This window comes from Virgibacillus sp. Bac330 (assembly GCF_003667845.1).
Lineage (GTDB): Bacteria > Bacillota > Bacilli > Bacillales > Amphibacillaceae > Virgibacillus > Virgibacillus chiguensis.
Genome location: NZ_CP033048.1, coordinates 3,056,583 through 3,287,268, shown reverse-complemented (window position 1 = coordinate 3,287,268; position 230,686 = coordinate 3,056,583). Strand labels below are relative to the sequence as shown.

The following is a 230,686-nucleotide window of genomic DNA, read 5'->3' as shown; positions in this document are numbered from 1 at the left end:
ACCGTGCTAGACCGTTTCATCCAACAAGCAATCGCACAAGTTCTAACAACCATCTATGACGCAACATTTTCTGAACATAGTTATGGTTTTCGCCCAAACAGACGAGGACATGACGCGGTTAGGAAAGCGAGAAGCTATATGAAAGATGGCTATCGCTGGGTTATAGACATGGATTTAGAGAAATTCTTTGACAAAGTACATCACGACCGATTAATGAGGAAACTGAGCCAAAAGGTCAAAGATCCGAGAGTACTTAAACTTATACGTAGGTATCTCCAAGCTGGCATTATGGAGGACGGAATCGTTCAACCAAACACAGAAGGAGCCCCTCAAGGCGGACCATTAAGTCCGTTGCTATCCAACATCGTTTTAGATGAGCTAGATAAAGAATTAGAGCGAAGGGGGCTCCATTTCGTCCGTTATGCGGACGACTGTAACATATATGTTCAATCGAGGAGAGCGGGATCGCGAGTGATGAAAAGTATCACTACATTTATCGAAGGAAAACTCAAATTAAAAGTAAATGAACAGAAAAGTGCAGTAGACCGCCCATGGAAGCGTAAATTCCTAGGATTTTCTTTCACATTCCATAAAGAGAACCCAAAGATTCGGGTTTCTAAAGAAAGTATCAAACGCTTTAAACAGCGTGTCAGAGAACTAACTTCAAGAAAGAAGTCTATGAATATGCAGGATAGAATCGCAAAGCTAAATCGATACTTAGTAGGTTGGCTAGGCTACTATCAGCTAGCAGAGACGCCCTCTATATTTGAAGTTTTGGATAGCTGGATACGAAGAAGGATGCGAATGATACGCTGGAAAGAATGGAAGAAAGTCAAAACAAAATACAAGAATTTAATAAAACTTGGAATTAGTAAAGGAAAAGCATGGGAGTGGGCAAACACGAGAAAGGCTTATTGGCGTATAGCTAAAAGTCCGATCTTACATAGAGCATTAGGTGATCGATACTGGTCAAACCTAGGCTTAAAGAGTCTACATAAACGATATCAAACTATGCGTTGGACTTAAATGAAACCGCCGTATACGGGTACGGTGGTGTGAGAGGTCGGGGGTTAGTCGCCCCCTCCTACTCGATTGAAAGGTAACTTGACAAGATTGAAAGCGCATTATAAAATGAAATTACATTAACTTGTACGTACGAACGTACGAGTTGTTTTTAGAATGGAGGAGATAATTTGAAAATTTTAGGTATGTTATATGGTATGGCTATTGGAGACGCGCTGGGAATGCCTTCAGAGCTCTGGAGCAGGCGTAAGGTGAAAGATTATTTTGGAGAAATAACAGAATTTTTGGATGGACCTAAAGAAAATGATGTCGCTTGTAATTTTACGAAAGGGCAATTTACAGATGATACTTCTCAAGCATTACTAATTTTAGATGCCTTAAAAGAAACAAAATTTGTCCCAAAAGAAGAAATTATTGCTAATAAATTGCTTGAGTGGGCTAATCGAACAAAAGCATTTGATAATAATATTTTAGGGCCAAGTTCCAAAGCTGCATTATTTGCGATAAAATCAGGTGAAAATAAAAAATTAATAACAGATAAAGCATTAACCAATGGTGCATCTATGCGCATAGCTCCTATTGGTGCGCTATTTCACCCCAAACAAAAACAAGATTTAGCCGAGTATGTGTATCATGTAAGTAAGGTGACACATTCTAGTGATGTGGCTGTAGGTGGTGCAGCTATGATTGCTTATGCAGTGAGTGCGGCAATATTTGATAAACCATGGGATGAGATTATTAACGGTTCTATTGATATTTATCATGTAGCGAAACAGCGAGGAGCTGAAACATTTACTGCTTCTATGCCAGAACGTTTAAGATTAGCAGTTCATTTTGCCGATTCGCATAAAGGTAATCAAGAAGCATTTTGCCAAAGAATATACGATGTAATAGGCTGTGGAACAACGACAAGTGAATCTGTTCCGGCAGCTATAGCAATAGCTTATTATGCAAGAAATGTTAAAGATTGTGCTTTACTATGTGCAAATATAGGTGGCGATACAGATACAATTGGGGCGATGGCTACTGCTATTTGTGGAGCCAAAGAAGGGTTTGAAAAAATAAACCGCCATTGGGTTGAAATGATTAACAGTGAGAATGATATAAACCTTACTTATTATGCAAAACTATTACGTGCAAACAAATTCTATGCAAAAGGAGAGTAAACCCATGGAGCAATCAAAAGAAAAATCCATTATCCTATCTCAAAGTGAGAAAACTGCGAAACCGAAAGATTTATTTTTTATTTGGTTTGCTTCCAATATTGGAATATTAGGTATTGTGTATGGAGCGATAATTGTTGGTTACCAGTTAAGCTTTCTGCAATCTCTGTTAGTGGCGATACTTGGACCTCTTTCATTTGCGTTAGTTGGATATGCAAGTTTAGCTGGGCGAGATAGTGGTGCACCAACATTTGTCTTATCAAGAACAGCTTTTGGTTTTAAAGGAAATTTCATTCCAGCCTTGGTAGGTTGGTTTGGTCAAATTGGTTGGTTATCTGTTAATGTAACTACGGGTACATTAGTACTTTTATCTATTTTTAATGAATTAGGCTTTTCTTCTAATCGTTTTTTAATATTTATCAGTTGGCTTTTATTTGCAACGCTTGTTCTTTTTTCTGTTTCTTTCTCACAGGAAACATTAGTAAAAGCTCAAGCTTTCTTTACGTACGTATTTGGAGGATTAACAATTTTTGTATTAGCTTTTCTTATACCAAATACGAATTGGGACAAATTATTTGCAATGGAATCAGGATCTTGGTTAACTGGTTTTTTACCAGCTTTAATGTTTGTTATTATTGGTACAGGCTTAACTTGGACGAAAGCGTCCTCTGATTATAGCCGTTATCAAAGTAAAGAAAACTCCTCTCTTTCAATTATATTTCATGTAACAGCAGGTGCTTTTATCCCCTTATTTTTAATCATTAGTACAGGTATATTACTAGCAACAGAAGTAGAAGGGCTTGCTGCTGCAGAAAATCCGATTACGCTAATTGGAAGCGTTTTACCTGAATGGATGACATTAATTTATTTAGTGGCTGCACTTGGTGGTTTGACGCCGATGTGCTTCATTGGACTAAAGTCTTCTAGATTAATCTTAGCTTCATTTAATTTACAAGTTAAAGATTCAACTGCAATTACGATTCATGCCTTCCTAATTACTATTATTCCTTTATATGTTTTATTAATCTCAAGGGACTTCATGGGGAATTTTCAGCTTTTTTTAAGTTTTTTAGGGATTGGATTGGCAGCTTGGATATCTATACTATTAATTGATTATACATTAATCCGAAGACGTATTGGTTATAGTAGAGATCTATTAGAAGATGCAAAACGAAATCCGATAAATAAAGGTGGCGTAATAAGTTGGATACTTGGTGTAACAAGTGCGTTAGTATTAATGAATTATTTAGATGCTAGTAACTATCTTCCAATTACAATTATTGTTAGTGGAGTAATATATATAATTTTTATGTATCCTACAATAAAATCAGTTCAACGAGGTGGAGGAAATGGAAGCAGCTTATAAAATGAAGAAAATCAACTCCAACAAGCGCGCATTGATTATTGGTAGCGCCGTTATAGATGTAGTTGCCAAAATTAAAACATTACCAATATCTGGAGAAGACATTGCTGGAGAAATAATGGAAAGTACCGTTGGCGGATGCGCTTATAATGTTGCGAATGTATTAAGCCAATTAAATGCAAAATACGATCTACTTGCCCCAGTTGGAAACGGAAAAAATGCTGATATCATAAAAAAAGAGTTTATACAAAAGGGTCACCAGATATTGATTTCAGATAACAGTATGGATAATGGCTGGAACTTATCATTAGTGGAAGAAAACGGAGAGCGAACGTTTATTACTTTTAGTGGGCTCGAAGATAATTGGAAGGAAGAATGGTTTACACACACGTCTTGTAAACAATATGATTATATTTACTTGTCAGGCTACTCATTGGAGCAGGATAAAGAAAAAGCGATTATTAATTTTTTAAAGATGCACGGTAATTCAACTACTATCTTGTTTGATCCATCACCAAGGATTACTGCTATTTCATCCTATGATTTAAGTGAGCTTTTCAAATTAGGACCCATTATTCATTGTAATAATCATGAACTGTCAGCTTTAATGGGATCTTCTAATAGAATGCATGCTTTAGAAAAGCTATATGAGCAAACTCAAAATGACATTATCGTAACTCTTGGTGCTAAAGGAGCAGCTTATTACAATGGTTCCTCTATTATTAAAGTTGCAGGTATAAAAACAAATATGGTGGATACAATTGGCGCAGGTGACGCCCATACAGGAGCCTTTTTGGCAGCTTTGTTGGATGGGAGCGATGTTAAAACCGCTTGTATATGGGGAAATATTGCCGCAACCCAGGCGGTATCTATACAAGGAGGAAATGTTCAGCTTTCCTTTTGAGAATTTCGATTTGTCAACTTAAGAGATCAAATGCAAATCACCTAGATAGTTTAAAAATCCTAGGTGTATTTGTATTTTACGTTCAGGGGGTGGGATAATTATTCATGGCGCCGTAATTAGGCAATGCTTCTGAATTTCTGTTCCTAATTGCTAAGCACTTAAGGTTTTTATACAATTTTTTTTTCATTTTCGTTACTCATAAATGTATGATTTTAAAATGTATTAATAGAGTCATTCCACGCGTAAAATTATTTTTCTTCAAACTCTACACATACCTCGAATTTTACTTTACATAAGAATTTATGATATAATTGAATAGTTTTTCTGATATGTGCGAAATATAGTATGATTCAAGAATATATATATGCATGAAGAAAGGCGCCGTCATATGGTAAGTGAAAGCTCAAAAAGTTTCGGGAAAATATTACAAATGCAAGTTGTTTTTATTGCTGCTTAAAGCATAAACAAAACATGTTCGGCTTTCTAGTATAAGCAAAACGATGGCGTTTATCGCTAGAAAGACTTGGCGATAGCCAAGCTTTTCTAATACAATATGAATCCTCATATTCTTCTTTTCTTACTTTTTGAGTGTTACACTATGACAAAAGCATTAATTATTCCTACAAAATAGAGGAGCGTACGTATGCAATTAAGAGAAGATATTCGTAACATAGCGATCATAGCTCATGTGGATCATGGTAAAACGACGTTAGTAGACCAGTTATTAAAGTATTCTGGTACTTTCCGAGATAATGAGCATGTGGATGAACGAGCGATGGATTCTGGAGACATTGAACGAGAACGAGGAATAACGATACTGGCTAAAAATACAGCCATTAAATATAAAGATACGGCAATTAATATTTTAGACACGCCAGGTCACGCTGATTTTGGTGGTGAAGTGGAACGGATCATGAAAATGGTGGACGGGGTAGCATTAGTGGTTGATGCTTATGAAGGTACGATGCCACAAACACGCTTTGTACTAAAGAAAGCACTGGAACAGAAGTTGACCCCGATGGTTGTGTTAAATAAAATTGACCGTCCAAATGCGAGACCAACGGAAGTAGTAGACGAAGTATTAGATTTATTTATTGAATTAGGAGCAGATGATGAGCAGCTTGAGTTCCCGGTTGTCTATGCTTCCGCGTTAAATGGTACCTCAGGGTATGAAGCTGATGAGCAGGAAGAAACAATGGATCCGGTTTTTGAAACGATACTCGACCATATTCCTGCACCAATTGATAATCGTGATGAGCCATTACAATTCCAAATTACATTGCTTGATTACAATGACTATGTAGGTAGAATAGGAATTGGTAGAGTTGTACGAGGAACGATAAAAGTTGGTCAACAAGTTGTAATTCTGAAAAAAGATGGCACGCAAAAATCGTTTCGAATTACCAAACTGTTTGGATTTATTGGCTTGAAACGGATTGAAATTCAAGAAGCCTTATCCGGAGACGTTGTAGCAGTTGCTGGGCTAGAAGATATTAATGTAGGAGAAACGGTTTGCCCGCAAGATCATCCAGAAAGTTTGCCATGGTTGCGCATTGACGAACCAACCTTGCAAATGACGTTTCTTGTAAACAATAGTCCATTTGCTGGCAAAGAAGGGAAATACGTTACTGCAAGAAAAATTGAAGAACGCTTGTTAAAACAATTAGAAACGGATGTAAGTCTGCGTGTCGATCCAACGGATACACCAGATGCATGGACTGTATCGGGACGTGGGGAACTGCATTTGTCTATTTTAATCGAGAATATGCGCCGTGAAGGTTTTGAACTGCAGCTATCTAAACCAAAAGTAATTATTAAAGAAGTGGATGGCGTGCAATGTGAACCCGTTGAACGTGTACAAGTGGATGTGCCTGAAGAATATACAGGCCCAATTATGGAATCACTCGGTTCCAGAAAAGGCGAAATGCTCGATATGGCAAACCAAGGAAATGGACAAGTACGCTTGGAATTTAAAGTGCCTTCTCGTGGACTGTTGGGCTATGCGACGGAGTTTATGTCACAAACACGTGGTTATGGTATTTTGAACCATACGTTTGAAGGTTATGAGCCTGTTATTAAAGGGCAAGTAGGTGGAAGAAGAGAAGGTGTACTTGTTGCTTTAGAAAATGGAAAAGCCTCCACTTATGGGATTATGCAGTTAGAAGATCGGGGTGTTATTTTCGTCACACCTGGAACAGAAGTATATGCAGGTATGATTGTAGGGGAACACAATCGTGACAATGATTTAACTGTAAATATTACAAAAGAAAAGCATTTAACCAATGTCCGTTCTGCGACGAAAGATCAAACTGCGACGATTCGTAAATCACGTAATATGTCATTGGAAGAAGCCTTGCAATATTTAAATGAAGATGAGTATTGTGAAGTAACGCCTGAATCCATTCGACTACGGAAAAAGATTCTTAATAAAAATGAACGTGAAAAAGCAGCAAGAAGAAAATAAATAAATGTTTGAACACGACTGTTTTGTGAAACAGATATATGTAATACTGCAAAAACACCGAAAAGGAAGGATTTTTCGGTGTTTTTTTACACTATAGAACCATGTAAAGCTGGTCGTAGGAGATTTGATATTTTAATTTACAAATGCGTGGTCTAACTCCACCGTCTTTAGACGGTATCCGCTTTTAGCCTTATCTTTTTTGTCCATACTAAGTGAAGAGGTGAAAGTATGGAAGGATATAGAAAAAATAGTCATGCTGTGTATGATATTAAGTATCATGTCATATGGGTGACAAAGTATAGATATAAGGTTTTGGGCGGGCATATAGCGGTGAGAGTGCGTGATTTGATAAGACAAGGTTGTGAAGCCAGAGGAATTACCATATTGCAAGGAAGTGTTGGGAAAGACCACATTCATTTATTATTATCTTGTCCTCCAAGTATTGCCCCAAGTAAAATATTGCAGTATCTAAAAGGAAGATCATCGAGATTATTGCAGGATGAGTTTCCAGAACTTAAAAAGAAATATTGGGGGCAGCACTTGTGGGCAAGAGGATATTTTTGTGCCACCGTAGGAACGGTAACGGAAGAAATAATAAGAAATTATATAGCAAATCAATTCAATGAAGGTAAGGACGAAATATTCAGGATAGAAGAATGAGTTTAGTCTAGCTTTGAGGATGCTTTAGCTAAGGCCTTTGAGCAGGACTTTAGCCTGGGAAACGACTTTAGTCGTCGACATTTATGTCTAAATCCACCTGCTTTAGCAGGTGGTCGTTTAAGGTATGTTAAAAAAAGTGTATGTTATCATAAGTAATGAAATATTTATCGCATTTACATTATTCTTTTGTAACTTCAGCTACCTATTTTGTTCTCCATAACAACGACGAATCAGCTGAAGTTGTAATGCTTAAATAGGGGAAGAGGAGATTAAGAACATGCAAAAATTATGGAAGCGCGTTCGTTTTTTATTTACATTTCACCGGTCCATTCCTTTCTTTAAGGATTTTTTTGCGTCGAAAGAGGTAAGTTTGACTAAAAAAATTTTCTTTGTATTGCTGATCTTAGGATATTTTATTTTCCCTTTTGATATTATCCCTGACTTTATCCTAGCATTCGGAATTATTGATGATGTGTCCATTGCTATATTTTTATTGCAATGGATGGTAAAAATGGCACCAGAAGCAATAAAGGAAAAATATTCTTTTTAAGGCTGCAAAAAAAGTTGTGCTACTTATTTTAGATGAAAGACGCAGAGCATCCGTATAGTAGTATAGTATAGTATAGTAAATAGAGCGAATCAACGGAGAGATAAAGAAATCATAGAGAGGTAACGAATGATGGCTTATCGTAGAGCGATGAAGTGAAGTCACGTAATCGTGTGGCGATGAGCAAATGTGATTCTATTTCGTTAGCTACAAGCACCTTACTTTATACTTTTGTATGTTTCATAGAAGACGGTGACTTGAAGGGCGATGCTTGATGGTTTTTAAACAATAAACCTGTAAAAAAGCAGACATCTTGGTTAGAAATGTCTGCTTTTCGATTATCTAAAAAGGTTTGTCAGTAAGCAATAGAATTTATTCGTTGCTTTCTTCATCATCGTCAGGAATGTATTTAGTAAAATAAGCAGCACAAATAAGGAAGACAAAAGTAAGCCCCCAGGAAACAACACCACTCCATTGGGTATTTATTCTTAATCCAACTACTAAGATAACTGCACTTAAACCAACAAAAAAAACTGTTAAGTAACGTTTCACGAACAACACCTCAATTACAAACTTCAACCTACCTTATCCTATGGAAAAGTATAAATTTCTAATCTTCATGGAATAGGTAAGATGGCAGCTTTTCCATAACCATTTGACGCTAAACCAAATTTATAAACAATCAGTGGGGAATGAAAGAAAATCATTCCTGATTGAAGATTCACTTTATATGTACATTGTAGCATGTGAAATTGAAAAATGAACCTAATATATCATGCAGAAGCGTGTCCAATTTCCATTTAAAGTGGATGCGTTTATTTCGTACTATGGGAAGTATATCGTTTTTAGGGTTATCGTATAAGCAAAACGACGGCGTGTCATCGTCATCAAAACGAAAAGCCTAGTAAGATATAAGGTGCTGAAGACGAACGCTTAACTATGGAAGTAGAGATAGTAAGCAGTATTTCCTAAAAATGACCCCATATCTTGTTGATATGGGATCATCCACTTGATTCAAACATCTACATACAGTGTAATAGGAGTTATTGACCAGCAACGTCGCGCTTTGTGAAAAAAATCCATGACAGTAACATGAAAATGGCATAGTATACGACTAATACTGCTATAGAGAAGCCCATTGTATTATCTTCAAGCATGAGGAAGTTTCCATCCATATATTGGCTTAAGTCCGTGTGCGCGAACAAAATATATTTTGCCCATTCTTTATCAGCAAAGAAAGTAACAATGGAGCTTGCCCCCATCATAAGGAAGATAGCAATACCTATTGCCAATGAACTATTACGGAAAACAGCAGAGATCATAAACGCAAATGTAGCCATCATTACAAGGTTCACTAGTTTGAAACCAAAGCTAGTAAATATATTAGCTACTAGTGATATGGTTTTAAAACCATCTTCTCCTTCTACCACAATAGAAGGGTTCCAGTCGCCAATTCCAAAGAAGATTGCTCCAAAAATCCACATGAGTACGAGTGCGAATAGGGCTGTATAAAGGGCGAATAGTAAGACGGTAATATATTTGGATAATAGGATGCCACTTCTGCTAATTGGACGAATTAATAATAATTTAATTGTGCCCCAACGAAATTCGTTGGCAACAATTCCGGCAGCAATGATAATTGTAAATAAACTAACAATCGATAGAAAGTCTATATTTTCATCAACAAAAGTCCAAACTGTATATGGGGCGGGCTGGATATCATTTTCCAAGTAATAATTATTTTTAGCAATGATGGAATTATTGTATTCCTCAAAATCTTCATATTCTTCCATCTCTTTCTGTAATTGTTCATTTTCTTGCTTTAACTCTTCACGCCAATTGTCATCGTCATACTCGCTTTTTAGCCCATCTAAACTATTGGTTAATAGAGCTAAACCTAATATAAGAACGGCTAAAATAATATACATGATCCAAGTTGATTTACGAATAAAAATTTTCCCTTGTTCATTTTGAATTAGTTTTAACATTCTACTCAATCGTATTCTCTCCAATCAGTTCAAAGAATTGATCTTCTAGCGTGCCTTTTGCAACATTGACTTGATAAATGTCACAATCATTTTCTACTAAGCTTTTAATAACTTCTGGAACTTGCTCTTTTTTACAGCGGAAAGATAAATTACCATCAAGCTCAATGGATTCCAGTTGGAAATTTTCATTTAAAATTTTCATCGCCTTATCCATTGGTGTAACCTCAATATGGTGAATGACTTCTTCATTATCTGTTTCCTCACCGACGTTTTGAATTTTAATGATCTCTCCGTTTTTTATGACACCGATACGATCACACATTTGTTCAATCTCAGAAAGCAAGTGACTAGAGATAATAATTGCCACGTTCTCTTCTTGAGCAAGTTTACGTATATGATCGCGTATTTCTCTGATGCCGGCTGGATCTAATCCGTTTGTTGGCTCATCCAATATGAGTACAGACGGATTATGTAAAAGCGCTTGCGCTATTCCCAGTCGTTGGCGCATTCCTAAAGAATATCTACCGACCTTTTCGTGAATTGCTTTTTCAAGACCGATAAATTTGACTACTTCATGTATCCGTTCTTTTGTTACGCCTGGCATCATCCGAGCATAGTGTTTTAAGTTTTGCCAACCAGTTAAAAACGGGTACATTTCCGGATTTTCAACGATGGCACCGACTTCTCGTACGGCATCTTTAAAATTGGATTTTATACTGTTTCCTTGGATCAGGACGTCGCCCTCTGTAATACTCATTAATCCAACCATCATGCGGATTGTGGTCGTTTTACCAGCTCCATTTGGTCCGATGAAGCCAAATACTTCCCCTTTTGGAATGGAAAAGGATAAGCCTTTAATAATTTCTTTTTTGCCAATTGTCTTTTTTAAATTGACTAATTCCATTGCAGCTGAAGACATTATGTAACCTCCAATTTATTTAGTTAATAGTACGTACGTTAGAAGTGACAAATTTGTTTCAAAAAAATTCCCAGTTTGTTCAAATAATATTTTGAACAAACTGGGGAACGTGATAAAAAGCTTAACCTTTTAGTTCGGGATTATTGTACTTCGCTTCTTTTACGCGCGTCTGACGATACCCACCAGCGATATCAGCTTGTTTGAAATCTTTGCTGTAATGAATTTCTTGCGCATCTGTTAGCTGCTTATTTTTAGTTGGTTGATATTGCGTTTTTCGCATGTAAAAATCCTTTCTATAAATGTATCTTATGACTTTTTTGAGTAAAATAGTTGGTTTGCTATTATCACTCATAGATTAACCATTCCCCAATTACAAAAAATCAAACATAGAAAAGAAATTTGCGTTATAATGTGATAGGATAATGTGCTCATACAAAAATGATGAAATGGTAGAAAAATAAAACAACTAGAGCAAAGGAGCATATAAAATGAAACGAAATGGTGTTATTGTCTTAGCTATTTTTCTAATTGCGTTTAGTTTACTTGCAGGATGTAATGATACTACGGCTAGTGAATCAAAAGGTGAGTCTAAAGAGCATGAAGAAAAGGCGGTAAAAGTAGATAAAAGACAGCCCCCGAAACAAGAAATTACTATTGCTGCAATTGGAGATATGCTAATTCATAGTCAAGTGTATGAAGATGCAAAAACGGAGACGGGATATGATTTTACACCAATGCTGAAAGAAGTAAAACCGTACCTTGAGGATGCTACGATAACCATTGCAAACCAAGAAACGATGATTGGCGGAGAAGCGATTGGTTTATCCTCGTATCCAACATTTAATAGTCCATTTGAGGTAGGGGATGCTTTAAAAGATGCTGGCGTTGATGTTGTAACATTAGCGAACAACCATACCCTTGACAAAGGAGAAAAAGCTATTCAACGAGCTATCGAGCATTGGGAAAAAATTGATTTGATGTATACAGGTGCTTATAAAAATGAAGTGGATCAATCTAAACTGCGAATCCTCGAAACTGCAGAAGGCATCGATGTAGCTTTTCTTGCTTACACGTATGGAACGAATGGAATACCTGTTCCTGAAGGGAAAGACTATCTAGTAAATGTAATAAATAAAGAGCAGATGGCAAAGGAAATAGAAAAAGCGAAGCAACAAGCTGATGCCGTCATATTAAATTTACACTTTGGAACGGAATATCAAATGCTACCAAATGAAAACCAAAAGGATCTAGCACAATTTGCTGCTGACCAAGGAGTGCATGCCGTCATTGGTCACCACCCGCATGTGTTGCAGCCTGTTGAATGGGTTGAAGGTAAAAACGGCAATAAGACGTTTGTTGCATATTCATTAAGTAATTTTCTATCTGGACAGGACGAGCTGTATCGTCGATTTGGCGGAATTTTGAAGTTTACGTTAACGAAAAGTGAGGATGAAGAAATAGAGCTTCATACACCCGCATTTTTACCGACATTTGTTCATTACAAGGATGAAGCCAACTATCAAGTGGTACCAATGAAACAGGTGACAGATAAAGAATTAGAAGGCGCGAAACACTATTATAAAGAGATAACGGATCATATGCGGAAGTGGTTGCCAGAGTTAGAGATTATTGAGCCGTAAAACGTGCTGAAGGAAGAGTTGGTGGTTTTTGCAAACATGTCGTTGTACTTTTGGATAGTGGTTGATTGTAATGAGGAACTGCATGTTCTTTTCTTTTGATATTGTTTGATTTCTTCTGCGAAAAACTTTTAAAGTCAGGGGTTCTCACAGTTGTTGTGAGAGCTCTTTTTTAATTACCTTCCGATTTAGGAAAAAAACCCCTTGCGCGAATGAAAATAATTACTCGAAAGTTTGATCGAATGGTGCTATAGCATGATAAACTGATGTTATAATAATTAGAATTATAAACACAAGAGGATGAAGGAGAGGATGGAAGGGTGGATATAAGATTTAAAAAAAAGATATAAAGCAACTAATAAAAATGAGGTGGGATTTTACAATCGAATACGATGAAAGTAAGAGGAACGCATCGTATTATAGCTTTGAAAAGCAGTGTCAAATTTTTTTAGAAAATGCAATGAATAGTAGTCAATGGTTTATTTGGGTTGCTGAGGAGAATGAAAAAGTTATTTCACATATTTACGTAGAATTAATACAAAAAGTACCACGTCCAGGTCGAGTAACCCATCCGTTTGCTTATATGACGAATGTATTTACAATTCCAGAATATCGAAATAAGGGTGTTGGAAGTAAAATGCTCAAAACAATAAATAATTGGACGAAAGAAAATAACTATGAGTTTGTTATTGTGTGGCCAAATGATGAATCTATTAATTATTATAAGAAAAATGGTTATGTCCATTGTAAAGAACCTATGGGATATTTCCCTTCCTAACTTCGAGAATTATTTTTATGCAACGCTAGTGACATATACTGTAATTAGTATATTGATTTTTAAAAAAACTCAACTGAAATAGTGGTGTTGACAAATTGAAAAAGATGTTCACTGGTCTATCAATCACCCTTTTTGCATTTTCATTCTTTATGACAATCTATCTTTTTTTAGATTGGAAGTTAGCTTTTTTTGAGCGCTTATATGAAATAAATATGTTTACACCTCTTTTAATGAGCTTGTTAGGAGTAATAAGCGCTTGTTTAAGTTTCAAAGGAACTACACGGAAAATTTTAATTTTAATGAATTCCTTACTGTTAATATACTTTGGTTTATTAAGTCTAATTGGTTTATTTGGCTTTCAAGAACCTTAAAAAATAATTAACTCAATAAAACTTGAAATGACTGTAGATTTAATGGTCAACAACGTCGAATCATTTTTAATCTAAAGGCTGCAGCGATAATGTTAGCTTCGTACCAAGAAACGTGGTCTATCGAAGAGATAATGAAGATAACGAATATTAATTGTTCGAATCGAATCGCATAGTTCGAATTTCCACGCACGTTTCATCACAATCGAAGTCAGTAGGGGACAACACCGATAAGCTCATTTGTATCGCTATCCACAAACGTACGGAATTTCGCCCGCAATGGCATGCGGTTATAAATTGTCGGATTTCCTTCTGTGTCTTCAATGTATTTACGCACCACCGACTAGCATGGCGAAATTATTAATCACTTGAAAGTATTCGCCCATCTCGCGGGGCTCGCTGCACTTGGCATTAGTAAAATAAAATTTTGACGAGAATGTACCGGTCTTGATGAAATATGTTTTGTCATCTTCCCGTCCAAAATGGTCAAAGATGAACTGGGTGAACAGGTTTTTATCTGCTTGAGACATTTCTGAATACTCCAAACGGATAAACTGAGTCATTTCGATTGGCAAGCGAATGACTTTGGTGTTCGGGCTTTTCAGCTAGGAATTCCTCATTCCAAGTGCCTTTTGGATACCAGGTGTATAAACTGTTCGTTTCCTAGTAAAACGGTCGTATGCTTTCTAGCTTTCCTGATCTGGAACACCTTCTAGGTCTATGACTGTTGGTCTACATCGTAGCCGTATGTTCTTGCAATGAGCCCTTACGGATTGCTCGGCGGGTGACCGGAGCCTGGAATTGTTTCGCCATTTCCGCGAGTAAGTTCTTCGACGGATAGTAAGCTCCTTCATTTAGACGAACGGGCGATTGTTTATTTTCCATGAGAAATCTCTCCAATATGTACGAATAGGTTTGTTCAATTTATCTGTGCGCCATGTCGCACTAGGTGCACATCGGGAGGGATTTTATGTGCGCTTATTACGTAACACACATATAATGAGTAACAAGTAATTGGTTGGATGGGCATTCTCCTCATCCACCGTCACATTCAGATGTACGGTCGTCCCGATAGGGCACCGATATAATTCTAAAACGTTTCCATTCACTTACGTCAATCTTTTCACCGGTCTCCCAATAACTCAGGTCAGTACTTTTTAGAACAGTAGTGTCGGGTAAACTAGTTGGTATTAAATTGCGCCCATTTGTATATACTATGTGTATACAATCGTTTGGAAAGGTGGTATAATAATGACAAAGAATAGTAAAGGAGGGGTTCGTGTGACGACAAAAGTTCAAAAGTGGGGAAATAGTCTTGCCGTTAGAATACCTTCCAATATGGCAGACGAAATAAAAATAGTCCAAGGCACCGAAGTAGAGCTTAGGGTTGAAAATAGAGAACTTAAAATTGTACCAGCAAAGAAGAAACAAACACTGGAAGAATTGATGGCGAAGATAACGTCTGAAAATCGCCACGATGAGATTGATTGGGGGAAAGCCGAAGGAGCTGAGATTCGGTAATGGAAATACCAGACAAAGGAGATTTGATTTTACTAAATATCAGTCCGCAATCAGGTCACGAACAGGCAGGGTATCGACCAGCTTTGGTTCTGTCACCAAAAACATTTAATGGAGCATCTTTTTTAATGGCTTGCCCCATCACATCCAAAGAAAAAGGGTATCCATTTGAAGTTAAAATTCCGGATGGGTTGAACATAAATGGCGTGATTCTGACGGATCAGCTCAGAAGTTTGGATTGGCGTGCCAGGGGTTTAAAAATAGTAGATAGAGCACCCACTGAAACGGTCGAAGAATGTATAGATTTGATTTCAACAATTTTAGTCAATTAGATAACAAAGCTGTACTTGTATTAGTATGGAGTCATGTGTTTTCACAACCAAACTCGTTACCTTGTCCGGTTTTAGTTTTTATAGACTTTATTGAAACTATGAATCATTTTGCTCCTTGCTATATATGTTGGTTGTTTAGCCAAAAAGTAGAACAAGGAGCTTCGGCTGGCATGATTCACTAGCCACTACGCCAATATGAAAAGGGAGCTTAAGCTAAACTAAATATGCTATCATGCCCGCCATTCCACGTAAAGCTTTCTAACTACCTTCTACTTAAATACCAGAGACAAGAGATGCGTATTTCGCCGGTTGGAGTCAATTCCTTTACCCTTGTTGCTCTTTTCTTTTTATCATAGACGCAATAAAATAGAAAATAAGGGACAAGACGATAAAACTGGCTGTTGGTAGTTGCATTGATGGTCCGAAATGTGGCACGAATCGCATAACAATGACAAATAACGTAATAAATGCTGTTGCTCCTAGCCAAGCTTGAATCAATTCGATCCACTTATTCGTTTGTTTTCCCCCAAACGTCGAACGTTTTAACCACCAGAATACCGTTTTAATAAATAGATAGAGGATAACCAGATAGCATACCAGTATTGTGAATACGGATAGTGGATAAAATGAAGTTGCTACTGAACCTATACCAAACAAATAATACATAGCTAAGTTAATGAGTCCATATAAAAGACTGAACATACCTAGGGTTTGAAAAATGATTCTGATAGCAAATGGTATCTGCTCTTTATAATTTTCTCTAGGAAGCTCTTGAATTAGCTCTTTACAGTAAGCTTCTGGGTTATAACCGAAAATATCTGCTGCGTTTTTTCCTTCTGACTGTGCTTGTAGTAAATGTTCAAGTAGTTCCAGGAGTAATTCTTCTGTCTGTTGTTCTGATTTATTACTAGCTGAACGGATATAAATGAGCATGTTTTCATAATAAGCCAAATTTGCTTCATTTAAATGCGTACGTTTTTCGTTATTTAATTCAATTAGTTCTTTTGCATTCATACGTCTTAACCTCCTTGGTGGACAATGTTGTCAACGGGATTTTTGATTGCCTCCCATTGTAAATAAAATTCCTTTAGTGCTTCGTTTCCGTCTTCAGTTAATTGGTAATATTTTCTTTTTGGCCCAGCTTCTGATTTCCTCATTTCTCCGATAATTAATTTTTCCTTTTGTAATCGCAACAGAATAGGATAAATAGAACCTTCACTAATGTTTTCCAGACCATATTCTTGTAATATAACGGAAATTTCATACCCATATGTAGGCTGTTGGTGAATAATTGATAAAATACAACCTTCTAATATTCCTTTTAACATTTGACTACGCAAAGACATAAATTTCAACCTACCTTGTATAACATGCTAGCAGTTTTATAAATAAGCTACCTTGTTATACAAAGTAGCTTATACAAATATTTTACAAACTTTATCTATAAAATACAACCGTTATTTGATATGATTATTTTATCCGTGTTTGCATGAATAAGTAATTAAAAAAATAAACTAGTAATGCAATAGGCAAAACGAATAATTTTTTACTGGATAAATGGGAAGTAGATTGTAATACGAAAAGGTTTATATATACTTTTTGCTTGCACTTGCGAGTTTAGTAGAAAAAATTGTTGAACTATGGAAAGGTGATTAACAGTATGGAATGGAAGAATATTTACCGAGGTATGATAATGGGAGCCAGTGATGTTATCCCAGGCGTAAGTGGGGGGACCATTGCTGTTTTATTAGGTATTTATGATCGACTCATTGCAGCAATTAATGGATTTTTAAGTAAGAATTGGAAACAACAATTAGGGTTTTTAGTTCCACTAGGAATGGGTGTTGCCATTTCAATATTGACATTAAGCCATGCGATTAATTGGTTGTTTAAACATTACGCCGGACCGACACAGTTCTTCTTTTTAGGGCTAATTATTGGTATACTGCCTTACTTGTTTTATAAAGCAAATGCTAAAGAAACATTTAAAGGAAACCATATCTTGTTGCTAATAATTGGTTTAGTGCTCGTAGGCTCGATGATGTTTTTAAATACAGGAGAGCAAACGATTATTACAAACATGACTACTTCAACGTATCTATTGTTGTTTGCTTCTGGAATTATTGCCAGCAGTGCTATGATTTTGCCAGGAATTAGCGGCTCATTTTTATTATTAATTTTTGGTGTCTATCGCACTGTTACAAATGCAGTTACGGAAATTAAACTCGACGTGTTGGCTGTTACTGGTATTGGGATTTTAATAGGACTAGTTTTTATGAGTAAAATTGTCAATTACTTTTTCAAAAGATATACGATCGCTACATATGCTATTATCATTGGTATGGTAATTGGTTCCATTTTTGTCGTATTTCCAGGTTGGCCTGCATCAATATATTTAGGTTTGCTTAGTATTGGTGCTTTTGCAGCAGGTCTTACTGCCGCTTATGTATTAGGAAGAGTCGAGTATGTGTAAGCAGATTATAAGACAAATAACCGAAGAGTCGCTACAATGAACATTAGTTACGGAAGGGGGATGAAAGAATGAAACGTTTAACAACGGAAGCTGCTTTTCAAGAAACAATTAAAAGTGACAAGCCGGTCATTATTAAATTTTACGCGGATTGGTGTCCAGACTGTAAACGATTGGACATGTTTATTGGTGATATTATGGACGAATTTAATCAATATGCATGGTATGAAATAAACAGTGATGAAGTGGAAGGTATTGCACAAAAATACGATGTGATGGGCATTCCAAGCATCCTTATTTTTCAAAATGGCGAGAAAAAGGCTCATCAGCATAGCGCCTATACGAAAACGCCGGAATCAGTTAGAGAATTTCTTGAGCAACAATTAGGTTAATACCAAAGGCGTAGGCACCGATTTAGCAACGTAGCGAATGGAAAGTAGCAACGAAAGGTAAAGAGCCCTGCTACGAAACATGGATATGCCGACGATGAGAAGCAAGCCGGTTCTTAGACAGCCTTCCTTAGCCATGAACCGATGATAACTTCGCTTAGGGCAATGAGGTGAGGTGTCCTAGTTCTGTGCGCTGAAGCTAGACGTGGCTATTCTAATTATATAATTTCCCATACAATAGAAAAAGAGGCTATTGCTACAGGCGATAAGCCTCTTTTCTATGTGAAAGAATCCGACCTTAGCAGGGGAAAGTAGTTGCAGAGAAGCTTTTTCATACAAACCGTTTTATGATACCCTCTCAAGCCCGTGCAATACGAGTTAATGTAACGTAAAAGACCACGTACTGTGCGATTCTTCTATATATAATGTTGTATTGGCTAATGATAGTTTCGATTTGGCGGGAAGTTTATAGTACGTAGAAAGAAGCTGATTCGTTAAATGTATGTTTACCTGTTCAATAATTTGTTCGTTTATAAAAGAAGTAGGATGTGATTTCTCATATCCTTTTTCCCATTCAATAAGAAAGGGCATTGGATCATCTGCTTGAGGGAATAACATTTTCCAAGCTAAAGGTGTGCCATCCGGTTTCTCTCGCCTTCCTAGTATAGGCCCAATTGCAGGAATAGATGCTTGTTGAAAATAGGCGTGGAAATCTTCCATGTCATTCGTTCTGAATGCGATTTGGACCACTCCTTCTTTATCTTGTTCTAGCTCATGGACAAGTTGTACGATTAACGGATTATTCGCTTTTTCAGCTAATTTTTTATCAAAAACGCCAAGCCATTCTATGTAGCAATCATTGGCAAAATAAGCTAAGTAATTATGTGTCCCCCAATTTTTATGCTCTCCTCCTGGAACGATTTCTACATGATATTTGCTAGAAAAATCCTTTGCTGCTTGTTCGGGATTCTTTGCACCAATAACAATATGATCTAATGCCAGCATCATGATACCTCCTCGTAATTGTCTTCATTTGATTTGTGTTTCATGTCGATTACAATGCACAAAAAGAAGAATTGTCGTGATTTAAGGATTCTTAGTCCACGCGCTTTTCTTTATGTATTTTCGTTCATGTTTTATTTGCATGATAGGAAAGTAAAAGTTTTTAAAGGTTTATAGTATGAAAAGCTACGGTAATTATCTTTGGTGATAGCCAAGTTTTTCTAAACATTTCGTGCAAGAAAACAGTCTTTTGAATATTCTGCTACAACTAAGTATAATAGAAAAAAATGAACTTTGGAAGGAAGATGGAAAATGAGTAACCCACTATTAAAGGAATTTACGCATGAAATTCATACAGAGAGACTACTTCTTCGCTTGCCTCTTCCAGGAGATGGAAAAGCTGTTTATGAAGCCGTTCAATATAGTAGACGAGAATTAAAGCAATGGCTTCCTTTTGCTCAAAAAGAGCAAACATTAGAAGAAACCGAGGTAAATGTACGGGAAGCACAAATTCAATTTTTACAACGAGAAGATTTACGTTTTCATATTTTCGATAAACATTCGAAAGTGTTTTTAGGTTGTACGGGGTTACATCGAATAGATTGGAGCATTCCTAAATTTGAAATTGGCTATTGGGTTGACACTAGACATCAAGGGAAGGGGATTATTTCAGAGGCGGTGAAAGCTTTAACGACATTTGCTTTTGAAGAATTAGGTGCAAATCGAGTGGAAATACGTTGTGATGAAAAAAACGAGCGTAGTCGGGCAGTTCCTGAAAAGCTAGGTTTCTCATTAGAAGGAATTCATTATCATGATGCAAAAAGTGTGGATGGCATAAACTTACGTAATACTTGTGTGTATGCTAAATTAGAATAGAAACAGACAGATTGGTAAAGATTTAATATGTTAAAAGAGACATCAATCATTCAAATTATTCTGCGGGATGCATTGCGTACACTTTTTAAATGTAGATAGAAATCATACAAAGCAGGTGGAGAAATGGAACAACCACGTATATTAATTGTAGAAGATGAACAGAAATTAAGTAGAGTGTTGCAATTGGAATTAGAATATGAAAATTACAAAACAGAAGTGGTATTTGATGGAAAAGAAGCGTTAGCAAAGATGGAACAGCAGAAGTGGGATTTAGTGTTGTTGGATATTATGCTTCCAGAATGGAGTGGGCTAGAAGTATTGCGTAGAGTGAGAAAATTTGACCAAACAACACCAATCCTTTTGTTAACGGCTCGCGATCAAGTACATGATAAAGTGAGTGGTCTAGATTTGGGGGCAAATGACTATATTACGAAACCTTTTCAAATTGAAGAACTATTAGCAAGAATTCGTGTACATTTACGAAATCCGATAAAAAAACAAACGGAGGATGAACAGGTTGGAGTTGGAGATTTACTTGTACATGTTAAGAGCAGAGAAGTCACTCGGGCAGAGAAACAAATTGAATTAACACCACGCGAGTTTGATTTATTAGTCTGCTTATTAAAGAATAAAAATATTGTCCTAACGCGTGAGCAGCTGATCGAACAAGTTTGGGGCTTTGATTACTATGGAGATACGAATGTCGTCGATGTTTATATTCGCTATTTACGGCAAAAAATAGATAAAGGCTTTGACCAAGCTTATATTCAAACCGTTCGCGGAGTTGGCTATACGATAAAGGATATGGAAACATGACATTAAAAACAAAGATTCAACTATTCACAGGCATTTTTATGCTTATTCTTACTCTGATTATAAACACTGCTATTTATATGTTGTTTTATAAAGTTTCTGCAGAGGCTGACTTACAAAATTTAGCTGATCAGACGGAGCAATTAGTAATAGCCATGAAAGAACAGCCAGATGTCATTTCTAACGAGTTATTTCGCTCGTTTGCACCGGCTGAAGGAATGATTCGGGTAGTCGATCAAGATAGAACTATATTTATTTCTGCTCAACAATCAGTACAATATGATATTCCACTTGACTTTAGCTCCAATGAGTCACAGGCTATCGTGAAGCAAGGGAGTGAGCCTGATATTGCTGTTATCTCCAAACCAATTATTTGGGGAGTAGGGGAACGCGCAGGGGAAGTAGTAACACTTCAGGTTTCCACGCAGTTAACGCATTTGCATAGTACGATGCGGACGTTATTTACGGTTCTTTTAATTGCAACGGTCTTCATGTTAGTGCCTATCATTATCGGTGGGAATGTACTCAGTCGATTTTTATTAAATCCGATTAAATCTTTAATTCAAACGATGCGGGAGAACATGCAAGAAGCTACTTGGAAGAAGATTGATGTTCAAAATCGCTCCAAAGATGAATTGTATGAAATGGGAAAAACATTTAATGCAATGATTGACCATTTAAAAGATAACTTTGAGAAACAGGAGACATTTGTATCGGATGCTTCTCATGAGCTAAAAACACCTATTTCCATTGTGAAAAGCTATGCACAGTTAGTGAAAAGAAGGGGAACGGACAATCAACAGCTCGTTCAAGAATCGATGGAGGCAATCGATTCTGAAGCTGATCGAATGGGAAAGCTAGTTGAACAAATGCTAGCATTAGCAAAAAACAAACATCATGCAGCTAAGGAACAAGTGCATATAGTTGCGTTATTAGAAGAGACAGTAACTACTTTCCAAACAGCATATAAGAGGGAAATTACTTTTAAGAAGGATGTAAGTGATGAAGTGGTGCTAACAGGAAACAGGGATCAATTGGAGCAAGTATTTTATATCTTGATTGATAATGCGTTGAAATATAGTGAAGATAAGGTTGAGATAGGTATAGAAATGGAACATAAACAGGTGCTTATTCAAGTTCGTGACTATGGTTCAGGTATCTCAGAGGCAGAACAAGCACGCATTTTTGATCGGTTTTATCGTGTGGATAAAGCGAGAAGCAGAGATACTGGCGGGACGGGGCTTGGTTTATCTATAGCTGCTGCCATTGTAAAAGAGCATCAAGGCGAAATTACGGTGCAAAGTAAGGTTGGGGAAGGTGCTACGTTTGTTGTCATTTTTCCCATTGTCTAAAACTTCATCTCTACATGCAATCTCAGCAAATTTTAATGTTACTAACAGGAGTTTCTCAGCTTAATGAATTATTCTAAAGAAAAGGCTGAAGACCTGCGGTAGTATGTCAAGTGAAAATTAAATAGTTTTTTAGTTATCAAGGTACAATTTGCTTAAAAAAGGCAACCCTAAACCGACTCCAGTAAACATGTGTGAAATACTGGAAATTACTCAAAGGATTAGAAGCTAATTATACTTCATGTATTGACGCTCCTTTGTGGCGTGTAAATTTGGTTTTTGCGTAGTAGCGCATCCACCAAACGCACTAATTTTCTTGCAGTTAAGACGAGGGCTCTTTTGTATTGATGCTTTGGTACTTCATCGAACTTTTTCGCGTAATACTCTTTGTATTCAGGAACATGCCTTCTTGCCAAGTTGGCGGCTTCAACGAGGTAATAACGGAGATACTGATTTCCATTATTCGATAACGATGTGTCGCCGGCTGTAAAGCGACCAGATTGGTGTTTACGCCAACAGAGTCCTGCATATTTGGCGATCTTCGCTTCGTGAATTGTCCCAAATGATCCTAAGACCATTATCTAGGAACATCACGGAACGTCCAAGACATTTGACATATTATCTTAGGTCTTTACTAATTCATGAGTTTGTCCAAACCAAGTTACTTGGAACGGAAGGCGGCGACTCCAGCGGGAAAAGCATGAGACTTGAGACCCCGCAACGAGCGTTTTTTGCGAGTGAGGAGGCTCAATCAGCCCTGAGGAAAGCGTCCGCCTGCAGTGGAAAGTAACGGTAGCACTAGCAGATACAATTTTTATAAATTAGTTAGAATAAAATAGGCGGAAAAATAACGCCTAAACATAATATACGAGGAGGGTGGCTATGAAAAGAAAAAAGATGTGGGTTAGTATAGCCAGTGCAATAGCAGTAGTTGGCATTGGTTTTACTGTTGTTTATTTTGGAGGTACTGCTTCCAAAGCGGCTATTACGAAGGTGGAAGCAGAGAAAATTATTTCAAGCCAATACCCTGGATCGCTAGAAGGAGATATTCAAAAAGAAGAAAATAACGACTACTATGTTGCAAGTATAGAGCATAAAGGAAAACAGTATGAAATAAAGATTCATGAAAAAACTGGAGAAGTTATCCAATTAAACGAAGTATCTACGGGGAACAAAGACGACCGAAAAGCCTCTGAGCAAAAAGAAAATAACGATACAAATGGAGCCGAAAATAGTGAGCAGGCGAGTGAACCCGACAAAAAGCAAGATAATAATGCTGGACAAAATGTTGTCATAAGTGAAGAAAAGGCGAAAGAATTAGCTTTGGAGGAATTTGCTGGTACGTTTGATGAACTAGAACTAGATGAAGAAGATGGACGCTTTGTCTATGAAGTAAAAATTGTTCATGGGGAAGATGAAGCGGAAATCACGATTGATGCATTTACAGGCGAAATCTTGTTTACCGAAATAGAAAGAGAAGATTAACTTATATAGGTAGTGCATTAGCGTGAACGAGGTAGGTATGCTAAAAAACGCAAAGTGAAAATGTATTAACAAATTATCTATGAAAGAAATCGTTCGGAGTTCCAGCTATGCTCTATAGATACCCATTCTTCTGATAGGGAATTGACGTTATCAAATTTTAATAAGAAAAATAGCCCTTACCCATTTGTGAGCGTATTAGAGAGAACAGGGGCTATTTTTTTGTGTTTACACTATAGGAAGTATAAAAGTATAAAGGTTATAGTATAAGAGAAACTATGCCATTCGCCATAAAATTTGGCGACAGGCCAAGTTTTTCTAGAAATAGAGACAACAACTGCTAATAACACGGATTTTCTACTATTCCTTAGTCGAACAGACTACGATTTCATATATCTAGCTTGTCTTTGCAAAGCCCTTTATTCATGACGAACTTTGATACGCAATTAAAAAAAGTAATCTAGTGGTCTTTAGCACGACAATTAAATTCACTAGTAACTAATTCTTTTCTTAGCAAATTCTAATCTTGTTCACAAGGTTCTCTTATTCCTTATGGTTATGATAGAACTAACAACAAACAAGGAGTGGATAGGAATGAAAAAGAAATTAGGAATCATTATCGGAACAATAGCTGGTGCTGGGATTTTGGGTACTGGAGTATATTATTCTAATGCAGATGAAGCAACCCCAAAGTTGGATGGAGATAAAATTAAGAGTATGGTGCAAGAGCAATACGATGGTCAAATCACTGAATTTGAATTAGAGACGGATCGCCATAAAGCAGTATACGAAGTCGAAGTAATAAATAAAAATACGGAATATGATTTAAAGCTTGATGGGGACAGCGGAGAAGTGTTAAAAGAAAACAAAAAGGAAATCAACCAAACGAAAAATGGGAATAGCGAACAAGCGCAAATAAATGCTGCTAAAGAAAAGTTGATATCCATGGAAGAAGCGAAAAGCATTGCCAAGAAACAATTTGATGGCAAAGTAATGAGCATGGAACTAGATGGAGATGATAATCAATTTATTTATGAAATAGAGCTTAGAAATGGAAAGAAAGAAGCGGAATTTGAGATTCATGCTGAAAATGGAGAAATTCTGAAGCAAGAAATTGAAATAGAAGATGATCATGACTTTTAGTAGACATGTCTAATGGATAAATGGAGCAAAAAAGCCACCAAAACTTGTGTGCTATCGTTATGTTTATCGTCAAAGCTTGAATTTAGCTTAAAATGCTTATATCCCTAAAGAAGGTGCTGTATGACACCCGCGTTTCTAGACAACGCTAAGAGGTAGATAACAGCACCTAAACTTTTTAAACAGAACGCCACACAATGAGTAGCGTCATAGGAAAAAATTTACTTGAAAGTGTCTAAGCTTCGGCTATTACCTTGAAATTATCTGTTACAGTTGCCTTGACCGTGGGGTGTTTCTCAAAATACGCTTGAATCAATTCAACGGTATCTTTTTGAATTTCTTTCACTACAGGTTTATTTTTAAACATGGAGTAATCACCGCCACCACTTGCTCTGTAGTTATTTAATACGACATGATAGTTCTCTTTTTCGGTAATGGGCTTACCGTGATAGCATAATTCCTCCACTCTATTTCCAATAGGTTTGGCTACATTTATCGTGTAAGTAATCCCCTCCCACATATCATAGTTATAATGCTGCGGTTTTGGTTTTTCAAAAGCAGGATTCACCACAATGGCACCATTTTCATTCAGCGTGAAATAAGCAGCACTTTTTTCCAATGCGGCTCGAATATCCGCACCCTGTAATTCCAAAACGACTAACGTATTCGGATACATATAATTGGCGACAATATTACGCATGGTAACGGTTTGATTAAAACCTTTTGAGTTATTGTTTAACAAGGCGGTTACAGAAATATCTACACCACTTACTTCCATTTGTACTTTTTGAATAAATTCAATAAACGGATGTTTACGAGTCCGAGCTTGCAATGGATCATCAATGGTCATATCCCCTTTAATATAGCCAACAGGCTGATCAAGCCATTGTTGGGTGGAGGCTTCTACTTCTTTCGTTAAATGGACAATCTCTTGATCGGGAGGAGTTTGAGCTAAATGATGCAAGCTTGCTTTCTTATCAATAATTTGCCACCCTGCAGCAGATTTTGTAAATTGAATATCCACTTTAGCATAGAGAGAGGCGTTATTTCCAGGCTGAATAACTAATACATCATGAACGGTGTCTGTAAGCTGGCGATGTTGATGGCCTGTTAACAGAACATCAATCCCCTTTAATTGACATATGGCATATCCCTGATTTTCTCCAGTTAGCGTTTCTGTAGCCTCTCCTGTATGGATATCACGTTCAAATCCGCCATGGTAAGAAACAACGAGTAAATCAGGCTGCTCCTTTTTATGGATATAAGGGACCCATGTTTTTACTGTCTCATATGCATCTCTAAAGTGAATGCCAGCAATATGTTCTGGAGATTCCCAATTTGGTATGTAATGCGTTGTAACCCCTAAAATGGCAACTTTAATTCCGTCCTTTAGCGTCTTTATTATATATGGAGGCCCGTATTTTGGCTCGTTTGTTTCTTCATCTAACACATTTGCAGCGAGCCAAGGAAAATCGGATTGCTTCATTGCAGCTTGTAAGATAGATTGACCAAAATTAAACTCATGATTACCAATCACAGAAGCGTTAATGTTAATTTTGTTCATGGCTTGAATGATCGGGTTTATTTCATGAGCGTATTCTTTCACATAATGCGTCATTAAAGGAGTGCCTTGAATAAGGTCTCCATTATCAAGGACGATGACGTTATCATGCGTACTACGAATTTGTTTAACTGCAGTTGCATATCTTGCTAGTCCATTTGCAGATTCTTCATTTGTGCCATAATTAATCGGCATAATGTGGCCGTGAATATCACTTGTATAAATAAGGCTTACGTTGACAGACGTATTGTTCAAAGGGAAGCATCCTTTCCATGTAACTTATAGGGATGAAATTTTTGGGTTTATCGTATAAGAAAAAAATAGTTTTTCTAACAAGATAAGCAAGTATAAAATCAGGGGCTTATGTATACAAAATAACCGAATAAGCCATGTCTAGCTCCAACGCCAAGCAACTAGGCGACTTCACTCCATTGCCCTAAGCGAAGTCATCATCGGTTCGTCCTAAATAGGAAGATCGACTAAAGACGGGCTTGCCGGAGGGCGCCGGCATACTCCTGTTGCAGGAGCATGAATCCTACAACTTTCGTTGATTCGTTTCACTCTCTACGTTGCTAACCGGGCGCCCTGAGCCTTTGTTCATGTAACTATGGAAGTAGTCCCACAAGGAATCTGTGGGATTGCATAGAAATAACTATACTATACTATTTTCCGACGAATTCGCGCGGAAAGAAAGTCAATCACTGTAACAACGATAATAATGGCTAGTAAGATTAATCCCATTTCATTCCAATTTCTGTTGCTAGAAGCAAATATGATCATTGTTCCGATACCTCCAGCGCCAACAATACCTAAAATGGATGAAGCTCTAATATCGACTTCAAATCGATAAATGGCATAGGATAAAAATTCCGGAACAATTTGTGGTATAACTCCGTAAAATAAAATTTGAATTTTATTTGCCCCATTTGCCTCCATTGCTTCAATGACTTGCATATCAATGGATTCAATTACTTCAGAGTAAAGCTTACCGAGCATACCTGTTGAACCAATTGCAATAGCTAATACACCAGCAAAAGCGTTAGGACCGACCGCAACAACGAACAATATTGCCAGAATAATATCAGGAAATGCACGCACGGCTGACAATATCCATTTGCCAATAGCAGTTAAGATTTTACTTCTGGTCATATTTTGAGCTGCTAAAAATCCTAATGGAATAGCTAACACTGCGGCCATCAAGGAGCCAGCAAAAGCAATCAATATGGTCTCCCATATTTTTGCAGCCACTTCGCTTGTTGCAGACCAATCAGGTTGAAACAGTTTTGGGATAACCCGTGAGAAGTTATTTACCATCCGCTCAAAAGCTCTTCCCCAATCGATATCGATGCCAAGAAAAGTCCAAACATATAGCGCTACGATAGCTAAGAAAATAACGATTCGTCTTACTATTTTAAAGGTTGATTTTGGTTGTTTAGGAGGTAAAGAATACGAAGCCATTAGATCAAAGCCTCCCTTAGTTTATTGCTAATAAATTCAATGACAATAACGACAATAAAAATTAAAATAATAATCGCCATGGCATTAGGATAATTATAAAAACCGAGTTGTTGATCCAGTACTAAGCCAATTCCTCCTGCACCTACTAATCCTAAAACGACAGAAGCGCGGATATTAATTTCGAATACATAGAGTACGAAGGAAGTGAATTGTGGTAAAACTTGTGGAACAAGCCCAAAATAAATAACTTGAAAAACATTCCCGCCTGAAGCACGCATGGCTTCTAGTGGATTCATATCGACAGATTCGATCGTTTCACTAATCAATTTAGCTAGTATGCCTAAAGAAAAGATAAATAATGCTAAAATTCCTGGTAACAGGCCGACACCGAATAAACCAACAAAAATAACGGCTAGCACTAAGTCTGGGATCGTGCGCAGAATATTTAAAAATGTTCTTGTAATGAGATATAATGGTTTAAAAGTCGTTATATTTTGGGCAGACAAAAGTGCTAAAGGTACAGTCAGGATTGCTGCTAATGTGGTAGCTATAATTGCCATTTGGATGGTTTGCGCCATTTCTCCCCAAACCTTTGGAATAACTTCTAGATTAGGTGGAAAAAACTTTTCAATAACGACGTACATATTGCCTAAGGCATTGCCGAAACCACCGACCATTTCCCGTTGCGTCCAAAACATACTAAACAAATAAAAACCAATGACGATAAAAAAGATGATCGTAATTTGTAGTTTTGTTTTCACAGGATAAATGGAAGGTGTTTTCTCTGTCATCTCTTGTCTTGATTGTTTGGTCACGATTTGTTCGCCCCCCCACGTAAGTCATCCTCACGTATCGAACGTCCATAAATCTCTTCAAATGTTTTTTCCGTAACTTCCGATGCAGGTCCGTCAAAAACGATTTCGCCAGCACGCATACCAATAATTCGATCGGCATACTCCATGGCCATATCGATAAAGTGGAGGTTTACAATCGTTGTAATCTTATCTTCTTTATTGATTTTCTTTAAATATGTCATGACTTGATGGGAAGTGGGCGGGTCTAAAGAAGCAACAGGCTCGTCCGCTAAAATATACTTTGGCTGTTGTGTAAGTACACGTGCAATACTTACTCGTTGTTGTTGTCCACCACTTAATTCGTCTGCGCGATTATAAATTTTTTCGCCAATATTAACACGTTGCAAACTTTCATATGCTAAGCTTATATCCTCTTTTTGATATAAGTTTAAAATGGATCTTAACGTTCCAGTATGACCTAAACGCCCAGCTAGAACATTCTTGAGAACGTTAGTTCGTTTTACGAGGTTATAATTTTGAAAAATCATGCCGATTTTAGTGCGCAGCTTTCTTAGGTCGCTACCTTTATAACCTAATATATTTTCATTGTCTATCGATAAAACGCCACTAGTAGGTGTGACGAGACGATTTATACTCCGAATGAATGTTGACTTTCCAGCACCAGATAGGCCTACGATGACGACAAATTCTCCGTCTTTAATGGTTGCATTAATATTCTTTAAACCCACGGTTCCATTTGGGTACACAAGCCCAACGTCTTTAAATTCTATCATTTATGTATTGCCCCTATCATAGAAAGATTGTTTTAAAACTGGAAAAAAAGGGAGAGTTTCCATCTCCCTTTTTCCCACATAATGTAATTAGCATGATTTTGAGCATACTGCTATATTCTTCAGAGGATCAAATAAACTTATAGCTCGATATCATCTTTGAATTTTTGATATGTTTCTTTAACGATCTCGTATTCTTCGTCAGAAGCTTCGTCAATCGCATCCCAATTGTATACTTCATCCATGATTTTGATCATTTCTTCATCTTCATTGAAAGATAGGAATGCTTCTTTAATTTTTGTCACTAATTCTTTGTCTAATTCTTTCGTTACAGAGATGGTGTCATTTGGGATTTCGTCCGTATATTCAATGACTTTTAATTTATCCATGACATCAGGGTATTCTTCTTCTAATTCCGTGCGAACATCGTCAAATGTAGTAGCTACATCAGCATCTCCTTCGTAAACAGAGATAGCTGCATTATCGTGTGCTCCAGCAGCAATCGTGTTACCGAAGAAATCACTTTCTAATTCTGTTCCAGACGCATAGTCAAATTCTTGCATCATTTGGTATGCTGGGAAAAGGTAACCAGAAGTAGAGCCTTTATCTGCATATGTCCATACTTTACCTTCTAAGTCTGCTAAAGACTCCATGTCAGAATCTGCTCGTACGACGTATTGTGCTTTGTATGTACCAGAACCATGACGAACAGATTTAAGAATAACATTTACATCGTATTGCTCATTAGCAAGTACGTAACCGAAAGCAGGAATAAAGCCAATCTGTACTTGGTTAGACCCCATTGCTTCTACAAGGGCGTTATAGTTGGTCATTACTTTCCCTTCAACATCAATTCCTAATTCTTCCCCTAAACGATCAGCTAGAGGCTTTACTGTATCTGCGATTGTATCAGAATCTTGAGAAGGAACAAATCCCATAACTAGTTTATCTGGTGTTTCTCCTTTTTCTTCTTTCGCATTATCGTTGCTTTCTCCGCTTGCGTTATCTTCTCCATCTGAATCATCTGACCCGCCACAGGCAGCAAGTACGAACGCTAAGGCAAGGACGATAAATAAACTATACCACTTTTTCATTTTGACCCTCCTAAAATTTATCTACTGCATTAAAAATGCTTACACCTTTATTAAATACTATTTATGAAAAAATTTCTAGATGTATTTTATTTTCTTTACAAGAAATTAATATAGATGGCTAAGTTTATTTACGCATAGGAAATGGGAGTAAATTTCTTCCTTATTGTCAACGGTTTATCCCAGAGATAAGGGTTGTAAGACTTACAATTCAAAAATGCTAAGAATGTGAGATAGGAACTGGATAATTTTAAGTGAGAGATAGTAGCATCTAAACTCCCATTTTCGTAGGCAACTTTTAGGCGATACCTTCGAATGCTCACAATGAGTGGGAATGAAAGACATCCACTTTATGTTTTTTTATGCGAGCTTAGGGGAATAGCTAGTAAAAACAAGTTGGGCGTTGTAGTTTTTAGATTAGTGAATTTACTAAGTAGAACTATCTGCTATCTTGAAAAGCGAGCATAATGAGTCACTTTATAAAACATAGCAAGATGGATTAATAAAGAATCCGTGGAGGGAAGTTGCTTCATGAGAAAATATGAAACGGCGTTACTTTTATATAATGGAAATGCAGATGAAGAAGACATGAGAACAAAGTTAACACAAATCGTTGCAAATTTATCTTTAGCAATTAAACAGTTGCATTTGTTACAGACAGATTCTATTGAAGATGTGAGACAGGCGTGCGTACGGTATGCTGATCAAGTAGAGATATTGCTTGTTTTAGGAGGAGATGGCACAGTACATACATGTATTAACGCTATCTCTCCTTTAAAGAAGCGCCCTATTATTGGTATATTGCCTGGGGGGACGTGTAATGATTTTAGTCGTGTACTTCGTATGCCACAACGATTAGGGGATGCTGCCTCCGCCATTGTGGGCGGAGAGGTTGTGGAGATCGATGTAGGAAAGGCTGATGACAGATACTTTCTTAATTTTTGGGGGATTGGCTTAATTGCTGAAACATCGCAAAATATTGACCCTAATCAAAAGAAAAACTTCGGTGTACTTAGTTATTTTATGAGCACATTAAAAAGCCTTTCGCAAGCAGAAAGTTTTTCCTATCAAATAACTACAGATGAGCAGAATTTCGTAGGGGAAGCTGTCATGATTGTTGCTTTAAACGGAAGGTTTTTGGGTACGCAAGAAGTCCCCATTTCAAGTTTACAACCTGACGATGGAAAACTAGATGTACTCATTGTGAAAAATTCCAATCTTGCTTTTTTTCGTGATTTATTGGCTATGAACGATCCGAGCAAAAAATTAAAGGAATTGAATGAAATGATGTATGTGCAAACGACTTATTTGCAAGTAACTACTGAAAACAAGAAAGAAATCGATATGGATGGGGAAATCATAGCTACTACACCGTCAGAAGTGGAAATTATTCCAAAACATTTACAAATGATACGAGCAAAATGACTGCTCGTTATAAGAACAAAAGTATAACGTTTTGAACCCGTTCCCCTAGGAGTTAGAAGTGAATACTAACTTCTAGGGGATGTTGCTTGTAATGAAAAATGAAGCTTTTTGAATCTTTTTTCGCCCCAATTTCGTACAATGATGTAAGGCAATGCTGTAAAGGGAGGATTTCCGTTGAAAACGTTAGAGGTTGTTGAACTTTCGGTAGAAATAGATCAGAATTTGCTGATTGATCATGCGTCATTTACATTAGAGGAAGGGACGATCACAGCGCTTGTAGGTCATAATGGGGCAGGGAAATCAACGCTTTTAAAAGCTATTGTCGGGATGCTTTCTAAAAGCCAAGGGAAAATTATATTTAATGAAACGTACCATCAAGATGAAGATTTTTTAACATGTAAGCTATTACTTGCTTATTTGCCGGAGGAACCGATGTTGTTGACGGAATTAACTGTGATGCAACACTTTCAACTTTACGGCATGAGTTATGAACTGGCTAAAAATGAAATGAACCAACGAATAGAAGAAATGGTAAAAGGATTTGAATTATCCGATAAACTAAACGAATATCCTGAGTCATTGTCTAAAGGAATGAGACAGAAGGTGCAAACCATTTGTGCGCTACTTCCTGATACACCGTTGTTACTTATTGATGAACCTTTTATGGGTTTAGATATTTATGCAATTGATTATTTTGAGCAGCTAATGAAAGAGAAGGTGGCAAAAGGAACGACAATTCTTGTTACAACACACCAATTAGACCGCATGAAAGGAATGGCGGATAATTATATTATGTTGCAACAGGGTAAAATACATAGCCAAGGACCAATTGATCAATTTGTTACGATTGATAGGAGAATGGATGAATGATACGTCAACCATCCCTATTAAAAAGCTTCTTTTTCATAAGAGTTCACCGCTTTAAGAAAAAGCGAAAGTTAAACAAGCAAGCGTCCCAATTACTTTTTGATAAGACAACGACGGTATATCTTGTTTTATTACTTGCCTATACGTTTGCAAGTATGTTTATCTTTAGCGATACTACGGCTATGTATAAGGACTATTTTATTTTTTTAGAGCAGCAGGCGGAAGATGTCATATGGGTGTTGACTATTGTTTTACCAGTTCGTTCAATGTTTCATGCATTCCGAGAACCAGGAGTTCTATATTCCAGTGCAGAATATCAATTAGCTTTATTACCATATCCAAGAGGGAATATTTGGTTTTTAACGTTGCTAGAAAGATGGCTAAAGAGGCTACTTATATATAGCTTAATAGCGGGTGTTGCTCTACTATTAACGCCACTTAGCCTATCATTCATTCTTACGTTTGTGGCAACTTTCGTCATATTTGATATTATCATGGCTATTCCACAATGGAAATTATTCCAGCAGCACTTTGCTAAAAAAATGATGCTGTTTTTATTAGCTGTTGTATTGGTAGGTATAGCGAGTCTTTTAAATCCATTGCTAGAGCCAAAATTAATTGCTTCCCTGCTCATTAGTTGCATTGTATTGGTGAATTTATTCTTATTGCCGCATGTATTTTCACATATTAATTGGTCGAAAGTAACGGAAATTAATGATTATACTATTTGGCGTATGCCGTTATTAGCTTTTGCTTCCAAGACGAAATTTAAACGACCGAAACGATATACTTTGTTTCAAAATAGCAGCAAGAACAAGTTGCCATTTACTACGGAGGGACAGATTTATAATCGGCTATGGAAAATATATTTCATAAAACAACAAGCGATCATTTTTCGTGCCTTAGGAACATTATTTGTACTTATTGCGGTTCTCTTTTTCGTGCCAATATGGTTGTTCTATATTGGTATTGCAGCCATGTTGTATGTTTATATTTCAATTGCAGTTAGTTTTTATGCAGATCGATTTAGCAATGATGTCATTGAAGTATTACCATGGTCCACGAAAAATTATGCAAATTATTTTTCGCAATGGATGCGATTAGGCGCTATGCTCTTATTTATTCCCGTACTATTTTTTTATTTTATGCACCTTAGTTGGTGGACCCCTCTGTATATTTTGCTGTTTTGGACGACGTATCGTTGTGTGAAAGAAGTAAAGCTAATGAAAATGGCACATTCACTGACCAGGAAAAAATCTGTTTTACAAGTAGAAGAAACGATAGGAACAGTCGCTATGGTATGTTTAAGTTTAAGTGGAATTTATCCTTTTCTGACGATAAGTTCACTTGTGCTTTTGTTTCTGCTTTATAAAAGAAGCAGCAAGCCCATCTTTTCATGACAAGGGGAGGATAATTTGACGAACAGTAATGCTTTAAAAGAAAAACAGAACAATAGCTCGCTTAAATTATTGGTTGTATTATCAAAAGCATATCGAAGTTTAATGGAACAAGTAGAGGATGATATTCACCAAAGAGGTTTAAATTTGACCGATTTTGCAGTAATGGAGCTGCTTTATCATAAAGGACCACATACTTTGAAAGCGATAGGGGAAAAAATATTATTAACAAGTGGAAGTATTACGTATGTTGTCAATAAATTAGAAAATAGGCGTTATATCGTACGAATACCAAATGAAAATGACCGACGTGTCACATTTGCTGCCATTACGGAAAAAGGAGAAAGGTTAATGGAGGAAATTTTTCCCGGTCATTGGGCAAGAATTGAAGAAATTACAAGTGGACTAGATGAGACAGAGAAGCAACTGGCCATTGACTTGTTACGTAAGCTCGGTACTGCAAATAAGGTGAAATAAAAGAGATGAAATATGTCAAAAGCATGACGTTCAGTAATATTTATGTCATGCGTTTGGCATATTTTCGTTTGTAATTATTTGTAGTAGGGAATAGATGAGTGTATAAGATAAATGGTTCTAAGAAGGGGTTTTTACAATGAAAAAACCTAATGTAATTGTATATATTAGTACGAACTGTAAAGCATGTGAAGAAGTAATAGAATTCTTACAAGAATGGACGATCATGTATCAAACGAAAAATGTAAATGAAAACCCATCGAATATGAAAGAATTACAGAGTTTTGGAGTATTTGGTACCCCCGCAATATTTATCGACGGTAAAGAAGAACCAATTTTAGGATTTCAAAAAAATAAATTAAAGTATTCTTTAGGTATCATAAATAAAGAAATAACGCATTATAGTTCTTTGTTTGATGGGTATATAGAAGAAAAGAACAACGATCACAGATTTTAGTGAAATAGCATACGCTGTAAAAAAAGGTGTAGAGGGTGTGGATTCTTATGTATTATCGGCCTTATTTTAATTATAGACAAATGTATGATGAACGTCCTGCTCCTTTTGATACAGCGAATATGGGAGCGTCCATCCATTCTCAACCGTATATGTCTCCACCATACCAGTCTCCCTACGAATACTTTGCTAAACCTCAACAGCCAATGAGCTGGCCAGAAAGTAATTTTCAAACTTCCCAACAACATATGTACCAAGGATGGAATGGGCAACCTGCACCACAAGGTATGCACGAAAGTTTAAATGGGCAACCTTCGCCACAAGGTATGCACCAAGGTTTAAACGGGCAACCTTCGCCACAAGGTATGCAACAAATGGATATGCAAAGTTCACAAAATATGGAGCAAGAGGCGAATATGTTACAAACACAACAACCAACTGCTCCTGGGCAATCTTTTGATTTGGATAAAATGTTATCAACAGTAGGTCAGTTGGCTAATACGTATCATCAAGTCTCTCCTATCGTTAAGCAATTTGGATCACTTATCAAAACCTTTAGATGAAAGTGCTGGTGGTCAACTTCATCAGCTTTTTTATTCGTCTAGGAAATTATAAAATTTAGCAGCTGTGGATAAACTTACTAAGTTATTTAACCACGTCCGGCTTAAGCGCCCAGCAACTAGGCGACTTCACGGAATCGCCCTAAGCTAAGTCATCATCGGTTCGTACCTCACCGTGATTCCTAAAACTTTAGTTGATTCGTTCCACTCGCTACGTTGCTAAACGGGTGCTTGCGCCTTTGTTCCTTTAAAAATTTCCAATAATCATCAAGCATGTTTTCGGTAAGAAAAGGGGAAACAAAGAATAGAACAGAAAGGAGAAAACGTAAAGATGGTAGCCTGTTTAATTATTCACGGATACACTGGAGGTCCTTATGAAGTAGAACCACTTGCAGATTATTTAACAAAACAAACCGATTGGCATATTGCTGTCCCTACGTTACCAGGACATGGTCGAAACTTGAACTTACAGCATGTATCTCATGACGAATGGCTTGAAGCTGCAGAACAAGCACTGCTGCAACTACAAAAAAGATATGATACCGTTTATCTCATCGGTTTTTCCATGGGAGGGATGATTGCAGCTTACTTAGCAGCGAAGTATCAAATTGAGAAGCTAGTGCTTCTAGCTACTTCTGGGAAATATTTGTCATTAAAGCAGATTGGAAAAGACATAGGTGGTTTTCTTACAGATGCTGTGACAGGGAAATTAGGAGAAAACAAACTGTTTCTGCACTATAAAAGAAAACTAGGGACAGTACCATTTCGCGCTAATATCGAATTTTTAAGATTAGTTCGGTTTACTAGAAGGTACTTAAATAAAATAAAATCGCCAGTATTAATTGCTCAAGGGCAGCAAGACGGAATGGTACCATATAAAACAGCCTATTACTTAAATAAAGAAATTACATCGGAGCAAAAGGAAGTGGTGTTTTTCGAGCGTTCTAAGCACTTAATCTGTTTAGGAGATGACAAAGATACATTAAACAAAATCGTACATGCCTTTCTGCAGTCATCAAGATCACCTACATTTACTTACTAGATAAAGGCTTTGTAATTAAGTGTGTATCCATTTTCTTATAATAGGAATTGGGGATTTTTATTCCATGTAAGGGATGACAAATTCCTATAATATAAAAGGGAGTCAGTGTAATGGGACAAACAGATCCTATAGTATAAACAGGGCTATCACCATAAAGATAAGGTGATAGCCGACCAAAGAGTAGTGGGTTCTTATGCTTTGTTCCCTAATGCTTGAAAAAAGAAATAACGAGAGCACCTTCTCCACCATAAGTGGATATTAACGGACCTGTTTCCATAATGAGTGCATCTTTAAATGGATAAGCCTCTCTTATTTCATTTAGCACTTTCTTCGCACGTCCTTCTGCATTACAATGCGATAAGGAAATCACTTTATCCTCCACATTTTTAGTATATTCCCCAATTTGATCGATAAATCGGCGTATGGACTTTTTGTCCCCTCTCACTTTCTCGGTCACTTCAATAGCTCCGTCTTCACTTGCACGCATCAGCAGCTTAATATTTAAGGTTTTTGCAATCTTCCCTTTTACTTTATCAAGACGTCCGCCTTGAATAAGGTTTTCCAACGTTTTTAATACAAATAAAGTAGCAGTTTGTTCTGCTCGTTCTTCCAGATGTTCTACTAAAGGCTCAAAGGAATAACCTGCTTCTATTTTGGTGATTGCTTCATGAAGCAACAAAGCGATTCCGCAAGAAGCAGTTTTTGTGTTAATAACGGCAATCTTGCGTTCAGGTTCTTCATCAAGTAATAATTTCATGCCAGCTACTGCGTTCTCATAGGTGCTGCTTAACCCTTTCGTCAAACTAAGCATGAGAATAGGGACATCTTGTGCAATTTGTTTGTATGCTGTGTAAAAATCATGTGGGCTTGGTGCTGAAGATCTAGGTAACTCATTGGTTTCAGCCATTTTTCGATAAAAGGATGGAATGTCTAAATCTACTCCGCTTTTATATTGTCCATCACTAAAATGTAAATAGAGTGGCACTTGAATTATGTTTGTCTTGGTTAATAAACGCTCAGGTATATCCGCTCCACCATCAGTCATTAATTGAATGTTCATAAGGTTTCATCCTTCCCCTTTTCTGTGTTGTTCTTACACTATAAGAAAATATAGCATTCTATATTTACGATTAAATAACAAGAGCATCCGTTTCAAAGACGATAAGTCAAGTTTTTTTAATCATCTTGTTGCTTCTTTTTAGAGATAGTTAAAGTTGTTTTTCTGTTCGTGCTCAATATAAATAAAAATAATCCAAATAGGACAATGGTTCCCCCTAATAGTTGGGAAGCGGTAACTTTTTCGTCTAAAATAATATATGCTAAAATGGAAGCGCCTATTGGCTCAAAGACAATGCCCATCGAGATCGTAGAGGTGCTTAGCCATTTTAATGCCCAATTAAATAACGTATGTCCAAAAAAGGTTGGTATAATCGCTAGAGCGATAAAAATCCACCAATGATCCATTGGGTAACCCGTAAATGCGTTTCCAACTAATAAGTTATAAACAATCAAAGTACTAGAACTTACACCATACACAACAAATGTATAGGTCATTAAAGAAAGATTTCTGCGTACACGCTGTCCAAGTAAAAAATATCCTGTTACAGTGATCGCTCCTAATAATGCCAATATATCACCAAACAGCGCCATTCCACTTATTTGGAAATCACCCCAGCTAATAATAATACTACCAATTAGAGCGATTAGCATACTGATAATTGCTCCGTAAGAAAAACGCTCTTTAAAAAAAATATACGTTCCCAAGAAAGCAAAAATAGGTTGGAGCGTTACTAAAACAACAGAACTAGCTACAGATGTGTAGTTCAAAGATTCGAACCATAATATAAAATGAAAGGCTAAAAACACCCCGGCAAGAGTGGATAAAAGCCAATCTTTACGCTCAATATGCTTTATTTCATGGCGATATTTTGCCAATATGATCGGAGCCATAAGAAGTACTGCAATCAATAAACGATAATTTGCTATCATAGCAGCAGGCGCTTGATCGGCTAATTTAACGAATACTGCTGAAGTAGAAACAGATAATACACCAATTCCTACAGCGATATATGGGTTAAATGGAGGTAGTCGCATTCTAACCCTCCTTGCTTCATTTTGTTTATTTACGTTATACTGTATATCTCATATATTCTATCATGGTATTTACAAAAAATCATTTATCAAATTAGTATCCTTGATAAAAATATGTTATGATATTCTTTGCATGAGTTCACGTGAGGCCTCTTACCAATCTGGTGAAGCCTTTTTGTACTTTAGGTAGTATAAAAACGCATTTTGTATAAAAAGAATGGCGTTTCATAACCAGAGGAACAATTTATGTTTTTCGTTGCTTTTAAGCAATCTATAAAAAATGTGAATGGAACAGTGAAGTATAATTGTAGGCAAAATGTTACCTTGCGTTCAGGCGTTTGAAACGGAAGAATAATGTTTTACGTATACGCAACTCTTTGTGCATTCTACATTATATGAACATTGTTTAATCTGTGATTAAGATCTGAACAGGACTAAAGTATATAGAAGCGACCAAGGCCTCTTACAATAAAATCTTAACATTAAAGGAGTAGAGGAATAGGTGACAACATTTAAAGAGCTGGGTGTGTCTAGCCCGATTATGAAAGCATTAGAAAGAATGGGATTTGAAGAAGCAACGCCGATTCAAGCAGAGACTATCCCATTAGCTTTAGAAGGCAATGATGTAATTGGACAAGCGCAAACAGGTACAGGAAAAACAGCTGCTTTTGGTATTCCTATGATTGAAAAATTAGATGCAAGAGCACGTAAAATACAAGGTCTCGTTGTTGCTCCAACGAGAGAATTAGCGATTCAAGTAGCCGAGGAATTAAATCGTCTTGGCAAGGTTAAAAAAGTTCGTGCTTTCGCCGTTTATGGTGGGCAACAAATGGAGAGACAAATTCGTTCTCTTAAAGATGGCCCACAAATTGTAGTTGCAACCCCTGGTAGACTATTGGATCATATGCGTCGAAAAACAATTCGGACGGAACATATTCACACAACGGTTTTAGATGAAGCCGATGAAATGTTAAATATGGGCTTTATCGACGATATTCGTGAGATTCTTAAAGCAATTCCAGAGGAAAGACAGACATTGTTATTTTCCGCAACAATGCCTAAAGAAATTCGCGATATTGCGACGAATTTGATGAAAAGTCCAAAAGAAATTAAAGTAAAATCAAAAGAAATGACGGTCGAAAATATTGATCAGTATTTCATTGAAGTACCTGAAAGATATAAATTCGATACGTTAAATAACCATTTGGACATTCATTCTCCCGATTTAGCCATTGTCTTTAGCCGGACGAAAAAGCGGGTAGATGAAATAACGGAAGGCTTGCAAGCTAGAGGTTACCGTGCTGAAGGTATCCATGGTGATTTAACACAAGGAAAAAGGATGTCCGTATTAAATAAATTTAAAAATGGTCGCGTAGATGTGCTTGTTGCAACCGATGTAGCCGCAAGAGGACTTGATATTTCAGGTGTTACGCATGTTTATAATTTTGACATCCCTCAGGATCCAGAAAGCTATGTGCATCGTATTGGTCGAACAGGGCGTGCTGGTCGAACAGGCGAAGCTATCTCTTTCATTACGCCAAGGGAAATGGCACATTTGAAATTAATTGAAAAAGTAACAAAGAGTAAAATGAAGCGTCTTACACCGCCAACGAACCATGATGCACGAAAAGGACAACAGCAAGTTACGATAAGCAAAATTGTTGAAACGATTGAAACAAAAGATCTAAACGATTATCATCAAGCAGCCAATCAATTATTGGAAGATCAGGACGCTGTCTCTGTCATTGCTGCAGCGCTTAAGTTAATGACAAAAGAGCGAAAGGATACGCCGGTGAAGATTTCTTCTGTTGCGCCAATAAGTGTGAAGAAAGCAAATCACCAGAATGACAATCGCCGTTCCAATAATAAACGATTCCAGGGTAAACGTGGACAAAATAATCGTGGTGGACAAGGTAGTCGTAATCGAAAAGGTAATTTTCAAAAACGTAGAAACCGTGATAAGTAAGGATAAAAAAAGCTTGAACATAAACAAAGCGAATATTATCTAGCAAAAGCAGCCGAACAATTGTCATTTAATTGTTCGGCTTTTGCGCTATAGTGGTATAAATTTTAAGGTTATCGTATAAGAAAACACCAATTTATTAAAATAAAATGCCTAAGTAAGAAAAAGTGGTATCTTAAGAAACTATTTCCTCTTAACAAACGTATGAATGGATGAAAGTTTCTACTAAGTAGAGTAGTTCTTTTAAAATAAATGTAAAGAAAGGAAAGGAGAAATGAGATGCGACAACCCCCAAAACAACAAATAGAGAAAGACGCAATAAAAGTATGGCGGATAACAGCAGCTATTTATAATGGTATACTTTGTTTATTGGCGATGGCAGCTTTGGTTGTTAGTATTATTTTTGAATGGCCAGTTTGGTATAGCTTGGTAGCTATAGTTGTGACAATCATTTTAGCGTATGTGTTTATTTTTATATTACCAAAGCTTCGCTGGAGACGATGGCGCTATGAATTATTTGAACAGGAAATCTATATTCAATACGGTATTTTAATTATGTCAAGGACGCTTGTACCAATGGTGCGTGTACAGCATGTAGATACACAGCAGGGTCCAATTCTAAAGCGATATGATCTGGCAACTGTAACGATCTCTACGGCAGCAACGACACATGAAATCCCTGCATTGAATGAAGAGGATGCTTCTTTGTTGCGTGATCGTATTTCTGAGCTTGCAAGGGTGGATGAAGAAGATGTCTAAGCCAAAACGAATGCATCCAGCATTTATCTTATTTCATGTTATTCGATCACTAAGAGATACGATTTTACCATTTATTGCAGCTATCATTGCCATTCCTAAAGAGCATTTCTTTTTTGTTATTATAGGCCTTATAGCGCTTGCGTTAGTGTTTACAATTTTTAGTACGCTCTCATGGTGGCGTTTTACTTATGAAGTTACGAATGACGAACTACGGATTGAATCAGGAATATTCATTCGTAAAAAAAGGTACATTTCCAAAGGACGTATTCAGTCAATTGATATATCCGCAAATGTTTTGCATCGGGTTTTTAAATTAGCAAAGGTGCAAATTGAAACAGCTGGTTCTGGTGCTGAAGGTACGTTAACAGCTATCAAGTTATCGGAAGCAGAAGATCTACGAACAGAATTGAAAGGTTACCAAACAAACGATGTCGACTTAGAAAAGACAGAAGAAACAATGAAAACACCGACTGTACCTTTTTTTCAAATATCTAATAAACGATTGTTCTTGGCAGGTAGTACATCTGGAAGTATCGGAGTATTAGCAGGTTTGTTTGCTTTTGCCGCTTCAGAAATGGAACAATTTATTCCGGATGATTTTTATGATAATACGGTAGAGTGGGTAGTAGGATTGAGTTTTGCATTGTTAATCATTGTTATTATTGTTATTTTACTATTTTTATGGTTATTAGGTATTGCAGGTACAATGATTAAGTTCTGGAATTTTCGAATCGAAAGACATGAAAAAGAGTTATTTATCACGAGGGGGCTACTTGAAAAAAAGCAAACAACTATTCCGTTAAATCGTATACAAGCTATCGGTATAGAGGAAAGTATTATTCGGCAACCACTTGGCTATGCAAAAGTTTTTGCAGAAGTAGCTGCTGGTAGTGTAGAGGAAGGTGATGAGTTTTCTTCTGTTTTATTCCCAATGTTAAAAGAATCCGAAGTAGAAGAATTTCTAAAAACAATTTTGCCAACGCATGCTCACGTAGATGGAGCTTGGCATGCGATTCCAAAAAGAGGCTTATCTTACTATCTACTCCGAACCCTTCTTCCGGTTTGTTTAATTAGTGTTCCAGTATATATATTCTTTCCTGGATTTATGTGGGCTGTAGCAATTGTATTACTTTTAGCCTTTACGTTAGGTTATCTTAGTTTTCGAGATACTGGATTCCAACTAGAAAAAAAGAGGATGTTACTTCAATATCGGCGAATAAGCAAAACAACGATGATTATTTTTCATCGACGCATTCAATCTATAGAAAAAAAACAACACGCCCTTCATCGAAAACAGGGTTTAGCTACACTATGTGTTTCAATACTTGGTATGAATAGTGTCGGGGCGCATTATTTTTTAAAAGAATTGGCAGAAGCTGATGCGGATAAACTAGCAAATTGGTATTCGCATAGAAAGCGAGTAGAAGACATGGATTATAGCAAGAATGAAAAGGAAAAGTGAATGTTTTAGGAAAAAATACTGGCGCGTAATTGTATGACGTGTAGAAAATGAAATGCATGTCAAGACAATACTAAATTCATAACCAAATAAGCGCCATTTTGTTAAGCTAACTTCACGTTTATAAAATTATTTCATCATGCTGATTACTTTTTTAGTTGCTTCGGCAATAAGCTTATCATCTGCTTCAGCATTTTTCCCCTCTTTGCTAGACAGGATAGCTAGTATGATAGGTGCTTTATTTGGGGGCCAAATAATAGCTATGTCATTACGAACTCCATAGGGTGCGGCCCCTGATTTATCGCCAACTTCCCACCCTATAGGGGTTCCTGCTCGGATTAAATGATCCCCAGTTGTATTGCGTTTCAGCCAATCCACTAACAAATCTTGTTTTTCTTTCGGTAGTACATTTCCCATTGTGAAAGCTTTCAGGCTTGTGGCGAGCGCCTTTGGTGTACTCGTGTCCTTTATTTCTCCTGGATTTACCAGATTTAATTCTGGTTCCATTCTTTCCGGGTTTGTCACATCATCTCCAATGTCTCGAAGCGCTTTTTTAAACCCATTTGGACCACCTATTCGATTTAAGATGTGATTAGCAGCAGTATTATCACTATATCTTATTGAAGCATCACTAAGTTCTTTCCATGACATATGTTTATTTACATGGTTTTCAGTAATGGGATTATAATTCACCAAATCTCCTTCTTTAATTAATACCGTTTCTTTTAATTGTTTTAAAGTTAATTTTTGCAATAGCACGCCTACAGCTAGTGCTTTATGAGTAGAAGCATAAGCGAATCGATCTTCAGCTTGATACGACACAGTTTTACCATTACTAGTATCTACCGCATATATCCCTAGTTTTGCATTATATGCTTTTTCTAATAGGCGAAATTCACTCTCGTCATTCATTGTTTCCGCTTCTCCAGTCGACTTATTACTAGAGGATTGCTCTTCTTTTTCTTCACAGCCAACAAGTGCCAAAAAAGTAATTAGTAAAACGCTGATTATTTTCATGTACTTTAGCATTTCTCAAAACCTTTCCATTTTTTAAGTTTCCATGCCTAATTTTAGGGCAAAAGAATGTGTATCGTTACTTGCTTTAAAATGAATTGGATTACCAATAATAAACTAAAACTACATTATTTAAAAATTTATTTTCTTATGTTTGAAGGGGGACCATGCAATTAGAATAAACGACTTAATAAGCCAAGTAACACGAGAACGCCGAAAATAATCCAACCAATATTTTTCGAAAAAGACCGCGGAAGGCGCTTTTTATTCCAACGATTAGGGTCAAACTGAATATCATCATCATTTTTGTAACGGTTACGTCTTGCCACGGCTGCCCATGGATTATAACTATTTGCCCCCGCTAAAACAATCGGTGCAATGATAACCCCACCAAGGAATCCGAAAATATGCCCTGAAACATTGATGCCTGGATTGAAGAAGGTCATAATCAAACCAATAACGAAAATCGTTGTTACGATTTGAGAGCTTATCTGATCGATGAGATGTTTGCGAAACAGAACCATAAATATATATATCCCAAACAAGCCAAAAATTGCCCCTGAAGCTCCTATATGGAAGTAAAATAAATCTTCGACTAAATACGTTCCAAGGTTCCCAAAGATACCTGCAAAAAGGTAGCCAATAATAAATTTTGTCCTCCCAAGCATTTGCTCTAAAGCAGGTCCAAATAGCACAAGGGAGAAGGAATTAAACAAGGCATGCATTAAATCGGCATGAAGAAATATTGGCGTGATAAGCCTCCAATATTCCCCTTGCTCAATACCATAATTACTCCCTTCACCTAATTGATACAGCCAAATCCCAAATGGTAATTGTAAGAAATTAATTACGAGCCATAAAGCTAAGTGAATGATTACAATGGTGGAAACGATGGGGTACGATTGTATAAATTCTTTTATGCTTCTTTCATGTCTTATAAACATTAGATTCCTCCGTGGAATAGTTTTTGAAAATGTGTGATAGGGTGTATGATACAAGTAGTGCTTCCTTTTAAATTGTACCATACGTCCTTATAATTAATTTTATCCTACTAAATGCTATTTAAAAAGTCGAATAAAAATGACAAATGAATAGTTATTGTACGATGGTACGCCGCTATAATCATATTAAGCATATGTTAAAGCAGGAAAACAAATCAACGATCATGGACGAAAAATATACGATACGAGGAGAAGGCGATGATTAAAGGAATTGGAATAGATATTATTGAATTGGAGCGCATTCGACAGAGCTTAGAGAACAACGTTCGCTTTGTGGAGCGGATTTTAACATCTCAAGAAAGAGAAAATTACAGACAATTAACGAATGAAAAACGGAAGGTAGAATACGTTGCTGGAAGATTTGCAGCAAAGGAGGCATTTGCTAAAGCGGCAGGTACTGGTATTGGTAAACTCGCTTTTCAAGATATGGAAGTAAGCCAAACGGAAGCTGGAGCTCCTGTATTACATGTAGCAGGATATGAAGAAGAAAACATATTTCTATCGATCTCTCATGCAGAGCGTTATGCCGTAGCACAAGTTATTTTGGAAGCACGATTTTAATAGCCCTAAGCATCACGTAAAAGTTGAAACGTTGTTGTTTATCTTAAAAATTTATCGCACGTCACATGTAACACATGCATAATCACAAGGTTTGTCTCATATATTTTAGTGCGGGTAGGAGGGAACAAAATTGTTTATTGTCACCGCGAAAGAAATGTACGATATGGATCGCTTAGCTATGCAGGAATTTGGTTTAGAAGGAAAATTGCTGATGGAAAATGCCGGACGAGCTGTTGCTTTTAAAGTAATGGAGCAAACTTCACGAAATGAACAAATTGGTATCTTGGCGGGTGCAGGTAATAATGGTGGGGACGGTTTTGTCATTGCACGTACGTTACTTGATCATGGATATCAAGTAGAAGTATTACAAGTAGTTGCAAATGAAAAAATAACTGGTGATGCGTATGATCATAAGGTGATTTATGAAAAGTGTGGAGGAAAAGTTACTCTCTACAGTGGGAAATCTATCCAAATGTTGAAAGAGGCAGATGTTCTTATTGATGCCATGATTGGTATTGGGATGAATGGGGAGGTGCGTGAACCGTTTGCTACCCTTATATCTCTTATTAATGAACAGGAAGCCTATGTCATTTCTGTAGATATTCCTTCTGGCGTCCCTGCGGATGAAGGCGAGGATTCTATTAACGCTGTACAAGCTGATTACACGGTTATCATTGGCGCTCCGAAGCAAAGCGCCTTTCTCCCAAATACTGCTTCGTTCTACGGAGAATGGGACGTTGTCTCTATCGGCCTGCCGACGTTTATGTTCCATAGACTTACAAACAAAACAGTGTGGCAGCTAGACAATGTGGAAAAGACGTTACCAAAGCGCGAATTATTTGACCACAAAGGCAATCATGGAAAAGGTCTGATTATTGGTGGGTGTAAGGAAATGCCAGGTGCCTTATCGATGTCAGTACAAGCCGCATTAAAATCAGGAGCCGGTTTAATAACGGGTGCTAGTTCTTCACCTGTGATTCAAATGATTGCTGGAAACAGTGTGGAAGCTATGTATATACCTTTAATGGATACAGATGGCTATCTTAATAATCATTCAGAAGTCTCATTTGCCATATATGATGCCGCAGCAATCGGTATGGGAATAGGGAGGAAAAAAATAACACAGGATTTTGTCGCCCATGTTATGAAAACAGCGACTTGCCCTATTATTATTGATGGGGACGGACTTTACCATTTGTCACATTTATTGCCTGATCTAAATGCCAGAGCTTATTCAACCGTTATTACCCCACACCCTGGAGAAATGGCTATGCTATTGGGGGTCACAATTCGTGAAGTATTACAAAAGCCATTTCAATATGCCAAAGATTTTGCGCAAACATATAGTGTGTATGTTGTTTTAAAAGGAAGATATACCATTATTACCGCTCCAGATGGTGTGCAAAGGCTAAACCCAACAGGTAATGCAGGTCTTAGCAAAGGTGGTAGTGGCGATGTATTAACAGGGATCATGTTAGCAATGGTGATGCAAAAGCAAAGTTTGTTAGATGCTTTATGCAATGCTTGTTTCATCCATGGTATGTCAGCCGATTTACTTGTCCAAGATCAGCATTCTGAACATGATTTGCTTGCTAGTGATGTAATCAATGGAATAACACGTGTATATCGTGCGATTTTAAGTAGTGGTTGATAAGGGTTCCCTTTGTTTTACGTTAGAAAAGGACAAAAGAGATGGTCGGAAGGTAGAAAACGGAACTCTTTTCCTGTCCTACGTATAAGTACAACGAGGCAGTCGTCTACGTCTAAAGGCTTGTCACTAGCTAAGTTTGCTTGAATTAACTGAGACAAGGGAGATATGTACATGAAGATGAAAATTATTGGGGTGCTCTTGTTTGCCGGCCTCATAATCGTATTAGCTGCTTGTGGTGAAAAATCCCAAGAAGATGTTGTAGCCGATTTGCAAGAAAAGGCTGAGAAGATGGACGGGTATAAAGCAAAAGCGGAAATGAATATGAATACAGGTAAGGAACAGCAAACGTTTCAAATTGATATTTGGCACAAAAAAGAAGATATGTATCGTGTCGGATTATCCAACAAGTCTGATGAAAAGGGCAATCAAATCATTTTAAAAAATGAAGATGGGGTTTTTGTACTCACCCCAGCTTTAAATAAGAGTTTTAAATTTCAGTCCGAATGGCCACAAAATAGCAGCCAGCCTTATTTATATCAATCTTTGGTTCAGGATATTGAAAAAGATAAGGAAGCGGAATTTGAAATCACTGATGCCCATTACGTGTTTAAGACAAAAACAAATTATCAGAGCAATAACAATTTACCGTATCAAGAAATTTATTTAGATAAAAAATCGTTGCAACCTGTACAAGTAAAGGTGTTGGATAAAGATAAAAATGCATTAGTTGAAGTGAGCTTTTCCAACTTTGATAGTAAGGCAAGCTTCCAAGAAGATGATTTTTCTATGAAGAAGAATATGGGTGGAGAAGAAGCAAAAGAAACAACCGCTGTAAATGAAGAAGAAGCATTAACGGTGTTTTATCCATCTTACATGGCAGGAGCGGAACTAACGGAAAAGAAAGAAGTATCTACTAAAACAGGAGAACGGGTCATCTTAACCTTTGAAGGGGAAAAGAATTTTACCTTGGTACAAGAAAAAGCAAATGCGCAAACAACCATGGCTAACCCGAAGGAAGCAGACGGAGAGATTGTAAATTTAGGTTTTACGGTTGGAGCTATGTCGGATAATACGATGGAATGGACGCATAATGGCGTTGATTTTATGTTGGCTAGTGAAGAGTTAACAAAGGAGGAACTCATTGAAGTTGCGAAATCTGTCCAAAGCAAAGAAGTGAAGTGACCTAGAGATTACAAGCAGACTCTATCATTGGGGGTCTGCTTTTTTCTGTTAGGTTTTTTGTTTGAAAAACGTGTTAGAATAAAGCAGATTAGCAAGCGGTAGCGTAGTAGCCGTTCTATTTTCAAGTGCAAATATAGCGCACTGTGAAGCTAGCGTAGTGTTTTTCCACAGCGTCACTATCTACATTTCACTTGTACGTTTTTGATACTATAAACCAATAAAAATCTTATCTGTTCCTAATAGTGCAAAACAATTGCTACATAAAATGATAAATAGTGTGCTGGAAATATAGAGGTTATAACTATGCATGGAACAACTTAATGCATACAACAGAGTGACTAGCATTGACAGTGCTTTGTTAACAAGAAATAATAGATATATGAATCCTTAACCAAGCTATTTGCAAGAAAGGGAGTATTTATTTTGGACATACATCGAAATACATGGATAGAAATAGAATTGGATGCAATTGCATATAATATAAAGCAAATACAGAAAAAGCTACCAAAAGAAACAAAAGTAATGGCCGTAGTAAAAGCGAATGGGTATGGACATGGAAGCGTACAAATTGCTAGGCAAGCGTTGCAAGCAGGGGCAGATTATTTAGCTGTAGCACTATTAGAAGAAGCGATCAAGTTACGTGAAGCATCAATAAAAGCACCGATTCTCGTGTTAGGTTGGGTTCCACCTGAATCAGCAATCGTTGCAGCAAGGTATGGGGTTACACTAACCGTTTTTCAACAGGAGTGGTTAGAACAAATAAAAGGCTATACTTTCTCTCCACCTTTGCATTTGCATTTAAAAGTGGATACGGGAATGGGGCGAATAGGAATAAGAACAGAGCAAGAATTGAAAGACATTTCACAAGCATTAAATGAAAATAACAGCATATATTTAACTGGGGTGTTTACACACTTTTCTACAGCGGATGAACGAGAGTCAACGTATTTTGATGAGCAACGAATGCGCTTCAAAAATACCCTTTCGCAACTGAAAGAGCTACGAATGGAGAAACTTAACGTTCACATTGGTAACAGTGCTAGTGCTATACGACTTCCAGAAGCCATGTATGATTTTGTTCGTTTTGGAATTTCCATGTATGGGTTATATCCTTCACAAGAAATAAAAGCAAAGGGGGAGATAGAATTAAAACAAGCTTTTTCTTTGCATAGTAGGCTTGTTCATGTCAAAAAAATAAACCCAGGCGACTGTGTTAGCTATGGGTGTACGTATCAGGCAGAAGCAGAAGAGTGGATTGGTACGCTTCCTATTGGATATGGAGACGGTTGGCTAAGAAAGATGCAAGGTTTTTCCGTTCTTGTAGATGGAAAGCGAATGCCTATTGTTGGGAGAATTTGTATGGACCAAACGATGATCAAATTAGATCAAGCGTATCCAATAGGGACGAAGGTGACGCTGATTGGTTGTCAAAATAATGCTTGTATTTCCATGGATGAAGTGTCTAATTATGCTGAGACCATTAATTATGAGATTCCTTGTATATTGAATGGTCGTATTCCTCGTATTTATAAAAAACAATGAATATGTAATGGAATACGGAGCTAATACAACATACAAGAATCATAAAAAGTAAACGAAACGAAATTTGTTGAAGTTATTATCTATTTTAACGATGTAGGAGAATTTATTGGCTAAAGAAATTACAGTTTTCGCTATAGAGTTTTGGCGATAAAGCTCGTTTTTCTTATACTACTAGGAGAGTGTAAAGTTATCATAGTGTATATAGTATAAGCAAAACGATGGCGCTCTTCCACCATAAGAATTGGCGAGAAGCCAAGTTTTTCTAAATAATGGACATAATTCTTCTAAATGTTATTCTATTTGTATACCACAAAAAAAGTAAAATGAAACGACAAAACAAGCGATTTTTTGGGGAATTTTTATAGAACCCTTTGCAAACAGGCGAATTCAATGATATTATAAAATTAACTTTTACAAAGTTCGTTCAACAGTTGGCGGAGGTGTGATGGTTTTGTCAGAAAGTTTGCAAGAAGTATTAGTGAAAATACCGAAAAACCTGTTAAATGAGGTGGATGGTCTGATGAAATATGAGAATAGTGATCTAAGTGATTTCATATGTCAGGCAACTAGAAACTATCTTCAGCATAAAAGAGATGAGCATTTTCAACAATTTCGCGAAACCATGGAAAAGGGCTATGCAGAAATGGGTCGCATTAATTTGACAATTGCTTCCGAAGCTTTTCAAGCGGAAGAAGAAGCAAAAATCACCTTGGAACGCTCTGTGATCGGGGTGTAACCATTTGATCGTACAAAGAGGCGAAGTGTATTTCGCTGACCTTTCCCCTGTTGTTGGATCAGAGCAGGGAGGCGTCCGCCCGGTATTGATCCTGCAAAATGATATCGGGAATCGTTTCAGTCCTACCGTTATTGTGGCTGCAATTACAGCACAAATTCAAAAAGCCAAACTCCCTACACATGTGGAGATTGATGCAAAACAATATGGGTTTGACCGTGATTCCGTTATTTTGCTAGAGCAGATACGAACACTTGATAAACAAAGGCTAACAGATAAAATTACAAAGTTAGATAAAGAAAAGATGAAAATGATTAATCAAGCATTAGAAATCAGTTTAGGGCTGAAGGATATGTATGATCAATAAATCCTCTTGTGATTGAAACAAGAGGATTTTTTTAATAGGCTTTGTGTGGAATATTATTTCATGATTAATTTGTATCTGTGTTACAATAAATGTTGATATCTGCAGAAAATTGTAAGGCTTCTATTCGACATATTTGCAGGGTAGATCCTGTTTTGTTGCACTATAGGTAAGTATAAAAGTTTAAAGGTTTACAGTATAAGAAAAACTACAGCTTCCGTGATAAAGCTTTGGCGATAGGCCAATTTTTTCTAAAAAGAATAGAGGGCTTACACTTAAAAATATAACTATTTAACAATGTAGTAATACGTCGATGGGGGTAATGAAATGGATGAGAAGTTAAAAAATATGGCTATTGAAAACAGCGATTCGATTGTGCAACTTTGGATGGAAGAAATCAATTTCTTAAAGTTAGACAATTATACAGCAAGTATTTCTGATGAACTCTTTGAAAGTACGAATCGACAATTCGTGAATGTTATCTTTCAAAGTATAAAAGACGGGGGTTCATCAAAAGCGGTTAAAGATTTTTCGGAAAGAATTATTAACCTTGGCTGGCCTTTGGGATATATTACCGATGGTTTACAGGTGTTTCGAAGAGTTACGGTGGATTACATTTTAAGCCAATATGAACAACTTAACTCTGAATTTATTTCCAATGTGCTAAAAAGTGTGGATGCTTGGGTAGAGCCTATTATCCGTCAACTTGTAAATGAATATTCAGGAAGCTGGGAAAATACCGTTTCCTTACAACGAGTCGCTTTACAAGAATTATCTGCTCCATTAATACCTGTTATGGACGGAATTACGATTATGCCATTAATTGGAACGGTTGATACAGATCGTGCGAAATTAATTATGGAGAATCTATTAGATGGTGCGATTAAACATAACTCAGAAGTAGTTTTAATTGATATTACAGGCGTTCCTGTTGTCGATACGATGGTTGCTCATCACATTATCCAAGCAGCAGAAGCCGTCCGTTTGATTGGCGCAACATGTATTCTTGTTGGCATTAGACCAGAAATTGCCCAAACGATTGTTAATTTAGGCATTGATTTAAGTAAGTTCCCGACAAAGAGTTCCTTGAAGAAAGGGTTTCGTACAGCATTGGAAATTACAGACCGCCAAGTTGTTGATTTGGAAAATAGAGCGGATAGCATAGAACATATGATTCAATCGTTAAAAGGAGAGTGAAGATCGTGCGGATTCCTATTTTGAAACTTCACAACTATTTACTTATCTCCATACAAACAGAAATTGATGACCAAACAGCCATCCAATTTCAAGAGGATTTATTGGATAAAATTCATAAAAATGGTTCGACAGGAGTCGTCATTGATTTAACTTCTGTCGATATCATTGATTCATTTATAGCCAAAGTTTTAGGTGATGTTGTAACAATGTCAGATTTAATGGGGGCAAAGGTAGTTTTAACAGGAATTCAACCAGCTGTAGCGGTGACATTAATTGATCTAGGTATTCACCTGAAGAATGTACCTACAGCATTAAATTTAGAACAAGGCCTTATTAAACTCTACCAGGAATTGGGGGAATAGCCGATGAAGCCTCAATCTTGCGTGAATATAAAAAAAGAATGGGATATAGTGGCAGCAAGACAGTTAGGTAGAGATATTGCAAGGAAGATTGGCTTTGGCACTGTGGATCAAGCTCGTATAGCGACAACGATATCGGAATTATCCAGAAATATTTATTTGTATGCTGATCATGGACAAATCTGTTTTGAGGTAATTGATACATTTGATAATAAAGGGTTATGCATTATTGCTATTGATGTTGGTCCAGGGATTGAAGATATTGGACAAGTATTAGAAGATGGCTATTCTACATCTGGAGGGCTTGGAGCTGGTTTGCCTGGTGTGAAGAGGCTGATGGATGAGTTTGATATTCATTCAGAAGTTGGCAAAGGAACACGAATAAAGACGATTAAATGGCTAAGGTAAGTATGTACCAGCTGTGGAATTGACATTGTGGGAAATGGAAACAGGATAAATTAATTTGTCAAATTAAGCGAGACAACATGCTTTTATTAAAATCCTGACCTAGGGATCGTCGTTACACAAAGATAAATGACCAGAAGAAAGTATACTGAATTTCTTTTTCCCGTTACCCAGTGTCTTGGTAAAGGTGAATGAGGGGGAGAACGATGAGCAGTTTATTGAAATTAGACACAGAAGGATATAAAGCGTTAATGAAACGATATATTGAAACGAGAGATGAACAATCTTTATATGAAATTGAACAGGCGAGTAAGTTATTTATTAAAAATAGTATTCTTCCTGATGAAATTGTCAATATGCATATTCAGTCGCTTAAAGATTTGTATCCTAATTTAAGTGAAGACATTCAATATTCTATGAATTTTTTGTTAGAGGCAATGATTGCATACGGAATTGCTCATCAAGAATACCAGCAGCTTAGGGAAAAGCAATCTGAATTGAAGTCAGAAATATCGGTTGCAGCGAGCATGCAAGAAACCCTTTTAGAAACAAAAAAACCAACGATTGATGGCTTGGATATAGGAGTTATAAGCGTCCCTGCGCATCAAATGAATGGAGATTATCATCATTTTGTGAAGGGTAGAGATGGATCTTTAGGGATTGCTATAGCAGATGTAATTGGTAAAGGAATTCCTGCAGCTCTTTGTATGTCGATGATTAAGTATGCAATGGATAGTTATCCTGAGGACGCGATGACCCCCAAAGCAATATTGGCGAATATGAACCGAGTGGTAGAAAGAAATGTAGATCCGAGTATGTTTATTACTATGTTTTATGCGCAATACCTTCCTTCTGATCATACACTTCGCTACGCTTCAGCAGGTCATGAACCAGGTTTTTATTACAATTCCAGCCAAGACACCTTTGAGGAATTAACCACGAAAGGTCTGGTTTTAGGTGTTACACCAGACACTACTTATCCACAATATGAATTAAAAATTGAGTCTAATGATATGGTTATTCTTTTAACCGACGGTGTAACGGAATGCAGAGATGGCGAACGCTTTATTGAGCGTCAGGAAGTACTGGACGTTATTAAGCGATATGCCCATTTACCAGTACAAAAAATCGTTGACCAAACGTTCAAATATTTTGAGCGATTACAGGATTTTGAACTTAGAGATGATTTTACATTACTTATTTTACGTAGGGAAGTTTAGGCATATGAAATGCTGGGTATTAGTAAATGGAATGTAGACATGTAACGATAAACGTAATGGTTTATCTAAAAAGTGTGAAAACTATAAGCTCCTTCATTGTTTTTAGGAGCTAGTTAATGAGGTTTTTTGGTTTTTTAGAAAAGCTTGGCTTGTCGCAAGTCTGATGGGGAATATGGACGCTTTTCTTTTGCTATAAACCTTTCTCTTTGATACTTTACTATCGTGAAAAGAATCCCTTTATGAAGCATATGATTTAGGAGGAAAAGTATGAACTTAACAATTAACGTGGTGAACGAACAACCAAGTAAATCTATTGTTTACTTAGCTGGTGAGATTGACGCTTATACTGCTCCAGATTTAAAAGAAGCTTTAATACCGCTTATGAGACAAGAGGACCAAGTTGTTGCAGTGGATTTAGCGGAAGTGAACTATATGGACAGTACTGGTTTAGGAACTTTTGTTAGCGCGTTAAAATCATCGAAAGAGCATAATAGCAAGCTTACATTGGTGAATATCCAAGACCGTGTACTACGGTTGTTTCAAATTACCGGATTAGACGAAATCATGGATATACGTGCTTCGATTCGAGGTGGAAGTGAATAATGAAGAATTTCGATTTTATTGAATTGAAAGTGCCGGCTAAAGCAGAGTATGTGGGTGTAGTAAGGTTAAGCATGTCGGGAATTGCTAATCGAATGGGCTTTAGTTATGAAGATATTGAAGATTTGAAAATAGCAATATCGGAAGCCATTACAAATACGGTAACACATGCCTATAACGAAGAAGATGAAGGTGAGGTAACCATTGGTTTCGGTGTATATGAAGATCGATTAGAAGTGATGGTTGCTGATCATGGTGGCAGTTTTGACTTAAATGAAATAAAAGACGACATTGGGCCATGTAAAGAGAACGAATCAATTGAAGAATTGAGAGAAGGGGGTTTTGGTCTGTTTTTAATTAATGCATTAATGGATAAAGTTCAAATCAAAAATGAATATGGAGTCATTGTTTTAATGACAAAGTATATTCATGAACATGAAGCTGAGGTGGGCTTTGATGACGACCAAATCTCAACCACACAATAGCGGAAGAGATGAGGTTTACCAGTTAATTGAATCATTACAAAAAGAGCCTACGGATGAGTATTTACAGGAACAGCTTGTACTTAAATATAAGGATCTCGTGGAATCTGTTGCACGTAAATATTCCAAAAATAGCGCCATTCATGAGGATCTTGTTCAAGTAGGTATGATCGGTTTGCTTGCTGCAGTACGTCGATATGATTCAACATTCGGTAAATCTTTTGAATCTTTTGCGATACCTACCATTATTGGGGAAATTAAGCGATTTATAAGAGACAAAACATGGAGTGTACACGTCCCTAGGCGGATTAAAGAATTAGGCCCTAAAATAAAAAAAGCGGTTGATACGTTAACAATGGAAAATCAATCTTCCCCTTCCGTAAAGGAAATAGCTGACTTTTTACAAGTCTCTGAGGAAGATATTTTGGAAACAATGGAAATGGGAAAAAGCTATAAAGCTCTATCTGTAGACAGAAAGGTAGAAGCTGATTCGGACGGCAGTACAGTTGCTATATTAGATTTGGTTGGAAACGAGGAAGTTGGCTACGAACAGACAGATCAGAGGATGTTATTAGAGAAGATGCTTCCCATCTTGTCAGAGCGTGAGCAAAAAATCTTACAATATACGTATTTCGAAAATAAGAGTCAAAAAGAAACTGGTGAATTGTTAGGTATATCGCAAATGCATGTTTCAAGGTTGCAGAGACGTTCGTTACGCAAATTACGAGAAGCTATTCAATCCGAGGATACGGAGGTCTTTGATTAAAAATGGGACAAGTAAAGGTGTCTGTATTTCAACAAGCGAAAACAGGCAATTACTACTGTGGTGATAGTTTTTTTTATGAAGAGACAAATCGTGAATTTGTTTGCGCTATTGCGGATGGGTTAGGCAGTGGAGAAGTAGCAAAGGAATCATCTCAAGTTGTTATTGATATTATTCAAAATAACATTCATGCAAGTATTGAATCCATTATTAAAGAATGTAATCAACAATTGCAGGGAAAGCGCGGTGTAGTCATTGGCATTCTCAAACTGGATTTTCAAGCAGAGATGTATTCTTTTTCTTCTATTGGCAACATTGGCGTGCTAACAATAACGGACCATCAGCATAAAAAACGTAATATACCCAATGCTGGCTATTTAGCTGGTTTCCATCGTCCGTTTAAGATTGTTCGGGAAAGGCTCCAACCGGATATGGTGTTTATTATGTTTTCGGATGGGGTGACCGATCGCGATTTATCGCAAAAATATTTGCTGACGAAAAATGTCCAAGAAATTACCGAGACGTTTAAATGTTTAGCTAGTGAAAATAGAAGTGATGATACAACATTAATAGCGATGCACTATAGAGGGGCTGATTGAAAAATCAGTCCTTTTCGTCATGAGGATATCAATCTTAAGGATGAGTCCGTCGAACATTTTTTGTTCGTTCTTTTAACGTAGTCATAGCGATAGTAGGAAAGCAAACCATTTTTTGATAAAATAGACCACATGAGTAAAGGAGGAAAGCTTGTGGCAAATGAAATGAATCAAGAATTAAGTTCGTGGGTTGCGAATGAGACGAAAATAAATGTACCCATTGTAAATAAAGTCATTGCTTTACTAGAAGATGGTAACACGGTTCCATTTATTGCTCGTTACCGAAAAGAAGCTACTGGTGGATTAGATGAAGTACAAATTAAATCTGTTCAAGATAAATGGAATTACGCCGTTCACTTAGCGGAAAGAAAGCAGGAAGTATTACGTAGCATTGCTGATCAAGGGAAGTTAACAGATGAGTTGCAGCAGGAAATAATAGCAGCAACGCAATTGCAACGGGTGGAAGATTTATATCGTCCTTACAAACAAAAACGCCGGACAAGAGCCACGATTGCTAAAGAAAAAGGATTGGAACCATTAGCTGAGCTTGTTTGGAAGCAAGAAATGACAACGCTAGCTGATGAAGCAACGAACTATCTTTCAGAGGAACATGAATTACATACCGTAGAAGATGTCTTAGCTGGCGTAAATGATATTATTGCCGAGTGGATAGCTGATGACCCTGGGTATAGAGAATATATGCGTGATGAGACGATGAAACGAGGTACGGTCGCATCAGAAGTAAAAGATCGGGAAAAAGACGAGAAACAAGTATATGAAATGTATTATGATTTCCATGAGGCAGTTCGCTCTCTCGTATCACATCGCGTCCTCGCTCTTAATCGCGGGGAAAAAGAAGAAGTGCTTAAAGTCACCATTCAACCCCCGTCAGAACGGATTCTTCACTTTTTACAACAAAAAATAGTAACAACCTCTGCTCATGCGGATGTTCTGGAATTATTACAACATGCGATTGAAGACAGTTATAAACGTTTAATTCAGCCTTCTTTAGAGCGTGAAATTCGAAGTAACTTAACGGAAAAAGCAGAACAGCAGGCAATTGAAGTGTTTTCCAAAAACTTAAAAAGCCTTTTACTCCAACCACCATTAAAAGGACGAACAATACTGGGGGTAGATCCTGCATTTCGTACAGGTTGTAAGCTAGCCGTTGTGGATGAAACAGGCAAGGTACACCATGTTGGTGTCATGTATCCGACGGCACCAAGAAAGGATACGGCTGGTGCAGAAAAGATTGTTCTGGATTTAATGAAGCAGTATTCAATTGAATTGATAGCGATTGGAAATGGTACAGCTTCTCGAGAGACGGAACAATTCATTGCCGATGTCATTCAAAAGCAAAACCTAGCCATTCCGTATATTATCGTGAACGAAGCTGGAGCAAGTGTGTATTCTGCATCGAAACTTGCAAGAGAGGAATTTCCTGAATTACAAGTAGAAGAGAGAAGTGCTGTATCCATTGCGCGTCGTGTGCAAGATCCATTAGCAGAATTAGTAAAAATTGATCCTAAATCGATTGGTGTTGGACAGTACCAGCATGATGTTAGTCAAAAAGCATTAAATGAATCGTTGACTTTTGTTGTGGAAACAGCAGTTAACCAAGTTGGTGTCAATGTCAATACAGCTTCTTCATCTTTATTACAATATGTATCTGGATTAAGTAAGACTGTTGCTAATAACATCGTTAAGCGCAGAGAAGAAGAAGGGAAGTTTACGAACCGAAAACAATTAAAGAAAATCCCTCGGCTAGGAGCAAAAACATATGAACAAGGAATTGGTTTTTTACGAATCATGGATGGAGAACATGCTTTAGATCGAACGCCCATCCACCCAGAGAGTTATGTAGTAACGGAAAGGTTATTACATTTACTCGGTTGTTCCCTAGAAGATATTGGTACAAATAAATTGAAAGAAGCTATTCATTCCATTAACACGAAAGAAGTTGCTAAACAATTAGAAGTAGGGGAACCGACGCTTCATGATATTGTCCAAGCATTGACAAAGCCGGGGCGAGATCCGCGTGATGATTTTCCACAACCCATTTTAAAGAAAAACGTCTTATCGCTAGAAGACATTGAACGTGGCATGGAATTACAAGGTACGGTACGAAATGTCGTCGATTTCGGCGTGTTTGTAGATATTGGCGTAAAGCAGGATGGGCTTGTTCATATTTCTAAAATGTCACATTCATTTGTAAAACATCCCATGGACATCGCCTCCGTAGGGGATGTTGTTACAGTGTGGGTAGAAGACATTGATGTGAATAAAGGAAGAATTGCATTATCTATGATTCAAGAGAAGTAAATATCTCGCTTTTGGAAAGAAAATATTCTCATACTCCTTTAGATAAGGTTACAAGGGAAAAATGCTTTCATTAAAAAATCCGAACGTTGAATTGGAAACCTGCTAGGAGGATTTCCAATTCGTTCGGATTTTTCTATACGTACATTTATTTAGTGAAAATAAATGGAAAGCTTATTAAGATTTTACGCTTTCTGGAACTTGAAGTCCAAGCCCTTGTGCAATACGCTCGCCCCATTCAGCGTCAGCTTTATAGAAATGTTCAATTTGGCGAAGCTTTATTTCATCTCTCGTTACGGGTTTCATATGATCAACGAATGCTTGAATTAAACGATCTTTTTCATCAGCAGACATTAAACGATATAAATCTCCAGCCTGTGTATAATGGTCATCACTGTCATACGGTACGCTATCAGCTTCACCATAGACGTCAAATGGTGTTATTTTTGCTGTTGGATCCTCTACTGGACCATTTACACTATTCGGTTCATAGTTTGGCTTAGATCCGCCATTACCATTAACCGTCATGAAGCCATCTCTTTGGTAATGATTGACTTCTGCTTTTGGACGGTTAACTGGAATTTGGTGATGGTTTACACCAAGGCGATAACGGTGTGCATCAGAATATGCAAATAGACGTCCTTGTAGCATTTTATCTGGAGAAGCTTCAATTCCTGGTACAAATTGCCCTGGTGAGAAAGCTGCTTGTTCCACCTCGGCAAAATAGTTTTCTGGATTGCGATTCAAAACCATTCTACCAACCTCAATACGTGGATAATCTTTTTTCGACCATACTTTAGTTACGTCGAAAGGATCCCATTTATACGTTTTCGCATCTTCATAAGGCATGATTTGTACATATAACTTCCATGCTGGAAAATCTTCGTTTGCAATAGCGTTGTGTAAATCTTCTATATGATAATCTGGATTTTCTCCAGCAATCTTCTCTGCTAAAGAAGCCTCAAGCCCTTTTACACCTTGTTCACTAATGAAATGATATTTTATCCAAAAAGCTTCTCCGTCTTTATTAACCCATTTAAATGTATGACTACCGTAGCCATTCATATGTCTGAATGTTGCAGGGATTCCACGATCGCCATGCAAGTAAGTGATTTGGTGAAGTGACTCAGGAGAAAGTGACCAGAAATCCCAAACCATATCTTTGTCTTTTAAATGTGTTTGTGGATTCCGTTTTTGTGTATGAATAAAGTCAGGGAACTTAATTGCATCTCTAATGAAAAATATAGGTGTATTATTGCCAACTAAATCATAATTTCCTTCATTTGTATAAAATTTAACAGAAAAACCACGTGGGTCACGAACTGTGTCGGCAGACCCTAATTCACCTGCTACTGTAGAAAAACGAATAAATAAATCTGTACGTTTACCTGCTTCGCTTAAAAAATCAGCTTTGGTGTATTTGGAAATTTCATCGTTCGTTACTTCGAAGTAGCCATAAGCACCTGCACCTTTAGCATGGACAATACGTTCAGGTATTCTTTCTCTATTAAAATGAGCTAGCTTTTCTAGCAAATGAAAGTCTTGTATAAGAGTAGGACCACGTTGTCCTGCTGTAATAGAATTTTGGTTATCAGCTACTGGCGCACCTGCTGCTGTTGTCATTCGGTTTCTTGTATCCATAATAACTCCTCCTTCTAAGTAATAAATCAGAACTACAATTATATTATAATACAAATTAAACAAAAATCAATATTTATTTATAATTATTTTAAATAAATAGTGTAAACATAGAATTCGGTTAATCTAGGAGCAAAATTGTGGTAAGTTATTGTATAATAATGTTGAAAAATGATAAGGAGTTTTTTTCAAATGACAATAGTAAATGATAAAGAACTATATCGCTTCGTAAATAATGTATCCCTTAACTGGTTCAATAAACCATTCCTTCATAAGGTTAAATTCAATCACCGTTTAAGAACGACAGGTGGGAGATATATTCCTGCTAAAAAAATGATTGAATTAAACCCAAAATACTTGGAAGAGGCAGGAGAACAAGCGTTTATAGGGATTATTAAACATGAACTTTGCCATTATCACTTACATATAGAAGGAAAAGGTTATAAGCATAGCGATCGTGATTTTAAAGAATTAATGTCTGCGACAAATTCTCCAAGGTTTTGTCAGCCATTACCTTCGCAGAGAGAATATAAATATATATATGCTTGTAAAACTTGTCATCAAACGTTTAAACGTCAGCGGAAAATGAATACAAATAAGTATAGATGCGGCAAATGTAAGGGGGAAATAGCTTTAGTAATGGAGAAAGGTATATGAAAGCTTTTGGTGAAGTAAGTATAAACTGAAAAAAACAGGAAAATACTATTGACGATTTTTGTCATTCGTGATACATTAAATGGGCTGTCAATTACATATGAATTCCAATAGAAAAATGACATTATAAAATTTAGTTAATCTATTGACATTTCGTTTGATTTAATGTATTATATTTTTCGTTGCGATTTATTCAACTTATACTATTCCACAGTAGCTCAGTGGTAGAGCAATCGGCTGTTAACCGATCGGTCGTAGGTTCGAATCCTACCTGTGGAGCCAATCACGGAGAAGTACTCAAGTGGCTGAAGAGGCGCCCCTGCTAAGGGTGTAGGTCGCGTAAGCGGCGCGAGGGTTCAAATCCCTCCTTCTCCGCCATTTCATGGCCCGTTGGTCAAGCGGTTAAGACACCGCCCTTTCACGGCGGTAACACGGGTTCGAATCCCGTACGGGTCATTCTAAAAAAATGAAGAGGTCGGGTCCGGTAGTTCAGTTGGTTAGAATGCCTGCCTGTCACGCAGGAGGTCGCGGGTTCGAGTCCCGTCCGGACCGCCATTGTTGGGCTATAGCCAAGCGGTAAGGCATCGGGTTTTGATCCCGTGTATCCTAGGTTCGAATCCTAGTAGCCCAGCCATTTTTATTTTTAATGGAACTTTACAATTTCGCTATTCTTTGTTCTCGTAATAAGACAACAGAGGATTTCTAATCAGAAATAGGAGCCATTAGCTCAGTCGGTAGAGCATCTGACTTTTAATCAGAGGGTCGGAGGTTCGAATCCTCCATGGCTCACCATTACACATTTAAATATTGCGGGTGTGGCGGAATTGGCAGACGCGCTAGACTTAGGATCTAGTGTCTTCGGACGTGGGGGTTCAACTCCCTTCACCCGCATTAAGATATAACTGTTTTCTTTATACTATAGAAGAAACTCGCAACTATCTTATTACAAAACAAGCTGCTGTAAATTTCGTTTTCAGCTCCAAATTAATTGTTAACAGAGAAGGTTATGAATAGTTTGCTTTTGCCTAAGAAGTTGCTACTATAGGGTATAGACTAATTAAAAGTTTATCTTAGTCTTAGTGAAATAAGTTCATTTAGAAGCTGTGATATACAGCCTTTTATTTTCCGCTTCATATATTGCGGTCGTGGCGGAATGGCAGACGCGCTAGGTTGAGGGCCTAGTGGGTGTATAACCCGTGGAGGTTCAAGTCCTCTCGACCGCATCAAAATAAATGAAATATTTTTTTGCGCCCGTAGCTCAATTGGATAGAGCGTTTGACTACGGATCAAGAGGTTAGGGGTTCGACTCCTCTCGGGCGCGCCATATTACGGGAAGTAGCTCAGCTTGGTAGAGCACATGGTTTGGGACCATGGGGTCGCAGGTTCAAATCCTGTCTTCCCGACCATCGCACACTTGATGTGCGGGTGTAGTTTAATGGTAAAACCTCAGCCTTCCAAGCTGATGACGAGGGTTCGATTCCCTTCACCCGCTCCAATTAATTTTATGGGCCTGTAGCTCAGCTGGTTAGAGCGCACGCCTGATAAGCGTGAGGTCGGTGGTTCAAGTCCACTCAGGCCCATTTGCTTGCTATGCTAGGGAGTATGAAGTTTATCGTTTTAATTCAAGGAAATGAAAACTTTAGCATGAAGCTAATTTTCTCTAAAGCTAGCAAGGCAAGATGATCTTATCCTAAAAGAAATGTTGTCCACGAAAATAAATTATATTTTTATTAAAAAAGTGTTGACATTCTGCTCTCTAGGTGATATGATATAAAAGTTGCTTCGTTGAAAGCAACGAAAAAATTTGCTCTTTGAAAACTGAACAAAACAACCAGTATGTCAAGGAAAAAACAAACCCTGTTTTTTCTTAAGAAATAAACTGAGAGAAATCTCAGCAGCTAAGAATGATGAAGAACGGTGTTCATCATCACAAACTTTTATGGAGAGTTTGATCTTGGCTCAGGACGAACGCTGGCGGCGTGCCTAATACATGCAAGTCGAGCGCGGGAAGCAAGCAGATCTCCTTCGGGAGTGACGCTTGTGGAACGAGCGGCGGACGGGTGAGTAACACGTGGGCAACCTACCTGTAAGACTGGGATAACTCCGGGAAACCGGGGCTAATACCGGATGAAACAAAGCGTCGCATGACGCAATGTTAAAAGGCGGCATATGCTGTCACTTACAGATGGGACCGCGGCGCATTAGCTAGTTGGTGAGGTAAAGGCTCACCAAGGCAACGATGCGTAGCCGACCTGAGAGGGTGATCGGCCACACTGGGACTGAGACACGGCCCAGACTCCTACGGGAGGCAGCAGTAGGGAATCTTCCGCAATGGACGAAAGTCTGACGGAGCAACGCCGCGTGAGTGATGAAGGTTTTCGGATCGTAAAACTCTGTTGTTAGGGAAGAACAAGTGCCATTCGAATAGGCTGGCACCTTGACGGTACCTAACCAGAAAGCCCCGGCTAACTACGTGCCAGCAGCCGCGGTAATACGTAGGGGGCAAGCGTTGTCCGGAATTATTGGGCGTAAAGCGCGCGCAGGCGGTCCTTTAAGTCTGATGTGAAAGCCCACGGCTTAACCGTGGAGGGCCATTGGAAACTGGAGGACTTGAGTACAGAAGAGGAGAGTGGAATTCCACGTGTAGCGGTGAAATGCGTAGAGATGTGGAGGAACACCAGTGGCGAAGGCGACTCTCTGGTCTGTAACTGACGCTGAGGTGCGAAAGCGTGGGTAGCGAACAGGATTAGATACCCTGGTAGTCCACGCCGTAAACGATGAGTGCTAGGTGTTAGGGGGTTTCCGCCCCTTAGTGCTGAAGTTAACGCATTAAGCACTCCGCCTGGGGAGTACGGCCGCAAGGCTGAAACTCAAAAGAATTGACGGGGACCCGCACAAGCGGTGGAGCATGTGGTTTAATTCGAAGCAACGCGAAGAACCTTACCAGGTCTTGACATCCTCTGACACCCCTAGAGATAGGGCATTCCCTTCGGGGACAGAGTGACAGGTGGTGCATGGTTGTCGTCAGCTCGTGTCGTGAGATGTTGGGTTAAGTCCCGCAACGAGCGCAACCCTTGATCTTAGTTGCCAGCATTTAGTTGGGCACTCTAAGGTGACTGCCGGTGACAAACCGGAGGAAGGTGGGGATGACGTCAAATCATCATGCCCCTTATGACCTGGGCTACACACGTGCTACAATGGATGGAACAAAGGGCAGCGAAGCCGCGAGGCCAAGCAAATCCCATAAAACCATTCTCAGTTCGGATTGCAGGCTGCAACTCGCCTGCATGAAGCCGGAATCGCTAGTAATCGCGGATCAGCATGCCGCGGTGAATACGTTCCCGGGTCTTGTACACACCGCCCGTCACACCACGAGAGTTGGTAACACCCGAAGTCGGTGAGGTAACCTTTTGGAGCCAGCCGCCGAAGGTGGGACCAATGATTGGGGTGAAGTCGTAACAAGGTAGCCGTATCGGAAGGTGCGGCTGGATCACCTCCTTTCTAAGGAATTATAGAAGGCGGAAGCGTTTGGTTAGCGACGTATGAACTGGACTGACCCAAAGGAGATAAAGGAAACACGATGAACGTAAGTGAATCGATTGTTGACTCATCGTACGGAGGGGAAGGAAGTTGCACTAGTCGCTGAACGCTGGAGCTAGACTATTATACGGAAGACATACTCGGTTGTTTGGTTCAGTTTTGAGAGAGTAAATGCTTGTCTCTCAAGGATGAGATAGAAGGATCTTCTGTTAAAACCCGTCACGTCCTGTGACGAACACAGAAGTCACCACATCCTGTGGAAGCTTGTACCTTGAAAACTAAATAAGAGTAACAACGACATCAAACCAAAAGCGGAAGCGAATGTTTAGCGATGTACAGACTGGACTGACTCGTAGGAGATAAAGGAAACACGATGAACGTAAGTGAATCGATGTTGACTTATCGTACGAAGAGGAAGGAAGTCATGCTAATCGCTATGAGCTGAAGCTAGAAAACCAAAAGCTGAAAAGCAATATGCTTATTCATAGATAAATTTGTAAGATTAGTTAAGTGAATAAGGGCGCACGGTGGATGCCTTGGCACTAGGAGCCGAAGAAGGACGGGACTAACACCGATATGTCCTGGGGAGTCGTAAGTAGACATCGATCCAGGAATTTCCGAATGGGGGAACCCGCTGCTCGTAATGGAGCAGTACTTCTATCTGAATTCATAGGGTAGAAGAGGCATACCCGGGGAACTGAAACATCTCAGTACCCGGAGGAAGAGAAAGCAAACGCGATTTCCCAAGTAGCGGCGAGCGAAACGGAATTAGCCCAAACCAGAAGGCTTGCCTTCTGGGGTTGTAGGACACTCCATTGGAGTTATCAAGAGATTCTTTAGATGAAGCGATCTGGAAAGGTCGGCCAAAGAAGGTAACAGCCCTGTAATCGAAAAAGAATCTCCTCCGGAGTGGATCCTGAGTACGGCGGAACACGAGGAATTCCGTCGGAATCCGGGAGGACCATCTCCCAAGGCTAAATACTCCCTAGTGACCGATAGTGAACCAGTACCGTGAGGGAAAGGTGAAAAGCACCCCGGAAGGGGAGTGAAATAGAACCTGAAACCGTGTGCCTACAAGTAGTCGAAGCCCGTTAATGGGTGACGGCGTACCTTTTGTAGAATGGACCGGCGAGTTACGATCGTATGCAAGGTTAAGTGGAAGACACGGAGCCGTAGCGAAAGCGAGTCTGAATAGGGCGAATATAGTATGCGGTCGTAGACCCGAAACCGTGTGATCTACCCATGTCCAGGGTGAAGGTCAGGTAACACTGACTGGAGGCCCGAACCCACGTATGTTGAAAAATGCGGGGATGAGGTGTGGGTAGGGGTGAAATGCCAATCGAACACGGAGATAGCTGGTTCTCTCCGAAATAGCTTTAGGGCTAGCCTCAAGGAAAGAGTACTGGAGGTAGAGCACTGATTGAACTAGGGGCCCTCATCGGGTTACCGAATTCAGTCAAACTCCGAATGCCAGCTACTTATCCTTGGGAGTCAGACTATGGGTGATAAGGTTCATAGTCGAAAGGGAAACAGCCCAGACCGCCAGCTAAGGTCCCAAAGTATACGTTAAGTGGAAAAGGATGTGGAGTTGCCCAGACAACCAGGATGTTGGCTTAGAAGCAGCCACCATTTAAAGAGTGCGTAATAGCTCACTGGTCGAGTGACTCTGCGCCGAAAATGTACCGGGGCTAAACGTATCACCGAAGCTGCGGATTGTTCTTACGAACAATGGTAGGAGAGCGTTCTAAGTGCTGTGAAGTCAGATCGTGAGGACTGGTGGAGCGCTTAGAAGTGAGAATGCCGGTATGAGTAGCGAAAAAAGAGTGAGAATCTCTTTCACCGAATGCCTAAGGTTTCCTGAGGAAGGCTCGTCCTCTCAGGGTTAGTCGGGACCTAAGCCGAGGCCGAAAGGCGTAGGCGATGGACAACAGGTAGATATTCCTGTACCACCTCATGAACGTTTGAACGATGGGGGGACGCAGTAGGATAAGGAATGCGCACCGATGGACGTGTGCGCCCAAGCAGTGAGAAAGTCGGATAGGCAAATCCGTTCGACAATTTCAAGCTGTGATGGGGAGGGAAATAGAGTACCGAAGTTCCGGATTTCACACTGCCAAGAAAAGCCTCTAGTGAGTTCATAGGTGCCCGTACCGCAAACCGACACAGGTAGGCGAGGAGAGAATCCTAAGGTGAGCGGGAGAACTCTCGTTAAGGAACTCGGCAAAATGACCCCGTAACTTCGGGAGAAGGGGTGCTCCTTTAAGGAGGAGCCGCAGTGAATAGGCCCAAGCGACTGTTTAGCAAAAACACAGGTCTCTGCGAAGCCGAAAGGCGAAGTATAGGGGCTGACACCTGCCCGGTGCTGGAAGGTTAAGGGGAAGCGTTAGCACTTCGGTGCGAAGCGTAGAACCGAAGCCCCAGTAAACGGCGGCCGTAACTATAACGGTCCTAAGGTAGCGAAATTCCTTGTCGGGTAAGTTCCGACCCGCACGAAAGGTGCAACGACTTGGGCACTGTCTCAACGAGAGACCCGGTGAAATTATACTATGCGTGAAGATGCGCATTACCCGCGACAGGACGGAAAGACCCCGTGGAGCTTTACTGTAGCCTGATATTGAATGTTGGTACAGCTTGTACAGGATAGGTGGGAGCCATCGAAGCGTGAGCGCTAGCTTACGTGGAGGCAACCGTGGGATACCACCCTGGCTGTACGAACCTTCTAACCCAGGGCCGTAATCCGGTCCGGAGACAGTGTCAGGCGGGCAGTTTGACTGGGGCGGTCGCCTCCCAAAAGGTAACGGAGGCGCCCAAAGGTTCCCTCAGAATGGTTGGAAATCATTCGCAGAGTGTAAAGGCAGAAGGGAGCTTGACTGCGAGACCTACAAGTCGAGCAGGGACGAAAGTCGGGCTTAGTGATCCGGTGGTTCCGCATGGAAGGGCCATCGCTCAACGGATAAAAGCTACCCCGGGGATAACAGGCTTATCTCCCCCAAGAGTTCACATCGACGGGGAGGTTTGGCACCTCGATGTCGGCTCATCGCATCCTGGGGCTGTAGTCGGTCCCAAGGGTTGGGCTGTTCGCCCATTAAAGCGGTACGCGAGCTGGGTTCAGAACGTCGTGAGACAGTTCGGTCCCTATCCGTCGTGGGCGCAGGAGGTTTGAGAGGAGCTGTCCTTAGTACGAGAGGACCGGGATGGACACACCGCTGGTGTACCAGTTGTTCCGCCAGGAGCATAGCTGGGTAGCTACGTGTGGCAGGGATAAGTGCTGAAAGCATCTAAGCATGAAGCCCCCCTCAAGATGAGACTTCCCATCACTATAAGTGAGTAAGATCCCTCAGAGATGATGAGGTTGATAGGTTCGAGGTGGAAGCGTGGTGACACGTGGAGCTGACGAATACTAATCGATCGAGGACTTAACTAACCTTTTTGGTAGATGTACGTTGAATGATCTCTTATTTAGTTTTCAAGGTAACAAGAAAAAAATGACTTTTTTCAACAAAAATCTTGATTTTTTCACAAAAACGATTATAATAAGATTTGTGCCTCTTTGAAGCACAACATAACAGATAGCAACTTTGCCTGGTAGTAATGGCGGAGAGGTCACACCTGTTCCCATGCCGAACACAGTAGTTAAGCTCTCCAGCGCCGATGGTAGTTGGGACTTTGTCCCTGCAAGAGTAGGACGCCGCCAGGCAAAATTGATTTATATTTTGTAGAAAGAATTATTTCATATCGCGGGGTGGAGCAGTCTGGTAGCTCGTTGGGCTCATAACCCAAAGGTCGTAGGTTCAAATCCTGCCCCCGCAACCAAATTATCATCTAAAAATAAACTAAAAAGTTCAATAAGAACATTTTGGTTGTATATATCGAACAATATTCTACATTAATATAATAAATTTGGTCCGGTAGTTCAGTTGGTTAGAATGCCTGCCTGTCACGCAGGAGGTCGCGGGTTCGAGTCCCGTCCGGACCGCCAGATAAATAGAACTTAACACACATGGTTTTAATAAAATCGTGTGTTTTTTATTTTCTTATAAAATGTTGGCTTATCACCAAATTTCTATGGTGGGTAACGCTATCGTTTTGTTTCTACGTTAAGCTACAAATTTATATACCAGATATAAAGGTGCTGTAATTCAGTATAGCATCTAAATCACTGATTTGACTAGAATCATTTAGATTACAACTTATAGTACTATCAATTACTGGGGGATGTTAAAAACCCCCCACAGATTGTAGATCACTTTATACTTTCCTGTAGTGTAAAACAAAATCACAATACAAATCTTTTCTCCACAATACCAGTATTTCCTTTTTCTTTTTCCCACATTTTTTGCTATCATAAATATAGTTATATATGAAATTTGGTGAGCGACAAGTGGATGAGTTTGAATTTATAAACACAATTAAACAAAATTACTACAGACAGTCATCTGTGGTAAAAGGTATAGGCGATGATGCAGCTGTTTTTCGGCAAAATACAAAAGATATCGTGACTGCTGTTGATACGTTTGTGGAAGGTGTTCATTTTCGAAAAGATACGATGTCTGCTTATGATATCGGCTTTCGTGCTTTAGCAGCAAATATTAGTGATTTAGCTGCTATGGGTGCTCAACCTGCTTTTTATTTGGTTTCCATTGTTTTTCCCAGCCATTGGTGCCCTCAAGAAGTGCAGCATATTTTCCAAGGGATGAAGGCAATAGGAAGCAGTTATAATATGGATTTAATTGGTGGAGACACAGTGTCTGGAAACGAACTCGTTCTAACCATTACAGTGATAGGCTATGTTGAAAAATCACAAGCTCGATATAGACATCATGCTAAAGATGGTGATATTGTCTTTGTTACGGGAACTTTAGGTGATTCACAAGCTGGTTATCATATTATAACAAATCAAAAGAAGTATAAAGATGCTGCTTATTATACGGAACGCCACCGAAGACCAGTTCCTCGAGTTGATTTTGCTCTTGGGATACCTACAACTGTTCGCGTTGCGTTAAACGATGTGAGTGATGGTATAGCTAATGAAGCTGCAGAGATAGCAACAGCATCAAATGTAAGTATGCAACTTTTTGATGAAGCAATTCCGGTCTATAAAAGTTTTTTTCAGTTTTCTAAGTCTGACCAGTATCAATGGAAATATTTTGGCGGAGAGGACTTTGAATTAATCGGTACAGTTGCTGCAACGAATTGGGACATATTAGTTGATACTGCCAAAAGAGTCGATTTACAGCTGACGCAAATAGGAAAGGTATTCTATGAACCCGAATATAATCATGTTTACATAAACAAAGGAAATCAGCAATTAGAAAGATTGCTACAAAAAGGGTATAATCACTTAAAGTAGGTGTACAAATTAAATGTATGAAATAATAACAAATACAGAAGAAACAACCATAGATTTAGGTGAAAAGTTGGCTTTGTTATTGAGTCCTGGAGATGTTGTTACGTTAGAAGGCGATCTTGGTACAGGGAAAACTACATTCACAAAAGGATTAGCTGCAGGGCTTGGGGTAAAACGACATGTATCTAGCCCAACATTCACAATTATTAAGGAATATGAAGGTGAATTGCCTCTTTATCATATGGATGTGTATCGGTTGGAACATAGTGAAGAGGATATAGGTTTTGATGAGTACTTCCATGGAGAAGGAGTAACGGTTGTAGAATGGCCTCAATTTATAGCCCCATTTTTACCAGTAGAGTATTTGGAAGTAAAGCTTGCTAATATTGACGAAAGGTCACGAAAGTTTACCTTTATCCCACATGGTTATCACTATGAATGGGTAATAGAACAGTTAAAAAGTTAATTCGACATACGAGGAGTCATGGACATGAATATACTTGCAATGGATACATCGAATCAAGTATTAGGTGCTGCCATTCAACAGGATGATACAATATTAGGTGAAATAGTTACAAATTTACCTAAAAACCATTCCGTTCGATTAATGCCTGCTATCGATAAACTAATGCAGGAAGTAAATATGAAACCGGAACAGTTGGACAAAATAGTAGTAGCTAAAGGGCCAGGTTCTTATACAGGTGTTCGTATAGGATTGGCTACAGCAAAAACGATGGCGTGGGCATTAAATATCCCTGTTATTGGCGTATCAAGCTTAGAAGTGCTTGCTTATCAAGGACGTTTTTTTAATGGCATTATTTGTCCTTTTTTTGATGCTAGAAGAGGGTTAGCCTTTGCAGGATGCTATCGTTTTGAAAATAATCAGTTACAAATTTTGAGAAAAGAAGAAAACGTTGCTATGCAGGATTTACTTGAGGAACTTAAAAGCTTGGAAAGATCAATTTTATTCTTAAGTCCAGACATATCCATTCATCAAGAACAAATTATATCAATAGTAGGGAATAGAGCAGTGATCCCAGAAGAGCCGGTTCATGTAATTCGTCCTGCGCATGTAATTGCAGCAGCTAAAGAAAAACAAGCAGGGTCTACACATACACTACGTCCTAATTACCTTCGTTTAGCAGAAGCAGAGGCTAAATGGTTAGAAAGTAATAAAGGTTGTTAACTTCGTGATGAAGCAGGAAGTTACCATAAGAAAAATGCGAGTAGCAGATATAGATGCTGTTATGTATGTGGAGAAAGAATCATTTTCTACAGCTTGGTCGGAGGAAATTTTTAAACAGGAGTTAGTTGAAAATCCATATGCGCATTATTTTGTTATTGAATGTAATAGAGAGATTGTCGGTTATGTAGGTATATGGATTGTCTTTGATGATGCACAAATAACCAATATTGCTATTTTGCCATCTCAGCGTGGAAGAAAATTAGGTGAACAACTTTTCCGACATGTATTCAAATATGCACTTATCCAAGGAGTGCGTCGTTTATCATTAGAGGTGCGAAAGTCTAATATTGTTGCTCAAAAGCTCTATCGCAAATTTGGGCTTGTAGCTGGTGGCATTAGAAAGCAATATTATACAGATAATCAGGAGGACGCAATTGTGATGTGGGTGAATATAAATGAGTAAAGAAGTAGTAATACTAGGTATTGAAACAAGTTGTGATGAGACGGCAGTTGCCATTGTCAAGGATGGTAAAAAAATCTTGTCCAACGTCGTTTCATCACAGATTGAAAGCCATAAGCGGTTTGGTGGTGTTGTCCCAGAAATTGCTTCCCGACATCATGTAGAGCAAATTACATATGTTTTAGAGGAAGCTATGGAACAAGCAGCTATTAGTTGGAGGGAAATTGACGGAATCGCTGTAACAGAAGGACCAGGTCTAGTGGGAGCGCTGTTAGTTGGAGTGAATGCAGCTAAAGCTCTCGCCTTTAGTAAACATAAGCCGTTAATTGGTGTACATCATATTGCCGGTCATATCTATGCAAATCGCTTGCAAGAAGAATTTAAATTTCCTTTATTAGCACTGATCGTCTCCGGCGGGCATACAGAGTTAGTTATTATGAAAGCGCATGGTGAGTATGAAGTCATTGGCGAAACAAGAGATGATGCAGCTGGAGAAGCATATGATAAAGTAGCAAGGCTATTACATCTACCTTATCCAGGTGGTCCAGAAATTGATAAGTTAGCAAAACAAGGTGAAGAAACGATTGCATTTCCGAGAGCTTGGCTGGAGCCAGATAGTTATGACTTTAGCTTTAGTGGTTTGAAATCTTCGGTAACAAATACAATTCATAATGCAAAACAGCGTGGTGAATCGTTGAAGCCAGAAGATATTGCAGCAAGCTTCCAAGCAAGTGTCATAGATGTATTAACAACGAAAACGGTGCACGCGGCTAAAGAGTATCATGTAAAACAAGTCATCGTAGCTGGTGGTGTGGCGGCTAATAAAGGGCTTCGATCTTCTTTACAGCAGGAATTTGCCAACTTACAAATCCCTTTACAAATTCCGCCACTTTCTTTATGCACAGACAATGCTGCAATGATTGCAGCTGCTGGGACGATTGCTTTTGAACAAGGGAGAAGGTCTGGTCTAGATTTAAATGCTCGAGCGTCCATGTTATTAAAATAATCCACACCCATCCACAAGTCTGTGCATAACTGTTTAAAGTAGTGGTCTAGTAATAGCTTTATTGTGCATACGTTTGTGGATATATATAATTAGTGCTGTGGATAGTGTGAATAACATATGTGAATCGTTGGTAGCCATTGTATGAAAATAGGGTTTCCGTGTGGATAATGTTAGAGTAAAAGCAGAAATTTGGTGATAAGCAATGTCAAAAAAGCAATCCTATTATATACAAACAGATTTAATCTCTATATTTATATTACTTGTATGTGTCAGTTTGCTTTCGATTTATAATGCGCAACAGCTAGAGCAGTACAGTGCAAACTTTATGCTACAGCAATCCGTTTGGTTTACGGTCGGAATTGGTATCGTTGCAGCTATACAATACTTGGACATGGAGCAAATATATAAAGTGAGCATATACATTTATGCTTTTGGTGTATTTGTACTTTTTGTACTACTTATTAGCCCAGAAAGTATTGCACCACATACAAATGGAGCAAAAAGTTGGTTTAATTTCAAAGTTGTTACAATACAACCATCCGAGTTTACAAAAATAACGACCATCATTTATATGGCTACAGTTATACAAAAGCATAAAGAAAAATTTCTTAAACCAACCCTTAAATCTGATTTTAAACTGCTTATTAAAATTTTGACCGTGGTAGCTTTACCTGTGGCATTAATTATGATGCAGTCCGATTTTGGAACGTCAATGGTTTATTTATTTATAGCTGGAGTTATCATTATCCTTTCAGGTATTCATTGGAAAATACTAACGACATTAATCGTGAGTATCACTTCTGTTATTGGAGCTGCGCTAGCTTTTATAGTTAAATTTCCTGATTTAGCTAAGCAGCTAGTCGGTGAGGGACAAAAATATCAAATAGATCGTATACTCACTTGGTTTGATCCATCGCAACAGGCAAGTGATGCAAATTGGCATTTTAATCAGGCCTTTATGGCACTCGGATCTGGTCAATTGTTTGGTAAAGGAATGGGGAGTCAGGAAGTGTCGTTTCCGGAAGCACAGACAGATTTTATTTTCTCCATCATCGGGGAAAGTTTTGGCTTCGTTGGCGGTGCACTTGTGATTTTTCTATATTTTATCTTCTTATATAAATTAGTAATGATTGGGTTGTCCATTTATAGTCATTCCCCTTTTTCCGCATATATTTGTTTTGGATTTATGAGTTTATTGCTCATTCACGTTTTTCAAAATATTGGTATGGCGCTAGGGATAATGCCAGTAACAGGAATACCGCTGCTTTTTATAAGTTATGGAGGTAGTTCTGTAATGGCTTCTATGCTTGGTTTTGGTGTTATTTATCGGATAGCTGTGGAAAACTCTATTCAAAATGATTATTTATTTAAGTAAAACTTGTGGATAAATTAAATATTCGGATTATCCACATGTGCATAATGGGGAAGTTTAAATGATAGTAGGAGTTTTTCCGCTTTATTTAATCGTTTAAAGCTGGGAAATACACGATATATCCTAGGTGGCGCTTCAAACTCAACAAGATTTCCTATAGAAAACTTGGCTTATCCCCAATTCTTTAAGGCTTTCCTATAGTAGTATAAAATAATAAAACTTACCCACATGACCAAGTCATGTGGGTAAATTAATCTTCCAGTAATTCTGCCCATTCTTCCATGTAGAAGTTCACTTTTTGTTTACGACGATTGACTTCTTCTGATAATTCTAATGCTTTTTCATGATCTTGAAAGATTTCTGGTAACTCCATCTGGCTTTCTAGCTGCTCTATATCGTTTTCTAACTGTTCAATTTTTGTTTCAAGTTCTTCGATTCGTCTTTTTTTCTTTCTTTGTTCGCGCTGTAATTGCTTATCGCGTTCAAAATGGCGTTTTCTGACTGAATCGGGAGCATGTTCACTTTGATTGGATGATTCGTTTAATCGTTTTAATTCAGCTTCTTCTGCTTTTTTTTCTAAATAATAATCGTAATCGCCAAGGTAAATCATCGTTTTCATCTTTTGCATTTCCACTACTTGATCAGCAATTTTATTAATAAAGTAACGGTCATGGGAAACGAATAAAATCGTACCAGGAAAGTTTACTAAGGCGGCCTCGAGTACTTCTTTACTATCAATATCTAAATGGTTGGTCGGTTCATCAAGAATGAGAAAATTTGCTTGTTGCATCATTAATTTTGCTAAAGCTAGCCGCGCTTTCTCGCCGCCACTTAATGCATTTACCGGCTTTAAGACATCTTCACCAGAAAACAAGAAATTACCGAGAACTGTCCGAATATCTTTTTCATTTGTGGTTGGATAGTCATCCCATAATTCCATTAACACGGTTTTAGAAGAGTTTAAGTTTGCTTGTTCTTGGTCATAGTAGCCGATTTGTACGTTCGTTCCGAGCTGAACTGTCCCATGGATCGCTTTTAATTTTCCCAATACAATTTTTAGTAGCGTCGTTTTCCCGACTCCGTTCGGTCCAACAAGAGCCACGCTTTCTCCGCGGTTAATTTGCAAATGTACATTTTGGAATAAATTTTCTTCTTCATTCGGATATCGAAATGATAGTTTATCTAATTTCAGTACATCGTTGCCACTCCGACGGTTCACTTGAAACGAGAAAGAAGCAGACGCTTCGTCCCCTAATGGTTTATCTATTTTATCCATTTTTTCTAGTTGTTTCCTTCTGCTTTGTGCTCGTTTTGTAGTTGAAGCTCGCACAATATTACGTTGAATAAAGTCTTCCATTTTCCTGATTTCAGTCTGTTGCTTTTCGTATTCTTTCCATTCTCTTTCAAAATCAAGTGCTTTTTGCTCTAAATACTTGCTATATGTTCCGACATAACGCTTTGTTTGATGGCGAGCTATTTCATACACAATAGATACCGTTTTATCTAGAAAGTAACGATCGTGGGATACGACTACTATTGCACCAGGATAACTATTTATGTAGGTTTCTAGCCAATTTAACGTTGCAATATCTAAATGGTTGGTCGGTTCATCTAAAATGAGTAATTGCGGCTTTTTTAATAGTAGCTTTCCTAATGAAAGTCGTGTTTTTTGACCGCCGCTTAGCGTTTGAATCGGTGTACCATAGTCAAATAAATGAAAATTCAACCCCGTTAAAACCGCTTTTATATCGGCTTCATACGTATATCCGCCATTTTGTTCATAAGCGTGACGTAAGCGGTCATAATCACGTAATAGTTTTTCATAGGCTTCAGAAGTATAAGTTGTTGCCTGTTCCATCTTCTCTTCCATCATTCGCAGTTGTTTTTCTTGTTTCGTTAATTCAGGGAAAACAGTAAGCATCTCCTGCCAAATTGTTTTTTCAGACTCTAGTGCAGTATGTTGAGCTAGGTAACCCAAAGTAAGATCTTTAGGCATAAATAATTCACCTTGGTCATAGCTTAGTTCCCCTGCCATTATTTTTAATAATGTTGATTTCCCGGAGCCATTTCTTCCCACGATAGCTATTCGATCATGATCTTTTACTTCTAGCTTTATATTTGATAAAATTTCATCAGCACCAAATGATTTTGAAAGACCGTTCATTTGCATTCGTATCATAATATACCCCCATCTCTCTTCTAGTGTATCTTACTTTCCTAAAATCAATCAATATAATTGTGAACTAAGTCACGACTTATTTCCAGTTTTCTGCTAAAATAAAAGAGAGTTAGTAAATAAAACCAAATCCCCCGAATGAATCTAGGTTAGGAAAGTTGATCAAAAGCATTGATACAGTTTTGACTCGAAATCTATATATCAAAAGGAAAGGAAACTTTTTGATCGCTTTATAATGTAAGCGATACACAATAGGGCACGAAAAATTTTTAACTGTAGAGTCAAGAAATTGGTAACAGCATGCTGTAAAAAAATAAAATATAATAGTTGAAGTGGAGGATGATAAAATGATGGAGCAAAATAAAATACCTCAAGCGACTGCTAAAAGATTACCTTTATATTACCGATTCATAAATAATTTAAATCATCAAGGGAAAAAGCGTGTTTCTTCAAAAGAATTAAGTGATGCGGTGAAAGTAGATTCAGCTACGATTCGCCGAGATTTTTCCTATTTTGGCGCTCTTGGTAAAAAAGGGTACGGTTATAATGTGGAGTATTTGCTTGAATTTTTTCGGAAGACATTAGATCAAGATGAAACGACAGAGGTTGCACTCATAGGCGTTGGGAATTTAGGTACTGCATTTTTACATTATAATTTCATGAAGAATAATAATATTGCGATTAAAATGGCATTTGATAGTAACCCTGAAAAAGTCGGCACGATGGTTAGTGATGTGCCTGTTTATCATATAGAGGAATTAGAGGATAGACTGGGTGATATTAAAGTGGCCATATTGACTATTCCTGGAAGTGAGGCACAACCTATGGCTGATCATTTGGTTAATAGGGGAGTGGAGGGGATACTCAATTTCACACCAGCAAGAATAACTGTACCAAAGCATATTCGTGTACATCATATTGATCTAGCTGTGGAGTTACAAGCATTAGTTTACTTCTTAAAACATTATCCTTTAATCACAGAGGATGAAGAAGAGGAAGTGCCCATGGATTGAGGTAGTTCAAGTGTAAATGAGGAAAATACACAAAAAATGATGGCACCCATTCAGGAAGCCATCATTTTTTTGTACTATAGAAAGTATAAACATTTTATAGTATAAGAAACACGATAGCGTTTTTTCACCATAGGACTAGGCGACAAGTCAAGTTTTTCTACATTATAAAAAAGGATGAAGTATCAATTAACAAGCTCTACAAGATATGAGAGTGCTGAAATGCATAATGAGCCTTTGTACATGTCGGGACTTCATCTTCCCCTTGTAAATAAGCTGTCATCCGCGATATATCCTCTATCTACCTTCTTCCTTCCTCGTTCGTTCATCATGGATAAACAAATAAATAAAAAATCATACTGCTTCATTCTAAGCGTTTGAAATGGTAATAGAGCGTATCGATTTGCGAATCTTATGTTTTATTGTTGCGTTTTTGTCGAATATGAATGGCGAGTAAGCGGATGCCTACACCTGTCTCCAGTGTGGCGAATAATGCTAACACCATTGTTGTTATATTCCACATTGTTTCATCTACACTTAAAATAGCAACATACGTGAAAAATGCTCCCATAATAAGGTAGACGATTCCCATTGTTTTGGGAGAAATCTTCATATTGAAAGCCTCCAACTAGCCTAGTTTTCATATTACATGTAAGCAGAACGTTTATTACAAAGATGTGGTAACGTTTTTTATTAAATCCTATAAGTTAATGGTAGCATAGACGTGTACGTATGCAAGGTAACTTATAATAAAAGGACGGTTTGTAGCTCGTTTAGTTGTTTTTCGATTTCCGCAGGATCAAGATTGTATTGTGCAATAACAACAATTCCATTCATTGCCATGTGAGCAAAGATGGGTACGATAATTCGTTTCGTTTTCACATATAAGTAAGCAAATACAAGCCCCATTGTTCCATAAACTAAAATATGTTGTGGTTCGCCATGAATAATCGCGAAAAGAGCCGCAGATATAAGCGCTGCAATAAAGAAGTTCGTTCGCTTATATAGAGTTCCAAATATAATTTTTCGGAAAATAATTTCTTCTAAAATGGGGGCTGTCAAAACTGGAATAATAACAAATAGAGGTATAGCCCGTGCCATTGTCATAATTCCTTGTGTATTTTCTGAACCTGGTGCAATACCTAAAAGCGCTATTTGGATAAAATTTGCAATGCCTTGGCTAAATATAGCCATAAATGTACCTAAAATCGACCAAGTAATAATACCCCAAATGGATGCACCGTCGCGCTGTTGTAACCCTTGTTTCATGTCGGATCGCATTAATAGTAGTACTACAATAAGACCTAAGAGAAAACTAATTACCCCTCCATATATGGATGCCTCTAATTTGGAAACAGGAAATGCGCTATAAACGATACTCCCAGTTAATATAACCGAAAATTGTGTAATAATGTAGCTAATAATAACCCACCAATATCTTTTTGGCAATGTACAACGACTCCTTTTTTTGTACTAAAAGTTTAAAGGTTTATAGTTTAAGGAAAACCACAGCTTCCGTTAAAAAGAACTGGCGGTAAGCCCAGTTTTCCTAATACTAGGATAGTAGAGGATTTTTGGTTTATAGTATAAAACCAATGATGGTGCTTTTTCGCCATAAAGACTTATTTTTCCTCAATGATTCTATACATTTCTATTTTTATCTTTACGTATATTATTTTAAGTTTTTCGTATGAGAAAAATGATATTCTCCGTAAAAATGTCTTCATGTTCAATAATAAATGATCTATCCTAATCATATATTGCTTTTATGTCATGTGTTGGGGGATAGATATACTTCATATAAATTCATTACATAAAGTGTCTTCATATCTTTATTAGGGCAAAAAAATTTATTGGAGATACAAGAGGGATGGAAAACACCTTATTGTTAGAACCGTATTTTAACGCATGAGAAATAATACGTATTTCGAAGTATTTATATTTGAATTATCACAATGAGTAACGATAACATAGAATGTACATGTTATTTTATCATATATTCGTAATTTCTATATAACAGAAAGATTGATGATGTATGAATTCTCTTGCTCTCTTATGTGTATGTTATTTTTACATTGTAAGAAAACAATAGCTTTTGCCATACAGATTAGGCGAAAAGCCAAGTTTTTCTAAAAAAATTATGCTTTCCTACTTGCAATTTTCTCCGGAATTATTTATTATAATAATTGGAATTAGCACTCACCTGATTCGAGTGCTAATAAAAATATAAGATTAGAATTAAGGAGGCTTTCTACACATGATTAAACCACTAGGAGATCGCGTTGTTATCGAGCTTGTTGAACAAGAAGAAAAAACTGCAAGCGGTATCGTACTTCCTGACTCTGCACAGGAGAAACCACAGGAAGGCACAGTAGTTGCAGTTGGTTCTGGACGTGTAACAGAAAAAGGTCAAAAGGCTGCCTTAGAAGTGGCTGAAGGAGACCGTATCATCTTTTCAAAATTTGCCGGTACGGAAGTGAAATACGAAGGCAAAGAATACTTAATTCTTCGTGAAAATGACATCCTGGCTGTAGTAAGCTAATCTCGATATAAGAATAGATAAATATTACGTAACTTGAACAATAAAAGGAGGATTTATCGATGGCTAAAGAAATTAAGTTTAGTGAAGAAGCACGTCGCGCAATGCTACGTGGTGTAGATACATTAGCAGATGCGGTAAAAGTTACATTAGGACCTAAAGGACGTAACGTTGTATTAGATAAAAAATTCGGTTCACCGCTTATTACGAATGATGGTGTTACGATTGCCAAAGAAATTGAGCTTGAAGATAAGTTTGAAAATATGGGTGCACAACTCGTATCTGAAGTTGCTTCTAAAACAAATGATGTTGCTGGTGACGGTACAACGACAGCAACTGTACTCGCTCAATCCATGATTCGTGAAGGGTTGAAAAACGTTGCTTCTGGAGCTAACCCTGTTGGTGTTCGTCGTGGAATCGAAAAGGCTGTTGAAGTAGCAGTAAAAGAACTAAAAACGATTTCCAAGCCAATCGAAAGCAAAGAATCTATCGCTCAAGTAGCAGCAGTTTCTTCTGATGATGCAGAAGTAGGTAACCTTATTTCTGAAGCAATGGAACGTGTTGGTAACGATGGTGTTATTACCATTGAAGAATCAAAAGGTTTTAACACAGAGTTAGAAGTAGTAGAAGGTATGCAATTTGACCGTGGATATGCTTCTCCATACATGGTAACAGACCAAGACAAAATGGAAGCTGTTTTAGAAGATCCATACATTTTAATTACAGATAAGAAAATCGGTAACATTCAAGAAGTATTGCCTGTACTAGAGCAAGTTGTTCAGCAAGGTAAACCTTTATTGATGATTGCTGAAGATGTAGAAGGCGAAGCGTTAGCGACACTTGTTGTTAACAAATTACGTGGTACATTTAACGCAGTAGCTGTTAAAGCCCCTGGATTCGGTGACCGTCGTAAAGCAATGCTTGAAGATATTGCTACACTAACTGGCGCTGAAGTGATTACAGAAGACCTTGGTTTAGATCTTAAGAGCGCTACAATGGATCAACTAGGTCGTGCTGCGAAAGTAGTAGTTACAAAAGAAAACACTACAATCGTAGAAGGTTCTGGAAATCCAGAAGCAATTTCTGCGCGTGTTGCACAAATCCGTGCGCAAGCTGAAGAAACAACTTCAGAATTTGATAAAGAAAAACTACAAGAGCGTCTAGCTAAGCTAGCTGGTGGAGTAGCAGTAGTGAAAGTTGGAGCTGCAACAGAAACTGAACTAAAAGAGCGTAAACTACGTATTGAAGATGCGCTAAACTCTACACGTGCTGCTGTAGAAGAAGGTATTGTTGCTGGTGGTGGTACAGCATTTATGAATATTTACAACAAAGTAACTGAATTGAACCTTGAAGGAGACGAAGCAACTGGAGCTAACATTGTACGCCGTGCTATGGAAGAACCAGTACGTCAAATCGCACACAATGCCGGTCTTGAAGGATCTATCATTGTTGAGCGTCTAAAAGGTGAAAAAGTAGGTGTTGGTTACAACGCTGCTACTGGCGAATGGGTAAATATGGTTGAAGCTGGTATCGTTGACCCAACAAAAGTTACTCGCTCTGCACTTCAAAACGCTGCATCTGTAGCTGCAATGTTCTTAACGACAGAAGCAGTAGTCGCTGACAAGCCTGAAGAAGACGGCGGCGCTGGCGGCGGAATGCCTGATATGGGCGGCATGGGTGGCATGGGCGGCATGATGTAAGTCATGCCCCTCACCCCTTATATAACAAGGGTTGAACGGCAACACTGATTTTTTTGACCACATTTTGACCACACTTAGTCAAACTTAAGTACATTTTTCATGAGACTCCCGAATTTTTCGGAGTCTCTTTTTCGTATTTCTTCTGTTGTATGAAGGTATACATTTACGGTTGTTTTGTCATCAGAGTGACCTAAACGTTTCATAATTCGTTCAATTGATACCCCAGCTTCTGCTAATAAAGATGTGTGAGTATGTCTAAGTGAGTGGGGAGAAAGTGTTTTATTTTTTAGATTTGCTAACTTAAGCAACCTCTTCATACGCTGCTCAATTACTTTAGGATATATTGGATAGCCTAAATAAGTTGTTGTATTTACAAACATATACCCTTTATCATAGTATTCATCTGCAAATTCTTCCTTGACCTTCGCATTAAACTCCATTAATTCTTGCAATACTTTTATAACCATTTCATCCAAATCAATTTTACGCACAGAGTTCTTTGTTTTGGGTGTCACTAGTTCATATTGCTTGATGTTATTTTTAGGATTATAGTAAGTCTTAGTGATATTAAGAAAGTAAGTGCCGTTCTTTATCTGTAAATCTGATTCTTTCAGTGCGCATAATTCACCAATACGTATTCCTGTATAAGCTAACGTTAAGAAAATGGGATAGTCTAAATGCAATCCCCGTTTGTATGCTGTTTTTAAAAATATAGCTAGTTCTTCTTTCTCCATGTATTTAGGTAAATCCGTTTCGTTCTCTAAATCCTCAACAGTCTTTTTCTTTTTGGCCACATATGCATATTCTGTTGGATCTTTTTTAATCACTTCTAATTGAACAGCTTTTTTAAGTATCATTCTTCCGGTTCGATGGATGCCATCAATGGTTCTGTGAGCAAAATTTTTTTCTAGATTATGCAAAGCTTGTTGATACATATACCAAGTTATATCTACCATTCTGATATTTTGAAAGTACTTGTTTAGGTTGTTAATCTCATGTTTTCTTATCCTTATAGTACCAGGTTTTACGCCACGTTCTTTTTCATACAAATCCAACCATTTAAGAGCAAATTGGTTAAACGTAATAGGATTTTCATTTACCCCTATCCCCATATCCAATTCATTAGCTAATTGTCTTGCTGCTTTTTCAGCTTCGCCTTTACTATTAAATCCTCGTCGGGTTGTTTCTCTCCTTTTACCTGTTCGTGGATCGTGGACTGTACGCATTCTGAACATCCATTTTTCACCACTGTTAGTTTTATATTTATGGAAGCTAGCCACTGTATTCTTCTCCTTTCTAAATATAAATGTGATTTACATTGAGATGCTGAAAGAACGACCGTAATATAATTTATTTGAATACATCTCTAATCTCTTATAAGCAAAGTCGTAATCAACGTTAAATAGTTGTGTTACATCATATATTGTATAGTTGTATAACTTCTCTAACATAAAAGTTGGAATACAACAGTGGTAACAAAAATGTTCTGCTTGCCACTCTTGTAGTTCGGTAAACAGTGGTGGCAAAAACTCTTGTCTACCAGCATGCCATAGAGCGTGAGCTAACTCATGAGCAAAGTCTCGCCACTGTTCTTCAGCTGTTTGATAAAAGTCTAAAAAAATGATTTGTCTATCACTATGTCTAATGGACTCACTTTTAAATTCCCAATACCGGACTGGAATTTTTAATGCTTTAGAGATATTTGTAATACTTAATTGGTGTGGATGCTTGATATTAATGCTTAAAAGCATATCTTTGATGAAATCCTCTGTTCTTGAATAGTAATACATGAATACCCTCTTTTCGAATGTATGTTCTGTTTTTGGGTTTAAGGGAAGGCGCGTTTTAAACGCACCTAATTTTAAGTAACGGTTTTAAAACTAAACTCTATTCACAACCTATGCCGTCACCATCTCTATCTAAATGTCTGCCATAACCAGGGTCGCCTTCTCTTACTGGAGCAGCTCCTGCTTGCCTAGCTGCATCACAATTTTTATAGTAAGTGCTAGAATTTGATGAACTTGTATTGCCTGAACTAGTAGAGCTTGTCCCTGAGCCGCTACTTTGATTTGCAGAGCTACTGGAACTTGAGGCAGATGCCTTTGCTTCTGATAATTTTCCTTCTAAATCGTCAACTTTATTTTCTAATTTAGAGTTATTTTCCTTTAAATCCGATACTTTGTCCTCTAGTATTTCTTTTTCAGAGCTAAAGTCTGATTCTTTTTCTTCAAGAGTAGTTATTTCATCTTCATATTCGGTTATTTCATCTGAAGTTTTTTCAAGTTTAGTTTCAAGCTCTTTTATCTCTTCTTGAAGTTTGCTATTTTCTTTTTTATATTTTTTATTCTCACTTGTAAGTTCCTTATTATCTTCTAAAGCGGTATTTAGTTTCCCTTGATAAGTCGTATCTAAGAAAGCGCCAGAGATTGATAGTGATAAGAACCCGCAAAATAAAGTTGGGTAGAAAATCTTTTTAGATAGTACTCTTTCTTTATCTTTTCTCTTTTTTACAAAGTGAATAATTAGATAAAGTATTGCAAAAGTAAATGTGAAAAACCCCATGAGCACGAAGAAGTTAGCCATTATTATCCCCTTTTCACGATATATAGATGATGCTGTATATTGATAATAAAAATTTAGAAAAAAATGTTGAATATTAAGAAGGTGCACAGATCATGTACACCTAAATAATATTATTTACTTAATTTATCAGCTGGGATTTTCCAAATTGCTTTACCAGACTTAAATGGGTCAGAAAAATGTAGCTCATAGCTATCTGATTTAGCTACATCGAATGGAATTTCTCCTCTAAGTTTTCCACCTGCTTCAACAGTACCATCAAACTGTGCCTTGATACCTTCTGTTAAGATGGTAGTTGAGTAAGAGTAGCCATCTGCATCTTTTAATTCTACATTCATTATTGATGACATTACTTGTTCGTCCTCAGTGTTATTTTCTGCTGTCAGGTTTACTGCAATAAACTGGTCTTCCTGAGGTTCATCAAATTCGCCACCTGGTTCAATTCTTGCTTCATTTAAAGTGATTTTCATGCCATCAAATTCTACTGCATCACCAATAGCTAGCTCCTGCGTTTCAGGTTTTTCTTTACTTTTACCCTTTGAGTTTTCCTTGCTAGATTCTTCCGTTTTATCATCCGCATCTGCCTTTTTAACTTCAGCTTCCTCGCATGCTACTAACATAATAGATATTAACAATGTAAAAGAAAGTAATATAAATTTTTTCATGAAAAATCCCCCTTAGAGTTATGCTGCCATTTTATCTTCTTTATCTTTCTTTATAAGAGCCATTAGACCTGCAATACCGATTAATATTGTTGAAATTGCGTAGAACAAAGAAATACTTATTAGCCCACCTATTGCAGATATAAGCAGCAGTACTCCGCCAACTTTTGCTTTAGATTTGACTACAACTGCACCTACTATGGCTAGCGCTGAGAATAAAAATGCAGCCCATCCTAAGCCAGTAAGATCGCTTGAACCGGTTTCATTAAATGCAGCATCAACACCACCGATAAACAATGCCAGTATTGCTCCAAGAAAACCAAAAATCCCCCCAATTAGACCTAATACAAATTCAGTAGTTCGCATTCAAACTCCACCCCTTATAAGATTTTGAATTTATGTAATCTATGTAGTACATAGAGGTTACCTATCATCAAACTCTTTCAATGTTTCCCATATCTTCTTTAAACGGCGAATATCTTCTTCATTGTTCTTAGGAAGTTCCCTGTACCAACGTTCAAGTTCAGGGTCGTTTATAAAAGATTCGAAAGCTTCTTCTTTTGTAAGATGAGGTTGATCGCTGTGACCTAATAAATAGTCTATAGTTACATTATAATAATTAGCTAATGTAGCGAGAATTTTGTAATCAGGAGTTCTACTTCCCTTTTCATATGCTGTATAGGCAGGCCTAGTTACTCCTATAACTTTAGCAATTTCCTCTTGTGTCTTTCCTTTTTCTTTACGTAAGCTAACTAATCTATTTTTAAGCATTCTAATGCTCCTTCCTCACCAAGTATTTTACAGTAACAATGCGTTACTTAAAACCTTATGTAACAAAACGAAACTATAATCGATGTAACGAAACGTTACTTAGGAGGTGAGCATGTGAGAACTTGGCTTAAGGGACTGAGGATGCAAAGAGGCTATACTCAAGAAAGAGTTTCAATAGAATTGGGAATCGAACGTTCATACTACACCATGATAGAGCAAGGGAAAAGGAATCCTAGCGTTTCGGTTGCTAAATCTATTGCTGTTACATTGGGCTTTGAATGGACAATTTTTTTTGATGATAAATGTAACGATTCGAAACATAATAAACAAATTGTTTAGGAGGAAATCAAATGAAACAATTAGTTTTTATTCAAAACGATAAAGTATTGACTGACACTTTAACGGTAGCAGAAGTTTTTGCTAAACCTCACGACAAAGTTGTTAGGGATGTCAAAGTGCAAATCACTAAGTTGCATGAAGCTGGTGAGCAAAAATGGAGTACCGCCAACTTTGGCGAGACCCAATATCAGCACTCGCAAAATAAACAGTGGTACACAAAATTTGATTTAACTGAAGATGCTTTCGCAATTATAGCAATGTCTTATATAACACCGGAAGCTATGAAAATGAAAGTTAAGTTTTTAAGAGAGTTCAAAGCTATGAAAGAAAAGTTGCAACAACCAAGAGTTTTATCAGATAAAGAACAATTAATGGCTTCGTTGAAATTAACACTTGAAGCTTCAGAATCTCTAGAACAACACAATGAAAGAATAACAAGCTTAGAAGAAACAATGCGCATCGACGGTTCGGAAGAATTTCGAATCCGAAAAAATGCTAATAGAAAAATTATGAAAGTCTTAGGAGGTAAAGACTCACCAGCGTATAAGGAGCTAAACAGAAAAGTATTTTCGAACTTCTGGCGTGACTTTAAAGATCATTTTACTATTCCACGTTATGGAGATTTACCAAAAAAGCAATTTGACCAAGGCGTTCGTTTCATTGATTTATGGCAACCAAGTACAGGCCTACTGATGGAAATTGAAAATGCTAATAAACAACAAATAATGCAGGAGGTGATTTAGTTGCAAATTACACCATTAGATCTAGAAGCAAGACTTCTAGAAGAGGAACTTAAAATTTTGTTTCAACAAGCTTATGAAAAAGGAATTCAAGATGCTGAGCAAAAATACAACCTGCCACACCATCTACGAAAACCTGATGTGGCAGAGATATTTCAGGTATCACTAGCGACGGTGGAAAACATTATACGAATGGAGGGATTTCCGAAGTCGAAAGTAGTGTCTGCTAGATACCCGAGGGATATGGTTCTTAAATGGGCGGAAGATCCAACCAACATTGAGAGAGTTAACCGCTTGAGAAACAAGTTAAACACCGAGTGGGGTCGGTAATTTCATTATAAAACACACAAAATCATATTACTGTGCAACCCACGCACATGTGCATTACTTGCACAAAAAGGGGGTGAAACAATTGCAATTTGGAGCTGTTTTAAAAAAGATGCGGAAAGGTGCTGGTTTTAGTCAAGAAGATATGGCTGAAAGACTTCACATGTCTCGCAGTAATGTGTCTAGGCTAGAAAGCAACAAACTTGAGTTAAAAGCTGCAGATTTAATTAATTGGTGTAAACAAACGCAGGCTCATGATTTATTAATAGCTTTTATCTATAACACGGATGCAGTAAGTACAGTACAGCAATTATCCCAATTAATAACTGGCACTGTATTAAGATTCGGAGGTCTCATATGAAAGCAAACGATAATTATATTGCTCTATTCGGAATTTTACTATGTTTGTTTCTTGTATTTGAAAAGTTATAGGAGGGATCACATGAACTTAGAAGAACATTTCTTACCTAAAGACATCAGCCATGCAAGCAAAGAATACATGTGTGCAATTGATCTTGCAGAAAGAACTGTAAATGCAATGTGTAACGCAAAATACGATGATGCAGAAATGCTAGCCAGGGATTTATTAAAGTCAGTTGGAGTGCTCAATGAAATGAGTAGCCATAAATACAACCAAGATAAGTTTTATGCAACTGTACAAGATTTGGCAAACAGAAACATTAATGTTCAAGCGATACAGAGGCAATATAAATGAGTGACAAAGCACATGTAATTAAGATATGGGTCGCTTTTATAGTCGTGATGGTGTTTCTGTACATTTCGATAGTGATTACTAGTTAGGAGGGTTAAAAGATGGAACATCCTGAGATTACTCAAATTAGGCAATATGGTTATCCAAAAATGAATGTATATACCAATCAATACGGTATTGATGCATTCGGAAACGAAGTCTTTAGCGGTGATGAAATTTTAGTTATTGAAGAGGCATTCTTTCTTGTGGGAGAGCTGGAAGATCAGACAAAAGAGGCACTAGAGTTACTGGGTGGCAGGTATGATTTTGCGCAATAAAAAAGAACTCACGGCAATGAGTTCTAAATAAAAATCTATACATTTATGCCCTTATTATACAGCACTTTGTGTAATGAGGGCAAGGGAGGACGAAATGAATCGTTTTGTTGAGGGATACAAAGAAATCAGAAAAGAGAATCCAGATCCCAAAGATCGCTGGACCATCTTTAAATCTACGTGTAACACAATTGCTAAATTGGGAACTATTGAGGATTTGCAGGAGCTAATTAAATATTTCGATGGGGAGGATGTAAGGAATGGCTAAAAGCACAGTAGAAATGTCTCGTCAAGAGTGGTTATGGAATAGGAAATCAGGATTAGGCGGTTCAGACGCTAGTGCTGTTTTAGGATTTAATCCATGGAAATCAATGTTCGAACTTTACATTGATAAAACCAGTAACACAATTGAGGAAATTGACAACGAAGCAATTCATTGGGGAAACGTTTTAGAAGATGTTGTGGCAGAAGAATTCACACGCCGAACAGGTAAGAAAGTTCGACGTCGTAATCAGACTTTTAAACATCCAGAGTATAAATTTATGATCGCAAACATTGATCGTGATGTAGTTGGGGAGCGTGCTCTACTCGAATGTAAGACGACGAATGCGTTTAATTCAGATGCTTGGGAAGGTGAACAAATCCCACCTGCATACATCTGTCAGCTGCAGCACTATATGGCTGTTTTGGGATATGAAAAAGCGTATATAGCTGTATTAATTGGCGGACAAAAGTTTGTTTGGAAAGCAGTAGAACGTGATGATGAGTTTATCGAGCTCATGATAGGTAAAGAAAAAGAGTTTTGGGAAGAGCATGTACTTAAAGGTGTTCCACCAGAAATTGATGGATCTGAATCAGCTAGCGAGTTGCTAAATAAAATGTATCCGGAAGATAACGGGGAAAAAGTAATGCTCCAGTCGAATGAAGCAGAAACACTAATCAAAGCTATTGAAAGTATTAAGGCTGAAATTAAGAAAAATGAAAAGCTCAAAAAAGATTATGAGAACAAATTAAAGTTGATGATCGGTGAAGCGAAAATGGGAGTTACTCCGAGGTTTGAAGTAACGCTTAATACAATCACTTCTAATCGTTTTGATAGTAAACGATTGAAAACAGAGTTGCCAGACATTGCGGAAAAATATACAAAGCAATCGTCGTATAGGCGTTTAAATATTAAACAAGTTGAACAGGCGGAAGTATCGTGATTAAAAATATGGTTGTATACGGTGAATTTGGATTTTTAGCTACAGAAAAGCAATTCGTATTCTTAATAGAAGGAAACATATATGGACCATTTCATAACAAAGATTGGAAAAGAGTTGTAAAGACATTAAGGGAGGAAAAATAAATGGCTACGGTAGACGAAATGAAAAATCAAATGACAAAAAGTAACGGAAAGGCAGGCTCGCCCGCCAAGGATAAGCCAAAAACAATTGAAGATTATCTAAAGCAGATGGCTCCAGCAATGTCTCAAGCGCTTCCTAAGCACATGGATGTAGACCGTTTAATGAGATTGACGATGACAACGATTAGGACTACACCAGAGCTTAGAAATGCAGATATGGGTAGTTTGCTAGGTGGTGTCATGCAAGCTGCACAGTTAGGACTGGAACCTGGTTTATTAGGACAGTGCTACTTACTTCCCTTCAAAAACAATAAAAAAAGGATTACAGAGGTCCAATTTATCATTGGTTATAAAGGCATGATTGACCTTGCTAGACGTAGTGGCCATATTCAATCTATTTATGCCCACGCAGTGTATGAAAATGATGATTTCGAATATGAGCTAGGACTCAATCCAAAGCTTAAACACACACCTTCTATGGAGTCTGACAAAGGCGCATTTATCGGTGCTTATGCAGTAGCTCATTTTAAAGATGGCGGGTATCAAATGGAATTTATGCCTAAAGCAGAGATTGAAAAACGTAAAAATTCTAGTCCTGGTGGGCGTTCTAAATATAGCCCTTGGAATAACTACTATGAGGAAATGGCAAAGAAAACAGTTATTCGCCACATGTGGAAGTACCTACCTATATCAATTGAAATACAGCAACAAGTCAGTCATGACGAAGGAACAGCTAGAAGCGTAAAAGATATTACACCTAATGATGATATTTTCTTAGAAGCTCCACAGTATGACTTTATAAATGTTGGAGAAACGGAAGCAACCGATCAAAATGACTTAGAACAGCAAGAAATAAACTTTCAGGATGGCGAGGGTTAATTATGGACGATATTGCGAATGCAACAATTGATGGCCTTTTGTGTGAAGGTTGTGCTGAATTAGTAGATGGCGAAAGCCCAGGATACCCTCGGCTTTGCGGTGATTGTGAACATGCATAACATATCCAATGTGCGTCTCCCGGAATGGATCTGGGAGACTGCACAAAATGAATCAGATTTAAAACGGTTGGTCATTAAGTATATGTGGCGTTATCCAGGCTATAGAGTTTTAAAAGTAAAAGGAAAATTTGCAGTTTGTGAGATTGAAAGGTGAAAGGCTTAGGTGGAGGTGAATAAGGTGGCTAGCCCTCAAACAGAAAAAGGTCATGTTCGTATAGCTAATGAATTATGGAATGAACTATTGCGTAGAGACTTCAGTAAGAGGCAACAGAACTTAATTTTGTTTATATGGAGGTTATCATACGGAACGGGTCAAAAAGACTGTGTGATCGACAAATTTAACAACCTAGAGCTTGCTGGAATGTACAAGCAAGACGTAAAAAAAGAGCTTAAATTTTTGCGTGAATGTGCTGTATTAGATTGGGATGAAAAGACAATGGTTTTCAGCATCAACAAAAACTATCATTTGTGGCAAATAACTCCTAACAAAAATTGGGATAGTGAGAAGTTTGACGAACTTATTCACCAAAATTTAAGCCGAAAAAAAGTAAGTAAAACACGAACTAAAAAAGAGAATGAAGTAAGTGAAACACTTACCAAGAAAAAAAGCCGAGTAAGTAAAACACTTACTTTTAAGAGTAAACAGGTAAGTAAAATACTTACTATGCGGTTAGTAAAATACTTACCGACACCTGACCGTAAGTCAATAGTGCCAACGGATACAGATTCCCTAAAGACATTATTAAAGACATTAAAGATTAAAGACATAAAGATATATACTACTGCTGATAACAGTCGCGAAGATACTTTAACTGAACATGAGCAAGACAAAAAAGTTACAGATGCAATTGTTTATTACCAGAATAATTTCGGAATGATCCGTCCAGCTTTGGCTGATGAAATGCTTGTTTGGATTAATGACTTTGGAGATGAAATGGTCATTGAGGCTATGCAAAGATCTTTAGACAGAAATAAGCCAAGTTGGGGATATGCGAGAAGCATTTTGCAGTCTTGGTCAAATAAAGGCATTAAAACGATGGAGCAAGTACAAGCGGAAGATATAGAATTCCAAAGCCAAAAGATGGCTAAGCATCAAAGATATTCTAAGCCACAAACGCAAGCACCAGGAGCTCCAGTGCCTGAATGGTTTAGACAACAAAAGCAACAGCAGAAAGCTCAGAAAGATAGCCAGTCGAGTAATATCGGTGATGCAAACGAGCAAAAGGAACTCGAGCAATTGCTTAAACAATATTCTAGTGGGTAGGTGAAGAAATGGAGCAATTAAGCTTATTTCAAGAAAACGAAAGCAAAGCAGTAGTTATTCCCGAAGATGTCATTTCTCCGTTAGAATCCTCTAAAAGCGTAAAGTCGAAGGAATTCAAGAAACAACAGATGCGTTGGAGAGAATGGGGTATGGCAGTACAGGCTACTCATAATTGTTCTTGGTTCGAAGCGAGAAAACTATTGCTGGTACACAGGAAGAGCCAAACACCTATAGAGATTCACATAGCGGAGTAATGACAAGCAACGGAAGGAGAATAAACGTGGTTTACACAGGAAAACGAGGCATGGCGTTTGAAAACACACTAAATTACACGAATCAGATTTATCTTAACCAAGGACGAGCCATCATCAATAAACGACCTACGCCAGTAAAGGTACTTCAGTCCAAGGGTACAAGGGTACTCAAAGGCTTCTACGAAGAAAAGAGCACGGTCGATTATGACGGTATTTACCAAGGGAAATCGATCGTCTTTGAAGCCAAGTCTACTAAAGAGAAACGGTTGCCCTTGTCCATCATATCGGATCATCAAGTTAAATATCTAGCAGACGCTGAAAAATTAGGGGCTATATCATTCCTTATCGTCGATATGAGGTTTCTAGGAGAGGTTTTCCTTGTTCCGAGTAATATGCTTCGAAAGTATACAGAAGAAGCCAAGCAAGGCGGCAGAAAGTCCATTCCGTTGAGAGATTTGGAAGTATATACGCAACTGGTCAAATCACAAAATGGTGTGCCGTTGGATTACCTGAGTGTTGTCGATAGATTGATAGAGGATGAGATTGCTTAATAATAATAAAAATCTAGTATTTGGAGGTTAAAGAAATGGAGTACATGATCGATTTAAACGAGTTTGCAGAAGGAGCTTTGGCAGCAAAGGTAAACACAGAATTAGAAAAAGTATTGGAGAACATTGCTGATCCAAATACGGATCCAAAGAAAAACAGAACCATCACAGTATCAATTAAGATTCATGGCGATGAAAAACGTGACGTTCTTAATACAACTGTTTCTACAAAAGTAAGCTTACAGCCAATGAAAGAGGTTGAGACCAAACTAATGATGGGTGCTGATGACAACGGAAATATCATCGGAAAAGAGTTGCGATCGGGTGCAAAAGGGCAAATGTTTTTCGATACTGATGGAGATGTAGCTCAAGATACAGGTGAAAAAGTAGTTAGCTTTAGAGATCAACAAACAAAATAAAAAACTAAATTTGGTGGAATGAAAAATGATTAAAGAAGCATTGCAATACATTGTTGGATTAGGAAAAGCAGAAATTCATGGTGAGAATGGACAGACATATTCAGATAAGAAATTGCACTTGATTGAGGAACCGACCGCAAGACCGTTTACGGTTCATACTTTATCAGGTTTAGTAAGCTATATAAAATCTGAATTTGATGGTGATGAGCCTGTTATTTTACATGTGGTTAGTCCTACGTCTGTAACAGTTAAGTCAGCATTAAACTCTGATCAAGAAAGAGACTATTTTCTAAAAGCAGAAGCACTTCTCCCGACTTTTATTTTCAATGATTGGTATAGCACAGAGAAATTCAATATTAGTTTACAATCTTGCTTTATACAAAACGAAGATCGTGATGTAATGCTTAAAGTGGTTGGTAACATAACAGAAGATCAAGTGAAGACCGTTAGTGATGATGGAATATCACAGGCAGTAGTTGCGAAAGTGGGAGTAGCTTCAGTTGGAAATGTTGAAGTACCGAATCCAGTTTCGTTAATACCATACAGAACCTTTGTTGAAGTACTACAACCTGAGAGTGATTTTATATTTCGTATGCAATCGGGACCAAGTTGTGCTCTCTATGAGGCAGATGGAGGAGCTTGGAAAAACGAAGCTGTAGACAATATTAAAGATTACCTTGGATGTGCGCTTAAAGAAGAAGTTGAAGATGGTCGTGTAACTATAATTGCTTAATAAGGAGGCGCCTTTTCAGGAGCCTGATAACTACTATAGCGGCGGAGGTTACTTATAATGGCGGGTAAAGAATGGTTAGCTGAATACGCAGATAGTATAAGAAACAATCTCTCTGAAATTATAGGTATTTTGCAAGAAAAAGAGGATTTAAAAGAACGTGTGCAAGAGTTGGAAAAACGTTGCCACTATCTAAACAATGAGCTCTTTAGTGAGCGAACGATAAAAAATGAGTTTCAGCAAGGCATTGAAAAACAGGGCAAAAGGATTAAAGAATTAGAGATGGCTTTAGAACAAATAAAAGAAAAAGAGGCCTAAAAAAGCCTCTTTTACACCAATTAAGAACAAGCGTTCCCCTTTGAATATATTATCATATCGAGAGGGGAAATAAAATGGCACTACAAAAGAATACACTTTACAACGGGGACTGCATTGAAGGGATGAAACATATAGATAACAAATCTATAGACATGATTTTATGTGATCTGCCTTATGGAACCACGCAATGTAGATGGGATGAAGTAATCCCCTTTGATCAACTTTGGGAACAATATAGGCGGATTATAAAAGATAATGGAGCTATTGTTCTTACTGCAAGCCAACCGTTTACAACAAAGTTGATTAACTCAAATTTTAAATGGTTTAGATATGAGTGGATTTGGAAGAAAGAAAATCATGTTACTGGGTTTCCAAATGCTAATTGGATGCCATTAAAAAACCATGAAAACATTTGTGTGTTTTATCGAAAATTACCTACGTATAACCCACAAGGACTTATAAAGATCAAACCTAAGCAGGTTAAAAGAAAAACAAGTATGCAAGCTTTAGGCGATAGAAACGATACGTTAAATAAATTTCATGTGGTTAGATATAAGAATTACCCTAAATCAGTTGTCTCTTTTCCGCGTGATAAAATGACGTTTCACCCTACTCAAAAGCCAGAAAGTTTATTTGAATACTTGATTAAAACTTATACAAACGAAGGTGAAACCGTGCTAGACAATTGTATGGGTGCTTGCACAACTGCTGTTGCTGCAGATAATGCCAACCGCAACTGGATTGGATTCGAAATAGAAAGTGAATATTGTCATAAGGGTAAAGAGAGAATAAATACAAATAGAGAGCGAATAGGGCTGCCTTCAGTAGATGTGAAAACACTAGATAATAAATAGGAGTGAAGCCTTTGACAAAAGGAAGGTATATTGCAGGAAGTTTTGCTTTTGCATGTCTAATAGCATTACTGATTGTTTCAGTTGTTAAATATCAGCAGTTAAGTAGGACCGTCGAGGAACAAGAAAAGAAAATAGAAATGCTGCAGGAAGAAAACGCATTGCTGCATGATGAAAATTGGAATTTAAACCAACACCTAATGAAAGAAGTGGCTGAATAATGGATTTAATAAAGGGTAGTATTAAAAAATTACCTGAGGAAGATCTGTTAATTCTCTACCAAGATGCAACTAATAGAATTGGTTCTAATTCTTTAGGTGGAGATCCAGATCCTGTTTATATTAAGAAGCAAGAAACGATAATCGAAGCCATTCAAGAAGAATTAAAAGCTAGAGAGACTTAAAAATAAAAAAGACAGGATTCCTCCTGTCCAGCGCATATTCATTATAACACAGAACATAGGAGGAATCCTTGTGAGATTAAAAGATATAAATATTGACCCTAGTACAATGAAGCTAGAAATTGATATAATGGAACATAATGGTAGCTTTGCTATAGTGGTTTGTGATGGTAAAGCGAAGTTGACAGGTCTTCCCAATCATGGGGAAACCAAAATAATCACGCACCAGGGTAAGGTGAAACGTGTGAAGTATGATGAGGGGGAAGAATTTTGAATTCATGTATATTTTCCTTTATAATTAATAATAATTTATATAAAAGGCTAAATGAAAGCAGGGTAGTTTATGAAGGTTAACTTAAAAAATTTAGCGCATATTAAAAGCGCAGAATTTGAAGATGAGCAGTTGGTAATAATTTTAGGTGATAATGGTTCCGGAAAAACTTTAATGTTAGAAACAATTTCTTTATTGAAAAATTATTATAGTGACCGCCTTGACAAATACGCTGCTGAAATGAAAGAAAAATTCGGAGAATCAATTAACCTCAATTTTAAATGGGAAGACTTGAAGCTAAATAAAATTTTAAAAAGTATTGGGGAGGTAATGAATGAAGATAGAAAATTCTTTACTCGACCAATTAAAGGTTTGACTTTTGGCGTTTCTGTTAGTAAACCTCAAAATTTAACAAGTGAATTGAAAACGATACTTGATTCCGAAAAAGAAAATGCGATTGACAAAGTAAATAATGATATTCTTTTAGAAACCAAACAAGAAAAGGGGGATTTTTCATTTTCATTGCAAGATACTCCTCGGTTCTTTGAAAATGCGAATGTAAAGCTTAATATATTGATAAATGCTACTGGAAAATTGATGATTATATTGTTTGATGAAACGGGAAACACAGTAAGATCTACCATCTCCTTGTTTGATAAGCGATCTAATTTATTTGATGAAGGGGATTTATATTTAATTCAAGAAGAGGAGTTAGATTCGTTTTTCGTGCCAGAACAGGAACTGCAAGAAATGATCCAAGTCGAGATCAAAAAACTATTTATAAAATTGAAATTAGTATCTTACTTTGGGCCAAAAAATATTTTGTATCTACCGTCTGAAAGAAACTTGTTGATGGATAACGTATTTAAAAATGCAGCAGAAGCAACAGAATTAAATAGCATTGAATATAAGCAAAGATACAGTGAAAAGTTATTTAATTATGAATATTTAAGATATAAACACATCTCAGGGCAAATCAGTGGTATCTTAGATAAAAGACGTTATTCGACTGCCTTAGATCCCTTATTTGGCGGAAAGATTGTTTATGGAGATGATGGTGAAGTATCTAAAATTGAAAAGGAAGATGGCGCAAAAATAAAAAGGGAGTTGTTTTCAACAAAGCAAAATCGATTGATTCCTTTTCTGATGATAGAGACAAGATTACCTCCTAGTTATGACTATATTATAATTGAAGAACCTGAGGCTCATTTGTCTTTAAAAAGCATGAAAGAATTAGTTAACTATCTTACTTCATTGCTCAATGATAAGAAGAAAAATCTCCAGAAGGAAATTATTCTTAGTACACATAGTGATGTGTTTTTTGCTTTTTTAAATAATAAAATAATTGATAACCAATTAGAAGCAAATGTTTATGAGATGAAGATATGTGAAGATGAAACAAGTATATTAGAAAAGAAAGAGCGAAGTGAGTATGGTTTTCAAGTAGACTTATTCACTGATTTGTTGAAAGAATTATATGACGAAACATTTTTAATACAACAGAAAGAGAAAGAGGATGAATAATATTGCTTGGGGAGAGAGGTTTTCTTGTAAAAGAAGATTTTTATGAAAAAGTACACAGATGTAAAGTCATAAAGGAGAATTTGAAAGACAATGATGAGTTAATGAAGGTAACGTTCAAAGTTAAAGATGATCTGGAAACTTTTCATATATTTTGCGATAAAAGTGCTAAAGAAACAAGTAGGGTAAAGTTTCTTAGCTATGAAAAGTTTCCAGACGGTATTTTCATTGTACATAATAAAGATGGGTCAATTGATTGTCACATTTGTGAATTGAAACGTAACCCCACAAATAATTTAAAGAATTTATCTTTACAGTTGTTTTGTGGTTATCTACATTGTAAATTGTTTTTAACTACACTAGAATTAAATGATAAAGATATAAATTATAATTACAATGTTTTTATGATCAAAGGTTACGATAAAGAAGAGGATTATCGAAGATTACCAAATACTCCTATGAAAATTTCTCCTGGTAAAAAAATCATTAAAGAATCTGATTACGATGACTGGAAAAATAATAGGGTGAGATTGGAGGAAAATGGAGTGGAATTATTGGATGTATCAGTTAACAAATATACTTTGAGGGAAATAGAAGATACTGATGATCTGATAAAAGAATTCCATTATACTTTGGCCATATAGATTATTACATATCCTACCAGCCATCTGGAGGACACTGAATGACGCAATAAGCGTTGTTTGGTGTCTTTTTTTATTTTAAATATGACGAGTGGGGGCTCGAATATGAATAAAAAACAGTAAGCGTAAAACAGCCCACACCTATTATGTAGATGTGGGCCTATGTTAAGATTTACTTAGATTTCGTAGGAACACGACACTCTTGAGGCAGCGTGGTTGACCACGGTAAGAGTCGGGTTAGTTGTTCCCTATCTGTTGTATCTATATTGGGAAGTCGTTCAAATAAGTAGCTAAGATAATGGAATGGATTTAATCCGTTTTCCTTCGCTGTTTCCACTATGCTATAAACAATGGCACTGGATGTAGCTCCTTTGGCGGTATTACTAAACAGCCAAGCTTTTCTTCCGATCACAAAAGGCTTGATCGACCGCTCTGCGCAGTTGTTGTCTATCTCCAATCTTCCATCCTTTAAAAATCCTTCTAAGCGATCCCATTGTTTACGGCAATAGGTAACAGCTTTGCCTAGTTTACTCTTCGGAAGAACACGCGGCGTTTGCTGTTTTAGCCATGCTGAAAAAGCATCCAGCACGGGCTGACTGCGCTCCAAACGTTGTTCATAACGTTCCTGTGGGCTAACGCTCTTTAGGTCGCGTTCGATATCGAATAATTGATTACAAAAGTCTAAGCCTTCTTTCGCTTTTACCGCTGTAGTGGTCGAAGATTCGGGAAGCGATTGTAATGCTTCTGTGAATTTACGACGTGCATGCGCCCAGCAACCAATCAGTACGACATTCTTTATTCCATTATAACCAGGGTAACCGTCTACTGTTAAGTAGCCCTGATATCCCTGTAGGAATCGTCGTGGATGTTTGGATGCTCTTGTTTGCTGGTACTCATACAAAATGATTGGCACATCCGTGTGTCCAGAGCGATACAGCCACATATACGAATTGGAAGTAGCTTTTCTACCTGGTTCAGATAAAACTTGTACAACTGTTTCATCTGCATGTATGGTATCCAATTCTAATAGGGCGGTATGCATCTCTTTGTAAATGAGTGTAAGCCAAGTGGTCGCACCATATATGACCCAATTAGCTAGTGTTTGACGTGGAATAAAGACGCCAAATCGTTCGAATTGCTTCTCTTGGCGATACAACGGCATTCCTTCCACGTATTTTTGCGACATCGTATAGGCCATGGCGGAAGGAGAGGCTAAACTCCCTGGAAACACAGGCGCTGGCATTTTAGCTGTTTGAATAGGCGTTTGTATCTCATGTTGTTCACAATGACGACAGCTATAGACGTACTGGACATGTTCCACCACTTTCACCTGCGCAGGAATAACCTTTAATTCTTTACGCACTTGCGTGCTCATTTCATGCAGTTCACCAGCGCAACACGAACACACCTGTTCCTCAGCAGGTAAACGGTATTCTACCGTTTCCGTAGGCAGGTTGTCTAATTGCTCCTTGCGTTGCCCTTTTTGCTTCTTGCGTTTATATGTAATCGTCTCCACCGTAGGCTCTTCATGGTTGGAATCCGAAGTGTCCTCTACCTCGTTAAAAAGAGACAGTTGGTCAGAATTGGTCTTCTCGCTAGAAGAGCCGAATTTTTGTTGTTGAAGCAATCTAAATTGTTCTTCATACCATTTTAATTTTGCTTCTAACTCTTCTTTTTCCAACTCTAGCTTTTCGTTGAGCTCTTGATAATATTCCATTGTTTTCTTGTTTGTTTCCGCTGTTTTATCCATAAAATTAGTATACGAAAAAGAACCCGACTTGCCTAGTCGAATTCCCGTATTTCTATATTTCAATTTTTTATAGAATCGTGCGCGCTAGTACTTCTCTGTGTGCTTGGTGCTGGTTCATCGACATACCATCCAACAACCAGCGAAATTGACGTGGGCTAATAGATATAGGCGTTAAGTCTTTATCGGATGGCCATTGAAATGTTCCTTTTTCAAGCCGACGATAATACAGCCAAAATCCGTTGACTTCCCATTGCAGTATTTTTAACTTATCACGCTTTCGGTTACAAAATACAAACAGGCAAGGAGAAAAAGGGTCTAAATCGAAGCATTCTATCACAATGGCAGCAAGTCCATCAATCGATTTACGCATATCTGTGCTACCGCAAGCTAAATACACTTTTTCAAATGGCATATTCATGAACGTGATTACTTCCCTAAAACATGAATAATATCCGAGAGTAAGTTCATATCCGTTCCTGATCGCACTTCAATGGAGGTAGAACCAACGTGAATAAAGATTGGTTCTTTCTCGTGAGGTGGTACAAGTGGAAAATCACCCATTTGAACGGTTAGCCATTGTGTTTCCCTGGATGCGCTTTTCTTGATGGAAGTTTTGCCGTGCTCACGAAATTGTTGCACCCAATAATACATCTGATGCGTTTTAATTTCTTTCCCTCGGCACCATTCAGATATACTTTGTCCGCTTTTTTTCCAGGCATCATACCGCGCTTTCCATTCTATTCGCTTGTCTTTTAGGGTCATCGCATAACCTCCTAATTTATTTTCTAAGAAGATTATCACATAGATGCCCTGTGATTGTTATGTGTATTTTATTTTACGCTTACAAAAAACAAGTGGAAGATCTCATTTATCAGTATCATTGGAGAAAAAGAGAATTAGACAGGATTTTTAATATTCTATTTGGTGGCTCAACGTCAATGCTTTCGTTTGGCATGGTTTCACAATATGGCATTGAAGCAACATTACCTAAGCCCAATACAACAATAAAAAGCCCGGCTGAAATAGATGCAATGGATGCTCGAGAACAACGTCTTTACAAAAGATATAAAGATTTTGGAGATATTGTGAAATCTATTGAAAGCATTGTAGATTACTTAGAAGATGTACAACATCAAATTATACTAGATTGCATGATGGAGGGCATGAGTTATCGTTCTATTGCTGATCATCTTGGGGTTAATCGTAATAAAATACGTGAAATGAAAGAGGATATGCTGTGCCAAATATGCCAAAAGTGCCACTTCTTACATGATTTGCTGGATAAAAATTCAGCATGATAAAATGGATGGCAGGACGGGCAGGCGAAAGTCGTCCAGTTAATACAATAAAAAAGGTAAATTAAATAGTAATAATCACTCAAGTGTATAGCTTGGGTGCTTTTCTCTATTTATATGTAAGTCTTTAGGTTTAATAAACTAGTAAAAAATAACTAAAAGTTATTAAAAAAAGAAGGAATAAACATTTTTGTGTCGAACTATACTATAAAGAGCATATATAAAGGTGACATAAAAATGAAATTCTTTCTTACATTATTTAGGGCTATATTAATTGGAACTAATCTTGTGCTTATAAATTTTCAACCAAATACCGACACTGAAATTAAATTGTTTTTTGCAACAAGACTTGTTTTTTTTCTAATGTTAATCATTGATTATGCCAACGTTGCATATTATAACAAAGGGCTAGAAAAAATAATTGGATTAATAGGGCTTGTTATTTCATTGATTTTTGCTTGTGTAGATGGAGCAGGATTTTTTAATTTTATACTTTTGGAGGCTTCAGAAGCCGGTTATGTAATAAAAGGTAATTCAAACAATTTATTAACAAGCATGATTGGTACATTTAGTCTTTCTTCTTATGTTTTTTATAGTTGGGTAAGCATAGTATGTTTATTAGGAATTGAAACTGTCAATTACGGTGCTAGGTACGTACCCAATTTAGTAAACGAAGCTAAAAATCAAAAAGTTGCTTAAAGGTGGTGATTAAATGTTAACAAATACAGATTTTGTTTTACTGTTAGTTGCATTTGTCATTTCTGTATTTTTAGGTGTATTGTTAAGAATTGTTTATTACTCAAGGGTACCAATAAAAAAATATTATAGAAGAATTTTAAACATTATAGTATTACAAATAGCGTTTCCTATTATAGCTTTTAAGGAGATTACGAATCATAGAACTGACTTTATAAGTAAAATTAATAAGGATAGTACTTTAAGTGAAAAGCAAAAAATAAAATTAAAAAAGGGTTTATCATCCAACAAAAGAATTGCTTTGAGGATTTTTTGGAATTCAATAACTCGTTTTAGAAGAAATTTAGATAGACATGTTAAAATGTTAAATAATATTGAAGCTCAAAAAGGTGCTGGGGTTACCGTTAAATTCAGGATTAAGTTTTTTAAAAAAGAAGCGAATAAAAGAGGAATTTTTAATAATAAAGACATGTACGGATTGTACGCATAAATCAATACAAGGGAAACAAAAAAGCACTCAAGTATATAGCTTGGGTGCTTTTTAATAATGTACAACCAACCGATATACATAATTGGGAGGTTGATAAGCATGAATATAGATTTTAGTCCGTTGGAATTAACAATGAATGATATAGCTTTTAATCTAGCAAAATTGTTAGGGATCCCGCTTATAATATCATTAGCAGCAGGTTTGATGCTGGAGATTCTAAAAGCTCCGAAAGGTTTAATAAGGTTTATTGCACCATTAATCTTTCTTTTATCGTTTGCAGTGGGATTGAAAATAATGTTTTAGGTGATTTTATGCATTATTTACCTTTTTGCTGAATAAAGTAAAATAATATTTGAAACTGAATTAAATTGTAAAATATTACTATTTTTTGCAGGAGAACTTACTTCCTTGTTTAATTAATATAATAAGGCATTAAAACATTTATAGGAGGTAAAGAAATGAAAAAGTGGACGTTAGTTTTATTAATCGCTGCATTTGGTTTTTTAGTTGGTTGGGATAAACAAGAAAGTGCTACAAGCTTTGAATCTGATGAAATAACCAAAGAATTCATTGAGAAAAACTTAGACATTGGAATGACAGAATCCCAAGTAATAGATCTACTTGGTGAAGCTGATGCAATTGGCAGAGGTGCAATGGACTATTTACCTACCTGGAGATACGACATCGGAGTTCCAGAGGGATATTTCTATGAAGAACCTGATGAGCAATTTAGGGAAGAAGGAATTCTTGATACTGTAGATAGGAAAAATATTAAAAACGGTACTGTTAAAATGCAGTTATTAATAGGGTGGAAAGAAGGTAGAATTAATGATATTTCTAACACTTATTTAGAAAATGATAAGTTAGTAACTTATTATATGTTACCTAATGGCATGATAAAGTATGAATCGTTTTAAATATAAGCCTATGTTAATAATATCCTGAATCAAATTAAACAACATATTCTAAGACATCTCAAGTATGAGGTGTCTTTTCTTTTACCCAAAACAAACTCGATTATAGCTGGAGGTGGGTGTTGATGTAAATGGAAGCCAAGCATAAGAAAGCTGAAAAAGATTATATCCAAGGCATGAAATATAAGGATATAGCTGAGAAATATGAAGTATCGATTAATACGGTGAAGTCATGGAAAAGGCGCCACGGTTGGGAAAGAAATAAGGGTGCACCCAAAGAAAAAAGTGTGCACACAAAAAGAGGCGGCCAACCAGGAAACAAAAATGCTATAGGGAATTCTGGCGGTGCTGCTCCTAAAAGAAATACTAATGCTGTTAAACACGGCTTATTCGCAAAGTACCTACCAGAAGAAACGCTGGAGATAGTAAACGAAATAGATAGCATTGCTCCACTTGATATATTATGGATGAACATAAAAATGCAGTTTGCATCCATTATGCGAGCGCAACAGATTATGTTTGTTGAAGATAAATATGATTTAACAAAAGAAGTTAAGAAAACAGAAACAGCCGACGGAGATAATTTTTCAACAGAAAAGAATGAATGGGAAATACAGTTCGCTTGGGATAAACAGGCGAACTTCTTAAATTCCCAAAGTCGAGCTATGGGTGAGTTGCGAAGTATGTTAAAGCAGTTTTATGAGTTGGCCAATTATGACGATGATAGGCTGCTGGAAGTTGAAAGAATGAGAGCTGTTATTGATAAGACAAAAGCCGAGACTCTCAAATTAAAAGGTGATGACGGAGAAGAATACGAAGACGACGGATTCATGGATGCTATAAAGTCATCAACGGACATTTGGGATGATGACGATGAGTAAAAAGAAGCCAGCGCTATTTAAATTCAAACCGTTTTCTAAGAAACAGCTGAAAGTATTGAATTGGTGGACGAATAAATCACCTTACAAAGATAAAGATGGCATCATATGCGACGGATCAGTCCGAGCAGGTAAAACAGTTGTTATGTCTTTATCTTTTGTTATGTGGGCAATGGATACTTTTAACGATGAAAATCTAGGACTAGCAGGAAAGACAATAGGTTCATTTCGTCGTAACGTGGTCACACCATTAAAACGCATGTTACGTTCAAGGGGATATAAAGTAAAAGATCACCGTGCAGATAACATGCTTGCTATTACGAAAAAAGGTAAAACTAATTACTTTTATATCTTTGGCGGTAAAGACGAATCAAGTCAAGATTTAATCCAGGGTATTACGTTAGCTGGAATGTTCTTCGATGAGGTGGCTTTGATGCCTCAGTCGTTTGTTAACCAAGCAACAGCTCGTTGTTCCGTAGAGGGATCTAAGTTGTGGTTTAACTGCAACCCCGAAGGACCGCACCATTGGTTTAAAACGGAGTATTTAGATCAATTAGAAGAAAAGAACATGCTGCACTTGCATTTCACGATGGATGATAATTTATCATTATCGCAGAAGATCAAAGAACGCTATAAGCGCATGTATAGTGGTGTTTTCTATCAAAGGTATATATTAGGTCTATGGGTGCTTGCGGATGGTATTATCTACGACATGTTTAACGAGAAAGAGCATGTTGTTGAGGCTGTAACAAGAGATTACAGCAAATATTATGTATCCATTGACTATGGAACGCAGAACCCAACTGTATTCGGACTTTGGGGTTTTTGTGATGGCGTTTGGTACAAAGTGAAGGAATACCACTACAGTGGACGAGAAAAAGAGAAACAAAAAACAGACCAAGAGTATTACGAGGATTTAGTAGAGTTTGTCGGACATAGAAAAATCACTTCTTATATCATCGATCCGTCTGCAGCTTCTTTTATAGCTTTGTTAAAAAAGAATGGTAAAAGAGTCAAAAAAGCTAAAAATGACGTTTTGGAAGGAATAAGGAATCTAGCCACTTCATTGATTGACGTTTCTATTAAATATAATGATTGCTGTAAAGAGACGTTTAAAGAGTTTGGTTCCTACATTTGGGATGAGAAAGCAGCAGAACGTGGAGAAGACAAACCAGTAAAGCAGCATGACCATCATTTAGATGCTGATCGATATTTCGTTAATACGATTGTTAAAAAGCCAAAAGCTATAACTATACTAAAATAAGGCAGGTGAAAAAAATGTACCCGACTACTCCAACACATACAGAAGAGCTTATTCAAGTTATTAAAAGTAATTCGCCAAAAGTAACGGATATCATAAAAGACTATATTGATAACCATGATACTTCCAAAATGCTTGAGGGGGTGCGCTATTACTTCAACGAATCAGATATCATTAACCGTCAAATCTATAAGTATGAAAATGATGTAAAAGTTGTGGATCCTGATGCGACAAACAATAAGCTTCCGACAAATTGGCATAAGACGTTAGTTGATCAAAAAATATCTTATTTAGCCGGGAAACCAATCACGATTAACAGCAGAGAGGATAATGATTCTGTTTTAGATTTGATCAATGAAATCTTAGATGATGATTTTAACGACACGTTACCAGAGTTGGTGAAGCATGCTTCTAATAAAGGCAGAGAGTGGCTTCACGTATATGTAGATGAACATGGTGAATTTGATTATATTATTGTACCAGCGCAAGAATTCATTCCCATTTTTGATAACACAAAGCGAAAGAACTTAATTGCAGGCATTCGTTACTATGATTTAGATGACGGCACTAGAAAAATAGAGCTGTGGGATGATCAGCAAGTGACTTTTTACGAGGAATCAGAAGAAGGGATTGTGCTGGATGTTAATTATGAACTGAATCCACAATCTCATTTTTATTATGGTGCTAAAGGTTATGGATGGGGATCAGTTCCGTTTATTGAATTCAAGAATAACGAGGAAGCCGTAAGCGATTTGATTTTTTATAAACGGTTGATAGATGTCTTTGAAAAGATACTTTCTAGCACATCGAATACGATCGAGGATGTTCAAAAGTTTTTATATGTTTTAAAGGGATATGACGGCACTGAATTAGATGAGTTCATTACTAATCTAAAACGGTACAGAACTGTTAAAACAGACGGAGAAGCAGGATCAGGTGTAGACATTAAGCAGGGAGACGTACCAATAACAGCAACTGACAGTATGCTGGATAGAATTACAGATTTGATTTATCAAGCTGGCCAAGGCGTTAATGTTTCAACGGACAAATTTGGTAATAATCCTTCTGGGGTTGCACTGCAATTCCTGTACTCGTTTCTGGACATGAAAGCTAATGTCATGGAGCGTAAATTTAGTAAGGCGCTCAAAAAGCTAACGTGGTTTATTTGTGAGTATCTAAGTATTGCAAAGAACATCCAAACGGATTACAAAAATTACTCTTTTACTTTTAATAAAACAATGATTACCAATAGGACAGAGGAAATCAACAATGCAAATAGTTCTATGGGTATTGTTAGTAAGGAAACAGCGTTGGCCAATCACCCGTTTGTTACCGATGTTCAGGCCGAGTTGGAAAGGTTAGAACTTGAAGAAGAAAAGCAGGGGCATGAGTTAGAGCCTTTGGGTGGTGAGGATGACAATGAACCAACTGGAGATTGAGGAATATCTGGACAAACTGGCTCAGCAAACTGAATCAGACATTGAGGAAGTTTTTAATAGGCGGTTACGTGTTATTCTTAATCAACTATCTGCCATGTACGAGAAATACGGTAATGGCGATGGCGAAATATCCTGGACAGACGTTAATAAATACAGCAGGCTTACTAAAGAGTTGAACCGTATTAACAAAGTGTTAAATGACGGATATAAGGAAATCGTTAAGATGCTGCAACAGTCCACTGAGAATATTTATCTTGAAGGCTATTTAAGGCATATGTACCTGTATGAAATGAGTACAGGCTATTCTATGCGTGTCACGCTTCCAACCATGGAAGTAATACGAGAAATATTGAAAAACCCTATTTCCAAGCTAACTTTGCCGTCTATTTTTGAAGAACACCGAAACCAGATCATTAGGAGAATTAATATTGAAATTGCTCAAGGAATACAAGCAGGTGAAGGGTATGCGGTAATAGCAAGACGCCTTCAAAAATCCGTTTACTTTGGGCGAAATAAAGCCCGTACAGTGGTCAGAACAGAAGCTGGTAGAGCTAGAAGTATTGCTGCTGAAAAGTCCGAGGAAAGGGCTTCAAAATACGTCCAAATAACTGGTGTATGGCTGTCTGCATTGGATTTACGAGTAAGAAAGTCTCACAGGCAATTAGACGGCAAAGAAACCGATGCAGAAGGTTATTTCCACTACAAAGGCATGAAGGCAAAAGGACCCCATCATTGGGGTGTACCGCATATGGATATTAACTGTAGATGTATTAAGTTACGCAAGGTGAATGGCATGTTTCCTGAGTATCGCAGAGGCAGAGATTACATGGATCCGAAATACCAAGAGAAACTGGCAGAACGAATGGAGCAGTTTATGGCTGATGAAAGCTTGACCTATAAACAAGCTCTTAAACGTGCACAGGAAGAGGTACAGCCACCGTCAACGACGATTCCTTTCACTTCTTACGACGAGTGGTATAAAAAATTAGCTGCATAGGAGGAATGAAAATGAATGAACAAATTGAAAACAACTTTAGGTATCATGCACCGAAAGAAAGTCAAGTTGAAAAATACACAGCTATTAGGGAAAAAGCGAAGGAATTAGCTTATTTGATTGACGAAGTTTGCCCCAACAGTCGTGAAAAATCAGTCGCATTAACTAATCTGGAAACATCAGTTATGTGGGCTAATGCTTCAATTGCACGTAATGAATAACACTCGTCTTTAGCCAACAGACGATATAAACAGGGCTTTTTATTATGCCCATTTTAAAGGCTTGGGGTAAAACTAAGCGCAACCTTAGGCGTGAGGTGAACACGTAGAAAAACATGAATAAGGAGACTGATGTAGATGGATTTAAAAGAATTGCTAGGAGAAGAACTGTATAACCAGGTCATGGAAAAAGCAGGTGATAACAAGATTGCGATTGTTTCGGATGGTCAATGGATTCCGAAGCAGAAGTTCGATGATGTTAACACGTCATTAAAGGACTTAAAGAACCAATTAAAAGATCGAGATACGCAACTAGAGGACTTGAAAACTAAAGCAACTGGTAATGAGGATTTACAGAACCAAATCCAACAACTTCAAGAAGACAATAAAAAAATTAAAGAAGATTATGAAGCTAAAATTCAGCAGCAGTCTTTTGATTTTGCTCTTGAAAAGACTCTTGCAGCTCAAAAGGCACGTAATCCTAAAGCAGTTAAAGCTCTATTAAACACAGAGGCTATCAAGCTGGATGGAGATAAACTCTTAGGTTTAGAAGAACAACTAACCGCACTTAAAGAAAGTGACGGTTATTTATTTGGCGAAGAAGAGCCAGCTGGTTTGCAGGGTAGACAACCGCATCCAGGGAATCCAAATAATTCTGCACCACAGAAAAACCCATTTAGTAAAGAACATTTTAATTTAACAGAACAAGGAAAATTGTTCAGAGAAAATCCTGAACTATACAAACAATTAAAGGCGCAAGCCGGAAAATAAAAGGAGAATGATATAGATGACTACACGTATTGCAGACGTAATTCAACCAGAAGTATTTACAGATTACGTTATTCATAGAAGTACTGAAAAGTCCGCACTTATTCAAAGTGGGATTGTAGCAAACGACCCTGAATTTAATAATTTGGCAAGTGGTCCAAACACCATAATTAATATGCCATTTTGGAATGATCTAACGGGTGATTCTGAAATTATTAAAAACGAGGGAGATCTAACACCGGGTAAAATTACATCAAGCAAAGATGTTGCACGTAAACAAGGACGGGCTCGTGCTTGGGGTGCTAACGGATTATCTGCCCTATTATCTGGTGATGATCCAATGGGTGCTATTGCTGACTTGGTATCAAATTATTGGAACCGACAAGACCAAGCAATGCTACTTGCGACTTTAGAAGGTATTTTTAAGGCTTCTAACATGAAAACCAAAGTATTAGACATAACAGGAGAGAAAGGCACAGATGCATTGTTAGATGGTGATAGCTTTATCGATGCAGGGCAATTAATGGGAGATGCAAAAGACCTCTTAACAGGTGTCATGATGCATTCGGCTGTTGAAGCCTATTTGGCTAAAAGAGACCTAATTGAGTACGTGAAAGAATCTGAGCAATCTGACCGTATTCCTTATTTCATGAATAAGCGAGTTATTGTTGATGATGGAATGCCTTACGATACTTCCAATAAAGATAGTTCTATGTATCTTTTTGGCAGTGGGGCGATTGCACAAGGCAATGGTTCACACCCGAATATCATCCCGACAGAAATTGACAGAAATAAAATGTCATCTTCTGGAGAGGATTACCTTATCAATCGCCGTATTCAATTGTTGCATCCTAGAGGTGTTAAATGGACGGAACAAAGCGTTGCAGAGGAATTCCCTACTAATTCAGAATTAGCTACAGGAACGAACTGGACACGTGTTTATGACCCGAAAGCTATTCGAATTGTAAAGTTCAAATTTAAAACCATTCCAGCAGAGACGGCAGAAAATTCAACTCCCTAATGAACCCCTTGGAATAGGGGGCGCCAAGATTGGAGACACCCTTGAAATTGGGTAATAACAAAGGAGGTTTTACAGGTGGCTACAAAAGAAGAATTAAAAAATGTATTTGTGACTGGTGCTATTCCAACAGAACAGAACTTTCACGATTTAATCGATGTTGCTGGTTCTCCTGGAGGAAAAGGTGATGCAGGGAAATCAGCTTATCAAATTGCTGTAGACAATGGTTTCAAAGGAACGGAGCAAGAGTGGTTAGCTTCTCTAAAAGGGGCAAAAGGGGATCCAGGAAATGACGGGGATAAAGGAGACGATGGCGTTAGCATCACTGATATCACATCAGACGGAACAAATATTACTTTCACCCTATCTGATGGCAGCACGAAGGAAATCCCTTGGCCAACTCAATCATAGCGCTTAAAGGGTAGGTGTATGAAATGGATCTAGTAGACGAAATTGCAATGATGGGCGAGATTAATAAGGAAAAGCACGGCAAGTATATGGAAACAATGGTGCCGATGCTTATAGAACGTGCTGAGGAATACTGTAATAACACGTTTGATTATGACAAGCCGCCAGCAGGGGTAAAAATATTTATAGCTGAGTCCATTAAGCACAAATTAAATACGAAGGGGTTAACTGGTCGTTCTATGGGGTCTGTATCTTATTCCTATGATACAGATCTCCCTGAAAAGTTACTTAAATCTTTAAAGCCTTATAGAAAGCTGGTGTTTTGATGGAAGAATTCCCGCACGAGGTTACGTTTCTGGTAGAAAAAGAACCGCAATCAGATGGAGGTGGCGGATATATTCCAGGTGGCTGGGAAACGTATGATACGGATTATGGCTTTTTAGACACGCCAAAATCCGAAGAATTATACCGAGCGCAGCAGGCGCAACATCCATTTGACCGCCATTTGTACTATGCCCATCGTACAGACATTAAAACGACTATGCGTGTTTCGTGCGAAGGAGACACATACGAAATTGCAGGAAAGCCACTAGACCAAGGCGGACAACATGAAATTATGCGAGTGGATTTAAGGTTGGTTACAGATGGCCAAGCGTGATATTGCTATTGGCATCGAAATGGGAGGATTAAAACAGTTTGAACGAGCTGTAGATCGCTTTGAAGAGAAATTTATTAACGCTGTTAAAAGGGTGGTTGTTGAAACTGCTGAACTTATTCAAAGTCAAGCACAAGCACTAGCGCCGGTTGATGACGGTAATTTAAAACAGTCGATTGAAATAAGATACTTTAACCGTGGTTTATCTGCTGAAATTATTGTCGGTGCTGAATATGGCATTTATGTGGAATACGGCACCGGTATTTATGCACTTGAAGGAAATGGCCGTAAAACACCTTGGGTATATTGGTCAGAAAAGTTAGGGCGCTATGTATATACAAAAGGGATGAAAGCTCAACCTTATTGGACTCCGGCCATAGAATTAGGCAGTAAACACTTTGAACGTGAATTAAATAAGTTAGGGGCGTGATCGTTTGATTCAAACAGCCCTTTGGCCATTACAGCAAGCAATCTATAAACGATTGGCCAATGATATAGCTTTAAATAAAAAAGTAACAGGCGTTTATGATTATGTAACCAAAGAAACGCCTTTTCCTTATATGACCATTGGAGAACCAAATATGTCTCCTTTTGAGACGAAAACATCTTATAGCGAGAATATTCCTTGGGCATTGCATTGCTATAGTATGAATCCAGGGAAACGTGAAGTAATGGAAATATTAAACCTGATGATTAAGGCTATGACAAAAGAATCTTGGATTGTGGAAGGTTTTCAGGTTATTAAATTTAACATTGAACCAAATATGAAAGTAATACCACCAGCGGACGTTGGATTTCCATATCAAGGAGTCTTAAACGTTCGCTTTTATATTGGAAAATAGGAGGTAATAACATGCTACAAAGTGGTAAGGATACTATTCTTTTGGTGCAACCAGAAGATGCTACCGTCGGATCAGATGCGCTTGTTGTGGCCGAACAAACAGAAGGCACCTATTCCATTGAAAATGAGTTAGTAGATGAACAATCCAAAATGGGACGTATTTTAGCTTACGGGCAGAACAGCGAATCTTTTGAGTTAACTTGTTACGGTGAGAAAAACGATCCAGGGCAAATGGCTGTAATGCAAGCCATTAAGAAAAAGAAACGATTAAAAGTTTGGGAAGTAGACTTAATTCCCAATACAGAAGGGGCGTATGATGCTACATTTGCTTACTGTTTAGTTGAATCTGTTGAGAAAGCAAGTCCAGGAGATAACTTTATTGAATTAAGTGCTACCTTGCAAGTAGAGGGGGAATCAGCAGAAGGTGTGCTGTCGGAATTACCAGAAGGGGCTACTCAAAAATCAAATGTGACAGAATTTGAGCAACCCGGTGAAACGGGGGTAAAGGAACCTACTCCCTAATAATCCCCGGCCTATCGGGGATGCAGAAATAGGAAAAACGTTAAAGGTTAAGTAAAACAAAGGAGGAAACTTATATGGCAACGTTGACTATCGGAAATAAACAACTTGAAGCAAGAACAGATTTCAAATTTGAGAGAGTTGCGAACGAAAAATATAACGAACCTGATTCTCAAGGAAATAAACAAGGGGGACTTATTAATATCTATAGCAATCTACTAGAATACGATACGCTTTATCTAGCTGCGTTTTGGGATTGTGCACTTTCCCATTTAAAAAGTGAAAAACCATCGCTAGAATCAATCGAAAACGCAATTCTAGCGCATATGGAAGAACACGGGGACGCTGAGCAATTGTTTAAAGAGGCCTTTCAAAAGTTGGATAACTCGGGTTTTTTCAGAAAAAAAGTCAAGAAATACTGGAAGAACTTAGAGATGATGAAAGGCTTTGCAGAGGACGAGAAAGAGAAAAAAGCGATAGACGAGATCATCGAAGAAGCGAAAAACAACCGGAAACAGTTAACGGCTTAGATTATCGTACAGTGATTCAAGAGGCTGCCCATGAAATGGGGGTATTTGATGTAGACCTTATCATGTCTTGGGAGCCTTGGGAATATGAAGCGTTACGATTAGGGGCACTATACCGTAAAATTGACGAGTATGAGCTTATGGCAAAAACAGCTATGGCTAATCGATATGCACAAAATGCCAAACGTGCAAGCGAACGTAAAATATTCAACGCAAAACAGGCTAGACGTAATCTTGAATTAGGTATTAATGGTTCAGATAAAAATGTTGAAAGAATGATTGACTTGAATAAGAAATTTAAAGGGTTTAAGCCCAACTTCATACCGAAAGGAGGTTAACCCTTGAACGAGCGCTTAAATGCCATTGTTGGAGCAAAAATAGCTAGATTTAAAAAGAAAATGGCAAGTGTTAAAAAGACAATCCGTAGCATTCCTAATAATACTGTTACCACGGTTAAAGTAGTTACCAAAACAGCAGAAAAAAGAATTAACCTTTTCCAGAATCGCTTAGCAAGGCTAGCTAATTCCATAAGAGCGTTTGGTACGGTTGTGGCTAATATGGGGCAAGGCGGACTATTATTTGCAAGTCCTTCCCTCGTTCCTATATTAGCATCTGCAGTAGGATTACTTGGCACACTAGGGCCTTTGCTCGCAGTTGCAGGAAGTAATACCGTAGCTTTGGCAGCCGCATTTGGAATTGCTGGAGGGGCAACGGTAGCTTTTGGTGCTGCAGCAATGCCTACCATAAAATCCATTATTGACGGTACGGCAAAGAGTACTGCAGAAAATAACAGAGCTAAAAAAGCTTTACAATCTCTTAAAAGCACTTGGGAAGGTGTGCAGAAAGCTATAGCTCCTGAAGTGGCAAACGCTTTTGCTGATGCGATGATTGGAATTCAATCAGCCTTAAAATCGTTAAACCCTATGTTCAAAAGTGTTGCCAAAACGGTAGCTGATCTAGCAAAGGATTTTAACAAGTTCATGAAAACCAAGACAGCGAAACAGTTTTTCGGTTACTTGAATAAAAATGCAGGACCCATTCTTGATAAAATCATGTCTGGTGTTGGTGGACTCATTGAGGGATTCATGAATCTAACGGTAGCTTTTGGCCCATTAACCGATTTTATGGCTCAGGGTTTTAAAAATATGGGTGATTCCTTTGCTGAATTTACAGACCGAGTGAAGAATTCTAAAGGGTTGCAAACATTTATTTCTTATCTGCAGACAAACGGACCAAAAGTATGGGCTATTATTCAAAATATAACCCTAGGACTTGTTGGAATGTTTACTGCATTTGGACCACTTGCAGCTGATATGATGACAGGATTACAAAGTCTAACAGCTCGCTTTAAAGAGTGGGGGCAAACTTTATCCGAAAATCAGCAGTTTCAGAAGTTTATTGGATATATTCGAGAGAATGCACCAACAGTAATTTCCTTAATCGGAAATATCACTTCTTTTCTTGTTAATTTAGGTATTGCCATAGCTCCTATTGGAGCGAAAGTTTTAGAACTGGTCAATAGTTTCTTTGCATGGACAAGTAGCATGATGGAAGCACATCCTTTGTTAGGAAAAATAATAGCTTTAGGAACAATGTTGATGGGAGCGTTTATGATGATTCTCCCTCCGTTGGTTGCCGTACGCACAGCATTCGCAGGATTTCCAACCATAATAGCTACTGCAGTTGGTAAGATACTGCCTTTGTTTAACATTTTTAAATTAACAATGCTGACGGGATTGAAAATGCTCGGTACTCGTATGTACTTATTTGGAACACGTGTTATGACCACAGCAGCAAGCGTGCTTGCTTCTTTTGGAAGAATGATAGCAGGTGCTGCTAGATGGGCTGCTCAAAAATCGGTTTACATTGCTAGAGTTATTGCTCGATATGCTGTATTAGCAGCTAGATCAGCCGCAAATGCTGCAAGAGTAGCAGCATCTTTTACCGTTACCATGGTAAGGGCGGCCGTAACATGGGCAGCCCGAACTGCAGCTCAAATCGCAAAAGTTATTGCTCGTTTGGCTGTATTATCAGCAAGGGCGGCAGCAAACGCTGCAAGAGTAGCCTTGTCTTTTACGGTAACAATGGTTAAAGCAGCAGCCAAAGCGGCGGCATCTATGGCAAAGAGTGTAGCTAAAATGATTGCTAAATACGCATTGCTTGCAGCTAAGTCAATGGTTCATGCGGCAAAAGTTGCAGCGTCATGGTTTATTGCCATGGGACCGGTCGGTTGGGTTATTGGAGCGATTGTTGGAGTAGCCGCAGTCGTTATAGCTAACTGGGATAAAATAAAGAACTGGACGGTTAAAACATGGAATAAAGTCTGGGGAAAAATAAAAGAAATAGGCGATAAAATTAAAGGCTTTTTCGAGGGGTTAGATCTCTATCAAAGTGGTAAAGCGATTATTCAAAGCGCCATTGATGGAATTATGAACATGAAGGATAAAATAGTAGGTAAGGTAGAGGATATTGTAGGTGCTGTTCGTGATTTATGGCCATTCAGTCCAGCAAAGGAAGGTCCGCTATCCGACATACACAAAATGGATTTTGCAGGTCCTATCGGTAAATCAATCGATAAAGCGAAAAGACCTTTAACAACTTCTATGACGAACCTAGCTGGAGTAGCAAGAAACGCCTTTAAGCCTGATATTACAATGGCTGATATAGGAGGGACAGCAACAATTGATACGTCAATTAGCGGTGGATCAAAAGCAATTGAGCATGCATTTAGTGCAGAAATGAATGATTTCGAGCTACCTGATCAACGTGAACAATATGCTGTACTCAATATCGATGGCTACGAATCCAAAGGGGTACTAAAATTTGTTTCAGATGGCCAAAAAAGAGCAAACTATAGAAGTTATAAAGGGGGAAGAGTCTAATTGTTTAAAATGAGTTATCAAGAGTACATGGGAAACTTATTCCGTATGCGATTTAACGGAAACGATTTGCCGGATTATTTTTATGTACTAGAAGTAACAGGACGCTCGCTTTCCCCTAACGAGATACGTTCGAAAATAGTTCCTGGAAGAAACGGCTCTTATAGACAGGGTAAACGAAAACCCGGTGTACCTTTAAAAGTGAAGGCTATGCTCAGATTAAACTCTAGTGACGAATTACGTATTGCTATAGATGAATTGAACGGCATTTTAGATACAGACGAGGAAGCTCCAATTGTTTTTTCTGATGAGCCGAATAAAACATATTATGGAGAGATGGAGGACGTAAGCGAAGGTATTGAAGTAGAGGGAACTCATATCGTTACGATTACATTCTTTCGATCGGCCCCCTACAAATACGGTCAAACGTATAAAACAATCGCTTTAAAAAAATATACCTGGGAAGAATACGCAGGACAAACATGGGGTGATTTAATTGGCACTTAATACACCAAACTTAAAACTAGTAAAGCCAGAAATAACGGACAAGATAGACGTTTCTATTGCTAACTTTGCACAAAATGCAGATAAGATAGACGCAGCCACAAAACAGTTACAGGATAAAACGGCTTCTTTGCAATCTAATTTGGATAAGACTAAGCAGGACGTTTCTAACTTGCGATCAAGCTTAGATAATACTAAAAAAGATGTTACATCGTTACAAGGGTCTTTAAATACGACAAATAAAAATGTGGCTACTAACAAAAGTGAGATTGCTAGTAATAATAACAGAATCAACGCAATCGAAAGCAACATTAGTGAAATTAATAAGGACATTGCAACTATTAACCAAACTTTAGATGTTATTCAGAGTGGTCTGGACGAGGTGAAAAACAAAGCACAGGAAAACAAAAGCGCCATCGAAGCAATGCAAACCCAATTAAACCAATACGGTGAACGTCTTACAGCGTTAGAAAATCTACTGAAAGAACCCGAAACCCCACCAGAAGGTGAAGCTTAATGCGTTGGATTGAAATGGCTCAAACGAATGAGGTTATTGTCAAAGGTACAGCTGATACAGCACCTTATATTACGGCTGTTATAAAAAATGAAATACCTTATATGCAGCTTAGTTGCAGAGATGAGATATTGCGAATACATTATAACTTTAAGAAAAACGATGTGGTAAAAATAGACTTTGACAAGCGTAAAGTATTTATTAATGGACGTTTGCAAATGGAAACAGTCGATCTGCGTTATGCAGATTTTTTTAAATTGGAGCCGGGATATAACGAGATTAAGACGGTGCCAACAATGCAATTAGAGGTTGAATATACGGAAAGGTGGTTGTAGGAGTGAAAGAAAAATTATATATCTTTGACAAATACGATAACTTGCTAGCAATCACTGACAACTATATAAAAGCTGATTTCGAGGAGACGGTAGAAATGCCTGTCTCTTTTTTAATAAATTACCCTGGATCTGATAGCGATGCTGAGTATTTAGTTGGTGGTAATCAAGTGGCTTTTCGAGATTTAAAAGGAGATTACCGCCTGTTTACGATTAGAGAAGTAGACGACAGAGACGGCGAAGCTACTGAAAAGATTGTTAATTGTATGCCGGGTATACAGGAGTTAGCTGATGTCATGGTAGAGGAACGTAGACCACAGGATAAAGATGCTGCATATGTTTTAGGTCTGATTTTGGAAAATGCACGCTGGCAAGTTGGTAATGTGGCTGATCTTGGTATAAACTCCACTAGTTTCTACTTTAAAAACGCCTATGAATGTTTGGGAGAACTTACCGATATTTGGGGCGGAGAAGTCGTTGATCGTGTCGAGATTAAAGGCAATAAGATTGCTGGTAGATATGTTGATATTGTCCATCGTAAGGGATCAGATACGGGGAAAAGGTTTGAGATTGATAAGGATATTAAAAATATCACAAGGACGGTGCTTTACTATCCGAAAACAGCTCTCTATGGAAAGGGCAAGTCGTTACAAACAGAAAATGAAGGCTATACAAGAAAAATAACTTTTCGTGATGTTGTATGGTCTAAGAAAAAAGGTGATCCAGTAGATAAGCCAAAAGGGCAGGAATGGGTAGGAGATCCAGAAGCGTTAGAAAGTCATGGCATACCTAACCACGAAACAGGCAAAATGATGCACCGTTTCGGTTTGTTTGAGGACAACGAGGAAGAAGATCCAGAAAAGCTACTCGCTAAAACATGGCAGGCTGTGCAATCTGAGAAGGAACCCAAGGCGCAATATGAAATGGATATTATCACATTTTATGGGATTGCTGGCTACGAGCATGAACAGGTGTTTCTTGGTGATACAGGCATTGCTAGAGACAAAGATATTAATCCCATGATATTGATAGAAGCACGTATTATGTCCTGGAAGTACGATATTGGCAATCCTGAGGACGGTAGTCTTGTTTTAGGTAACATCTTAGACTTAGATCCGGATGATAGTGATATTGATTGGGTGATAGATAAAGTTAAGGATAAAGAAGGCAACTGGGATGCTGGCGGTGGCCCTATTACGGATGACAAGTTTCCAGATGTAAAACCTGATGTTCCTAAAAACGTAAGAGCTGAGGGCTTGTTTAAAAAGATTATGCTGTCATGGACATTTGAATCTACTTACGCCATAGCTGCATATGAGGTGTTTGCTAGTCAAACCAATGGATTTGCTCCCGATCCTACAAACCTTGTTTTCCGTGGGAAAGTAGGTGGCTATAACTTTGATGCTGATACAGATGAAAAATGGTATTTCCGAGTAAGAGCCATTAACACGCATGGCACAGCAAGTGAGTATTCAGAGCAGGTTAGTGCTTCAACGGTACAATTAGACTTACCAGATATAGAGGATATTGTTCCCGATTTTATTGAATACGGGATATACAAAGGGGAAGCGTCTCCTAGTCCAAGTAAATATAAGTATTGGTTAAACACAAGTGAAAACCCTAATATCCTCTATCATTGGGATAAAGAAAGCGAATCATGGAAGCCATTAGCACCTAAAAATGCAGCAGATATTGGCGCCATTTCTATAGCAGATTATCAAGAACAAGTCGGTCAATTGGTTACGGATTTGGCTGATAAAGTAGATGCAGAATGGGTTGATGGTAGGCTTGTCCATAAAGCAAATAAAAATGATGTGTATACTATAGAGCAACTAAATAATAAGTTTGATAATGTTGTTTCCAAGACTACCTACGAAACGGATAAATCGGGCATTATTAGAGACTTGGAAAGTCATGAATCTCGTATTAGCCAAACGGAAACAGATATTAAAAGCAAAGTTTCTAATAAGCAGTATGAACAGGATAAAGACAGTTTACAAACTTCCATTAACGAAAATAAATCCAGCATTGAACAAAACGCTGAATCGATTGCTTCCAAGGTGTCAAGTGACGAATATAGAACGGACAAAGAAGGCATTATTAACGATATTAAGGCAAATAAGTCGAGTATTGAACAGAATGCCGAAAGTATTAGAAGTAAGGTCGATGCTACTTATGTGCAGGGCGAGCTGGGTAAGATTGAAGTTGGTGGAAGGAATCTTGCAAGAGAGCTTGGAGGTAATGATTATAGTCTTAATAGAATTTATAGTGAAGATAGAAGTCGAACGTCCATTGTAGATATAAACAATAAAAAATGGATAAGGTATTCCAATTATGCGACTTTTAGATTGAACAGAATACCTGTTGATCCGAACACTACTTATACGTGGAGCTTTACAGCTTATGTTGACGGAAGTACAACCGAAACCAATATGCGGCATTGGGATGGGAGTGGTTACGGAGAAAGGACTTATTTCACTGTAGATAGCACTCCGAAAAGGGTATCAGGTACCTTTACAACAAGGGATCAGTCAAGTTATGAATTACTTCATATTTACGGTTTAAATAGTGACCATATTTATTATTTATCAGATTTTCAATTACAAAAAGGCAATAAAGCCACCGATTGGACGCCAGCACCTGAGGATATTGAAGCTAAGATAAATGGTATAGAGTTTAAAGGCTTAAACATAGTACCTAAAAGGGTTTTCACCGATTATAAGTATTTGAATGAAAACACTGGAGAGATAAGAGAAGCAAAAGCGCATAAAGCATCAGATTTTGTAAAGGTGCAACCAAATAGCAGTTATGCCTTATCTACAAGACGAGGCTCAAGTTGGGTTAAGTATTGTCTGTATGATGAAAATAAACAGTTTATAAAAGGTCATGCGCAAAATGAATATGAGCCTATGGTCATCAATATCCAAAATGCGAGATATATAAGAATATCACTTGGTATGAGTGATGATGCCAAGCTAGAAAAAAGCGATGAGGTGACTGGGTGGTCTTACGCTCCCGAGGACACCGATAAAAAAATCGAATCCGTTGAACACTACGCATCGGAAATTGAACAAACGGCTAAAGGGATAAAACAAGATGTTAACTCATTAGAAACCGATTATTCTACATTCAAAAAAGAAGCTAACTCTACATTCGATCAACAAGCTACCCAAATAGCTTCAAGGGTGACAGAAAAGACTTACAACGCAGACATGGATAACATGACCATGCGTGTTAGTACAGCTGAATCAACTATTAAACAACACGCTGACCGTATTGAGTCAAAAGTAAGCAAGAATGGCGTTGTATCCAGTATTAATCAATCCCCCGAACAGATTAAAATTAATGCGCAACGCGTTTCCATCGATGGTGATTTAGTTGTTAGAAATGGGAAAGTTTATATTAAGGATGGCGTAATTACCAATGACCTTATTGCAAGTAATGCCAAAATAGATTTTGCTAAGATAGCTAACGTAAAAGTAACCAATGCAATGATCTCTAGTGTTACTGCCGATAAAATTAAATCGGGTATCATAGATGCGAACAAGGTGCTAATACGTGTTAAAAATGGTACACAGGCTATCCAAATAGACGATAAAGGATTTGAGTCAGTCGATAGTAAAGGTAATGTACGCATACACATTGGTGTACGTGATATAGCTGGAAAAGGCCAGTCTGATCCTGCAACTATAAGATTTTTTGGTGGAAAAAAAGTTGCTAGTATAGGTATGAATGTAAATGATCATTTTATTATAGGTTCTCAACAAAATCACGTTCCTGTTTCTTTTTATGCAGGTGATACTTTATTTTTTTGGGCGGATAATCATAGGTTTGCTTTTAATCAAGGACCTTCTAGTAACTACTGGGAGTTTAACGATTATAAAGATAGTGATGGAGATTGGCACCCACGTATTTATAGTAACAGGAGTGCAGGGGGCTATGTAGGTATAAAATCTAGGAGACTATGGAGAGTATATACAAATTACCTTCATTGCAAAGATACAATAAAGCTATCCACAAGAGATATGAAAGAAAATATTAATGATTTTGCACCAGAAATGGCGCAAAACATTTTCGATCAAATAAAAATTAAATCATATCACTATAAAAATGATGATAAACAAAGCTCTAGATGTAGAAAAAGCTATGGTCCTATAGCAGAAGAAAGCCCAAAAGAAATATTAGATGAGCAAGGTGATGCTTTAGTACAAGACAACTATATAAACGTTATTGCTGGTGCGCTAAAATATCAACAGCAACGCATTGATGAACTAGAAAAAATTATAAAAGGAGAATCCTAAAATGGAACAAGAAGTTAATTTGCAATATGTAGTGAATGCATTAAGTAATCAAGTAGCACAGCTCTCACAAGAAAAAGCCTATCATGAGGCAATAATTACTGCACAGCAAGAGGAGATCAATGAGTTAAAGGCAAATACACCACAGGATGAGGAAAACGCTGAATAGGCGTATTTTTTATGCAGGAAAATTGTTCCTTCTTGTCGAAATTAGTAGATGAGGAGGGTGATTTCTTATGAAGGAAAAAGATTTAAAAAACAAATTACTTCTTGCTACAAATGATGAACTGATAGAATTCATCAAAGAAGAATTTAAAAGTGAAAATTTATCATTAGAACATTATAAGAGTAATTTGGGTTTATTGAAAAAAATGGACGAAGATACTATTAACACGAGTATTTCTAGAATGGTTGAGATGGAGAGTCGATACGATAATACAAAAACATATTCTTTAGCTATTCCATTGATATTAGCTATTATTGCTGGTTATTCATTAACATTAGAAGGTTTGGAAATATGGGGATCTATACTTTCGCTTGTTTTAAACGTTGTTGTTCTTATTAAGGTGGTTATTAACATTGGAGAAGGAAATGGTAAAAAAGCAACTGCTAGTTATTTTAAAGAATTACTAGGATCAATTAAAAATTAAGCATCTCAAACGAGGTGCTTTTTTATGTCTGATGCAGGGAGGTAAACATGGGTGATAGAGAACAATGGTACACCAATAAAGAATTATTTGAGCATATAAGTGCAATGCAGGGTGATTTTAAAGACTTACGGCACGAAATGCGTGAGACACGAAATATTATCAAGCAGTACAATGGTCTACGAGAAAAAATAGAAACAGTCGAGGATAAAGTTGATCGCATAGAAGCCAAAACAGAGGGAAAGAAATCATTTTCAGAAGCTATTCGCCTATGGGGTGGATGGCTTTTTGCTTTGGTTACGTTAGCAGTATTACTTTTTGATAAATTTTAAGGAGTGATTTTATGAAAATCAACTGGAAAGTAAGAGCAAAGAAAAAATCGTTTTGGATTGCGCTAGTGTCAGCTGTTATTTTACTGGCTCAAATTGTGGGTGAGTGGTTTGGTTATACCCTTGCTGCCGACTTAATAAATGCAGAAGCAACCAAGTTTATTAATGCTGTATTTGGTGTGTTGGTTATTTTAGGTATTGTTAATGATCCTACTACCAAAGGATTAAGCGATAGTAAGCAAGCTAGGCACTACAAAAAACCTAGAGACAATGCTTAATAATGTGAATAAACGTTGATTAAGGCGCTCATTTGGGTGCCTTTTTTATATTACAAAAAATTAAAAGGAGAGATTTAAATGGCAAAAGTAGTAGCAATAGACATTGGACACGGTTCTAATACATTTCCGCCTAGTAAGGGAGTGTATAAAAACGGAAAAGAATATGCAGAGCATGATTTTAATTCTAAGCTTGGGGTAGGGTTAGACAAACTACTAAAGCATAACGGATTTAAGACGTTGATGAAACAAAAGCCTTTTAGCCCTGACGTAAGTTTAACCACACGTACCAATTACTATAACGCAAAAGGCGTTGATCTAGTTTATTCTTTACATGCTAATTACAACGGTAACCCCGATGTTAACGGGCGTTGTGTGTTTTATTGGCATACTGCAAATGATGCTAAAGAGTTAGCTAATATTATTGTTGACGAGATTAAAAAGGCTGGTTATTCTACGCATGGCAACGGCTTACATGCATCTAAACCTAATAGCTGGACAAATCTGCACATATGCCGTGAAACACATATGACTGCTGTTTTGGTTGAAAATGGATTCATGTCTGGTAACAGGGACTTTGATTTAGTGTTTGGTTCTAAACAAAAACAATATGTAAAAGATATGGCTAGAGTACATGCTAAGGCTATTTGTCGTTATTATGGAGTTAAATTTAAGGATTTGGATGGCACAACCGTAGCTGATAAGCCATCTAAGCCTAGCAAGCCAGCAAACCCAAATAAAGGCTCATACAATGGCAATTCCGTTGTTGAGTATCTTAACCATAAAGAGATAGATTCTAGCTTTAGTAACCGCGCAAAATTAGCCAAACAATATGGTATTAAAGGGTATAAAGGTACCGCAGATCAAAACCTTGAGTTGTTAAATAAACTTAAAAAAGGTAAGCCTGTGTCTAAACCAAAACCATCTAAGAAATATACAAGTGTGGTTGATTATTTAAATGATCATAAGATGGATGCTAGTTTCGGTAATCGTAAAAAACTAGCAGAAAAATATGGTATTAAAAACTACCGTGGTACAGCAAGCCAAAACGTTGCGTTGTTAAATAAATTACAGGGTGGATCTGTTAAGACTGCCGTATACAGAAAGCCAAAACCAAAATCATTTAAGCCAGGTCAAAAAGTAACTGTCAAAAAATCAGCTAGCAAATTTGCAACTGGTGAGTCGATTGCAAGTTTTGTTAAGGGTAATAGCTATGAGGTTGTTCAAGTTAAATCAGATCGGGTGCTACTTGGTGGCATTATGTCTTGGGTTCGTAAATCGGACGTTTATTAATTAAAAAGCCTACTCCTTTTATTGGGGTAGGCTTGAGTAAACTATTTTACTGTAGATCACTTCCATCATTTAAACCTTTTACACCGCTTGTTGATAAACCTGAAAAGTTATTTCCTGCACGAACAACATCTGAACCGCTTGTAATTGATAAAGCAAAGTTCGCAACATAATCTGAACCGAGGTTCCTGCATGTGTTCCCTGTTATACTAACTCTCTGAACATTATTTGTGAGTCTAATGTGAGCATAGAGAGAAGAGTCTTTTCTACCATTTACCCCTCCAATGGTATTTCCTGTAATTGTGCATGTATCAACTTTTGTTACATAGATACCATTATTTCCGGTCTTTTTGATATTGTTATTGCTAATTGTGGAATATGCTGACACTCCAGAAACTTCAATACCTTGTCCTCCAACATAGTCAATAACATTTCCAGTAACAGTTACACTCCATACATTTCTGCAAGCAATACCTGATTTTTTAGCTCCATACACTCTATTTCCAATCACTGTACTTTCTTGAGTGTAATTGAGAAGGATAGCATCATTAATAGAGTGAGAAGGTACTAAAGTAATAACATTACCATTTATTGTGATACCTTTAGCTTTTCCCGTATTTTCTCCATATATTTCAATTGCACGTCCATTGTTCATACCCCCTTCTAAAATATTACCAGAAATAACTCCGTTTTCTACTATTTGGGACTTCCCTGTTTGGATGCCATTTTTATCTTGAGTATGACTATCCAGTGGATTACCCACCATATTTGTTCTCCAATTTATTCCCGCTCCACAGTTGATAAGTTTATTGTTTGTGATAGAAACATTTTTCCAAGCATATGCTCTGAAAGCAAAGCTTAACGAGTTCTCTATGATGTTGTTTTCTATGTTAATATTTTCGTGATAAACTCCAATGGTGGCAGTGTGGGAACCAATTGCTCTAGGAATATGGTTTGAACCTTCTGTTTTACTATCAGCAAACAAGCAATTTTTAATCCATACATTTTTGCAGGGAGTTTCATCATCTTCCCCTAGTATCGTTACTCCTCTTTTACTCAAATCAAGTTGTATAGATTCATTTAGTGTAGATTCTCCGACATGTCCTAGAAACATGCATTCTGTGATATAAATATCTTTTGTTGCATTAAATTCAATGTGATGTGAATTAGCCACGTCTAAAAAGGTGGCTTTTTCTATTCTTAAGTTAGATCCATGACCGAAATGAAATATGGAAGCTTTACTTTTTTGTTTAACACCATTTCCGTTCCATATACCTCCATAAATTGAAATATTCCCATTACCATTATACCTAGTGAATTTAGAGGGAGGGTATTCTGATTGAGAGTTTTTATAACCATTAATTAACAAATAACCTGGATGATCTCGTATAATTTGAGCATTAGTATCTGCTAAAATTGTAGTATTACTAAAGATCACCAACTCTTCAGTTATACGATAATTACCAGTTGGTATATAAACTTGTATGGCTGCTAAATTTTGAGCAGTTTCTAAAATTTGTTTGAAGACTAAAGTATCATCAGTGATCCCATCCCCTTTTGCTCCTTCTAGTTTTACATTTAAGACGGTAGATTTGTTTTCTTTATCCAACACTATTAAATCACTCCTTTTGTTTTTAGAACACACGTTCTATTATATGAGGATTATTGATTTTTATCAAACCGGACTAATTGTCCAGGTATTATTCTTTCCACAACAAAACCACCTCCTATAACTATCATCGAAATAAGTTACGGGGAGGTGGTATTTTTGTGTAGACACAAACCTTATAATTGGTATAATTAGGTAAAAAAGGAGGTTGTTAACATGAATCGCCGTATCTTAGGGGTAGTTACTTTTATTATAGCAACGTTTTTAATTTTTTCATTCATTAGTGATTTTAATATTTTTGAAAGTATAATAGGGTCTTTAATAGCTGGCGGTATCTTTTATATATTTCTACCAAAAGACAAAAAAAGTAATTGACAAAAAATGGTTTAAATGGTAACATTTATAAAAAAGAGGGAGGTGAATAATGTGAAAAGTGTGATTGATAGCGCATACTTAAAAGTGGTTGTTGTAGTGAGTTTGTTACTTAGCATATTAAGTATTTATCCTGTAAATAAAGTTGGAGCTACTGAATCAAATAATTCTTCACCAACCGAGGAAGAAATTGTTGAAGAAACTTTAAAGATAATCTTTGAAGAGGATGCTGTTGTAGAAGATTTACAAGGAAATGTCTTAGGTTATGATAGGGATGTTTTTGAGTCTTCACTACCGGATAGTGAAGAGAAAAGCGAAATAATAAAAGGTTTAGATAACTTAGAATTATTTGCTGAAAATTCTTATAATACAAATGATGTTAAATCTCCTATTCCAACTGTTGCTGCCTGTGGTTGGAAAGGTAAGACCGAAAAAATATCCTTTATTAAAGCAGAAAACGCTTGCTATAAGAAGGGGATAAAGAAGCACTACGGGTATGTAGCTATCGGGTCTGCAATAGCAAATTTAATTGCTGATAAAGAATTTAAATTAGCAGCAAAAAAAATTGTGAGTTTGGGAGTTCGTTCTAACATTGCGGGGGTCGTTGTTACATTTGCAGCTATCTTTTATGATTGCGGTAAAAAAATGGAAAAGAAATTCCCTGGTGATAGTAATTGTGTCAAGATATGACATGAACTTATTTTATTAAAATTGCTTAAAAAATTTGGAAAAAACTCTAGAACTAACATTTTAGAGTTTTTTCTATATAATTGCACAGTTTACTGCCCCACATCAGGCGGCACAAAATTAACATAAGTAGCTCTCTTTTGCTTATAAAACTTGTTCTTTATTATAAATTAAAATCAATAAACAAAATAAATACATAAGCATTGCTGGGCAACGTTTGGCTTTTGAGTGTATTATGGATGTGTGGATAAAATAAGTGTTCATATAAATGTAGGGTTTTGGGTGATTTTTGTGCTATACTAAGATGGACAGACAGCGAAAGAAGTATTTTTATTGAACGTAATTTGACCACAATTTAAATATAAATACGTATAAAAGCATATAAATGAACTTCGTTTAAAAAAGCTGAAAGGTTAACATATCAAGCTTTGATATAAGAATATATAAACCAGTATTAGCCTTTCATGCATGGGCGGCATGATGTAAAAATCCACTCAAGAATGTTGATATAGCAACATCTTAAGCGGATATTCTACCGTCAAAACCCTAAAAAGTAACATAAAAATAACATTTTTTAAGAAATTAAGTTAGAAAGGGCGTCTTTGTATAAAGTTCTTACTTTTGCAGAGGCGTCCTTTTTCATTTTATTTGTTACGTGAGTATAAATTTTCATAGTTGTTTTCATATCCTCATGACCTACTTTTTCCATAATAGTTGCCAAATCGATTCCGGCCTCAGTCATCATACTAATATGTGTATGCCTAAAAATGTGAGGGGTAGCTTTTTTAGTAATATTGGTATATTCAAGTAATCGGTTCATCCTGGTAATAATATTTTTCTGGATAAATGGATAACCGTTAGGTCTGCTAAACACAAAATTTCCATCGTGGTACTCTTCTAATTCATGCCTATATTTCATCTTGGTTTTACTTTGCCTTCTGTAGTGAGATTTTAATAAATTTATAATCTCTTCTTCTACATTTATTGTTCGAATGCTTCCTTCTGTCTTAGGCGGTGTTAATTGGTATTTTTTCATGTTGTTATTTTCGTTATAAAGCGTCTTTGTAATTCTGATTTCATTACTTTTAAAGTTAATATCTGTCCATTTTAAAGCAAGTAATTCTCCTGAACGCATTCCAGAAAACGCCAATAGATAAAATCTTTCAAGATCTAAATCCAATCCATGTTCACGTACAGCTTTAAGAAAATCATCAAGTTCTTTACGTTCCAAGTATTTAGTTTCAATTGGATCTTTTTCAATTTCTTCAACTGTTTTTCTTTTTTTAGGAACAACTACCCCATTTTGAGGGTTATCTTTTATTAGTTTATCTTTGATTGCTTGTCTGAATATCATTCCAGCTGTCGTATTTACCCCTTGCACGGTTGTCCTAGCATAATTAGGAGCAATATCATTTAACAGTCTTTGATATTGAGTGTGTGTTACATGAGCTATAGGAGTTTTGCAATGTGCTACTTAAAAATTTACTCAAATATAGACCAAAAATGTTTAAGTAGTAAAAACAACCTATATAAAAACAAGGAAAAAAGACGCATGGTGTATGGATTATTTTACCATTAAAATTTATATAGAGGAAGAAAACTGAAATGTCTTCATAACAAGGGGATTTAAAAGGAGAGGGAGAAGGGGGACAGTTTGTGAAGCGTGACTTACAAATTAATTATGGGGTTTTAGATGATATTATTGGCGAACTTCGGAAATATAAAAGTGCTTTAGGAAAAATGGACGATTCACTTGATAAAGTGAGTACCTTTGTGCAAACAAATGAGGGGAAAAGTGTTGAAGCATGGGATCAGAACATAAACACCTCGAAAGAAAAAATTGCTAATTATGAAACACAGATCAATGACCTTTTATCCCTGTTTGAAAATTATGTAACAGACACGACGAGATATATCTCACCGATTTCAAGAAATACGATGATGCGTGTGGATCGTAATGATATTTGGGCGAATTTAAAGCAAATAGAGGGCGGTATAACGAATAATCTGTTTAAAGCATTAAACAAAAGCTATCAGCAACCTGCTTCTTTTTTCGGTATGTTTGATGACCCGACGGATGCGGAAAAAGAAGCAAGTGAGATCAACCGACGCCATATGGAGCGTATCCAAACGAGTATTGAAGCAACGAGAAAAAAGCTGGAACGTAATATGGACGAGTTATGGGATTTATATAATTCTAAGGTAAAAAAATTTGAAAATGCGGATGATGAATACAATAACTTGGCCGGAAACGTAAAAAGGAAATATACGAATTTCTTTGAAGGTGTCATGGATGTTGTCAGTAGTGTAAACAAAGCTGTCGATGACTTTGAAAAAGGAATAGTAAACAGTATTGCGGGCATGGTTACGGGACTGCTAACCGTTGTTAAAGATGCAGGTGTTGTTGCCGTATCTGGCGTTGTACCTGATCCTGTGGAGCCATCTTGGTTAAAAGAAAGTGCAGATGAAACAGTTGATGCCTACACACAAGCTGCGATACAATTCTTACAAGATCCTATGCGTGCAGTGGAATCAACTGCCCAATCCTTCACAGATAATGTGGAACAAGAGGGAGTTATGTACGTCACTGGTGCGACTATTCCAGCCTTAATACCAAGTAGTATGGCTGTCAAGGGAGTATCAGGCGTTGCCAAACTAGGCGCAGGGGCAGCAAGAAGAGCTCCGAAGTTATTGGATAGTAAGCCTTTTAGTGGTAATTATTATCTGGAAAAGGTAGATGCAGCTAAAGCTGGAATGGCTAAAGTGAAAATGCCTGTTTTCTATCGAGAGCAATTGTCGACTGGAGATTCTACAATTCCGACAGCTGGCATGAGATGGAAACCCCTTGGTGATATTCGTCCGCAGATGTTTGCTGTGAAGAATGGCGGAGGGGGAAAGATAGAGGCTAAGGGAACGGGGAATACAGTAAATGATTATCTAGATGATATAATTGTTAATGGTGATGTAGACGCTGTTAAAATGAATAAGCTTAAGAATGAAATTCAAAATAATACATTTAATGTAGATGAGCTGTCAGAGATCAGAAAAAGAATGTCTGAATTAGGTATTAGTAAAGAATATGATGAAGCATTAATAAAGATTGATTTTGGAAAGTATTTAAGAGAGCTAATAGGGGAACCCCCTTCAGCTATGATAGATCCGCATGCGCACCATATTCTATTTAAAAAAGGGCTTGGTCAGAAGCAACAAGAACTTGTTCAAGAAGGTCAGGAAATATTAAAAAAATATGGGATAGAACCAGTAATAGGAAAAGAAAATCTTGTTTGGGCTCCAAATAGAATAGCAGGACAACACGGTATAGAACGTCTTCAACATATTGTCAATAAATTGAAAGAAGTGGATAGCTTTGGCGGTAATCGGGAAAAAATAGTTGAGATGCTTAAATTACTAGGTGAAGAAGCGGCATTAATGAAATAAAAGTGTTTTTAGGAGGCTATTTTAATGAATAAAGAAGAAGCAATAAAAATCTATGATTTGATTAATAAAGGGCAAATACAACAAGCGAAAGAAATTCTTAATAGTAATAGAAGTTTGCTTGATTTTGTGACACCTTTTGGAACATGGTTACACGTAGCTGTTAGAGCTGGAGAACTAGATATGGTAAAGTTTCTAGTTGAATCTGGTATGGATCTAAACAAGAACGAGGGTGTACCAAAATCAGCACCTATCGCACAAGCATCTAGTAAAGGTGACCTTAGCATTGTAGAGTATTTATTTAATAATGGAGCGGTATTTGATGTAAGTGAACCAAATAGAAATCCTTTATTTTCAGCAATTTACGGTGGGAACTTAGATGTTGTAAAATATCTTGTTCAGAATGGTATTGATATTACTGTTAAATATACAGGTGATACTATGAAAGATATGGATGCATACGCGTTTGCGGTTGAGAGAGGCCAAACAGAAATTGCTGAATATCTAAAACAGAAGTTGGATGAAAGATTATAAGACATGTAGGGTTTTGGGTGATTTTTGTGCTATACTAAGATGGACAGACAGCGAAAGAAGTATTTTTATTGAACGTAATTTGACCACAATTTAAATATAAATACGTATAAAAGCATATAAATGAACTTCGTTTAAAAAAGCTGAAAGGTTAACATATCAAGATTTGATATAAGAATATATAAACCAATATCAGCCGTTCATGCATGGGCGGCATGATGTAAGCTGTCCTCAAACCCTTTGCTGCGCAAGGATTTGAAACCCTATAAATGAATATTGACTGGATTTTGACTGGATTTATTAAAATTCAGTTCAGAATCTTTAAAGCCTCTCATTAGTTTGTTGGACTTTTGAGAGGTTTTCTCTATAGCTAGATTTATTTGTAGGGAACGGCTCTGAGCTTCCTACTGTAAAATTTGCACGAAATGAGTTTGTAACAATTAAGATTAGTTATATTAATTCTTTCTTAAAATAAAAGTGAAAGGGCAACAAGTTAGTTGTTAGGTAAATCTATGACTTATAATAGTAAAGACATTTTAATAGAAATTGATTATTCTACTTGGACCGGCTCTGTCCCCACAAATTTAAAAGGTAAAAGTGGGTATTCATCATTTGACATGTTAGAAGTACTAATACATATAGGCCTTGCTACAAGGCACCCAGAACAGCTAGGAATCTCGGTAAATGATTTTTGGGCATTTTTAAGATATGTAAATTGTTTTTTAGAAGGTAGTGATTTTAGACTGAATGAAAAGTGGCAAGATGTAGATCCTCATCAAAAAACTATTCTTAGTGACGATTTTGGTATGGGTTTTGCCTCCTACTATTTAACAAAACATATGAACCTAATTTCCTTTGTAGATACTGGATACTTTCTGAAACACATTCCTTCGCTGCTTATAAGTAACAGAAGTAAACGAGGCCCAAGTAAAACTCCTGATTTCATTATGCTTGATAGTTCTTTTGAAATGCATTTGTTAGAGTGTAAAGGTACACAAAGTTCTATTAAAAATCTAGATAAACAAATTGAGAGCGGCCTTCCACAAAAGAATAATCTTAGGGATCCTAAACGAATTATTAGTGAAAAGCTTGTAACAGGAATATTTATTCCTCAATATAATTCAGCAACTAATGCAGCATTTAAAATTATTGATCCTGAATTCACTCTAGATTTTAATGAGGTTGATAAAGAGGACCTTATAATTCGTGCATTACAAGGGCAATTTTCTAAAGAATTACATATGCTTAATTTAACTAAATTTGGAAATGAGGTTGCAAACAAAGATAAATTAGAAGATATAAAAATAAGTAACATAGTAGAATTGCTAACTAATGAGAAGGAGAACACTTATGAACAACAAGATATAGAAAATGACGTTGGAATTAAATGGACAGTAGGTTACGATTTAAAGTTATTTAAAAAATTGCAATTGAGCGGTATAGATAATCTACTAGAATTATTTATAGACATGTACCAGAGCAAAAATGATTTTAATAACGCTTATAAGTCTGATATTAACAGGGGAAGTAATATCATAAGTTATAAAAGTTTATTTGGGTTAGAAATAGAGGTGGAAATATTATTACAGAACTGATGATAATTTATTGATGGGAAGGGGTAAGAATATGGATTTAATTAAGTATTATAAATCTATAGGGGAAGAAATGTGGATTCTAAAAAATAGGATCCGGAACATTATGGAAAATCCGCACTGGTTATCAGATGGTGAGTGGAAAGAATCTGTACTTAGAACAATTATAAAACGTCACGCACCTGAGGATATAAAAGTAGGGAGGGGATTGTTTATACTTCTCAGGGGTGCTCTTCTCAGATTGATGTACTAATTTATGACAGTTCTTACCCTACCCCGCTTGGAAGCCTAATAAATCAGATGTGAATTATCGTGAAATCTCTGAAACTTCACGATTCGGCCCAAGTATAGCAAGTATTGTAAAAAATGTCTGTGTAGAAAAATACAGCAGCTTTGTATCGCTAGATATCGTTAAATCATTTAAACCTGTATTTGTAACATATAATAATGAGAGCGATTTACTTACAAAATATAAAAAAATAATTGAACATTTTAATCAACAATCTGATGTTTTTGCAGCTAAATCACACAAAAAAGATGCTATTCTATCTCCCTTTCATGATGACCTTTCAAATTTATTCACAGTTTATACCAAGGCATCAACTAAAAATAGAAATCAAGAGAGTCCTCTTGGAAATATCATGAATTTTTGTTTGGATATTTTATCAAGAGAGACCGGTTCTTCTATATTTGATTTAAAGAGAGTTATGGGTTCCAATTTATCTTTCAAAGTACTTCTTAGTCAAATTGTTAAAGAGTTTGTCAAAGAAGATTTTGAAGATACAAAAACATTAACATTATTTGAACAAGCATTAATGATGCTGACTGGTAAAAAAGATACTTTATTTGAAATTGTTCAGCTTAAAACTCAAGTAGAATACTTCAGACAAAAATTTCTTTCAAAGAATGGATTGCAAGAGGAAGAACAGGTTGAGGATACTGATTTTTATATAGGTACCGTACATTCAGCAAAAGGGGAAACACATAGATCAACAATGTTGGTGCTTGACACTAATTTGGGGGACTACCATATTTTTGACCTGTTATATGAATATTTATGTGGTAATTACATCGAAACAAAATTCATCGTTGACGAAAATGAACAAAACGAAACTATTAAGGCGTTAAAGCTAGCTTATGTAGCCCTTAGTAGACCTACTCACCTAATGGTAATTGCAATTCCCCAACAGAAAATATCTGATGGAGAGAGAATTGAGGAACTTTTAGGTACTAGTGGTTGGATAGATGCTAACGAGATAATATCGAGTGAAATAGTATAAAAATTCTATTTTTAAATCATTTGAACGTTTGGAGTGTGAAAGGTTGGCACTGGAAGAATGATTCATAAAAAAATAAATAGAACATTAAGATATCTATTTTAATTTGTAAATTAAGGCTTTCCATATTTTAGTGGCTATAAATTTTAAAGCTAATTTTTCAACTGCTGATGAAGAATTAGCCAAAAAATGGAGTGCTTCAGAACAAAAGTGGACAGCAGACGACATAGCTGATTGGAGAGAAGATAATAAATATACTTGGCATGAACTTAACGATTTGGAAACAATTCAATTAGTACCAAGTAAGATTAATAGCGTCTTTAAACATTTGGGTGGAGTTGGCGAATATAATATAAAAGTTAAGTTGGGAGAGTAAATAAAATGACAAAGATTAATGATAAGTTATTTGGAGAACTTGAATACAAAAATAATTTCTGGCGAGGCGAAATGACTATTAAAATGTTTAATGTTGAGAGAAAAATACTATTGAGTGTTGATGCGCATGAAGACGCTGATTTTTCAAATATACAAAGAGATGCATTCCGTAATTTTATTCAAGATATGAACGATATTATGAGCGAGGCGGAAAAGGAAGTCTTTGAGTACTATAGTGAGAATGTCGATGAATATAGAGAAATGTTAGAAGATGAATCACAAGCAAATAAAGTTGCTCCTAAAATAGATTATTTAACTGGCTTAACAGAATTAGTGAAACCTACTGAATTAATTGTAAGAAGAGTAAGGAAGAATGGAAAGAGAAGATTGGGGTTATTGTGCGATGTGTCTTGGGATATTGAGGATGGATTGGGTATAAAAATTGAAGATGAAGTTGTAGAAGAAGTAGGATATCAAGATATAGTTCTATAAACTTACAGAAAAATAAGTGGCAAAAAATAAAAGATAGCACTTCTGGATTTGATCTGCGCCCTGTCAAGTAGACAGTTAAAAAATAAAAAATTATGCCACAGCCTGGCGCCGGTATTCTAATGGTACTAGGCTGTTTAATCTCTTTTGGTATCGTTCCTCATTATAAAATGTAATATACTTATCAATATCTTTTTCTAGCTCCTCAAAGTTCTTGTAATTCTTTAAGTCATAGCTTTCACATTTAAAATGACCAAAGAAGCTTTCAATTGGTGCGTTATCAATACAATTACCTACACGTGACATACTACGTTTCATCCCAGCTTCTGCCGTAAGATAACGATATTCCTTTGATGTGTATTGTGAACCACGATCGCTGTGAATTAAAGGGGCTGCATCGGGATTTGCCTTAATATTGATATAGCTTGTCTTTGTGGAATAGCCATTCGAGCGACGAATATGCTATTTTAAGCCCATTTGGATCATTAAGCGTCTAATTCTTTTCTCGTCATATTGTTTCTTATATTTGCGATTGATCACCATGGTTATTCGACGATAGCCGAAGTTACCGTTATACTTTCTGAATTCCTCTTTCACTTTTTTCATGAGCCACTCATTTTCCCTTTGTCCTTCTGTAGGTTCATGTTTCAACCATTTATAGTATCCAGATCGGGATAAATCTAAAATTTTACAGAGTAATAGAATGGGTATTGTTGTCTCCTTGTGATAGTCATGAATCGCTTGAAATTTAGCTAGATGTTTACCTAGTCGCGCTGTCCCATCCCCCTTTCGATTTCCTTCAACTTTTTTAATAAGCCATTCTCCGCCTCTAAATACTGATTACGGTGTTCCAATTCTTTAATACGAAGTTGTAATTTCTCCTCTTCGGTAAAGCTAGCCTTTGTTTCTAGTGTTTTTCCACGACGATCCTGAAGACCCTGTTTCCCATCTTTTTCATATTTACGCAGCCAGCTATATACTTGTTGATAAGAAACGTTATACTTTTTAGCCGCCTCATGATAATTGTGCTCGTTCGCAATCGTATATTGCACAATTTCAATGCGTTCTTGAAGTGTGGTTTTACGCCCTTTTGTCATGGTTTCTCTTCCTTTACTAGTAGATTTTAACTCTTTCCCACTAGTATACTGGTTTATCCATTGACGTAAAACCGAATTAGATGAAATATTAAACTTCTCACAAGTCATTCTCAGACTGCCTTCTCCATTTAGATCAAATTCAACAGCTTCCCTTTTCAGTTCGCCGGAATACTTCTTCCATGTCCTCGCTTCCTTTAAACCATCCACCCCATCTGCTTCGTATTTACGCACCCATGAGTTAATCGTAGTACGGTCAACAGCGTATTCTTTAGCAATCGTACTGACAGACGCCATCCCCTCAATCACACGTAATACCGCCTCGATTCTTTCATCTAACGTATGTTTACTTCTTCTTTTAGACATAGAAAATGCCCCCAATATCGTAGTAAAGAGTTTTTATTATTTCTCTGTCTACCATAGTGGGAGCATATCAGGGGAAAGAGAGTGGTCTTTTAATAATAAAGTAGTTACTTCGGCTGTAAGATATTTAGAAGGGTATGGCATTGATGTACTAAGACTTGATGATCCGACTGGAAAGACAGATGTACCATTAACAACTAGGACAAATAAAGCAAATAATTGGGGTGCAGATATTTTAGTATCTTATCATCACAATGCGAATAATGGTCGCTGGGGTAATTGGACAGGCACAGAAACCTATTACTATCCTGGTGCATCTACAGGGTTAGCTTTAGCAAAAGCCATACACCCTAGCATTGTTGGCGTAATGGGTTTGCGTGATAGGGGCATAAAAACAGCAAACCTTCATATGGTACGGGAATCAAGGATGCCCGCTATTCTCATTGAAGTTGGCTTTATGGACTCTACAATCGATATTAAAGTCATGCGTGATGACGATAAGCTAGAGCGTGCAGGCAAGGCTTTAGCTGATGCCATTGCTAATTATTTCGGTGTCAAAGGACAATCAAAACCAAGCAAGCCAGAAAGTAAATCCATCTCTAAAATGGCACAAGAAGTGATTGCTGGTAAACATGGCAACGGCCATGATGCCAGACGTAAATCATTAGGGATTACTCAAGCTGAGTATGACAAGGTACGCAAAGAAGTTAACCGTAGATCGGGCATTAAAACAGCATCTAAATCTAAAGGTAAAACTGTTGCCCAGATGGCGCAAGAAGTCATTGACGGTAAGCATGGTAATGGACATGCTAATAGGCGTAAGTCGTTAGGTGTTAGTTCATCCGTCTATAATAAAGTTAAGCGAGAGGTAAACAGACGATTGACCGGTAAATCTATCGCATCCAGCATGCCAAAACCAAAATCATTTTCAGTTGGCCAAAAAGTAACAGTCAAAAAATCAGCAAGCAAATTCGCTACAGGAGAGTCGATTGCCGATTTTGTTAAGGGTAACTCATATACGGTTAAGCAGGTTAAATCAGATCGGGTATTACTTAGTGGCATTATGTCTTGGGTTCGTAAGTCGGACGTATATTAATATTAAAAAGCCTACTCCTTTTATTGGGGTAGGCTTTAATTATTGAACAACTCTCTTTTGGCTTCATATTTTTTAACGTCTTCCTCTAAATAAAGAGGGAGTATAAAAGTTTAAAGGTTTATAGTATAAGAAAAACTACGCCTTTCGCCATAAGGACTTGGCGACAAGCCAAGTTTTTCTAAATCTGAACTTTAAAGGAGGAAGAATACATGTTGTTTCTAAGTGAAAAGGATATAAAACAGTCTGTGTCGATGAAAGAGGTAATAGATGGTATTGATCATGCGTATCATATCTATGAATCTGGTGAGTTTTTAGCTCCAGAACGTATGCATATAGAAGACAATGCTAATACACTTTTGTTCATGCCATGTTTCACAAGTGATGTAATCGCTACCAAACTTGTTACGGTATTCCCAAATAACCAAACATGTCCAACCATTCACGGGTTGGTTGTGCTGCATTGTAAGGAGACAGGAGAAATAAAAGCAGTTTTAAATGGTTCTTATCTAACGGGCATGCGTACCGGCGCCATAGGAGGTTCTGCGGTTAGACATCTTGCGCGTAAAGGAGACACATCGTTGGCAATTATCGGTACTGGAACACAAGGTTTCTATCAAGCCGTTGCTGCATGTACAGAACGGGAGATAAAACACATATATCTCTATAATCGATCCCACGAAAAAATAGCGTCATTTCGCCATTCTCTCATAGAGTGGATTGGAGAAGAAGTGCAAATTCACCCGGTGTCTTCAGCAGAGGAAGCTATTGCTAAAGCGGGTATTGTTATAACGGCAACGACATCTAAAGAACCAGTTCTCCCAGACGATCCACACTTGTTGAAAAATAAATTATTTATTGGTATTGGCTCGTTCCAACCAACTATGAGAGAGTTCCCCACATCATTGTATCGTTTAGCGGATAAAGTATTTGTTGATACAGAGCATGCCATAACGGAATCTGGTGATTTAGCTATGCCAATGGATCAGGGGTTGATAAAACACGAGTCCATTACTTTCATGTCGCAGCATACTACAAGCGGAGTTCAGCTAAATCGAGAAAAAGCGAAAACGGTCTTATTTAAATCAACCGGAATGGCTTTGTTTGATGTAGTTGTTGCTCATTTCATGTATCAAAAGTCAATAGAAAACAATATTGGAACAAAACTGGATATGTAAAGGAAGAAAAATAAACAATGGATGAGAGGGGGGGAAGAATGCAGGCTAAATCGCGATGGTTAGATCCAGGAATTATTTTAGTAGCAATATTACTTTGCTGTGTAGCGGTCGTTTTAATATGGTGGCCGACAGATACGTACTTTATGGGAATTTCCTTAGCGGGTTGGCTCATGTTTTTAAGCTATATCATGTGGTTTATATTAGCGGTCATTTATGTGGTCTGGATAGAGAAAAAAGAACGTAAGGAAAATGACGATGAAAGGAGGAAGAAGTAATGCAAATTCTTGAAGCTGTTATATTGGCTGTATATCTCATTTTAATGACGTTCATGGGCATCTATTTTGCTAAACGTGCTCACTCGTCCGAAAATGATTACTGGACAGCAGGCAAAAGTATTAATACTTTTGTTGGTGCTTTTGCCTTGTTTGCAGCATTAGCTAGCTCCAGTTCATTAATGGGCGCTGTTGGTTCAGGTGTTGCCCTTGGCGTTCCTTTCCTGTTTGCCTATGGATTTGGAGCCGTTGCTATTTTACCATTTACGCTCTTTTTAGTGTCTGGACAAATTAGACGTTCAGGAGTGAATACATTACCGGAATTTTTTAAACAACGGTACGGAAGAGCAGTGCAGATTGTAGCAGTGTTTATCGTTGTGATTGGGATGACGTTTTACATGGTTCCACAGCTTACAGCATCAGGCTTAATTGGATCTTACGTATTAGGAGTGGATTATAAAACAGCTGTCATTCTTCTAGGAATTGGCTTTACCATTTATGCCGCATTAGGAGGCATGTGGGCAATAACATATACCGATCTTATCCAAGGTTCTGTGATGCTGATCGGAATGCTTGTACTGTCATGCATTATTCTTTTCCAACATAATGGCTTTTCAACGTTAATACAAGATGCCTTAGCCGTTACACCAAATTTTGGGGATATTACACAACCATGGATGTCCTATTTTGGTTTATTTTTAGCCTTCCTATGGTTTGGCATTGTTTCACCATCAGCGGTAATGCGCAATTTTTCTTCACGTGATGCAAAAACAGCACGAAGATCGGCTATGTGGGCTTGTCTTTTATATCTATTCATTTTTATATTTGGATTTATAGTTGCTGCAGGTGGTGCTAGTCTTGGTATAGCGGATTCTCTGGACAATCAAGATATGATCTTTGTCTCTGTCATTGAGAATTATATGTCCCCTATTTTAGCTGGTATGATGCTTGCAGGTTTGCTTGCTGCTATTATGTCTTCAGCGGATGCAATGCTTTTAGCCATTTCAGCTGGTGTTGCGCACGATATTTATAAGGAGTATATCAATAAAGAAGCGTCTGAAAAAACGGTCACTAAAATCGGGTTCGTCGTTATGATTGTTGCGAGTATTATCGGTATTGTCATAGCGATAAATCCACCCCAATTAATTGCGATCATGGTGGGCTGGGTTGGCGGTTTCTTGTTATCAGCATTTGGTTTCCCGCTCGTTTTAGGTATTTGGTGGAACAGAGCAAACAAAGCAGGTGCACTGGCTGGTATGCTTGGTGGTGCAGTCACATTTCTTATACTTGTCCTAACAAAACCTTTCGCATTGGTATCAGAACCAATCATTGCAGCCCCTGTATCACTCATTCTTTTAATCGTAGTTAGTTTCGTTACTCAAACACCATCCGCCGAAATTCAAAATCAAGTGAATCAATACCATGCAGAAAATGATAGTAAAAAGACTGTTTGATGAGGTGTTTTTATGAATCTGAGTAAAAAAGAAATACATGTTATTGGTGATAACGAATTCATTGATAATAAGCAGCTGTATTCCTATATTTATAAATCAATCCATGTAGCTACTAAGTTAAAGAAGGATGTCACCATCGCATTTTTGCAAGCGAATACAAATAATAAAGGCTTAATTTTCCACCCTATGTGGCTAGCGAAAATGTTAGTCATTGCAGATAGAAAGCCGTTTCCCCCTAAACAATCTTCCGTAAACTGCTTTATTGATGCTGTATCAGGCTATAGAGGGTTATTAACTAGCGATATGTGCATATCGAGACGTTTTGTAGATGAAAGTAAAGTAATAAGCCCAAAAATTAAAGCAGCATATGAAGTGGAAAAATATATAAAGGATGTACAAAGGACGCAAATTAACCGTTCTTATATTTTGAAAAAACCTAAACATAAAATTATTCATTATTCATTGGTGTATTTACCTTTATGGAAGATTGATATAGATAGCGACTGTGTCTCTAATCCCTTGTTTTTAAATGCAAATACTGGAGAATCTGAAAAGTATTTAAGCAGTCAATGGGAAACAAATAGGTGGTTAAAAGTAAAATAGATTAAAATAAGTGGAGCTTTTCTATAAGGGGGGCATTTTTTTACTAGATTTTAATTAACTTGCTACTCTCGTTTGCCAAAATAATTACGATCAACTATAACGAGTGCGGAAATGTATGGTAATAATTGTGTCTTTTTAAGAATAAGGGAGACCATTTTTTCCACTGTAGTACGTGTGGAATTTTGTAGTTTATAGAAGATGCTTGTCTAAAATAATCACATTTCACAAAAAGTCAATCTTGACATCATGCTGAATTTTCGGTTTACTTAGAATAATAGGTAAAAAGTACAACTCTTTAAAAAGATATAAGGAAGAGATGCGTTTACTTGTTGTAGTACAAATAAAAAGAAGGGGATGCTTATGGCGCAAATTGAAGAATTTTTAAGTCAAATGAGCAGTATTATATGGGGAATACCATTACTTGTACTGCTAGTAGGTACTGGAATTTATTTAACAATTAGACTTGGTGCTTTGCAAGTGCGTTCGTTACCTTATGCGCTAAAGCTTGCATTTTCCAGAAGTCAGGATAAAGATTCAGAGGGAGATATTTCCCACTTTCAGGCATTAATGACTGCTTCGGCTGCAACGGTTGGTACAGGAAATATTGTTGGGGTAGCCACGGCGGTTGTGATGGGTGGACCTGGTGCTATCTTTTGGATGTGGTTAGCTGGATTTTTTGGCATGGCGACGAAGTATGGTGAGGCAATTTTAGCTGTGAAGTATCGCGTGAAAGATGCGAATGGAAATATGGCTGGTGGTCCAATGTATTATTTGGAGCACGGATTAAAACAGAAATGGCTCGGTGTTCTGTTTGCAGTATTTGGTTCTCTTGCAGCTTTTGGGATTGGTAATGGAACACAGTCTAAAGCTATTGCAGATTTAATGCATGATACATTTTCTGTTCCTTTTTGGGTCACTGGTATTGTGCTAGTTATCTTTGCTGGTATGGTTATTTTAGGTGGAATTAAATGGATTGGACGGGTAACTGCATTTTTTGTGCCAATTATGGCATTATTTTATATTCTGGCTGGAATTATAGTTATGATAATGAATATTAATCTTGTACCAGAAGCACTTGGAACGATTTTTACATTTGCGTTTACAGGGGAGGCTGCAACGGGTGGAGCTATTGGTGCAGCGATACGATTTGGAATTGCCCGCGGTTTATTTTCCAATGAAGCAGGTTTAGGATCTGCTCCTATAGCTGCTGCAGCAGCTAAAACGGACTTACCTGGCAGACAAGCGCTCGTTTCCATGACGCAAGTTCTGATTGATACATTTATCGTTTGTTCCATTACGGGAATCACTATTGTCATGTCTGGTGATTGGCGAAATGGTTCCATCGAAGCAGGTGTGTTGACGTCTACAGCTTTTGAGACTTTACTTGGTGGAGCAGGTCCATATATTATTACAATTGGGTTACTGTTTTTTGCTACCTCGACAATTTTGGGATGGGGATATTATGGAGAAAAATGCTTCCAATACTTATTCAAAAATCCTATGGCAGTAAGAGCCTATCGTACAGTTTTCGTTCTTTTTATTTTTGTTGGTGCCACCGCTACCCTTGATGTAGTCTGGATGCTCGCCGATGTGTTGAATGGCTTAATGGCTGCACCGAACTTAATTGGTTTACTCGGTTTATCAGGGGTAATTATTTACGAAACCAAACGTTTCCAGAAAAAGGCCAAAGAAGAAAAGCAGAAAGTAGCTTCGTAGTTGCTTATCTACCAAAAAATTATTGCATACAAGTTACATTGCATTTTGTTGTTAGATAGAGGTCTAACAACAAGGTGCAATTTTTTTTACACTAGTTCATCGGAAACTCGCTCGTCCTTGCGCAAAAATCGCTCTAGTTCATCGGAAATTCGCTCGTCCTCGCGCGGAAATCGCTCATGTTCGTCAAAAATGCGCTCGCCCTTGCGCGGAAATCCGCTCATGTTCATCGGAAACTCGCTCGTCCTTGCGCGGAAATCCGCTCATGCTCGTCAGTAACTCGCTCGTCCTCGCGCGAAATTCGCTCATGCTCATCAGTAACTCGCTCGTCCTTGCGCGGAAATCGCTCATGTTCATCAAAAACTTGCTCGCCCTCGTGCGAAATCCGCTCATGCTCGTCAAAAATGCGCTCGCCCTTGCGCGGAAATCCGCTCATGTTCATCGGAAATTCGCTCGTCCTCGCGCGGAAATCGCTCATGCTCGTCAAAAATGCGCTCGTCCTTGCGCGGAAATCGCTCATGTTCATCAAAAACTTGCTCGCCCTCGAGCGAAATTCGCTCATGCTCGTCAGTAACTCGCTCGTCCTCGCGCGAAATTCGCTCATGCTCATCAGTAACTCGCTCGTCCTTGCGCGGAAATCCGCTCATGTTCATCGGAAATTCGCTCGTCCTCGCGCGGAAATCGCTCATGTTCATCTGAAACTCGCTCGCCCTCGTGAGAAATTCGCTCATGTTCATCAGTAACTCGCTCGCCCTCGCGCGGAAATCGCTCATGTTCATCGGAAACTCGCTCGTCCTTGCGCGGAAATCGCTCATGTTCATCAAAAACTTGCTCGCCCTCGTGCGAAATTCGCTCATGCTCATCAGTAACTCGCTCGTCCTTGCGCGGAAATCGCTCATGTTCATCGGAAACTCGCTCGTCCTTGCGCGGAAATCGCTCATGTTCATCGGAAACTCGCTCGTCCTCGCGCGGAAATCGCTCATGTTCATCGGAAACTCGCTCGTCCTTGCGCGGAAATCGCTCATGTTCATCGGAAACTCGCTCGTCCTTGCGCGGAAATCGCTCATGCTCGTCAAAAATGCGCTCGTCCTTGCGCGGAAATCCGCTCATGTTCATCTGAAACTCGCTCGCCCTTGCGCGGAAATCGCTCATGTTCGTCAAAAATGCGCTCGTCCTCCACTCCGGCCACTTTTATTCCAATATAGGAATGTATAATTTTGTTAAATCGCTGAAGTTCAGCATAAATTCGCTTGAGTTTTATAGAAATTCGCTGAAGTTTACAAGATAGTTATTCGAAGTTCACAATAAAGTCGCTGAAGTTCACAATTATCCACGAGTGGCTGGCTACACCTTATATCAATAAAAAAGCAGTAGTGTATTATAATTCTACTATTTATGAGTTTGGCTTGAAATTTGAGAGGAGATTTGATGAAAGTAGCTAAAAAGGAAGATTTTCTAAATAGAAGGTGAAGAACAGGATCTCCAAGTATAGAATGGCGTGGGATAAGAAAAACTAACATCTAGTTGCATGCATGATTTTCCTTAGGAGGTCTCAGCTTATGAAAAAAGTAACGCTTGTTTTTTGGGTTACGTTAGCGATTACTGCTGCGTTGTCTGTATTGGGAGCAGTCCTGCCAGATAAGTTTGAACAAATTTCAAGCATGGTTATGCGCTTTATATCGAATCATTTTGGGTGGTACTATTTATTAATTGTAACACTGTTTGTGGTGTTTTGCGTTTACCTTGTGTTTAGTAAATATGGAAAAATAACGCTTGGTAAAGTTGGTGAAAAACCGGAATTCAGTTATCTGTCTTGGTTCGCCATGCTTTTTAGTGCGGGAATGGGGATTGGGCTTGTGTTTTATGGTGTTGCCTCACCTGTTTCTCATTATATGAAAACTCCCCCGATGGCAGAGCCTGGTACTAGAGAGGCTTTTGAAGATGCGCTTCGTGTTACTTTTTTTCACTATGGTATTCATGCATGGGCAATTTATGCATTAATTGGTTTAGTGCTCGCTTACTTTATGTTTCGTCATGAAAAGCCAGGGTTAGTAAGTTCGTCGCTGGAATCGTTGTTTGGTGATAAAATGACAGGGCCTTTAGGAAAAGCGGTGGATATAATTGCTGTTTTTGCTACGGTTGTGGGAGTAGCTACGACACTTGGGTTTGGTGCTACGCAAATCAATGGTGGTATTGCTTATTTATTCGATATACCAATTTCATTTTCGGTGCAATTTATAATTATTTTGATTGTGACTGTTTTATTTATGATATCCACGTATACTGGCTTAAGTAAAGGGATACGTTACTTAAGTAATGCGAATATGGGATTGGGAGCAGTACTGTTTTTGGCAACTTTAATTCTTGGACCGACATTATATATTTTTAATTCGTTTACAGACACGATTGGCTTATATATACAGCAATTGCCTTCTGAAAGTTTTCGTCTATCTCCACATAATGAAGAAGAGCGGGCATGGGTTATGAACTGGACGGTATTTTTTTGGGCATGGTGGATTGCATGGGCACCATTTGTTGGAATCTTTATTGCTAGAGTATCTAGAGGGCGAACCATTAGAGAGTTTGTCTCAGGTGTGTTAATTGTACCTTCAGTAGTCGGCTTTCTTTGGTTTTCAGCATTCGGTGTCTCAGGGATGGATGCACAGAATAAGGGTGCTAGTATAGCAGCACTTCCGGATGAACAAGCTTTATTTGGGTTGTTTGACCAAATGCCTTTAAGTATGATTTTGTCATTACTCGGCATTTTGCTTATTAGCACCTTTTTTATTACGTCTGCTGATTCCGCAACCTTTGTTTTAGCGATGCAGACAACGAATGGATCGATGACACCACCGACAGCAGTAAAGTTTGCTTGGGGAATTGCGCAATCTTCTATAGCTGCTGTGTTGCTATATACTGGTGGTTTACAAGCATTGCAGAATGCACTTATTTCCGCCGCCTTGCCATTTTCGTTTATTATGCTATTGATGATTGTTTCTTTTTATAAAGCACTAAGGGAAGACAAAGGAAGAAATCAGTAGAAAAAATTTTATTAAAAAAACTTCGCTATCACCATGGTAATTCCAACGTTTCATTTATTAAATATAGTAGAATAAGCCTGCTTGTAGTCATAAAACAAGCAGGCTATTCCTCCCTTTATCGGAACAAATCTAAAAAGCGTTCCCAGATGCCTTTTTCTTCTTCTGTTTTTTCAGGTGCTTCTTGCTCTGGGATTTCAATGCTTTCTGTTTGCAGGACAAACTGTACGACTTCTACCTGTTCATTTTTGTCGGAAATGAAAGAGCTTGGTTTGTAGTCGGAGTTATCATATTCTTCCATCATTTCCTCGGTTTCTTGTTCGATTTGACCTGGTAAATTACTCGTAGCTTCTCGTAGCTCTTTTGTACCGGCATATAAATCACCGATGCCATTACTTGTGCTTCTCGTTCCTTTTGCTAACTCTTGTATACCGGTATCCAAATCTTGATAGGAAGTAGCTAATTCCTCTACGCCATTTGTGTAGTCCACTAATCCATTATGAAATGTTTCGTATTCATCATTAAATGTTGCAACCCCTTCTTGAATTTGCTCCATCATGTCCAGTTGATTCATGGACTTCAATGTTTGCTCCATCTCCGTAGCTATTTGCTTTAAGTTTTTTGCCATCTCCGTTGTTGCGCTAGAGGATTGTTTCAATGCTACAGTCACGCCGTCGAATGCACTTGTTACTTGGTTATAGGTTTCTTTAGCGACGTTTGCTGCCCGATACGTATTTACTAATTGGTCAATAACCTCTTGGTTGGCGTTACTATTTTTTAATTCGTTTATTTGCGCTTCAGTAATTCCATCGGACGGAATGGCATGCATTGCTTTATCTAATTGACCTTTTGCTTGATGATAATTCTGTTTCAGATTATCCGTAGCTTTTGTCGATTCTTCCAATCCATTTGCAATTTCTCGTAAATGGGCTGGTAACGCTTGAATAGCGCTGAGATCTATATTACTCGTACTTTGTTGTACCGTTTGGTTCATGGTGTGTAATGCCTCTTTAATAGATGCAGAACCGCTTACTAATTCATCAGATGACTGGTTTAATTCATTTATGCCGTTTTTGTAATCTGTGGAACCATCACGAATTCCTTGTGCACCTTTATTTAGCTCCGAAACGCCTGTTTTTAAATCACCAACACCTGCATGTATGTCACGTATTGCATGTGCTAATTCCTGCATTTCCCCAGTGACACCACTTGTATCAGGGCTCTCGATGGACATGGAATAGGGTGCTGCATTTATTTCGATGGGATCCATTTCAAACTCAGACACGTCGGTTGAAATAATAAAATCTTCTTCCTGTTCTGGCATGACGGTAAAATTGACTTGTTTATTTTCACCTGCATTTGCTTTTGTTCCTTCTGGAGCTTGAATATTATCAAACTTTGTTGGATCTAGCGTTACGGCGATTTGTAATAAATAATTGTTAAAAAACTCTGGGTCTACGTTCTCATTCCTGGAAGTGGAAATTTGTAATTCTAGCGTACCACTTTTACCAGCTAATTCCTCGGCTTGTATTTCCTTACCATCCAGGATATAGGTGATCGAAACATCCCAAGGGAATGGTTTGTTTGGCATATTTCCTTGGTAATAAAATTCCTTCTCTTCCTCGGCTTGAAATTGGATTTTGTTGCCGTTTTTATCTATATCTAGTAAGTTTGTCAAGTTTCGGACAGAACTGTACGCTCCATAATCAATTATTTTGCCGGGCTTCGTTACTTGAAATGTATTGACAACATACATTTCTTCCAGTTGCCCATTGGCTCGCATATTACCGTAAATGACTTCATCTTTTGTCTCGTATTCGCCTTTGTCTGTAGAACTTTTTGATTCTTTTTCTGCTGGATCATCATTTGCTAAAACGGCAGAAGGAAGAAACGCCACTACGAGCATAAAAATGAACAGCAGTAGACTTATTTTCTTCATAATTGGAAAGGTAGAAGTCAAGCCATGGGTTTTACCATCAGTCTTCGGCGATAAACCAGCTTTTTTTAATAGGCGCATCGTATCACTCCCCTTTGTAAAAGTTTGCTTTCCATGTTGTTTTTTCAATAACGCGGTCTAGTAAGCTTAGCAGTGCAGGTAATACTAACACGACCATGATAAATGCGAGCAGCGCACCTCTTCCTAATAAAAGTCCGATAGAAGCAACAATTTGGTTGGACGAGGTCAGCCATAGAATAAATCCTACACTAGATAAAATCGAAGCAGATACACCGATGGAAAATATTTTCTTATCTATTGTTTTCTTCATAGCTGGTAATGTATGCATTTCTTTGCGATTTTCTTTATACGCTTCTGTTAAAAGAATAGCATAGTCTACTGTTGCTGCGAGTTGTACGGTACTGATAATCAAATATCCCACATAAACGAGTGGCGTATTTGTAAAATAGGGAATTGATAAATTGATCCAGACAGCTGATTGAATTGTGACTAATAAAACAACCGGAAACGAGAGTGACCGGAAAGTAATGAGTAGCACAATAGCAATGGCTATTACAGTTAACAGGTTAACCACTGTATTATCCTTTTTAACTACGTGCTTCATATCATATAAGGTGACGCTTTCCCCTAATATGTGGTAATTGTCTTCATAGTAATCTGAGGTAAGTGATTGAATTTCATCAATAAAACTAAACGTTGCCTCCCCTTCTGTATCTACGGTCGTATTAACGATGATTCGACTGTAATTCTCAGAAAAGAATGGTTCTGTTACGGATTCATCTAAGTAGTCAGGAGGTATTGCCGGACCAATCGCATCCACATAAGATACAGTGCTTTTTACCTCTGGAAACTTTTTCAGTTCCTGCACGAAAAGCTCTTCTTTTGCGATATCGCCTTTTGGAAGTAGTAAAACCATCGGTGTATGTTTTCCAAACACTTCTTCAATAGCTGCTTCGTCGTTATATGTCCTTGACGCTTCGGGTTGTTCGCCAATGCCATATAAAAAATTGGTTTGGCTTTGACCTAAGAAGGCTGGCACAATGAAGATTAATAAAACAATTAGTGCTGGTACACGAAATTTGGTTAATGTTTTTCCCACATTTCGTATACTTGGTAGTAATTGTTTGTGCTCGGTTTTATCAATCCAATGGTAGAACATCAACGTTAAAGCAGGGAGAAATACCATAACACTAATAAAGCTAAGGGCAATTCCTTTCACCAAATTAAGACCTAGATCTGCTCCAATTTCGAAGTCCATAAAGGTTAAGGCGATAAAGCCAAAAAATGTAGTGGAAGCACTCGCTGCAATTGCTGGGAACGAGCGTTTCATCGCCAGTTTCATAGCTTGAGCCGGTGTGTCTGTTTGCTTACGATAATCCCCAAAGCTATGCAGTAAAAATATCGCATAATCAAGCGAAACCGCTAACTGCAATATAGGGGCAACGGATTGGGTGATAAAAGATATTTCCCCAATAAATATATTGGTTCCTAAGTTAATAATGACAGAAACGCCGATTGCGGTTAGGAAAAAAACGGGTTCTGCCCAGGAGCTTGTCGATAGAATAAGAATAATGATAATAATTGGTATGAGTAATGCGGCCGCATACATTGTTTCTTTCCCCGTCATTTTTTGTGAGGTTGCTGTATCCAAGGCTTCTCCAGCCATAGCATTCTCTTTCCCAATTAATTCATAAATTTCATCGGTCGTTTCCACTTCTTTTCCTTCTTCAATATGGAAAGAAAATAACGCATTTCCATCTGTATAATAGGAATCAACCGTATCCTTATCCGCCATTTCAATCGGTGTTTTCGTATCAATTGCATCATCTAGCCACGTAACTTCGGAAACACCATCTATTGCTTTTAAATCTTGCTTGAATTCGAAGGCTTCTTGAATTTCTATATTCTTCATCATGACGCGTGTATTAGCTACAGCACCATCAAATTCTTCTTCCATTGTTTCCATGGCAATGGTTGAAGGAGAGTCTTTTGGCAGATAATCAACCATGCTATAATTTATGGAAACTGTAAATTGTGCAAGTGCACTCATGATAGCTAGTGTAATAAACGTGATAACGACGGCTTTTTTATGTCTAATAATTTTTGTTATCCAATCAATCGGTGTTCACCATCCCTTGCGTATATAATTGAAAGCCTCTATTATTATATTATACACACTGTTGGGTAAACAACAAACAGTTTACTAACTTGTACGGGAAATCCATCATTTTTCATTATAGGAAAGCAGAAAACTTTTAGGCTTTTGTGTATAAGCAAAATGGCTGCGTTTATCCCAATCAAAATTGACGAAAGGATAAGTATGTCTAATGGTATAGGTGAGTATGAAGTCTTTTGGTATACATAGTAATAATTGGGCATACAGGATTCCATCACTTACCAACGAGGCGACGTCATTCCATTGTCCTATGATCGTTCGTGCCATCTGTATCTCCGTTAATTCGTTCCATTATCTACTGCTAAACGGATGCCCGCGCTTCGTTTTCAGTAAATTTTTGTACTATATAAAAGGTTTTACGGTTTATAGTATAATTAAAAATGCAGCATTAAACTTAACGAAAAGCCAAGTATTCTAAAAGAAAGTGTGACATTGTATGATTGAAAAAGTGGACCGTCGAATAAAGTATACAAGAATGGTGTTGAAGGATAGCTTAATTACATTGTTAAAAACAAAGCATCTTTCAGCAATTACAGTAAAGGAACTTTGTAAGCATGCAGATGTTAATCGTTCTACGTTTTATGCGCATTACAAAGATCCATATGATTTATTGATGAATCTAGAAGAAGAAATTATAAAGGGTTTGAATACGTATTTGAACGAGCAAAATTTTGCTGAAAGACAGAAGGCCTTACAAACAACGGAGAAGTTGTTAGAGTATGTCGCGACAAATTATAAGATTTGTCATACACTTCTGAATGAAAGTGAGAATACATCGTTTGAAAGCAAATTAATGAATGTGGCAAGAAACTTCCTAATAAAAAATTGGTTGACCGAAAATAAAATGGGGAAATCCAAATCAGAATATATTAGCACCTTCATCGTTAGTGGTAGTATTCATGTAATAAAACATTGGTTAGTGAATAACATGGATAAGCCGCCCCAGCAGATTGCTGAAATTATTAATAACATTGCTAATAATGGAACCAGAGGGATAGAAGGAAGTGGATGAACAGAAGTGAAAAAATAATTATGAACGAAATGACGTATTGGAAAAATTTAATGATTGAAAGCAACCAAACCATCGCATTTTTCGGCTAGCTATTGCGATGGTTTTTTTATGGTCTAGGAAATTATAACATTTTGCAGCTGTCGATAAACTAACTAATTATATAGCCACGTCCGGCTCCAACGCCCAGCAACTTGGCGACTTCACTCCATTGCCTTAAGCTAAGTCATCATCGGTTCGTTCTAAATAGGAAGGCCGCCTAAAGACTGGCTTACGGGAGGGCGCCGGCATACTCCTGTTGCAGGAGCGTGATTCCTAAAACATTCGTTGATTCGTTCCATTTGCTACATTGCTAAAAGAATACTTGCGCCTTGTCCTAGGATAAGATGACGAGTTAAGTACCAATATCCATTCCGATGGCGAATGTTTTTGAATGAAGAAACCACTATTATACGAAGGCAGATTGTTGTAGTTTTCTAGTCGTTTGGAATTCTAACACGATTACTTGCTTTTTATTTTTTGGTTAGATTGATAATGTATGCTAAAAAAACTCATATGCTGTACAATATTATCCATCAGAGGAATGTATTAATCTGATGGATAATTATGGTTTCAGGTTTAAAAAAACACTGCTCGTGATGCTTGCTGCCCAGGAATTGTTTCAACGGTTTTTGGTAGTGGATTTCCAGGTAACGGTTGGTTGGTAATGGTAGTGTTGGATAAAATCCCTAACGAACCATTTAATCGCACATTTCCGTCAAGTGCTACCTTATCATCTGCGATTGTAAGCGGTATACTATATTTTTGCTTCATGATGTTAGCAATGGTGTCTCCGTTGCTATTCTGTTGAGTTAACGTTGCTGTTATTCTCTGGCCTGAAAAAAGGGAGAAAAATCTCAATGTACCTTCTAAAGATTGTGCAAAAGTAACTACTTGATCAAAATCGCCGAGAGTGATATCAAATTCAATAATAGTTCTTGTTCGTGGTGGAACAATTACTGGTATTTCCTCTCTCCAGGTAATTGTTTCTGTCGTTTCTTGTGTCTTTTCGGTTGAAGTATTATATTTAAAACTTGTAGAAATCGTGGTATCTAGTTGCGTAAATACAACGTCTATATTTGCTTTGACATCAATCTGTACACCAAACTCAAATCCTTCCGTTGTCTTCGTACTAAAAGTATTTTCTGTTTTCTCTTCAAATACAACAATTTGTTGCTGTGTAGGGCGATCCGTTGTATTGGTTATTTCTTTCTTGGCAATGATAGTTCTTCCTGGTTTAGTTGAAATAATTCGATTATCTGGTAAATCAAGCTGTGCCTCTGTTAATATGACATTGTTCTCTACTAAGATATACCGATCCACCGATCCCCACTTCGACGCAGCTCCTGTTATCGCATCATTTAAACTATAAATAGCCACCAAAAAACTCCTTTCTTTACTAACTATTCTTGCAGATAAAAGAATAAAAAGAAACGTACCCTATAGAATAGCTACAGTTATTTACTTAACGTAACACTAGAATTTATTTGTTTCTCTAATCTAAAATATGTGTTTTTTGCAAAAAATATTGTGTGAATGAATGGTATCTTTAGAAATAGGGTTCAGTCATAAAAAACTAGTTAGATATATTTCACTCATAAACACTCAAATGAACTTAGAAGGTTTGCGTTTAAGAGCCCATTTAGCAAACGATGGCTTGCACTATGGGAATGGACGTTGTTATTCTTTAGAGAAATTTGTTTTGTTGATAAGCCTTATGGATAAACCTGTAAATTTTCTTATATTATGAACCTTTAAACATATATACTTTCCTAAAGTAGAATCACAAGTGGAGTTTTATCTTTCATGCTTTAAGATTTAGTTGTGTATAAAGTATATATTGTATATAATGTGTATATGTTCTTCGTAGGAAGATGAAGAAGGCATAGGAGTGAAAAATTAATGCAAATTTTAATTTCAAACAGTTCAAAAGAACCTATTTACCAGCAGATTAAACATCAAGTGAAAGAAAAAATAGTATCAAGCGAATTAAGGGAGGGTGATGCTCTTCCATCAATGCGCCAGCTTGCGAAGGATTTGCATATTAGTGTTATTACTACAAAGCGAGCCTATGAAGAATTAGAAAAAGAAGGGTTTATTTATTCAATTACAGGCAAAGGTTCCTTTATTGCGGAGCAAAACCCAGACATTATCAAAGAAAAGAAATTAGCAACGATTGAAGATAAATTGGTAGAAGTGATTGCCAATAGTAAAGAGCTAGGTTTGTCGCTGAAAGATATTAAAGAATGGTTGACGATCTTATATGAGGAGAGATAAACATGGAACATGCAATTGAATTACAGAATGTACATAAGTCTTTAGGTGCGTTTCAACTCAAAGATTTGTCCATGCAGGTGAAGAAAGGATTTGTTACAGGTTTTGTCGGTGGAAATGGTGCTGGAAAATCGACGATTATGAAGATGATTTTAAATTTAATCCAACCAGATGCTGGAGTTGTTCGGGTGTTTGGATTGGAACATCAACAGAACGAAAAAGCGATTAAAGAAAAAATTGGCTTTGTGTTTAATGATAGCCTCTTTTATGAAGATTTGACTTTACGGGACATGAAAAATCTGATAGCGCCTTCTTATCAAAATTGGGATGACAGTTCATTTCAGCAATATTGCGATCGCTTTGCCCTCCCCCTTAAGCAACCGATAAAGTCGTTCTCAGATGGGATGAAGATGAAAGCATCACTTGCCATCGCGTTGTCGCATCATGCTGAACTCATCATCATGGATGAACCGACAACGAATTTGGATCCTGTTTTTCGTCGCGAATTTATCGAGCACTTACATGACGTCATGTTGGATGAGAACAAGACGATCTTTATGGCTACACATATAATGAGTGATTTATCTTCGCTTGCAGACTACATCACATTTATCGACAAAGGGGAGATCATCTTTTCTAAAGATGTACATCAATTGGAAGAAAAATTTGCTATTGTGCGCGGGGGGATAGAACTGTTGGACCGTGATACAGAACAATATTTTCTATCTATTAAACGATCAAATAGTGGGTTTGAAGCTTTAACCTCAGATTACGAAACAGTGGTGAAGTTATTTGGTAGGGAAGCGGTAATTGAAAAGGCAAATTTAGAAGAAATTATGTATTATTCGCGAGGGGGGAAATCAAGTGGTTCAACTCATTAAAAAAGACCTTATCGTTCATAAATTTGGTTGGTTCATCTATTTTGCAATGCTTGCTTTTTTTGTCGTTGTAGATAGACAAGATCCAGAATTCATTATCGCATTATTAAGTGCTATTGTAACGGTATATGTTTTTTATTTTGATGAACATGCGAACGCACATAAATTATGGAACGCTTTGCCGTTTACGCGTAACGAATTGGTTAGTGCCCGCTATATCGTTCTTCTTATCAATACGATGATAACGAGTGGTGTATTTATAGTGATAAGTGTGATTATAAAAGGAGGTTGGGAGCAGCTTGCCTGGCAGCACATCGTTGGAGGCTTTGCTCTAGTAATTATTTGCAGTGCTTTATTTTTCCCATGTTTATATGGGTTTGCCCAGAGTAATAGAATTTTTCTTTGGTTTATTTTATATGTTGGCTCTGTAGTAATAGGGATATATGTGCTAAGTGATATAGCTAGCAAAATGATGGATTCCACAACGAAAATGCCTTTATGGAGTGATGGAATGCTGTTTGGGTTAAGTTTATTCGCCATATGTTTATATTTACTATCATGGCTTCTATCGCTCATGATTTATAAGAAAAAGGAGATTATATAAAGATGGATGGAAGAAAGTGGGGAAAAGAAAAAATAATCCAATTTCTTAAACGATTCGGTTGGTACATTCATTTTTTATCTTTCTCCTTTTTCAAGTATTATTCCAATTATTTGCTGAATCTAACGTTTGGGTAATTTTCAATTTAAATGATTATGGAAAATGGGCTGTTTCGGAATTTTATTGGCTAGTTGAAACATTCCATATACATCAAAGAGAGGAATTGAATTATGTTACAGTTGTATGGGGAATAGCTTTCATTTTGCATGGTGGGACATGTCTTATGAACAAGTATGTTCGCAAAAACCATACCATTCATGCAACGTATTCTCCTCCTGCTGAAGACGATTGGTGAGCGTATTGTTTTTAACGGCTAAATGGATTGAAAGGAAACGTGTTTGTCATGCATATCAGGTTTCGTATCTATTGATACTATATTAAGTTCATGTTTCAAAGAAGTAAGTACTTTTTTAGTTCGCTGGATTGGATAGTCATAACGAAGGGTGGAAATCAATGGATTACACAAATGAAGTTAGCCATTATATAAATAATGTAGAAGATAAATGGAAAGATGCCTTTGTAGAATTGAAAAAAACGATCGACCAAAAGATCCCTGATGGATTTGAGTTAGTTATGCAGTATGGTATGCCATCCTATGTAGTACCTCTATCTATTTACCCTGACGGCTATCATTGCAAAAAAGACACACCACTACCATTTATTAGTATTGCAGCACAAAAAAATCATTTGGCCGTATACCATATGGGGATTTATGCAGATCAAGAATGGTTAACCTGGTTTAAAGGCGAGTATCCAAATCATATGGATACGAAATTAAATATGGGTAAAAGCTGTATTCGATTTACCAATCCTAAAAAAATTCCCTATCAGTTAATTGGAGAGCTTGTTTCGAAAATGTCCGTAGCGGATTGGATTCATTTGTATGAAGGAACTAGTCAGATGTAAAGTGGGCAATAAAAACGAGAAAGGCTTATAGTTATTTCCAATAGGAGAAAAACAGAAGCGTGCCAATATGAAAACTCCTTTGTATCAGCACGCTTCATCATTTACATATCTACTTTTAATTGGTTTGCTTTGTTTGTTTGTGCTTTTTTAAAGAATAGGAACGTAAGCATAACGGTTAACACAGCACCGACAATAAAGGAAACATTCAAATCAAGTCGGAAACCGATTTGCGCATTTAAAATATACACAAATACCATATAACTCATGAAAATAGCTGGCACCATCGATACGAAGTAATTTTTTCCTTTCATAAATAAATACATCGTAGCTATCCATAAAGCAATAACTGCTGTTGCTTGGTTAGCCCATGAAAAATAACGCCATAAAATATTAAAATCGATTTTCGTTAAAATATATGAAATAACGAATAAAGGAATAGCGATGGACAACCGGTTAAACACTTTTTTCTGCCCAATATTTAAATAATCTGCAATAATGGAACGTGCGGCACGAAATGCAGTGTCTCCAGAGGTGATTGGTAAAACAATTGCTCCAAGTACAGCAATTGTTCCCGCAACCGCACCTAACAATGTGATCGCGATTTCATTTACTGCCGCAGATGCAGTACCTTCTGCAATAATACCGCTTAAGGTTTGTCCATCAAAAAGGCTCATAGCAGCAGCTGCCCAGATCATGGCAATGATAGCTTCAGCAATCATCATGCCATAAAAAATATAACGTCCTTGCGATTCCTTTTGTGTTGTTCTCGAGATAATCGGTGATTGTGTCGCGTGAAATCCGGATAGTGCACCACAAGTAATCGTAAAGAATAACAATGGAATTACCGGTAAGTTATCCGGATGCATATTGGTAAGGTGTAACTCTGGTATCTTGTAATCTGAGAATAATAACGAAATACCAATCGCTATCGTTCCAAATAAGAGAATAGCACCTAGTACCGGATAAATCCGACCAATTATTTTATCAATTGGTAATATCGTTGATAGAAAGAAATAAAGGAAGATGGCTCCTAAAATAATAGAAAAGGCAATCTTTTCATCTAGTAATATATCAATAAGTGACGCTGGTGTCGTAACGAAAACGGTTCCAACTAAAATTAACAATAATAGAGAAAAGGCGTTTACAATATGTCTGGACGCTTTGCCTAAAAATCTGCCCGCTAATTCAGGAATATGTGCCCCTTTGTTTCGTATAGAAATCATCCCTGTTAAATAATCATGAACGGCTCCAGCAAAAATCGATCCAAGTACAATCCAGAGAAAAGCAACCGGTCCGAATAAAGCACCCATAATAGGCCCGAAGATGGGCCCAGTACCAGCAATATTAAGCAATTGAATCATTGCATTTTTATGCTTATTCATTGGAACGTAGTCTACCCCATCTTGCTTAGCGTAGGCAGGTGTACTCTTTTCATTATTCGGCCCAAATAACTTATCAATAAATTTGCCATACGTAAAATAAGCTACAATTAGTAAAATAATAGATACAATAAATGTAATCATGTATATCCCCCTTTGATATCATCTTGTTGAAAGCGTTTACCAAATACTAGTATACCTATTTATAAGGAAAGATGAAAGCATTTTGCGACAATATTCGACTATAATATAACGTGTTTTTTACAATGAAATGTTCTCAAGTAAATAGTTTGAAAGACTTGGCTTGTCGCCCATTTTTATGGCGACAAGCCAAGTCTTTCTTATCTTTCAAAAAAGGCCACAACTTATGAAAAGAAGTAGGAACTTTATTCCCCATATAAGGTGCTGTAAGACCATACTTCGAGAAATGGATGATGTGAGCTAAGTCTAAGTGGGAGCTAAAAGCGCTAAATGCCGAATTTGCTCAGATATTCTTAGATTGACGTTGAGGTACGAACAATACGTGGTTGATGAGAGAAACTCCTAATGATTGAGGTGTTTCACTTGATAGGAATGAAATCTCAACTAAAGTGTAATTGCGTATATGCTAGTTCTCCGTTGAAGCAAAAAATTTCAGTAAACCTAACCATACACAAATCGTTTTTTACTGTGCATATTTTAGGTTGAAATGGTTAATAATTTGAAAAGTATCTATTTACGACAGGCTAAAAGGCAAAATAAAAAAGGAGCTTGATCTAGTGACTTTGGAAAAGCCATTTAAACAAGGAACAGTTTTAGTTGTAGGAACTATATTCATTGGTGTATGTTATCAGTTAATCCCTGTGTTTTTTACAATGAACCCAACACTTGAAGTCGTATCAACTATTTTCAATGCTTTTCTAGGTGGTATATTAGCATATGTTGTTTTAAGAGGAGAATTTATAGACTGGTTTAAACATTTTAGTTTGAAATGGGTGATTTTGGGTTCTATTTTAATGATAATTACTGGAGTAGTTCTCGGTAACTTATATACATTTCTAGTAAACGATTCAATCGAACAAAATACTGTCACAAGTGTTTTATCTTGGAATTACTTCATCACCCACGTCCCATTCTTATTAATGGGGGAAGAACTACTTTCTATTCCACTATTATATGGTATATGGAAAAAATGGGGGTGGAAGTTTTGGCAAGCTTCGCTATTAAGTGCGCTTCTATTTTCCGTTTGGCACCTTGCTGCTTATAACTTCAATCTTTTACAAATTTTAATTCTCATTACTCCGAGCCGCTTAATTTTAAACTATCTATTTAAAAAGACAAATTCTATTCTTGTGGCTTGGATAGTCCATATTCTCTTTGATCTATTTGCTTTCCTACCTTTTCTCCTGTGAATAAAGTGGTTAGTAGGGGTTTTATCCAACTGAATGGTAAGTGCCATTAGAAAAACTGGCATACCATCCATTCACCATGGCTGAAAACGCTGTCGTTTTATGACATACCTTTATAAACTAGCTAAAATAATAAAAGTAACAATGCAAGGACAATCTATCCGAAAACGATCATACAGTTGTTCGTTAGTAATTAACTGGGTTTATGGAGGTAAATGTATGTTTTATCTAGCAGAATGATGCAAAAGGAGATTTCAAACATAATTATTGAAATGTTAATTTTTTTGTGATAATAATATAACAATACGATTGAGGAGGAGACATCATGAAAAGAACATTATTTGCTTTTTTAGCTGTAATTATTCTATTTTCTTTAGTAGCATGTGCAGGAGGAGAAAGTGGTGAACAAGAAGGAACATCCGAGCAAAATGAAAGCAAGAAGCGTTTAACCGTCGACCTGTCCGCAGATCCTGTTTCACTTGACCCGCATGCAGCTAATGATGGTACATCGCTATATGTGATGAATGCTATGTATGATACACTTGTTGCTATGAATAAAGAGTTGGAAATAGAACCTGCCTTAGCTGAAAGTTTGGAACAGGTAGATGAACTAGTTTGGGAAGCTAAGCTTAAAAAAGATGTTACATTTCATGATGGTAGTGAATTCAATGCAGAAGTTGTAAAGGCGAATTTGGATAGGGTTCGTGACCCAGATGTAGGTTCACCATTAGCGTTTTTATTTGATATGATTGATTCTGTGAGTGTAGTGGATGATTATACCGTGCAAATTAAAACGAAATTCCCTTTTGCTGCGTTACCATCACACTTAGCTCATCCAGGTGGACATATTATCAGTTTAGAAGCAATAAAAAAAGATTATCAACAAATGGAAGATGGAGGAGATCCATTTACGTATATTAATGAGCATCCAGTGGGTACAGGGTACTTTAAGTATGATGAGCGAGTGAATGGGGAGTATGTATCCCTTGTGAAAAATGATGCTTACTGGGGAAAAAGAGCAAAAGTTGATCAAGTGACCTTTAAGACAGTTCCAGAAGATGCAGCACGAATTGCTGAGCTAAGAACTGGGGAAGCTGATATTATTTATCCTGTTAATCCGAATGATGTGGAACAAATTAATAATAATGAAGAAACAGTTGTTCATGAGACAGAAAGTGCAAGTATGTCTTATCTAGGTATGAATAATAATAAAGAACCTTTTCAAGATAGTAACGTTAGACAAGCGATAGCGATGGCAATTGATAAACAAGGGCTGATAGACGGTGTGTTTTCAGGCGTACCATTAGTGGCAAACGGCCCTTTGGCACCAACAGTTGTTGGCTATAGTGATAGCTTGGAAGCAATCGATTATAATCTTAATAAGGCAAGAGAGTTATTGAAGGAAGCCGGCTATGAAGAGGGGTTTAGCGCAACCATTTTAGCATATGACCGTACGACTTCTGATGTAGCAGAATATATTCAAGTGCAGCTAGAGAAAATAGGTATTGATGTGAATATTGAAATGGCTGAGGTGGGAGCATATTTGGAAGTAACAGCAAATGGAAGCTTCGATATGTTTATCGGCAGCTGGGGTACAGTGACTCTTGATGCAGATTATGGTTTATATCCAATGTTTCATTCTCAAAATGCAGGTGCCGCTGGAAATAGGTCTTTTTTTAACAACGAACGAGTAGATGAATTATTAGAAAAGGCAAGACAAACATCTAATGAACAGGATCGCTTGCAACTTTATAAAGAAGCGCAGCAAATAATCATGGACGAAGCTACAATTGTTCCTTTATACCATTCGGTTCTCTTGGCTGGTTTACGTGAAGAAGTAGCGGGATTTTATCAATATCCAAGCAGTTTTCCATTTTTACGAGATGTGGAAAAAGAGTAGTGGCAATGAATTATTGATTATCAATGAGGGCGCATATCATGCTAATGTGAAACACGAAGTAATCACTATAAAAATATGCTTTTAAATGAAATGGAGCTTTATGATAATAAACGAAAGAGGTATAGATGGTAGTCTTATCCGATTGTTAAATTATTTTTTGTCCGAATATAAGGTGCTGTAAGCTTCCACTTGTAATCTTAATAAGTCTATGCGTACGTAATAGCACCAGAGCCCCTTTTTCGTAAGAGGTCTTTAGTCATAACTTGGGCTATAAACAATCCGTGAGGGTGAAAGCCCCACGGATTGAACTTTTTTATCGGACGCTGATGCTGAAGGCGTAGTATGCTTCGCCTTGAATCTCTTTATTCCATTTAGCATAGACATTTAAATAATATCTCCCCTTTTCTTCTGGAGCGATATACTCATTGTTAGAAATAGATACCTTTTTCTCATCTTTGTTGGATATTTGGGTTACTTCAATGGTATCTGGAGGGACTAATGCACCAACATAATTCTCTGTAGCACTTGTTACAAATTGCATTCTCTGCCCAGATTGTACGGGGAATATTTTTTGTAGGGACATTGTTTCTTTCGGATCTTTAGGTTTAATGGAGCAATCAGATTTGTCCCAGCAATAAGAATAGTTTTCAGATGGGATTAAAATATTTCCCGCATCCAAGGATAAATCAGGTGGTCTAGTAGATGTTTTTTCTTTCACTTCCTTATTTTTAGATGGAATACGATTCGTTTCTTGTTCTGAGTTATTAGTCGTAGTGGTTTGCTTATCCGTTGATTCCTCATCTTCTGCTGTACACCCAATTAATAGTACGCCCGCTAAGATAAAAATAATAATTTTCTTCATAATAGCCTCCTTTGTTTTATTATGGGAAAGTGAAAGGTTTAAGACTCCTGCTTCAAGAATTGGAGAAGTGCGTTGAGCAAGTCTAAGTGGGAGATAACAGCACCTAAATCCCCAATTCGTTCGGTTACTAACATTCATTGGAGAGTGAAATAACCCTGCTAAATGAAGATTCACTTTATTGTATAAACGATAGCCTTTCGTCAAAATGACTTTGCCATAAGCCAATACATCTTATGAGCTTATGCATCATGATACAGAGATGTACATTGCTACATTTACACAATAAAATATAGTCTACAATTGTAATCACATTTCCATTTCATAAAAAAATGTAATTTAAACCTTTCTGCGGTTAACTCCTTAAAAGGTCGACTTAAAAAAATCAAACTTATACACTGTATATAGTGGTTTTGTAATAAAATGCTATTTATAAAATAATTTAATGCTCTTTTTGCTAATTATAAATCATTTTTAAAATAATTAGAATAAAAAAATAATTAAAATAAAAAAGCAGGAATTTTAGAAAAAGCAAAGAATAACATATATTATGCACGTCCTATAAGGTGATTGTATACAGTAATTGATTTTACCTATAAGTGGTCATCTCATAAAAGCGACTACCTTAGGTATGTAATGATGGAGGAGGCAACTCAGAAATACCAATAAATGAAATGATGTAAAAGGGTGATTACATTAGAATGGGAGGGTTATTAATGAAAAAGGTACTTAACATGTTGTTGCTAGTAGGTTGTATAGTAGCCTTTTTGGCATTTCCTATTCAATCTTCAGCCGCAAGTAATAAAGGCGCTGAAGGAACTTTTCAATCCTATACGAAGCAGATTAATGATTATATGGTCGTTTATGCAAATAGAGAAGTTCCGCCAAGTACATATTATTACAATGTTGGTGGATGGTCAGGCACCTTGCGACTGGAACATTGGCAATCAACTGGATCAGGGGTAATTGCTTATTACTCTGGCAAGGTACGATGTACAGCGCCATGTCCAATGTAAAAAGGGTTGAACTATGGTTATAGGTTTGACATAGGTTCTATGAAGAAGCGTTTTTTCTTTTCATAGACATAAGATTAACTAGAAAAATAGAGTATGGGGAAACGTTAATATGTTAAAAATCTGGTTATTCGAAATGAAAAAAATAACGAAATCTCTGTTCATATTTATAATGCTGGTGTTACTTATCTTCATCATACTGGGATACTTTGTTTTTGTATATGTTAATACGGTACGAACCGATGATATCATCATGGAGATCAAAGACAGGGTGCACCTGCAAGAACAGCATTTAGAAGATTTAAATCAATTAGATAATCAGGAAGAAGGTCAAAATAATACAGGCTTAAAAGAAGAAATAGACTTTCAAAAAGAGTATTTATCTAAAGAAAAAGATATGGTAGAAGCTTACCGTCAAAAGGACTGGTCCACCATTTTAGCTAAAGAAATAAAAGATGATGAGGACGCAGGAATTCATTCTACGAATAAAATAATATCCTATTCTACATTTCCAACAGCATTTACAACAGAAACCCGTTACCAAAAAAATAAATGGTTACGAGATAGAGGAATCCCACCAGTGCTTCCAATTGGTACATCATCATGGACAACAATGTATGATGTTGATTTTGGAGATAAGCGGGCAGAAGCATTTGTCAAAAATCAAAGCACAAAGTATTCCTCAACAGGAATTAATTTCTTATCCCACGTGTTTAAACTGTTATTCCATTATGTTGCACCAATATTTTTTGTTTTATTATTTGGTAATGTGCTTACAAAAGAAGGCATAGGGAAAAATGGTCCCATTCAATTGTTACAAACCCAACCCATTCGTCTTTATCAACTGCTGACCAGTAAATTGGCAGCTACGGTGACAATAACTATCCTCATTTTACTTTGTGTAAGTATATTTTCTGTTCTAATGGGCACGATTTTTGATCGTTTTGGTAATTTGGATTACCCAGTTCTAATATACGAAACAGAACGTTCTTATCATTTTATAACAATGGGGGTATTTTTACTCAAAGTGTTTATTATTTCCATGATGGTTTTGTTATTTTGTTACTCCTTACTTTTTTTCTTTTCTGTGATAACGAGAAATACGTTATCTGCTGTTGGGTTAACTATACTCGTCATTTTTATTACCCATCAATGGAATGAAGGTTTTGCAGAATCATTGACCTTTTCTTTTACTCCGTTTTCTTACTTTTCTGTAACAAAAGTTGTTACCAATGAATTAGCGGTAACACTAAATAACGAGTATTTTACTTATCCCACGGGACTGATAATATTAGGTTCCTATAGTATAATATTTTTTTTGGCGAGCTACTTTATTTTATTAAAACGTAGTAATGCTAAAAAATGATACTACTGAAAAAGGACATCATCCAACCTCAAAAAGGGGGGGAATGCATGATTATTTCAATTCAGAACTTAAAAAAGCAATATAAAAAAGAATGGGTATTAAAAGGAATTCATATTGAAGTGAAAACACCTACCATCATTGCGCTAGTAGGGCCAAACGGGTCAGGAAAAACTACTTTGCTAAATTGTATGACTAATTTATTGGGATTTAGTGAAGGGGATATTCAATTACTTGGGAAAAAACATACAAATCCCTCTATATTTAAAGAGGTTTCTTACTTACAAGATAATCGAATTTTGTACGGTAATTTAACAGGCTACGATCATTTGAAATTTATTTGTGATGTACAACATATTCCACATAGTCAAATAAAGCAGGTGGTAGAGAAAATTGGGATGACCTCTTATCTAAAAAAACGTGTAAGGAACTATTCTCTCGGAATGAAGCAACATCTACTTTTAGCAATGTCTATTATAAATAAACCAAAGCTACTATTAATGGATGAACCATTAACAGGTTTAGACCCATCGAGTGCGATAACCATAAGAAATGTTCTGCTAGAATTGCATCATCAAGGTACGACTATTATGCTTTCCTCGCATAACTTGGATGAAATAGACAGATTGACGCATACCATTTATTTTATGAAATCGGGTTTAATAATGGAAGAATCGCTTGCACAACTTCACCAAAAACAATATATAGTAACTGTAAATGATGGGGAGAAGGCAATGAGAATATTAAAAGAACATGCTATACCATATAGATTCATTCAAACAAATCAACTATCCTTCGTAGAAATGGATCTCAAATTACCTCATTTTATTCAAAAGATGTCTGAACATGAAGTATGCATTGAAGATATAGATAGCTATAAAACGGGAGCAGAACAGAGGTATCAGGAATTGTTTGAAGGGGTAGAATAAACATGACGTATGTAACATTTGAGCTAAAAAAGATGATGTTTGATAAAAAATTTCATCTGTTTATGTTGTTATGCATCTTGTTTGTCATCGGTATGTTTATACGAAATGTCATTTTTCAGCCCTATATTGAAAAAGAAGAACAAGAAATACTTGCTAAACATACGGAAACCGTACGATCCAATGAAGAAAGTATTCAAAATACATTGTATGCTGAACCTAATAATGAAAAACTGCAACATCTACTTTCCATTAGTGAACAACTATTGATTACGTTAACGGAGCTAAGAAATATACAAAACTCAAAGGATTGGAGAACAAAATTAACACTTGAAAATGAATTTTTATTTGCAGTAAAGGATTATAAAAAAGCAGAAGGTGACTTCCCGCTTTCTCTTATTGATATTGAGCAACGAATTGCAACCAACGAAAAACTCATCACAGATGATATAAAGCCACAACATCCAACTTTCAGTGTAGCGATGCCGAATTTTTTAAAGCTATTGACTAGTTTATTATTTCAATTTGGGGCTATTCTGTTCGTTATAGTGATAACAGGTGATATTTTATCATCAGAATATGAGCAACGCTCAATACAATTATTATTTACTCAACCTATAAATAAAAAAAATATTATTACGAGCAAATATCTTGTTTCTTTGTTCGTTTACATCGCTATGCTTTTCATATTTTTTGCAACTGCCATTCTAGTAAATGTACTTTTCGGTAAAAAAGGTACTTTCCAATATCCAGTTTTAATAGAGAATAATGGAGACATTGAATTTATATCTATTGCTGATTATCTATTTCAAGGCATCATAGTTACAAGTGCAACAGTAGTCATGGTAATAATTTTAAGTATGTTTCTTGGGCTAATCCTAAAACATACTTTGAAGACAGTTATTGTATTAACGATAATTTTGTTTATAGGCTATTCACTCACTTGGGTTTCATCAAATTTTCTTCTTTGGTTTCATCCATTTCAATATGTATTAGCGAATGAACGTATTGTATATCAAAATGACACAGTTTGGTATCAAGGTATTTTCAGCATATTTTTAAGTACAGCACTTCTATTTTGGATAACGAAGCGAAAAATTAGCTCAAAACAGGGAAAAAAATAATTATATTTGTGATAGCTGTTTTTACAATAAAAAGTATCGATTTTCCGATAAATACTAGATAATACTATTTTAAGGATATTTACACATGAGATAAAACGATAATTAATAAGATAAGGGATATTTTAATTATTTTATCGTCGGTGACCATTTTTAAAAGTAACACAAGTGCTATGCCTGTGATTGGGTCATCTTCAATGAAAAGGATAGTAATAATATCCAAAATAGGTATTTCTTCATTTAAAATATCGAATGTACTTTCCAAGTTCCTCACCCTTTTTCTGTTTTTCATCATAAAATGTCGTAAAAGCTTCCTACAAAACTCACCCATACAGCGAAAATAAAAAGGGGGAAATAACAGTACTAAATTTCGGAGACTAAGTTGGAAGTGGACTATATATTATATGTATGACGTAGAATAATGCGATGGTAGAAATGATGATGATTAGAAAAAAGAAGGTATACATGGAACAAAGGCTCGGGGCGCCCGGTTAGCAACGTAGCGAGTGGAACGAATCAACGAAAGTTTTAGGAATCATGCTCCTGCAACAGGAGTATGCCGGCGTAGGGCGGCAAGCCGGCCTTCCTATTTAGAACGAACCGATGATGACTTAGCGTAAGGCAATGGAGTGAAGTGGCCTAGTTGCTGGGCGCTGGAGCCGGACGTGGCTAAATAACTTAGTTAGTTTATCTACAGCTGCAAAATGTTATAATTTCCTAGACCATAAAAAAATATCTAAGCTCATACGGGAGCTTAGATATTTTGGTTTACGGTCTTTTCATCGATTTTTTAGTTAACATGAGTCTATTCTCATTTTATGTCGGTTGCATGTCACCAGTTACAATTTTTTCAATGTGATGACATGCAGCTCGGTGCCCTTCTTTCATATGATCCAAGTTGCGTAAATCAGGAACTTCTGTTTTACATAAATCAGTAGCAAATGGACATCTTGTATGGAAGCGACATCCAGTTGGCGGATCTATTGGAGACGGAACATCCCCTTTTAGAATGATGCGTTCTTTTTTAGCTTCTGGATCAGGCGTAGGTATAGCTGATAATAATGACTTCGTATAAGGGTGCTGTGGATTATCAAATAACGACTTTTTGTCAGCAATCTCTACAATTTTCCCTAAATACATGACAATAATTCGATCCGAAATATGTCGAACTACACCGAGATCGTGCGCAATAAATAAAAAGGTTAATTTAAATTCACGTTGTAAATTCTTTAATAGATTCAATACTTGTGCTTGTACGGAAACATCTAAAGCAGAAACAGCTTCATCACAAATAATTAATTTCGGATTAACTGATAGAGCACGGGCAATCCCGACTCTTTGACGCTGCCCACCAGAAAACTCATGTGGGTATCGGTCAATTTGTCCCGCATTTAACCCAACTGTTTCCAATAGTTCAATCGCACGTTTTCTGCGCTCTTTTTTTGGTATTACATTTTGAATGGCCATTGCTTCTGTTAAGATTTGCGCGACGGTTTGGCGTGGGTTTAATGAAGCGTATGGATCCTGGAAAATTACTTGTAAGTCTTTTCGTTTTTTACGCATGTCGCTTTTGCTCAACGCTAATAAGTCTCCGCCATCAAATTCGATTTCTCCAGCTGTAGGTTCATCTAAGCGTAGAATGGCACGACCAGTTGTAGATTTACCACAACCTGATTCACCGACAACACTTAATGTTTCCCCTTCGAAAATTTCAAATGTAACATCGTCTACTGCTTTAACGTGGTTAACAGTTCTTCCTAGAAAACCACCTTTAATCGGGAAATATTGTTTTAAATTAGTTACTTTGAGCAACTCTTTTTGGGTCATGTGCCTTCACCTCCGCATCTCCATCCCAATGATCAGTATATATCCAACAACGAACTTCACTTTCTCCTTCTACATGATCAAGGGAAGGGAGTTCTTCCATACAAAGTTCAGTGGCAAACGGACATCTTGGTGCAAAACGGCAGCCTTTTGGCATATCCTTTGGACTTGGTACGCTACCTCTAATCGGCTCCAATTCATCCACATCTGTATCATGACGAGGGATGGACTTCAATAAACCTACTGTATAGGGATGTTTAGGATTTCTAAACAAAGACTTCACATCTTGGTATTCGACTACTTTACCACCGTACATAACGGCTACATAATCACACGTCTCTGCTACTACACCTAAGTCGTGGGTAATCATAATGACAGACATACCAAGGCGATCCTGTAAGTCATTAATAAGATCCAAAATTTGTGCTTGTATCGTTACATCTAATGCTGTAGTTGGTTCATCTGCAATAAGTAAATCTGGATTACAAGCCAGCGCCATGGCGATCATAACTCGTTGTCGCATCCCACCAGATAGTTCGTGTGGATATTGTTTCACTCGTTTATCTGGGGAAGGAATACCAACTAGTTTTAATAATTCAATCGCTTTCTTTGTTCCGTTTTCTTTGCCTAAGCCTTGATGAACCTTTAATGTTTCACGAATTTGTTGTCCAATGGTATAAACAGGATTTAAGGAAGTCATCGGCTCTTGGAATATCATGGAAATTTCGTTACCCCGAATTTGACGAATTTCCTTGTCTGTTAATGTAGTTAAATCTCTACCTTTAAAGTTAATCTCTCCACCTTTTACTTTACCAGGATGATCAAGCAATCTTAATATCGATAGTGCTGTAATACTTTTACCAGAGCCTGATTCTCCGACAATACCTATTGTTTTCCCTTTAGGTAATTTAAAGGAAACACCATCCACTGCTTTTACTTCAAAATCATCTAGGTAGAAAGATGTTTGCAAATCTTTTATATCTAAAATAATATCTTCACTCATTCTGTTCACCTCTTTTCTACATTTACTATTCTAAGTCAATTCGTTTATTTAAGAACTTGTAAGAAATATCGACAATTAAATTTACAAATACGAATACGATAGCGATTACTAAAACGGCGGCCTGTACTACAGGGAAATCCCTGGCCAATATACGATCAATGATTAATTTCCCCATCCCATTAATAGCAAATACAGATTCAGTCAAAACAGCCCCCGCTAGTAAACTACCAAATTGTAATCCTACAACGGTTACTACTGGTATTAATGCATTTTTTAAAGCGTGACGATAGATAACAATTCTTTCACTTAAGCCTTTGGCACGCGCTGTTCGAATATAATCTTGAGAAATAACATCCAACATGCTGGAACGCGTCATCCTAGCAATAACGGCAGCTCCCATCGTTCCAAGTGTAATGACTGGCATAACGATTTGCTCTGGCGTCCCCCACCCTGTTGGCGGCAACCAACCGAGTTTAATAGAGAACCATTGCATTAACATAAGACCGAACCAGAAGTTTGGCATCGATAACCCGAATAATGCTATTAACATAATGGAAACATCCGCAAATGAATATTTTCTAACGGCTGAAATAATACCTGCAATTAAACCTAAAAAGATACTAAACAGCGTACTGTAAACAGCTAATTCAAAAGTAACCCAAAATTTTGGCCATAGCTCCTCACTAACTGGTAAGCTTGTTCTCCAAGAATTTCCGAAATCTAACATAGCAGCATCTTTGACGAAATTAAAATATTGAACAGGTATCGGATCATTTAATCCTAACCGTTCTTCAATTTGTTCAACTGTATCTGGAGGCGCGCTTTCCCCAGCAATAATATGTGCTGGATTTCCTGGAGATAGGTGCATAAGGGAAAATACTAAAATAGTTACACCTATTAAAACAGGGATCAGCTGTAATAAACGCCGTACAATAAATTGAAACATTGTTGCACCTACTTCCTATTTTTTCATTTTTGGATCTAACGCATCTCGTAAGCCATCACCAAAGATGTTGAAGGCTAATACGATTAACATAATTACTAAGCCTGGGAACAATGCGATATGTCCTGCATCCCACATAAAGTCACGACCGTCACTTAAAAGTGCACCTAATTCTGGTGACGGTGGCTGTGCCCCCATCCCTAAAAATGATAGACCACTTGCAGATAGTACTGCTGTAGCAATAAATAGACTTGCTTGTACAATAATTGGCGACAAAATATTTGGTAAGATATGTTTGAATATAATTCTCGTATCCGATGCGCCTAGTGCCTTCATCGCATCGATATACTCTAATTTTTTTGTAGCCAATGTTGACCCTCTCACAATTCGAGCAAACGTTGGAATCGCAAAAATGGCAACAGCAAAAATCACATTTCGCAGATTTGCTCCTAGAATACTAATTAACGCTAGAGCTAATAAAATTCCTGGGAAAGCTAGCAAAATGTCCATCATTCGCATAATAATAGCATCTAATTTTCCGCCGTAGTAACCTGAAATTAATCCAAGAAAAATACCAACAATTCCACCTAAAATAGTTGCTGAAATACCTATCCCCATCGTAATTCCTAATCCATGAATAACTCTTGTGAAAATATCTCTGCCATGATGATCGGTTCCAAACCAGTGCTCAGCAGAAGGACCTTGGAGCTTCACACCATAATCAACTGCTTCTGGAGTTTGGGAAGTTAAATACGGTCCTATAAGAGCGATGAGGACTAAAATAATAATTAAATACCCTCCAACTAAGGCACTCTTATTTTTTCGTAATTTACTGTAGAAGTCCTTCAATGATCGTTTGAAAGGATGATCTGTTTTTTGTGTCATTACATTGTTTACTTGTTCTGCACGCATGTAGTTACCCCCTTATCGTCAAAATATAACATTATTAATAAAAATCTGATATTTAGTTGAACATTGGCGCAAAAGTATGTTGGACATTTACGCGGAATATAGGGAAAATTGTCATACTATTTATAGTACAATCAAACGAGGCATTTTTCAATACAGATCGAAAAATATTTTTAATTCATAGTATTAAATTATAATTTTTGCGTTTAAATATTCTTGCTATTTCGTAAAAAATCGTTTATATTAAAAAATGTTAACAACTTTTTACTTAAAATTAGAGACAGGGGGTATCTTCATAATTATGAAGAACAAAAAATTATTATGGCTTGTTTCCTTATTAGCCATGCTTACATTTGTCTTAGCAGCATGTGCTGGTGATGGGGAGTCTGAAAGTAAATCAGAAGGTGAAGGTTCAGGAGAAGAAGGGTCAGGTAGCGGTGGCGATTTAGTAATTGCTCTTCCATCTGATATTGTTTCATTATCTCCTCAAGGTGCAAATGATATTCCATCTGGCCAAGTTGCAGATAATATTTATGAAACATTGACAGTCCTAGATGAAAATCAGGAACCACAACCAAGCTTAGCAAAAGAATGGAAAGAAGTAGATGAAACCACTTGGGAATTTCAATTGCAAGAAGGTGTGAAATTCCATGATGGAGAAGCATTGACGGCAGAAGTTGTAAAGAAGAACTTTGATCGTCTTGTTGATGAAAAGATTGCTTCGCCGAGAGCTTTCTTATTTGAAGCAGTGGAAAGTGTCGAAGCAAAAGATGATCTTACATTAGTGATTAAGTTAAAATATCCATATGCACCGCTGTTAGCCAATTTAGCACATAATGGTACCGCTATTATGAGTCCGAAAATAATTGATGAAGATTATGCGCAAATGGAAGATGGAGGCGATGCCGATGCATATATCAACAAAAACCCTATGGGTACTGGTCCATTTAAATTAGATGAGTGGAAAGCAGGAGAAGAGGTTGTTATCTCACGTAACGATGATTATTGGGGTGACAAGGCAAAACTTGATACTGCTAAATTTAAAGTAGTTAGTGAACAAAGTGCTAGAGTGGCTGAACTTGAGACATCTGTAGCTCATGTAGCCGATCAAATAGGACCAAATAATATATCTCGTGTTGAAGGCATGGATGGAGCGAGCGTGTTACAGGAGCCAAGCACCTCGTTAGCATATGTAGGTTTTAACTTGAAAAAAGAACCGTTTGATGATAAGAAGGTACGTCAAGCTGTTTCGATGGCAATCAATAAAGAAGAAATTATAAGCGGTGTATACAACAATGTAGGTATTCCAGCCAAAGGTCCATTAGCTCCACCAGTATTTGGCTATGATGAAAATGTCGCTGGTTTAGAGTTTGATGTGGAAAAAGCAAAAGAGCTATTAGCGGAAGCTGGCTATGAAGATGGTTTTAAAACAACAATTTGGACAAATGATAACGAACAGCGTGTAGATACAGCTGTTACGATTCAAAACCAACTAAAAGAAATTGGTGTTGAGGTTGAAATTGAAGAATTAGAGTGGGGAGCATTTTTAGATAGAACGTCTAACGGCGAACATGATATGTTTGTTCTTGGTTGGTCAACAAGTACCGGAGATGCAGATTATGGTATGTACCCGTTATTCCATTCATCTGCACTTGGCGAAACAGGAAACCGTACCTTCTTAGAAAATGAAGAATTAGATAAGATTTTGGACGAAGCTCGTCGCTCTTCTGATCGTGAAGAGCGTCAAAAATTATATACAGAAGCACAAGAAATGCTTGTTGATTTAGCGCCGATGATTTATACACATCACCAAGAGTACTTACTCGGTGTAAGTGATAAGGTAAAAGACTTTGGTATTAATGCTGAAGGTATTTACCAAATTAAGCAAGCCTATATTGAAGAGTAATATATTCGTAACCAGATGCTTTTGGCATCTGGTTTCTTGTGTGTGCCAGGCATGCACACATTCTCTAGGGTTCGAGTCCCGAACCACGAAGGCAGTAGTAGTGGTTAGCCTAAGACAAGGGTGTCTGGGGTGACCCAGAATCTGAAGGAAGTCGGCGGCAAATCTCCGCCCTTAGGAACACGAACTTCATAGAAGGCTAGGTGTACTTGGATGAGACTGCACAACAAGTCAAAGTCCTTACTGCCAAAGGGTACACAGAGTAAATGAAGTGGGGATATGGAGAGGAAGAATGTGTGCTTACCCCGGGAGATCTGACAGAAAAGCGGTGCACACGCCGTAACCGAACATGTAAGTGTTCGCTGAACTGTCAGAAGTCAGCCGAAGCCGTAGTACTAGATATTTCTAGGAAGGGCTGAATCATTGAAGAAGAATGGTCGCTTCGGAGTACGCAATACTTGATGAAGCAGAAACAAGAAAACCTTCCTAGTGAAGGAAGCGGTGAATCCCGTGGGGGACACTAGAAGGGCTGAGAGAAATTGCCACACAAGAAGAAAGAGCCATTCACGTAGGAGTTAGATATCATGTTGGAAAGCATTCTATCACGAGAAAACTTAATATGTGCACTGAAACGTGTCGAACGTAACAAAGGAAGCCACGGTGTGGATGAAATGCCCGTACAAAACCTACGAGCGCATCTCATGGAACACTGGGCTTCCGTTCGAGAACAACTCGAATCAGGTACCTACTATCCTCAACCCGTTCGCCGTGTCGAAATCCCGAAACCAAACGGCGGAGTGAGGAAGCTAGGAATTCCTACCGTGCTAGACCGTTTCATCCAACAAGCAATCGCACAAGTTCTAACAACCATCTATGACGCAACATTTTCTGAACATAGTTATGGTTTTCGCCCAAACAGACGAGGACATGACGCGGTTAGGAAAGCGAGAAGCTATATGAAAGATGGCTATCGCTGGGTTATAGACATGGATTTAGAGAAATTCTTTGATAAAGTACATCACGACCGATTAATGAGGAAACTGAGCCAAAAGGTCAAAGATCCGAGAGTACTTAAACTTATACGTAGGTATCTCCAAGCTGGCATTATGGAGGACGGAATCGTTCAACCAAACACAGAAGGAGCCCCTCAAGGCGGACCATTAAGTCCGTTGCTATCCAACATCGTTTTAGATGAGCTAGATAAAGAATTAGAGCGAAGGGGGCTCCATTTCGTCCGTTATGCGGACGACTGTAACATATATGTTCAATCGAGGAGAGCGGGATCGCGAGTGATGAAAAGTATCACTACATTTATCGAAGGAAAACTCAAATTAAAAGTAAATGAACAGAAAAGTGCAGTAGACCGCCCATGGAAGCGTAAATTCCTAGGATTTTCTTTCACATTCCATAAAGAGAACCCAAAGATTCGGGTTTCTAAAGAAAGTATCAAACGCTTTAAACAGCGTGTCAGAGAACTAACCTCAAGAAAGAAGTCTATGAATATGCAGGATAGAATCGCAAAGCTAAATCGATACTTAGTAGGTTGGCTAGGCTACTATCAGCTAGCAGAGACGCCCTCTATATTTGAAGTTTTGGATAGCTGGATTCGAAGAAGGATGCGAATGATACGCTGGAAAGAATGGAAGAAAGTCAAAACAAAATACAAGAATTTAATAAAACTTGGAATTAGTAAAGGAAAAGCATGGGAGTGGGCAAACACGAGAAAGGCTTATTGGCGTATAGCTAAAAGTCCGATCTTACATAGAGCATTAGGTGATCGATACTGGTCAAACCTAGGCTTAAAGAGTCTACATAAACGATATCAAACGATGCGTTGGACTTAAATGAAACCGCCGTATACGGAACCGTACGTACGGTGGTGTGAGAGGTCGGGGGTTAGTCGCCCCCTCCTACTCGATTGTTTGTGCTACACGACAGTAATTTCACAACTGAATATAAGTTTTATTTATAGCGAGTTATTTCCAGGTTAAAGCAAAATACAATATAAGTAGAATAATCCCGCCAAAACCAATAATATATGCTAAGAAAACGGGATTAAATAACGCAGGGTGTTTTTTTGTTGCTTTAAATTCCGTATCAAATTCGTCATTTTGTGTTTCTACATCTTTACCGACCTTAATGGTATAAAATAGTGCGATTGCAACGAACAATCCTCCAAGAGCTAGTAAGTACCACATATATAAATACTCCTTTCATTGATAAATTTTGGATGAACAGTTTAAAAAGCTAAGAAAGTATAAAAGTTGACGCTATGGGCGTAACCAAAGCTCTGTCCGGGTCCGGCGCTCAACAACTTGACGACAAGCCAAGTTTTTCTAAAAAAATAGGTTTATTTCCGATATAAGGTGCTGGAAGAGCCTCACTTTAAGAATTAGATTAAGTTGAACAAGCTTAAGTGGGAGATTAACAGCAACTAAATTCCCTTTTTCGTAAGGCGGCTTTCGATTATCCCCTTGGGCTACTAGACTGTCGGAAGAATACCCACACGGATGGAAGGTTTACTTTGTGAAGTGCTTATTTTAAGATGCACTAATTCACAGGGGTTTATTCATCATCTATGTCCATGTCAACTAGCGCAATCAAGGTTGCAAAATATGTCGAAATTTTCTTAGTAAATTATATTGACAAAATAATATGTATAAATTACCCTGTTTGTAACGGGTTACATACTTATTATCAAATTTATGTAACAGGTTACACATAACGATTTATTAGTTAGTAATGAGGGGTGGAGGTTGTTATGGCGACCATTCGAGATGTTGCGAAACTTGCTAACGTATCAACAGCAACAGTATCTAGGGTGCTAAATGACAATGGGTATGTTAATAGTGAAACGAAAAATCGTGTCAATGAAGCGATTGAACAGCTACGCTACCGACCGAATGACGTTGCTAGAAGTTTATTTAAAGGCAGCTCTAAGATGATTGCGCTTTTTGTTCCAGACATTAAAAACCCTTTTTTTCCAGAGCTTGCCCGTGCCGTAGAAGATGTAACGAATCAGTACGGTTATACCTTTGTATTATGTAATACCGATGATAATCATGAAAAAGAAATTACGTACTTAAATGCGTTAACACAAAAATCCGTGGATGGTTTTATTATGGTGTCAAGTACAATATGTGAGAGACATCTTGAACATGTGACAAGCCCGATTATTTCTTTAGACAGGAGATTTAGTTCGAACATCTCGTCTGTTACAGTAAATAACCGAAAAGGTGCAAGAGAAGCAACAGCATATTTACAATCCATTGGTTGTAAAAAAATTGCCCATATTTGCGGTCCACAAACAGCGAGCAATTCAAAAGATCGCTTAAGAGGCTATCTCGATGTAGTGAAATATGAAGCATGGTTTCATTCTGATTTTATCGTTGCAGGCGATTATCGATTTAAAAGTTCCTATGAAGTAACCAAAGAGCTGTTAACGAAGCATAAAGATATTGACGGTCTCTTTGTAGCAAATGATTTGATGGCTGTTGGTGTATTAAAAGCAGCTGAATCATTGAATATGAACATTCCCGAACAGCTATCTGTAATCGGTTTTGATGGCATCCCTCTCGGACTAACAACAACACCTTCATTAACCACCATACAGCAGCCTATATACGAAATCGGAAGTAGAGCAGCACAAATTTTATTAGAGTTGATTGATCATCCAAAGCAACAAGTCATTCATGAAGAATTAGAAGTTACATTAATAGAGCGTGGTTCGACAAAACGAAGGGAGGAAGCATGATGATACATGCTCCGAAAATCTGTGTAGTCGGAAGCATTAATATGGACATGACGATTCAAACAAGACAAATGCCACGTCAAGGAGAAACGGTACTAGGTCAGTCCTTTGCCTTATATCCAGGAGGAAAAGGTGCGAACCAAGCAGTTGCAGCGACTAGACTAGGAGCAAAAGTTACGATGATTGGCGCTGTCGGTGAGGATGAATTTGGCGTAACATTACGAAAACATTTGCAAGTTGAAGGCATTCACACAGATGGCGTTATCAAAAATAGCGAACAGTCTACAGGCGTAGCAAACATCATTTTGTCTGAAGGTGACAATCGAATTATTGTTGCCCCAGGGGCTAACGCAGCTATAACCGAAGAAGTGATTGATCGACATGAAAACATTATTCAACAAAGCGACATCATTTTATTGCAACTAGAAATACCACTTACTACGGTAGCCTACACGGTGAAAAAAGCGAAGCAATACCATATTCCAGTTGTAGTAAACCCTGCTCCATATCAGCATTTACCGAAAGAAATAATACAAGATACTACTTATTTTACTCCGAATGAAATGGAAGCAGAAGCAATGAAAAAACTAGCTGCTTCTAGCTCTATAAAAGATAAAATGGTAGTAACGCTAGGGAGTGAGGGGGTACATTTTTATGAAAACAACACGAAAAAAAAGGTGCACAGTTACTCCGTTCCTGTAAAAGATACAACAGGTGCAGGTGATACATTTAATGGCGCTTTTGTTACACAATTAGCACAAGGCGAAACACTGTCGCGAGCTATACATTTTGCCAATGCAGCAGCTGCATTATCAATCACGAAAGTGGGGGCACAAGCAGGCATGCCAACAGTAGAAATGGTTCATCAATTTATGACAGAAAGGGAGGGTTAACAGTGAAAAAGACAGGCATTTTGAATCGCGACATCGCCACTGTTCTTTCTCAACTAGGGCATACCGATACAATTGTTGTAGCAGATTGTGGTTTACCAATACCCCAGCATATAAAATGTATTGACCTCTCTATTGACCTTGGAACGCCTTCATTAGTAGATGTTGTCCGTTTAATCATGAAGCATATGGAAGTTGAAAAGATAACGATGGCTAGTGAAATCAAGTTGCGGAATACGCGTCTGCATCATGAAATAACATCAACTTATGGAAACATTCCATTAGATTATGTTTTCCATGAAGATTTTAAAAAAGCAATGAGCGATACGAAGGCAGTAATTCGAACTGGTGAAGCAACGCCATTTGCTAATGTCATGTTACGTTCGGGAGTTATATTTTAGCATAGAAAAGCTACAAGTTTTCGTATTAGAACTTGGCATTTCTATGGATTTTTAGACGAAAGGAGAGCAAGTAATGACGAGTGACCCTTTTGTACAGATGAACAACATCAGTAAAGCATTTTCGGGAAATAAAGTATTACAACAGGTTGATTTTACTGTAAACCGTGGGGAAATTCATGCATTAATGGGAGAAAACGGAGCGGGAAAGTCTACTCTAGTGAAGATTTTAACAGGCATTTATACAAAAGATCAAGGTAATATATATGTGCAAGGTAAACAGATGACATTTTCGGGTCCTAAACATGCTGAAGCGTATGGAATTAGTGTTATTCATCAAGAATTAAATATTATTCCACATTTAACAGTAGCGGAGAATATGTTTTTAGGGAAAGAGCTGACATATGGAAAAACGGGTATTCTGAATAGGCGGGAAATAAGACGTAGAACAGCTGAGGCCTTAACTAACTTAGGTGTACATGATATAAAAGCCGAACAATTGGCTGGTGAACTATCGATTGGAAAGCAACAAATGATTGAAATAGCAAAAGCTTTGACAACCAATGCAGAATTAATCATTATGGACGAGCCTACAGCGGCATTGACAGAACATGAAATTGAAAACTTCTTTCACGTTATTAAAAAGTTGCAAGCAGATGGGGTAAGCATTGTTTATATATCTCATCGCATGGAAGAAATATTTGAAATTTGTGATCGGATCACGGTTCTACGTGATGGTCAATATATTGGCACCAAAGCTACACCAAATACATCATTTGAAGAGATTGTGAAAATGATGGTAGGTAGAGAGATTGGCGAACGATACCCTGCGAGAAATCATGCTATCGGAGAAGTCGTCTTTCAAGTTAAAAACCTACAATTGGCTAATTATTTTCGTAATATCAGCTTTTCTGTCAGAGAAGGAGAGATTCTCGGTGTGGCTGGTTTGATGGGAGCAGGTCGATCTGAGGTGATGGAAGCTATATTTGGATACCGTAAATTAGATAGAGGGACAATTGAACTAAATGGAAGACAAGTTGTTATTAAACATCCGCGTGATGCAGTTAATGCAGGGATTGGGTTTATCACAGAGGATCGTAAGTCGAAAGGACTAGTTATTCATGCTTCTATTAAAGAAAATATCGCCTTACCTAATTTGAGAGCGTTATCACGATGTGGGATCATCCATAAAAGGAAAGAAAAACAGCGCATTAGCGAGTTAATGCTCAAGCTACAGGTTAGAGCTACAAACGAAGCTCAGGAAGTAAAATCTTTAAGTGGTGGGAATCAGCAGAAAGTAGTCATCGCCAAATGGCTGGCAATTCAGCCGCGAGTGCTTATTTTAGATGAACCAACTCGAGGTGTAGATATTGGTGCAAAAAAAGAAATTTATACGATGATGAATGAACTTTCTAAAGAAGGGGTAGCCATTATTATGATTTCTTCGGAATTACCTGAAGTGCTTGGGATAAGTGATCGGGTAATGGTCATGCATGAAGGCGAAATAACGGCGTTTATCGACCGTGAAGAAGCGGATCAAGAATCGATTATGACTGCAGCGACAGGAGGTGCTTAAAGATGGTGAAGTGGAATAAGGTAAGCATAGCCCAATTAGGACCGCTGCTTGGTTTACTCCTGATAACCATTGTATTAGGGGTAATGAGTGAGAGCTTTTTCACTTTAAATAATATCTTAAATTTATTGCGGCAAGTATCCGTTAATGCCCTCATTGCTTTTGGAATGACATTTGTTATTTTAACGGCGGGAATTGATCTTTCAGTCGGTTCTACACTGGCTTTAGGAAGCGCGTTAACAGCGGGGTTATTAGCTAGTGGGATGGATCCAATTTTAGCTATTTGCATTGGTTTATTAATCGGTTTTCTACTTGGTGCAGTCAACGGTTTGATTATCGCTAAAGGAAAAGTTGCTCCATTTATAGCAACTTTGGCAACCATGACAATTTTTCGTGGTGCAACATTAGTTTATACAGATGGAAAACCAATTACTGGGCTATCCGATTCCTTTTCTTTTGAAATGATTGGAAAAGGCTATGTATTTGGAATTCCATTTCCTGCAATTATTATGGTCATTGTCTTTCTTATTTTATTTTTTATTTTGCATAATACGGTATTCGGACGCCAAGTGTATGCAATTGGTGGGAATGAAGAAGCTTCTAAATTATCTGGGATCAAAGCAGATCGAGTTAAGATTGGTGTTTATTCACTGACAGGTATGCTATCTGTACTTGCAGGCATTATCATTACAAGTCGTTTAGATTCTGCTCAGCCAACAGCAGGAACAATGTATGAACTTGATGCCATAGCCGCTGTTGTCATTGGGGGGACAAGTCTTTCTGGAGGAAAAGGAAGAATAGTTGGCACGTTAATAGGAGCTTTAATCATTGGGGTTATTGATAACGGGTTAAACCTATTAAATGTATCTTCTTTTTATCAGCAAATAGTCAAAGGTCTCGTTATTTTATTAGCAGTGCTTTTAGATAGAAAAGCAAAATAACGAAGGGAGTTACGATGTTACAATGCATCGTTCCAAATAAAATTTTTTAGGAGGAATAGTATGGCTAAATGGTCAAAGGTACTTATGTTTGTAGTAGTTATAGTTTTTATTTTAGGGGCTTGCTCTACAAATGCTCCTGGTAGTGAAGAGGATAATGACAAAGAAGCCAACAATGATAAAGTGAAGGTCGGCTTATCTATTTCTACTTTAAACAATCCTTTTTTCGTTACCTTGCGTGATGGGGCGGAAAGCGCTGCAGAAGAAGCAGGCTTTGAGATCGTTACATCTGATGCACAAAACGACCCGTCTACACAGTTAAGTGATATTGAAGATCTTATACAGCAAGATATTGATGTCTTACTAGTAAATCCAGTTGATTCTGAGGCCGTTGTTACTGCAGTAGAATCTGCCAATCAAGCAGATATCCCAGTTATTACCGTAGATCGAAGTTCTGAAGGCGGCGAAGTAGTCACCCATATTGCTTCTGATAATGTAGCTGGCGGAGAAATAGCAGGTGAATTTATTGCTGAACAACTTGGGGAAGAGGGGAAAATTGTTGAATTAGAAGGGATTTCTGGATCGTCTGCAGCTAGGGAAAGAGGAGAAGGATTTCACAATATAATGGATGAATTAGACGGAATGGAAATTGTGGCTAAGCAAACCGCGGATTTTGACCGTACAAAAGGCTTATCGGTAATGGAAAATATTATCCAAGGTACAAAAGATATTGATGCATTATTTGCGCATAATGATGAAATGGCATTGGGGGCTATTGAGGCATTAGAGTCACAAAATATGCTAGAAGATGTCATTGTCGTTGGCTTTGATGCAACGGAGGATGCCGTAGCCGCTGTCAACGAGGGAAGAATGCTTGCAACAGTCGCTCAGCAACCAAAGTTGATTGGAGAGAAAGCCATTGATGCAGCGGGGAAGATAGTTGAGGATGAAGCGTTAGAGGAATTTATACCTGTAGAACTTGAATTAGTGACAGAGCAAAAATAATGCAAGAGGGTAAGACGACATGTAGGTAGGTGTGACATGTTGCACACCTGCCTATTTACATATCCTCACTAGCAACCTCATCCAGCCGCTTTCTTTTCTGGCGTGCTTTAAATGCAATCCACGATGTTTTTAAAGATGCATACGTTCCGACAGCGGCTGCACTGTAAAAACCCCCCATAAAAATACCTGCCCATAAATCACCACGATGGCTAATAAAAATAGACATCATAAAACCGATGACACTTGCGATACTAGGAAAGTACTGTCTAGGAATAGGAAAAAGTTTAAATATTTGCGTAATAATTACAATTAACGGAACAGCAATAATACCATCCCAAAAATTAGTATGAATAACTGGGAATTCCATTTTAATGCCTCCATCAATAAGAAACGATATTCTCCATTATTCCCTTTCTGTCTGTACCTATTCTGTATTAGGTATGTTCATAAAAAAGTTAGAAAATGCCATGGTCGAACCAACAATTCAGTTTTCTGACAATGATAGCGAACTAAATGCATAGAAATACGGGCATTCTTTATAGTAAAAGCCGCATTTTTTCTTATACGATACATCCAAAAAAATGTAAATGATTAGAAAAAATGATACAACAATAACCTTCCATTAATTTACATAATAAAAAAATTATTGACACTATTACTATTCTTTATGTAATATAAAGAAAATTAGTAAGAGTGGGAGAGGTAGACGAATGGAAGATTTCATCAGAGATTATTTGCGTGAAAAAAAGGCTTTTTTTGAACAGATAAGCCAGTTTATTTTTTCTCATCCAGAAACAAGATTTGAGGAGTATGAATCAGCTTCTTTTTTGGCAGAAGCATGTGAGAAGCAAGGGTTTGAGGTTGAAAAAGGAGTGGGAAATATTGCTACTGCATTTGTAGCAACATATGGAAAAGGCGCCCCTATTATTGGTTTTTTAGGAGAGTATGATGCATTGTCTGGCCTAAGTCAAACCCCAAACCAAACGACTTACCAGCCGTTGGAAACAGATATCGGTCATGGATGTGGTCATAATCTGCTCGGTACAGGAGCATTTGCTGCAGCTTGTGCTGTAAAGGAATATCTTGACAAGCATAGCCTTCCAGGAACGGTGAAATTTTTTGGGTGTCCTGGAGAAGAAGGAGGATCTGGAAAAACGTTTATGGTAAGGGAAGGTGTATTTACAGATGTTGATGCTGCATTAACTTGGCACCCATCTCCAGTGAATGCAATTATGAGTGCCTCGAGCCTGGCTAATTATCAGATATCTTTCGCTTTTAAAGGGACAACTTCCCATGCTGCCAATTCCCCTCATTTGGGAAGGAGTGCATTGGACGCTGTTGAACTGATGAATGTAGGCGTGAATTATTTACGAGAGCATGTTGTACCAGAAGCGAGGTTGCACTATGCAACAACCAATACAGGTGGGATTTCTCCTAATGTAGTGCAGGCAAACGCGGAGGTATTATATTTAATCAGGGCTCCAAAAGTAAAACAAGTAGAGGATATGTATCAGCGTGTTTGCAAAATTGCACAAGGTGCTGCATTAATGACAGAAACAGAGCTTACGATCAGATTCGATAAAGCTTGTTCGAATTATATTCCGAACAGAAGCATGGAGAACATGCTGCACGACCAATTGTCTAAATCAGATGTAGAAAAGCCGACAGAAGAAGAGAAATTATTCGCAGAAGACATCTGGCATTCGCTTAACGACTCGGAACGAGAAGGGTACTTGGAAATTATTGAAGGGTTTGGCTATGTAGGTAATGGAGAGGAGTTTACTAATAAATATCTTGCAGAGACGATATCTCCATATGAAGCATCTGACAAGATATTATCCGGATCTACGGATGTCGCAGATGTTAGCTGGGTAGTACCGACAGCTCAATTAACTGCTGCAACTTCTACACTAGGAACACCACTACATTCATGGCAAATGACAGCACAAGGAATTTCAAGCTTTGCTCATAAAGGCATGCTACGAGCGGCCCAAGCAATGGCAATGACAGGAATTCAATTAATGACAGATTCTGTTGCTTTAAAAGAAGTGAAAGAAGAATTTCAACAATTCACAGAAAAAAACCCATACACATGCCCTATTCCTAAAGAAGTACAGCCTTCTGTATTAAAAACCTAGACGGATATTATAAAAAATACACCAAGAAAGAGGGAATACGATGAAAGAAAAAACAAATAAAAGTTTATTTCAGAAATTTTTAAATGGTATTGAAAAGGTTGGTAATAAACTTCCTGACCCATTTATCTTATTTATAGCGTTAGCTATTATCATTATTATTGCTTCTTCTATTTTTAGTATGTTTCATGCCTCAGTAACCCATCCTGGTTCTGGAGAAGAGCTTCCAATTAAAAACTTGGCCTCGGGTGAAGGAATTCAATTTATTTTAAGTTCCATGCTAGATAATTTTACTGGATTTGCTCCTCTAGGATTAGTGCTTGCAATGATGCTTGGTATTGGCTTGGCAGAAAAAGTAGGCTTACTAGATTATGCCATTCGAAAAACCATCTTAAAATCTCCTCCAGCACTAATTACGTATACGGTTGTATTTGTAGGTATTCTAGGTAATTTGGCTTCTGATGCAGCAATGGTACTTATACCACCACTAGCAGCAATGGTATTTTATAAAATTGGACGCCACCCGTTAGCTGGATTAGTGGCAGGTTACGCGGCTACAGGTGCAGGTTTTACAGCTAATCTGTTTATTGCTGGAACAGATGCATTGTTGGCAGGAATATCGACAGAAGCAGCGGCTATCATTGACGATTCTATCATAGTTACTCCTGTAGATAATTGGTATTTTAATATTGTGTCTGTGTTTGTTATTACGATTGTGGGCGGACTTATTACGGATAAATTTATTGAACCGCGTTTAGGTAAATACAAAGGAGGAACCATTGATGCAGGATTGGAAGAAGATCATCCGAAAGCTGGAAAAGCATTTCGAAATGCAATTGTTGCTGGCTTAGCATATATTGCGCTTATTGTGACAGCAATTTTTATTTCCAACAGCCCGCTTCGAAATGAAGACGGTGGATTAGTACCCTCTCCATTTCTAGATGGGATTATTCCGATCATTCTTTTCTTCTTTGTGATTATCGGAGTCACTTACGGTATAACAGTAGGGAAGATTAAATCTAGCAGAGATGTTAGTGGTTATATGGCTGAATCTATGAAGGACATGGCTAGTTATATCGTATTAATTTTCGCCATTGCGCAGTTTATTAGTTATTTCAACTGGTCTAATATCGGCACTTGGGTGGCAGTAAATGGGGCAGATTTACTCAAAGAAATTAACTTTACTGGGATTTGGCTAATTATCGGATATATCTTGTTCACAGCTTCCTTAAACTTTTTGATTACTTCTGGGTCGGCTAAATGGGCCCTAGAAGCGCCAGTATTTATCCCAATGTTTATGCAACTAGGCTACAGTCCAGCATTTACACAGGTTGCCTACCGTGTTGCGGACTCGTCTACAAATATTGTTACGCCACTCATGCCTTATATGGTTATTATCTTAGCATTTATGCAAAAATATGATAAAAAAGCTGGTATCGGTACATTTATTTCATTGATGATTCCTTATTCAGCCGCATTCTTATTAACATGGATTATTCTTATTTTAATATTCTTCTATGCAGGTATTCCATTCGGTCCAGGTGTAACACCGTTTTTATAAAGTAACTTTATTCACCATAGTTATAAGGCAAGTTTTTCGAATGGTAAGGCTCTCTCCTTCTTCTTATAGATGATGAGAGGGGGAGGTAGTCCTTCTCCTTCCTATTGTGTAAAAATAAAGCTGTGCATGTGCAGGCAACAAAAGCTTCGCATGCATTTTCTACATATTCTAATCTAATTTAGAATAAATCATAGAGCGTGATTAAATGAGTTAGATTTTATGACGTAAGGACGTATACAACGTCTACTTAACGAGCTGGAAAGAAAAAGCGGTTCTACTTGTGCTCCTGCAAAAAAGCGCATCTTCTAGGCATAATAATATAAATGAAAGAAGGTACAAATATGGTAATAGAGCTAAAGGAGAAATTAATAAAATGGCGAAGGGACCTGCATCAACACCCTGAAACAGGGTTTTTAGAAATGAGAACCGCGTCCATCGTTGCTGGTGTTTTGTCTGAATTAGGATTTACCTTACAAATGGGAAAAGAAGTAATGTCAGAAGCACACTGTATGGGAAAACCTGACGCAAAAGAGACAGCTCTGCACTATACTTGGGCTTGTGATCATGGAGCGAATGACTCATTTGTAGCATTTTTTAAAGAAGGGTTCACAGGGATTGTTGCTACCATGAAAACAAATCGACCTGGGCCGACAATTGCTTACCGTTTTGATATGGATGCGCTTGATATTCATGAGTCGGAAGCTTCTGATCACGTTCCCGCTAAACTTGATTTCCGCTCACAAGTTGATGGTAAAATGCATGCATGTGGACATGATGCGCATACTGCAATTGGTCTAGGCTTAGCAACATATCTTGCTGCTGAAAAGGAAAAGCTCTCGGGAACGATTAAACTCATTTTTCAGCCAGCAGAAGAAGGAACGCGTGGTGCAAAATCAATGGTTGAAGCGAATGTCGTTCGTGATGTAGACTATTTTATTGCTTCGCATATTGGTACAGGAGTGCCATACGGGCATTTTCTAGCAGCTAATAACGGTTTTTTAGCTACGTCAAAATTGGATGTAACGTTTAAAGGAATTGCTGCACATGCTGGCGGAAATCCTGAACAAGGAAGAAACGCTTTGTTAGCTGCAGCGGCTGCGACCTTGAATATGCACGCCATTTCTCGTCATTCAGAAGGAACCTCAAGAATTAATGTAGGGGAACTCCATGCTGGAAGTGGCAGGAATATTATTGCGCATCACGCAACAATGAAAGTGGAAACTAGGGGAGAGCATGCTGGAATAAATCAATATATCAAAGAGCAAGTCGAATCGATTGTAGCTGGTGCTGCTACGATGTATCAAGTCGATTATGACATAGAAACAGTAGGTGAGGCGATTCATTGTAAGTGTTCTGAGGAATTAGCGCATATCCTTTATAGATGTGCTAATGCATCATCGGACATAGAGCATGTAGAGTTACAAAAAGATGCTGGAGCAGGGTCTGAGGATGCCACGTACTTTATGGAGGCTGTTCAGAAAAATGGTGGATTAGCGTCATATTGTATTTTTGGAACGGAATTAGCTGCAGGGCATCATAACGAGAAGTTTGATATTGATGAAGAAACATTGCTTCCCGCTGTTAAAATTTTATACCAATCTGTATATGAAATTTTAAAAAAAGAACACGGGGTGTAAACTCTTTTTCTAAGCTGTTTCCATCATGATAGAATAATAGATATTACATGAAAGTAAGGAAGGATCTTATGACACATCAAATTCTATCTAATGATTGGGAAGGATTGCTAAAAGAAGAATTCCAGAAAGCGTATTATTTGCAGTTGAGAGAGTTTTTAAAGCAAGAGTATACTTCATACACGATCTATCCAGATATGAATGCTATATTTAATGCTTTACACTATACGCCATTTGCCGACGTAAAAGTAGTTATTTTAGGTCAAGACCCTTATCATGGTCCAAACCAAGCGCATGGGCTAAGCTTTTCAGTGAAAAAGGGAGTTGCCCTGCCCCCTTCATTAAAAAATATCTTCACTGAAATGAAGCACGATTTGGGGCATGCTATTCCTGCTCATGGTTGTTTAGAATCATGGGCCAAACAAGGCGTATTATTATTAAATAATGTGCTCACTGTCCGCAAAGGTCAAGCACATTCGCATCGTGGTAAGGGATGGGAGCAATTCACTGATCGTGTTATTCAGTTGCTTAATCATAAGGAAGACCCTGTTGTGTATATTTTATGGGGAGGGGCTGCACAAAAAAAACAGTCTCTCATTGATACAGATAAACATTATATTATAAAATCTCCGCACCCAAGTCCCTTGTCTGCGTACCGAGGGTTTTTTGGCAGTAAACCTTTTTCGCAAACAAATCAACGATTAGAGCAGCTAGGTAAACAAACAATTGATTGGAAGATAGAATAAGAATGTTTGAAACAACTTAGCTACTGAGTCTGGCTATGAAATGCCATTGTTTTACTTATACGATAAACACTTAACTAATAAAATTATAACGCACACGGTTCCCACGTGTGGCTGATGAGCCTTGAGTGCTGTATGCATTTGGGGCTCTTCTAATAAACATCATTCTCCTATTATTCATCTAAAAATAACCATTGACATTAGTTAATAGGTAGATTAGTATATTAATAACATAAAACGTATATTTATACACCTTAGAAATGGGGCGAGTGCATGGAACACATGGGGATTGTTTCTTTAATTCCACCAATAATAGCAATTGTATTAGCCATTATCTTTCGTAATGTTATTGTATCTTTATTCATAGGGTTATTTGTAGGAATTGTTATTCTTGCTAACGGAAATCCAATTACTGCAACAACGAGCACAATAAGAGAGTATTTGTTTCCGCAATTAACAGATAGCTATAATGCAGCCGTCATCGTCTTATTATGTTTTATAGGAGGCTTTGTTGCCTTAGTTGAACGTTCAGGAGGAGGAGCTGCTTTAGCGAAAAGAACAGCTAAATGGATTAATACGAACACAAAGACGCAGTTATCCGCCTGGCTTGGAGGGATTATTATCTTTTTTTCCGATATGGGCACGCCTTTAATTATCGGTCCCGTATTTGAAAAATTGTTTGATATAGTGAAGGTGTCTAGAGAAAAATTAGCTTGGATTCTCGATTCAACATCATCACCTGTTGCTATCCTTATTCCTTTTATTGGTTGGGGAATTTATGTGATGGGGATTATGAAAGAAGAGTTTGCGCGGTTAAATATGACCGTGTCTGAATTTACAACGTTTGTAGAAGCAATTCCCTTTCAGTTTTATGCCATTCTATCCGTGTTCATCGTGCCAATTGTAGCTATAACGAAAATGGATTTTGGAGCAATGGCTAAAGCAGAAAAACGTATAGAGCAGACGGGGAAAATTTACTGGCAACAATCTAATCCGCTACGTAAAACGGATGTAGATGCTGAAACAGTCCAGGAAAGTCATCCGATGTTAATTTGGCTCCCACTTGCTGTTTTATTTATTACTTTATTCAGTTTATTGGTGTCGTATGGTTTTCCAGCAAAAGCTGTACCGGGAAGTGATTTCCGAGTTGCATTAAGCACAGCTTACTTATTTGCTGCCGTGCTATTAATGGCGTTAATGTTACTATATAAAGTGAAGAAAATGAATGAGATATTTACTATATATCTACAAGGAATGCAACGAATGATGCAAGTCATTCTGATTTTGGTCTTAGCGTGGGCGTTAGGATCTTTGTTAGGTGAAATGGGAACGGCAGCCTATATCGTTGAACAACTAGAAGGGAATGTACCTGCCTATATTGTACCAGCCATTATTTTCTTAGCTGCAGCAAGCATGTCTTTTGCAACCGGTAGCTCATGGGGAACTTTTGCCATCATGCTTCCGTTAGCTATTCCAATGGCATCTGGTCTTGAAGCTCCGATGCTTGTCAGCATTGGTGCGGTATTATCAGGGGGGCTATTTGGTGATCATTGTTCGCCAATATCTGATTCAACCATTTTAGCTTCAACGGGGGCAGGTTGTGACCATATTGATCATGTGAAAACACAATTGCCATATGCGCTAACCAATGGATTCATTGCACTCGTATCGTTTATCGTAGCTGGTTTTACGGGGAGTAATTTGACAATTGTAGGAAGTATTGTATTCATGGTTGTACTGTTTATCGTTTTATCGAAACGAAAAAATAAACCACAAGGAGTGGAAATTTAGCATGAAGCTTTGGGGCGGACGGTTCACAAAAGAAGAAGACACGTTAATGAAAGTGTTCAATTCATCGTTAGAGGAAGACTTAGCTCTTGTAGAAGAGGATCTAGATGGGAGCATTGCGCATGCAGAGATGCTCGTGTATTGTCATATTATTTCGCAGGAAGAAGGGGAGAAAATAGTTCAAGGGCTTCACAAGATAAAACAAGATATAGCAACTGGTAATCTAGTCGTGGAAGGAGACCATGAAGATATTCATAGCTTTGTAGAAGCAACATTGACAGAAATGATTGGCGAAGCAGGAAAGAAGCTTCATACATCACGAAGCAGAAATGATCAAGTGGCGACGGATTTAAAATTATATACGAAGAAACGAGCGAAAGAAACAATAAATAAACTACAGTTATTAATTCATAGCTTGGAAAAAACAGCAGTAGCAAATCAACATGTTATTATGCCAGGCTATACGCATTTACAACGCGCTCAAGTCGTTACCTTTGGGTATCATTTGCGGGCTTATATCGAAATGTTTAGGAGAGATACCAAGCGTTTGGAGCAAACTGTCGCTAATTTAAATGAGAGTCCGCTTGGATCTGGGGCATTAGCAGGAACGACACACGACATTGATCGCGAAATTACTGCGGAAAAACTAGGCTTTTCTAAACCGACAGCTAATTTTATGGATGGTGTTAGTGACCGTGATTTTATTATTGAATTATTATCTGATCTTTCCATTATTATGATGCATGTAAGTCGATTAAGTGAAGAACTAATTTTATGGAGCAGTCAAGAGTTTTCTTTTATTAAAATCGATGATGCCTATGCAACTGGAAGCAGCATTATGCCGCAGAAAAAGAATCCTGATGCAGCTGAATTAATTAGAGGTAAAACGGGAAAAGTATATGGGGCGCTAGTTAGTGTATTAACAACGATGAAAGGTTTACCACTTGCTTATAATAAAGATATGCAAGAAGTAAAATCCCCTATGTTTCAGGCGGTAGATGAAGTATTGCTTTCTATAAAAATGATGGATAAGATGGTTGCCACCGTGCAAGTGAATGGGGAGCAAATGAAGCAAGCCATTAAAGCGGGCTTTTTAAACGCGACAGAGGTAGCGGATTATCTTGTCCAAAAAGGTGTGCCTTTCCGTGATGCGCATGGTGTAGTAGGTGCGATTGTTTTATATGGAGAAAAAGTAGGGAAGAGTATTGAACAATTAACGTTGGAAGAACTACAGCAATTTAGTGATTCGATAGAACAAGATATATTTGCTTATGTAGATTATACGAATCTATTAAAAAGAGGAAATAAAAAAGAAATGCTTGACTAAAGAGAAGATAAGGAATCTAAAAGGTTAGCTATCTCGTTTTGTGCTGCTAAAAAAGTGCGGCACAAAACGAGTAATTTATCTATACCAAGAGAACTAAAGTAAATGATGTCGCTTAAAGCTATGCATTATCCCATCATCTTCTGCTTTGGTTGTTATTTCTCGGGCACCTTTCTTCAAGTCATCGATAGCATTTTCCATAGCAACACCGTAATGGACAGCTTCAAACATTTTGATATCATTATTGCCGTCTCCATAGGCCATGCTTTGTTCTCTGGGAATTTGTAAAACGTTTAAAACGTATTTCACTGCTTTGTATTTGTCAACACCTTTAACAGCAATTTCACCACTTTCGGGACCAAATTGTGCAACGGTGGTTCGATACATCGTAAATGCAACTCCGTCAAAACCGATTTCTAAAATGCTAGAAATAATTTCAGGCTTTGATCGTCCTGTACACAAATACATAAGATGCCCATTTTGTCGGGCAGTACGAATAGCTTGTTTAGCTGACGAAGGTACTCTACCATCAGGTGTGGTTAATGTTCCATCGATATCAATGAAAACAATTTTTTTACTCAATAAATCCATCCTCATGCATGGCAAAGCGTTCATAATGTTTATATAACGAATGAAAGCTCCCATAATATGTTTTGTACCATGGTTTCTTTTTACCACAGAAATGAATAATCGATGTATTGTTGATAACAAAATCCATATCTATTTTATTTTTGCTCGTAATTTTATAGTAATAATAAAACCGTGCATCAAAATTATAACGAACTTCATCGATATCTTTAATTTGCTTTGCATATAAGCCGTTTAAAATGTCTTGGTCTGGGAGAATTAATTTTTTCTTGTTTACTTCTACAAATTCATAAATAGCTTGTTCATAAATATGCTTTCGCTGTTCTGTTAAGTTAAGTAGTAAGACGCCAGAGTTATAGTAAGCTTCTACATCATATGGTCGTAACCTAAGTTTATTAATATTTGTAATGGGGGTGCGATCGTGATATGCAGCAGCGTACAAATAATTAGCCATGTCCATCTGGTACAGATCATGGACGGAATTAATAATTAAAATATCTGGATCGAGATAAAGCACTCTATCCAGTGAATTTGGTAGAAATTTATACGCCAATAAACGATAATACATTTCTTTTGAAAAATGTTTAATAACAGGAGCGTCAGCAAAATGATGGTTTTCTAAGGTAATAACCTGTAGTTCATGCCCGTGACTTTCTATATAATCAGATAGCGTATTCGTTTCGTCATTTGTTAAAGAAGAATGCATGAGATAAATGCAAAAGGAATCCTCAGGATGATGTGAAAATAAGGAATGGAGCATTACTTTTAATGGGTGCATGTAGTTGGCGTCAATGGTAACTAATATATTCATAAACAGATCTCCCTTAAGCCTATCTTTCTCTGTTAAATATGCAATTTTAACGTCTTTATAATTGTATTATAGGAAGGTATACAGTTTTTTTGTGTTTCCGTAATGATATGATCTAGAATTGCAGCTAATCGTATATGTAAAAAGAAAATGGCAGGGGCTAACCTTTTCATCTTGTGGCTTGGTTCTAAATGTCGTCTGCGCAAAATTGTGAAAGGCTGCTACCGTTTATTGCCCATTAATTTTAATACGACGTTTTTTGCTTTCTTTCGTCTTTGGAATGTGAAGGTATAGCATGCCGTTTTTATGATCGGCGTTGATTTTATCCGTATTCACGTTATCTGGAAGTGTGAAAGAACGTTGAAATGATCCATAACTATGCTCCACAACTCGCATTTCTGTATCATTGTCTTCTGTTTCTATTTGTTGCTTTTTCTCCCCTTTAATCGTAACGATGTTGTCTTCAATCTCAACCTCTATTTCGGATGGATCTATGCCAGGGATTTCAGCTTCTACAATATATTTATCTTTCTTTTCACGAATATTGCAAGCGAGTGATCCACCTTGTTGTCTATTCCATAAACTGTTGTTGGAGAAAAATGGATCATCAAAGAAACGTTCAAACATTCCATCAAGTTCACTTTTGAATTTGCGTAATGGTTGGTCATCTCTGTTCCATCGCTTTATTGGTTTCATTTCAATTCCTCCCTTTACTCTCTTATAAAATATTGTTTTTAGAAAGGAAATAAATAATGCTTCCAAAGAAAACGAGTTAAAGTTATAAAATAGCGCAGACTTGCATTGGAAAGGCTAGCCCTATAAATCCCCTCCACTACTTATATATCCGTTCATTTAAAAATAAAACCTGTTCTTATATATTCGGAAAATTTAATATAATTATTATGTATTAGAAATTGTCCCCTGATTCTTCTGCTATTAATTTTTCTAAAAGGTTAATGACGAGTAACCGTTTATTTACCCCTAATTTTTTATAAATGATGCTGACGTAATCGCGAACTGTTTTCTCTTTCAAATGTAGTGATTGGGCAATTTCTTTATTTTTTTTACGTTGATAGATAAGGAAGGCGATGTCGAGTTCCCTCCATGTTAAATCAATTTCTTTTTCTAAAAGCTTGGCGTGTAGACGTTGTTTTTCATCTCCTTTTTGAAATTGTTGTAAAATGGTTACTGCAATGTCTTCCGTAATAACGTAGTGATTATGGTAAATATTTTTTATCATAGATACGAAGTTGGTATGATCAGAGTGGCTTAAGAAATAGCCTTCTACCCCGGCTTTTATACTGTTTGTAATAAAGGTGGGCTCAATAAATGACAAAATGTAAATAATTTTAATTTGCTTCGATATACTTTTTATTTCTTTCGTTAATTCTATCACTGTATGATGCGATTGATGGATATGGAAGACAACAATGTCTGGTTGTTTTTCTTGGACAGCATGAATAACTTCTTCTTTTTGAAAATATGTTCCTACCCACTTCATCTCCCTTTCTCTTTCAATAATTAAACGTAATCCTTCACTAGATATTCCTTCTCGATCTACGAGTAATACTTTTATCATCGCTTATCTCTCCGTTTTTTATTACCTTTTCCTTATTTGCGCAAGCTATTCTATCGTGCTGTATGAAATGGTTATATGGGACACGTTGATTTTCCCTAGTCATTTTTACATTGAAGTGGAGAATCTGAATGCAATTCATATGTCAACATAAAGTTTAAGCTTTACGTTTTTAAGCTGTGAGTACTTTACGTGCTTAATTAATTGTAATTTCCTATATAGATATAAGTAGCTATTGTTATAAGGATGTAGATAGGTTTGTATGTTTTAAGATAAAGGAAGGATCTAGACAATTTCTAAACAAATTAACGTGTAAGGAGGACTTATAGATTAGATAGTGACGAAAATAGGGGGAGAGATGATTGACTTGGTGAGAAAAACTATAATTACAGCAAACATGGAAGCGATTTTTACTTAAAAAATGAGAAACAGCAAAAAACCCCTTTGCATCATGCAAAGGGGGTTAATGAAAGAAAATCACACTGTTTTTGCTACTAAATTGAAGCAACGTTTATAAATCCATTGGTAGTCTTTTTCTGTTAGGTCACGTGGGTTACCTATTGTTTGTGGATCTTTCATCGCTTCTTTTGCTAACCGCTCAATCATATCGGAAGAAACGCCCTGTTCTTCCAATGACGGGATATCCAAGTCTTTTACAAGCTGATAAATTTCGTTTACAGCTGCTTTGGCAGCCTCCTCTGTCGTCATATGAAATGTGTTAATACCTAATGCTTGGGCTATTCTTGCAAATTTATGAGGATGACCTTTCCAATTGTATTCCATTACTGGACCGAGCATAGCGGCAACACATTGACCATGGGCAACTGGAAGGATACCACCTAATGTCTGGGACATGGCATGAGCGGCTCCAGCTGATTCACTACCGTAAGATAAACCAGCAAGCATAGCAGCTTGAGCCATACCATAGCGTGCCTCAAGGTCACCTCCGTCAGCATAAGCGCGACGTATGTATTTTCCAACGTATTCCATTGCCAATAATGCAACCGCATCTGTAATAGGCTGGGCAAAATGCATGGTAAAGCATTCTATCGCATGGGCTAAAGCATCCACACCAGTCATTGCCGTAACGTGTGGAGGCATGGATACATGCAGTTTTGGGTCAATGATTGTTAAATGAGCAGCAATTAATGGACCACCCGTATTAAATTTAAATGCACGTTTTTCATCTGTAATAACGGCCCATTGTGTTACTTCAGAACCAGTCCCTGCTGTAGTCGGAATAGTTGTTAAAGGCGGAATGCGATTTTCTAAGGGCTTTTTTCCTTCCGCAGCTTCATATTCTAAGACACTACCTTGATGTGTTGCTTCCACACCAATGCCTTTTGCCGTGTCCATAGAACTCCCTCCACCAACAGCAACAAGTCCATCACAACCTTTTTCTTTATATAACTTAGAGCCTTCTGCAATCAAACGAACGGGTGGGTTTGGCTCAACTTTATTAAAGACAACAACTTCTATCCCCGCTTTTTGTAAGTGTGTTTCTACAGGCTGTGTTACACCAGCTTCATAGATACCTGGGTCAGTTACTAAAAGGGCTTTTGATACACCGAGCTGTTTTACTTCATTTCCAATCGATTGAATGGAATCAATGCCATGCTTTATCGTCGTTGGTATTTCAAATGTATGTAATTTATACATATGCTCGAACTTCATATTTAAGCTCATAGATAGATCCTCCTATTATCTTTCTTTGTATTTTTGATTGATTTAACTTGATAAAAGCTTGGGTGACAATATGATTGCGACATTTTAAAACCAGTTCAACGCATCAGGCTGTAAATTATGATAGACATGCTTCACTTCTTGATACTCTTCTAGTCCTTGTTTGCCAAGTTCTCTGCCAATGCCAGATTGTTTGAAACCACCCCACGGGGCATGTGGAAAATAAACATTGTAGTCATTGATCCAAACTGTACCCATGCGCATTCTAGAAACACAACGTTCTGCTTTGGCGATATCTTTTGTCCAAACACCACCAGATAGCCCATAAATAGAATCATTTGCTAATTGCATGGCTTCTTGTTCCGTGGTAAATGTTTCTACTGTAATGACAGGGCCGAAACCTTCATTTTGAACAACACGCATATTTGATGTGCAGTTGGTAAGCACAGTAGGTAAGTAAAAGAATCCATCTTGTAAATTTGGATTGTCAGGTTGTTGTCCTCCTACTGCTACGGTAGCTCCTTCTTTTTTTCCGTCTTCAACGTACTGAATGACTTTATTCAAATGCGTTTTAGAAATAATCGGTCCCATTTGCGTAGAGGCGTCAAAGCCATTCCCCAACGTAATGTTTTTCACTCGTTCAACTAAAGCTTGAACAAATGCATCATGTATCTTTTCTTCAATAATCAGTCGTGTACCAGCTGAACAAATTTGCCCAGCATGAAAGAAGACGGCATGTAGAGCTTGGTCAACCGCTATATCGAAATCAGCATCGGCAAAAATAATATTCGGGTTTTTTCCGCCTAGCTCAAGTGCTAGTTTTTTTACGTTAGAGCTGGCTGATTGCATAATTTTTTTCCCGGTGTTTAAGCCTCCGGTAAATGAAATCAAGTCAATATCGTGATTAGCAGAAAGTTCTGCCCCAACCGTATCTCCTGTTCCTAATACGAGGTTGACCACACCTTTTGGTAGCTTAGCTTCATCCATTAATGTAAAAAGTTTTACGGTTGTTAATGGTGTAATTTCGCTTGGTTTCATGATTAATGTATTTCCAGCAGCTAATGCTGGCGCTAACTTCCAAGATGCTTGTAATAATGGATAATTCCATGGAGTGATTTGACCACACACACCTACAGGTTCATAGACTACTTTGCTAATGGTGTTTGGGACGGGGGAGTCAATCAATTCGCCACCATGTTTATCAGCTAATTCTGCATAAAAACGGAATACTCCAGCAATATCTTCCATATCTCCACGGCTTTCTTCGACGGTCTTACCTGTATCAAGCGTTTCTAGTTTAGCTAACTCTTCTTTATCCCGTTCGATGAGCGCTGTAATGGTATGTAATTTTTTAGCGCGTTCTGTTGCAGATGTTCTTGACCATTCACCTTCATCAAATGCTTCTCTTGCAGCAGCAATCGCAGATATTGTATCTGTTTCATCACTTTCTGTCGCTTGAGCAATGACCTCTTGGTTAAACGGGTTTATAATCTCTCGCGTGTTGCCTGTATGAGAAGGTACCCATTTTCCGTTAATAAAGTTTTGCTTCAAATTCAACATACTCCCTCCTACATGAATTAATTTTGTTAAATACTTATTTAACGTTCTTAACAATTTAAACTTAACATGATACAATTAGAATTGTCAAAATAAAATTAAAATAATAAGAACAATGATGCATTTGACATATTTGATTATTTCGTTAACATTAAGTTTGTAAAAAACATTTTAAACATACTTAATAGGTTTACGGATAAAGGAGGGGAGACTTGATGGCGAATTCACATGATGAAATGGCGAAAGAAAAGCTTGAAGAAGCAAAAGGCTACGTTATTGAAACCATCGCAGAAACAATGGACGTATACGGTGTAACTCCGGCTGCGGGTAAGCTTTATGCAACGATGTATTTTAAAGAGCAAATGAATCTTGATGAAATGCGAGAAGAATTGGGAATGAGCAAACCTAGTATGAGTACGAGTGTTAGGAAATTACAAGAAAACGAGATGGTAAAGAAAAAGTTTCAAAAAGGCTCACGTAAACATACGTATGCAGCTGAAAAAGATTTTTTCCATTCTTTTATGTCCTATTATTGTCAACTATGGGATCGTGAAGCAAAGATGAATATGGAAGCGATTAAGCAGGCCGAATTTACTTTAGATCAAATTTTTGAAGATGAGAATGTGGCGAGTGAATTGATGGAGGAAGCGCGAGAAATTTATGATCAGCTTGAGCAATCTAAAATATATTATCGTTGGCTTGAGCGTTTAGTTGCTAGTATACGGTCAGAAGAGATATACGAGTTCTTGCCAAAAAAGCCATAATGACCGGATGGCAGATTGGGGAGGTGATTTCGTGAGTTTGTCTCACTTGCTGTTTTTTCGGACTAGGATAGAAGTATCATATAAGCAAACGATTGGATGATAGCGAATTTCGCTTGTTGGTAAGAAGCTGTTTATAACATATTTACTTAAATAGATGGGAGAGAGTAAATCATTTTATGAACTTTATAAAGAGCAAGTTAGTCATTTTTAGTTTTATGATGTTATGTACTGTTTTATTGGTAGCATGTGGGGAAGAAGAATCTAACTCGAAAAATGAAACGAGCCAGGCTACAGGAGAAAAGGGCACAATTGAAATGGCGCAGATTAGCTGGGCAGAAAATATTGCTGTTTCAAATATGTGGAAAGTTATTTTAGAAGAACAAGGCTATAAAGTAAATTTAAATTTACTAGACATGGGAACGATTATGAAGGCACTTGCTGAAAACGAACTGGATGTTAATTTAGAAGTATGGCTCCCAGTGCAAGATCAAGCCTACTTACAAGAATATAAAGATGATGTATTCTTTTCTGAAGAGCCGTGGTATGATAACGCGAAAGTTGGATTAGTTGTGCCTGAATACTTAGAAGAAATTAATAGTGTGGAAGATTTACATGCGCATAAAGAGATGTTCGAGGGGGAAATAACTGGTTTTGATGCTGGTGCAGGAACAATGGAAGTGACGGAGAAACTAATAAAAGAATATGATTTGGATTATGAATTAGTTCCTAGCTCAGAACCAGCTATGATTACCGAAATCGCACAAGCTATAAAAAATGAGGAGCCAATCGTTGCTCCACTTTGGAATCCACATCGCGTATTCTCCCAATATGATTTGAAGTATCTTAAAGATCCGAAGAAGGTATATGGGGAAGTAGAAAAAATACATCATGCAACAAGGAAAGACTTTAAAGAAGATTTTCCAAGTGTAGATGATTGGTTCAAAAATTGGAAAATGGACGATGCATCCATTGGAGAACTAATGACGTATGTGAATGAAGCGGAAGAGCCGATTGATGGAGCGAAAAAATGGGTTGCAGATAACCAGGAATTAGTTAATACGTGGGTGGAATCGGAGTAAAACTATTTCGAATATAAAGTTTGGAATTCCGCTACTTCAAGAAAATTGGAAGAGGAAAGCTTGGACTATCTTAAATACGTGCTATTAGCATCGTCGTTGTTTCTAAAACTATAAAAACAATGAAGTAGAAAATGAGAAAAAACCTTACTAATTGAAGATTAACTTTACCTTTGATCCAGTAGAAGTAAAAAAACTTCTACCGGATCAAAGGACAGTGTATAAACTATCCAAGAATATGCCCCCATTCCGTTGCAGTTGAACAACGGAGAATGCATTTCCTAAATTGGTTTATAAAAGTCCTTCCTGTTCAAAGAGAAAATCATAAGGGATGTCAATGAAAATAAAACGATCTGAAGTAATAGGGTAAGAGTATGTCCGAATACGTTCATCTCGTTCAATATCTGTATATAAATCAGATAATATTCCTTTCTTTTCCATACTCATGCGGGCAATATTTTCAAAGAAATAAGGTCGCCAACTCCAATTTTTTTGTCTTCCTTCTGGTTGTAGACACCATATACCATCTGCGCCTTTTTCCGCATTTGCAGATAGCTGAAATCCAGCCTCATTACAAATATAAACGCGGAAACTGTAATCATTACAATCGCTCGCAACAGCAAGAATCGTTTCATCATAAGGGGCATGAGGATCAATTGTCTTTAATGTTTTAGCTATTTGCGTATTTATTTTTTCCGTTAATGCTAGTTGTGCTTTCATTTTCTTTCGTTCGTAATTGATGAAATGATGAAAGTCTTTTTTGACCTTTTCTTTACAACTGTCAATTGGAATAAAACTTGACTGTGTTTTTTCTAGATACTCTCCTTGATAATAGCGACTACCGTTTCTCCATGCGTAGTTTAGCTGGTGAAAAGAAGTAATCCCTTTAAATAATAGCGCAGCACCAATTTTGCGCGAAAGCATAGAAAGTAAGTGATGGACATCCTGATACAATTGAGGCAAATCGTCTTCTCGTAAAAATGAGACATCGACTTTGAGAATGTTAGGCTTAATTAAAGCTAATTTATCTAAGTTCCCGTTTTTTTCTCCTACATCATCAATAGCGATTTGAATGCCAAATGTTTGAATGTATGCAAATAAGTGCTTAAGGGAAGCAATATGATCACTAACAAAGGCTTCCGAAAATTGTAGCACAAGTTTACTTAAATCTAAACCTTGCTCTTCATAGGCTTGTAAAATAGATAGCATACTGTCCCCGTTATCTTTTAGTAACAGTTTTGCATCGTAATGAATAAATAGCAGTTGTGTGTGATCTGTTGTCATATATTTATCTAACACTTTTTGTAATACTGTATGCGTAAGCTCTAGCCTAAAGTCACTCGGAATGCTTTTGTCTTTGAAAAACCAAAGGAGATTATGTAATTCCTTTTCCTCGTCTTGAAAATAGGGAATCGTTTCATACCCAATAATGAATTGATTCTCTGCACTTATAATCGGATCGAAGTATGGAACGATCTGATCAAGCTTCATCATGATATCTAGTGGGTCCATACTAACCAACTCCATTTTTTTCTTTAGTACAGTATAGCATGGAAGTGCATTATTTTCCCTTCAAAAAATCAATTAGAAATATTCTTAATCTTAGAAGAAAAAAGAATGATAATTTATCTTTCTATGTATGAGATAAGTAGAAGATGAGAAAATGAGGAGAAAAACGGAAGCTTAGCGCCAAAATTCTATGGCGACAAGCCAAGTTTTTCTAATAAGATCAAATTTCTCTGGTTGCGGGTTTACTTTATTTCGCTGCTAAAAAATCTATAGCTTTTTAACTGTCTAGGAAATTATAAAATTTTGCAGCTGTGGATAAACTTACTAAATTATTTAGCTACGCCGGCTCCAGCGCCCAGCAACTAGGCGACTTCACTCCATTGCCTTACGCTAAGTCATCATCGGTTCGTTCTAAATAGGAAGGCCGACTAAAGACGGGCTTGCCGCCCTACGCCGGCATACTCCTGTTGCAGGAGCATGATTCCTAAAACTTTCGTTGATTCGTTCCACTCGCTACGTTGCTAGCAGCGCGCCCCGAGCCTTTGTTCCTGGATAGAAAGCAAAAGAATAGATTAGGTTTGGTGAGCTCTTAAAAACGATTTAATAGCTGGTGGCTCATATTGACGAAACTTTTCAATTAACGCTATTGCATTGGTATCAGATAATACAACATCGAGGTGCTTTTGCTCCATAAATTGTTGTTCCTGCATATGCTGGAAAAAATGAAGTAGTTGGTTGTAATAGCTGTTTATGTTTAAGAGTCCACATGGTTTTTGATGCAAACCTAATTGTGCCCACGTAAATACTTCGAAATATTCCTCAAGGGTGCCTGGGCCTCCTGGTAAAGCAATAAAACCGTCCGCTAGATTTGCCATTGTCATTTTTCTTTCATGCATGGAGTCGACGATGATTAGTTCCGTCAGATTTTTATGATAGACTTCCTTGTTTTTAAGAAATTCTGGTATAACCCCAATTGCTTTGCCTCCTTCATTTAGCACGGCATCAGCGACAGCCCCCATGAGACCAACACTTGCACCACCGTAGATGAGCGTAATATGTTGATTAGCTAGTTCTTTCCCGAGCTTTGTAGCTGCTTCTAAGTATGTCGGTGAGATGCCTGGTCTGGAACCACAAAACACAGCGAGTTTATCCATTTTCTTATCCCTCCTTAATAGTATAAGTATATAGAAACCTGAGCGCTTTGTTAACCGCTTTTTCAGTATGTAAATAAAAATTAAAATCGTTGGTTGCCTGTTGTGCGTGCATAATATGGATAACTTCTAGGAAAACGCATAAGAATAAAATGTCTGAATTTTAAGATATATAAGGAAAATGTCCATTTACACAAATAGTAGCCGATATAAATAAAGAAAAGAATATTTTAGTGGAAAGGGATGACCAAATGAAAAGATTCCTACGCTTTAACTATGTTAAAAATAAATTAATTATTGGTTACGTTGCTATTATAGTTGCACTTATAATAACAGCTGTTTATCATTTTTATACAGCGAAGCAAGTTAATGAGGAAGTAAAATCAGTTATAAGTACGGAAGTAGCGGCTGTTCAAAAAGTTGAACGTCTTCATGCAAATCTATTAGAGCAACAGGCATTAGCTATGGCGTTTCTATTAAATAAAGAAGATCCGCTCCGTAAAGACTATGAACAAATGCAAACGGAAGGAAAGAATTTAATAGAAGAAGTACAGACGATGGCATCAGCTAAACAATGGCACGAACTAAGCAATAAACAAAAAGAATGGCAGCAAGAAGTCAAAAAGCGATTTAATAAAATAGGTGATGGAGAACCGACAAGTAACTTAGCAAACGTTCAAACTTTAGGTTCTGAAGTTAGTTCCATCATAAAAGAAATGGTAGATAACCAAACGAAAAAGCTGGAAAATAAAAAAGCGCAAGCTGTTTCTAATGCAAAAGATTCACAAACTTGGTTTATCATACTTACTGCTAGTTTCATTTTATTCGTAGTTGCTATTAGCGTACTAACTGTCCGATCCATTACAATACCGATCAATCAATTGTGGGCGAGAATAAAAGGTATTGCGGAGGGGAAGGTGCAACCAGAGCCACTGCCTATAAATGCAGGCGGTGAGTTTGGGCAAATGATGGAAGCGACTCATACAATAAGTGAAAACATTAACAATTTTTTGGGAAAAGTTAATCATGTATCAAATACCGTAAGTAATTATGGACAATCTTTTACTCGCTCGGCTCAAGAAGTGATGGAGGGAGCAGAACAGATAGCTACAACCATGCAAGAATTAGCCGTTGGTTCAGAGACACAAGCAAATCGAGCAAGTGATTTAGCGATGAATATGGAAACATTTAGTACGAAAGTGAGTGATACAAACGACCAAGGAAAGTTAATCGATCAAGCTTCTCAAGAAATTTTGACGATGACCGAGGAAGGAGAGCAGATGATGAAATCTTCCTCAGAGCAAATGGAACAAATTGATAAAATAGTGAAAGAAGCAGTAGATAAAGTGAGGCAATTAGATGAACAATCGCAAGAAATTAACCATTTAGTCCAAACCATTCAAGATATTGCTGAACAAACGAATTTACTTGCATTAAATGCTGCGATTGAAGCTGCTAGAGCAGGAGAGCATGGAAAAGGCTTTGCGGTTGTAGCAGATGAGGTAAGAAAACTCGCTGAACAAGTAAGCGATTCTGTAACAAATATAACTGGAATTGTTACCCATATTAAGCATAACTCCAATTTAGTTACGAATACGCTAGAAAATAGTTATGAGGAAGTGGAAACGGGTACCAAACAAATTCACGCAACACAACAAACATTTGATGGCATAACCATGTTTGTCAATGAAATGGTTCAAATTATAAAAACAATATCTTCGCATTTAGAAGAAATGAAAGATAATAGCAGTAAAATGAATGCAGCTATTCATGAGATAGCTTCTGTTACAGAGGAGTCATCAGCTGGAATTGAACAAACTGCAGCTTCGGCCCAACAGTCAAGTGCAGCAATGGGAGAAGTTGTTGATCAGTCCAAAGATTTGGACAATCTCCGGCATGAATTACATGAAATGGTTCACATTTTCAATAAAGGTAACATACATGAAGAGTAGTGGTTTAATGGAATAGGAAAATTATGTACTTCCTAACTTGTACTATAGGAAAGCATAAAGTTTAAAGGATTATCGTAAAAAAACAAAGACTTTCAATATAAGACTTGGCGACAAGCCAAGTTTATCTAATCATTTTACTGAGAAAGAAATGAAGCGTTCGTAGAGATCTGCGTACTTTACATACCTTTTTCTCATTCGACAAAGATAATACCTTAAAAAAACTTACTGCTCATTGTTAGCAGTAAGTTTTTTGCATGGTTTATAGATAAGATAAGTTCTTCGAATATATCGTTATCGTTGCTTACTTTTCGGATCAAAGGCATCTCGCAATCCGTCACCGATAAAATTAATTGCTAGAACGGTTACTAAAATAGCTAATCCTGGAGGTATCCATGCTTCTGGGTTATTTCGCAATATGCGAATGTTTTGTGCTTCAGAAATCATATTCCCCCAAGTTGGTGTTGGCTGAGGGATGCCAAAACCGATAAAGCTAAGCCCTGATTCTACAATAATGTATGTTGCCATCATGAGCGTAGCATTTACAATAATCGGACCAATCGCATTGGGAATAAAATGTTTACGGATAATTCGCATATCACTTGCACCGATGGCTTTGGCGCCTAGTACAAACTCCTGCTCTCGGAGTGATAAATATGTAGCTCGGATAATACGAGTTAAATTAGGCCATGATGTTAAAGCGATAATGGTAACAAATATTCCGATTGTTATCTTATCAATAACTGCGATAATCGTTAGCACAAGTACAAGAAATGGTAGCATAAGCATAATATCTGCTCCACGCATAATGATACTATCTACCTTGCCGCCATAGTAACCAGCGACGGATCCAAGCACAACGCCAATGACTAACGTAAAAAACATGGCACTAAAACCGACAATTAAAGAGATTCTTCCGCCGTATAATAAGCGGGCGAAATTGTCTTGCCCTTGCCCGTTCGTTCCTAAAATATGTTCATCGGTAGGTCTTTTTTCAATATTTGTTACGTCTGTTTTAATTGGGTCTTGACTCGTAAGTAATGGGGCAGCAATACAGATAATAACAATAGCTAAAAGTACAAAAATGCTAATAACAGCTAACTTATTCTTTTTAAAACGGTTAAATGCTAACTGAAATGGTGTCTTATGTTGATGTTGTTGATCAATAGGCTCATTTTCCGGTCCTGTTGGTAATGTGCTTTCCGTATTTGTTTGCATTATTATTCACCTCAATCGTAACGTATTCTTGGATCAATAATGCTGTAAAGAATATCAGCTATTAAATTACCAATTAAAATGAGAATACCTAGTATGAGAGCAATCGCCATTACAACTGGAAAATCGCGGTTCATAACAGAGCTTAAAAATAAAGTGCCTAATCCAGGGTATTGAAAAACTTGTTCCGTGATTACAGCACCACTTAATAACACGCCAATTTCAAATCCCATTAAGGTGATAATAGGAATTAGTGCGTTTCGTAGCGTATGTTTATAGAGGACATTACTTTCCGACATACCTTTTGCCTTTGCTGTACGTATATAATCGCTTCCTAATACGTCTAGCACTTCGGAACGCATATATCGCATATAAGTTGCAGTGCCTGCTAATCCAAGTGTAATACCAGGGAGAACCATGTGATGAATACGATTCATAAATGCTTCAAATCCAGTAAGTCCAGGAGTGGATAATGTCCCTTGCGAAGGGAACCAACCTAAGTTAATCGATAGGACGTAAATTGCTATTAATCCAAAAAAGAAATTAGGAATAGCTAATCCTAAAAAACCAAAACCAGTAGCCCCATAGTCCAGTAATGAGTATGGCTTTCTTGCAGAATAAATGCCAATAGGAATAGCAACAATTACCGTAATAGCTAAAGAGAAAAGACCTAAATACAATGTGTTAGCAAATCGAGCTTCAATTAATTCAGCAACAGAACGACCATTAAAGAAGAGGGAATTTCCAAAGTCGCCTTGTGCTGCATCACTTATCCAGTTCCAGTACTGTACATAGATAGGATCATTTAAACCTAGTGCTTGACGACGCTCTTCAAAAACTTCCGGGTCAACATTTGGATCATTAAGCATTTTACTTGACAAAGCGTCTCCAGGAGCTAACTGTGAAATACCAAATACAATCACTGTAAGGGCAAACAGCATCGGGATGAATATTAATATTCTACGGATAATATATTTGTACATGGTGCTCACCTCTTTGCATGTTAATAAAATGAAACTGTTATTTCAATATAGAAAAGTACAAGGATTAGAAGAAAAACGATAGCTTTTGCATATAGAATGGTATGAAGCTATGTTTTCTATAGTAGAGTTTGTTGCTTTATCTCTTCTAAAAGTTAAGTAATATAAATGTTTTTTGCATTGGTCATTTAGGTTACGCAAATTTAATTCGTAAATTATCTATCAGCGCCCTCATTTGATGATAAAGCACGGAGCTTGTTTAAAAAATAAAGAGGCTGAACCAAACTTTTAAACCTTGTATAGTAATGACAGAGACGATCCCTCATTTGTGCTACGGAAAAATAGGCTGTTTTCCGTGGGCGTCAAGGAGCCTCCGAAGTGATGCATTTCGAAGGCTCATCTACGCCTTACATCATTTGTTACATATCGGAAAGTAGGAAGTTTTAAGGTTTGTAATATAAGAAAACCGACAGCTTTCGTCATTGAGATTGGACGGTAAGCCAAGTATTTCTAACAAATTGTTCTAGCCTCTTTATAATTTCTTAGGTCGTTACTAATTACTCGGCTAACCACCAGTTTTCTGGTTCATTAATAAAGGAATATGGCATTGGATTTACACCATTTAACCGTTCGTTAAAGGCATAAATTTTATTTTGAGCATAGAGTAAAATAGCTGGCAAATCTTCTGAGAATACTGCTTGCCATTCACTATACTTTTTAGCACGGTAATCTTGTTCAAATGCTTCAGGTGCTTGCATCGCTTCTTCCAATAATGTTTCTGACTGTTCATTGTTCCAACGCTGATAATTATAAGCAGCGTCTGCTCCCCAAAGCCCTGAAGGATCTGGATCAGCACTGGCTAAACTCCAGCCTAGAAGGAATAGATCCCAATCGGAATTATCATTAGTTAGTTCTTCGACGTATGCGGTCATTTCCTTTGGTTGACGTAGGTCAATGTTTATTCCTACATCTTCTAAGAACTGTTCTATAATTGGCGCAGAGTCTTCACGGAGCTTATTTCCAGTTGGATAGTTTAAGTTGACCACCCATTCTTCTCCATCTGGCGTTTCTCTGAAGCCGTCATCGTTTGTATCTTCATAGCCAGCTTCATCTAATAGTGATTTTGCTTTTTCAGGATCAAATTCAAAATTTGTTGTTGCTTCTTCATCGTAAGCCCAAAATTGTTGTGCTATTGGAGCATTAATTACAGAACCATGGCCATAAAGTAAGTTATCAACAAGCGCGTTGCGATCAATAGCATGTGCCATTGCTTGGCGAACCTTTAGTTCACCCATATCTTCATTTGGTACCCAGTTGTCCGGCTCAATGGCACCGGCTTCTACATCGGCATCCGTACGGTGATTAACTTTAAAGCCCATTAATTGATACCCAAAGTCGGGTTGTTCCATAATTTCAATATGTTCTAGTGCGTCAACTGTTTCGAAGTCAGGTGCTGGTACGCCAGAAGGATCAGCAATGAAGTCAATTTCCTCACTTTCTAGCAGACCTAGCATGACAGACTGGTCAACCACACGCCATACAATCTGATCTAAATATGGCTCGGATTTCCAGTAATCTGCATTCTTTTCCAGAACGTATTGCTCACGTTCTAGCATTTCTGTAAATTTAAACGGCCCAGTACCGATTACCTCACCTGCGTTTAAAGTTGCAGCGTGTTCAGGTATTTCAGCTATTGGGACATCTGCAAAAATATGCTCAGGAATAATGAAAAAAGAGACGTCTTTTAAAATCGTTACATTAGGCTCGGCGAATTTAAAAGTTACGGTGTAATCATCTTCAGCTACTACCCCTTCAAACTCATCCGTTTCTCCACTGTTGAACGCTTCATACCCAAGCAATCTTACAACGTATTCTGTACGAACTCCGCCAGCTTCTATATAGCCAGGACTAGCTATCGCTTTGTACGTATAAACGACATCATCGGCAGTGAATTCTTCTCCATCATGCCATTTTACGCCTTCCTCCAATTGTAAGGTAATTTCCGTTTGGTCTTCATTAATTTCCCACTCTTTAGCTAATTCGGCTTCAAATTCTAATTCTTTTGTTTGCCCAACTAACGATTCGTGCGTAAAGTCAAGAATATTTGCCTCATAGGATTCCTCGTAAAAGATCGGATTAAAGACTCCTGCTGGGGCTGTATCCATTGCTCCAGTCAAGGTGCCGCCTTTTTGAGGCTCGCCACTTGCTTCATCATCATCTTTTGCTTGGCTTTCATTTCCTTCCTTTTCGGAGGTGTCATCCCCATTACAAGCTACTAATACAAATCCAAAGAATAACATAAGTACGAAAAGTAATACCCATTTTTTGTTAAACACGCTTTCATTCCCCCTTATTATTTGCACAGATTTACACGCATTGATCTTTCCTTTTTTGCACTACAGGAAGATAAAAAAACATCAACTTTCGCCATAAAGACGTGGCGAAAAGCCAAGATTTTCTTTTTCTGTGATTGTTACCACCCCCTTCAAGTGTATGTTTAGAATCGGAATAAAGGACGGATTATTCTGAATAATAACAACGTATGTAACATGTTATTTTAGAATGAGAGATAACGAGTAGTTATACCATGAGAATGTTTTCGAGAAGTCTGCGTGTTTTTATCTCTGGTGCCAGTGTCCTTTTATTCATTGATAACTTTACAGAAGTATAAACCATCTCCTTAACTTAGAAACTCCGTTCTCATGATTAATGATGTGCCAAGAGGAGCATCTCTTTATTCGTACAAATGGCATGCAACAAAATGCCCCTTCTCCATCTCGCTTAATGCTGGTATTTCGCTTATGCAACGGTCGTGTGCCATAGGGCAACGTGTACGGAAAACACAACCAGATGGTGGATTCGCTGGACTTGGTAAATCACCACTAAGTTTAATTTTCTCTCTCTTTTCTCTTACATTTGTCGATGGCACAGATGATAGTAAAGCTTTTGTATATGGGTGAAGTGGGTTTTGGTAGAGTTGTTCTTTAGGTGCAAGTTCTGCAATACGTCCTAAATACATGACAGCTACACGATCACTAATATGTTTAACAACGCTGAGGTCATGCGCTATAAATAAGTAGGTAAGATGATATTCTTCCTGTAAGTCCGCCATTAAATTTAGCACTTGAGCTTGAATGGAAACATCGAGTGCTGACACTGGTTCATCACAGATAATGAATTTTGGGTTAAGTGCAAGCGCCCGTGCAATACTAATTCGTTGCCGCTGTCCTCCAGAAAATTCATGCGGATATTTTGCACGATCATTCGCTCGTAGACCGACTTTCTCTAGCAATTCAACACTCATTTGCTTACGTTCTGGTTTAGAAACGGAAGTTTGCACGAGTAAAGGCTCTTCAATTAGCTCTCCGACACTCATTTTAGAATTAAGTGAAGCAAATGGATCCTGAAAAACAATTTGCATATGTTTTCGATATGCACGTAATTTTCGATTGTTTAAATGGGAAATGTCTTTGCCCTCAAATATGACTTCACCTTCTGTAGGCTCTAAAAGACGAAGTAACACACGCCCAAGTGTTGATTTACCAGAACCAGATTCTCCAACAAGACCAAGTGTTTCTCCTTTTTTTATGGATAAAGAAACATCGTCTACAGCTTTTACATGACCTATTGTATGTTTGAAAATACCACCTTTGATGGGGAAGTATTTTTTTATATGACTTGCTTGCATAATGGTTTCGTTATTTTGTTCTTGTTCAGATTTTTTGTTCTGCAGTTGTTTTTGCTCGATTGTCATGAGAATGGCCTCCTCCTAATTCATAAAGATAACAGCGTGCTTTATGTGTTGGTGCTATGGATAATAGTTCAGGATTTGATTCTCTGCATTGATCCATTACATGCGGGCAGCGGTCGGCAAAACGACAACCTTTAGGAAATAGATAGGCTGGAGGGACAGAACCTTTAATGGCACCGAGCCGTTTTACTTCTTTTTCTAAACTTGGTAAACTTTCTAATAGCCCAATGGTATAAGGGTGTTTCGTTTCTTCAAAAATAGCTTCGACAGTTGTTTCCTCAACGATTTGACCACCGTACATTACCAGTACGCGATCTGCGTATTCGGCTACTACGCCAAGATCATGCGTGACTAAAAGGATGGACATATTTAAACGTTCTTTCATTTCCATGAGCAGGTCTAAAATCTGCGCTTGAATGGTTACATCTAAGGCTGTAGAAGGTTCATCAGCTATGAGGAGTTTTGGATCACAAGATATGGCCATAGCGATCATTGCCCGTTGTCTCATGCCACCCGATAATTGATGTGGATACTCGTTCATAACTTCTTTTGCTCGTGGAAATCCAACTAAGTTCAGTAATTCAATAGCTCTTTCCCGTGCAGCATGCTTGGAGAGGTTTTTATGTTTTCGAATCGTTTCAACAATTTGGCTACCAATAGTATAGACTGGATTTAGTGCTGTCATCGGTTCTTGAAAAATCATTGCAATATCATTGCCACGTATTTTAGTCATCTGTTTACTGGATTTTGTTAATAAATTATCTCCTTCTAGGCAAATGGTTCCATCTACAATTTTTCCAGGCTTATTTATCAATTGCATAATCGAGAGGGAAGTGATACTTTTTCCACTTCCTGATTCGCCAACAATAGCCAACGTTTCACCTTGATGTATTGTGAAATCTACACCATCTACTGCGCGAGCGACAAAATTATTTTCTAAGTAAAAATACGTTTTTAAATTGTTTACTTCCAATACTGGATTTTCCTTCATTCGCTTCACCTCTATGTAAAATCAATCTAAACCAGTAACATCTTAATTTGATTATACACTGATTGTTAGAAAATTTTCAATAATATTTTAAAATTAATATTCTCTATAAACAAAAAAATCAAATTATTTTTCGTTTAACTAGTCTAAGATTTCATATGGTTGTTTATAGTATAAAGCATCTTATGGTTGTAATATTTGCTTTTTCAATTATATAAATGAAGTACAATGGAGGTGTGTATCTTAGCATTTTTAAACCCTCATTTCTTCCTGAAGACTTGGCGACAAGCCAAATTTTTTTCTGGTAAATGAGGGTTCGTTATTTTTTAGTATAAACTTTAAGTAAAATCCATTGAATGAAAGCCCCTATGCTAAGTCCGATAGGCAAGAATAGCATTGGTAGCCACATGGGACCAATTAAATATCCAAACACACGAAGTTTGGATGAAAAAATTAGCCCAATCGTGACAAAGTATGCAGAAAAAACGAGTGGCAGGTAAGCAAAAGGTCTTTCCCCTCCGCCAGCATCTTTGTAGGCGTCCCAGATGGCAAAAAAGTATAAACATGGATAAAACATCAGCCATAAATAATTAGTCGCTTCGATTGCTTCTTCAATTTTAAATTGAAAACTATAAATGATGATTTTATTAAAATTACCCATAACATTAATGATAAATTCCAAGCCAATTAGTAATAGCCCCTTTACATACTTTTGATTTAATAATTGGCCAAATCCCGGCAAGGCAATACTCCATAGTATAGCTGCTAGTTTTTTATTTTTTTTGCTTAGGTTTGTATCCATATAGACAACCTATTCCACTAAATCATTTCGATTAGCGGCCATGGGAGGTTGTTCCAGCCATCCATGACGGATAAGGATTTTCATACCTTCGTTGGCGTATTTTCCTACTTCTGCCATTAAACGTGCATATTGCACACTTAAATCATGTCTGGGGCTTCTAGACATAGAGACACTATATTGTCCAATACTGGAAGCAATGAGGTTCGCAACGAAGGTCACCATGAGTCGATCGGAAAATGGAGCAGTTGTAGAATCCGTTACCTCTGAAGTTCTTAAAAGCGCCCCATCGGATAAGAAATCTTCATGAAGAATAGATGTAAACACTTCTAAATGTTTACCAGAAATATCTCTTCCTTTTTGGAAGAATTTCTTCACTTCATTGGATTGAGCTACTTGACTAAACCCTGTAATTATAGCATGGCCTAAAGCATTACGCTTAGAATGAAAGACTAAGTTAGTTACTTCTATACCTAATAAAGGTCTGCGCTCACCGAGCCACCCAGTCATGTAGTTTTTATTTTCAACAAATGTGATGGTTTTTGGATGGGGTAATCTGGGAGAACGAATGTAAATGGCTTTTTCTTTTTCCAGTTCTTTTGCTTGTTTATTTAAAGAAATAGCAGCTTTTAAATTTTTAGCGTAGTAATCGTTGACATCTTTATGATCTGCGACGGAAAGAGCTAAACTGTATGTGTCTAACATAAAAAATGTCATATTAAAAATATATTCTAAATAAAGGGTGTCTGAAAATAGACGAGGAGCATTTAAATGGATATCTTCGTCTGTAAATCCTTTAGGTATATGAAAATTTGCTTTTTTAAATAGCTCTTCCATATGATGAATATTTCTTTCGATTAATTGTAAGGTTTCTTGTAATATGCTTTGAATGTCAGGATCCTCTACATGTTGAAGAAAATGTTTCATGCCGTATTTTATGATTGTATCACTTTCGTAAGTGTCCCATAACGTCGAAATATCTGAAGCCGTAAAATAGTTCGTGTATAAATTATTCATTGAGATAACTCCCTTCGTGTTGAATTTGTACTATGTTGTTTACCTGTGAATTCAGGATAACCATAAAAACAGTTACTGAATAGTTCACTTTATCTATGTGAAGATTAGTTTTGTCAAATCCTAGAATTATATACGGATGAATAAAAGGAGAATGTGATGGGCATAAGAAAAAGGAAGTTCATAAAAGGGATGTGATGGCATGGGAAGACGTGTAATAAAAAGAAACAATCAAAACGCACAAACAGATGATAATCATTTCAATACATATTTGACATCTTCTTTAAAGGAAAATCTCGACAGTATTCAAAAAATGCTCGGAAACCCTGTTGATTTAGTCGTAAGGAACTTCTATTTGGCAAAGCACGCCTGTGCCATTATTTATATTGATGGACTGAGTAACAAACAGCAAATTGAAGAAAATGTTCTAAGGGAATTGGAGAGATTGGAGCAAAGTGATCAAACAGCAGAATTAAATACATCGAATTTATTAGCTATTATTCATGAACAATTAATTAGTATTTCTGGCATAAAAAATGTAGATACCATGGATAAATTATCATTTGGACTATTGTCAGGAAGTTCTGTACTTTTGCTTGACGGTGTGGAACGTGTTTTGTTATTAGAAACCAAGGAATGGGAAAGTCGTGCGATACAGGAACCTGTATCCGAAGCACTTATTCGTGGCCCAAGAGAAGGGTTTGTAGAAAACTTAAACACCAATATCGTTTTAATCAGAAGACAAATACGCGATCCTAATCTACATTTCAAAGAATACGATATAGGAAGAAGGTCAAAGAAAAAGCTTGTATTAGCTTATATATCTGGGATTATTCATCCAGAGCTATTAAAGGAAGTTAAAAAGAGACTATCCTCCATTGACACAGATGATGCGATGGAATCGGGATATATTGAGCAATGGATTGAAGATAGTTTTTTGTCTCCTTTTCCACAAATATTTAATAGTGAACGACCTGATAAAGCAGCTTCTGCCCTCATAAAAGGTAAATTTATTATCTTGCTTGATGGAACCCCTTTTGCTCTCATTGCACCGACAGAAATAGGTGGAGCATTTAAATCACCAGAAGATTATTACGAGCGTTGGTTAATTAGTTCATTGATAAGGGTGTTACGCTATTTATCAGCTTTTATAACCATGTTCCTACCTGCTTTGTATATTGCTTTAGTTTCGTATCATCAAGGTATGATTCCATCCCAGTTAGCTTTTTCAATTGCATCTACAAGGGAAGGCGTGCCATTTCCTGCTTTTGTTGAAGCTGTATTAATGGGAGTTACCATGGAACTGTTAAGAGAAGCTGGTGCGAGATTACCAAAAACAATTGGCCAAACCATTGGTATTGTTGGAGGTTTAGTTATTGGAGAAGCAGCCGTTTCAGCAGGTGTTGTAAGTCCAATTATGGTTATTGTAGTCGCTTTAACGGCAGTGGCATCATTTACAATCCCCATGTATAGTGTCGCTATTTCCTTTCGAATGGTTCGCTTCGGATTTATGGTAGCAGCGGCTTTTTTAGGCTTGTATGGTATTATCCTCGCCTATATTATGGTCAATATTCACATTGTCAATTTAAAAAGCTTTGGCGTTCCTTATTCTACTCCTTATGCACCGACGTTTATTGACGATTGGAAGGACTTGATTTTACGTATGCCAGCACCAATGTTAGGAAAAAGACCGGAGTATTTACAAACGAAAGATAAAATTTCTGCAAAAAACACGGAGGGATAAATGATGTATCAGTTTAAATATGCCGATGATAAAATTAGCGACAATGAGTTAATGATTACCATTCCTTCTGTAACCATTGGTGTAGGTGTACTCAGTTTACCAAGTTTAATTGCTGAGGATACAATAGGGTCTGACGGATGGATTCCTCTTCTTGGTGCTGGAAGCTTGTTTGTTGCATTAGCTTGGTTAATTGTTAAAGTTGCTTCGATGTATCCGAACCAACCCTTTATTAGTTTTGCATCCCTTTTAGTATCGAAGCCAATAGCTACTATAATAACCATTTTACTTGCTTTACAAGGCATTTTTATTACAGCATTTGTTTTACGAATTATTGCTGATCTTGCGAAAGAATATTTATTTGATCGTACTCCAGTAGAGGTGATTTCCCTTAGCTTTCTCCTCGTAGTAAGCTACGCAGTTTCTGGGTCAAGAGCAGGTTTGTTTCGGTTAAATATGATGTTTTTTCCCATTATTATTTTTATCATTGTGTTTGTCGGCATATTTTCTATTAATTGGTATGATGCTAGCAATTTTCTCCCAGCCTTTCAAACGGATCTTCAAGGGTATCTAAAGTCTACAAGAAACAGCTTATTTTCCCTAACTGGATTATTTGTTTTATTTTTTTACACGTCGCTAGTACGTAAACCAGATAAAGCGCCTAAAAAGGCGGCTTATGGTATGACAATGGTTTCTATATTTTATATATTTATTTATTTTATGTGTATCGGTGTGTTTGGCTATGCGGGAACAGCTAATGTCAATTACCCCATTGTTGAAATCGCCAAAGAAGTTGAAATACCCGGAGGTGTTTTTGAAAGGTTCGATTCTATTTTCTTTGTAATTTGGATAATGGCCGTTTTTAACACGGTTACAATGGCTTTTGATTCTTCTTTGTATGCTTTGAAGTCTGTTTTTAATTTGAAAAAAATCCACTATATATTGTTTTTAACGCCGGTGTTGTTTTTTGTGGCGATGATTCCTAAGGATGTAATAGATGTTAGAGAATTCGGTGATTTTGTAAGTTTGTATGGTCTAGTAATTACAACACTAACAGCAATCGTGTTATTTATTATTGCATCTGTGAAAAAAAAGGTCAGTTCCGAAGAAGCTAGCACTTCTAAAAGGGGGGACTCTAAATCATGAATTATTGGACAGATTATTTACCTGATTGGAGACAAATTTACTATACAGCGATTGCCTTTGTAATTCCATTTTTGCTGTATCAAATAAATAAGAGATTACACCACTACGGTGATCCATCTTGGAAAAAAGATAATGCAGATGAAACGCCACAAGAAGATGAGTAGCAATTTGGTAATAACTATTTATTAATGTTAGACTAATGAAAAATGGGTATTGAGGTGCAGTAGTGAAAACGAGCGAATTTAGAAACTATGATGCAGTGGATTTAGCTGATTTAGTAAAGAAAGGCGAGACGACAGAAAAAGAACTTTTGCTAGCTTCATTAGCACAACTTGCACAAGTAAATCCTACTTTGAATGCAGTTATTTCGGAACGTAAGGAAAAAGCGCTCCAAGAATGGAAAGATATGACGCAAAAAAGGCCGTTTCGCGGTGTGCCTGTTTTGCTAAAGAATACGGGGCAACAATTAAAAGGGGAGCGGACGACCTCAGGCTCCAAGTTATTGAAACAGTATGCTTCCGTAGCAAAACAAGATTCTCATTTTGTGCGTTCTTTTCGTGATGCTGGTTTTCAATTTATTGGTCATACGAACACACCAGAGTTTGGCTTGAAAAATATTACCGAACCTGAAACAGATGGCCCAACTCGAAACCCTTGGAATGTGGCCTATTCACCAGGTGGGTCAAGTGGCGGTTCGGCAGCCGCGGTTGCAGCTGGCATTGTTCCGTTGGCAGGAGCTAGCGACGGTGGGGGATCGATTCGCATTCCTGCTTCTTTTACAGGGCTGTTCGGTTTAAAGCCAACGAGAGGGAGAACACCAGTAGGTCCGGGAGCAGGTCGCCAGTGGCATGGTGCTGCGATTGATTTTGTCGTAACAAGAAGTGTGCGAGATAGCGCGGCAATGTTAGATGTACTACAGACAAGTCAGCCAGAAGCTGCCTTTCAAGCACCGCTCTATTTGGAAAACTACTTGGAAACGATGAAGCAGCCGCCAAAAGAAGAGCTTCGCATCGCTTATTCTGTTACATCGCCTGTTGGTACCCCTGTATCCAATGAAGCCAAAGAAGCGGTTATGAAAACGGTTCAATGGTTGGAGCGGTTAGGCTACCAAATGGAGGAAAATGATCCTTCCATTGATGGAAAGGAACTTATGAGAAACTATTATTTAATGAATAGTGGAGAAATGGCTACTGTCGTTATGCAGTTAGAGAACATGATTGGAAGAAAGATTACTAGTGATGACGTGGAATTGGAAACATGGCTGTTGCATTGTGCTGGACAGTCTATATCAGCAGCTGCGTTTTCCTCCAGTATTGCTTCATGGGATGTGGCAGCAGCTGCAATGGCTGATTTTCATAAAAGTTATGATTTCTATATTACCCCTGCTACTGCTTTCACAGCACCTAAAATCGGAGAATTATCGTGGGATACTATAGAGAAAAAACGGTGGATAGCAAAAATGGAGAATGCCAAAGCACATGAGCAACAAGAGATTATTTATGATATGTTTTTGCCGAGTCTAACCTATACGCCATTTACGCAATTGGCTAATTTAACCGGACAGCCTGCTATGTCTATACCACTTCATGTAACAAGTGAAAATATGCCTTTAGGTGTACAAGTAATGGCTAATAAGGGAGAAGAACACAGGTTATTACAATTAGCTTATCAATTGGAAGAAACCGACCTATGGCAAGGGATGAAAGGAAATCCATATTACAATCCTATGCAATAGGCGTGAGCATGATACAAATAGAGTTCATTCCTCTTAAAAAGAACGGGTAATTTAAATTTTGTGTTACTTTTTAAGAGGAAACTAGACTCTTACATGGTTGAATTTGTATAAGATGATGTGCTTTTTGCGAAGTTTGGAGAGCTTCATGTGATAGAATATTGAAAATAAGGAGGAGGCATGCTTTCCTAATTTACTTTGATTTCAAATTAATTTTTTTAATCTTGTTAAAAATAACATTAGTAGGTTTTATTGATTTCCTATTTTCAAGCGCACCAATCACATATATAATAAATAGTATGCGTTTGCATTGTAATTATATTTTTCTAAATATTATATCACATGCAGACGCTTCGTTTGTTCACGTAGCAATAAATAGAAAATACCATGTTGCTATTGGAAGCTTGACTTTATTCATTTGGTGTATGCCATTCACTATCAAGTATGCTCTATTCCAAGAACCTTATGATTTTAGTCAGGAGAGGTTCAAATTTTTCACGTATACTATTGGGAAAATATACGTAAAATAAAGCCTTTCGCCATAAGACGTGGCGATAAATCAATTTTTTCTATATTTGGAAAGGGGAAAAAGTATGGGGAAGAAAAAGGGAATATTCCAACGCTCGTTGGATGGGGTAGAAGTAGTAGGTAATAAATTGCCTCACCCTGTCACATTATTCGCAATATTGGCTTTAATGGTTTTGCTTTTGTCAGCAGCCTTGTCTCCGCTGGGTATTAGTGTTGAGCACCCAGGTGAAGAAGGAGAAATGGTTGAGATAAAAAATTTATTAAATGGCGAAGGAGTCAAATATATATTTTCCAGTATGACGGATAACTTTATTGGCTTTGCCCCACTTGGCGTAGTCCTATTGACAATGCTTGGAATTGGAATTGCCGAAAGAGCGGGATTAATTAGCGCTATCTTGCGTGGGTTCGTGTTAGCGGTTCCCAATCGATTTATTACATTAGGTTTAGTATTTGCAGGAATCATGTCAAGTGTCGCTTCTGATGCAGGTTACGTCGTACTGCCACCGCTTGGAGCATTATTGTTTGCCGCTGTTGGTCGCCATCCATTAGCCGGGCTAGCTGCTGCTTTTGCAGGGGTCTCTGGAGGCTTTAGTGCGAACCTAGCGTTATCAGGTACAGATGCATTGTTAGGTGAACTTACCATTGCAGCAGCTGCCATCATTGATCCTGCTTACGCTGAGGGTATGAGTATTGCGATGAACTGGTGGTTTATTGGTGCATCTGTATTTGTATTAACACTTATTGGCGCATGGGTAACAGAACGAATTGTTGAACCGAGGTTAGGTACATACAAAGGAGAATATGAAGAAACCGTTGAAAAGTTAACCAGCCTAGAAAAGAAAGGTCTTGTATGGGCGACGGTTTCTGTAGTGGTGTCTCTTATATTAGCAGCGCTACTCGTTGTTCCAGAAGGAGCTCCAATGCGTGGAACAGGAGAGCGACCAATTATCGAGTCGCCATTTATGGATTCTCTTGTACCAATTATTGCGATTTTATTCTTTATTCCAGGTCTTGTTTACGGTATTGTAACGAAGACAGTGAAAAATGATAAGGATGTCGCTTATCAACTTTCCGATACAATGGCTTCTATGGGGATGTTCATTGTACTAGCATTTACTGCTGGTCAATTTGTCGCGTACTTTAACGAGTCTAATATGGGATTAGTGTTAGGAGTTTATGGTGCGGACTTCTTGCAAAGTATTGATTTAACAGGGATACCTTTAGTAATCGTGTTTATTATATTAGCAGGGTTTATTAATATCTTTATAGGAAGTGCCTCTGCAAAATGGGCGATGATGGCACCGATTTTTGTGCCAATCATGATGCAATTAGGTTATTCACCAGAATTAACGCAGATGGCCTACCGTATTGCCGATTCATCAACAAATATTATTTCACCACTTATGACCTATTTTGCGATTATTATCGCTTTTGCACAAAAATACGATAAGAAAATGGGGATTGGTACACTTGTTTCAACGATGATTCCTTATTCTATTTTCTTCCTTATTGGATGGACATTAATGCTTGTTATTTGGATGTTAATCGGAGTTGAACTAGGACCTGGTGCGCCAATTTCTTATTAATAAGGAATAATCACTGATGTGTCAATATGTAATGCATAGAACCTCGTATCCAATTTAATTGGGTAGCGAGGTTCATTTATCTGGAATCTAGTGGGAAGTTGTTGAAGTGATAAGAGATTCGCTTGAATAGATACGAAAGTCGTTCAAGTTCACACTTTTTCACGAGATTCCACTTACATTTTGGACTTCTTTCCTGACTATGTGTAGTACATAAACACTTAACTTTTCACTAAACTTCTAAGATAAAAGTCTACGCTTTGCTTATAGGAATAAACATTAAAGTTTTTAGTGTTTGAAAGGTGTATCAATAGTATACTGTTCGTTTGCAAGCTATCGTATAAACTATGAATATGTGGATATACTAGAAATGGAAAATCTATGTAATGGAAGTATAGAATTTTTAATCTATTAGCACCTCCTTCTTTAGCTTGCACTACTTTTCTAGTATAGTTAGATTAGGGAAAAAGATGATGAAATAGATTTGGCCTTTGCCAATTTTAGGGCAATAGCCGCCGTCGTTTGACTTATACTATAAATCCATCCTCTCTTATAGTGTGAAAAACGAGGCATGAACATCATTATCGTAGGAAGAAATGTTGTTATAATGTATATAGAAAGGGGCTTATTTTATGGAGAGTACAATGTCATATAATGTAAAAGTAGAAAATGTTTTACAAAATATAAGAAAAGTAATGATCGGCAAAGAAGAACCTGCTGTTTTAAGTCTTGTTGCTTTATTAGCACAAGGGCATGTGCTATTAGAGGATGTACCAGGTGTTGGGAAAACCATGCTTGTAAAAACGTTGGCGAAGTCTTTAGATTGTGACTTTAGAAGAATTCAATTTACCCCTGATTTATTACCTTCCGATGTTACAGGTGTATCGATTTTTAATCCAAAAACACTAAAGTTCGAATTCCGTGGTGGGCCAATTCTCGGTAATATCATATTAGCTGATGAGATCAATCGAACTTCTCCCAAAACACAATCCGCCTTGCTAGAAGCAATGGAGGAAAAACACGTTACTGTCGATGGTAATACGATGCCTCTAGCTCGTCCTTTTTTTGTCATGGCTACTCAAAATCCAATTGAATATGAAGGTACGTATCCATTGCCAGAAGCACAATTAGATCGATTTATTTTAAAATTAAACATGGGATATCCGACGTTTGTGGAGGAAATGGAAATGCTTACACGTACTTCGCAGGCGCATCCTATTGATTCTATAGAAGCTGTGTTAACAAAACAAGAATTAGAACATATCCAAGATGAAGTAAAGCATGTGTATATCGATAAAAATGTACAACATTATATTATTGATTTAGCAACAAGTACGAGAACAGACCCGCAAATCTATTTAGGCGTCAGCCCAAGAGGGTCGATTGCTTTGATGAAAGCGGCAAAGGCATATGCTTATATTTTAGGGCGTGACTATGTTTTACCAGATGATGTGAAATATTTGGCTCCTTACGTTTTAGCACATCGAATCATCCTGCGTTCGGAAGCAAAATATAGTGGAGAAACTGCTAGTGACGTTATTGCAATGATTATCGAACAAACGGAAATACCAATACGAAAGGAATTGCTTTAATGAAATACCGCTTTCGAATGATTGTAAGCAGTCTGTTTCTGATTACTATCCTCCTGCTGTTATTTTCGTATGCTATGTTTCAAGGTGGCTTTGTCAGTTGGTTTTTATTTTTTAGTTTTCTTCCTATATTGTTATACGAAGCAGTTGTTTTACTATATCCAATTCGCAAATGGCAGGTTAGTAGAAAGCTTTCCCATTATATAACCAACGCTGGTGGAGCGGTTACGGTAAAGGTTAAAATAAAGCGTCGTTTTCCATTTCCTTTATATTACTGCATCATAGAAGATATGTTAGCAGATTCATTGAAAAAGGTGGACAACGGTAAAGAAAAATATCAGTATATGGGACAAGCTGATCAACTGTTTATTGAACGGAGAATGAAGCGGGTTCTGTTTCCAGGTTTTAAGCGTACATTTTCTTTTTCTTATCAGCTAGAACAAATTCCAAGAGGTGTACATTCCTTTCCAAAGGTACGGATACGGACAGGCGATTTTTTTGGGCTTGTGAAAAAAGATCATATATATGCTGTAAATGACTCGCTCGTTGCGTCTCCAATTGCTCGACCATTCCTATTAGGAGAACAAATTCGTAATCAGCAAGAAGGAAATGTGCTCAGCTCATCGTTACGACTTAACAATGTCAATCTAGCGACAGGGATAAGGGAGTATTTACCTGGCGATCGTGTGTCTTGGATTGACTGGAAGCAAACAGCAAGAAAAAATACGATGATGACAAAGGAGTTTGAGCAAGAAAGAGGAACGAGCAGAATCATTGTCCTAGAAGCTTGTAATATATCAAATCCGATTGTTTTTGAAGGAATGGTGGAAGTAACGTATGCTTTGCTTACTCATTTTAAGAAACAATCGTTAGAATCTGGATTACTTACCGTCGGAAAAGACACAAGTTTTTTTGCATCTATTCATGCGCAAGGAGACTTTGATCGATTAAAAGAACATATAACAAAACTACAGCCAAGTAAAAATGATATGTTTTCAATGGGCGTTCAGCACCAATGGTCTAAGCTCGTGAGCGGGGATACCCTTTTATTCATTGTAGGAAATATGGATAAACCGTTCGTAGAGATGATAAAAAAGGTGAGGCAAAGAGCGAAACATATATGCATTTTGTTTATTCGGCCTGCACAACAATATACCTATTCGACTCCGTTTGTTCGTCAGTTACAAGCTTTTGGCGTAGATGTATTTGAAATGACAGAGCGCGAACTAATGAAAACCCCGTTAGAGGTGAAAAGAATATGAGTACGCAAAAGTCGAGTCCTGCTACTTTTTATACGTTGATTCTTTATATATGCGGGTTCATTTTATTTCTAGAATGGTTCTACCCTTTACAGGAAGTGACGGATACGACAAATATTAGTATGTTTATGCTTTACGGCGTTCTATGCTTTCTTCTTTCTTTTATGCAGGTTAGATGGTGGCTGTCGTTTATCTTGAAGGGGGTAGCATTACTATTCGTGGTAAATAGTCTTTTTTTTACGACGAGTTTTTTAAACCCGTTATGGATCGGAGAGTTACTGCAAGATAGTATCGTAAACATGCAAGCATTGTTTAACAAAACATGGTATGAGTTCACGCCATTGTTTCGTAGTACGTTGTTTCTTATTTTAATCTGGTTAATGAGCTATTTACTCCATTATTGGTTTGTTATCAGAAAACGTGTCCTTATGTTCGTATTTCTGACGATTGCTTATTTGGCAGTGTTAGACACGTTCACCGTTTATGATGGCACTGCTGCGATCATTAGATCCTTCATCATATCTTTGCTTGCTCTAGGGTTAGCCCATTTTATGAGAGAGATGGACCGAGAAGCGCTTCGGTTTACATTAGCTAAGAAATCTGCGGTTTGGTTGCTGCCATTAGTTGCGATTGTTTTATTTTCTTCGGCTGTTGGATTAGCTGCACCAAAATTTTCCCCACAATGGCCTGATCCCGTACCGTTTATTCAAAGCAGTGCAGAAAATGCAGGCTTCTCTGAAGAAGGAAATGGCGGAATTCAAAAGGTAGGCTACGGAGAAGATGACAGTAGATTAGGAGGTTCTTTCGTACAAGATTATACACCAGTTTTTGAAGCGAAGGCGGATGAAGAACATTACTGGCGTGTAGAGACAAAAGATGTGTATACAGGAAAAGGGTGGGAAAAGAGCCGTGATTCTTCCTATACAGAATTAGGTAAAATACCTCCAATGTTTCAAGAAAATGTTAATTTAAAAACAAAGCAAGCTACGATCGAATTTCAAGGTGATGAAGCACTTGATAAGCTCGTTTATCCGTACGGTTTTGATCATGTAGAGGCACCAGAGGGGGAGCCATATTTTGATATGTCATCGGAAGCAATTCAGTTAATGGATGATGCCAATGATCCGATTACATTAGAAAATTATACGGTTGATTATGGATATCCTACGTTTCAAATCGAAGCTTTGCGACAAGCTTCCAGTTCAGGTAACTCTATGGAAGCATATACGCAAATTCCAGAGACGCTTCCAGATCGAGTAATTGAATTGGCGAAAGACATTACTGCTGAAGAAGAGACGCAGTACGATAAAGCAAAGGCGATTGAAAGCTACTTCTCCAGCACCGATTTTACGTATCAGACGACAGATGTTCCTGTGCCCGAAGCAAATGAAGATTATGTGGATCAATTTTTATTCGATTCTAAGGTAGGATATTGTGATAATTTTTCCACCTCGATGGTTGTCATGTTACGTTCGCTGGATATTCCTGCAAGATGGGCGAAAGGATTTACTGGTGGTGAATTAGTGGATGCGGGAAGTGAAAAAAACACCTATGAAATAACTAATTCCAATGCACATTCATGGGTAGAAGTCTATTTTTCTGGTTCAGGATGGGTTCCATTTGAACCAACAAAGGGATTCTCGAATTTATCCGACTTTCAGAATGAGCCTATAAGTGGGGAAACGCAGCAACAAGATTCCTTGCAACAGTCGGAACAGGAGACAGAGGATGAGGAGCAGTCGGAAGAAACAACGCCTGAGGAGGAAAAAGAAGAGGAGTCTGAAGTCGCATCAGCTGCTGCATCTAACTCGAGGCCAACTGCCATGGAATGGATGTTGCCAACTGTTATCGGTATCGCGCTTTTACTCATTGTCTTCATTCTTGTTTACAGAAGTAGGCTTCGCATACAATCTAAATGGGTACGTCGTAAATTTACAGCGGATAATAATGTTGAAAATCAACAGGAAGCGTATCACTTTTTGATGAAAGTGTTACAAAAACAAGGGGAAGCAAAACGCCCTGGGGAAACGTTACGAGAGTATGCAATGAAAATTGATAAAAAGTATGAAACGACGGATATGCAGAAGCTTACGGAGCATTATGAACGGCTCATTTACAGAGATGACGATAAGCTTGCTTCTAAAACAGAGGTGGCGCAATTATGGAAAAATTTAATAAAACGAATATTGTCTTGACCAGCATTCGTTTTGTTATGTAGAATAAGAACATAACGTAACAAGAATAATTGTTTGCCGTTCGTATATCCTCGACAATATGGGTCGAAAGTATCTACCAGAGCACCGTAAATGCTTTGACTATGAAGGCAGAACTTCCAATACAGCTGGATTCTGCCTTTTTGCATGTTGTTGTCGCAAAAAGTAAGGATGCAGCTTTTTGTTTTTGCTCCTGGTTTGCTTTTCTTGCGCGGAAAAGTATAAAACGTTTAAGTTTATCGTTTAAGCAAAACGACGGCATTTCATCGACAGAAATTTTGTCGATAGCCAAGTTTTTCTAATGAGGGGTTGCAACAAGAGCAGGTTTGTTTCAAATGATGAACAGGACAGGTAGAGGTGTGTCTGCTTACTAGTTTGTAGGGGAGCAGGCTAGTGATTATGCAGTAATTGTTTTAAAGGAACTTATAGTAAGTGGGATTATTTTATAGATAGGAGTAACGTACATGAAGACAAATGAAATGATTTTAGTATTGGATTTTGGTAGCCAATACAATCAATTAATTACACGACGCATCAGAGAATTTGGCGTGTATAGTGAGTTGCACACTCATAAGTTAACAGCTCAAGAAATTAAGGAAATAAACCCGACAGGTATTATTCTTTCTGGAGGGCCACATAGCGTATATGATGAAAATAGTTTCCGCTGTGATCCCGCAATTTTTGATTTAGGTATCCCAGTATTAGGAATTTGCTACGGCATGCAATTAATGGCTTTACATTTTGACGGCAAAGTAGAAAAGGCTAAAAACCGTGAATACGGAAAAGCGGAAATGGACGTTCAAGGAGAACCAACGCTCTTTGCAGGTACACCGAAGCAGCAAACTGTATGGATGAGCCATGGGGATAAAGTGGTAGAAGCACCGGCATCATTCCAAGTGGATGCAACCAGTCCTTCGACACCTATTGCAGCTATTAGTAATCAGGAACAAGGGCTGTATGGTGTACAGTACCATCCGGAGGTACGTCATTCCAAATATGGAAATGATGTGTTAAAGCAGTTTGTTTTTGCGGTGTGTGGCAGTAAGGGTGACTGGACGATTGAGAATTTCATTGATATGGAAGTGAAGAAAATTCAAGAAAAAGTCGGCGACCGAAACGTATTATGTGCTTTAAGTGGTGGCGTTGATTCTTCTGTTGTTGCAGCACTTATTCATAAAGCAATTGGCGATCAGTTAACTTGTATTTTTGTCGATCACGGGTTGCTTCGTAAAAATGAAGCTGATGATGTGATGAAAGTATTTGCGGATGATTTTCATATGAATATTATTAAGATTGATGCTAAGGATCGTTTCTTAACGAAATTAAAAGGTGTCGACGATCCAGAGAAGAAGCGTAAGATTATCGGAAATGAATTTATTTACGTGTTCGATGATGAAGCGGCGAAGCTTAAAAATATGGACTTTCTAGCGCAAGGAACGCTCTACACAGATATTATTGAAAGTGGGACAGAAACAGCTCAGACGATAAAATCACATCATAATGTTGGTGGACTTCCTGAAAATATGCAGTTTGAATTAATCGAGCCATTAAACACATTGTTTAAAGATGAAGTTCGTGAATTAGGAACACAGCTAGGTATACCTGAGCGTATCGTTTGGCGCCAGCCTTTCCCTGGTCCGGGACTTGCTATTCGTGTACTAGGGGAAGTAACGGAAGAAAAATTAAAGATTGTTCGTGAATCCGATGCAATTCTACGTGAGGAAATAGCGAAAGCTGGACTAGATAGAGATATTTGGCAATATTTTACGGTGTTACCGAATATTCGCAGTGTCGGTGTCATGGGAGATGCCCGCACGTATGATTATACGATTGGTATTCGTGCGGTAACGTCCATTGATGGTATGACTTCCGATTGGGCGCGTATCCCTTGGGACGTCTTGGAGAAAATCTCAACCCGTCTCGTGAACGATGTAGCTCATATTAACCGTGTAGTGTATGATGTAACGAGCAAGCCACCTGCTACGATTGAGTGGGAATAATTCACTAAGAGCATTTGAAGTGAAACTGTTGATTTGACTGCATTTCAATGGTATGTAAAATGGATAAAACAACTAAAAATGAATAGGTTCTCCGCCAAGATTCCGCCAGAGGAAACGGAGAAAGAAGAGGGATATTGTGTAAAAGCAATATCTCTTTTTTTTATATTTCTTGCATTTTGAAGGGTTTTCCACATTAGTTATCAGAAAGAGGTATAAAGTATTAGAAATACTATTAACATATCTAAGCGTCCTTTCAAGGCCTATTTCCGCGAAAAGGGTACTTTATTAGGATTAAACCCTAGAGTGGTAGAAGGTGAAATATAATATTATCTATGCCTGTTCATTGACATATTTACCGCTTTATTCAAAAAAACATGTGAATTCATAGTGTTGATGATGATTTGTTGTTAAAAACTAGTAAAAGGATATACAATTATAATAACAACTTTGTTTATAACGTTATTATAATTAGGAGGTATATCGTGTCTACTGTAAATGAATTATTGGAAGTTGCTAAAAATGAATTAGCTAAAGTTAAGCCGGGCGAAATATTTTTAATACGTGATTTGTTTAAGGGATATGAATGGAATCGTATTTCTCGTAGTGATAGATTATTATTGGGTACATTATTTCTCAATTTTATTAGAAGTGTTGATACAGATGTGGATATTATTGAAAAAACTTCTTCCGGTCAGCAAAAGTATAAAATAAAGTTATAATAGGGGGTGTTTTAGATGACTTTTCAAACAGATCAAAGTGGTATTAATAGTTTAGCAGGATTTGCTTACCAAATTAAAGTATTTGCTTATTATGCCTTCGACTTAAAGGAGGATATGCAAGTAGAATTTGAAACCATAGAAGATGTAAACTTAAAAGCAATTGCGCCTGAACAAATCGACAAACATAGTCATAAATTTGTTTGTAGGGTTACTGAGAGTGGAGTTAATAAAGCTATTCAAGTTAAGCATACATCTATTGGTAATGCAGTTGCTCAACAAATGCTTCTCAATTGGATATTATTAGAACATAGTTCACATAATGTGGAAGAATATATACTATTTACGGATAAAATTTATCAAAATGATGGTGATATTTTCAATAAGGATGCAGAAACATTACATAAAATTGTAGTAGAGTCCGATATGCAAAGAAATGCTACTATTTCTAAAGTTAAGTGTTTATATGAAGCAGATTATAATGGATTTGAAAAGGTATATAACCAAATTCAAAGTAAGTTTGAATTCATTGATTTGGAGGATATTGATGCTAAAACAGATGACAAGGCCTCACTTCATTTTAGAAAAGCTGCAAACCTAATCGTATTTGGGCAAAGGATGAATGAGTTTTTGCAGCATATAACATTTAAAATTTTGAATGCTATTGAAAATAAAGAACCATATATTTTAACATATCAAGAATTCATAAATATGGTGGAGGATATTTCCAAGCGATTTACACAAGAAGTTACGACTCCCTCCTATTCTAATTTTAAAAAAGTTAATAGAATTGATTTAAAGGACAGTAAACTTTCAACTTCAAGAGAGTTTATGCAATTAAAATCGTGTGGATTACCAGATTATTTATTAAAGCAACATCTGTTATATGGCATGTATTATTATGAAACCGCATTAAAATATATGGAAAATAACAGAGTAAACAAGATTGACGAGATCGAAGAAACTACCTTTGAAGGCTTTCAAAATGTGAAGTTTACTTTGATGAAAAATGAAACAGATACACCATATAATAGACTGGAAAAAACACAAAAATACCCCAATTCTTATGCGGAAAATGACCAAATAAAATATGGGTCCTCGATTCATCTGACTAAAGAAGGCATCGGAGAAAATCAAATTTCATGGGAGGATGATGAGAATGCGCAATATTAGAGTACAAACAGAGTCTATTCAATTAAGTATTTATTGTAATATTATCTGCCAAACATTACAGCGTCATGAAAAATTAAGTATATGTAAAATAGTAACCTTTTCTTATTTGATTAAGCAAAATCGTTTCTTGGGTGGAACGATATATACCGCAAGGAATACACAAGATATTATTTATAAGGGTATCTCTCTTTTAGCTGGAGATTTTGATGGTTTTTGTAATAGCGTACCATATATTTTAAAAGCGTTACATTTGTTAATAAGTAAAGGAATAGTTGATTCTGAAAATGGTATATTGCATCTAACTACCAAACAATTAAAACTAGATTCGATATATGAAGAAAATAATTTCATGAAAAAAGTCATTGAAGAAAGTAAGACTATGACAGATAAGCAATTTATGAAAGAGGTGATTTACAATGTTTAAAATAACAAAACTTATAATGTTTGATATGAATAGTAAAAGCTATATCTATAAGTTTAGTGAAGGTATAAATTACTTTAAGGGTAAGAATAGTTCGGGTAAAACAGAATTCTATTTGTTCATTGATTTCATGTTTGGTTCTTCAGAAGATATTGTAAAGAAGCCCTGGTACAAAGATTCATTAAGTAAAGCGACCATGGTCTTTGAATATAATGAAAATACTTTTAGTATCACGCGTACAAGGAACCCAAACCAAAATTATCTGCATTATGCTGATGAAGAAAATTTAGAAATGATTGATTTACGAGAGTACAAAAATAAATTAAATTCCATTTTTGCTCAAGATTTTCAGTTGTTAAAGGACATTAGAAATTTCACTAATGAAGAATTAACATACAGAACTTTTACAATGTTTAACTTTTTAGGAGAAAAGGGGCAAGGTAAGATTCAAGATTTCCTAGATAAATGCAGTGATATAAAATATTCTGTAAAACTTAATCCGATTTTAAACTTTATTTTCAACAAACATCTTGAACAAATATATATATTACAGAATGAATTAGATGTTCTCCAACAAGAAGTTAAGAATTTGGAAAATAACTCTCAAAAGTATGAATTTGTTATCGATCAAGTAAATGCTAATTTACAAAAAATTGGTGGAGATATTTGGTATACAGGTAGAAATTCAGATGATGTTAAGGCATATCTTTCTTCTGTAGTTGAAATGCAAAATGTAGAAAAAAGCTCTAAAAAAAGAAATATTGCAGATTTAGAAGTTATGTATAATAATCTATCCGAACAAATAAAGGTTTATGAAAACAATACAGCCGATGCGAAACAATTCGGGAGGGATAATGAGAACAGGAGAAAACTCCTTTTGAAATTACAGGAATTAGTTGATGAGAATACTGATTTTGATTACTTAGTCCAACCTATGCAAAATCTACTCGATGATGTCGATAATACAATTTTCTTTAGCGATTACCTGATTAATGATAATACTATAAAAGAGTTGAAGAAACAACGTGAACAAATCAAGACAGAAATACGTAGAAATGATTCAAGGTTTAAAATTTATAATTTAGAGGAAAAATCTAAAGCTATTGCACTTATTAACGAATATTTATCTGTTGAAATTGTTTCTAATGATGACAACATCAAAGAAAAGAAAAAGAGAATCAAAGAGATACGAGAAGAGTTAAAAGCTTTACGAAACTCAGATGATTTGCAAAAAATTGATGAATTATCTAATTTCATAACAGAATTATATTATTCTGCTAAAGATATATCTTCAGTTGTATCTGATGATATTCAGCAAAAAGGATTTGAAATTAAATATTTAAAAAAAGGAAATATCCTACAGCCTGTGATACTTTCTGATGGTGGTGAAACATCGGGTTCTAAAAATCGTGTAAATTACTATATCGGAAGTATGGCTAGACATACTTTAATTCAGCTGTGTGGTTATCTTGCATTTTTAAAAATACTACTAGAGAACAATAGGTATCCTATCATACCCATTTTGGTAATCGATCATATTTCAAAGCCGTTTGATGCAAAAAATAGTAGTGCTATCGGCAAAATTTTATCGACAGCATATGAAACGATAGGTAAAGAAAATTTACAAACATTTATCTTTGATAATGAAGATTCTGTGAAACTAGCTATAAATCCAGAGCATTCAGAAAATCTTGTTACTGATTCTAAAACAGGGTTTAATCCATTTTACTTTCCACCCATAGCAGATGATCAAACAGAATAATTTATACTGCATTCGAAACCGTTTGCTGAAAAGTAGGCGCTTTTTCTATATGTGTGCCCGGCATGAGTTATCGCTAGGAAGTGAAGGTTCGTTCGCTACAGAGTTGGGTGGGGAAGTTGTTAATAAGAAGGCAATGGTGTTCTTCGTGAGAAGGAATTTGGAGGTTGTACTTCCTTGCAATTACTGCAAATTTAAAACCTTACTTTTTTGATTGATGAATCTGTACAATTAATTCCAATTTAATCACCTTCTGAATCATCCAAAACCAATTATTTCATACTTTTCTAGCGGAGTCTGTTCACTTTATTCTAGCAGTTACATTCGGTGGTAATTGTTTTGGGGTGTGGGGACACAAGAGGAAAATCTATACTAAATACTGTTTTATAGACGTTCAATTAAAATGAGCGTCTTTTTTTGTGCCTAAAAACGAAGAGTAGAGGTGAAATATGGCTGGACTAACGTAAGCGTAAAACAGCCCACACCTATTATGTAGATGTGGGCCTATGTTAAGATTTACTTAGATTTCGTTGCTCGTTGTTTTCCGTATTTGTATTAATCATCCCATTCATCTGCACGTCCCTCCAAAAACCGCAACCCTTTTAAACGACCCAAGTTGTTCCGGGTTGCTTCTACAGCGCTGTCCTTCAACTTCTCTACAAAGTGTTTAGGTGGCTTCTCTTTCTTGCTTTTTTCTGCTATTTCCATTGTCAGTTCAAGCATACCCTGTAGTGTCTTAATCTCAAGTTTATCTTAGCAAATCACGCACTCTCACCGCTATGTGCCCGTCCAAAACCTTATATCTATACTTTGTCACCCATTTGACATGATACTTGATACGTTTGTTACTAAGGATTTACTTCAATATGTTAATTATTCGATTCATAGGTATCATGATTGCAAGTTTAATCATTTTTTTAGTTACTAATATTTTTCATGTATTACCTCACGATACGGTATTTCGTTGGGAATCGATCATTGTAGGTGTTGTGCTATTCTTTATAATGGATATATTATACACTTTGCCTATGTTATTTATTAATCAGAAGAAACAATTAATTAAAATGATGAGGTAGTAAAAATGCCAGTTCAACTAAAATTTGCTTTAGGAGATATATGGAGAAAAAAACTTTATTTCATTTCATTTTTTATTCAAATTTTGCTTATCATATTATTGATTACAGAATGTTTTTCCTTGATACATAAAAAGCAAGAGGCTTTTTATCATTTATCGAATACATTTGATACATCCAATGCTTTTTATATATCATTGATAGAGAAAGAAGATTTTGTAGGTGGGGAATATGAAGAAAATATAATGAAAGATTTATATACTTATATAGATAAAAATGATAATTATATAAGTTTTTCTAATATTGAAAATTATATAGAAATAAAAGATATTCCTAAAAACTCACTTGCTGTCGAGGTGGAGCAAGGCCCTAGCAAAATTTGGGCTAATAAAACGCTATCAGTTTCATCCGATTTTATAAATGTATTTGATATTTCCTTATCAAAAGGAGAATTTTTTGATGCGAGTTGGGAGTATGTAAGCAATAAAAGTATACCAGTTGTGCTTGGTTATTCATATAAAAAGTATATGGATATTGATGATGAATTTACTGACGTTGACAATCAAAAATATAAAGTTGTTGGTTTTTTACAAGATGGGCAAACTTTTGTGGATATATCATTTGGCGAAGGTGTTATCGGGTTAAATGATGTTATATTAACACCGATTGATGTTACAGCAGTTGACAATTTATTTATGAATGGAAATTATGATTATGAAACCTATATTGAAAATTCAACGATTATACTTAAGAATAGAAACGATATAAAAGTAAGCGTAAAACAGCCCACACCTATTATGTAGATGTGGGCCTATGTTAAGATTTACTTAGATTTCGTAGGAACACGACACTCTTGAGGCAGCGTGGTTGACCACGGTAAGAGTCGGGTTAGTTGTTCCCTATCTGTTGTATCTATATTGGGAAGTCGTTCAAATAAGTAGCTAAGATAATGGAATGGATTTAATCCGTTTTCCTTCGCTGTTTCCACTATGCTATAAACAATGGCACTGGATGTAGCTCCTTTGGCGGTATTACTAAAAAGCCAAGCTTTTCTTCCGATCACAAAAGGCTTGATCGACCGCTCTGCGCAGTTGTTGTCTATCTCCAATCTTCCATCCTTTAAAAATCCTTCTAAGCGGTCCCATTGTTTACGGCAATAGGTAACAGCTTTGCCTAGTTTACTCTTCGGAAGAACACGCGGCGTTTGCTGTTTTAGCCATGCTGAAAAAGCATCCAGCACGGGCTGACTGCGCTCCAAACGTTGTTC

General features: G+C 37.3%; 226 protein-coding genes, 14 tRNA genes, 3 rRNA genes, 4 pseudogenes and 1 riboswitch (2 of these 248 only partly in view). Of the genes and pseudogenes, 181 read left to right on the top strand and 66 right to left on the bottom strand.

Annotated features, from left to right (window positions below; all coding sequences use genetic code 11):
• The 7 genes from ltrA (D9780_RS15330) to D9780_RS15300 form a co-directional block, all read left to right on the top strand.
• On the top strand, positions 1-1,026 hold the 3' portion of the coding sequence (gene ltrA / locus D9780_RS15330; protein WP_121638889.1) for a group II intron reverse transcriptase/maturase. 237 nt of this gene lie to the left of the window's left edge; only the last 1,026 of its 1,263 coding nucleotides appear in the window; the start codon falls outside the window, past its left edge; the stop codon is at positions 1,024-1,026.
• A gap of 167 nt (positions 1,027-1,193) precedes the next feature.
• On the top strand, positions 1,194-2,189 hold the full coding sequence (locus tag D9780_RS15325; RefSeq protein WP_240458706.1) for an ADP-ribosylglycohydrolase family protein: 996 nt from the start codon (positions 1,194-1,196) through the stop codon (positions 2,187-2,189).
• 4 nt (positions 2,190-2,193) lie between these two features.
• Positions 2,194-3,552, top strand: coding sequence for a purine-cytosine permease family protein (locus D9780_RS15320; RefSeq protein WP_121640681.1), 1,359 nt, complete (start codon positions 2,194-2,196; stop codon positions 3,550-3,552).
• Complete coding sequence (locus D9780_RS15315; protein ID WP_121640680.1) at positions 3,536-4,453, top strand: PfkB family carbohydrate kinase; 918 nt, start codon at positions 3,536-3,538, stop codon at positions 4,451-4,453. The genes D9780_RS15320 and D9780_RS15315 overlap by 17 nt, the downstream gene beginning before the upstream one ends.
• 643 nt (positions 4,454-5,096) lie before the next feature.
• On the top strand, positions 5,097-6,917 hold the full coding sequence (typA, locus tag D9780_RS15310; RefSeq protein ID WP_073007137.1) for a translational GTPase TypA: 1,821 nt from the start codon (positions 5,097-5,099) through the stop codon (positions 6,915-6,917).
• Positions 6,918-7,145: 228 nt separating this feature from the next.
• A complete protein-coding gene (gene tnpA / locus D9780_RS15305) occupies positions 7,146-7,577 on the top strand; it encodes an IS200/IS605 family transposase (RefSeq protein WP_121640679.1) in 432 nt (143 codons plus the stop codon).
• 277 nt (positions 7,578-7,854) lie between these two features.
• On the top strand, positions 7,855-8,127 hold the full coding sequence (locus D9780_RS15300) for a YkvA family protein (RefSeq protein ID WP_073007139.1): 273 nt from the start codon (positions 7,855-7,857) through the stop codon (positions 8,125-8,127).
• A gap of 369 nt (positions 8,128-8,496) precedes the next feature.
• Here D9780_RS15300 and D9780_RS15295 read toward each other — a convergent pair whose 3' ends face one another.
• The 4 genes from D9780_RS15295 to D9780_RS15280 form a co-directional block, all read right to left on the bottom strand.
• Positions 8,497-8,703, bottom strand: coding sequence for a hypothetical protein (locus D9780_RS15295; protein ID WP_237342691.1), 207 nt, complete (start codon positions 8,701-8,703; stop codon positions 8,497-8,499).
• A 464-nt stretch (positions 8,704-9,167) separates the two neighbouring features.
• Positions 9,168-10,112: an ABC transporter permease gene (locus tag D9780_RS15290; RefSeq protein WP_371413747.1), complete on the bottom strand. Its 945-nt coding sequence runs from the start codon at positions 10,110-10,112 to the stop codon at positions 9,168-9,170.
• Between the two features lies 1 nt (position 10,113).
• Entirely contained in the window at positions 10,114-11,031 is a 918-nt protein-coding gene (locus tag D9780_RS15285; RefSeq protein ID WP_121640677.1) for an ABC transporter ATP-binding protein, read from the bottom strand.
• A 121-nt stretch (positions 11,032-11,152) separates the two neighbouring features.
• Complete coding sequence (locus D9780_RS15280; protein ID WP_116278384.1) at positions 11,153-11,311, bottom strand: YfhE family protein; 159 nt, start codon at positions 11,309-11,311, stop codon at positions 11,153-11,155.
• Between the two features lie 208 nt (positions 11,312-11,519).
• Between D9780_RS15280 and D9780_RS15275 the strand changes: the two genes are divergently transcribed.
• Together D9780_RS15275 and D9780_RS15270 are read left to right on the top strand one after the other, a co-directional pair.
• On the top strand, positions 11,520-12,671 hold the full coding sequence (locus D9780_RS15275) for a CapA family protein (RefSeq protein ID WP_121640676.1): 1,152 nt from the start codon (positions 11,520-11,522) through the stop codon (positions 12,669-12,671).
• 361 nt (positions 12,672-13,032) lie between these two features.
• Positions 13,033-13,446, top strand: a complete 414-nt coding sequence (locus tag D9780_RS15270) for a GNAT family N-acetyltransferase (protein ID WP_121640675.1) — start codon at positions 13,033-13,035, stop codon at positions 13,444-13,446.
• 697 nt (positions 13,447-14,143) lie between these two features.
• On the opposite strand, the gene D9780_RS15260 is transcribed toward D9780_RS15270, so the two are convergent.
• Positions 14,144-14,344 (bottom strand): hypothetical protein, encoded by a 201-nt coding sequence (locus D9780_RS15260; protein ID WP_116278388.1) that lies wholly within the window; start codon positions 14,342-14,344, stop codon positions 14,144-14,146.
• Positions 14,345-15,065: 721 nt separating this feature from the next.
• Here D9780_RS15260 and D9780_RS15255 point away from each other — a divergent pair.
• Positions 15,066-15,335, top strand: a complete 270-nt coding sequence (locus D9780_RS15255; protein ID WP_121640674.1) for an AbrB/MazE/SpoVT family DNA-binding domain-containing protein — start codon at positions 15,066-15,068, stop codon at positions 15,333-15,335.
• The gene (locus D9780_RS15250; protein WP_121640673.1) at positions 15,335-15,664 is read left to right on the top strand and encodes a type II toxin-antitoxin system PemK/MazF family toxin; all 330 of its coding nucleotides are present in this window, start codon (positions 15,335-15,337) and stop codon (positions 15,662-15,664) included. Before D9780_RS15255 ends, D9780_RS15250 begins: the two co-directional genes overlap by 1 nt.
• A gap of 324 nt (positions 15,665-15,988) precedes the next feature.
• On the opposite strand, the gene D9780_RS15245 is transcribed toward D9780_RS15250, so the two are convergent.
• Together D9780_RS15245 and D9780_RS15240 are read right to left on the bottom strand one after the other, a co-directional pair.
• On the bottom strand, positions 15,989-16,678 hold the full coding sequence (locus D9780_RS15245; RefSeq protein ID WP_121640672.1) for a DUF1129 family protein: 690 nt from the start codon (positions 16,676-16,678) through the stop codon (positions 15,989-15,991).
• Between the two features lie 5 nt (positions 16,679-16,683).
• Positions 16,684-17,010, bottom strand: coding sequence for a PadR family transcriptional regulator (locus D9780_RS15240; RefSeq protein WP_121640671.1), 327 nt, complete (start codon positions 17,008-17,010; stop codon positions 16,684-16,686).
• Between the two features lie 314 nt (positions 17,011-17,324).
• Here D9780_RS15240 and D9780_RS15235 point away from each other — a divergent pair, with 314 nt between their 5' ends.
• Together D9780_RS15235 and D9780_RS15230 are read left to right on the top strand one after the other, a co-directional pair.
• Complete coding sequence (locus D9780_RS15235; RefSeq protein ID WP_121640670.1) at positions 17,325-18,137, top strand: DUF368 domain-containing protein; 813 nt, start codon at positions 17,325-17,327, stop codon at positions 18,135-18,137.
• A gap of 68 nt (positions 18,138-18,205) precedes the next feature.
• The gene (locus tag D9780_RS15230) at positions 18,206-18,526 is read left to right on the top strand and encodes a thioredoxin family protein (protein ID WP_121640669.1); all 321 of its coding nucleotides are present in this window, start codon (positions 18,206-18,208) and stop codon (positions 18,524-18,526) included.
• A 375-nt stretch (positions 18,527-18,901) separates the two neighbouring features.
• Here D9780_RS15230 and D9780_RS15225 read toward each other — a convergent pair whose 3' ends face one another.
• Entirely contained in the window at positions 18,902-19,531 is a 630-nt protein-coding gene (locus D9780_RS15225; protein WP_121640668.1) for a VOC family protein, read from the bottom strand.
• Positions 19,532-19,837: 306 nt separating this feature from the next.
• Here D9780_RS15225 and D9780_RS15220 point away from each other — a divergent pair, with 306 nt between their 5' ends.
• The 3 genes from D9780_RS15220 (at position 19,838) to D9780_RS15210 (ending at position 22,566) form a co-directional block, all read left to right on the top strand.
• Positions 19,838-20,401 carry a GNAT family N-acetyltransferase gene (locus tag D9780_RS15220; RefSeq protein WP_121640667.1) on the top strand — a complete coding sequence of 188 codons (564 nt, stop codon included), beginning with the start codon at positions 19,838-19,840 and terminating at the stop codon, positions 20,399-20,401.
• 123 nt (positions 20,402-20,524) lie between these two features.
• Positions 20,525-21,217, top strand: coding sequence for a response regulator transcription factor (locus D9780_RS15215; RefSeq protein ID WP_121640666.1), 693 nt, complete (start codon positions 20,525-20,527; stop codon positions 21,215-21,217).
• Positions 21,214-22,566, top strand: coding sequence for a sensor histidine kinase (locus D9780_RS15210; RefSeq protein WP_121640665.1), 1,353 nt, complete (start codon positions 21,214-21,216; stop codon positions 22,564-22,566). The genes D9780_RS15215 and D9780_RS15210 overlap by 4 nt, the downstream gene beginning before the upstream one ends.
• Positions 22,567-22,802: 236 nt before the next feature.
• On the opposite strand, the pseudogene D9780_RS15205 reads toward D9780_RS15210, so the two are convergent.
• Positions 22,803-23,111 (bottom strand): annotated as a pseudogene (locus D9780_RS15205) (transposase); the annotation flags it as partial.
• A gap of 334 nt (positions 23,112-23,445) precedes the next feature.
• On the opposite strand from D9780_RS15205, the gene D9780_RS15200 reads away from it, so the two are divergent.
• Both D9780_RS15200 and D9780_RS15195 read left to right on the top strand, forming a co-directional pair.
• Positions 23,446-24,048, top strand: a complete 603-nt coding sequence (locus D9780_RS15200) for a PepSY domain-containing protein (protein WP_121640664.1) — start codon at positions 23,446-23,448, stop codon at positions 24,046-24,048.
• Positions 24,049-24,639: 591 nt separating this feature from the next.
• The gene (locus D9780_RS15195; RefSeq protein WP_162985893.1) at positions 24,640-25,188 is read left to right on the top strand and encodes a PepSY domain-containing protein; all 549 of its coding nucleotides are present in this window, start codon (positions 24,640-24,642) and stop codon (positions 25,186-25,188) included.
• 232 nt (positions 25,189-25,420) lie between these two features.
• Here D9780_RS15195 and D9780_RS15190 read toward each other — a convergent pair whose 3' ends face one another.
• The 5 genes from D9780_RS15190 to phnD form a co-directional block, all read right to left on the bottom strand.
• Entirely contained in the window at positions 25,421-27,001 is a 1,581-nt protein-coding gene (locus D9780_RS15190; protein WP_121640662.1) for a bifunctional metallophosphatase/5'-nucleotidase, read from the bottom strand.
• Positions 27,002-27,403: 402 nt separating this feature from the next.
• Positions 27,404-28,204 (bottom strand): phosphonate ABC transporter, permease protein PhnE, encoded by an 801-nt coding sequence (gene phnE / locus D9780_RS15185; protein WP_073013029.1) that lies wholly within the window; start codon positions 28,202-28,204, stop codon positions 27,404-27,406.
• Complete coding sequence (gene phnE, locus D9780_RS15180; RefSeq protein WP_073013095.1) at positions 28,204-28,995, bottom strand: phosphonate ABC transporter, permease protein PhnE; 792 nt, start codon at positions 28,993-28,995, stop codon at positions 28,204-28,206. Before phnE (D9780_RS15180) ends, phnE (D9780_RS15185) begins: the two co-directional genes overlap by 1 nt.
• Before the next feature lie 20 nt (positions 28,996-29,015).
• On the bottom strand, positions 29,016-29,792 hold the full coding sequence (phnC, locus tag D9780_RS15175; protein ID WP_073013031.1) for a phosphonate ABC transporter ATP-binding protein: 777 nt from the start codon (positions 29,790-29,792) through the stop codon (positions 29,016-29,018).
• A gap of 137 nt (positions 29,793-29,929) precedes the next feature.
• Positions 29,930-30,883, bottom strand: a complete 954-nt coding sequence (gene phnD, locus D9780_RS15170) for a phosphate/phosphite/phosphonate ABC transporter substrate-binding protein (protein ID WP_121640661.1) — start codon at positions 30,881-30,883, stop codon at positions 29,930-29,932.
• A 528-nt stretch (positions 30,884-31,411) separates the two neighbouring features.
• On the opposite strand from phnD, the gene D9780_RS15165 reads away from it, so the two are divergent.
• The 7 genes from D9780_RS15165 to D9780_RS15135 all read left to right on the top strand — a co-directional run bounded on the left by D9780_RS15165 (position 31,412) and on the right by D9780_RS15135 (position 37,099).
• Complete coding sequence (locus D9780_RS15165) at positions 31,412-32,305, top strand: diacylglycerol/lipid kinase family protein (protein ID WP_121640660.1); 894 nt, start codon at positions 31,412-31,414, stop codon at positions 32,303-32,305.
• A 174-nt stretch (positions 32,306-32,479) separates the two neighbouring features.
• Complete coding sequence (locus D9780_RS15160) at positions 32,480-33,175, top strand: ABC transporter ATP-binding protein (RefSeq protein ID WP_073013035.1); 696 nt, start codon at positions 32,480-32,482, stop codon at positions 33,173-33,175.
• Positions 33,172-34,572, top strand: a complete 1,401-nt coding sequence (locus tag D9780_RS15155; protein WP_121640659.1) for a hypothetical protein — start codon at positions 33,172-33,174, stop codon at positions 34,570-34,572. Before D9780_RS15160 ends, D9780_RS15155 begins: the two co-directional genes overlap by 4 nt.
• A 15-nt stretch (positions 34,573-34,587) precedes the next feature.
• Positions 34,588-35,046 carry a MarR family winged helix-turn-helix transcriptional regulator gene (locus tag D9780_RS15150; RefSeq protein ID WP_073013038.1) on the top strand — a complete coding sequence of 153 codons (459 nt, stop codon included), beginning with the start codon at positions 34,588-34,590 and terminating at the stop codon, positions 35,044-35,046.
• Positions 35,047-35,182: 136 nt separating this feature from the next.
• Positions 35,183-35,500: a glutaredoxin family protein gene (locus D9780_RS15145; protein WP_073013040.1), complete on the top strand. Its 318-nt coding sequence runs from the start codon at positions 35,183-35,185 to the stop codon at positions 35,498-35,500.
• A gap of 47 nt (positions 35,501-35,547) precedes the next feature.
• Positions 35,548-36,060, top strand: a complete 513-nt coding sequence (locus D9780_RS15140; protein WP_121640658.1) for a hypothetical protein — start codon at positions 35,548-35,550, stop codon at positions 36,058-36,060.
• Positions 36,061-36,388: 328 nt separating this feature from the next.
• Positions 36,389-37,099 (top strand): alpha/beta hydrolase, encoded by a 711-nt coding sequence (locus tag D9780_RS15135; RefSeq protein ID WP_116278888.1) that lies wholly within the window; start codon positions 36,389-36,391, stop codon positions 37,097-37,099.
• 205 nt (positions 37,100-37,304) lie between these two features.
• Here the strand turns inward: D9780_RS15135 and D9780_RS15130 are convergent, their stop codons facing one another.
• Both D9780_RS15130 and D9780_RS15125 read right to left on the bottom strand, forming a co-directional pair.
• Positions 37,305-38,159, bottom strand: a complete 855-nt coding sequence (locus D9780_RS15130) for a DegV family protein (RefSeq protein ID WP_073013046.1) — start codon at positions 38,157-38,159, stop codon at positions 37,305-37,307.
• A 116-nt stretch (positions 38,160-38,275) separates the two neighbouring features.
• The gene (locus tag D9780_RS15125) at positions 38,276-39,193 is read right to left on the bottom strand and encodes a DMT family transporter (RefSeq protein WP_121640657.1); all 918 of its coding nucleotides are present in this window, start codon (positions 39,191-39,193) and stop codon (positions 38,276-38,278) included.
• A gap of 499 nt (positions 39,194-39,692) precedes the next feature.
• On the opposite strand from D9780_RS15125, the gene D9780_RS15120 reads away from it, so the two are divergent.
• The 3 genes from D9780_RS15120 (at position 39,693) to D9780_RS15110 (ending at position 43,374) form a co-directional block, all read left to right on the top strand.
• Positions 39,693-41,156: a degradosome RNA helicase CshA gene (locus D9780_RS15120; RefSeq protein ID WP_073013050.1), complete on the top strand. Its 1,464-nt coding sequence runs from the start codon at positions 39,693-39,695 to the stop codon at positions 41,154-41,156.
• A gap of 276 nt (positions 41,157-41,432) precedes the next feature.
• Positions 41,433-41,912 carry a PH domain-containing protein gene (locus D9780_RS15115; protein WP_073013052.1) on the top strand — a complete coding sequence of 160 codons (480 nt, stop codon included), beginning with the start codon at positions 41,433-41,435 and terminating at the stop codon, positions 41,910-41,912.
• The gene (locus D9780_RS15110) at positions 41,905-43,374 is read left to right on the top strand and encodes a PH domain-containing protein (RefSeq protein WP_121640656.1); all 1,470 of its coding nucleotides are present in this window, start codon (positions 41,905-41,907) and stop codon (positions 43,372-43,374) included. Before D9780_RS15115 ends, D9780_RS15110 begins: the two co-directional genes overlap by 8 nt.
• Positions 43,375-43,500: 126 nt before the next feature.
• Here the strand turns inward: D9780_RS15110 and bla are convergent, their stop codons facing one another.
• Together bla and D9780_RS15100 are read right to left on the bottom strand one after the other, a co-directional pair.
• The gene (gene bla, locus D9780_RS15105) at positions 43,501-44,400 is read right to left on the bottom strand and encodes a class A beta-lactamase (RefSeq protein WP_205601089.1); all 900 of its coding nucleotides are present in this window, start codon (positions 44,398-44,400) and stop codon (positions 43,501-43,503) included.
• Positions 44,401-44,558: 158 nt separating this feature from the next.
• Positions 44,559-45,329 (bottom strand): rhomboid family intramembrane serine protease, encoded by a 771-nt coding sequence (locus D9780_RS15100; RefSeq protein WP_121640655.1) that lies wholly within the window; start codon positions 45,327-45,329, stop codon positions 44,559-44,561.
• A gap of 255 nt (positions 45,330-45,584) precedes the next feature.
• On the opposite strand from D9780_RS15100, the gene acpS reads away from it, so the two are divergent.
• From acpS to D9780_RS15025, 15 genes are all read left to right on the top strand, one after another.
• Positions 45,585-45,947: a holo-ACP synthase gene (gene acpS / locus D9780_RS15095; protein ID WP_121640654.1), complete on the top strand. Its 363-nt coding sequence runs from the start codon at positions 45,585-45,587 to the stop codon at positions 45,945-45,947.
• Between the two features lie 130 nt (positions 45,948-46,077).
• Positions 46,078-47,598, top strand: a complete 1,521-nt coding sequence (locus tag D9780_RS15090; RefSeq protein ID WP_121640653.1) for an NAD(P)H-hydrate dehydratase — start codon at positions 46,078-46,080, stop codon at positions 47,596-47,598.
• A 171-nt stretch (positions 47,599-47,769) separates the two neighbouring features.
• Complete coding sequence (locus tag D9780_RS15085; RefSeq protein WP_073013069.1) at positions 47,770-48,780, top strand: LolA family protein; 1,011 nt, start codon at positions 47,770-47,772, stop codon at positions 48,778-48,780.
• Between the two features lie 420 nt (positions 48,781-49,200).
• Positions 49,201-50,322 (top strand): alanine racemase, encoded by a 1,122-nt coding sequence (alr, locus tag D9780_RS15080; protein WP_073013071.1) that lies wholly within the window; start codon positions 49,201-49,203, stop codon positions 50,320-50,322.
• A gap of 451 nt (positions 50,323-50,773) precedes the next feature.
• On the top strand, positions 50,774-51,058 hold the full coding sequence (locus D9780_RS15075) for a CopG family ribbon-helix-helix protein (protein WP_077706817.1): 285 nt from the start codon (positions 50,774-50,776) through the stop codon (positions 51,056-51,058).
• Between the two features lie 4 nt (positions 51,059-51,062).
• Positions 51,063-51,422 carry a type II toxin-antitoxin system PemK/MazF family toxin gene (locus tag D9780_RS15070; protein ID WP_073013075.1) on the top strand — a complete coding sequence of 120 codons (360 nt, stop codon included), beginning with the start codon at positions 51,063-51,065 and terminating at the stop codon, positions 51,420-51,422.
• A gap of 324 nt (positions 51,423-51,746) precedes the next feature.
• Positions 51,747-52,616: an RsbT co-antagonist protein RsbRA gene (locus D9780_RS15065; RefSeq protein WP_121640652.1), complete on the top strand. Its 870-nt coding sequence runs from the start codon at positions 51,747-51,749 to the stop codon at positions 52,614-52,616.
• A gap of 5 nt (positions 52,617-52,621) precedes the next feature.
• Complete coding sequence (locus D9780_RS15060) at positions 52,622-52,978, top strand: STAS domain-containing protein (protein WP_073013079.1); 357 nt, start codon at positions 52,622-52,624, stop codon at positions 52,976-52,978.
• Positions 52,979-52,981: 3 nt separating this feature from the next.
• Complete coding sequence (locus D9780_RS15055; protein ID WP_073013081.1) at positions 52,982-53,383, top strand: anti-sigma regulatory factor; 402 nt, start codon at positions 52,982-52,984, stop codon at positions 53,381-53,383.
• Positions 53,384-53,586: 203 nt separating this feature from the next.
• The gene (locus D9780_RS15050; protein ID WP_073013083.1) at positions 53,587-54,600 is read left to right on the top strand and encodes a PP2C family protein-serine/threonine phosphatase; all 1,014 of its coding nucleotides are present in this window, start codon (positions 53,587-53,589) and stop codon (positions 54,598-54,600) included.
• Positions 54,601-54,867: 267 nt separating this feature from the next.
• Positions 54,868-55,203, top strand: a complete 336-nt coding sequence (locus D9780_RS15045; protein ID WP_116278896.1) for an STAS domain-containing protein — start codon at positions 54,868-54,870, stop codon at positions 55,201-55,203.
• Positions 55,203-55,685 carry an anti-sigma B factor RsbW gene (rsbW, locus tag D9780_RS15040; protein WP_073013087.1) on the top strand — a complete coding sequence of 161 codons (483 nt, stop codon included), beginning with the start codon at positions 55,203-55,205 and terminating at the stop codon, positions 55,683-55,685. The genes D9780_RS15045 and rsbW overlap by 1 nt, the downstream gene beginning before the upstream one ends.
• Complete coding sequence (gene sigB, locus D9780_RS15035) at positions 55,657-56,448, top strand: RNA polymerase sigma factor SigB (protein ID WP_073013089.1); 792 nt, start codon at positions 55,657-55,659, stop codon at positions 56,446-56,448. The genes rsbW and sigB overlap by 29 nt, the downstream gene beginning before the upstream one ends.
• A 2-nt stretch (positions 56,449-56,450) precedes the next feature.
• Positions 56,451-57,044 (top strand): SpoIIE family protein phosphatase, encoded by a 594-nt coding sequence (locus D9780_RS15030; protein WP_073013091.1) that lies wholly within the window; start codon positions 56,451-56,453, stop codon positions 57,042-57,044.
• 162 nt (positions 57,045-57,206) lie between these two features.
• Positions 57,207-59,363 (top strand): Tex family protein, encoded by a 2,157-nt coding sequence (locus D9780_RS15025; RefSeq protein WP_116278900.1) that lies wholly within the window; start codon positions 57,207-57,209, stop codon positions 59,361-59,363.
• 174 nt (positions 59,364-59,537) lie between these two features.
• Here the strand turns inward: D9780_RS15025 and D9780_RS15020 are convergent, their stop codons facing one another.
• Positions 59,538-61,001 carry a catalase gene (locus D9780_RS15020; protein WP_162985892.1) on the bottom strand — a complete coding sequence of 488 codons (1,464 nt, stop codon included), beginning with the start codon at positions 60,999-61,001 and terminating at the stop codon, positions 59,538-59,540.
• A gap of 189 nt (positions 61,002-61,190) precedes the next feature.
• Between D9780_RS15020 and D9780_RS15015 the strand changes: the two genes are divergently transcribed.
• From D9780_RS15015 to D9780_RS14900, 24 genes are all read left to right on the top strand, one after another.
• On the top strand, positions 61,191-61,655 hold the full coding sequence (locus tag D9780_RS15015) for a SprT family protein (RefSeq protein ID WP_073013098.1): 465 nt from the start codon (positions 61,191-61,193) through the stop codon (positions 61,653-61,655).
• 204 nt (positions 61,656-61,859) lie between these two features.
• Positions 61,860-61,934: transfer RNA gene (locus D9780_RS15010), tRNA-Asn, on the top strand.
• Between the two features lie 5 nt (positions 61,935-61,939).
• A tRNA-Ser gene (locus D9780_RS15005) sits at positions 61,940-62,030 on the top strand.
• A gap of 6 nt (positions 62,031-62,036) precedes the next feature.
• Positions 62,037-62,108: transfer RNA gene (locus D9780_RS15000), tRNA-Glu, on the top strand.
• A 22-nt stretch (positions 62,109-62,130) separates the two neighbouring features.
• Positions 62,131-62,207, top strand: a tRNA-Asp gene (locus D9780_RS14995).
• A 4-nt stretch (positions 62,208-62,211) separates the two neighbouring features.
• Positions 62,212-62,286, top strand: a tRNA-Gln gene (locus D9780_RS14990).
• An 82-nt stretch (positions 62,287-62,368) separates the two neighbouring features.
• Positions 62,369-62,444: transfer RNA gene (locus tag D9780_RS14985), tRNA-Lys, on the top strand.
• Positions 62,445-62,461: 17 nt separating this feature from the next.
• Positions 62,462-62,543 (top strand) — tRNA-Leu (locus tag D9780_RS14980).
• Positions 62,544-62,791: 248 nt separating this feature from the next.
• Positions 62,792-62,875, top strand: a tRNA-Leu gene (locus D9780_RS14975).
• 24 nt (positions 62,876-62,899) lie between these two features.
• Positions 62,900-62,976 (top strand) — tRNA-Arg (locus tag D9780_RS14970).
• Between the two features lie 5 nt (positions 62,977-62,981).
• Positions 62,982-63,058 (top strand) — tRNA-Pro (locus D9780_RS14965).
• Positions 63,059-63,073: 15 nt separating this feature from the next.
• A tRNA-Gly gene (locus D9780_RS14960) sits at positions 63,074-63,147 on the top strand.
• Positions 63,148-63,158: 11 nt separating this feature from the next.
• Positions 63,159-63,232: transfer RNA gene (locus D9780_RS14955), tRNA-Ile, on the top strand.
• Between the two features lie 356 nt (positions 63,233-63,588).
• Positions 63,589-65,153, top strand: a 16S ribosomal RNA gene (locus tag D9780_RS14950).
• A 543-nt stretch (positions 65,154-65,696) separates the two neighbouring features.
• Positions 65,697-68,616 (top strand): 23S ribosomal RNA (locus D9780_RS14945).
• Between the two features lie 157 nt (positions 68,617-68,773).
• Positions 68,774-68,889: ribosomal RNA gene (rrf, locus tag D9780_RS14940) — 5S ribosomal RNA — on the top strand.
• The 16S, 23S and 5S rRNA genes sit together here with 14 tRNA genes alongside, the layout of an rRNA operon.
• A gap of 39 nt (positions 68,890-68,928) precedes the next feature.
• Positions 68,929-69,005 (top strand) — tRNA-Met (locus D9780_RS14935).
• Between the two features lie 89 nt (positions 69,006-69,094).
• Positions 69,095-69,171 (top strand) — tRNA-Asp (locus tag D9780_RS14930).
• Between the two features lie 402 nt (positions 69,172-69,573).
• Complete coding sequence (thiL, locus tag D9780_RS14925; RefSeq protein WP_116279566.1) at positions 69,574-70,542, top strand: thiamine-phosphate kinase; 969 nt, start codon at positions 69,574-69,576, stop codon at positions 70,540-70,542.
• A gap of 13 nt (positions 70,543-70,555) precedes the next feature.
• The gene (gene tsaE / locus D9780_RS14920) at positions 70,556-71,005 is read left to right on the top strand and encodes a tRNA (adenosine(37)-N6)-threonylcarbamoyltransferase complex ATPase subunit type 1 TsaE (protein ID WP_121640651.1); all 450 of its coding nucleotides are present in this window, start codon (positions 70,556-70,558) and stop codon (positions 71,003-71,005) included.
• A 24-nt stretch (positions 71,006-71,029) separates the two neighbouring features.
• Positions 71,030-71,725, top strand: coding sequence for a tRNA (adenosine(37)-N6)-threonylcarbamoyltransferase complex dimerization subunit type 1 TsaB (tsaB, locus tag D9780_RS14915; protein ID WP_121640650.1), 696 nt, complete (start codon positions 71,030-71,032; stop codon positions 71,723-71,725).
• 7 nt (positions 71,726-71,732) lie between these two features.
• Complete coding sequence (gene rimI, locus D9780_RS14910; protein ID WP_121641520.1) at positions 71,733-72,188, top strand: ribosomal protein S18-alanine N-acetyltransferase; 456 nt, start codon at positions 71,733-71,735, stop codon at positions 72,186-72,188.
• Positions 72,181-73,191 (top strand): tRNA (adenosine(37)-N6)-threonylcarbamoyltransferase complex transferase subunit TsaD, encoded by a 1,011-nt coding sequence (gene tsaD, locus D9780_RS14905; protein ID WP_121640649.1) that lies wholly within the window; start codon positions 72,181-72,183, stop codon positions 73,189-73,191. The genes rimI and tsaD overlap by 8 nt, the downstream gene beginning before the upstream one ends.
• 202 nt (positions 73,192-73,393) lie before the next feature.
• The gene (locus D9780_RS14900; RefSeq protein ID WP_073013407.1) at positions 73,394-74,566 is read left to right on the top strand and encodes an FtsW/RodA/SpoVE family cell cycle protein; all 1,173 of its coding nucleotides are present in this window, start codon (positions 73,394-73,396) and stop codon (positions 74,564-74,566) included.
• 247 nt (positions 74,567-74,813) lie between these two features.
• On the opposite strand, the gene abc-f is transcribed toward D9780_RS14900, so the two are convergent.
• Complete coding sequence (gene abc-f, locus D9780_RS14895) at positions 74,814-76,742, bottom strand: ribosomal protection-like ABC-F family protein (protein WP_121640648.1); 1,929 nt, start codon at positions 76,740-76,742, stop codon at positions 74,814-74,816.
• Between the two features lie 347 nt (positions 76,743-77,089).
• On the opposite strand from abc-f, the gene D9780_RS14890 reads away from it, so the two are divergent.
• Complete coding sequence (locus tag D9780_RS14890; protein ID WP_073013424.1) at positions 77,090-77,752, top strand: redox-sensing transcriptional repressor Rex; 663 nt, start codon at positions 77,090-77,092, stop codon at positions 77,750-77,752.
• Positions 77,753-78,161: 409 nt separating this feature from the next.
• Here the strand turns inward: D9780_RS14890 and D9780_RS14885 are convergent, their stop codons facing one another.
• Both D9780_RS14885 and D9780_RS14880 read right to left on the bottom strand, forming a co-directional pair.
• A complete protein-coding gene (locus D9780_RS14885) occupies positions 78,162-78,362 on the bottom strand; it encodes a YdiK family protein (RefSeq protein WP_073013410.1) in 201 nt (66 codons plus the stop codon).
• A gap of 131 nt (positions 78,363-78,493) precedes the next feature.
• Entirely contained in the window at positions 78,494-79,198 is a 705-nt protein-coding gene (locus D9780_RS14880; RefSeq protein ID WP_121640647.1) for a CPBP family intramembrane glutamic endopeptidase, read from the bottom strand.
• Positions 79,199-80,006: 808 nt separating this feature from the next.
• On the opposite strand from D9780_RS14880, the gene groES reads away from it, so the two are divergent.
• Both groES and groL read left to right on the top strand, forming a co-directional pair.
• Positions 80,007-80,291, top strand: a complete 285-nt coding sequence (gene groES, locus D9780_RS14875) for a co-chaperone GroES (RefSeq protein ID WP_116279560.1) — start codon at positions 80,007-80,009, stop codon at positions 80,289-80,291.
• A 59-nt stretch (positions 80,292-80,350) separates the two neighbouring features.
• Complete coding sequence (groL, locus tag D9780_RS14870) at positions 80,351-81,988, top strand: chaperonin GroEL (protein WP_121640646.1); 1,638 nt, start codon at positions 80,351-80,353, stop codon at positions 81,986-81,988.
• A 74-nt stretch (positions 81,989-82,062) separates the two neighbouring features.
• On the opposite strand, the gene D9780_RS14865 is transcribed toward groL, so the two are convergent.
• The 6 genes and pseudogenes from D9780_RS14865 to D9780_RS14840 form a co-directional block, all read right to left on the bottom strand.
• The gene (locus D9780_RS14865; protein ID WP_205601088.1) at positions 82,063-83,268 is read right to left on the bottom strand and encodes a site-specific integrase; all 1,206 of its coding nucleotides are present in this window, start codon (positions 83,266-83,268) and stop codon (positions 82,063-82,065) included.
• A 33-nt stretch (positions 83,269-83,301) separates the two neighbouring features.
• Positions 83,302-83,778 (bottom strand): ImmA/IrrE family metallo-endopeptidase, encoded by a 477-nt coding sequence (locus D9780_RS14860; RefSeq protein WP_121640645.1) that lies wholly within the window; start codon positions 83,776-83,778, stop codon positions 83,302-83,304.
• Positions 83,779-83,875: 97 nt separating this feature from the next.
• Positions 83,876-83,935, bottom strand: a pseudogene (locus tag D9780_RS21680) (excalibur calcium-binding domain-containing protein); the annotation flags it as partial.
• A gap of 746 nt (positions 83,936-84,681) precedes the next feature.
• Positions 84,682-85,233 (bottom strand): DUF4352 domain-containing protein, encoded by a 552-nt coding sequence (locus D9780_RS14850; RefSeq protein ID WP_121640643.1) that lies wholly within the window; start codon positions 85,231-85,233, stop codon positions 84,682-84,684.
• A gap of 18 nt (positions 85,234-85,251) precedes the next feature.
• Positions 85,252-85,596 carry a DUF4064 domain-containing protein gene (locus D9780_RS14845; RefSeq protein WP_121640642.1) on the bottom strand — a complete coding sequence of 115 codons (345 nt, stop codon included), beginning with the start codon at positions 85,594-85,596 and terminating at the stop codon, positions 85,252-85,254.
• 57 nt (positions 85,597-85,653) lie between these two features.
• Complete coding sequence (locus D9780_RS14840; RefSeq protein WP_121640641.1) at positions 85,654-86,001, bottom strand: helix-turn-helix domain-containing protein; 348 nt, start codon at positions 85,999-86,001, stop codon at positions 85,654-85,656.
• 114 nt (positions 86,002-86,115) lie between these two features.
• Between D9780_RS14840 and D9780_RS14835 the strand changes: the two genes are divergently transcribed.
• The 22 genes from D9780_RS14835 (at position 86,116) to D9780_RS14740 (ending at position 97,996) form a co-directional block, all read left to right on the top strand.
• Entirely contained in the window at positions 86,116-86,340 is a 225-nt protein-coding gene (locus D9780_RS14835) for a helix-turn-helix transcriptional regulator (RefSeq protein WP_121640640.1), read from the top strand.
• Between the two features lie 11 nt (positions 86,341-86,351).
• Positions 86,352-87,083, top strand: a complete 732-nt coding sequence (locus D9780_RS14830; protein ID WP_121640639.1) for an ORF6C domain-containing protein — start codon at positions 86,352-86,354, stop codon at positions 87,081-87,083.
• On the top strand, positions 87,084-87,410 hold the full coding sequence (locus tag D9780_RS14825) for a MerR family transcriptional regulator (protein WP_121640638.1): 327 nt from the start codon (positions 87,084-87,086) through the stop codon (positions 87,408-87,410). It begins immediately after the preceding gene.
• Between the two features lie 82 nt (positions 87,411-87,492).
• A complete protein-coding gene (locus tag D9780_RS14820; protein WP_121640637.1) occupies positions 87,493-87,768 on the top strand; it encodes a helix-turn-helix domain-containing protein in 276 nt (91 codons plus the stop codon).
• A gap of 81 nt (positions 87,769-87,849) precedes the next feature.
• Positions 87,850-88,122: a hypothetical protein gene (locus tag D9780_RS14815; RefSeq protein ID WP_121640636.1), complete on the top strand. Its 273-nt coding sequence runs from the start codon at positions 87,850-87,852 to the stop codon at positions 88,120-88,122.
• Between the two features lie 98 nt (positions 88,123-88,220).
• Positions 88,221-88,436 (top strand): hypothetical protein, encoded by a 216-nt coding sequence (locus tag D9780_RS14810; protein ID WP_121640635.1) that lies wholly within the window; start codon positions 88,221-88,223, stop codon positions 88,434-88,436.
• 94 nt (positions 88,437-88,530) lie between these two features.
• Positions 88,531-88,701, top strand: a complete 171-nt coding sequence (locus D9780_RS21190) for a hypothetical protein (protein ID WP_162985891.1) — start codon at positions 88,531-88,533, stop codon at positions 88,699-88,701.
• Positions 88,694-89,638, top strand: coding sequence for a YqaJ viral recombinase family nuclease (locus D9780_RS14805; RefSeq protein WP_121640634.1), 945 nt, complete (start codon positions 88,694-88,696; stop codon positions 89,636-89,638). Before D9780_RS21190 ends, D9780_RS14805 begins: the two co-directional genes overlap by 8 nt.
• Positions 89,635-89,781 carry a hypothetical protein gene (locus tag D9780_RS21185; protein ID WP_162985890.1) on the top strand — a complete coding sequence of 49 codons (147 nt, stop codon included), beginning with the start codon at positions 89,635-89,637 and terminating at the stop codon, positions 89,779-89,781. The genes D9780_RS14805 and D9780_RS21185 overlap by 4 nt, the downstream gene beginning before the upstream one ends.
• Positions 89,782-90,657, top strand: a complete 876-nt coding sequence (gene recT / locus D9780_RS14800; RefSeq protein ID WP_121640633.1) for a recombination protein RecT — start codon at positions 89,782-89,784, stop codon at positions 90,655-90,657. It begins immediately after the preceding gene.
• 297 nt (positions 90,658-90,954) lie between these two features.
• Positions 90,955-92,040: a replication protein gene (locus D9780_RS14795; protein ID WP_162985889.1), complete on the top strand. Its 1,086-nt coding sequence runs from the start codon at positions 90,955-90,957 to the stop codon at positions 92,038-92,040.
• 8 nt (positions 92,041-92,048) lie between these two features.
• A complete protein-coding gene (locus D9780_RS14790) occupies positions 92,049-92,294 on the top strand; it encodes a hypothetical protein (RefSeq protein WP_121640631.1) in 246 nt (81 codons plus the stop codon).
• Between the two features lie 26 nt (positions 92,295-92,320).
• Positions 92,321-92,845, top strand: coding sequence for a Holliday junction resolvase RecU (locus D9780_RS14785; RefSeq protein ID WP_240458705.1), 525 nt, complete (start codon positions 92,321-92,323; stop codon positions 92,843-92,845).
• 35 nt (positions 92,846-92,880) lie between these two features.
• A complete protein-coding gene (locus D9780_RS14780) occupies positions 92,881-93,261 on the top strand; it encodes a replication terminator protein (RefSeq protein ID WP_240458704.1) in 381 nt (126 codons plus the stop codon).
• A gap of 25 nt (positions 93,262-93,286) precedes the next feature.
• Entirely contained in the window at positions 93,287-93,994 is a 708-nt protein-coding gene (locus D9780_RS14775; protein WP_121640629.1) for a hypothetical protein, read from the top strand.
• Positions 93,995-94,051: 57 nt separating this feature from the next.
• Positions 94,052-94,309, top strand: coding sequence for a hypothetical protein (locus tag D9780_RS14770; RefSeq protein WP_121640628.1), 258 nt, complete (start codon positions 94,052-94,054; stop codon positions 94,307-94,309).
• 74 nt (positions 94,310-94,383) lie between these two features.
• The gene (locus D9780_RS14765; protein ID WP_121640627.1) at positions 94,384-95,163 is read left to right on the top strand and encodes a DNA-methyltransferase; all 780 of its coding nucleotides are present in this window, start codon (positions 94,384-94,386) and stop codon (positions 95,161-95,163) included.
• 11 nt (positions 95,164-95,174) lie between these two features.
• Positions 95,175-95,381, top strand: coding sequence for a hypothetical protein (locus D9780_RS14760; protein WP_121640626.1), 207 nt, complete (start codon positions 95,175-95,177; stop codon positions 95,379-95,381).
• A complete protein-coding gene (locus D9780_RS14755) occupies positions 95,381-95,563 on the top strand; it encodes a hypothetical protein (protein ID WP_121640625.1) in 183 nt (60 codons plus the stop codon). The genes D9780_RS14760 and D9780_RS14755 overlap by 1 nt, the downstream gene beginning before the upstream one ends.
• 70 nt (positions 95,564-95,633) lie before the next feature.
• Positions 95,634-95,834: an XtrA/YqaO family protein gene (locus tag D9780_RS14750; RefSeq protein WP_121640624.1), complete on the top strand. Its 201-nt coding sequence runs from the start codon at positions 95,634-95,636 to the stop codon at positions 95,832-95,834.
• A 69-nt stretch (positions 95,835-95,903) separates the two neighbouring features.
• Complete coding sequence (locus tag D9780_RS14745; RefSeq protein WP_121640623.1) at positions 95,904-97,355, top strand: AAA family ATPase; 1,452 nt, start codon at positions 95,904-95,906, stop codon at positions 97,353-97,355.
• A gap of 2 nt (positions 97,356-97,357) precedes the next feature.
• Complete coding sequence (locus tag D9780_RS14740; RefSeq protein WP_121640622.1) at positions 97,358-97,996, top strand: hypothetical protein; 639 nt, start codon at positions 97,358-97,360, stop codon at positions 97,994-97,996.
• A 169-nt stretch (positions 97,997-98,165) separates the two neighbouring features.
• Here D9780_RS14740 and D9780_RS14735 read toward each other — a convergent pair whose 3' ends face one another.
• The 3 genes from D9780_RS14735 to D9780_RS14725 form a co-directional block, all read right to left on the bottom strand.
• The gene (locus D9780_RS14735) at positions 98,166-99,743 is read right to left on the bottom strand and encodes an IS66 family transposase (protein WP_121640524.1); all 1,578 of its coding nucleotides are present in this window, start codon (positions 99,741-99,743) and stop codon (positions 98,166-98,168) included.
• Positions 99,744-99,810: 67 nt separating this feature from the next.
• Entirely contained in the window at positions 99,811-100,161 is a 351-nt protein-coding gene (tnpB, locus tag D9780_RS14730; RefSeq protein WP_162985763.1) for an IS66 family insertion sequence element accessory protein TnpB, read from the bottom strand.
• 8 nt (positions 100,162-100,169) lie between these two features.
• Positions 100,170-100,505: an IS66 family insertion sequence element accessory protein TnpA gene (locus D9780_RS14725; protein ID WP_121639107.1), complete on the bottom strand. Its 336-nt coding sequence runs from the start codon at positions 100,503-100,505 to the stop codon at positions 100,170-100,172.
• Between the two features lie 59 nt (positions 100,506-100,564).
• On the opposite strand from D9780_RS14725, the gene D9780_RS14720 reads away from it, so the two are divergent.
• The 30 genes from D9780_RS14720 (at position 100,565) to D9780_RS14580 (ending at position 123,735) form a co-directional block, all read left to right on the top strand.
• Positions 100,565-101,041 (top strand): sigma-70 RNA polymerase sigma factor region 4 domain-containing protein, encoded by a 477-nt coding sequence (locus D9780_RS14720; protein ID WP_121640621.1) that lies wholly within the window; start codon positions 100,565-100,567, stop codon positions 101,039-101,041.
• Positions 101,042-101,275: 234 nt separating this feature from the next.
• Positions 101,276-101,737, top strand: a complete 462-nt coding sequence (locus tag D9780_RS14715; protein ID WP_121640620.1) for a hypothetical protein — start codon at positions 101,276-101,278, stop codon at positions 101,735-101,737.
• A 13-nt stretch (positions 101,738-101,750) separates the two neighbouring features.
• On the top strand, positions 101,751-102,224 hold the full coding sequence (locus D9780_RS14710) for a hypothetical protein (protein WP_121640619.1): 474 nt from the start codon (positions 101,751-101,753) through the stop codon (positions 102,222-102,224).
• 99 nt (positions 102,225-102,323) lie between these two features.
• The gene (locus tag D9780_RS14705) at positions 102,324-102,527 is read left to right on the top strand and encodes a hypothetical protein (protein WP_121640618.1); all 204 of its coding nucleotides are present in this window, start codon (positions 102,324-102,326) and stop codon (positions 102,525-102,527) included.
• A gap of 155 nt (positions 102,528-102,682) precedes the next feature.
• Complete coding sequence (locus tag D9780_RS14700) at positions 102,683-103,141, top strand: hypothetical protein (RefSeq protein ID WP_121640617.1); 459 nt, start codon at positions 102,683-102,685, stop codon at positions 103,139-103,141.
• A 128-nt stretch (positions 103,142-103,269) separates the two neighbouring features.
• The gene (gene terS / locus D9780_RS14695; protein WP_121640616.1) at positions 103,270-104,019 is read left to right on the top strand and encodes a phage terminase small subunit; all 750 of its coding nucleotides are present in this window, start codon (positions 103,270-103,272) and stop codon (positions 104,017-104,019) included.
• Complete coding sequence (locus D9780_RS14690; protein WP_162985967.1) at positions 104,006-105,280, top strand: PBSX family phage terminase large subunit; 1,275 nt, start codon at positions 104,006-104,008, stop codon at positions 105,278-105,280. Before terS ends, D9780_RS14690 begins: the two co-directional genes overlap by 14 nt.
• Before the next feature lie 14 nt (positions 105,281-105,294).
• Positions 105,295-106,716, top strand: coding sequence for a phage portal protein (locus tag D9780_RS14685; RefSeq protein WP_121640614.1), 1,422 nt, complete (start codon positions 105,295-105,297; stop codon positions 106,714-106,716).
• Entirely contained in the window at positions 106,691-107,713 is a 1,023-nt protein-coding gene (locus tag D9780_RS14680) for a phage minor head protein (protein WP_240458703.1), read from the top strand. The genes D9780_RS14685 and D9780_RS14680 overlap by 26 nt, the downstream gene beginning before the upstream one ends.
• 11 nt (positions 107,714-107,724) lie before the next feature.
• On the top strand, positions 107,725-107,931 hold the full coding sequence (locus tag D9780_RS14675) for an Acb2/Tad1 domain-containing protein (RefSeq protein WP_121640613.1): 207 nt from the start codon (positions 107,725-107,727) through the stop codon (positions 107,929-107,931).
• A gap of 135 nt (positions 107,932-108,066) precedes the next feature.
• The gene (locus D9780_RS14670; protein WP_121640612.1) at positions 108,067-108,699 is read left to right on the top strand and encodes a phage scaffolding protein; all 633 of its coding nucleotides are present in this window, start codon (positions 108,067-108,069) and stop codon (positions 108,697-108,699) included.
• Positions 108,700-108,715: 16 nt separating this feature from the next.
• Positions 108,716-109,717 carry a coat protein gene (locus D9780_RS14665; protein ID WP_121640611.1) on the top strand — a complete coding sequence of 334 codons (1,002 nt, stop codon included), beginning with the start codon at positions 108,716-108,718 and terminating at the stop codon, positions 109,715-109,717.
• A 75-nt stretch (positions 109,718-109,792) separates the two neighbouring features.
• Positions 109,793-110,125 (top strand): collagen-like protein, encoded by a 333-nt coding sequence (locus tag D9780_RS14660; RefSeq protein ID WP_240458702.1) that lies wholly within the window; start codon positions 109,793-109,795, stop codon positions 110,123-110,125.
• Between the two features lie 23 nt (positions 110,126-110,148).
• The gene (locus tag D9780_RS14655; RefSeq protein ID WP_121640610.1) at positions 110,149-110,448 is read left to right on the top strand and encodes a phage head-tail connector protein; all 300 of its coding nucleotides are present in this window, start codon (positions 110,149-110,151) and stop codon (positions 110,446-110,448) included.
• Positions 110,448-110,780 carry a phage head closure protein gene (locus D9780_RS14650; RefSeq protein ID WP_121640609.1) on the top strand — a complete coding sequence of 111 codons (333 nt, stop codon included), beginning with the start codon at positions 110,448-110,450 and terminating at the stop codon, positions 110,778-110,780. The genes D9780_RS14655 and D9780_RS14650 overlap by 1 nt, the downstream gene beginning before the upstream one ends.
• Positions 110,767-111,207, top strand: a complete 441-nt coding sequence (locus tag D9780_RS14645; protein ID WP_240458701.1) for an HK97-gp10 family putative phage morphogenesis protein — start codon at positions 110,767-110,769, stop codon at positions 111,205-111,207. Before D9780_RS14650 ends, D9780_RS14645 begins: the two co-directional genes overlap by 14 nt.
• A gap of 4 nt (positions 111,208-111,211) precedes the next feature.
• On the top strand, positions 111,212-111,619 hold the full coding sequence (locus D9780_RS14640) for a DUF3168 domain-containing protein (RefSeq protein WP_121640608.1): 408 nt from the start codon (positions 111,212-111,214) through the stop codon (positions 111,617-111,619).
• Positions 111,620-111,630: 11 nt separating this feature from the next.
• Positions 111,631-112,140 (top strand): phage major tail protein, TP901-1 family, encoded by a 510-nt coding sequence (locus tag D9780_RS14635; protein ID WP_121640607.1) that lies wholly within the window; start codon positions 111,631-111,633, stop codon positions 112,138-112,140.
• Between the two features lie 74 nt (positions 112,141-112,214).
• A complete protein-coding gene (locus tag D9780_RS14630; protein WP_121640606.1) occupies positions 112,215-112,667 on the top strand; it encodes a tail assembly chaperone in 453 nt (150 codons plus the stop codon).
• A gap of 35 nt (positions 112,668-112,702) precedes the next feature.
• Positions 112,703-113,002: a hypothetical protein gene (locus D9780_RS14625; RefSeq protein ID WP_121640605.1), complete on the top strand. Its 300-nt coding sequence runs from the start codon at positions 112,703-112,705 to the stop codon at positions 113,000-113,002.
• Positions 113,003-113,005: 3 nt separating this feature from the next.
• Positions 113,006-115,546, top strand: coding sequence for a hypothetical protein (locus tag D9780_RS14620; protein ID WP_121640604.1), 2,541 nt, complete (start codon positions 113,006-113,008; stop codon positions 115,544-115,546).
• A gap of 9 nt (positions 115,547-115,555) precedes the next feature.
• On the top strand, positions 115,556-116,050 hold the full coding sequence (locus tag D9780_RS14615; RefSeq protein ID WP_240458833.1) for a distal tail protein Dit: 495 nt from the start codon (positions 115,556-115,558) through the stop codon (positions 116,048-116,050).
• Positions 116,040-116,564 carry a hypothetical protein gene (locus D9780_RS14610; protein ID WP_121640602.1) on the top strand — a complete coding sequence of 175 codons (525 nt, stop codon included), beginning with the start codon at positions 116,040-116,042 and terminating at the stop codon, positions 116,562-116,564. Before D9780_RS14615 ends, D9780_RS14610 begins: the two co-directional genes overlap by 11 nt.
• On the top strand, positions 116,564-116,896 hold the full coding sequence (locus D9780_RS14605) for a phage distal tail protein (protein WP_121640601.1): 333 nt from the start codon (positions 116,564-116,566) through the stop codon (positions 116,894-116,896). The genes D9780_RS14610 and D9780_RS14605 overlap by 1 nt, the downstream gene beginning before the upstream one ends.
• Positions 116,897-116,898: 2 nt before the next feature.
• Positions 116,899-121,194: a phage tail spike protein gene (locus D9780_RS14600; RefSeq protein WP_121640600.1), complete on the top strand. Its 4,296-nt coding sequence runs from the start codon at positions 116,899-116,901 to the stop codon at positions 121,192-121,194.
• A 1-nt stretch (position 121,195) separates the two neighbouring features.
• On the top strand, positions 121,196-121,360 hold the full coding sequence (locus D9780_RS21180) for a hypothetical protein (protein ID WP_162985887.1): 165 nt from the start codon (positions 121,196-121,198) through the stop codon (positions 121,358-121,360).
• Positions 121,361-121,427: 67 nt separating this feature from the next.
• On the top strand, positions 121,428-121,841 hold the full coding sequence (locus tag D9780_RS14595) for a hypothetical protein (protein ID WP_121640599.1): 414 nt from the start codon (positions 121,428-121,430) through the stop codon (positions 121,839-121,841).
• Positions 121,842-121,888: 47 nt separating this feature from the next.
• The gene (locus D9780_RS14590; protein WP_121640598.1) at positions 121,889-122,170 is read left to right on the top strand and encodes a hypothetical protein; all 282 of its coding nucleotides are present in this window, start codon (positions 121,889-121,891) and stop codon (positions 122,168-122,170) included.
• A gap of 11 nt (positions 122,171-122,181) precedes the next feature.
• Positions 122,182-122,445 (top strand): phage holin, encoded by a 264-nt coding sequence (locus tag D9780_RS14585; RefSeq protein WP_121640597.1) that lies wholly within the window; start codon positions 122,182-122,184, stop codon positions 122,443-122,445.
• A 78-nt stretch (positions 122,446-122,523) separates the two neighbouring features.
• The gene (locus D9780_RS14580; RefSeq protein WP_121640596.1) at positions 122,524-123,735 is read left to right on the top strand and encodes an N-acetylmuramoyl-L-alanine amidase family protein; all 1,212 of its coding nucleotides are present in this window, start codon (positions 122,524-122,526) and stop codon (positions 123,733-123,735) included.
• A 46-nt stretch (positions 123,736-123,781) separates the two neighbouring features.
• On the opposite strand, the gene D9780_RS14575 is transcribed toward D9780_RS14580, so the two are convergent.
• Positions 123,782-125,344: a right-handed parallel beta-helix repeat-containing protein gene (locus D9780_RS14575; protein WP_162985886.1), complete on the bottom strand. Its 1,563-nt coding sequence runs from the start codon at positions 125,342-125,344 to the stop codon at positions 123,782-123,784.
• Positions 125,345-125,557: 213 nt separating this feature from the next.
• On the opposite strand from D9780_RS14575, the gene D9780_RS21175 reads away from it, so the two are divergent.
• A complete protein-coding gene (locus D9780_RS21175; protein WP_162985885.1) occupies positions 125,558-125,716 on the top strand; it encodes a hypothetical protein in 159 nt (52 codons plus the stop codon).
• A 51-nt stretch (positions 125,717-125,767) separates the two neighbouring features.
• Complete coding sequence (locus D9780_RS14570) at positions 125,768-126,403, top strand: hypothetical protein (RefSeq protein ID WP_121640594.1); 636 nt, start codon at positions 125,768-125,770, stop codon at positions 126,401-126,403.
• Between the two features lie 571 nt (positions 126,404-126,974).
• Here D9780_RS14570 and D9780_RS14565 read toward each other — a convergent pair.
• Positions 126,975-127,781 carry a tyrosine-type recombinase/integrase gene (locus D9780_RS14565; protein WP_240458700.1) on the bottom strand — a complete coding sequence of 269 codons (807 nt, stop codon included), beginning with the start codon at positions 127,779-127,781 and terminating at the stop codon, positions 126,975-126,977.
• Between the two features lie 275 nt (positions 127,782-128,056).
• Here D9780_RS14565 and D9780_RS21450 point away from each other — a divergent pair, with 275 nt between their 5' ends.
• The 7 genes from D9780_RS21450 to D9780_RS14530 all read left to right on the top strand — a co-directional run bounded on the left by D9780_RS21450 (position 128,057) and on the right by D9780_RS14530 (position 134,102).
• Positions 128,057-129,838, top strand: coding sequence for an AHH domain-containing protein (locus tag D9780_RS21450; protein WP_240458699.1), 1,782 nt, complete (start codon positions 128,057-128,059; stop codon positions 129,836-129,838).
• Between the two features lie 24 nt (positions 129,839-129,862).
• Positions 129,863-130,369 (top strand): ankyrin repeat domain-containing protein, encoded by a 507-nt coding sequence (locus D9780_RS14555; RefSeq protein WP_121640592.1) that lies wholly within the window; start codon positions 129,863-129,865, stop codon positions 130,367-130,369.
• 494 nt (positions 130,370-130,863) lie between these two features.
• Positions 130,864-131,961: a hypothetical protein gene (locus D9780_RS14550; RefSeq protein WP_121640591.1), complete on the top strand. Its 1,098-nt coding sequence runs from the start codon at positions 130,864-130,866 to the stop codon at positions 131,959-131,961.
• A 31-nt stretch (positions 131,962-131,992) separates the two neighbouring features.
• Positions 131,993-132,211, top strand: a complete 219-nt coding sequence (locus D9780_RS14545) for a hypothetical protein (protein WP_121640590.1) — start codon at positions 131,993-131,995, stop codon at positions 132,209-132,211.
• A 49-nt stretch (positions 132,212-132,260) separates the two neighbouring features.
• Positions 132,261-133,238, top strand: coding sequence for a hypothetical protein (locus tag D9780_RS14540; RefSeq protein WP_121640589.1), 978 nt, complete (start codon positions 132,261-132,263; stop codon positions 133,236-133,238).
• Positions 133,239-133,368: 130 nt separating this feature from the next.
• Complete coding sequence (locus tag D9780_RS21445; RefSeq protein ID WP_371413665.1) at positions 133,369-133,611, top strand: HNH endonuclease; 243 nt, start codon at positions 133,369-133,371, stop codon at positions 133,609-133,611.
• 5 nt (positions 133,612-133,616) lie between these two features.
• A complete protein-coding gene (locus tag D9780_RS14530; RefSeq protein WP_121640587.1) occupies positions 133,617-134,102 on the top strand; it encodes a DUF6985 domain-containing protein in 486 nt (161 codons plus the stop codon).
• Between the two features lie 90 nt (positions 134,103-134,192).
• Here the strand turns inward: D9780_RS14530 and D9780_RS14525 are convergent.
• Positions 134,193-135,559 (bottom strand): annotated as a pseudogene (locus tag D9780_RS14525) (helix-turn-helix domain-containing protein).
• On the opposite strand from D9780_RS14525, the gene D9780_RS14520 reads away from it, so the two are divergent.
• From D9780_RS14520 to D9780_RS14495, 6 genes are all read left to right on the top strand, one after another.
• On the top strand, positions 135,471-136,652 hold the full coding sequence (locus D9780_RS14520) for an N-acetylmuramoyl-L-alanine amidase (protein ID WP_371413746.1): 1,182 nt from the start codon (positions 135,471-135,473) through the stop codon (positions 136,650-136,652). The pseudogene D9780_RS14525 and the gene D9780_RS14520 overlap by 89 nt on opposite strands.
• Before the next feature lie 209 nt (positions 136,653-136,861).
• Positions 136,862-137,827 (top strand): ornithine cyclodeaminase family protein, encoded by a 966-nt coding sequence (locus D9780_RS14515; protein ID WP_121640585.1) that lies wholly within the window; start codon positions 136,862-136,864, stop codon positions 137,825-137,827.
• Between the two features lie 38 nt (positions 137,828-137,865).
• Entirely contained in the window at positions 137,866-138,102 is a 237-nt protein-coding gene (locus D9780_RS14510) for a hypothetical protein (RefSeq protein WP_073012118.1), read from the top strand.
• On the top strand, positions 138,102-139,553 hold the full coding sequence (locus D9780_RS14505) for a sodium:solute symporter family protein (RefSeq protein WP_121640584.1): 1,452 nt from the start codon (positions 138,102-138,104) through the stop codon (positions 139,551-139,553). The genes D9780_RS14510 and D9780_RS14505 overlap by 1 nt, the downstream gene beginning before the upstream one ends.
• Before the next feature lie 12 nt (positions 139,554-139,565).
• Positions 139,566-140,156, top strand: coding sequence for a hypothetical protein (locus D9780_RS14500; protein ID WP_121640583.1), 591 nt, complete (start codon positions 139,566-139,568; stop codon positions 140,154-140,156).
• Positions 140,157-140,516: 360 nt separating this feature from the next.
• A complete protein-coding gene (locus D9780_RS14495; protein WP_073012124.1) occupies positions 140,517-141,872 on the top strand; it encodes an alanine/glycine:cation symporter family protein in 1,356 nt (451 codons plus the stop codon).
• A gap of 223 nt (positions 141,873-142,095) precedes the next feature.
• Here the strand turns inward: D9780_RS14495 and D9780_RS14490 are convergent, their stop codons facing one another.
• Both D9780_RS14490 and D9780_RS14485 read right to left on the bottom strand, forming a co-directional pair.
• A complete protein-coding gene (locus tag D9780_RS14490; RefSeq protein ID WP_121640582.1) occupies positions 142,096-142,479 on the bottom strand; it encodes a hypothetical protein in 384 nt (127 codons plus the stop codon).
• Positions 142,479-143,030 (bottom strand): hypothetical protein, encoded by a 552-nt coding sequence (locus D9780_RS14485; RefSeq protein ID WP_121640581.1) that lies wholly within the window; start codon positions 143,028-143,030, stop codon positions 142,479-142,481. The genes D9780_RS14490 and D9780_RS14485 overlap by 1 nt, the downstream gene beginning before the upstream one ends.
• 398 nt (positions 143,031-143,428) lie before the next feature.
• Between D9780_RS14485 and D9780_RS14480 the strand changes: the two genes are divergently transcribed.
• Positions 143,429-144,910: a glycine betaine uptake BCCT transporter gene (locus D9780_RS14480; RefSeq protein WP_121640580.1), complete on the top strand. Its 1,482-nt coding sequence runs from the start codon at positions 143,429-143,431 to the stop codon at positions 144,908-144,910.
• Positions 144,911-145,025: 115 nt separating this feature from the next.
• Here D9780_RS14480 and D9780_RS14475 read toward each other — a convergent pair whose 3' ends face one another.
• Both D9780_RS14475 and D9780_RS14470 read right to left on the bottom strand, forming a co-directional pair.
• On the bottom strand, positions 145,026-146,924 hold the full coding sequence (locus D9780_RS14475; RefSeq protein ID WP_240458698.1) for a YhgE/Pip domain-containing protein: 1,899 nt from the start codon (positions 146,922-146,924) through the stop codon (positions 145,026-145,028).
• 4 nt (positions 146,925-146,928) lie between these two features.
• Positions 146,929-148,914: an efflux RND transporter permease subunit gene (locus tag D9780_RS14470; RefSeq protein ID WP_121640579.1), complete on the bottom strand. Its 1,986-nt coding sequence runs from the start codon at positions 148,912-148,914 to the stop codon at positions 146,929-146,931.
• A 562-nt stretch (positions 148,915-149,476) separates the two neighbouring features.
• On the opposite strand from D9780_RS14470, the gene D9780_RS14460 reads away from it, so the two are divergent.
• Entirely contained in the window at positions 149,477-150,052 is a 576-nt protein-coding gene (locus D9780_RS14460; RefSeq protein WP_121640577.1) for a TetR/AcrR family transcriptional regulator, read from the top strand.
• Between the two features lie 615 nt (positions 150,053-150,667).
• Here the strand turns inward: D9780_RS14460 and D9780_RS14455 are convergent.
• Positions 150,668-151,468, bottom strand: coding sequence for an ETX/MTX2 family pore-forming toxin (locus D9780_RS14455; RefSeq protein WP_162985884.1), 801 nt, complete (start codon positions 151,466-151,468; stop codon positions 150,668-150,670).
• A 522-nt stretch (positions 151,469-151,990) separates the two neighbouring features.
• Between D9780_RS14455 and D9780_RS14450 the strand changes: the two genes are divergently transcribed.
• From D9780_RS14450 to D9780_RS14430, 4 genes are all read left to right on the top strand, one after another.
• The gene (locus tag D9780_RS14450) at positions 151,991-152,365 is read left to right on the top strand and encodes a GntR family transcriptional regulator (RefSeq protein ID WP_121640575.1); all 375 of its coding nucleotides are present in this window, start codon (positions 151,991-151,993) and stop codon (positions 152,363-152,365) included.
• 2 nt (positions 152,366-152,367) lie between these two features.
• A complete protein-coding gene (locus D9780_RS14445; RefSeq protein ID WP_121640574.1) occupies positions 152,368-153,243 on the top strand; it encodes an ABC transporter ATP-binding protein in 876 nt (291 codons plus the stop codon).
• Entirely contained in the window at positions 153,227-153,844 is a 618-nt protein-coding gene (locus D9780_RS14440; RefSeq protein ID WP_162985883.1) for an ABC-2 transporter permease, read from the top strand. Before D9780_RS14445 ends, D9780_RS14440 begins: the two co-directional genes overlap by 17 nt.
• 510 nt (positions 153,845-154,354) lie before the next feature.
• Complete coding sequence (locus D9780_RS14430) at positions 154,355-154,807, top strand: DUF1801 domain-containing protein (RefSeq protein WP_121640571.1); 453 nt, start codon at positions 154,355-154,357, stop codon at positions 154,805-154,807.
• 101 nt (positions 154,808-154,908) lie between these two features.
• Here the strand turns inward: D9780_RS14430 and D9780_RS14425 are convergent, their stop codons facing one another.
• Positions 154,909-156,330, bottom strand: a complete 1,422-nt coding sequence (locus D9780_RS14425; RefSeq protein ID WP_121640570.1) for a carbon starvation CstA family protein — start codon at positions 156,328-156,330, stop codon at positions 154,909-154,911.
• A 620-nt stretch (positions 156,331-156,950) separates the two neighbouring features.
• Here D9780_RS14425 and D9780_RS14420 point away from each other — a divergent pair.
• Together D9780_RS14420 and D9780_RS14415 are read left to right on the top strand one after the other, a co-directional pair.
• Entirely contained in the window at positions 156,951-157,577 is a 627-nt protein-coding gene (locus tag D9780_RS14420) for a CPBP family intramembrane glutamic endopeptidase (RefSeq protein WP_371413745.1), read from the top strand.
• A gap of 322 nt (positions 157,578-157,899) precedes the next feature.
• Positions 157,900-159,474 carry a glutathione ABC transporter substrate-binding protein gene (locus tag D9780_RS14415; protein WP_121640569.1) on the top strand — a complete coding sequence of 525 codons (1,575 nt, stop codon included), beginning with the start codon at positions 157,900-157,902 and terminating at the stop codon, positions 159,472-159,474.
• A gap of 313 nt (positions 159,475-159,787) precedes the next feature.
• Here D9780_RS14415 and D9780_RS14410 read toward each other — a convergent pair whose 3' ends face one another.
• Positions 159,788-160,336 carry a hypothetical protein gene (locus tag D9780_RS14410; protein ID WP_121640568.1) on the bottom strand — a complete coding sequence of 183 codons (549 nt, stop codon included), beginning with the start codon at positions 160,334-160,336 and terminating at the stop codon, positions 159,788-159,790.
• 713 nt (positions 160,337-161,049) lie between these two features.
• On the opposite strand from D9780_RS14410, the gene D9780_RS14405 reads away from it, so the two are divergent.
• The 4 genes from D9780_RS14405 (at position 161,050) to D9780_RS14390 (ending at position 164,759) form a co-directional block, all read left to right on the top strand.
• Positions 161,050-161,349 carry a hypothetical protein gene (locus D9780_RS14405; RefSeq protein WP_121640567.1) on the top strand — a complete coding sequence of 100 codons (300 nt, stop codon included), beginning with the start codon at positions 161,050-161,052 and terminating at the stop codon, positions 161,347-161,349.
• A 109-nt stretch (positions 161,350-161,458) separates the two neighbouring features.
• Positions 161,459-162,712 (top strand): ABC transporter permease, encoded by a 1,254-nt coding sequence (locus D9780_RS14400; protein WP_121640566.1) that lies wholly within the window; start codon positions 161,459-161,461, stop codon positions 162,710-162,712.
• A gap of 47 nt (positions 162,713-162,759) precedes the next feature.
• The gene (locus D9780_RS14395; RefSeq protein ID WP_121640565.1) at positions 162,760-163,638 is read left to right on the top strand and encodes an ABC transporter ATP-binding protein; all 879 of its coding nucleotides are present in this window, start codon (positions 162,760-162,762) and stop codon (positions 163,636-163,638) included.
• A 2-nt stretch (positions 163,639-163,640) separates the two neighbouring features.
• Positions 163,641-164,759 carry an ABC transporter permease gene (locus tag D9780_RS14390; protein ID WP_121640564.1) on the top strand — a complete coding sequence of 373 codons (1,119 nt, stop codon included), beginning with the start codon at positions 163,641-163,643 and terminating at the stop codon, positions 164,757-164,759.
• Between the two features lie 79 nt (positions 164,760-164,838).
• Here D9780_RS14390 and D9780_RS14385 read toward each other — a convergent pair whose 3' ends face one another.
• From D9780_RS14385 to D9780_RS14365, 5 genes are all read right to left on the bottom strand, one after another.
• Positions 164,839-165,021 (bottom strand): hypothetical protein, encoded by a 183-nt coding sequence (locus tag D9780_RS14385; protein WP_121640563.1) that lies wholly within the window; start codon positions 165,019-165,021, stop codon positions 164,839-164,841.
• 551 nt (positions 165,022-165,572) lie between these two features.
• Positions 165,573-166,583, bottom strand: a complete 1,011-nt coding sequence (locus tag D9780_RS14380; protein WP_121640562.1) for an ABC transporter ATP-binding protein — start codon at positions 166,581-166,583, stop codon at positions 165,573-165,575.
• Positions 166,552-167,583 carry an ABC transporter ATP-binding protein gene (locus D9780_RS14375; RefSeq protein ID WP_121640561.1) on the bottom strand — a complete coding sequence of 344 codons (1,032 nt, stop codon included), beginning with the start codon at positions 167,581-167,583 and terminating at the stop codon, positions 166,552-166,554. The genes D9780_RS14380 and D9780_RS14375 overlap by 32 nt, the downstream gene beginning before the upstream one ends.
• Positions 167,584-167,608: 25 nt before the next feature.
• Positions 167,609-168,529, bottom strand: a complete 921-nt coding sequence (locus D9780_RS14370; protein ID WP_116278738.1) for an ABC transporter permease — start codon at positions 168,527-168,529, stop codon at positions 167,609-167,611.
• Between the two features lie 15 nt (positions 168,530-168,544).
• Positions 168,545-169,438, bottom strand: coding sequence for an ABC transporter permease (locus D9780_RS14365; protein WP_121640560.1), 894 nt, complete (start codon positions 169,436-169,438; stop codon positions 168,545-168,547).
• A 298-nt stretch (positions 169,439-169,736) separates the two neighbouring features.
• Here D9780_RS14365 and D9780_RS14360 point away from each other — a divergent pair, with 298 nt between their 5' ends.
• Together D9780_RS14360 and ltrA (D9780_RS14355) are read left to right on the top strand one after the other, a co-directional pair.
• Positions 169,737-171,341, top strand: coding sequence for a glutathione ABC transporter substrate-binding protein (locus tag D9780_RS14360; protein WP_121640559.1), 1,605 nt, complete (start codon positions 169,737-169,739; stop codon positions 171,339-171,341).
• 578 nt (positions 171,342-171,919) lie between these two features.
• Entirely contained in the window at positions 171,920-173,182 is a 1,263-nt protein-coding gene (gene ltrA, locus D9780_RS14355) for a group II intron reverse transcriptase/maturase (RefSeq protein WP_121638889.1), read from the top strand.
• Positions 173,183-173,314: 132 nt separating this feature from the next.
• On the opposite strand, the gene D9780_RS14350 is transcribed toward ltrA (D9780_RS14355), so the two are convergent.
• Positions 173,315-173,536: a hypothetical protein gene (locus D9780_RS14350; protein WP_121640558.1), complete on the bottom strand. Its 222-nt coding sequence runs from the start codon at positions 173,534-173,536 to the stop codon at positions 173,315-173,317.
• A gap of 563 nt (positions 173,537-174,099) precedes the next feature.
• On the opposite strand from D9780_RS14350, the gene D9780_RS14345 reads away from it, so the two are divergent.
• From D9780_RS14345 to rbsB, 6 genes are all read left to right on the top strand, one after another.
• Positions 174,100-175,092: a LacI family DNA-binding transcriptional regulator gene (locus D9780_RS14345; RefSeq protein ID WP_121640557.1), complete on the top strand. Its 993-nt coding sequence runs from the start codon at positions 174,100-174,102 to the stop codon at positions 175,090-175,092.
• Positions 175,089-175,982: a ribokinase gene (gene rbsK, locus D9780_RS14340; RefSeq protein WP_371413664.1), complete on the top strand. Its 894-nt coding sequence runs from the start codon at positions 175,089-175,091 to the stop codon at positions 175,980-175,982. Before D9780_RS14345 ends, rbsK begins: the two co-directional genes overlap by 4 nt.
• Positions 175,983-175,984: 2 nt before the next feature.
• Entirely contained in the window at positions 175,985-176,380 is a 396-nt protein-coding gene (gene rbsD, locus D9780_RS14335) for a D-ribose pyranase (RefSeq protein ID WP_121640555.1), read from the top strand.
• A gap of 73 nt (positions 176,381-176,453) precedes the next feature.
• Complete coding sequence (locus tag D9780_RS14330) at positions 176,454-177,953, top strand: sugar ABC transporter ATP-binding protein (protein WP_121640554.1); 1,500 nt, start codon at positions 176,454-176,456, stop codon at positions 177,951-177,953.
• A 2-nt stretch (positions 177,954-177,955) separates the two neighbouring features.
• Complete coding sequence (gene rbsC / locus D9780_RS14325; protein WP_121640553.1) at positions 177,956-178,891, top strand: ribose ABC transporter permease; 936 nt, start codon at positions 177,956-177,958, stop codon at positions 178,889-178,891.
• Positions 178,892-178,951: 60 nt separating this feature from the next.
• Complete coding sequence (gene rbsB, locus D9780_RS14320) at positions 178,952-179,893, top strand: ribose ABC transporter substrate-binding protein RbsB (RefSeq protein ID WP_121640552.1); 942 nt, start codon at positions 178,952-178,954, stop codon at positions 179,891-179,893.
• 55 nt (positions 179,894-179,948) lie between these two features.
• On the opposite strand, the gene D9780_RS14315 is transcribed toward rbsB, so the two are convergent.
• Positions 179,949-180,260, bottom strand: a complete 312-nt coding sequence (locus D9780_RS14315; RefSeq protein WP_073012210.1) for a hypothetical protein — start codon at positions 180,258-180,260, stop codon at positions 179,949-179,951.
• Between the two features lie 343 nt (positions 180,261-180,603).
• On the opposite strand from D9780_RS14315, the gene D9780_RS14310 reads away from it, so the two are divergent.
• The 6 genes from D9780_RS14310 (at position 180,604) to argH (ending at position 189,081) form a co-directional block, all read left to right on the top strand.
• Positions 180,604-182,031 (top strand): M20 family metallopeptidase, encoded by a 1,428-nt coding sequence (locus tag D9780_RS14310; RefSeq protein WP_121640551.1) that lies wholly within the window; start codon positions 180,604-180,606, stop codon positions 182,029-182,031.
• 40 nt (positions 182,032-182,071) lie between these two features.
• On the top strand, positions 182,072-183,589 hold the full coding sequence (locus D9780_RS14305; RefSeq protein ID WP_121640550.1) for an AbgT family transporter: 1,518 nt from the start codon (positions 182,072-182,074) through the stop codon (positions 183,587-183,589).
• A gap of 341 nt (positions 183,590-183,930) precedes the next feature.
• Positions 183,931-185,226, top strand: a complete 1,296-nt coding sequence (locus tag D9780_RS14300; RefSeq protein ID WP_121640549.1) for an amidohydrolase — start codon at positions 183,931-183,933, stop codon at positions 185,224-185,226.
• Between the two features lie 68 nt (positions 185,227-185,294).
• Positions 185,295-185,969, top strand: a complete 675-nt coding sequence (locus D9780_RS14295) for a uracil-DNA glycosylase (protein WP_116278728.1) — start codon at positions 185,295-185,297, stop codon at positions 185,967-185,969.
• A gap of 270 nt (positions 185,970-186,239) precedes the next feature.
• The gene (locus tag D9780_RS14290) at positions 186,240-187,757 is read left to right on the top strand and encodes a Na+/H+ antiporter NhaC family protein (protein WP_121640548.1); all 1,518 of its coding nucleotides are present in this window, start codon (positions 186,240-186,242) and stop codon (positions 187,755-187,757) included.
• Between the two features lies 1 nt (position 187,758).
• Positions 187,759-189,081, top strand: a complete 1,323-nt coding sequence (gene argH / locus D9780_RS14285; RefSeq protein WP_121640547.1) for an argininosuccinate lyase — start codon at positions 187,759-187,761, stop codon at positions 189,079-189,081.
• A gap of 93 nt (positions 189,082-189,174) precedes the next feature.
• Here argH and D9780_RS14280 read toward each other — a convergent pair whose 3' ends face one another.
• The 6 genes from D9780_RS14280 to betB form a co-directional block, all read right to left on the bottom strand.
• On the bottom strand, positions 189,175-189,660 hold the full coding sequence (locus tag D9780_RS14280) for an HAD family hydrolase (RefSeq protein ID WP_205601085.1): 486 nt from the start codon (positions 189,658-189,660) through the stop codon (positions 189,175-189,177).
• Positions 189,653-190,477 (bottom strand): glycosyltransferase family 8 protein, encoded by an 825-nt coding sequence (locus tag D9780_RS14275; RefSeq protein ID WP_121640545.1) that lies wholly within the window; start codon positions 190,475-190,477, stop codon positions 189,653-189,655. The genes D9780_RS14280 and D9780_RS14275 overlap by 8 nt, the downstream gene beginning before the upstream one ends.
• A gap of 225 nt (positions 190,478-190,702) precedes the next feature.
• Positions 190,703-191,170, bottom strand: a complete 468-nt coding sequence (locus tag D9780_RS14270; protein ID WP_121640544.1) for an Hsp20/alpha crystallin family protein — start codon at positions 191,168-191,170, stop codon at positions 190,703-190,705.
• A gap of 211 nt (positions 191,171-191,381) precedes the next feature.
• Positions 191,382-192,053, bottom strand: coding sequence for a LuxR C-terminal-related transcriptional regulator (locus D9780_RS14265; protein ID WP_121640543.1), 672 nt, complete (start codon positions 192,051-192,053; stop codon positions 191,382-191,384).
• A gap of 474 nt (positions 192,054-192,527) precedes the next feature.
• On the bottom strand, positions 192,528-193,736 hold the full coding sequence (locus D9780_RS14260; RefSeq protein ID WP_121640542.1) for a choline dehydrogenase: 1,209 nt from the start codon (positions 193,734-193,736) through the stop codon (positions 192,528-192,530).
• Positions 193,737-193,820: 84 nt separating this feature from the next.
• Positions 193,821-195,293, bottom strand: a complete 1,473-nt coding sequence (gene betB / locus D9780_RS14255) for a betaine-aldehyde dehydrogenase (RefSeq protein WP_371413663.1) — start codon at positions 195,291-195,293, stop codon at positions 193,821-193,823.
• Positions 195,294-195,505: 212 nt separating this feature from the next.
• Here betB and D9780_RS14250 point away from each other — a divergent pair, with 212 nt between their 5' ends.
• Positions 195,506-196,054, top strand: coding sequence for a choline uptake/conversion transcriptional regulator CudC (locus tag D9780_RS14250; RefSeq protein ID WP_073012326.1), 549 nt, complete (start codon positions 195,506-195,508; stop codon positions 196,052-196,054).
• A 176-nt stretch (positions 196,055-196,230) separates the two neighbouring features.
• Positions 196,231-197,133: a glycine betaine ABC transporter substrate-binding protein gene (locus D9780_RS14245; protein ID WP_121640540.1), complete on the top strand. Its 903-nt coding sequence runs from the start codon at positions 196,231-196,233 to the stop codon at positions 197,131-197,133.
• 288 nt (positions 197,134-197,421) lie between these two features.
• On the opposite strand, the gene D9780_RS14240 is transcribed toward D9780_RS14245, so the two are convergent.
• Together D9780_RS14240 and D9780_RS14235 are read right to left on the bottom strand one after the other, a co-directional pair.
• Complete coding sequence (locus tag D9780_RS14240) at positions 197,422-198,642, bottom strand: EAL domain-containing protein (RefSeq protein WP_121640539.1); 1,221 nt, start codon at positions 198,640-198,642, stop codon at positions 197,422-197,424.
• A gap of 569 nt (positions 198,643-199,211) precedes the next feature.
• Positions 199,212-199,793 (bottom strand): LOG family protein, encoded by a 582-nt coding sequence (locus tag D9780_RS14235; RefSeq protein ID WP_121640538.1) that lies wholly within the window; start codon positions 199,791-199,793, stop codon positions 199,212-199,214.
• A gap of 248 nt (positions 199,794-200,041) precedes the next feature.
• Here D9780_RS14235 and D9780_RS14230 point away from each other — a divergent pair, with 248 nt between their 5' ends.
• Positions 200,042-201,742, top strand: a complete 1,701-nt coding sequence (locus D9780_RS14230) for a methyl-accepting chemotaxis protein (protein WP_121640537.1) — start codon at positions 200,042-200,044, stop codon at positions 201,740-201,742.
• Positions 201,743-202,033: 291 nt separating this feature from the next.
• On the opposite strand, the gene opp4C is transcribed toward D9780_RS14230, so the two are convergent.
• From opp4C to D9780_RS14195, 7 genes are all read right to left on the bottom strand, one after another.
• Positions 202,034-202,957: an oligopeptide ABC transporter permease gene (gene opp4C / locus D9780_RS14225; RefSeq protein WP_073011743.1), complete on the bottom strand. Its 924-nt coding sequence runs from the start codon at positions 202,955-202,957 to the stop codon at positions 202,034-202,036.
• 11 nt (positions 202,958-202,968) lie between these two features.
• On the bottom strand, positions 202,969-203,937 hold the full coding sequence (locus D9780_RS14220; protein WP_073011746.1) for an ABC transporter permease: 969 nt from the start codon (positions 203,935-203,937) through the stop codon (positions 202,969-202,971).
• Positions 203,938-204,491: 554 nt separating this feature from the next.
• Positions 204,492-206,270, bottom strand: coding sequence for a peptide-binding protein (locus tag D9780_RS14215; protein ID WP_371413661.1), 1,779 nt, complete (start codon positions 206,268-206,270; stop codon positions 204,492-204,494).
• Positions 206,271-206,668: 398 nt separating this feature from the next.
• Positions 206,669-207,688, bottom strand: coding sequence for an ABC transporter ATP-binding protein (locus tag D9780_RS14210; RefSeq protein ID WP_073011748.1), 1,020 nt, complete (start codon positions 207,686-207,688; stop codon positions 206,669-206,671).
• The gene (locus D9780_RS14205; RefSeq protein ID WP_121640536.1) at positions 207,648-208,676 is read right to left on the bottom strand and encodes an ABC transporter ATP-binding protein; all 1,029 of its coding nucleotides are present in this window, start codon (positions 208,674-208,676) and stop codon (positions 207,648-207,650) included. The genes D9780_RS14210 and D9780_RS14205 overlap by 41 nt, the downstream gene beginning before the upstream one ends.
• A gap of 316 nt (positions 208,677-208,992) precedes the next feature.
• On the bottom strand, positions 208,993-209,475 hold the full coding sequence (locus D9780_RS14200) for a hypothetical protein (RefSeq protein ID WP_121640535.1): 483 nt from the start codon (positions 209,473-209,475) through the stop codon (positions 208,993-208,995).
• A gap of 9 nt (positions 209,476-209,484) precedes the next feature.
• Positions 209,485-210,489: a DUF3231 family protein gene (locus tag D9780_RS14195; protein WP_121640534.1), complete on the bottom strand. Its 1,005-nt coding sequence runs from the start codon at positions 210,487-210,489 to the stop codon at positions 209,485-209,487.
• Positions 210,490-210,688: 199 nt separating this feature from the next.
• Here D9780_RS14195 and D9780_RS14190 point away from each other — a divergent pair, with 199 nt between their 5' ends.
• The 13 genes from D9780_RS14190 to D9780_RS21295 all read left to right on the top strand — a co-directional run bounded on the left by D9780_RS14190 (position 210,689) and on the right by D9780_RS21295 (position 228,349).
• On the top strand, positions 210,689-212,230 hold the full coding sequence (locus tag D9780_RS14190; RefSeq protein ID WP_121640533.1) for a spore germination protein: 1,542 nt from the start codon (positions 210,689-210,691) through the stop codon (positions 212,228-212,230).
• Positions 212,231-213,373, top strand: coding sequence for a GerAB/ArcD/ProY family transporter (locus D9780_RS14185; RefSeq protein WP_121640532.1), 1,143 nt, complete (start codon positions 212,231-212,233; stop codon positions 213,371-213,373).
• Positions 213,370-213,537: a hypothetical protein gene (locus tag D9780_RS21170; protein ID WP_162985882.1), complete on the top strand. Its 168-nt coding sequence runs from the start codon at positions 213,370-213,372 to the stop codon at positions 213,535-213,537. Before D9780_RS14185 ends, D9780_RS21170 begins: the two co-directional genes overlap by 4 nt.
• A 62-nt stretch (positions 213,538-213,599) precedes the next feature.
• Complete coding sequence (locus D9780_RS14180; RefSeq protein ID WP_121640531.1) at positions 213,600-215,108, top strand: amidase family protein; 1,509 nt, start codon at positions 213,600-213,602, stop codon at positions 215,106-215,108.
• Positions 215,109-215,698: 590 nt separating this feature from the next.
• On the top strand, positions 215,699-217,219 hold the full coding sequence (locus tag D9780_RS14175; RefSeq protein WP_121640530.1) for an AbgT family transporter: 1,521 nt from the start codon (positions 215,699-215,701) through the stop codon (positions 217,217-217,219).
• A 629-nt stretch (positions 217,220-217,848) separates the two neighbouring features.
• The gene (locus D9780_RS14170; RefSeq protein WP_121640529.1) at positions 217,849-218,808 is read left to right on the top strand and encodes an AAA family ATPase; all 960 of its coding nucleotides are present in this window, start codon (positions 217,849-217,851) and stop codon (positions 218,806-218,808) included.
• Entirely contained in the window at positions 218,808-220,067 is a 1,260-nt protein-coding gene (locus tag D9780_RS14165) for a DUF58 domain-containing protein (RefSeq protein ID WP_121640528.1), read from the top strand. The genes D9780_RS14170 and D9780_RS14165 overlap by 1 nt, the downstream gene beginning before the upstream one ends.
• Positions 220,064-222,259: a transglutaminase TgpA family protein gene (locus D9780_RS14160; protein WP_121640527.1), complete on the top strand. Its 2,196-nt coding sequence runs from the start codon at positions 220,064-220,066 to the stop codon at positions 222,257-222,259. Before D9780_RS14165 ends, D9780_RS14160 begins: the two co-directional genes overlap by 4 nt.
• A 41-nt stretch (positions 222,260-222,300) precedes the next feature.
• Positions 222,301-222,402, top strand: a riboswitch (purine riboswitch).
• A gap of 339 nt (positions 222,403-222,741) precedes the next feature.
• On the top strand, positions 222,742-224,277 hold the full coding sequence (gene guaA / locus D9780_RS14155) for a glutamine-hydrolyzing GMP synthase (RefSeq protein WP_121640526.1): 1,536 nt from the start codon (positions 222,742-222,744) through the stop codon (positions 224,275-224,277).
• Between the two features lie 482 nt (positions 224,278-224,759).
• Positions 224,760-224,996: a single-stranded DNA-binding protein gene (locus D9780_RS14150; RefSeq protein WP_073011792.1), complete on the top strand. Its 237-nt coding sequence runs from the start codon at positions 224,760-224,762 to the stop codon at positions 224,994-224,996.
• A gap of 15 nt (positions 224,997-225,011) precedes the next feature.
• On the top strand, positions 225,012-226,166 hold the full coding sequence (locus tag D9780_RS21300) for a hypothetical protein (protein WP_205601084.1): 1,155 nt from the start codon (positions 225,012-225,014) through the stop codon (positions 226,164-226,166).
• Positions 226,153-226,590, top strand: coding sequence for a hypothetical protein (locus D9780_RS14140; protein WP_073011797.1), 438 nt, complete (start codon positions 226,153-226,155; stop codon positions 226,588-226,590). Before D9780_RS21300 ends, D9780_RS14140 begins: the two co-directional genes overlap by 14 nt.
• Positions 226,583-228,349: a hypothetical protein gene (locus D9780_RS21295; protein WP_205601083.1), complete on the top strand. Its 1,767-nt coding sequence runs from the start codon at positions 226,583-226,585 to the stop codon at positions 228,347-228,349. The genes D9780_RS14140 and D9780_RS21295 overlap by 8 nt, the downstream gene beginning before the upstream one ends.
• Before the next feature lie 552 nt (positions 228,350-228,901).
• Here the strand turns inward: D9780_RS21295 and D9780_RS21165 are convergent.
• Together D9780_RS21165 and D9780_RS14130 are read right to left on the bottom strand one after the other, a co-directional pair.
• Positions 228,902-229,054 carry a hypothetical protein gene (locus tag D9780_RS21165; protein WP_162985881.1) on the bottom strand — a complete coding sequence of 51 codons (153 nt, stop codon included), beginning with the start codon at positions 229,052-229,054 and terminating at the stop codon, positions 228,902-228,904.
• 43 nt (positions 229,055-229,097) lie between these two features.
• Positions 229,098-229,202 (bottom strand): annotated as a pseudogene (locus tag D9780_RS14130) (transposase); the annotation flags it as partial.
• 10 nt (positions 229,203-229,212) lie between these two features.
• Between D9780_RS14130 and D9780_RS14125 the strand changes: the two are divergent.
• Complete coding sequence (locus tag D9780_RS14125; RefSeq protein WP_073011800.1) at positions 229,213-229,422, top strand: hypothetical protein; 210 nt, start codon at positions 229,213-229,215, stop codon at positions 229,420-229,422.
• Positions 229,423-229,427: 5 nt separating this feature from the next.
• Complete coding sequence (locus D9780_RS14120; protein WP_121640525.1) at positions 229,428-230,222, top strand: hypothetical protein; 795 nt, start codon at positions 229,428-229,430, stop codon at positions 230,220-230,222.
• A gap of 20 nt (positions 230,223-230,242) precedes the next feature.
• Here the strand turns inward: D9780_RS14120 and D9780_RS14115 are convergent, their stop codons facing one another.
• On the bottom strand, positions 230,243-230,686 hold the 3' portion of the coding sequence (locus D9780_RS14115; protein ID WP_121640524.1) for an IS66 family transposase. The gene runs 1,134 nt beyond the window's last position; the window shows 444 of its 1,578 coding nt (coding positions 1,135-1,578); its start codon lies off the right edge, out of view — the gene reads right to left on this strand; its stop codon occupies positions 230,243-230,245.

Coding starts and splice junctions, on each gene's coding strand:
- D9780_RS14305 (WP_121640550.1), top strand. CDS start 182,072: ATGAAAGAAAAAACAAATAAAAGTTTATTTCAGAAATTTTTAAATGGT.
- D9780_RS14655 (WP_121640610.1), top strand. CDS start 110,149: ATGGATCTAGTAGACGAAATTGCAATGATGGGCGAGATTAATAAGGAA.
- D9780_RS14300 (WP_121640549.1), top strand. CDS start 183,931: ATGGTAATAGAGCTAAAGGAGAAATTAATAAAATGGCGAAGGGACCTG.
- D9780_RS15270 (WP_121640675.1), top strand. CDS start 13,033: ATGAGGTGGGATTTTACAATCGAATACGATGAAAGTAAGAGGAACGCA.
- D9780_RS14840 (WP_121640641.1), bottom strand. CDS start 86,001: ATGCTTAAAAATAGATTAGTTAGCTTACGTAAAGAAAAAGGAAAGACA.
- D9780_RS14460 (WP_121640577.1), top strand. CDS start 149,477: ATGATTGAAAAAGTGGACCGTCGAATAAAGTATACAAGAATGGTGTTG.
- D9780_RS14685 (WP_121640614.1), top strand. CDS start 105,295: ATGTACCCGACTACTCCAACACATACAGAAGAGCTTATTCAAGTTATT.
- D9780_RS14175 (WP_121640530.1), top strand. CDS start 215,699: ATGGGGAAGAAAAAGGGAATATTCCAACGCTCGTTGGATGGGGTAGAA.
- acpS (WP_121640654.1), top strand. CDS start 45,585: ATGATTAAAGGAATTGGAATAGATATTATTGAATTGGAGCGCATTCGA.
- D9780_RS14230 (WP_121640537.1), top strand. CDS start 200,042: ATGAAAAGATTCCTACGCTTTAACTATGTTAAAAATAAATTAATTATT.
- D9780_RS14885 (WP_073013410.1), bottom strand. CDS start 78,362: ATGAAGATTTCTCCCAAAACAATGGGAATCGTCTACCTTATTATGGGA.
- D9780_RS14850 (WP_121640643.1), bottom strand. CDS start 85,233: ATGAAAAAATTTATATTACTTTCTTTTACATTGTTAATATCTATTATG.
- D9780_RS14345 (WP_121640557.1), top strand. CDS start 174,100: ATGGCGACCATTCGAGATGTTGCGAAACTTGCTAACGTATCAACAGCA.
- D9780_RS14160 (WP_121640527.1), top strand. CDS start 220,064: ATGAGTACGCAAAAGTCGAGTCCTGCTACTTTTTATACGTTGATTCTT.
- D9780_RS15065 (WP_121640652.1), top strand. CDS start 51,747: ATGGATGAGAAGTTAAAAAATATGGCTATTGAAAACAGCGATTCGATT.
- D9780_RS14295 (WP_116278728.1), top strand. CDS start 185,295: ATGACACATCAAATTCTATCTAATGATTGGGAAGGATTGCTAAAAGAA.
- D9780_RS14555 (WP_121640592.1), top strand. CDS start 129,863: ATGAATAAAGAAGAAGCAATAAAAATCTATGATTTGATTAATAAAGGG.
- D9780_RS14625 (WP_121640605.1), top strand. CDS start 112,703: ATGGGGGTATTTGATGTAGACCTTATCATGTCTTGGGAGCCTTGGGAA.
- D9780_RS21190 (WP_162985891.1), top strand. CDS start 88,531: ATGAATCGTTTTGTTGAGGGATACAAAGAAATCAGAAAAGAGAATCCA.
- guaA (WP_121640526.1), top strand. CDS start 222,742: ATGAAGACAAATGAAATGATTTTAGTATTGGATTTTGGTAGCCAATAC.
- D9780_RS14630 (WP_121640606.1), top strand. CDS start 112,215: ATGGCAACGTTGACTATCGGAAATAAACAACTTGAAGCAAGAACAGAT.
- D9780_RS14635 (WP_121640607.1), top strand. CDS start 111,631: ATGCTACAAAGTGGTAAGGATACTATTCTTTTGGTGCAACCAGAAGAT.
- D9780_RS14380 (WP_121640562.1), bottom strand. CDS start 166,583: ATGACCCAAAAAGAGTTGCTCAAAGTAACTAATTTAAAACAATATTTC.
- D9780_RS14890 (WP_073013424.1), top strand. CDS start 77,090: ATGGAGCAAAATAAAATACCTCAAGCGACTGCTAAAAGATTACCTTTA.
- D9780_RS15285 (WP_121640677.1), bottom strand. CDS start 11,031: ATGTCTTCAGCTGCAATGGAATTAGTCAATTTAAAAAAGACAATTGGC.
- recT (WP_121640633.1), top strand. CDS start 89,782: ATGGCTACGGTAGACGAAATGAAAAATCAAATGACAAAAAGTAACGGA.
- D9780_RS14490 (WP_121640582.1), bottom strand. CDS start 142,479: ATGAGCATGAGCGAATTTCGCGCGAGGACGAGCGAGTTACTGACGAGC.
- D9780_RS14415 (WP_121640569.1), top strand. CDS start 157,900: ATGAAAAGAACATTATTTGCTTTTTTAGCTGTAATTATTCTATTTTCT.
- D9780_RS15155 (WP_121640659.1), top strand. CDS start 33,172: ATGATACGTCAACCATCCCTATTAAAAAGCTTCTTTTTCATAAGAGTT.
- D9780_RS15115 (WP_073013052.1), top strand. CDS start 41,433: ATGCGACAACCCCCAAAACAACAAATAGAGAAAGACGCAATAAAAGTA.
- D9780_RS14210 (WP_073011748.1), bottom strand. CDS start 207,688: ATGACAATCGAGCAAAAACAACTGCAGAACAAAAAATCTGAACAAGAA.
- tnpA (WP_121640679.1), top strand. CDS start 7,146: ATGGAAGGATATAGAAAAAATAGTCATGCTGTGTATGATATTAAGTAT.
- D9780_RS14400 (WP_121640566.1), top strand. CDS start 161,459: ATGTTAAAAATCTGGTTATTCGAAATGAAAAAAATAACGAAATCTCTG.
- D9780_RS14805 (WP_121640634.1), top strand. CDS start 88,694: ATGGCTAAAAGCACAGTAGAAATGTCTCGTCAAGAGTGGTTATGGAAT.
- D9780_RS21295 (WP_205601083.1), top strand. CDS start 226,583: ATGTTTAAAATAACAAAACTTATAATGTTTGATATGAATAGTAAAAGC.
- D9780_RS21180 (WP_162985887.1), top strand. CDS start 121,196: ATGGAACAAGAAGTTAATTTGCAATATGTAGTGAATGCATTAAGTAAT.
- D9780_RS14470 (WP_121640579.1), bottom strand. CDS start 148,914: ATGAGTGCACTTGCACAATTTACAGTTTCCATAAATTATAGCATGGTT.
- D9780_RS14790 (WP_121640631.1), top strand. CDS start 92,049: ATGGAGCAATTAAGCTTATTTCAAGAAAACGAAAGCAAAGCAGTAGTT.
- D9780_RS15290 (WP_371413747.1), bottom strand. CDS start 10,112: ATGTTAAAACTAATTCAAAATGAACAAGGGAAAATTTTTATTCGTAAA.
- D9780_RS14445 (WP_121640574.1), top strand. CDS start 152,368: ATGGAACATGCAATTGAATTACAGAATGTACATAAGTCTTTAGGTGCG.
- D9780_RS14200 (WP_121640535.1), bottom strand. CDS start 209,475: ATGGATACAAACCTAAGCAAAAAAAATAAAAAACTAGCAGCTATACTA.
- bla (WP_205601089.1), bottom strand. CDS start 44,400: ATGCTAAAGTACATGAAAATAATCAGCGTTTTACTAATTACTTTTTTG.
- tnpB (WP_162985763.1), bottom strand. CDS start 100,161: ATGAATATGCCATTTGAAAAAGTGTATTTAGCTTGCGGTAGCACAGAT.
- D9780_RS15195 (WP_162985893.1), top strand. CDS start 24,640: ATGAAAAAGAAATTAGGAATCATTATCGGAACAATAGCTGGTGCTGGG.
- D9780_RS15140 (WP_121640658.1), top strand. CDS start 35,548: ATGTATTATCGGCCTTATTTTAATTATAGACAAATGTATGATGAACGT.
- tsaE (WP_121640651.1), top strand. CDS start 70,556: ATGTATGAAATAATAACAAATACAGAAGAAACAACCATAGATTTAGGT.
- D9780_RS14360 (WP_121640559.1), top strand. CDS start 169,737: ATGAAGAACAAAAAATTATTATGGCTTGTTTCCTTATTAGCCATGCTT.
- D9780_RS14710 (WP_121640619.1), top strand. CDS start 101,751: ATGTTAACAAATACAGATTTTGTTTTACTGTTAGTTGCATTTGTCATT.
- D9780_RS14125 (WP_073011800.1), top strand. CDS start 229,213: ATGTTAATTATTCGATTCATAGGTATCATGATTGCAAGTTTAATCATT.
- betB (WP_371413663.1), bottom strand. CDS start 195,293: ATGTTGAATTTGAAGCAAAACTTTATTAACGGAAAATGGGTACCTTCT.
- D9780_RS15235 (WP_121640670.1), top strand. CDS start 17,325: ATGGAATGGAAGAATATTTACCGAGGTATGATAATGGGAGCCAGTGAT.
- D9780_RS14580 (WP_121640596.1), top strand. CDS start 122,524: ATGGCAAAAGTAGTAGCAATAGACATTGGACACGGTTCTAATACATTT.
- D9780_RS14495 (WP_073012124.1), top strand. CDS start 140,517: ATGGCGCAAATTGAAGAATTTTTAAGTCAAATGAGCAGTATTATATGG.
- D9780_RS15230 (WP_121640669.1), top strand. CDS start 18,206: ATGAAACGTTTAACAACGGAAGCTGCTTTTCAAGAAACAATTAAAAGT.
- D9780_RS15165 (WP_121640660.1), top strand. CDS start 31,412: ATGAGAAAATATGAAACGGCGTTACTTTTATATAATGGAAATGCAGAT.
- D9780_RS21170 (WP_162985882.1), top strand. CDS start 213,370: ATGAATTATTGGACAGATTATTTACCTGATTGGAGACAAATTTACTAT.
- D9780_RS15275 (WP_121640676.1), top strand. CDS start 11,520: ATGAAACGAAATGGTGTTATTGTCTTAGCTATTTTTCTAATTGCGTTT.
- D9780_RS15300 (WP_073007139.1), top strand. CDS start 7,855: ATGCAAAAATTATGGAAGCGCGTTCGTTTTTTATTTACATTTCACCGG.
- D9780_RS15245 (WP_121640672.1), bottom strand. CDS start 16,678: ATGAATGCAAAAGAACTAATTGAATTAAATAACGAAAAACGTACGCAT.
- D9780_RS14190 (WP_121640533.1), top strand. CDS start 210,689: ATGGGAAGACGTGTAATAAAAAGAAACAATCAAAACGCACAAACAGAT.
- D9780_RS15100 (WP_121640655.1), bottom strand. CDS start 45,329: ATGTTTATAAGACATGAAAGAAGCATAAAAGAATTTATACAATCGTAC.
- D9780_RS15110 (WP_121640656.1), top strand. CDS start 41,905: ATGTCTAAGCCAAAACGAATGCATCCAGCATTTATCTTATTTCATGTT.
- D9780_RS14290 (WP_121640548.1), top strand. CDS start 186,240: ATGGAACACATGGGGATTGTTTCTTTAATTCCACCAATAATAGCAATT.
- D9780_RS14595 (WP_121640599.1), top strand. CDS start 121,428: ATGAAGGAAAAAGATTTAAAAAACAAATTACTTCTTGCTACAAATGAT.
- tsaD (WP_121640649.1), top strand. CDS start 72,181: ATGAGTAAAGAAGTAGTAATACTAGGTATTGAAACAAGTTGTGATGAG.
- D9780_RS14510 (WP_073012118.1), top strand. CDS start 137,866: ATGCAGGCTAAATCGCGATGGTTAGATCCAGGAATTATTTTAGTAGCA.
- D9780_RS15240 (WP_121640671.1), bottom strand. CDS start 17,010: ATGTCTTTGCGTAGTCAAATGTTAAAAGGAATATTAGAAGGTTGTATT.
- D9780_RS14715 (WP_121640620.1), top strand. CDS start 101,276: ATGAAATTCTTTCTTACATTATTTAGGGCTATATTAATTGGAACTAAT.
- D9780_RS15220 (WP_121640667.1), top strand. CDS start 19,838: ATGAGTAACCCACTATTAAAGGAATTTACGCATGAAATTCATACAGAG.
- D9780_RS14770 (WP_121640628.1), top strand. CDS start 94,052: ATGGCGGGTAAAGAATGGTTAGCTGAATACGCAGATAGTATAAGAAAC.
- sigB (WP_073013089.1), top strand. CDS start 55,657: ATGACGACCAAATCTCAACCACACAATAGCGGAAGAGATGAGGTTTAC.
- D9780_RS14815 (WP_121640636.1), top strand. CDS start 87,850: ATGAACTTAGAAGAACATTTCTTACCTAAAGACATCAGCCATGCAAGC.
- D9780_RS14775 (WP_121640629.1), top strand. CDS start 93,287: ATGATTAAAGAAGCATTGCAATACATTGTTGGATTAGGAAAAGCAGAA.
- D9780_RS14170 (WP_121640529.1), top strand. CDS start 217,849: ATGGAGAGTACAATGTCATATAATGTAAAAGTAGAAAATGTTTTACAA.
- D9780_RS15135 (WP_116278888.1), top strand. CDS start 36,389: ATGGTAGCCTGTTTAATTATTCACGGATACACTGGAGGTCCTTATGAA.
- abc-f (WP_121640648.1), bottom strand. CDS start 76,742: ATGATACGAATGCAAATGAACGGTCTTTCAAAATCATTTGGTGCTGAT.
- D9780_RS14680 (WP_240458703.1), top strand. CDS start 106,691: ATGACAATGAACCAACTGGAGATTGAGGAATATCTGGACAAACTGGCT.
- D9780_RS14500 (WP_121640583.1), top strand. CDS start 139,566: ATGAATCTGAGTAAAAAAGAAATACATGTTATTGGTGATAACGAATTC.
- D9780_RS14590 (WP_121640598.1), top strand. CDS start 121,889: ATGGGTGATAGAGAACAATGGTACACCAATAAAGAATTATTTGAGCAT.
- D9780_RS15015 (WP_073013098.1), top strand. CDS start 61,191: ATGACAATAGTAAATGATAAAGAACTATATCGCTTCGTAAATAATGTA.
- D9780_RS14245 (WP_121640540.1), top strand. CDS start 196,231: ATGAACTTTATAAAGAGCAAGTTAGTCATTTTTAGTTTTATGATGTTA.
- rimI (WP_121641520.1), top strand. CDS start 71,733: ATGAAGCAGGAAGTTACCATAAGAAAAATGCGAGTAGCAGATATAGAT.
- D9780_RS14745 (WP_121640623.1), top strand. CDS start 95,904: ATGAAGGTTAACTTAAAAAATTTAGCGCATATTAAAAGCGCAGAATTT.
- phnD (WP_121640661.1), bottom strand. CDS start 30,883: ATGAAAAAGTGGTATAGTTTATTTATCGTCCTTGCCTTAGCGTTCGTA.
- D9780_RS14475 (WP_240458698.1), bottom strand. CDS start 146,924: ATGCGCCTATTAAAAAAAGCTGGTTTATCGCCGAAGACTGATGGTAAA.
- D9780_RS15255 (WP_121640674.1), top strand. CDS start 15,066: ATGACAAAGAATAGTAAAGGAGGGGTTCGTGTGACGACAAAAGTTCAA.
- D9780_RS15055 (WP_073013081.1), top strand. CDS start 52,982: ATGAAGCCTCAATCTTGCGTGAATATAAAAAAAGAATGGGATATAGTG.
- D9780_RS14260 (WP_121640542.1), bottom strand. CDS start 193,736: ATGAGCTTAAATATGAAGTTCGAGCATATGTATAAATTACATACATTT.
- D9780_RS14690 (WP_162985967.1), top strand. CDS start 104,006: ATGACGATGAGTAAAAAGAAGCCAGCGCTATTTAAATTCAAACCGTTT.
- D9780_RS14410 (WP_121640568.1), bottom strand. CDS start 160,336: ATGAAGAAAATTATTATTTTTATCTTAGCGGGCGTACTATTAATTGGG.
- D9780_RS15260 (WP_116278388.1), bottom strand. CDS start 14,344: ATGTCTCAAGCAGATAAAAACCTGTTCACCCAGTTCATCTTTGACCAT.
- D9780_RS14505 (WP_121640584.1), top strand. CDS start 138,102: ATGCAAATTCTTGAAGCTGTTATATTGGCTGTATATCTCATTTTAATG.
- D9780_RS14265 (WP_121640543.1), bottom strand. CDS start 192,053: ATGATAAAAGTATTACTCGTAGATCGAGAAGGAATATCTAGTGAAGGA.
- D9780_RS14810 (WP_121640635.1), top strand. CDS start 88,221: ATGGAACATCCTGAGATTACTCAAATTAGGCAATATGGTTATCCAAAA.
- D9780_RS14735 (WP_121640524.1), bottom strand. CDS start 99,743: ATGGATAAAACAGCGGAAACAAACAAGAAAACAATGGAATATTATCAA.
- D9780_RS14860 (WP_121640645.1), bottom strand. CDS start 83,778: ATGTATTACTATTCAAGAACAGAGGATTTCATCAAAGATATGCTTTTA.
- D9780_RS15280 (WP_116278384.1), bottom strand. CDS start 11,311: ATGCGAAAAACGCAATATCAACCAACTAAAAATAAGCAGCTAACAGAT.
- D9780_RS14830 (WP_121640639.1), top strand. CDS start 86,352: ATGAAACAATTAGTTTTTATTCAAAACGATAAAGTATTGACTGACACT.
- D9780_RS14375 (WP_121640561.1), bottom strand. CDS start 167,583: ATGAGTGAAGATATTATTTTAGATATAAAAGATTTGCAAACATCTTTC.
- D9780_RS14270 (WP_121640544.1), bottom strand. CDS start 191,170: ATGAAACCAATAAAGCGATGGAACAGAGATGACCAACCATTACGCAAA.
- terS (WP_121640616.1), top strand. CDS start 103,270: ATGGAAGCCAAGCATAAGAAAGCTGAAAAAGATTATATCCAAGGCATG.
- D9780_RS14310 (WP_121640551.1), top strand. CDS start 180,604: ATGGAAGATTTCATCAGAGATTATTTGCGTGAAAAAAAGGCTTTTTTT.
- D9780_RS14585 (WP_121640597.1), top strand. CDS start 122,182: ATGAAAATCAACTGGAAAGTAAGAGCAAAGAAAAAATCGTTTTGGATT.
- D9780_RS14405 (WP_121640567.1), top strand. CDS start 161,050: ATGAAAAAGGTACTTAACATGTTGTTGCTAGTAGGTTGTATAGTAGCC.
- phnE (WP_073013095.1), bottom strand. CDS start 28,995: ATGACAGAGAAAACACCTTCCATTTATCCTGTGAAAACAAAACTACAA.
- groL (WP_121640646.1), top strand. CDS start 80,351: ATGGCTAAAGAAATTAAGTTTAGTGAAGAAGCACGTCGCGCAATGCTA.
- D9780_RS21175 (WP_162985885.1), top strand. CDS start 125,558: ATGAATCGCCGTATCTTAGGGGTAGTTACTTTTATTATAGCAACGTTT.
- rbsB (WP_121640552.1), top strand. CDS start 178,952: ATGGCTAAATGGTCAAAGGTACTTATGTTTGTAGTAGTTATAGTTTTT.
- D9780_RS14390 (WP_121640564.1), top strand. CDS start 163,641: ATGACGTATGTAACATTTGAGCTAAAAAAGATGATGTTTGATAAAAAA.
- D9780_RS14395 (WP_121640565.1), top strand. CDS start 162,760: ATGATTATTTCAATTCAGAACTTAAAAAAGCAATATAAAAAAGAATGG.
- D9780_RS14370 (WP_116278738.1), bottom strand. CDS start 168,529: ATGTTTCAATTTATTGTACGGCGTTTATTACAGCTGATCCCTGTTTTA.
- D9780_RS15320 (WP_121640681.1), top strand. CDS start 2,194: ATGGAGCAATCAAAAGAAAAATCCATTATCCTATCTCAAAGTGAGAAA.
- argH (WP_121640547.1), top strand. CDS start 187,759: ATGAAGCTTTGGGGCGGACGGTTCACAAAAGAAGAAGACACGTTAATG.
- rsbW (WP_073013087.1), top strand. CDS start 55,203: ATGAAGAATTTCGATTTTATTGAATTGAAAGTGCCGGCTAAAGCAGAG.
- rbsK (WP_371413664.1), top strand. CDS start 175,089: ATGATGATACATGCTCCGAAAATCTGTGTAGTCGGAAGCATTAATATG.
- D9780_RS14185 (WP_121640532.1), top strand. CDS start 212,231: ATGATGTATCAGTTTAAATATGCCGATGATAAAATTAGCGACAATGAG.
- D9780_RS14330 (WP_121640554.1), top strand. CDS start 176,454: ATGACGAGTGACCCTTTTGTACAGATGAACAACATCAGTAAAGCATTT.
- D9780_RS15200 (WP_121640664.1), top strand. CDS start 23,446: ATGAAAAGAAAAAAGATGTGGGTTAGTATAGCCAGTGCAATAGCAGTA.
- D9780_RS14605 (WP_121640601.1), top strand. CDS start 116,564: ATGCGTTGGATTGAAATGGCTCAAACGAATGAGGTTATTGTCAAAGGT.
- D9780_RS14220 (WP_073011746.1), bottom strand. CDS start 203,937: ATGTACAAATATATTATCCGTAGAATATTAATATTCATCCCGATGCTG.
- D9780_RS14530 (WP_121640587.1), top strand. CDS start 133,617: ATGACAAAGATTAATGATAAGTTATTTGGAGAACTTGAATACAAAAAT.
- D9780_RS15045 (WP_116278896.1), top strand. CDS start 54,868: ATGAACTTAACAATTAACGTGGTGAACGAACAACCAAGTAAATCTATT.
- D9780_RS14365 (WP_121640560.1), bottom strand. CDS start 169,438: ATGCGTGCAGAACAAGTAAACAATGTAATGACACAAAAAACAGATCAT.
- D9780_RS15225 (WP_121640668.1), bottom strand. CDS start 19,531: ATGATGCTGGCATTAGATCATATTGTTATTGGTGCAAAGAATCCCGAA.
- D9780_RS14165 (WP_121640528.1), top strand. CDS start 218,808: ATGAAATACCGCTTTCGAATGATTGTAAGCAGTCTGTTTCTGATTACT.
- D9780_RS15050 (WP_073013083.1), top strand. CDS start 53,587: ATGAGCAGTTTATTGAAATTAGACACAGAAGGATATAAAGCGTTAATG.
- D9780_RS15250 (WP_121640673.1), top strand. CDS start 15,335: ATGGAAATACCAGACAAAGGAGATTTGATTTTACTAAATATCAGTCCG.
- D9780_RS14205 (WP_121640536.1), bottom strand. CDS start 208,676: ATGAAGGAAAATCCAGTATTGGAAGTAAACAATTTAAAAACGTATTTT.
- D9780_RS14615 (WP_240458833.1), top strand. CDS start 115,556: ATGAGTTATCAAGAGTACATGGGAAACTTATTCCGTATGCGATTTAAC.
- D9780_RS15315 (WP_121640680.1), top strand. CDS start 3,536: ATGGAAGCAGCTTATAAAATGAAGAAAATCAACTCCAACAAGCGCGCA.
- D9780_RS14515 (WP_121640585.1), top strand. CDS start 136,862: ATGTTGTTTCTAAGTGAAAAGGATATAAAACAGTCTGTGTCGATGAAA.
- D9780_RS15085 (WP_073013069.1), top strand. CDS start 47,770: ATGAAGATGAAAATTATTGGGGTGCTCTTGTTTGCCGGCCTCATAATC.
- D9780_RS15020 (WP_162985892.1), bottom strand. CDS start 61,001: ATGGATACAAGAAACCGAATGACAACAGCAGCAGGTGCGCCAGTAGCT.
- D9780_RS21165 (WP_162985881.1), bottom strand. CDS start 229,054: ATGGAAATAGCAGAAAAAAGCAAGAAAGAGAAGCCACCTAAACACTTT.
- D9780_RS14545 (WP_121640590.1), top strand. CDS start 131,993: ATGGATTTAATTAAGTATTATAAATCTATAGGGGAAGAAATGTGGATT.
- D9780_RS14845 (WP_121640642.1), bottom strand. CDS start 85,596: ATGCGAACTACTGAATTTGTATTAGGTCTAATTGGGGGGATTTTTGGT.
- D9780_RS14120 (WP_121640525.1), top strand. CDS start 229,428: ATGCCAGTTCAACTAAAATTTGCTTTAGGAGATATATGGAGAAAAAAA.
- D9780_RS15125 (WP_121640657.1), bottom strand. CDS start 39,193: ATGCGACTACCTCCATTTAACCCATATATCGCTGTAGGAATTGGTGTA.
- tsaB (WP_121640650.1), top strand. CDS start 71,030: ATGAATATACTTGCAATGGATACATCGAATCAAGTATTAGGTGCTGCC.
- phnE (WP_073013029.1), bottom strand. CDS start 28,204: ATGGCTTCGTATTCTTTACCTCCTAAACAACCAAAATCAACCTTTAAA.
- D9780_RS14645 (WP_240458701.1), top strand. CDS start 110,767: ATGGCCAAGCGTGATATTGCTATTGGCATCGAAATGGGAGGATTAAAA.
- D9780_RS15025 (WP_116278900.1), top strand. CDS start 57,207: ATGAATCAAGAATTAAGTTCGTGGGTTGCGAATGAGACGAAAATAAAT.
- D9780_RS14705 (WP_121640618.1), top strand. CDS start 102,324: ATGAATATAGATTTTAGTCCGTTGGAATTAACAATGAATGATATAGCT.
- D9780_RS14650 (WP_121640609.1), top strand. CDS start 110,448: ATGGAAGAATTCCCGCACGAGGTTACGTTTCTGGTAGAAAAAGAACCG.
- D9780_RS14725 (WP_121639107.1), bottom strand. CDS start 100,505: ATGACCCTAAAAGACAAGCGAATAGAATGGAAAGCGCGGTATGATGCC.
- D9780_RS14900 (WP_073013407.1), top strand. CDS start 73,394: ATGTCAAAAAAGCAATCCTATTATATACAAACAGATTTAATCTCTATA.
- D9780_RS15210 (WP_121640665.1), top strand. CDS start 21,214: ATGACATTAAAAACAAAGATTCAACTATTCACAGGCATTTTTATGCTT.
- groES (WP_116279560.1), top strand. CDS start 80,007: ATGATTAAACCACTAGGAGATCGCGTTGTTATCGAGCTTGTTGAACAA.
- D9780_RS15145 (WP_073013040.1), top strand. CDS start 35,183: ATGAAAAAACCTAATGTAATTGTATATATTAGTACGAACTGTAAAGCA.
- phnC (WP_073013031.1), bottom strand. CDS start 29,792: ATGATAGAATTTAAAGACGTTGGGCTTGTGTACCCAAATGGAACCGTG.
- D9780_RS14450 (WP_121640575.1), top strand. CDS start 151,991: ATGCAAATTTTAATTTCAAACAGTTCAAAAGAACCTATTTACCAGCAG.
- opp4C (WP_073011743.1), bottom strand. CDS start 202,957: ATGCAAACAAATACGGAAAGCACATTACCAACAGGACCGGAAAATGAG.
- D9780_RS14755 (WP_121640625.1), top strand. CDS start 95,381: ATGGATTTAATAAAGGGTAGTATTAAAAAATTACCTGAGGAAGATCTG.
- D9780_RS14430 (WP_121640571.1), top strand. CDS start 154,355: ATGGATTACACAAATGAAGTTAGCCATTATATAAATAATGTAGAAGAT.
- D9780_RS15215 (WP_121640666.1), top strand. CDS start 20,525: ATGGAACAACCACGTATATTAATTGTAGAAGATGAACAGAAATTAAGT.
- D9780_RS15130 (WP_073013046.1), bottom strand. CDS start 38,159: ATGAACATTCAATTAATGACTGATGGTGGAGCGGATATACCTGAGCGT.
- D9780_RS14675 (WP_121640613.1), top strand. CDS start 107,725: ATGAATGAACAAATTGAAAACAACTTTAGGTATCATGCACCGAAAGAA.
- typA (WP_073007137.1), top strand. CDS start 5,097: ATGCAATTAAGAGAAGATATTCGTAACATAGCGATCATAGCTCATGTG.
- D9780_RS14275 (WP_121640545.1), bottom strand. CDS start 190,477: ATGAATATATTAGTTACCATTGACGCCAACTACATGCACCCATTAAAA.
- D9780_RS14670 (WP_121640612.1), top strand. CDS start 108,067: ATGGATTTAAAAGAATTGCTAGGAGAAGAACTGTATAACCAGGTCATG.
- D9780_RS14235 (WP_121640538.1), bottom strand. CDS start 199,793: ATGGATAAACTCGCTGTGTTTTGTGGTTCCAGACCAGGCATCTCACCG.
- D9780_RS14250 (WP_073012326.1), top strand. CDS start 195,506: ATGGCGAATTCACATGATGAAATGGCGAAAGAAAAGCTTGAAGAAGCA.
- D9780_RS14140 (WP_073011797.1), top strand. CDS start 226,153: ATGCGCAATATTAGAGTACAAACAGAGTCTATTCAATTAAGTATTTAT.
- D9780_RS14195 (WP_121640534.1), bottom strand. CDS start 210,489: ATGAATAATTTATACACGAACTATTTTACGGCTTCAGATATTTCGACG.
- D9780_RS14765 (WP_121640627.1), top strand. CDS start 94,384: ATGGCACTACAAAAGAATACACTTTACAACGGGGACTGCATTGAAGGG.
- rbsC (WP_121640553.1), top strand. CDS start 177,956: ATGGTGAAGTGGAATAAGGTAAGCATAGCCCAATTAGGACCGCTGCTT.
- D9780_RS15030 (WP_073013091.1), top strand. CDS start 56,451: ATGGGACAAGTAAAGGTGTCTGTATTTCAACAAGCGAAAACAGGCAAT.
- D9780_RS14240 (WP_121640539.1), bottom strand. CDS start 198,642: ATGGACCCACTAGATATCATGATGAAGCTTGATCAGATCGTTCCATAC.
- D9780_RS14720 (WP_121640621.1), top strand. CDS start 100,565: ATGTGTATTTTATTTTACGCTTACAAAAAACAAGTGGAAGATCTCATT.
- D9780_RS14315 (WP_073012210.1), bottom strand. CDS start 180,260: ATGGAATTCCCAGTTATTCATACTAATTTTTGGGATGGTATTATTGCT.
- D9780_RS14780 (WP_240458704.1), top strand. CDS start 92,881: ATGGAGTACATGATCGATTTAAACGAGTTTGCAGAAGGAGCTTTGGCA.
- D9780_RS14665 (WP_121640611.1), top strand. CDS start 108,716: ATGACTACACGTATTGCAGACGTAATTCAACCAGAAGTATTTACAGAT.
- D9780_RS14480 (WP_121640580.1), top strand. CDS start 143,429: ATGAAAAAAGTAACGCTTGTTTTTTGGGTTACGTTAGCGATTACTGCT.
- D9780_RS14350 (WP_121640558.1), bottom strand. CDS start 173,536: ATGTGGTACTTACTAGCTCTTGGAGGATTGTTCGTTGCAATCGCACTA.
- D9780_RS21300 (WP_205601084.1), top strand. CDS start 225,012: ATGACTTTTCAAACAGATCAAAGTGGTATTAATAGTTTAGCAGGATTT.
- D9780_RS14700 (WP_121640617.1), top strand. CDS start 102,683: ATGAAAAAGTGGACGTTAGTTTTATTAATCGCTGCATTTGGTTTTTTA.
- D9780_RS14425 (WP_121640570.1), bottom strand. CDS start 156,330: ATGATTACATTTATTGTATCTATTATTTTACTAATTGTAGCTTATTTT.